Origin of the sequence: Sporocytophaga myxococcoides, from assembly GCF_000775915.1 — a bacterium.
GTDB lineage: Bacteria > Bacteroidota > Bacteroidia > Cytophagales > Cytophagaceae > Sporocytophaga > Sporocytophaga myxococcoides_A.
Window position 1 is genome coordinate 115,344 of the sequence record NZ_BBLT01000008.1, and the last position, 177,068, is coordinate 292,411.

The 177,068-nt window shown below is 35.8% G+C and carries 136 protein-coding genes and 3 tRNA genes (1 of these 139 only partly in view); 80 read left to right on the forward strand and 59 right to left on the reverse strand.

What is annotated here, in order from left to right:
- Nucleotides 1–87: the beginning of a gluconokinase gene (locus tag MYP_RS26625; RefSeq protein ID WP_231570069.1), read on the reverse strand. The gene continues 381 nt to the left of window position 1, outside the view; the window shows 87 of its 468 coding nt (coding positions 1–87); it begins with the start codon at nt 85–87; the stop codon falls past the left edge of the window.
- A gap of 170 nt (nt 88–257) precedes the next feature.
- On the opposite strand from MYP_RS26625, the gene MYP_RS17950 reads away from it, so the two are divergent.
- Nucleotides 258–536 carry a hypothetical protein gene (locus tag MYP_RS17950; RefSeq protein ID WP_081990585.1) on the forward strand — a complete coding sequence of 93 codons (279 nt, stop codon included), beginning with the start codon at nt 258–260 and terminating at the stop codon, nt 534–536.
- A gap of 41 nt (nt 537–577) precedes the next feature.
- Here MYP_RS17950 and MYP_RS17955 read toward each other — a convergent pair whose 3' ends face one another.
- From MYP_RS17955 to rffA, 4 genes are all read right to left on the reverse strand, one after another.
- Nucleotides 578–1,105: a ferritin gene (locus tag MYP_RS17955; RefSeq protein ID WP_045466497.1), complete on the reverse strand. Its 528-nt coding sequence runs from the start codon at nt 1,103–1,105 to the stop codon at nt 578–580.
- A gap of 119 nt (nt 1,106–1,224) precedes the next feature.
- On the reverse strand, nt 1,225–1,578 hold the full coding sequence (locus MYP_RS17960; protein WP_045466500.1) for a hypothetical protein: 354 nt from the start codon (nt 1,576–1,578) through the stop codon (nt 1,225–1,227).
- Nucleotides 1,579–1,758: 180 nt separating this feature from the next.
- Nucleotides 1,759–2,715 (reverse strand): OmpA family protein, encoded by a 957-nt coding sequence (locus tag MYP_RS17965; RefSeq protein WP_045466503.1) that lies wholly within the window; start codon nt 2,713–2,715, stop codon nt 1,759–1,761.
- A gap of 61 nt (nt 2,716–2,776) precedes the next feature.
- The gene (rffA, locus tag MYP_RS17970; RefSeq protein ID WP_045466506.1) at nt 2,777–3,910 is read right to left on the reverse strand and encodes a dTDP-4-amino-4,6-dideoxygalactose transaminase; all 1,134 of its coding nucleotides are present in this window, start codon (nt 3,908–3,910) and stop codon (nt 2,777–2,779) included.
- Between the two features lie 190 nt (nt 3,911–4,100).
- Here rffA and MYP_RS17975 point away from each other — a divergent pair, with 190 nt between their 5' ends.
- From MYP_RS17975 to pth, 6 genes are all read left to right on the forward strand, one after another.
- Entirely contained in the window at nt 4,101–4,970 is an 870-nt protein-coding gene (locus MYP_RS17975; RefSeq protein WP_045466509.1) for an SDR family oxidoreductase, read from the forward strand.
- A 103-nt stretch (nt 4,971–5,073) separates the two neighbouring features.
- Nucleotides 5,074–5,883, forward strand: coding sequence for a hypothetical protein (locus tag MYP_RS17980; RefSeq protein WP_045466512.1), 810 nt, complete (start codon nt 5,074–5,076; stop codon nt 5,881–5,883).
- Between the two features lie 483 nt (nt 5,884–6,366).
- Nucleotides 6,367–6,439, forward strand: a tRNA-Gln gene (locus MYP_RS17985).
- A 77-nt stretch (nt 6,440–6,516) separates the two neighbouring features.
- On the forward strand, nt 6,517–7,446 hold the full coding sequence (locus MYP_RS17990; RefSeq protein ID WP_045466515.1) for a ribose-phosphate pyrophosphokinase: 930 nt from the start codon (nt 6,517–6,519) through the stop codon (nt 7,444–7,446).
- 17 nt (nt 7,447–7,463) lie between these two features.
- Nucleotides 7,464–8,039, forward strand: coding sequence for a 50S ribosomal protein L25/general stress protein Ctc (locus MYP_RS17995; protein ID WP_045466517.1), 576 nt, complete (start codon nt 7,464–7,466; stop codon nt 8,037–8,039).
- A gap of 86 nt (nt 8,040–8,125) precedes the next feature.
- Nucleotides 8,126–8,689, forward strand: coding sequence for an aminoacyl-tRNA hydrolase (gene pth, locus MYP_RS18000; protein ID WP_045466520.1), 564 nt, complete (start codon nt 8,126–8,128; stop codon nt 8,687–8,689).
- Nucleotides 8,690–9,199: 510 nt separating this feature from the next.
- Here the strand turns inward: pth and metG are convergent.
- Nucleotides 9,200–11,254, reverse strand: coding sequence for a methionine--tRNA ligase (metG, locus tag MYP_RS18005; RefSeq protein WP_045466523.1), 2,055 nt, complete (start codon nt 11,252–11,254; stop codon nt 9,200–9,202).
- A 292-nt stretch (nt 11,255–11,546) separates the two neighbouring features.
- Between metG and typA the strand changes: the two genes are divergently transcribed.
- Genes typA through MYP_RS18020 form a run of 3 tightly spaced genes read left to right on the forward strand, consistent with a single transcriptional unit; the run spans nt 11,547 to nt 15,008 of the window.
- Complete coding sequence (typA, locus tag MYP_RS18010) at nt 11,547–13,358, forward strand: translational GTPase TypA (RefSeq protein WP_045466526.1); 1,812 nt, start codon at nt 11,547–11,549, stop codon at nt 13,356–13,358.
- A 9-nt stretch (nt 13,359–13,367) separates the two neighbouring features.
- Nucleotides 13,368–14,174, forward strand: a complete 807-nt coding sequence (locus MYP_RS18015; protein ID WP_231570070.1) for an alpha/beta hydrolase — start codon at nt 13,368–13,370, stop codon at nt 14,172–14,174.
- A 27-nt stretch (nt 14,175–14,201) separates the two neighbouring features.
- Nucleotides 14,202–15,008, forward strand: a complete 807-nt coding sequence (locus MYP_RS18020) for an SDR family oxidoreductase (protein ID WP_045466529.1) — start codon at nt 14,202–14,204, stop codon at nt 15,006–15,008.
- On the opposite strand, the gene MYP_RS18025 is transcribed toward MYP_RS18020, so the two are convergent.
- Entirely contained in the window at nt 14,972–15,733 is a 762-nt protein-coding gene (locus tag MYP_RS18025; RefSeq protein WP_156140716.1) for an SH3 domain-containing protein, read from the reverse strand. The genes MYP_RS18020 and MYP_RS18025 overlap by 37 nt on opposite strands.
- 76 nt (nt 15,734–15,809) lie before the next feature.
- Between MYP_RS18025 and MYP_RS18030 the strand changes: the two genes are divergently transcribed.
- The 4 genes from MYP_RS18030 (at nt 15,810) to MYP_RS18045 (ending at nt 17,686) form a co-directional block, all read left to right on the forward strand.
- Nucleotides 15,810–15,882, forward strand: a tRNA-Lys gene (locus MYP_RS18030).
- 93 nt (nt 15,883–15,975) lie between these two features.
- Nucleotides 15,976–16,048 (forward strand) — tRNA-Lys (locus MYP_RS18035).
- Between the two features lie 223 nt (nt 16,049–16,271).
- A complete protein-coding gene (locus MYP_RS18040) occupies nt 16,272–16,841 on the forward strand; it encodes a Crp/Fnr family transcriptional regulator (RefSeq protein ID WP_045466532.1) in 570 nt (189 codons plus the stop codon).
- 77 nt (nt 16,842–16,918) lie between these two features.
- Nucleotides 16,919–17,686, forward strand: a complete 768-nt coding sequence (locus MYP_RS18045; RefSeq protein WP_045466535.1) for an SDR family oxidoreductase — start codon at nt 16,919–16,921, stop codon at nt 17,684–17,686.
- Nucleotides 17,687–17,911: 225 nt separating this feature from the next.
- Here MYP_RS18045 and MYP_RS18050 read toward each other — a convergent pair whose 3' ends face one another.
- Complete coding sequence (locus tag MYP_RS18050; RefSeq protein ID WP_081990586.1) at nt 17,912–18,613, reverse strand: 4'-phosphopantetheinyl transferase superfamily protein; 702 nt, start codon at nt 18,611–18,613, stop codon at nt 17,912–17,914.
- A 34-nt stretch (nt 18,614–18,647) separates the two neighbouring features.
- Complete coding sequence (locus MYP_RS18055; protein ID WP_045466540.1) at nt 18,648–25,148, reverse strand: non-ribosomal peptide synthetase; 6,501 nt, start codon at nt 25,146–25,148, stop codon at nt 18,648–18,650.
- Between the two features lie 607 nt (nt 25,149–25,755).
- Here MYP_RS18055 and MYP_RS18060 point away from each other — a divergent pair.
- From MYP_RS18060 to MYP_RS18080, 5 genes are all read left to right on the forward strand, one after another.
- Entirely contained in the window at nt 25,756–26,952 is a 1,197-nt protein-coding gene (locus tag MYP_RS18060) for a glycosyltransferase (protein ID WP_045466543.1), read from the forward strand.
- Nucleotides 26,953–27,608: 656 nt separating this feature from the next.
- Complete coding sequence (locus MYP_RS18065; RefSeq protein WP_045466546.1) at nt 27,609–28,940, forward strand: FAD-dependent oxidoreductase; 1,332 nt, start codon at nt 27,609–27,611, stop codon at nt 28,938–28,940.
- An 852-nt stretch (nt 28,941–29,792) separates the two neighbouring features.
- Nucleotides 29,793–32,099, forward strand: a complete 2,307-nt coding sequence (locus MYP_RS25365) for a PAS domain-containing sensor histidine kinase (RefSeq protein ID WP_052430327.1) — start codon at nt 29,793–29,795, stop codon at nt 32,097–32,099.
- Between the two features lie 725 nt (nt 32,100–32,824).
- Nucleotides 32,825–35,134: an arylsulfatase gene (locus MYP_RS18075; protein ID WP_045466865.1), complete on the forward strand. Its 2,310-nt coding sequence runs from the start codon at nt 32,825–32,827 to the stop codon at nt 35,132–35,134.
- 98 nt (nt 35,135–35,232) lie between these two features.
- On the forward strand, nt 35,233–37,104 hold the full coding sequence (locus tag MYP_RS18080) for a sulfatase-like hydrolase/transferase (RefSeq protein ID WP_045466549.1): 1,872 nt from the start codon (nt 35,233–35,235) through the stop codon (nt 37,102–37,104).
- A gap of 134 nt (nt 37,105–37,238) precedes the next feature.
- Here MYP_RS18080 and MYP_RS18085 read toward each other — a convergent pair whose 3' ends face one another.
- Together MYP_RS18085 and MYP_RS18090 are read right to left on the reverse strand one after the other, a co-directional pair.
- A complete protein-coding gene (locus tag MYP_RS18085; protein WP_045466552.1) occupies nt 37,239–42,011 on the reverse strand; it encodes a hypothetical protein in 4,773 nt (1,590 codons plus the stop codon).
- Nucleotides 42,012–42,026: 15 nt separating this feature from the next.
- Entirely contained in the window at nt 42,027–42,653 is a 627-nt protein-coding gene (locus tag MYP_RS18090; protein ID WP_045466555.1) for a T9SS type A sorting domain-containing protein, read from the reverse strand.
- 550 nt (nt 42,654–43,203) lie between these two features.
- Between MYP_RS18090 and MYP_RS18095 the strand changes: the two genes are divergently transcribed.
- Nucleotides 43,204–43,791, forward strand: coding sequence for a Crp/Fnr family transcriptional regulator (locus MYP_RS18095; RefSeq protein ID WP_045466558.1), 588 nt, complete (start codon nt 43,204–43,206; stop codon nt 43,789–43,791).
- A gap of 13 nt (nt 43,792–43,804) precedes the next feature.
- Here MYP_RS18095 and MYP_RS18100 read toward each other — a convergent pair whose 3' ends face one another.
- Nucleotides 43,805–44,212 (reverse strand): DUF4345 domain-containing protein, encoded by a 408-nt coding sequence (locus MYP_RS18100; RefSeq protein ID WP_045466561.1) that lies wholly within the window; start codon nt 44,210–44,212, stop codon nt 43,805–43,807.
- Nucleotides 44,213–44,473: 261 nt separating this feature from the next.
- Here MYP_RS18100 and MYP_RS18105 point away from each other — a divergent pair, with 261 nt between their 5' ends.
- From MYP_RS18105 to MYP_RS18120, 4 genes are all read left to right on the forward strand, one after another.
- Entirely contained in the window at nt 44,474–45,142 is a 669-nt protein-coding gene (locus MYP_RS18105; protein WP_045466564.1) for a response regulator transcription factor, read from the forward strand.
- Entirely contained in the window at nt 45,139–45,894 is a 756-nt protein-coding gene (locus MYP_RS18110) for a DUF2490 domain-containing protein (RefSeq protein ID WP_045466567.1), read from the forward strand. Before MYP_RS18105 ends, MYP_RS18110 begins: the two co-directional genes overlap by 4 nt.
- 15 nt (nt 45,895–45,909) lie before the next feature.
- Nucleotides 45,910–46,365: a chromate resistance protein ChrB domain-containing protein gene (locus MYP_RS18115; RefSeq protein ID WP_045466570.1), complete on the forward strand. Its 456-nt coding sequence runs from the start codon at nt 45,910–45,912 to the stop codon at nt 46,363–46,365.
- A gap of 148 nt (nt 46,366–46,513) precedes the next feature.
- Nucleotides 46,514–47,680: a chromate transporter gene (locus MYP_RS18120; RefSeq protein ID WP_045466573.1), complete on the forward strand. Its 1,167-nt coding sequence runs from the start codon at nt 46,514–46,516 to the stop codon at nt 47,678–47,680.
- 116 nt (nt 47,681–47,796) lie between these two features.
- Here MYP_RS18120 and MYP_RS18125 read toward each other — a convergent pair whose 3' ends face one another.
- Entirely contained in the window at nt 47,797–50,139 is a 2,343-nt protein-coding gene (locus MYP_RS18125) for an arylsulfatase (RefSeq protein ID WP_045466866.1), read from the reverse strand.
- Between the two features lie 215 nt (nt 50,140–50,354).
- Here MYP_RS18125 and MYP_RS18130 point away from each other — a divergent pair, with 215 nt between their 5' ends.
- From MYP_RS18130 to MYP_RS18145, 4 genes are all read left to right on the forward strand, one after another.
- Nucleotides 50,355–50,657 (forward strand): DUF7793 family protein, encoded by a 303-nt coding sequence (locus MYP_RS18130; protein WP_045466576.1) that lies wholly within the window; start codon nt 50,355–50,357, stop codon nt 50,655–50,657.
- A gap of 65 nt (nt 50,658–50,722) precedes the next feature.
- Nucleotides 50,723–51,202 carry a nucleoside deaminase gene (locus MYP_RS18135; protein WP_045466579.1) on the forward strand — a complete coding sequence of 160 codons (480 nt, stop codon included), beginning with the start codon at nt 50,723–50,725 and terminating at the stop codon, nt 51,200–51,202.
- Nucleotides 51,203–51,244: 42 nt separating this feature from the next.
- Nucleotides 51,245–51,760 (forward strand): hypothetical protein, encoded by a 516-nt coding sequence (locus MYP_RS18140; RefSeq protein ID WP_052430328.1) that lies wholly within the window; start codon nt 51,245–51,247, stop codon nt 51,758–51,760.
- 145 nt (nt 51,761–51,905) lie between these two features.
- A complete protein-coding gene (locus MYP_RS18145) occupies nt 51,906–52,445 on the forward strand; it encodes a hypothetical protein (protein ID WP_156140717.1) in 540 nt (179 codons plus the stop codon).
- Here the strand turns inward: MYP_RS18145 and MYP_RS18150 are convergent.
- The gene (locus MYP_RS18150) at nt 52,442–53,410 is read right to left on the reverse strand and encodes a hypothetical protein (RefSeq protein ID WP_045466582.1); all 969 of its coding nucleotides are present in this window, start codon (nt 53,408–53,410) and stop codon (nt 52,442–52,444) included. The genes MYP_RS18145 and MYP_RS18150 overlap by 4 nt on opposite strands.
- Nucleotides 53,407–53,916 carry a heavy-metal-associated domain-containing protein gene (locus MYP_RS25370; protein WP_052430330.1) on the reverse strand — a complete coding sequence of 170 codons (510 nt, stop codon included), beginning with the start codon at nt 53,914–53,916 and terminating at the stop codon, nt 53,407–53,409. The genes MYP_RS18150 and MYP_RS25370 overlap by 4 nt, the downstream gene beginning before the upstream one ends.
- Before the next feature lie 178 nt (nt 53,917–54,094).
- Between MYP_RS25370 and MYP_RS18160 the strand changes: the two genes are divergently transcribed.
- From MYP_RS18160 to MYP_RS18170, 3 genes are all read left to right on the forward strand, one after another.
- Complete coding sequence (locus MYP_RS18160) at nt 54,095–54,661, forward strand: AraC family transcriptional regulator (protein ID WP_045466585.1); 567 nt, start codon at nt 54,095–54,097, stop codon at nt 54,659–54,661.
- A 254-nt stretch (nt 54,662–54,915) separates the two neighbouring features.
- Nucleotides 54,916–57,132, forward strand: coding sequence for a heavy metal translocating P-type ATPase (locus tag MYP_RS18165; RefSeq protein ID WP_045466588.1), 2,217 nt, complete (start codon nt 54,916–54,918; stop codon nt 57,130–57,132).
- Between the two features lie 85 nt (nt 57,133–57,217).
- On the forward strand, nt 57,218–57,424 hold the full coding sequence (locus MYP_RS18170; protein WP_045466591.1) for a heavy-metal-associated domain-containing protein: 207 nt from the start codon (nt 57,218–57,220) through the stop codon (nt 57,422–57,424).
- A 73-nt stretch (nt 57,425–57,497) separates the two neighbouring features.
- Here MYP_RS18170 and MYP_RS18175 read toward each other — a convergent pair whose 3' ends face one another.
- The 5 genes from MYP_RS18175 to MYP_RS18195 form a co-directional block, all read right to left on the reverse strand.
- A complete protein-coding gene (locus MYP_RS18175) occupies nt 57,498–58,076 on the reverse strand; it encodes a hypothetical protein (protein ID WP_045466594.1) in 579 nt (192 codons plus the stop codon).
- Between the two features lie 153 nt (nt 58,077–58,229).
- Nucleotides 58,230–58,778: a hypothetical protein gene (locus MYP_RS18180; protein ID WP_156140718.1), complete on the reverse strand. Its 549-nt coding sequence runs from the start codon at nt 58,776–58,778 to the stop codon at nt 58,230–58,232.
- A 39-nt stretch (nt 58,779–58,817) separates the two neighbouring features.
- Entirely contained in the window at nt 58,818–62,045 is a 3,228-nt protein-coding gene (locus MYP_RS18185) for a caspase family protein (protein ID WP_045466600.1), read from the reverse strand.
- A 240-nt stretch (nt 62,046–62,285) separates the two neighbouring features.
- The gene (locus MYP_RS18190; RefSeq protein ID WP_045466603.1) at nt 62,286–62,762 is read right to left on the reverse strand and encodes a DUF2062 domain-containing protein; all 477 of its coding nucleotides are present in this window, start codon (nt 62,760–62,762) and stop codon (nt 62,286–62,288) included.
- Between the two features lie 65 nt (nt 62,763–62,827).
- Nucleotides 62,828–64,558, reverse strand: a complete 1,731-nt coding sequence (locus MYP_RS18195; protein ID WP_045466605.1) for an amino acid permease — start codon at nt 64,556–64,558, stop codon at nt 62,828–62,830.
- Between the two features lie 180 nt (nt 64,559–64,738).
- Between MYP_RS18195 and MYP_RS18200 the strand changes: the two genes are divergently transcribed.
- The 3 genes from MYP_RS18200 (at nt 64,739) to MYP_RS18210 (ending at nt 68,139) form a co-directional block, all read left to right on the forward strand.
- Complete coding sequence (locus MYP_RS18200; RefSeq protein WP_156140719.1) at nt 64,739–65,683, forward strand: hypothetical protein; 945 nt, start codon at nt 64,739–64,741, stop codon at nt 65,681–65,683.
- A 60-nt stretch (nt 65,684–65,743) separates the two neighbouring features.
- Entirely contained in the window at nt 65,744–66,937 is a 1,194-nt protein-coding gene (locus tag MYP_RS18205) for a hypothetical protein (protein WP_045466612.1), read from the forward strand.
- Nucleotides 66,938–67,122: 185 nt separating this feature from the next.
- On the forward strand, nt 67,123–68,139 hold the full coding sequence (locus MYP_RS18210) for a zinc-binding dehydrogenase (protein ID WP_045466616.1): 1,017 nt from the start codon (nt 67,123–67,125) through the stop codon (nt 68,137–68,139).
- Between the two features lie 212 nt (nt 68,140–68,351).
- Here MYP_RS18210 and MYP_RS18215 read toward each other — a convergent pair whose 3' ends face one another.
- A complete protein-coding gene (locus MYP_RS18215; RefSeq protein ID WP_045466619.1) occupies nt 68,352–69,611 on the reverse strand; it encodes an anthranilate synthase component I family protein in 1,260 nt (419 codons plus the stop codon).
- A gap of 194 nt (nt 69,612–69,805) precedes the next feature.
- Here MYP_RS18215 and MYP_RS18220 point away from each other — a divergent pair, with 194 nt between their 5' ends.
- The 13 genes from MYP_RS18220 (at nt 69,806) to MYP_RS18290 (ending at nt 93,065) form a co-directional block, all read left to right on the forward strand.
- Nucleotides 69,806–72,202 (forward strand): endonuclease MutS2, encoded by a 2,397-nt coding sequence (locus MYP_RS18220; protein WP_045466622.1) that lies wholly within the window; start codon nt 69,806–69,808, stop codon nt 72,200–72,202.
- A 109-nt stretch (nt 72,203–72,311) separates the two neighbouring features.
- Nucleotides 72,312–73,523 (forward strand): patatin-like phospholipase family protein, encoded by a 1,212-nt coding sequence (locus tag MYP_RS18225; RefSeq protein WP_045466624.1) that lies wholly within the window; start codon nt 72,312–72,314, stop codon nt 73,521–73,523.
- A gap of 116 nt (nt 73,524–73,639) precedes the next feature.
- Nucleotides 73,640–74,272 (forward strand): FISUMP domain-containing protein, encoded by a 633-nt coding sequence (locus tag MYP_RS18230; RefSeq protein WP_045466627.1) that lies wholly within the window; start codon nt 73,640–73,642, stop codon nt 74,270–74,272.
- A 304-nt stretch (nt 74,273–74,576) separates the two neighbouring features.
- A complete protein-coding gene (locus tag MYP_RS18235; RefSeq protein WP_231570071.1) occupies nt 74,577–76,868 on the forward strand; it encodes a PAS domain-containing sensor histidine kinase in 2,292 nt (763 codons plus the stop codon).
- A 310-nt stretch (nt 76,869–77,178) separates the two neighbouring features.
- A complete protein-coding gene (locus MYP_RS18240; protein ID WP_045466630.1) occupies nt 77,179–79,038 on the forward strand; it encodes a fatty acyl-AMP ligase in 1,860 nt (619 codons plus the stop codon).
- A 159-nt stretch (nt 79,039–79,197) separates the two neighbouring features.
- The gene (locus MYP_RS18245; RefSeq protein ID WP_045466633.1) at nt 79,198–79,593 is read left to right on the forward strand and encodes a hypothetical protein; all 396 of its coding nucleotides are present in this window, start codon (nt 79,198–79,200) and stop codon (nt 79,591–79,593) included.
- Between the two features lie 72 nt (nt 79,594–79,665).
- Nucleotides 79,666–80,916, forward strand: a complete 1,251-nt coding sequence (locus tag MYP_RS18250) for a TolC family protein (protein WP_045466636.1) — start codon at nt 79,666–79,668, stop codon at nt 80,914–80,916.
- Between the two features lie 12 nt (nt 80,917–80,928).
- Nucleotides 80,929–81,888: an efflux RND transporter periplasmic adaptor subunit gene (locus tag MYP_RS18255; RefSeq protein WP_052430332.1), complete on the forward strand. Its 960-nt coding sequence runs from the start codon at nt 80,929–80,931 to the stop codon at nt 81,886–81,888.
- A gap of 12 nt (nt 81,889–81,900) precedes the next feature.
- Nucleotides 81,901–85,107: an efflux RND transporter permease subunit gene (locus tag MYP_RS18260; protein ID WP_045466639.1), complete on the forward strand. Its 3,207-nt coding sequence runs from the start codon at nt 81,901–81,903 to the stop codon at nt 85,105–85,107.
- A gap of 515 nt (nt 85,108–85,622) precedes the next feature.
- The gene (locus MYP_RS18265; RefSeq protein WP_045466642.1) at nt 85,623–86,603 is read left to right on the forward strand and encodes a hypothetical protein; all 981 of its coding nucleotides are present in this window, start codon (nt 85,623–85,625) and stop codon (nt 86,601–86,603) included.
- Nucleotides 86,604–86,690: 87 nt separating this feature from the next.
- A complete protein-coding gene (locus MYP_RS18270) occupies nt 86,691–87,140 on the forward strand; it encodes a PepSY-like domain-containing protein (RefSeq protein ID WP_156140720.1) in 450 nt (149 codons plus the stop codon).
- A gap of 275 nt (nt 87,141–87,415) precedes the next feature.
- Nucleotides 87,416–90,412 (forward strand): glycosyl hydrolase family 8, encoded by a 2,997-nt coding sequence (locus tag MYP_RS25375; protein WP_052430334.1) that lies wholly within the window; start codon nt 87,416–87,418, stop codon nt 90,410–90,412.
- A gap of 850 nt (nt 90,413–91,262) precedes the next feature.
- Nucleotides 91,263–93,065 carry a T9SS type A sorting domain-containing protein gene (locus MYP_RS18290; RefSeq protein WP_045466647.1) on the forward strand — a complete coding sequence of 601 codons (1,803 nt, stop codon included), beginning with the start codon at nt 91,263–91,265 and terminating at the stop codon, nt 93,063–93,065.
- 86 nt (nt 93,066–93,151) lie between these two features.
- Here MYP_RS18290 and MYP_RS18295 read toward each other — a convergent pair whose 3' ends face one another.
- From MYP_RS18295 to MYP_RS18320, 6 genes are read right to left on the reverse strand one after another with little or no spacing between them, the layout of a single operon-like run.
- Nucleotides 93,152–93,973, reverse strand: a complete 822-nt coding sequence (locus MYP_RS18295; protein WP_156140721.1) for a hypothetical protein — start codon at nt 93,971–93,973, stop codon at nt 93,152–93,154.
- A 4-nt stretch (nt 93,974–93,977) separates the two neighbouring features.
- Entirely contained in the window at nt 93,978–94,601 is a 624-nt protein-coding gene (locus tag MYP_RS18300) for an ABC transporter ATP-binding protein (protein ID WP_045466651.1), read from the reverse strand.
- 3 nt (nt 94,602–94,604) lie between these two features.
- Nucleotides 94,605–95,384, reverse strand: coding sequence for an acyl-ACP--UDP-N-acetylglucosamine O-acyltransferase (gene lpxA / locus MYP_RS18305; RefSeq protein WP_045466653.1), 780 nt, complete (start codon nt 95,382–95,384; stop codon nt 94,605–94,607).
- Nucleotides 95,381–96,787 (reverse strand): bifunctional UDP-3-O-[3-hydroxymyristoyl] N-acetylglucosamine deacetylase/3-hydroxyacyl-ACP dehydratase, encoded by a 1,407-nt coding sequence (locus tag MYP_RS18310; RefSeq protein WP_045466655.1) that lies wholly within the window; start codon nt 96,785–96,787, stop codon nt 95,381–95,383. The genes lpxA and MYP_RS18310 overlap by 4 nt, the downstream gene beginning before the upstream one ends.
- Nucleotides 96,788–96,793: 6 nt before the next feature.
- Nucleotides 96,794–97,834, reverse strand: a complete 1,041-nt coding sequence (gene lpxD, locus MYP_RS18315) for a UDP-3-O-(3-hydroxymyristoyl)glucosamine N-acyltransferase (protein ID WP_045466657.1) — start codon at nt 97,832–97,834, stop codon at nt 96,794–96,796.
- A 37-nt stretch (nt 97,835–97,871) separates the two neighbouring features.
- A complete protein-coding gene (locus MYP_RS18320; RefSeq protein ID WP_045466659.1) occupies nt 97,872–99,101 on the reverse strand; it encodes an HD domain-containing protein in 1,230 nt (409 codons plus the stop codon).
- A 70-nt stretch (nt 99,102–99,171) separates the two neighbouring features.
- Here MYP_RS18320 and MYP_RS18325 point away from each other — a divergent pair, with 70 nt between their 5' ends.
- The 3 genes from MYP_RS18325 (at nt 99,172) to MYP_RS18335 (ending at nt 102,471) form a co-directional block, all read left to right on the forward strand.
- The gene (locus MYP_RS18325) at nt 99,172–100,725 is read left to right on the forward strand and encodes a bifunctional response regulator/alkaline phosphatase family protein (RefSeq protein WP_045466662.1); all 1,554 of its coding nucleotides are present in this window, start codon (nt 99,172–99,174) and stop codon (nt 100,723–100,725) included.
- An 85-nt stretch (nt 100,726–100,810) separates the two neighbouring features.
- On the forward strand, nt 100,811–101,254 hold the full coding sequence (gene tsaE, locus MYP_RS18330) for a tRNA (adenosine(37)-N6)-threonylcarbamoyltransferase complex ATPase subunit type 1 TsaE (protein ID WP_045466664.1): 444 nt from the start codon (nt 100,811–100,813) through the stop codon (nt 101,252–101,254).
- Nucleotides 101,251–102,471, forward strand: a complete 1,221-nt coding sequence (locus MYP_RS18335; RefSeq protein ID WP_045466667.1) for an alanine dehydrogenase — start codon at nt 101,251–101,253, stop codon at nt 102,469–102,471. The genes tsaE and MYP_RS18335 overlap by 4 nt, the downstream gene beginning before the upstream one ends.
- Nucleotides 102,472–102,558: 87 nt before the next feature.
- Here MYP_RS18335 and MYP_RS18340 read toward each other — a convergent pair whose 3' ends face one another.
- The gene (locus MYP_RS18340; protein ID WP_045466669.1) at nt 102,559–103,521 is read right to left on the reverse strand and encodes an OmpA family protein; all 963 of its coding nucleotides are present in this window, start codon (nt 103,519–103,521) and stop codon (nt 102,559–102,561) included.
- 147 nt (nt 103,522–103,668) lie between these two features.
- On the reverse strand, nt 103,669–106,305 hold the full coding sequence (locus MYP_RS18345; RefSeq protein ID WP_045466671.1) for a valine--tRNA ligase: 2,637 nt from the start codon (nt 106,303–106,305) through the stop codon (nt 103,669–103,671).
- Nucleotides 106,306–106,769: 464 nt separating this feature from the next.
- On the opposite strand from MYP_RS18345, the gene MYP_RS18350 reads away from it, so the two are divergent.
- The gene (locus MYP_RS18350) at nt 106,770–107,180 is read left to right on the forward strand and encodes a response regulator (RefSeq protein WP_045466673.1); all 411 of its coding nucleotides are present in this window, start codon (nt 106,770–106,772) and stop codon (nt 107,178–107,180) included.
- Between the two features lie 10 nt (nt 107,181–107,190).
- On the opposite strand, the gene MYP_RS18355 is transcribed toward MYP_RS18350, so the two are convergent.
- Nucleotides 107,191–109,437 (reverse strand): S46 family peptidase, encoded by a 2,247-nt coding sequence (locus MYP_RS18355; RefSeq protein ID WP_045466675.1) that lies wholly within the window; start codon nt 109,435–109,437, stop codon nt 107,191–107,193.
- Between the two features lie 245 nt (nt 109,438–109,682).
- Nucleotides 109,683–111,095 carry a BamA/TamA family outer membrane protein gene (locus tag MYP_RS18360; protein WP_052430335.1) on the reverse strand — a complete coding sequence of 471 codons (1,413 nt, stop codon included), beginning with the start codon at nt 111,093–111,095 and terminating at the stop codon, nt 109,683–109,685.
- 150 nt (nt 111,096–111,245) lie between these two features.
- Here MYP_RS18360 and yidD point away from each other — a divergent pair, with 150 nt between their 5' ends.
- Entirely contained in the window at nt 111,246–111,479 is a 234-nt protein-coding gene (gene yidD / locus MYP_RS18365) for a membrane protein insertion efficiency factor YidD (protein ID WP_045466677.1), read from the forward strand.
- Here the strand turns inward: yidD and MYP_RS18370 are convergent.
- The 5 genes from MYP_RS18370 to MYP_RS18390 all read right to left on the reverse strand — a co-directional run bounded on the left by MYP_RS18370 (nt 111,476) and on the right by MYP_RS18390 (nt 117,556).
- Nucleotides 111,476–112,564: a prolipoprotein diacylglyceryl transferase gene (locus MYP_RS18370; RefSeq protein WP_045466679.1), complete on the reverse strand. Its 1,089-nt coding sequence runs from the start codon at nt 112,562–112,564 to the stop codon at nt 111,476–111,478. The genes yidD and MYP_RS18370 overlap by 4 nt on opposite strands.
- A gap of 512 nt (nt 112,565–113,076) precedes the next feature.
- Nucleotides 113,077–114,939 (reverse strand): NAD(+) synthase, encoded by a 1,863-nt coding sequence (locus MYP_RS18375; RefSeq protein ID WP_045466681.1) that lies wholly within the window; start codon nt 114,937–114,939, stop codon nt 113,077–113,079.
- Nucleotides 114,940–115,158: 219 nt separating this feature from the next.
- Nucleotides 115,159–115,902, reverse strand: a complete 744-nt coding sequence (rnc, locus tag MYP_RS18380; RefSeq protein ID WP_045466684.1) for a ribonuclease III — start codon at nt 115,900–115,902, stop codon at nt 115,159–115,161.
- A gap of 136 nt (nt 115,903–116,038) precedes the next feature.
- Nucleotides 116,039–117,286 (reverse strand): beta-ketoacyl-ACP synthase II, encoded by a 1,248-nt coding sequence (fabF, locus tag MYP_RS18385; RefSeq protein ID WP_045466687.1) that lies wholly within the window; start codon nt 117,284–117,286, stop codon nt 116,039–116,041.
- 30 nt (nt 117,287–117,316) lie between these two features.
- Nucleotides 117,317–117,556: an acyl carrier protein gene (locus tag MYP_RS18390; protein ID WP_045466690.1), complete on the reverse strand. Its 240-nt coding sequence runs from the start codon at nt 117,554–117,556 to the stop codon at nt 117,317–117,319.
- 161 nt (nt 117,557–117,717) lie between these two features.
- Between MYP_RS18390 and MYP_RS18395 the strand changes: the two genes are divergently transcribed.
- The 3 genes from MYP_RS18395 (at nt 117,718) to MYP_RS18405 (ending at nt 120,692) form a co-directional block, all read left to right on the forward strand.
- Entirely contained in the window at nt 117,718–118,149 is a 432-nt protein-coding gene (locus MYP_RS18395; RefSeq protein WP_231570072.1) for an IPExxxVDY family protein, read from the forward strand.
- Between the two features lie 2 nt (nt 118,150–118,151).
- Entirely contained in the window at nt 118,152–119,573 is a 1,422-nt protein-coding gene (gene pyk, locus MYP_RS18400) for a pyruvate kinase (RefSeq protein ID WP_045466699.1), read from the forward strand.
- A 72-nt stretch (nt 119,574–119,645) separates the two neighbouring features.
- The gene (locus tag MYP_RS18405) at nt 119,646–120,692 is read left to right on the forward strand and encodes a M42 family metallopeptidase (protein WP_045466702.1); all 1,047 of its coding nucleotides are present in this window, start codon (nt 119,646–119,648) and stop codon (nt 120,690–120,692) included.
- A gap of 122 nt (nt 120,693–120,814) precedes the next feature.
- Here MYP_RS18405 and MYP_RS18410 read toward each other — a convergent pair whose 3' ends face one another.
- The gene (locus MYP_RS18410) at nt 120,815–121,804 is read right to left on the reverse strand and encodes an MBL fold metallo-hydrolase (protein ID WP_045466704.1); all 990 of its coding nucleotides are present in this window, start codon (nt 121,802–121,804) and stop codon (nt 120,815–120,817) included.
- A gap of 78 nt (nt 121,805–121,882) precedes the next feature.
- Nucleotides 121,883–122,617 carry a DUF4136 domain-containing protein gene (locus MYP_RS18415; RefSeq protein ID WP_045466707.1) on the reverse strand — a complete coding sequence of 245 codons (735 nt, stop codon included), beginning with the start codon at nt 122,615–122,617 and terminating at the stop codon, nt 121,883–121,885.
- 151 nt (nt 122,618–122,768) lie between these two features.
- Between MYP_RS18415 and MYP_RS18420 the strand changes: the two genes are divergently transcribed.
- The gene (locus tag MYP_RS18420) at nt 122,769–123,242 is read left to right on the forward strand and encodes a hypothetical protein (protein WP_045466709.1); all 474 of its coding nucleotides are present in this window, start codon (nt 122,769–122,771) and stop codon (nt 123,240–123,242) included.
- 84 nt (nt 123,243–123,326) lie between these two features.
- Here the strand turns inward: MYP_RS18420 and MYP_RS18425 are convergent, their stop codons facing one another.
- The 7 genes from MYP_RS18425 to MYP_RS18455 form a co-directional block, all read right to left on the reverse strand.
- Nucleotides 123,327–124,739: a sialate O-acetylesterase gene (locus tag MYP_RS18425; protein WP_045466712.1), complete on the reverse strand. Its 1,413-nt coding sequence runs from the start codon at nt 124,737–124,739 to the stop codon at nt 123,327–123,329.
- A 306-nt stretch (nt 124,740–125,045) separates the two neighbouring features.
- The gene (wecB, locus tag MYP_RS18430) at nt 125,046–126,161 is read right to left on the reverse strand and encodes a non-hydrolyzing UDP-N-acetylglucosamine 2-epimerase (RefSeq protein WP_045466715.1); all 1,116 of its coding nucleotides are present in this window, start codon (nt 126,159–126,161) and stop codon (nt 125,046–125,048) included.
- A gap of 64 nt (nt 126,162–126,225) precedes the next feature.
- The gene (locus tag MYP_RS18435) at nt 126,226–126,975 is read right to left on the reverse strand and encodes a glycosyltransferase family 2 protein (RefSeq protein WP_045466718.1); all 750 of its coding nucleotides are present in this window, start codon (nt 126,973–126,975) and stop codon (nt 126,226–126,228) included.
- A gap of 94 nt (nt 126,976–127,069) precedes the next feature.
- Nucleotides 127,070–127,852: a hypothetical protein gene (locus MYP_RS18440; RefSeq protein ID WP_045466721.1), complete on the reverse strand. Its 783-nt coding sequence runs from the start codon at nt 127,850–127,852 to the stop codon at nt 127,070–127,072.
- Between the two features lie 167 nt (nt 127,853–128,019).
- Nucleotides 128,020–128,232 carry a hypothetical protein gene (locus MYP_RS18445; protein WP_156140723.1) on the reverse strand — a complete coding sequence of 71 codons (213 nt, stop codon included), beginning with the start codon at nt 128,230–128,232 and terminating at the stop codon, nt 128,020–128,022.
- 450 nt (nt 128,233–128,682) lie between these two features.
- On the reverse strand, nt 128,683–129,177 hold the full coding sequence (locus tag MYP_RS18450) for a hypothetical protein (RefSeq protein ID WP_045466724.1): 495 nt from the start codon (nt 129,175–129,177) through the stop codon (nt 128,683–128,685).
- A gap of 37 nt (nt 129,178–129,214) precedes the next feature.
- On the reverse strand, nt 129,215–130,192 hold the full coding sequence (locus MYP_RS18455) for a polyprenyl synthetase family protein (protein WP_045466727.1): 978 nt from the start codon (nt 130,190–130,192) through the stop codon (nt 129,215–129,217).
- Nucleotides 130,193–130,350: 158 nt separating this feature from the next.
- Here MYP_RS18455 and MYP_RS18460 point away from each other — a divergent pair, with 158 nt between their 5' ends.
- From MYP_RS18460 to MYP_RS18475, 4 genes are all read left to right on the forward strand, one after another.
- Nucleotides 130,351–131,070 (forward strand): alpha/beta hydrolase family protein, encoded by a 720-nt coding sequence (locus MYP_RS18460; protein WP_052430338.1) that lies wholly within the window; start codon nt 130,351–130,353, stop codon nt 131,068–131,070.
- A 219-nt stretch (nt 131,071–131,289) separates the two neighbouring features.
- The gene (locus MYP_RS18465; RefSeq protein ID WP_045466729.1) at nt 131,290–132,144 is read left to right on the forward strand and encodes a universal stress protein; all 855 of its coding nucleotides are present in this window, start codon (nt 131,290–131,292) and stop codon (nt 132,142–132,144) included.
- A gap of 4 nt (nt 132,145–132,148) precedes the next feature.
- Nucleotides 132,149–132,541, forward strand: a complete 393-nt coding sequence (locus tag MYP_RS18470; protein WP_156140724.1) for a hypothetical protein — start codon at nt 132,149–132,151, stop codon at nt 132,539–132,541.
- 80 nt (nt 132,542–132,621) lie between these two features.
- Complete coding sequence (locus MYP_RS18475) at nt 132,622–135,312, forward strand: cation-translocating P-type ATPase (RefSeq protein ID WP_052430339.1); 2,691 nt, start codon at nt 132,622–132,624, stop codon at nt 135,310–135,312.
- A 4-nt stretch (nt 135,313–135,316) separates the two neighbouring features.
- On the opposite strand, the gene MYP_RS25380 is transcribed toward MYP_RS18475, so the two are convergent.
- Nucleotides 135,317–136,744 carry a PAS domain-containing sensor histidine kinase gene (locus MYP_RS25380; RefSeq protein ID WP_156140725.1) on the reverse strand — a complete coding sequence of 476 codons (1,428 nt, stop codon included), beginning with the start codon at nt 136,742–136,744 and terminating at the stop codon, nt 135,317–135,319.
- Nucleotides 136,745–136,891: 147 nt separating this feature from the next.
- On the opposite strand from MYP_RS25380, the gene MYP_RS18485 reads away from it, so the two are divergent.
- Entirely contained in the window at nt 136,892–137,248 is a 357-nt protein-coding gene (locus tag MYP_RS18485) for a hypothetical protein (protein WP_156140726.1), read from the forward strand.
- Between the two features lie 22 nt (nt 137,249–137,270).
- Here the strand turns inward: MYP_RS18485 and MYP_RS18490 are convergent, their stop codons facing one another.
- The 7 genes from MYP_RS18490 to MYP_RS18520 form a co-directional block, all read right to left on the reverse strand.
- The gene (locus MYP_RS18490; protein ID WP_045466737.1) at nt 137,271–137,873 is read right to left on the reverse strand and encodes a thioredoxin family protein; all 603 of its coding nucleotides are present in this window, start codon (nt 137,871–137,873) and stop codon (nt 137,271–137,273) included.
- Between the two features lie 9 nt (nt 137,874–137,882).
- A complete protein-coding gene (locus tag MYP_RS18495) occupies nt 137,883–138,371 on the reverse strand; it encodes a TlpA family protein disulfide reductase (protein WP_045466739.1) in 489 nt (162 codons plus the stop codon).
- The gene (locus tag MYP_RS18500) at nt 138,368–139,600 is read right to left on the reverse strand and encodes a DEAD/DEAH box helicase (protein WP_045466742.1); all 1,233 of its coding nucleotides are present in this window, start codon (nt 139,598–139,600) and stop codon (nt 138,368–138,370) included. The genes MYP_RS18495 and MYP_RS18500 overlap by 4 nt, the downstream gene beginning before the upstream one ends.
- A gap of 54 nt (nt 139,601–139,654) precedes the next feature.
- Entirely contained in the window at nt 139,655–140,365 is a 711-nt protein-coding gene (locus tag MYP_RS18505) for an FKBP-type peptidyl-prolyl cis-trans isomerase (protein WP_081990589.1), read from the reverse strand.
- A gap of 31 nt (nt 140,366–140,396) precedes the next feature.
- The gene (gene arfB / locus MYP_RS18510) at nt 140,397–140,810 is read right to left on the reverse strand and encodes an alternative ribosome rescue aminoacyl-tRNA hydrolase ArfB (protein WP_045466744.1); all 414 of its coding nucleotides are present in this window, start codon (nt 140,808–140,810) and stop codon (nt 140,397–140,399) included.
- Nucleotides 140,811–140,817: 7 nt separating this feature from the next.
- Nucleotides 140,818–141,177 carry a DUF3127 domain-containing protein gene (locus MYP_RS18515; RefSeq protein WP_045466746.1) on the reverse strand — a complete coding sequence of 120 codons (360 nt, stop codon included), beginning with the start codon at nt 141,175–141,177 and terminating at the stop codon, nt 140,818–140,820.
- 75 nt (nt 141,178–141,252) lie between these two features.
- Nucleotides 141,253–141,633: a PRC-barrel domain-containing protein gene (locus MYP_RS18520; protein ID WP_045466748.1), complete on the reverse strand. Its 381-nt coding sequence runs from the start codon at nt 141,631–141,633 to the stop codon at nt 141,253–141,255.
- 115 nt (nt 141,634–141,748) lie between these two features.
- Here MYP_RS18520 and MYP_RS18525 point away from each other — a divergent pair, with 115 nt between their 5' ends.
- Together MYP_RS18525 and MYP_RS18530 are read left to right on the forward strand one after the other, a co-directional pair.
- Nucleotides 141,749–142,288 carry a TlpA family protein disulfide reductase gene (locus MYP_RS18525; RefSeq protein ID WP_045466750.1) on the forward strand — a complete coding sequence of 180 codons (540 nt, stop codon included), beginning with the start codon at nt 141,749–141,751 and terminating at the stop codon, nt 142,286–142,288.
- Between the two features lie 136 nt (nt 142,289–142,424).
- Nucleotides 142,425–143,087 (forward strand): NAD(P)H-binding protein, encoded by a 663-nt coding sequence (locus MYP_RS18530; protein ID WP_045466752.1) that lies wholly within the window; start codon nt 142,425–142,427, stop codon nt 143,085–143,087.
- Nucleotides 143,088–143,163: 76 nt separating this feature from the next.
- Here MYP_RS18530 and MYP_RS18535 read toward each other — a convergent pair whose 3' ends face one another.
- Nucleotides 143,164–143,727, reverse strand: a complete 564-nt coding sequence (locus MYP_RS18535) for a hypothetical protein (protein ID WP_156140727.1) — start codon at nt 143,725–143,727, stop codon at nt 143,164–143,166.
- Nucleotides 143,728–143,927: 200 nt separating this feature from the next.
- Here MYP_RS18535 and MYP_RS18540 point away from each other — a divergent pair, with 200 nt between their 5' ends.
- Genes MYP_RS18540 through MYP_RS18550 form a run of 3 tightly spaced genes read left to right on the forward strand, consistent with a single transcriptional unit; the run spans nt 143,928 to nt 146,136 of the window.
- A complete protein-coding gene (locus tag MYP_RS18540; protein WP_045466756.1) occupies nt 143,928–144,854 on the forward strand; it encodes a DnaJ C-terminal domain-containing protein in 927 nt (308 codons plus the stop codon).
- A 3-nt stretch (nt 144,855–144,857) separates the two neighbouring features.
- The gene (locus MYP_RS18545; protein WP_045466758.1) at nt 144,858–145,235 is read left to right on the forward strand and encodes a hypothetical protein; all 378 of its coding nucleotides are present in this window, start codon (nt 144,858–144,860) and stop codon (nt 145,233–145,235) included.
- 49 nt (nt 145,236–145,284) lie between these two features.
- Nucleotides 145,285–146,136, forward strand: a complete 852-nt coding sequence (locus tag MYP_RS18550) for a universal stress protein (RefSeq protein WP_197060125.1) — start codon at nt 145,285–145,287, stop codon at nt 146,134–146,136.
- A 57-nt stretch (nt 146,137–146,193) separates the two neighbouring features.
- On the opposite strand, the gene MYP_RS18555 is transcribed toward MYP_RS18550, so the two are convergent.
- Nucleotides 146,194–146,430, reverse strand: a complete 237-nt coding sequence (locus tag MYP_RS18555; RefSeq protein ID WP_045466763.1) for a hypothetical protein — start codon at nt 146,428–146,430, stop codon at nt 146,194–146,196.
- Between the two features lie 214 nt (nt 146,431–146,644).
- Here MYP_RS18555 and MYP_RS18560 point away from each other — a divergent pair, with 214 nt between their 5' ends.
- The 4 genes from MYP_RS18560 (at nt 146,645) to MYP_RS18575 (ending at nt 151,347) form a co-directional block, all read left to right on the forward strand.
- Entirely contained in the window at nt 146,645–147,553 is a 909-nt protein-coding gene (locus MYP_RS18560; RefSeq protein WP_045466766.1) for a YihY/virulence factor BrkB family protein, read from the forward strand.
- The gene (locus tag MYP_RS18565) at nt 147,546–149,210 is read left to right on the forward strand and encodes a SulP family inorganic anion transporter (protein WP_045466769.1); all 1,665 of its coding nucleotides are present in this window, start codon (nt 147,546–147,548) and stop codon (nt 149,208–149,210) included. Before MYP_RS18560 ends, MYP_RS18565 begins: the two co-directional genes overlap by 8 nt.
- The gene (locus tag MYP_RS18570; protein WP_231570073.1) at nt 149,189–150,244 is read left to right on the forward strand and encodes a formylglycine-generating enzyme family protein; all 1,056 of its coding nucleotides are present in this window, start codon (nt 149,189–149,191) and stop codon (nt 150,242–150,244) included. Before MYP_RS18565 ends, MYP_RS18570 begins: the two co-directional genes overlap by 22 nt.
- A gap of 113 nt (nt 150,245–150,357) precedes the next feature.
- Nucleotides 150,358–151,347, forward strand: coding sequence for an HAD family hydrolase (locus tag MYP_RS18575; protein ID WP_052430341.1), 990 nt, complete (start codon nt 150,358–150,360; stop codon nt 151,345–151,347).
- Between the two features lie 58 nt (nt 151,348–151,405).
- On the opposite strand, the gene MYP_RS18580 is transcribed toward MYP_RS18575, so the two are convergent.
- Together MYP_RS18580 and MYP_RS18585 are read right to left on the reverse strand one after the other, a co-directional pair.
- The gene (locus MYP_RS18580) at nt 151,406–151,819 is read right to left on the reverse strand and encodes a hypothetical protein (protein ID WP_045466772.1); all 414 of its coding nucleotides are present in this window, start codon (nt 151,817–151,819) and stop codon (nt 151,406–151,408) included.
- Between the two features lie 126 nt (nt 151,820–151,945).
- Nucleotides 151,946–154,480 carry a BamA/TamA family outer membrane protein gene (locus tag MYP_RS18585; RefSeq protein WP_052430342.1) on the reverse strand — a complete coding sequence of 845 codons (2,535 nt, stop codon included), beginning with the start codon at nt 154,478–154,480 and terminating at the stop codon, nt 151,946–151,948.
- Nucleotides 154,481–154,727: 247 nt separating this feature from the next.
- Here MYP_RS18585 and MYP_RS18590 point away from each other — a divergent pair, with 247 nt between their 5' ends.
- The 6 genes from MYP_RS18590 (at nt 154,728) to MYP_RS18615 (ending at nt 166,719) form a co-directional block, all read left to right on the forward strand.
- Nucleotides 154,728–156,548, forward strand: a complete 1,821-nt coding sequence (locus MYP_RS18590; protein WP_045466776.1) for a T9SS type A sorting domain-containing protein — start codon at nt 154,728–154,730, stop codon at nt 156,546–156,548.
- 288 nt (nt 156,549–156,836) lie between these two features.
- Nucleotides 156,837–161,270 (forward strand): T9SS C-terminal target domain-containing protein, encoded by a 4,434-nt coding sequence (locus MYP_RS18595; protein ID WP_045466779.1) that lies wholly within the window; start codon nt 156,837–156,839, stop codon nt 161,268–161,270.
- 7 nt (nt 161,271–161,277) lie between these two features.
- Complete coding sequence (locus MYP_RS18600) at nt 161,278–161,571, forward strand: hypothetical protein (protein WP_045466781.1); 294 nt, start codon at nt 161,278–161,280, stop codon at nt 161,569–161,571.
- A 3-nt stretch (nt 161,572–161,574) separates the two neighbouring features.
- Nucleotides 161,575–162,618 carry a PorP/SprF family type IX secretion system membrane protein gene (locus tag MYP_RS18605; protein WP_045466784.1) on the forward strand — a complete coding sequence of 348 codons (1,044 nt, stop codon included), beginning with the start codon at nt 161,575–161,577 and terminating at the stop codon, nt 162,616–162,618.
- Between the two features lie 455 nt (nt 162,619–163,073).
- Complete coding sequence (locus MYP_RS18610; RefSeq protein WP_081990590.1) at nt 163,074–165,413, forward strand: metallophosphoesterase; 2,340 nt, start codon at nt 163,074–163,076, stop codon at nt 165,411–165,413.
- A 226-nt stretch (nt 165,414–165,639) separates the two neighbouring features.
- The gene (locus MYP_RS18615) at nt 165,640–166,719 is read left to right on the forward strand and encodes a hypothetical protein (protein ID WP_045466787.1); all 1,080 of its coding nucleotides are present in this window, start codon (nt 165,640–165,642) and stop codon (nt 166,717–166,719) included.
- A 235-nt stretch (nt 166,720–166,954) separates the two neighbouring features.
- On the opposite strand, the gene MYP_RS18620 is transcribed toward MYP_RS18615, so the two are convergent.
- Nucleotides 166,955–167,500, reverse strand: a complete 546-nt coding sequence (locus MYP_RS18620) for a DinB family protein (protein WP_045466792.1) — start codon at nt 167,498–167,500, stop codon at nt 166,955–166,957.
- 422 nt (nt 167,501–167,922) lie between these two features.
- Between MYP_RS18620 and MYP_RS18625 the strand changes: the two genes are divergently transcribed.
- Nucleotides 167,923–170,358, forward strand: a complete 2,436-nt coding sequence (locus MYP_RS18625) for a T9SS type A sorting domain-containing protein (RefSeq protein ID WP_045466794.1) — start codon at nt 167,923–167,925, stop codon at nt 170,356–170,358.
- Between the two features lie 317 nt (nt 170,359–170,675).
- Here the strand turns inward: MYP_RS18625 and MYP_RS18630 are convergent, their stop codons facing one another.
- A complete protein-coding gene (locus MYP_RS18630; protein WP_045466797.1) occupies nt 170,676–171,311 on the reverse strand; it encodes a fibronectin type III domain-containing protein in 636 nt (211 codons plus the stop codon).
- Nucleotides 171,312–171,645: 334 nt separating this feature from the next.
- Between MYP_RS18630 and MYP_RS18635 the strand changes: the two genes are divergently transcribed.
- The 3 genes from MYP_RS18635 (at nt 171,646) to MYP_RS26805 (ending at nt 176,804) form a co-directional block, all read left to right on the forward strand.
- Complete coding sequence (locus tag MYP_RS18635) at nt 171,646–171,852, forward strand: hypothetical protein (protein ID WP_045466801.1); 207 nt, start codon at nt 171,646–171,648, stop codon at nt 171,850–171,852.
- A gap of 271 nt (nt 171,853–172,123) precedes the next feature.
- The gene (cas9, locus tag MYP_RS18640) at nt 172,124–176,485 is read left to right on the forward strand and encodes a type II CRISPR RNA-guided endonuclease Cas9 (RefSeq protein WP_045466803.1); all 4,362 of its coding nucleotides are present in this window, start codon (nt 172,124–172,126) and stop codon (nt 176,483–176,485) included.
- A 184-nt stretch (nt 176,486–176,669) separates the two neighbouring features.
- Nucleotides 176,670–176,804 carry a hypothetical protein gene (locus MYP_RS26805; RefSeq protein ID WP_262506803.1) on the forward strand — a complete coding sequence of 45 codons (135 nt, stop codon included), beginning with the start codon at nt 176,670–176,672 and terminating at the stop codon, nt 176,802–176,804.
- Nucleotides 176,805–177,068: the final 264 nt, after the last annotated feature.

Below are 177,068 nucleotides of genomic sequence, written 5' to 3' on the forward strand. Positions count from 1 at the left end.
AAAATTATCTCCATCAAAAAAAGGCAAGTTTAAATGGGATGAAAGTAACTGTCCAATCGTCGTTTTTCCGCATCCGGAAACACCCATAATTATATAAATCATTCTGAAAGTTAGTGAAAATAATAAATACCATAATAGGACTCGTGGTGGGGTAGAATATTTATTATACTCCGGTTAAGAAGGAAATGAGAATTGGTTTAAAATCTTTATTTATAATTTATTGTTGATACATAAAGCGTAACGCAGTAAATTTAAGTATGAGTAAAGAGCCCAAGAAACCGGAAAAAATATTTTATGTATGTACTGGCAGCAAATGCAAAAAAAAGGGAGGGAAGCTGATCCAGAAAAGTCTTAAAGGATTGATAAAAGAGAATAAACTGAGAAACTTAGCTGTGATAAAGACGGGGTGTACCGACAGATGTAAGTTAGGTCCAGTGGTATGTGTACAGCCTGAAAATTCCTGGCATTTTTTTATGGATGTGCAAAAGGCAGCCGGATTATTAGAGGAGATTCATGAAGAAAAAAATAAGGAGTGATTTTGCGTCACTCCTTATTTTTTTCTGATAATAATTTTTGATTATTCGTGCGTGTATTTAATATCCGGAATTTTTTTGTCAATCATATAAGTTCCAACGCCTTCCTCTCCTATAACTTCAAACAGTTCAAGGGCTCTTCTGAAAATGAACTCTTCTTCTATTTGCTCTTTAAGAAACCATTGCATAAAATGAGCAGTCGTATAATCTTTAACTTTGTAGCATAGATCAACAACTCTGTTTAATGCCTGAGTATTTGCAATTTCTTGTTCCAATCCTCCTACAAATACAGATTTTAAAGAGTCAAAATCCTGAGGGATACCAGCTACTTCAGGTGAGAAAGCTTTTCCGCCCACATCATTCACATATTTGAAGATTTTAAGCATGTGCTCTCTCTCTTCTCCCGATTGTTTGTAGAAAAATTCAGAGCTGTATAAAAAACCATGCTGATCGCACCATGAGGCCATCGCAAGATATAATGCTGAAGCTTTTGCTTCTAATTTTATTTGTTCATTGAGGATGATTTCAATTTCCTCAGTAAGTGATGTTTTTTGTCTTACTATGTCTCTCATAATCTCTTCTTTACTTTTACAGAGGGTATAATTTCAAAACAGGGCAAATAAAATATAGTTTACCCAGGTTGTCAAGGTAAATTATTCTTTCTATAAAAACAAAGATTGAGAAGAAAAAATCAAACCGCTACGCGGTAAAGTCTTTCAAAAAGTATGCTGTTCAATTCCATCATTACCTTAGCTCCGTTAAGTAAATCTTTTAATTGGATGATTTCCATGGTGTTAAGGACGAATACTCGATTGCTCCCGCATGGACAAATAATTTCAATATCAGATGAAGTATCCGGATTTGAAATCATTTTTGCAAGATCAATCTGATTGATGCGCTTACGAAGTGCAAAGAAACATGGAAATTTAAAAGCGGAAGTTTGTCCTGCAAAATCAAGGAGGAAATTCCCTTCTTTATCACATTGATAAACAGCTCCCTGATCAGTTGCAAAAATCTCTTTTAAATATGTTTGTGTTGTTTCCATTTATTTACCTTGCAAATATACTTATTTAATTAGACTTGTTCCAAATAATTAATTAGAGTTTTTCTAAATAGTTTTTTTTGAAAAAAAATGGGATAAAATAAAGTTTAGCATTTAGTCGCGATAAAATAAAAAAGGCCCCGGTGCGTCCGGAGCCTTTTATGTCTTAGGAATAAAATATAATCAGTTATTCTCCAGAATTTGGAACAATTCATCAAGTTTTGGAGATAAAATGATTTCAGTTCTCCTGTTTTTTTGCCTTGCTTCAGCAGATTTGCCTTCAGCGACCGGGGAATATTCTGACCTTCCTGAAGCTACAATTCTTCTTGGATTAATTCCTGAAGTACCCAGAATACGGGCAATTTCAGTGGCTCTTAATACGCTCAGGTCCCAATTGTCTTTCATGCCTCCGGTACCTTTAGATACTGGGACATCATCGGTATGACCTTCAACCAAAATATTTATGTCATTTTGATCCTTCAGTGCATCAGCCAATTTTTTCAAAGCTTCCACACCTTTTTTATCTACATCAGTGCTGCCGGATTTGAATAATAGCTGCTCGCTGAGTGATACATAAACTTTACCATTTTTCACATTTACAGATAAGTCACTCTCCTTAAATGATAGCAATGCTTTACTTACCTTGTTTTTCAGGTCTGTTACAGCTTTGTCTTTTTCTGCCATTACCCTTTCAAGCTCCTTTACCTTAGCTTCTCTTTCCTGAAGGTTCGCCTGAAGCTCATTTACTTTTTTCTCGGTTTCAAAAAGATCCTTTTCTCTTCTGGACAGATCCTTACTCATCCTGTCTATATCAGAAGAGCTTTGAGTCTGCAGTCTGTCATGGTTCCTTAATAGTTGTTCGTAAGTATCATTCAGATTTTTATAATTGCGTTGAGTTTTTCTTAAAACGATTCCGGTCTGAGTAGTATCATCTATAAGCCTCCTTCGTTCTTTTGAAAGACTATCAAGGTCTATTGAGTACTTTGTATTCAGGGCCTGAGCAGTTTTTAATAATTCATCACATTCCGATTTCTCGGCTTCCAGAGCAGACTTCCTTACATTTAGATCATCAAATTTCTTCTTTGTTACACATGAAAATGCTGTGCATGAAATGAGGATCCCGATAATTTGTTTTTTCATATGGTATTCTGGTGTTTTAAAAATTTTGTAAAATTTTTATCCTGGCCAAAATGCGCAGGGCTTAATGATTTATATTAAAGAAATCAAAAATCTTTGAAATTATATAATTTTGTTCATCGTCTTTCATCTCATAAAATAAAGGTAAGCGGATTAAACGGCCGCTTGTAGATTCGGTTACAGGAAGAGACCTTCCATCATGTTTATTTATATAGAATGGACTTAGATGCAGCGGCAGATAATGGAAAACAGCTTTGATCTTTTGTTGATTTAAAAAATCAAGCAAATTATTACGGTCTTTTTCATTGTTACATAAAAGGTAAAACAATTGTCCGTTCATTGTAGAGCCTTCTGATAATATAGGTAATGTAATTACTGATAACTCCTGCAGAGGTTTTAGTTTCTGAAAGTATAGATTCCAGAGAGATATCCTCTTCTTTATAACAGTGTCCATATTTTCAAGCTGGGCATAAAGAAAAGCAGCAATAATTTCAGATGGTAAATATGAAGATCCTATATCGACCCATTCATATTTGTTAATTTCTCCCCGAAATAGCTTCGCTCTGTTGGTTCCTTTTTCTCTGATAATTTCAGCGCGTTCAAAATACTGAGGATCGTTTATGATCAAAGCGCCTCCTTCTCCCGCAATAATGTTTTTTGTTTCATGAAAAGACAATGTACTAAGCTGCCCAAAAGAACCCAGGGCTTTTCCCTTGTAATAAGAGTCAATAGCCAGAGCAGCATCTTCCACAAGTGCAATGGAGTGTTTTTCTGTTATTGCTGATATTTTTTCCATATTACACGAAACGCCAGCATAGTGCACTATCACTAAAGCTTTTGTTTTTGGGGTAATCAGAGCTTCTATCTTACTTTCATCAATATTAAGAGTATCTGGTCTTATATCTGCAAATACAATTTTAGCACCTCTCAATATAAAGGCATTTGCAGTAGATACAAAAGTAAAGGAAGGCATAATCACTTCATCATCTTCTGAGATGTTAAGAAGAATGCCACACATTTCTAAAGCATCCGTACAGGAGCTTGTCAGAAGTACTTTTCCATAGCCAAACCTTTTTTCAAGTAATGACTGACAAAGTTTACTAAACTTCCCATCACCGGAAATTTTTCCACTTTCTACAGCCTGACGTATATATTCTAGTTCCTTTCCAATAATGAAAGGTTTATTATATGGAATCATTAATAACCAAGTAAAGCTAATTCAGGTATACTTCAATTAGCAGTTACAGATTTATTTCAATAAAAGCTAATAGTAGTTCGTGTCAAAATACAAAAACAAATTAGATAAGTAAAAAATCCGAAAATGTAATAACAAAATTTTATTTTTAAACTTTCATCTTAATCATTTAAAAGCTCTAAAACAATCTGATATGTATAATCAACCAATGTTAAAAGAAGGTTCACTTAAAGGTAAGGTAATTCTGGTTACCGGAGGAGGAACTGGGCTTGGGAGGTCCATGAGTAAATATTTTCTGGAATTAGGTGCTAAAGTGATAATAGCCAGCAGAAAATTGGAGGTCCTGGAAAAGACTGCTGAAGAGCTGAGAAATGAAACAGGGGGAGAGGTGCTTCCTGTTGCATGTGATATCAGAAATATTTTGGAGGTTGAGAATATGGTAGCTGTTTCAAAGGAAAAATTTGGAACCATTGATATCCTCGTAAATAATGCAGCTGGAAACTTTATCAGTCCTACAGAGAGGCTTTCAAGTAAAGCCTTTGATATAGTTGTGGATATTGTGCTTAAAGGAACTTATAATTGTACACTTACATTAGGAAAATACTGGATAAAAGAAAAGATTAAAGGAACTGTTTTAAATATAGTAACTACTTATGCCTGGACAGGCTCTGGTTATGTAGTTCCTTCTGCAATAGCAAAATCAGGGGTGCTTACATTGACAAGGTCATTGGCTGTAGAATGGGGTAAATATGGTATCCGTATGAACGCCATCGCTCCGGGACCTTTTCCAACGGAAGGCGCTTGGAGCAGGTTGTTTCCTGAAGAAGTCAGTAAAAAAATAGATATGGTAAAAAGAATTCCATTGGGAAGGACGGGAGAACACCAGGAATTGGCTAACCTTGCTGCATTTTTGGTATCTGATTTTTCATCTTTTATAAATGGGGAAGTAGTAACGATAGATGGAGGTGAATGGATTAAAGGTGCAGGAGAGTTCAGTTATCTTGATGAAATTCCAGTTGAAATGTGGGATATGATTGAAAAGAAGGTGAGGAGTAAAGGGTAATTGGTTGATATACTGATTAATATAATCCTAACAGAACTTTGAGTATTTCACTGCGTAAAAGATTCTTATTGATAAATATTAATTCACACCATTTTACAATAAGATGAAAAAAAGATTTTTTACGCCTTCTTTGATTGTGATTTTCACTGTTTTATTAATGTTCTCTTGCGGAAAAAAGGAAGATGAGGTGACAGATCAAGATGTTTCAGCTGCAGCTGATTATAGTTACTCACAAAAAGAATTTGATGATATATTCAAAATAGGACAGGACGCTTTTGAGGCAAATAGCCTCAAAACATCAAATGGGTGCCCTTCTTATTCTTTTGTCGGCAATGATTCATTAATTATTGATTTCGGCTCGGGCTGCACTTATAATAACAGAGTAAGAAGCGGAAAAATCAAAATTCATTATAGTGGAAAATACAATGAAAAAGGCTCAGTTATAAAGTTTTCTCTTGATAATTATTATGTAAACGGTAATCAAATTGAAGGAGAAAAAACTGTTACAAATATTACCGATGCACTTCCTGCCTGGTCCATAAAGGTTGTAAATGGTAAAATAACATTTGAAAATCAAAAGGTATCTCAATGGAACTCTGAAAGAGTAAGAACTTTTATTGCGGGCTCTGGTTCAACAGCAATTTTGGCGGATGATGAATATTCAGTAACCGGAACCGCCACAGGAATCAGCAGAGATGGAGAAGCTTATACCGCATTGATTACAAAGCCTTTATTGTATTATATTTCCTGTTTATTTATTGATAAAGGTTTGATCTATCCGGTTACGGGAATTGTTGACATTACTCCTGAAGGTAAATTGACAAGGACCTTTGATTTTGGCAGTAAGAACGATTGTGATAAGATTTCAAACATAACTATAGCAGGGAAAAAACAAGTTCTTTTACTTCCTTAAAAAGCGGAAACTTTAAAATTGAATGTTTAAAGCCCAGATTGGAAAAATCTGGGCTTTCATCTTTATATAATGATATAGTTGCTTCTTGACTTTTTAATAGAAGGGAAATAAAACGAGTTGTTTGTGCCCTCTTAAGAAGCGGAAAAGCATAAAGTTTAAAGTTGAAATCTCAGACCGGAAAGTTTAGGTATTCTTCTTTATACGTTTTTAATAGTTACTTTTTGACTTTCGATTTTTCACTTGCAGAATTTTTTTTTGCGCATTTTTAACCTTTGAAAAAAGATCTAATGATTTCTTCTGAAAAAAGTTTAATTTTTTTTTAGTCCGAATGAAAAAGTATTTTTCTCAATATCAGAATGTAAGGGGAGTTAAGGGGATTTTCTTCACAAAAAGTCTGAAGAAAAATGAAAAAAAGTTTTGTGAATGTTTGGGATGAATCGAAAATCTTCTACCTTTGCAGTCCCAAACATCAAATGGGGGCCTTGTCCGATGGTGTAATTGGCAACACGTCTGATTTTGGTTCAGAAGAGTCCAGGTTCGAGACCTGGTCGGACAACACCAAAAATTAAATTAATCCCGGCTTGTAAAAGACCCGGGATTAATTTTTTAAAGGAAAAAGGGAATTAATCATATATGTCTTACATAAAGCTCTTCTCCGGAACTAACTCCAAATACCTGGCAGAGAAAATCGCTAACTTTTACGGAAAGCAACTTGGCGCTGTAACTCAACAAAGATTCAGTGATGGTGAAATTTATGTTTCATTTGATGAATCTGTCAGAGGTTATGATGTTTTTCTGATTCAGTCGACATTCCCTAATGCAGATAATCTTATGGAGCTTCTGCTGATGATTGACGCGGCCAGAAGAGCTTCAGCGGCATATGTAACTGTGGTAGTTCCATACTTTGGCTATGCCCGTCAGGATAGAAAAGATAAGCCAAGGGTGCCTATTGCTGCAAAACTTGTAGCAAATCTCCTTTCAGCCGCTGGTGCTGACCGCCTTATGACCTGCGATTTGCATGCTGGTCAGATACAGGGATTCTTTGATTTTCCAGTTGATCACCTGGATGGCGCAGCGATCTTTATTCCTTATCTAAGGTCTTTAAATCTCGAGAATTTAATATTCGCTTCTCCTGATGTAGGAGGAGTGGCAAGAGCAAGAGGGTTTGCAAAAATCATGGAAGTGGATCTTGTTCTTTGTGATAAGCACAGAAAGAGAGCAAACGAAATTGCTTCTATGCAACTTATAGGTGATGTTGAAGGTGCAAATGTGGTTCTGGTGGACGATCTTGTTGATACTGGAGGTACACTTTGCAAAGCTTCGCAGATTATCATGGATAAAGGTGCAAAAAGTGTAAGAGCAATTTGTACACACGGCGTTCTTTCTGGTAAGGCGCTGGATAATATAGAAAATTCAGTGTTAACGGAGTTGGTTATTACCGATACACTTCCGCTAAAACAAGAATCACCAAAGATCAGAGTTCTGACGGTAGCAGAATTGTTTGCAAAGGCAATCAGAAAGCTTCAGGATAACGATTCTATCAGTTCGCTATTTATTATTTAATTAAATTATAAAAAACAATGAATTCATTAGAGATTATAGGGTTTAAAAGAGCAAATCTCGGTAAAAGAGAGTCTAAGCAGCTTAGACTTGATGCTAACGTACCATGCGTACTTTACGGTGGTGAAGATCAGGTTCATTTCTATGCGCCAATGTTTCTTTTCAGAGACCTTGTGTACACTCCAAATGCTTACAAAGTAGATCTTACAGTTGAAGGGAAAAAATATTCATGCATTCTTCAGGATATTCAATTCCATCCTGTTAATGATATGATCCTACACGCAGATTTTCTTCTTTTAAAAGAAGATAAAGAAGTTAAAATGGATGTTCCAGTTAGAATTACAGGTACTTCTCCAGGTGTTATCAAAGGAGGTAAACTGATTTCTAAACTTAAAAAAGTTAAAGTAAAAGCACTTCCAAAGAATCTTCCTGATTTTGTAGAAGCTGATATTTCATCTCTTGAAATCGGAAAGTCTTTAAGAATTTCTGATCTTAAGTCAGGAAACTTTACTTTCTTAAATAATAAAGCACTTCCTGTTGTTAGCGTTGAAACAACAAGAGCCCTAAGAGGAGCTGCTGAAGAAGAAAAGAAATAAGTAAGTAATTAATTTTATATTTTTAAATCCTATTTGTCTTTGGCAGATAGGATTTATGCTTTTATAGACTTTTGTAAATTTTCATTATGAAATATTTAATATTTGGTTTGGGGAATATTGGTCCTGAGTATGAGTTGACGAGGCACAACATTGGTTTTTTGGTGTTGGATCGCCTTGCCGATAAAGAAGGATTGAAGTTTCAGTCAGATCGATATGCTTTTGTTGCGGAATATAAATATAAGGGTAGGACACTTATGCTTATCAAACCTACTACCTTCATGAATTTAAGTGGTAAGGCTGTAAACTACTGGATGAAAACTCTGAACGTATTTGCAGAAAATATAATGGTTATTACTGATGATATAGCTTTGCCTTATGGCACATTGAGGATGAGAGGTAAAGGGTCTAATGGCGGACATAATGGTCTGGGGGATATTCAAAAGGTATTAGGTAGTGAAGCATATCCAAGGCTACGATTTGGAGTAGGAAGTGAGTTTTCTAAAGGACGTCAGGTTGATTATGTTTTAGGAAGGTTTACATCTAAAGAGTTTGAAGAATTGCCCATCTTTATGGATAAGGCTATTGATGGTGTTTTGGCATTTTGCACAATTGGAATTGAGAGGGCAATGAATACTGTAAATACGAAATGATTGGTCAGAGTAATCTAGAATTAACCTTGGTGATTGATTAAAAATAAATATAAAAAAAGACCCCTTTGATTTCTCGAAGGGGTCCCCAGGTAAAAAGATATTAAAAAAATATAAAAAAAATATCAAAAAGATTTGAGTTTTATATTCAGTCCCTAATTAAGACTTACGGTATATAGATACCTTTTACCTATGAAAGGTTGTAGGTAATTGAATTAATTTTTTTTATAAATATAAGTTTTGATGTAATTTGTAAAGGTTATTATGTTTATATTTTTAATTTTTAAATTATAAATTGTTCGTTTTTTTCTATTAATGGTATATTTTTATAGATTATGATATTATTTGATATGTGACTTATTGTCTTTATTTGTAAAAAAAATAATTGTAAGTTTTTGACTTTGATTAACTTGTATGTTTAAACATCTAATTAAATTGGTAATTCGCTTAAAGTTTAGGTATAAAAAAAGCCCAATTTAAATCGGGCTTTAATAATTTAAGGATAATACTTTTTTAACTCACGGTTCCGCCATTTGTAATTTTATTTACCGGACTCACAAAGGAAAGTTTCCCATCTTTATCTTCAGCCATTAAAATCATTCCTTTAGATTCAATTCCTTTTATTTCTCTCGGAGCAAGGTTTGCTAACAGACAAACCTGTTGACCGATAATTTTTTCCGGTTCATAATATTCTGCAATACCACTTACAACTGTTCTTGTATCGATACCCGTATCAAGTTTCAGTTTAAGAAGCTTTTTTGTTTTAGCTACTTTTTCTGCTTCAATAATGGTTGCAATACGAATGTCCATTTGGGTAAAGTCGTCAAACTGAACAGCAGGTTTTTCCGGTGCTACAGTTTTGCTTGCAAGCTCATTAGCTAGTTTGGTATCCTGAAGTTTTTTAATCTGAGCTTCAATGGTTTCATCTTCTATCTTATCAAATAATAAACCTCCAGCTTTAAGCTGATGGCCGCCAACCACCAAATTATCCTTTCCCGCATCTTTCCAGGATAACTTTTCTAATCCCAACATTTCAGAAAGCTTTGCTGCTGTATGCGGCATAAATGGTTCTGCAAGAATTGCAAGACTTGCAGATATCTGAAGGCTGATATTCAGTATGGTTTTCACTCTGGATGCATCTGTTTTGATCAGTTGCCACGGTTCTGTATCTGCAAGATATTTATTTCCAACCCTTGCGAGTTCCATCATAAAAGTTAAAGCTTCTCTGAATCTGTATGCTTCAATGGAACCAGCTACTTTTTCGGGAAGTTCTTTCAGCTTTTCGAGGACTTCTTTATCAATATTTTCAAGGGTACCCTGAGCAGGCACAATACCGTCATAGTTTTTGCGGGTTAGAACTACTGCACGATTTACAAAGTTTCCAAAGATGGCTACCAGCTCATTGTTATTCCGGGCCTGAAAATCTTTCCATGTAAAATCATTGTCTTTGGTTTCCGGAGCATTAGCGCAAAGGACATATCTAAGCACGTCTGCTTTACCTGGAAACTCTTGAAGATACTCATGAAGCCATACAGCCCAGTTTCTAGAAGTAGAAATTTTGTTTCCTTCGAGGTTCAGAAATTCATTCGCAGGTACATTGTCAGGAAGTATATAATCTCCGTGAGTCTTTAACATTACAGGGAAGATAACACAATGGAATACGATGTTGTCTTTTCCTATAAAATGCACAAGTTTGGTATCTTGATCCTGCCAGTAGGGAGCCCATGCTTCCGGGGTTCCCTGTTGTTGTGCCCAGTCTTTGGTTGCTGATATATAGCCGATAGGAGCATCGAACCATACATAAAGTACTTTTCCTTCTGTTCCAGGAAGAGGGACTGGTACTCCCCAGTCAAGATCTCTGGTTACAGCACGTGGCTGCAATCCCTGGTCTATCCACGATTTGCACTGTCCGTAAACATTGGCTTTCCATTCTTTATGCCCTTCCAGTATCCATTCTCTTAGCCAGTTTTCATATTTGTCAAGAGGAAGGTACCAGTGTTTGGTAGATTTTAGTACAGGTTTTTCTCCACTTAGCGTAGAGTGGGGATTAATAAGCTCGGAAGGACTTAAAGTACTGCCACAATTTTCACACTGATCTCCATAAGCCTTTTCGAATCCACATTTCGGGCATGTACCTTCAATATATCTGTCGGCCAGGAACTGAAGTGCTTTAGGATCAAAGTACTGTTCAGTTACTTTTTCTTCGAAAATCCCTTTGTTGTAAAGCGTTTTAAAAAACTCTGAAGAAGTTTCGTGGTGTACTTGAGCAGACGTTCTGGAGTAAATATTAAACGATATTCCGAAATCCTTGAAAGAATCTTTAATTATAGTGTGGTATTTATCAACTGCCTGTTGTGGTGTAATACCTTCTTTTTTAGCTCTGATGGTAATTGGAACACCATGTTCATCCGATCCGCAGACAAAGAGCACATCTTCTCCCTTGAGTCTTAGATATCTTGCGTAAATGTCTGCAGGGACATATACACCGGCAAGGTGACCGATGTGAACAGGACCGTTTGCATAAGGCAAAGCCGCAGTAATTGTATGTCTTTTGTAATTTTTACTCATAAGCTAAAAATAAGAACAAATATATTTGAGAAAACAGACCAAAGGCTGTTCGGTTTTTATAATTAAGGAGTGCAAATATAACTGGTGCAATCAGAAATTTTACTATTTCTTTTACAAGGCCAACTATTTTTAAAAAAGTAGTGTTAGGACTAAAACAATAAGAAATAGGCTTTTGAGCATAGTTTAGGGCTTTTAGGGAAGAATTATTGAGGTTCTTCGTCAGAAATTAACCTAATTACTAAGCAATTCGAAACTATTTTTTTAATTTTGCAGCTTAGTTTTCACAAAATATATGCAAAGCATCAGGAATATTGCAATTATAGCACACGTTGACCACGGTAAAACTACCCTGGTAGATAAGATCATTCACGCCTCTAAAATCTTTAGAGAAAACCAGGAGTTTAACGATCTTCTTCTGGATAACAATGATCTTGAAAGGGAAAGAGGTATTACCATTCTTGCGAAAAACGTTTCCGTAAGATATAAAGGTATCAAAATAAATATCATAGATACTCCCGGTCACGCCGACTTTGGTGGTGAGGTTGAGCGAGTTTTGAAAATGGCAGACGGTGTTATTTTGCTTGTCGATGCGTTTGAAGGGCCAATGCCTCAGACTAGATTCGTATTGGGCAAAGCGCTGAATCTTGGTTTAAAGCCAATCGTCGTTGTAAATAAAGTAGATAAGGAAAACTGTCGTCCGGATGAGGTGCATGAGTCAGTATTTGACTTAATGTTCAACCTTGGAGCTACAGAAGATCAGCTTGACTTTGTAACTATGTATGGCTCATCTAAACAAGGATGGATGGGACCTGATTTCAGAAATCCTACTGATTCGATTCTTCCTTTGATTGATGCAATTGTAGAGCACATACCGGAAGCACCACGTCCTGAAGGGATCCCTCAAATGCAGGTAACCTCTCTGGATTATTCAGCTTATCAGGGTAGAATTGCAATCGGAAGAGTGTTTAGAGGCGAACTGAAAGAAGGAGCAAATATGGCCCTAACTAAAGCTGATGGCTCTATCAAGAAAGTAAAAATAAAAGAACTTCATGTTTTTGAAGGTCTTGGTAAATTGAAAGTTGAGTCTGTATCAGCTGGGGATATTTGTGCTGTTACAGGTCTTGATGATTTTGAGATCGGTGATACCCTTACCGACGCTGAAAATCCTGAGCCACTAGAAAGAATAGCAGTAGACGAGCCTACAATGAGTATGTTGTTTACGATAAACAATAGCCCGTTCTTTGGTAAAGAAGGTAAGTTTGTAACATCCCGTCACATCAGAGACAGACTGATGAAAGAAACGGAGAAAAACCTGGCATTGAGAGTTGTTGAAACAGATTCTGAAGATAAATTCCTTGTTTTCGGAAGAGGTATCCTTCACTTGTCTGTATTGATTGAGACAATGAGAAGAGAAGGGTATGAATTACAGGTAGGTCAGCCACAGGTAATCTTCAAAGAAATAGATGGTCAGAAATGTGAACCGGTAGAAATTCTTGTTGTGGATGTTCCTGAAGCAACCTCTGGTAAAGTAATTGAATTAGTAACTCAAAGAAAAGGAGAGTTATTGATTATGGAACCCAAAGGGGATCTTCAGCATCTTGAATTTAACATTCCTTCAAGAGGTATCATTGGTCTCAGAAATAACGTGCTAACAGCAACAGCTGGTGAAGCTATTATGACGCACAGGTTTAAAGCATATGAGCCATATAAAGGACCAATCCCGGGTAGATTGAGCGGATCTTTGATCTCTATGGAAACTGGTACTACAACTGCTTATGCAATCGATAAACTTCAGGACAGAGGATTTTTCTTTGTTGATCCGGGAGAAGAGATTTACATGGGACAGGTAATAGGTGAGCATACAAGAGGTAATGACCTTACTGTAAACGTGTTGAAAGGTAAGAAATTAACAAACATGCGTGCTTCAGGTTCTGACGACAACGTTAAAATCGCTCCAAAAATAAACTTCTCATTAGAAGAATCTATGGAATATATTCAGGGAGATGAATACCTTGAAGTAACTCCGAAGAGCATCAGAATGCGTAAGATTTATCTTGATGAGAATGAAAGAAACAGAATGTCTAAAAAAGAAACTGTTGCTTAATTTCATTTAATGCAAAGAACATATGGGTATCATGAGTACGAAAAGGCACTCATGCACTACTCCAAATCAGGGAAAGGTAAGAAGGTACTTCTTACCTTTCATGGTTTTGGGCAAACTTCAAATCATTTCTATGAGCTGGAAGAAGTACTTTTAGAGGAGTATATTGTTTATAGTTTTGATTTGTTTTTTCATGGTAAAAGCTATTGGCCATATGGAGATCAACCTCTCCAGAAAGATTTCTGGAATAAATTTTTTGCCGGGTTTCTGCAAAACCAGCAAATAGAAAGATTTAGTTTACTAGGTTTTAGCATGGGAGGTAAGTTTGTACTTTCGAGCCTGGAATTTTTTTATTCAAGGATTGATAAAGTGATTCTGATAGCTCCGGATGGCATCAAAACAAGCTTCTGGTACAGCATTGCAACTTATCCCAGACTTCTGCAGGGAATATTCAAAAGAACCATTGTAAAGCCCCGAATCTATCATAATGTAGTGAATACCTTAAACAGGTTTAAGTTGCTTGATAAAAGTCTGCACCGGTTTGCTAATACCCAAATGATTACCAGAGCACAGAGAAGAAGGGTTTATTTTTCATGGATCGTATTCAGAGATCTTAAGTTCAGTACCAGGAAGATCGTAACAATCCTGAATGAAAATAAAATAGAGCTCGAACTCTTCTTAGGGACATATGATAAAATCATAAATCTTAAGAATATGAAGTATTTTCTTCGTAATCTGAATAATTATAAATTGGAAATACTTTCTGCCGGTCATTCCAATCTTATACATGCTGTTGCAAAGTATTTTAAAGGCAGGTAAATCTATCAGAGCATAAAGATTAAAGATATGAAAGATAAAGTCGTCATCATAACCGGAGGATCTTCAGGAATAGGAAAAGCCTGTGCAGAGGTGTTTGGAATCAATGGCTCAAAGGTTGTCATAACAGGGAGAAACAAGGTCAACCTTGATGAAACTGCTTTATTGCTAAGAAGCAAAGGAATTACAGTATTGGCGATACAAGCAGATTCGGCAAAGGAGGAAGATAATGAAATGCTCGTCAATGAAACACTTAAAGTCTATGGTAAGATAGATATACTTATTAACAATGCAGGTATATCCATGAGAGCATTATTTGCGGATGCAGATTTGAGTGTATTGAAAAAGGTAATGGATATCAATTTTTACGGAACTGTTTATGCAACCAAATACGCCTTGCCTGAAATTATTAAAAACAGAGGCTCTGTAGTCGGTGTTTCTTCTATTGCAGGTAGTGTAGGTCTTCCGGGCAGAACGGGCTACAGTGCGTCTAAATTTGCCATGAATGGTTTTCTGGAAGCGCTTCGTATAGAACTCCTGAATAAAAATGTTCATGTGCTTGTAGCTTGTCCAGGCTTTACGACTTCCAATATTAGAAATACTTCTTTGTCAAAAGACGGAACCATCATTGGAGAATCGTCTATGGACGAAGGAAAGATGATGAGCGCCGAAGAAGTAGCATGGAGCATTTACAAAGCAGTAGAACAGAGAAAAAGGGACCTTGTTCTTACCTCGCAAGGAAAATCAACTATCTTACTGAAAAAGTTTTTCCCAGGATTGGTTGATAAAGTTGTATTCAATCATATATCGAAAGAGAAAGATTCTCCTCTTAAATGATTTTCATCTCCTACTAAGAGGAGATGATTTTTTTTGATATAAACAAATTCACCATTCCAGCTGATTCTATACCATACGTCGTCTTCTGACCATACAATAACACGATGTCCTTTTTCTACCTCAGCCACAGGAGCAGCTCCTGCGGAAGGGCCGCTCATTAAGTAGGAGTGGTCCTTGCTTATGATTCCTTTCATAGGAACGATATCATAATTAGTAAGAATGTATGCAAAGGATAATACAAAGACGAAGAAGAGGGGACGCAAGCCGAGTTTTTTACTGTGAAACTTTTTAAAAATTAAATACAGATAGATGATTGCAGATACAATAAGAAAAAAGAATATGATGTAATAGTAATACTGATTATAAAGAGAAATAAAGTATTCCAGATCTGTAAATGTATATCCTGTAAGCTGATGTGCAGATGCCAGCTCATCCATTTTATCAAGCACTCTTTTATCAGGCTGGTACTTGTAGAGAAGGTTTAGATAATAAAGCGACATTGTATAATCTCCTTCCTGTTCCTTGATCATAGCCATTTTGAGAAGCATTCTTGGGGAAAACTTTTCAGTGGAAGAAAGTATGTTGGAATAGATATTATAAGATTGTGGATATTTTTTTTCTCTGAATAATGAATCTGCAAGCTTCAGGGAATCAGCGTAATTGGCGCAGCAAGCAAAGGGGGATAGAAAAAAAACGATAAGTGTTGTAAAGAAAATTCGCTTCATGTTTTGCAAATATAAAAAAAGCTTATACTTTTGCATCGCATTTACGGAAAACGATTTCGCAAAAGCAAAAAAATAAGAATCCGTAGCTCAGCTGGTAGAGCATTACACTTTTAATGTAGGGGTCCTGGGTTCGAATCCCAGCGGGTTCACAAAGATCCTCTGAAGACAGAGGATCTTTTTTTATCGCAATCTTTAGGGAAGCTAAAGATTTATCAAACAAGAGTAATAGTTAATTTTCATAGGAATCCGTAGCTCAGCTGGTAGAGCATTACACTTTTAATGTAGGGGTCCTGGGTTCGAATCCCAGCGGGTTCACATTCCGATTTAAAATCCTCACTTGAATTTTCAGGTGAGGATTTTTTTATTCAGCTAATTTTATAGGTTTTCTATTTTTAATGGATCAATCGGAAAACCGAGATCTGAAGACTTTGATTTTACACCTCTACACATCTATTACTAACTCTAATAATAGGTAGTACTGACCCATCTTTTTACCAAATGGTAAATCATAGCTCAAACTATTTAATAATTTTACCCTATGGAAGAGTTAATAGAATACATTTTACAGTTTGGCAACCTGAACAAGCAGCAAATAGACCTGATAAAAAGTAAAGCAACTGAAATAGAAGTTCGTAAAGACGAGTACCTTTCTGAAGCAGGAAAAATTCCAAAACAGGTAGGCTTTGTCCTTGAAGGCATTTTTCGGTTTTGCTATTACAACAACAAAGGCCAGGAAATTACGGATTATTTGATTGACGAAAATCATTTCGTTACAGACTACCAGAACTTTGAGGCAGGTATGCCTGCGTCCCAATATTTACAGGCAATTACAGACAGCAGGGTGCTTATATTCTCCAAAAAGGATTGGGACGAGCTTTTAAACACCATCATCGGCTGGGATAAGATTGTAATAAAAATAGTTCAGAAATGTCTTGTGGAAAAAATAGAAAGGAGAAGTCCCTTAGTTTCGGAGGACGCTACTACACGCTATTTATCGTTCATTCAAAAATTCCCTACTCTCGCAAATCGTGTTCCTCTCTCTTATATAGCTTCTTATTTAGGCATTACACAACAATCACTGAGTAGGATCAGGAAAAACATTCGCTAAGATTACTTTTTACCAAATGGTAAACAATTTCATTTTTAAACTGGCAACCTTTGCTATACGAATTAAAAAATAAAAAAATGAAATCAGCATTAATTACAGGAGCCAATAAAGGCATCGGATTAGAAACCGCAAAACAACTATTGCAAAAAGGATTTTACGTTTACATTGGAAGCCGTGATCAACAAAGAGGTATAGAGGCTGTCGAGAAACTAAAAGCCCAAGGATTGACAAACGTTGAAGCCATTCAGATTGATGTGACCGATGATCATTCGGTGAAAAATGCACGGACAGAAATCGGAAGGAAAGTAGATTATCTGAATGTTTTGATAAACAATGCAGGTATTAGCGGTGTGAAATTAGACGAGAACGGCAAGTATATTCCGCAAACCTGGACTGCCGCAGAAGCAAGCATTGATACATTTAAAGAAGTGTATGAAACCAATGTTTACGGTGTGGTAAGAGTTACACAAGCATTTCTGGATTTATTGAAAAATGCACCGGAACCGAGAATTGTAATGGTAAGTTCAACTGTTGGCTCATTATCTCTTCAAAGCGACCCTGCCTGGCCTGCCTATGATTTTGGAAAGTTCGCAGTTTACGGCTCTTCAAAATCAGCTTTGAATATGTTCACCGTTCATCTGGCTTATGAGCTAAGAGATACTGCATTTAAAATAAATATGGTTGACCCGGGGTATACCAAAACGGATTTTACCAACTACAATGGAGGTGAAGTTGAAGAAGCCGGAAAACGTGTGGCGAAATATGCACTGATTGATAAAGACGGACCAACCGGAAAGTTTTTCAGCGAAGAAACAAATCCTGAAACAGGAGAAATTGCCTGGTAATATTTAACAAATGAAAATTGTTATCATCGTCTTCAAGGGTTCGGTGACGATAATTAATAGATTTTAAAAGGCTGTGATAGCATTAGATATTTAAAGTTCGAAGATTGTCCTATGCTTTCACATTTCAATTTAAAATCCTCGCTTGTATCACAGGTGGGGATTTTTTAGATAAAGGAAAGTTTTTAAAGTTGTCTGAATGAAACACACACAATCCGGTTTTCTATACTAAAAAGTAATACTGTAGATGTTGATCAAATCTTTTTGCTCACTTGCAATATGTGCCATATAATCAGGCGCTAAATTAATTTCATATAAATGCCATTGTTTTTCATATAAAATTGAAATAGCATCATCCACTATTATTTCATTTAAAGGAATAGAAAGACCTCTTCCATCGGCTTTTACTGTACTTTCCTTCTTTGTCCAATAAACATAAAATGATTTTAAAGGATTGGTTGATGATAAAATTGCCTCCCATTCATTATCTGTAAATACAGGTTTAAAATCACAGATAGGTATCTCTTTTATTTTTTCGATGTCGATCCCTATGGAAAATCCTTTTGACATTGCAACTGCTGTATATTCTCCTGAATGAGATATGCTAAAGTCTATACCTGAGTCGGAAATATATGGACGGCCATATTGATTATACTTTAGCTGATTTAATATATTTTGATTGCTAAAATAGTGTTCAAAAATTTTTTTTAATAAAAGTTTTCCAAATAAACGGCCTTGAATATCAAATGGCAATTGATATTTCAATATATCTTCTCTCATTGAAGATGGAAGGTATTTTAAATAATTATTTATTTTTTTATGATCAAGTTTGTCCTCAAACTTAGTGTAGAATATTTCCATTAGTAGGGCATTAAAAAACTTTCGGATTGTAAATAATAAACAGAAAGAGAGCGGTATACAAACTTTCATTCATATACCACTCTCTTTCTTAAACTGATCTCAATTAAATTTCTTCCACATTATAATTTTCGTTTTCCAAGCACTTTTTAATCTGTGCAGCAGTAATGCCGATATATGGTTCTTTAAACAATGTATTATGATTTCCCGGAATTTTAATCAAAGTGATATTATGAGCTGAGCAGTATCTGTTCCACCCCATATAAGGATCAGACGAAGAAGATACTACCAGTTCATCTAAAGCTTTGAACAATACAATTTTCCCATTATATGGCTTGAGCTTATAATCGCTTATCATACTTCTAAATTGATTTAGAAGGAAATATTGAAGTAGTTTCTGAGATTCATTATAAATCAATTTTACTTTAGCTCTGAAGGAGTTATAAGAGAAAGCGGCCTTCCAATGAGCAAATTTGTCCGATAAATATTTTTTTGATGCTTTAGAGACCGTTGCTTCAGGAGTATATACTTCAAATAAAGATAACAGACCAATCTCATCTCCTGCGGCAGTAAGTTGCTGAGCTACTTCATACGCTATGATACCACTGGCACAAAAACCACCAATATAATAAGGACCAGTTGGCTGTATCTTTTTCATTTGTTTTATAAACATAGCGGCAACTTCTTCTGTTCGATCTATATTTAGTGGTTCAAAACCATATAAAGGTTGATCATCTCCGAGATATTTCGAAAGATTATGATAGAATAAATATCCTGGTAATAAGAATAACGGAGGTTTATGGCCTTTAGGTTGTATTGAGATGATTCCTGTTTTTTTAATTCCAGAATCTCCTTTGATGACCTTACTAAGCTCTTTAATAGTCGGAGCTTCAAATAGGATGGACAAAGGATAATTTTGTCCAAACTCTCTTTCAATTTTTGCCATTACTTTTGTAGCCAGGAGAGAATGGCCTCCTAATTCAAAGAAATTATCTGTAATACTTATAGCATCCCTTCCTAAAATCTCTTCGAAGATTGCTACAAGTTTTTCCTCTGTTGCATTAAAGGCAAACTCAAACGTTTTATTTGTTTTAATATAATTCTTAGTACTATTTGCTAATGCCTGACGATTAATTTTCCCGTTGGACGTCAATGGAAAGCTTTCCTTTTTGATCAGGTAAGCAGGTATCATAAATTCAGGAAGGGTTTTTCTTAGAAAAGTTTTTACCTCTGCTTCCGTTAAGTTTGTATTGCTTAAATAAAATCCTATGATCTTTTTATCACCATTGTCATCTTTCATTATAACAACAGAATCTTCTATCAGAGGATGGCAGGATATTGCATTTTCAATTTCTCCCAGTTCAATTCTATATCCTCTGAGTTTAATTTGATTATCCTTTCTTCCTCCAAATTCTATTGTTCCATTTTCAAGCCATCTTCCAAGGTCTCCTGTTTTATATAACCTTCCTTCATAACTAAATGGATCCGGAATAAATTTTTCTTGTGTACGTTTTTCATCGTTAATATATCCCCTTGCAACTCCTTTTCCTCCTACATAGATTTCACCTTGCACTCCAATTGGAAGAAGATTAAGTGATTTGTCCAAAATATAAACTGTAGTATTCGTGATTGGCTTACCAATAGGTATATCTTCTTCACTAATACTCTCTATTTTATGATATAGAGAAAATGTTGTATTTTCTGTAGGACCGTATCCATTGACTATTTCAAGATGAGGAATTGCTTGTTTAACTTTATTAATATGCTTCACTGATAATTTATCTCCTCCTACAAATACTGACTGAAGAGGTTTAAAAAGATCTACATCTAAATCGACTAATTGGTTAAACCAGGACACAGTAAACCACATCAATGTAATTTCATTTTCCTTTATCTTTTCTTTAAGCAATTGATGATCTAATAAATTTTCTTTTGGATATATATGTAATTCTCCACCGTTTAATAAGATTCCCCATACCTCAAATGTAGATGCATCAAATGAAAAAGCGCCTGTTTTTAGTAGCTTGGTGTTGTTTGATAGTGTAGCATAATTGGTATTTTTCACCAATCTTACAATATTCTTATGTTCTACGCCAACTCCTTTTGGGTTGCCTGTGGAGCCGGATGTATACATAACATAGGCAAGATGATTGGTAAGTATTCTACTTTCAGGATTGGTATCTTTTTCTTTACTTAATTCTTCACCAAGTTGATCCAAAGCAATCCATTGGTAAGACGATTCTGGTAGATAGTTGAGATACTTTTCTTCACTAATAATTGTTTTAACCCTGGAATCATTTAACATATAAGCAATTCTTTCTTTAGGATAGGCAGGATCTAGAGGAAGATATGCACCTCCTGTCTTTAATACCGCTATTAGCGATACTATACTCAACTCTGATTCATCCATTAGGATACCTACCAGTTCCTCTGAAGCAATTCCTTGTTTTTTAAGATAATGTGCTAAATGATTAGCACGAATATTTAAATCATTATAACTGATTTTTTTGCCATTAAAATTTAATGCAATTGCATCTGGTGTTGAAAAAACTTGCCTTTCGAATAGCTCATGCACTGAAAAATCAGGAAGATTTCTTTTGGTGTCATTCCACACTTTAGTAAGAAGTTCTTTTACTGATTGATTCAATACTTCAATTTGAGATATTTTGATTTTAGGATTTGACATTACTTGTTCTATGAGCATGTAAAATGAATTCAGCATTCTTTTTATTGTAATAGAATGGAATAGATCAGATTTATACTCTGCAGATACCAGGTAACCATCTGCCTGTTCGGAAACGGAAACTGTAAGATCGAACTTAGCATGTTTATTTTTCAATAAAATATTCTCAGCTTTAATTCCAGTCAAATGCAATGGATCTTCATGTACATTTTGAAATGCAAACATTACCTGAATTAGAGAGTTGACATCAGCTCCTGTATCTTTTCTTAATTCATTGGCAAGTATCTCATAAGGCAGATCCTGATTTTGAAATGACTCTAATATTGTTTGTCTAACTTCTTCCACTAATTCATCAAATAAAACATCATTGGAGAAATCAGTGGGTATAATTAAAGTATTGACAAAAAATCCGACTAGCTTTTTTGTATCCGCATTTGCACGATCAACAATAGGGATTGCTGTATTTATAAATTCGTTTTGACTATATTTAAATAGCAGAGTTTGGAACGCACTAAAGAAGGTCATAAAAAGAGTAACATCTTTTTCTCTACTATATTTTTGAAGTGAATTGATAAGAGTAGTAGGTATCAGAATTTCTTCATACAAAGCGTTGTCAGAGACAATATCTTTTCCATTCCGCTCATAGGGCAATTTTAATTTGGAAATTTTATCACTCAGCTTATTCTTCCAATAACCTAGAAGTTCACTAATCTTAATCTTATTAAGATACTGTTTTTGAGCCCCAACATAATTATTGTATTCTCTTGTCAGATCCTCCAGTTCTATTTCTTCGCCATTCAGGTTAGAATTATAAAGCTTATTAAGTTCTTCTAATATGATAGCAAAAGACCAGGCATCAGAAATGATATGATGGGCAGAAAGAATCAGAACGCTACTTTCTTTCCTTTTTTTGATTAGAGTTAATCGAATAGGAAGATCTTTACTTAAATCAAATGGCTTTTCAGTTTCATCCTCTACTAATTTTTCAAGAATTAATTCCTCATCGTCAGTAGTTGACCTTAAAAAATCGGATAAACAACAAACTCTGACTTTAAAGGTAGATTTAAGATTTAATTTAGCCTTAGGTTCTCCATCTATTTCGATAAAATTTTTTCTTAGGTTTAAATGCTTATCCAATAGCTGTTTTATACTTTTCTCTAATACACTTATATTCACTTTTCCCGACAGACTATAGGCCTTTACAACATTGTACGTAGCTTTATTGGGAAGGAATTTGTAGAGAAAATATAATCTTCTTTCGTTAAATGAAAGATCTAATAATGTTGGTTTTTTGAAAAACAACTGATAAAAACTACTCTCTTTATTATTAGAAGCAATCAAATCTATCTCTTTTTTACTTAATGAAGTATCCAGGGATTGAGATTTTATATTTGAAATGTCTTTTAAATCGACCGGAGTTATATTTTCTGAACTCTGTTTTTCCTCAATAAAGGGATTATTATTTTTGAGACTATTGGGTATATGAATGTTATCTTCAGTAAGTTGAATTTTAGATGCTATTAAAGACGTTAATTTTTCAATTGTAAGATTATTGAAAATGTCTTTCATAGAAAAATCAGTATTGAATTTCTTATTGATAAACATTTTCAATTGCATAGCATGGAGTGAATGTCCTCCTGCATGGAAAAAATTTTCCTGTATATTAATTTCCTTATTCAGGATCTCCTTCCAAAAATTGATAAGATCTTTCTCAACATTATTTTTGCTGACCGATAAAGAAATTTTTTGTTTAACTGGCGTTTTTTCATTGAATTTCTGAAGCAGAGCTTTTGAATCAACTTTGTTATTCTGATTAAGAGGGAATTGATCTAGGACCATTATGTCAGAAGGAACCATATAATCAGGTAAATATTTTTCAATGAAGTTTCTCATTGATTCTATTGTCACACTTTCTCCCTCTTTCGGAATTATGCAGGCAATCATGAATTTGTCTTCATCGTTCGTCCCTTTAACAATGATTTTACCTTCGATAACAGATGGATGCTTGGTTAATATTTTTTCTACTTCCTCCATTTGAATTCTGAATCCTCTAATCTTTATCTGATTATCATTTCTGCCAAGGAAATCGATATTGCCATCTGGTAACCATCGGGCAATATCTCCAGTGTTATATAATACCTCTCCATCTACAAAAGGATTTTTAATAAATCTTTGGGCAGTTAATTCGGGATTATTTAAATAACCACGTGCCACACCAATTCCTCCAATATATAAGGTCCCATAGCAATTGACAGGCATGCAATTCATATGTTTATCCAAAATATACACCTTGCAATTTGGATTGGGCTTACCAATAGGAACGCGAGAAGTAATAGGGGGAGAGTTTTTAGGTATAGTATAGGTGCAGGAAGAAACGGTAGCTTCGGTAGGTCCATATATATTTAATATAGGGACGTGTTTATTGATATTATTAATGTCTGAAAACTTTAAGGCTTCACCTCCGCAGGAAATGATGCGTAATCTGGATAAATCAGGGTTGATAGAATTAATTACTCTTAATATGCTTGGAGGAGTAGAGAAATAAGGCATATTGTATTTATTAATTAATTCAAGTGTTTTTTCTACGTCTTTTATTTCGTCTTCTGTTGGAAGTACAACTGTTCCTCCTATGGTTAATATCGGAAATAATTTGGAAACTGAAGCATCAAATGCTAAGGATGGCATCGAAGGAACAATATCGTCAGGGGTAAGCTCATATCGATCTTTTATTAACATTATGTTGTTTACAACACTATTGTGTTGAATTACTATTCCCTTAGGTGATCCTGTAGAACCAGAGGTATACATCACATATGCTGCGTTTTCTGGTTTAACGTTCGTTGATGGATTAGTTAAATAATCGCTATTAAGCCAATCATTATCATTAATAATAAGTGTTCTATCTTCTGCAAACTCTAATAAACCTTTTAAACTTGAATTGGTGATTAATAATTTTGGTTTGGCGTCGTCAACCAGTAATTGTAACCTTTTAACAGGGTAGTTGGTGTCAAGCGGAACATAGGCAGCCCCAGCTTTTAAAACTCCTAATATTACTATAACTGATTCCAGTGATAATTCAAACAATACCCCAACTAGGTCCTCTTCTTTTATTCCTCTTGCAATTAAACGCTCTACTACGCAATTTGCCCTCCTGTTCAATTCTTTATAAGTTAGTGATTGACCGTTGTAAATAACAGCTATTGAATCAGGAGTATTATCTACTTGTTTTTCTATTAGATGGTGTAAGCAAATATTTTTTGGATAATTCTTCTCAGTAGCATTCCATTCAAAAAGAATTTTATTCCTTTCACTTTCATCCAACATATTACATTCGGAGATTCTCTTTTTGGGATTTAATACCGCTTCTTGTAAAAGATTACAAAAGTGGTTATTAGTGTTTTCAGAAATGGTAATTTCCATTAAATCTAATCTTGCTTCAAGGCAACCGCTTATGACTTCTTCTGTATTAGATAAATTAATTGAAAGTGCAGGTAAAATATTCTGATTGTCTGAACTTACTATATTGAGATTGAGATTTGAAATACCTTGTTCAGATTTATCGTCAAATGAGAAATTAATAACAAATGGATAAAAATCTTTTTTATCAGCAAATGTTCCATCGGTATCTTTTTGAATTTTATCATTCAATTGTTGTATTAGTATTTCAAAAGTAGGATCTTCCGAAAGATCTATTTCTATGAATGATATTCTTTGACTAGGTTTATTTTGTTTTGAATGGTTATGGGCTACTAAGAATTTGTCCTGATCTGTATATCTTTTTGCCAAAGCAATAAAGGCACTAAGTGATAGAATAAATGAAGAAAATTTGTCTTCGTTGAGAAGAGATAGTTTTTCCTGGAGTTTATCCAAACTATTTTTTTGTAACCTTACATTTTGTCTTAATACTTTAACTTCACTTTCCATAGTGTTTTTACTAAATTTATTATCTAATTTTTTGTGCTGTAAAATGCTTGATTGTTACTAATGAAACTGCTATGGATTTTCTTTGTTATTAAAATGATACTAGTCCCGTCTTTATTGATAAGTAGAAGGTTGTTTGAATTTATTGTGCTTTTTAAAATTATTTACTTGTTTTAATGGTGTAAAATATTGTAGTACAATTTTAATTATATGCTTATGCAATCAGAGGTTCAGTAAATAATTTTGATAGGGAGGATTAGATAGAATTACTGAGTAAGGGAAAGAAATATTTTCTTCCTATGTATATAAATACAATTTTAAGTTGCATAAATGAGATTATTTGTCTATGGATTTATTTCTTGTGTGAAGATTATCCCTTGATCCATCTATATTTTTAAAGTCCCTTATCGGATTTTTATTACAGTAATTGGTATGTCTGCAGGAAGAAGGTCTACGAAATATTCTAGGGAGTTTAGAGAATTGTAATGGAGCAATAAGCTGTGTTATTAAAACTATTAATTGAACGAATAAAAATTAAAATATAAAAGCTTATAGGTATAGTCGTAACTTAAATATCATATGTCTGTTAATCCTTTTAAAATCGATAAAAATGCTAAAGGATAAAAATATAATCTGCCTTGGAAATAATATGTGGGAAAGTAATTTCACAAATACAATGGCAGAAATTATGACTGTTTTAAGTTCAGACAATAAAATTCTGCATATAGATTATGCATTTAGTTTTAAAGATTTTTTAAGGGGCCCCAAGGCTATTCCCTTTAAAAAGACATTAGGAATAGAACCAAGGTTGAGGGAAGTAACAACCAGAGTTAATTCAACTATTAATGTGTTAAGTCCTCCGCCAGTACTTCCTATCAATATTATACCTTCTCATTCACTTTTTATGAAATTATTAAGAGTAAACGCCCTCATTGTAGAGTACACAATTAGAAAAGCTATTGACCATCTCAAAATCAAAGATCCGATTGTTGTTTCAGGATTTAATCCTTATTATGGAACAATGTTAGCAGGTAGGCTGGGAGAAATATTAAATATCTATTATTGCTATGATGAAATAGCAACAGGATGGAACTCCAATCATGGGGTTTTGGTAGAAAATGATTATATAAATAAAGCTGATGTTGTAATTACCACTTCTGAGATTCTATTTCATAATAAAAGTTGTAAAACAAAAGATTGTTATTTAATTAAGAACGGGGTTGACTTCAATCGATTTTATTTGCATGCAGAAAAAGTAAGGCAGACAAAAAGGAAAGTAATAGGATATACAGGAAGTATTGATGATCGATTTGATATTGATACTATGATATATTTAATAGAAAATTTACCTGAAGTTGAATTTCTTTTTGCAGGTAGAACTCCGGATGAAAATGCATTTCGTACTTTATCCAAATTTTCAAACACAAGATGGTTAGGAGCTAAAAAACCTGAAGAAATCCCGGCAATAATTGGGGAGATAGATTTGGGAGTTGTTCCTTATTTGGTAAATGAATATACAAAAAGTGTCTACCCATTAAAGTTTAATGAATATTTGGCTGTTGGTAAACCTGTGGTTTCATCAGAATTTGCAAATCTATCGGAGTTCAAGCCTTATATTCGTTTTGCCGCTTCGAGGGAAAGTTTTCTGAATGCTGTAAAAGAAGAATTGAATAATGATAATGAAAATAAGAAAAAAGAAAGAATAAAGTTTGCATCTGGTAATTCTTGGCTGAATCGAGCAGAAGATTTTTCTTCTATCATTGAAAATGCATTAGAGAGAAAAAACATTTTAAAATCTGCGATTTGAGTTTGTGTGATTTTTTCTTTAACCAAGCTCTCTTTATTTGATTTTATTGAAGAATGTTTACTTAAAGTTATATTATGCAGAGGTATTATGAATACCTCCCTATAACTTATGATTATTTTTCGATAAAATATGGATTGAAAAATATCTCATTAATAGGATAGGAAGTAGCTTTAGAAAATTTATCTTAACGATTTAGGTAAATCTAGACAGATTCTAAGAGTTATTTTAAAAATATCTTACGTAAAGTTAAAGCAGGGATCTTTTTAGGACCTTTTCAATTTGATATATTAATAGAAGAGAGTTTTTATTATTTCGTTTTCTTTACAGGATCATATAGTCGAAAATATTTATGCAGAAAAGAATCATTTGAAGTTTCATGAATATATAAAAGGATTCATTCTGCGATCGAAGATTTTTAATCCTGCTATTTCTTTTTTATGAATTCTTATTTACTTTTTAATTTTTATTTGAGTTTCAGTATTTGATTATTTATTATTCAAAGAATAATTGCAATAAAAATTTTACATGTCTTGAATTATTTTTTACAGGTTTATTTGTAAGTTTTCCCCTTATCTTTTTGTTTTTTTTTGATTTTTTAAACAGTGTATACGAGCTTTTCTGTTAGCCTTATAGATATAAGCAAATCATTTAAGTACGTGAAAACGAATATTGATTATTTAGAAAATAAGTCTGTTGTTGTTATTGGGGCAGGCATAAGCGGTTGTACTTTGGCTTTGTATTTGGCGAAGAAAGGTTATAAGGTGCAGGTATATGAAAAAAGAATGAACCTTATAAATAACAATGAAATCAAGAAAAGGACAGTAGGGATGTCAATCAGTGAAAGAGGAATTACTACTCTTAAAGATTTGGATTTGTATGATAGCTACAAATCATTGTTGGTGCCTAAATACGGGCGTGCTGTACATTTAAGAAGCGGTCAGGTATACTCACAATTTTACGGAGCTAACAGGGAGGCTATTTATACAGTCAACAGAAAACATTTTAATTTTTATCTGATGGATGCTTGTTTGAAAACAGGCAACGTGGAGTTCTTTTATGGACATAAACTGGAAAAAATTAATGTAGATGATAAGAAGCTTACATTTATTACAAATACCAATTATAGTATAGATGACCAGGATAATAGCTGTAGCACTGAAAAAGTTGTTAAATATGAATATTTATTTGGCTGTGACGGTACTTTCTCATGTGTCAGACAACGTCTGGTGGATCAAGGTTTGGTAGATGCAACACTTACTACTCTGGACTACAGATTCAAAGAGATTTATATACCTCCTAGAAACGGCGAGTATGTATTAGATCCGAATTATGTTCATATATGGAATATAGCTGAACTTTTGTTCGTTGCACTGCCAGATGGGAAGAAGGGCTTTAATGGTACCTTGTTCTATACAGAATCTTCTGAAGTAAATAAATTAAAGGACAATGAGAAGTTGTTTGAATTTGTGCAGGAGAACTGTCAATTCCTTTCCTTTATTGATAAAGATCAGTTTATTCAGGAGTTCAACAGCAATCCAGAATCTAAGATCTCTGAGGTAAAATGCAACAATTGGAACTACCAAAATCAGATATTGCTGGTAGGAGATGCAGCCCATGCTATGCCTCCTTTTTATGCTATGGGTATGAATACCTGTATAGAGAGCGTTAGGGTTTTTGCTCATCTCATTGATGAATTTGGTGGAGATATTAGTAAAGCCATTTCTCATTTCACTGAAAGGAGAATTATCGACACTGAGGCTATGAAAGCTATGGCTAATAGAAATTATAAAAAACTTAGGAAGTGCCATAACAAAGATTTTGACGAAAAATGGAACCAGGCACATGAGGCCATGAAACAGTCGAATGGGGAATATGAGACAGAGTATTTTCAGGTAGCATTTACGAATAAACCTTTTAGCCAGATTGTTGAAAAATATGGTCAGGGAGTTGATGTTGAAGAAAATGGCTTACCACTTATTAGTCATTAAGTATTGGTTTTAAATGAAACAACTGAATATAAGAAATGAAATATTTGGTATAATAAAGTTGATGATAACTGACTGCTGATTGTTGTATAATTTGGGATTCTTTGTTAAAAACTTGGGCAGTTTACTAGTATTCCAATGAATACAATATAGTCTGAACTTAAAACTTTATTCAGCCTTTTAATTCATACTATAAGAGGTACTCTTAAAGTCCTTGCTTGAGTTTCTATGCCTTGCAAGGGCCTTTCTTATATTTTTATTTCAGTCTCTGGTAATCATTGTTTTAATGATTGCCAGAGCTTTGTGCTTTTGTACAATGTACCTTCCTGAGCCTTATTTCTCATGACTTCCTGATATAAATTCATTTTCCAATACATTTGCTTAAAGGCCTTGACTTTGTTTTTTTGTAACAATATCTTGAGCAGACATAAAGATTAGTTTATCCCAAAGTAATATTTCGTGCTTTATATGATTTCATATTTTATATCAGTACTTATTTTATTTTATTATATGGACTTAGGCTATGGTGGTATTAGGTAAATCAAAATTGAAGTTATGACAATTTCAGAAATAAATTCATCCTCTTATAATGTTACAAATCCTCACATTTGAGATCATTCTTTTATTTGATCATTTTAATCCTGACAGTCAACTTATGAGTTACATTTCCGCTGAATTGAGGAACGGAGGTGAATATTGTTAATAGTTTTTTAGATTATTTTTAGGAATAACTTTTACAAACATTTTACGTTGCGGGAGTTAATACACTATTTCTATTAAATTATTCAACTAGTGGACTGTACTTTGCTAACAATTAGATAAGTGCAAAGTTTTTTGTTTTATACCATATCGTTAATGGCCTTATTAAGTTTGCTTTTCTTGGGTATAGCTCAATTTTTCATTGGGAAACATGACACCATCTGGATCAATGTTATATTTGATGCCATTTCTTTCCTTGTTTTTTTTATTATATCTTTTGCTATAGGGTATATTGTTTGGATAAGAAAAGACTTCAGGAGTATTTGGATTGTCTTGCTTGTCTTTCTTTTTATAACAGGGATTGCTGTCAGTCATCTCATTGATATTTTCTCTATTGGGCAGCCTGTCTTTAAACTAAAATTTATAGTCCGGGTCATCACTTCAATTGCATCTTTAGGGGTCATTTATATCTTATTTCTGTTTGCACCGAGAATAATGACAATCATTGAGGGCCTTTCATATCTTAGTATAAAAGAAAATAGAGATGATTATGAGGAAGCATTGAAGAAACACATTTTTTTCATACAAAATCTAGCTATGGCAAGTCCTAATAAGTTGTATGTATATGATATAAATGAAAAAAGGAATATTTATTCAAACAAAGAATTGAATGAATCTCTTGGTTATAATTCTGACCAGCTGAAAAGTATGGGAAAATCAATTGTATCAGAGGTAATACACCCGGACGATGTTCAGATGATAGAAGATTATTTTGAGGGATTTAAAAATGCACAAGATGATGAAGTAAGGTCGATGGACTATAGAATAAGGGATGTAAATGGGGAATACAAATGGTTTTATTCAAGAGAAAAAGTTTTTAAAAGGGATAAAGATGGAAATGTAAGTCAGATTGTCGGAATGCTGGTGGACATTACAGAAAGAAAGATGGTGGAAGAAAAACTAAAGGAGAGCCAGTTGTTCAGTATGAAGGTTGCAGAAACTACTCCTGATTCTATTTTTATTGTTGAATTGGCTTCCGGAGTGGTTGTTTATATCAATCGTGAACCAGAAAAATATTTGGGAGTTACTGCTGATATGCTCACTGAATGGGGAGTTTTGCATCCAGATGAAAATTCAGCAATAAAAGCCAGATATGAAAAATATAAAAAATTAAAAGATGATGAGATCACTACGTTTGAGTTTAGTGTGAAAGACCCTTATACTGGGAAATGGAAATGGACAGCATCAAGAGAAATACCTTTTCAAAGGGATGTTGATGGTAACGTGACGCATATCCTTGCCATTTCAAGAGATATAACACAACTTAAAGATATTCAGGATGAATTAAAAGCGGCAAATCAGAATCTGGAGGAAAAAATAAGGGAACGAACAAATGAGTTAAAAAAAAGGGAAAGTCAGCTAAGACTTATAACCAATGCAATCCCTGCAATGATAGCATATATCAATAAGGATGGCATATGTCAGTTCGCCAATGAGAATTTTAAAAAGATCGGGAAAATATCTGAAGATATTGAAGGTAAATTAATTCAGGAAGGAATGGATAAAGAAACCTTTGGTAAATTTCACGGGTTGCTGAATGGATCATTAGCTGGAAGTGAAACATCTGCTGAGATTGAATTTGAGCTAAAAAGCATGTTATTTAAGACATTTAGCCTAAGCTTTATTCCTGATATATATGAGAATAAGGTAAGGGGAGTAGTAGTCATGGGTATAGATCTTACCGAAAGAATTGAAAATGAAAAAAAGCTTGAAAAGCAAAATTCTGAATTAATAAGGATTAATAATGATCTTGATAGTTTTATTTATACAGCTTCTCACGATTTGAAAGCTCCGATAATCAATATAGAAGCTTTGGTTGATATAATATTTGAATGGGATAAAGGAAGTAGATCCCAAGAACAGCAGTCTGTTATTGAGATGATAAAGACTTCCATAGAAAAGTTAAAAATAACTATAGAGGAATTAACAGAAATAAGCAGGATTCAAAGAGGTGTGAATGATGCTGCAGAAGATGTCTCATTTAAAGCTATTATTAATGATTTTAAGCAAGATTACAGTGAGCAGATTAAAAAGGATAATGTTACTTTTATTGAGGAACTTCAAATAAATTCAATTCATTTCTCCCATAAGAATTTAAGAAGTATTATATACAACCTTTTGAGCAATGCAATTAAATACAGAAGTGAACGAGATCCTGTAGTTCATGTAAAGACTGAAAGGTTGGAAGATGGAAAAATTGTACTTTCATTTAAAGATAATGGAATCGGCTTGGATGAAAGACAACAACGTAAATTATTCCAAATGTTTAAACGTTTGCATACGCATGTAGAGGGAACAGGAGTGGGGCTTTATATCGTGAAGAAAATGATTGAAAATACAGGGGGAAGTATTCAAGTGGAAAGTGAGCCGGATAAAGGTTCTACTTTCAGGGTTTTTTTCTGATTTTTAAATTATGCACATTAATTAACTTTTAAAAGCTGAGATAATCTTTTCTGGAAATGGTGTCTGATCTATTATTTATATGCTTACTTTTAATAATAACCTTTCAGACATAGTTAATATAATTTTGATTATCGGACTGATGTGATGCTTTATTGATTTTTCAGTGGTATTGTTCCAGAACCTTAGGTATGAATCCCAAAGAGTTTAGTGTTTGCCAGGGTGTAAATCGTTAATCTATTTTTTTATATCTTCCTTTTTGTTATGTTTGTTCACCACCAGGCAGTGCCACCAACAGCCTCTCAGATTTTATTAATTTAGGTTACATAGTTTTCAAATGACCATTTAAGATTACTTATCTATTCTAAAAGGATTGTTTATTATATGATAAAGCATGTAATATTCAAATTTCTTTTTATAAGAGAGTATAGAGTATTGATTGCAACTAGTAATCATATAAGAACCTAATTGCATAAAGACTCATAATATAATTTAATTTAATTAGAATCAGTTAGCCCTTTAATAAGTTGAAGGGCTTTTATAAGGAACAAATCTCTATTTAGTCAATAGGGATAGGGTAAATTAATCTGATATTTTAATCATTATGAAAAAACATGATGAGGAAGCTGCAAAATATAATATCTATCATTGATAGACATAGAATATTATATCAAGCAAAATATCAAGACTACTGCAGAACAAAAAAAATAAAACAACCAAACTATATAATGAAACCAAATAGATTTAAATTACTTGCATCAGCAGGTTTACTTGCCCTTGGTTTTTATGCCAATGCACAGCATAGTCCTACACCAATATTTCAGGGGAAAATTGGAAAAACCCTTGAGGAGACTAAGGAGTACAGGGCACAAACACTACCCAAAGCTCCCGAAGGGGCACCAAATATTATCTGGATACTGATTGATGATATCGGTTATGGTGCTTCCACTGCTTTTGGTGGCTTAATCGAAACACCTAACTTCGATCGTCTGGCCAATCAGGGATTGCGTTATACAAATTTTCATACAGCAGCATACTGCGCTCCTACAAGAGCGGCATTATTAACGGGAAGAAATACCCATTCCGTACATTTTGGTTTTTTTGCAAGCACTTCTTACGATACACCTGGCTATGATGGCTATTTACCTTTTGAAAAAGCAACTGTAGCTGAAATACTTCGTGAAAATGGATACAATACATTTGCTGTTGGTAAATACCATTTAACACATCCTTCTGATGCTACACAAGCTGGTCCGTTCAACCGCTGGCCTACAGGCAGAGGTTTCGATCACTTCTATGGTTTCCCTCCTGAAACGGGTGCCGGTGATCAGTGGCATCCGATTTTATACCGCAATACACAAAGAGAGCCTGAAGATCCTAAAAGAAGACACGTGAATGAATTATTCGCGAACGAAGCCATTAACTTTATAGCCGGACAGAAAGCTGCAGCTCCGGACAAGCCTTTCTTCCTTTACTTTGCTCCAGGAGCAGTACATGCACCCCATCAGGTTTCCAAAGAGTGGATAGATAAATATAAAGGAAAGTTTGATGCAGGATGGGACAAATACAAAGAAACTGTTTTAAAAAATCAGATAGCAAAAGGAGTTGTTCCTCCAGGGACTACATTACCTCCTGCAAATCCTGGCGTAAAACCATGGGATAAATTGTCGGATAATGAGAAAAAAGTTTATTTGCGCCATATGGAAGTATATGCTGGTTTCCTTTCACAGACAGATCATGAGATCGGTCGCATCATAGACTATGTAGAGAAATTAGGTCAGCTTGATAATACACTTATCGCTTTATTGATTGGTGACAATGGGGCAGAAGGTGGTGCAAAGGAATTCGGCAGGTTTATCACTACCGATCCTGATGATACTCGTGAGCAGCAATTGGCACAGGAAGTGAAAAATCTGGATAAATTGGGTACTGAAAGTTCTTCTGCTCTATGGCCTGACGGTTGGGCTGCTGCAACCAACACTCCGTTCCGTTTTTATAAAAGTTATGGAAACTTTGAAGGTGGGACCCATGATCCATTGATTCTCTTTTATCCGAAAAAGATTAAAGATAAAGGAGGAATCCGTCATCAATATTCTTATGTAAATGATATCCTTCCAACTACAATTGAACTTGCAGGTGTAAAAGTGCCAACTGTTATTAACGGCTATCCTCAAGAACCAATTGAAGGTACAAGTCTTGCATACACTATAGATCCTGCGAATAAAAATTTACCGGAAAGACATACAATTCAATATCAGGAAATGACAGGGTCGTATAGTCTTTATAAAGACGGATGGAAGGCTTCCTTCCCGCATGACCGTACAAAAAGAATTCCGGCATCTGAAGAGAGATGGTATCTATATAATGTACGTGAAGATTTCAATGAGCAAAACGACCTGGCAGCTAAATACCCTGAAAAGGTAAAAGAACTTGCAGAAGCATTTGAAGCAGAAGCCTGGAAGTACAATGTGTATCCGTTAAAAGATGACTGGGCTGTAAGCAACCAGACTGCTTTTGGTAATGCAAAGAAAATAGTTCTTTACAAAGATAATTTCTTATCCAGAAGTGCAACACCAAAATTCTATAACGACTCTTATTCTATAACTGTTAATGCTGAAGTTACTTCTACTACACAAGGTGTTTTGTTTTCTTTCGGAAATGTATTGTCAGGAATAAGTCTTTATGTAAAGGATAAAAAACTTGTCTTTGCATACAATGCAGATGGAAAACTGATTGAAATAAAATCTGAAAAAGAAATTCCTGTTGGAAAAGTATCATTGAAGGCAGAAGTATCCTATAGCAATAATGGCAAGAATAAAGCAGTCGCTTTATTTTTCAATGGTCAGCAGGTTGGTTCAAAAAACCTTGGAAAGATCAGTAATGCAAGCAGCGGATATGATGGACTGGAAGTAGGAAGGGATCTTGGAACATCTGTTACTCCTTCATATAAAGCTCCTTTTGAATTTAACGGAAAGTTAAATGAAGTTGTGCTTGAACTGATTGAAACTCCTAAACTGGCGGAAGAGCCTGCAAAATAAAATCATGCATTGAAATAAAAGCGTTTTGTCATGAAGCGCTTTTATTCTCCTTTGCTCATACTAAACCAACCAGTTAAGTATTCAAAATAAATTAAATAATGAAACATATAAATCAATTATCAGCTACATTATTTCTGGCAGCAACAACCATTACTTCTGCTTTTGCCCAGGAACAAAAAATAGGCGAGGGTAAAATTTCCATTTCATGGCAGGAATCGCAGCCTTCTTATAAAACCATTTATGGAGGAAAAAAAGCACCGGCAGGGGCACCTAACGTTATTTGGATTTTATTGGATGACGTAGGCTTCGGAGCAGCCAGTGTTTTTGGAGGGCTGGTGAATACTCCAAATCTGGATAGTCTTGCTAATAATGGTCTAAGATATACCAATTTTCATACTACAGGTATCTGTTCTCCGACACGTGCAGCCTTGCTTACTGGAAGGAATTCCCATTCTGCTCACATGGGCTTGTTTCCCAGTGCTTCTGTAAGGGCTGACTATCCTGGTTATGATGGCAAGATTCCTAGTGAAAAAGCTACTATTGCAGAAGTACTGAATGAGAATGGTTATGCTACATTTCAACTTGGAAAGTGGCATCTGACTCCGGATGAAGAAACAACAGATGCCGGTCCATTCACCCGCTGGCCTTCCGGCAAAGGATTCGATCATAACTTTGGTTTCCTTGGTGGAGCTACAGATCAGTATAAACCGGATCTGGTTGAAGACAATGAACACATTAAGCCTGATGGAACTCATTTGAATAAATTACTTGCTGATAAGGCAATCACTTATATCACAAGATTAAAAAGCAAAGCTCCTGATAAACCGTTTTTTATTTATCTGGCCCCCGGTGCTACTCATGCACCTCATCAGGTAGAAAAAGAATGGAGTGACAAATACAAAGGAAAGTTTGATGAAGGCTGGGATGCATATCGTGAAAAGGTATTGGCCAACCAAAAGAAAAAGGGCATAATACCTGCTAATGCGCAGCTCCCAGCACGTAACCCTCTCATTAAAGCATGGAAAGATCTTCCTGTAGAGGAACGCAAACTATTTGCCCGTTTCTTTGAGGTCTATGCTGGGTTTCTTGAATATACAGACTACGAGATCGGAAGAGTGCTAACATTTCTAAAGGAAACCGGACAGTTGGAGAATACTGCCGTATTCGTTTCTATTGGGGATAATGGAGCAAGCAAGGAAGGTACTGAATATGGGGTAACTAACAAAAGTGTTGCTTTTGGAAGAGAAAAAATGACTCGTGAAGAATACAGAAAACATATCTTGAGCGAGTATGATAAAATCGGAACAAAGGATGTTATTACTTCTGCGAATTATCCGTTAGGTTGGGCCCAGGCTACCAATACGCCATTCAAACACTGGAAGCAGGATGCTTTTTCTGAAGGAGGTACTCGCAATCCTTTAATTGTTTTCTATCCAAGAGGAATAAAGGAAAGAGGAATAAGGAATCAATATGCACACATCATAGATATATATCCAACCACAATTAAACTGATTGGACTAAACTTCCCTGAAAAAGTCAAGAACTATGTACAAGCTCCTTTGGAAGGATTTGAACTGAATTATTCTTTCTCTAACCCGAACGCTCCTTCAACTCATACTCAGCAATATTATACTATAGCAGGTTCAAGAGCTATTTATAAAGATGGCTGGAAAGCAGCAGCAGCACATCGTCCTGATTATATTGATTTTGCTTTTTTTGAAGGTGAAAGAAAAACAATTGTATCAGACCCTTCAAAGGATGTTTGGGAATTATATAATCTGAATGAAGATTTTAATGAGCGCAATAATCTTGCTGCAAAATATCCTGAGAAGCTTAATGAGTTGAAAGAACTTTACGACAATGAAGCCAGGAAATATAATGTTTATCCTCTGATTGATTGGGACTATGCAGGAAGAATAAGAATGCAGCAGAATGCAGTGGTAAATGATGCAAATATTGAAAAGAAATAGTTCTAACTAACAGGCAATAATATCAAAAGCGTTTCACTGTGATATGAAACGCTTTTGAATTTTTAGAACAATCAATTGTTTTTGATGGATTCTTAGAAATATAGATAGGAAGGAAAATTTAAGCTTTCCCCATACTACCAATGCAGCTGCTTAAGTACTTTATAAGGTGCCTTATCACCGTTGTTCGCATCCTTGTTTTTTCGTGATAAAGCATGAGTCAGGGCTTCATCATATGAATTCCCATATCCTATCGTTACGAAGACACTATAACAATCCCAACCTGTAATTTTCTTTTTATACTCAATGATTACAGCATATCTGTAATTAACATTATAATCAGCAGATGATTCTACACTGTATGTATATTTGTCACCATAATATTTCGCTCTCATCTGTGCATCCAGGCTAGCACTTGCCTGATCGTAGGAAGCCCTTGTATTTTTTCCTTCCACATACAAAATTCCATAAGCCTTATAATCCTGGAAGTAGTTGCTTCCTTCACGGCAGTCCTGCTTAGCGGGGCCAAATACTCTTCCGAACATCAGATATCGATCTCCTATTCCTGGAGTAAAGCCACCACCACCGTCACTTCCACCTCCATTATTAGGGGGCGTTGGCTCCACGGGATCTGGTGCAGGAGGAGGTATGTTATCGTATGTAAGGGTAAAGCCCATAATAACTCTTCCGTAAATTGTCTTACCGGCATTGGTAACAGCATATGCTCTGTAGTAGTATCTTGTAGACGGCTGCAATCCGCTTAATAAAGCTCCGAAGGCACCATTGCCGGAACCGCTGGTCACTTTGCTATCTGCAGTTGTTGGGTTTGGATTGGATGCATCATAACAAATCCCCCTGGAAGTGACTACTTCACTACCTTCATTTACAACCTCTCCACCTATTAATAAACTGGTAGTCGTTTTTTCAGAAGAACCTCTGGTTTCTACCACAATGGTTGCATGATCCCTTGTGATAAAGCCCAAAACTTCTCCATATATAGTTGTGCCACTACTTGTAATCGCATAGGCTCTAAAGGCATATACAGTGCTCGGAGTTAGTCCTGAAATGGTAGTGCTATATGGACCGACAGCAGTTCCCTGCGATGATTTCGAGTCAGCAGTAGTTGGGGTGGTATTGGTACTGCTCCAGCAGATTCCCTTGTCTGTTATGGTTCCTCCGCTATACAAAGCAATATGCCCATTTAAGGTAGCAGACATTCCTGATACAGAAGAACCCGCAGTCCTTACTTCTATATTTCCGGAGGTGAATGTAATTTGATTTCCATAAAAAATCTTTCCACTAGGTGCAACAATATAAGCTCTTGCATAATATACTGTATTCGGTTGCAATGGACCAAAATGTCCTTGAAAAGTAGTTGTTTCGGATGGCATCTGACTGGTTCCTAATCCTGCTGTATAAGCAAAAGGATTAGGACTGGTTCCAAATGCTACACCTTTGTCTGTTATAGTTCCTGGTCCACTGTAGGTTCCTCCTCCCATTGCCCAATTTGGCTGAATGTCGGTTACAGGAGCAGTAGTGATCGTATAGGATGGACCTACTGGTGTAGTAAAGGAAATCTGATTACCATAAACTGTAGTTCCATTACTCAGAGTAGCATAAGCTCTGGCATAATAGAGTGTGTTTTCTGTTAACCCGGTGGCTTTTAAACTAAATAAATAATCAGTTGTCCAGGTATAGGCAGTTATGACTTTATTGCTTAAAGAAGGATTCTGCATGGTTCCATAGCAGATACCTCGGGCCTGAATATTTTCCTGTCCTATGACTTTGCCACCTATTTCGGCGCTAATGTCGGTAAGATTGGAAGCCGGAAGGGTTGTTACTGAAACTGTACCTGCCTGATATGTTGTTAGGGTACGTTGATTTCCATAATAAGTACTTCCTGTGCTTAATGTAGCATATGCCCTTACATAATAGGTAGTATTCACCGTTAAGCCGGTCAATGAACTTGAAAAGGTTCCTGGTCCGGTTCCATCGGAAGTTTTTGAAGCGGAGATGGTTGGATTCTCAGCACTACTCCAACAAACTCCTCTTGCCGTAATCGTTCCGGAAGCTGGTGTAGGAATGTTCCCTCCGGAAGATGCTGTTGTTGCCTGAATATTATAAGGCAATTCAGTTGTAATGGTAGTTGCATAGTATACAGAATATTGTTCACCGTAAACAGTTGTCCCTGTGCTGCTGGTAGCATAGGCGCGATAATAATATGTAGTTCCCGGGTTAAGTCCTGTAACAATACTGCTGAAAGCACTTAGTCCAGTTCCATTGGTAGTTTTGGAATTAGCTATAGTCGGATTTTCAGCTGTATTCCAACACACCCCTTTAGCTGATATCGTTCCCGTTCCACTTACCGTTCCTCCTGAAGTACCACTGTAAGTTGGTGTTAACAGCTGAATATTAGCCATAGGAGTTGTTGTGACCTGAAAAGTAGAAGCTGCTGGAGTTGTAAAACTTACTTCATCTCCATAATGTGTCTTATTGGTATGATCAATCGCATATGCTCGTACATAATAGGTAGTGCTAGCCATAAGTCCGGTTAATGTGCTGGTGTAAGTACCTGCACCCTGACCATTGCTGTTTTTACTGTTGCTGATGGTAGGGCCTCCTGCTGTATTATAACAAATACCTCTTTCATTGACGGTCATGCCGCCCTCCAATATAACTGAGCCTCCTGACATAGCACCATTGGATGTAATACCGCTTACTATAGTGGTAGAAATCATTATAGGAGTGATTTCGGTAGTAAAAGTAACCTCATCTCCATACATTGTGCTACCGCTAGCAGTAAGCGCATAGGCTTTTGCATAATACTTTGTGCCAGGCGTTAGTCCTGTTAGTGTAATAGTGAAAGATCCTGCTCCGGTCCCTTCCACAATTTTATTACCCAGGATGGTAGGGGAAGGAGACAAGCTCCAGCAGATTCCGCGTTCAGTTACAATATCGCTAACTATTATTTTACCACCCAGTACAACAGAGATATTAGAGATAGAAGAAGGAGTTTCTGTAGTAACCGATGCTACTGGAGAAGGGAGTGTAGTAAACGAAATTTCATCGCTGTAATATGTTGAATATCCCTCTCCATAGGCATTGACGATGACATAAGCTTTCGCATAATAAGTTGTGTTAGGTTTTAAACTTGCAAGAGTGGTCTGTAAATCCCCACTACTGTTAGCTGTAATCACTTTTGAATCTCCGACAGAAGGATTAGACTCAGTGCTGTAACAGATCCCTCTTGAGCTAATGGTACCTCTGCCCGTTCCTTCAATAAGTTCAGCTTTGCTGCTTAGTACTGCTGCATTATGTTGAATAGAAGCAATCTTATTGATCTGCACATCAGCATCGATGAAGTCGTAAAAGAAGAAGTATTTGTAACCGGAGTAAACAGTAGTTCCGTTGTTAAGGGTGGCATAGGCTCTATAATAGTAAGCCCCTTCTTTAGTAAGTCCTTTAAGTGCGCTTGAAAAAGCACCACTTCCAGGTCCTTCTGTAGTTTTATTGTTGTCAGTAGTTATAATTATGGTCGGTTGATCTTCAGGTACATCATAACAAATTCCTTTGTTGGAGACCGTTCCTGATCCTTCAATAATAGAATTGGTATAGACATTACCTGCTTCCACGGTCGCCCCGTAAGCTGTTACTGTAAGAGGTTGAGAATTTATTGGAAGAGTTGTGAATGGAATTTCATTACCATATATAACAGAGCCAGTTGAGTCGATCACATAAGCACGAGCATAGTATTTGGTATTAGGATTTAAAGATTGAATAATTCCTGTCTGTGACTGCGCTCCTGCAATTGTTGGTGACGGAGAAAGACCATAACATACTCCCTTCTCAGAATAAGATCCTGTTCCATAAACAGTAATTCCTATGTCTGCACGATTGCTCTCAAGGCGGCCCAAGCCGGAAAGTACAGCTGTCAAAGGTTGAAGTGTTTTAAAGGTCCAGCCATCGCTATAGTAGGTTACTCCATCTGCTGTGGTAGCATATGACCGGTATATATAATATCCACCTGACTTTAGATTGTTAAGGTTAGTTGTAAAGGGGCCGCTTCCTGAACCATCTATGGTCTTGGTGTCTGTCAGATCCGGATCACGTTTATCAATTCTGTAATCGGAAACAGTACGATAGACAATACCTTTTGAAACAATCGGCACACTCGTTCCATTGAATGAAATGTCATTTTTCAATGTAGCTGTGGTAAAGGATGTTTCAGTTACTATATTTCCAGTAACCTTTACCCTATAAGGTGTTTTAAAAGTGAAATATCCAATAAGGGGTGGCTGAGCGTCATAATAGCTATACATGTTATCTGCAGTAATGTATCCTCTTACATAATATGTAGTATTTTCCTGAAGACCTGTAAGAGTTGCATTAAATGAACCCGTTCCGGTTCCATTGGTAGTTTTGCTGTTATTAATTGTCGGATTAGTGCTGGTACCCCAGCATACACCTCTTGCTGTAACTTTGGCATCTCCACCTAAACGCTGCACAATAGCTGCAATGTCGGCTGTACTGTGTGTGATATTTGTAGGAGCTGTCACAGTAATGGAAATTCCTGGCTGTGAACTGATCAATACAGCCTTTTCAGGAGAGTAAACCACAGGATTACAAGTCCCTTCTGTAACTTTAGCTCTGTAAAAAGTATGTTCTGTTGGCTTTACCCAATAGTTATTATAAGTAGCTCCGGGGATATCGGTCCATGTAGTTGGATTGTCACTGGAATAACCAGCCTTCTGCCAGACTACTTGCCCTCTGTAGGTATCAAGAGATAATTTTACTGAATCACCCTTGAAAATGATAGGATTCTGAGCTTTCAGGTTTCCGGCCAGGGAAAGCAGTAGCAGAGTTAATATTATTCTGACGTTATTATATGAACGTTTGTACTTCTTTATCATAAACCAGCAGGCAGATTATTCAACCATTATTTTACGAACTACCAGCAGATCATTGCTGGAAAGCTTAATCATGACCAGACCTTTAATATCTTCCGGAAGATCTATTGTTGCATCCAGCGTTCCATTAGAACTATAGAGCAGATTTTCATAAACAGAAATTCCCTGGGGATTGAATACCTCTAGTTTGAGCTCTTTTCCAGGAATAAGGTCAGATGTTATAAAAAGTCTGCTGCTTGTAGGATTAGGGTATAAGTTGATAGAAGATGCATACCCATTAAAGATTCCAACAGGAACACCATTTACTGTAACCGTTACGCTTTTAGAATTACTGCATCCCTTGCTGTCAGTTACTGTCATTGTATAAATCGTAGAGCCTATTGGGCTTGCAGCAGGATTTGCTGTATTGTCCTGGTTTAAGCCCTGTGAAGGTGACCAACTGTAAGTGTAAGGAGACGTACCTCCACTCACACTCGGCGATCCTCCAAGAACGGTCTGCTGTCCGTTGGTGATCGATTTATTTGTCCCGGCATTCAATGTAAGTACACTGGTTTTTTGAGTAACAGAAAAATTTAGTGTAGTCTGTGCCCACGTTTGAAAGGATACCAGTAGTAAAAGTAATGGTATCGTGTAGATTGGTTTCATATTTAATTGGAATTTAAATAAATACGTTTTCCATCGGATCAAAGTTTTGATGAAAAGCTGTTAAAAATATCTATTAAAAGGAAAATAAAACAGGCTGGTAATTCTCTTTTTTGATGGTATTGTATAAGGTTTTGGAACAGAGCTGTTTTTGAAATAAAAGTATTTACTATTACTCAGGATAAGATTCTTAAACTAAAATTGACTTGTATTATCAGGAAGAGGATGGGATTAAAAAACGAGTGCAAGACAGGGAGGTAATTTTGAATTTGAAAAGCTTAATTAAAAGACTTATTGAAGAATAAATATTATTACTTACAAATAACTTTTACGGTAAGCCAATTTCCAACAATGCAGCTCGTTCAGAATTTTTTTTAGCGCACAACAGATTTTGGGTCAATCTCATATAAGTAAAGAATAATTTATTGAACAAACAATCTACTTGATGAATCGGAATATGTACTGCTATTCCTGAGTATAATGTTAGATCTATTTTGGTTTTAAATTGAATAGTGTATCTTGTGTCTTAACTTTCAGGCTTATGGTCACTTCTATGAAAAAACTACTGAGGGATTTTATCACCGGGCTAAATAAATTTGAAGAAGATGAAATACAATTTATTGTAGAAAATACTGATGTCAGAGCTTTTCAAAAAGGTGAGATAATACAAAGGGAAGGAAACGTTTGTGATACTTGTTATTTTGTTTTAAAAGGTTGTATACGTCAGTATCAGCTAGCTGACGGAGAAGAAAGGACTACCGCATTTTTTATTGAGGGCGAGCCTGCCGTTCTTTATTCTAGTTATCTGGAGCAGGCTCCTTCTGCCTACTGGCTGGTTTGTACTGAAGATTGTATTTTGATTACAGGCACTCGTGAACAGGAATATGAGTTGCATAGAAAGTATCCCAAGCTGAAATATCTGGTGCATACTTTAATGACTCAGGATTATTCCAAGATTGAATATCGAATGAATTTGCTCAATCATCATAAACCTGAAGAAAGATACAGGATTCTTATGAAGATGCAACCCGAGCTTTTAAACAGGGTTCCTTTACATCAAATTGCCAGCTATATCGGTGTTACCCCGGAATCTTTCAGCAGGATCAGAAAACGTTTAATGGAAAATGATAAATCGAAATGAAGAAATTGTTTGATTAATCGCCTTGGTATTGTGGCTTTGAAAATTTAAATAATATGTATAAACTTATTAACCCGATCATAATTTCACTTACTGTCGCGATTATTAATGTGTCCGAAGGTAATCCATCTAATAGGATGCTGATTGTTCTGGATATGCCATAAGCAAAATAGAATAATGCTGCCAATAGTATAGATATATATGTCATACCGGATATAAAAGCTCCTGAGGCGATCAGTATTCCAGCAGCCATTAATGTACCACCGGGAGCTCTTACTTCACTTAAGATATTTGCCTCGTTGTCAAGGTGAATGCCTGCAGAAGCTTCAAATTCTATGGGACTTAGTAATAGAGAAGCACCGATAATTACCGCGATCATTCCTATGACAAACAAGAAAATTTTGACTGATTTTAATTTTTTCATTTTTAATATTTTAATTGTTGATAAAGCAAATGTCTATTTATGAAATATAAAAAACCTTGACTTAAGGTAAGAAAGTATATAATGTCAGAAATTTTGTAACTCAGAAAAACTTTTTTACTTAGGTGGAAAATTATCAACAGTAAGATAGTTGGTGGTATGATTCCCAAAAAAAACCTGAATTATCTTATTTTTTACTCTTAGGCCAATTCGGAAGGATTTCAATTCAGCAAATCTTCACAATCAAATTGTAAGTTTGTGTAAATGAAACTCCTTTTAGTAAACTTTTCAGATACCGATTTACCTGAACTCAAGATCAGTCATGAATTTTTGCATGATGGTGTATCATCTATTCTGCAGGCATCTGAAAAGTTTATGCTTTATGAATATGATTGTCTTGTTATAAAAATTGATAAGATCGAAGTGGAATGCTATAGCTGGTTGAGACACCTTTCTGAAAATAACAGGAATGAAGGATTAATACTATTGTCATCCAATGATGCTCTGGAAAACAAGCTTTCGGCATTTGAACTGGGGGTAGACGATTATCTGGTACTTCCAATGCACCCAGAGGAAATTATTGCTAGGATAAAATCAGTTACACGGAGAAAAAAATTCCAGAGCAACTCAAAGATTTATATTGGTAACATAGTTATTGATCTTTACGCAAGAACTGTATTTGTTTGGGATCATCCATTAAAGCTGACCAAAACAGAATATGATATTTTACTTCATCTTCATGCCAATAAACATCGGGTGGTCTCTAAAGAACTTTTAGCAGAATACCTCTGGGGAGACGATGTGGATAATCTTGAATCTTTTAACATTCTGTTTGCTCACATTAAAAACCTGAGGAAAAAGCTGGTTAATTCCAAATCAGGTGTAGAAATTAAAAATGTATATAAAGTAGGTTATCAAATTATAGAATTATGAAACAAGCGCTTTTTTCTTTTATTATCGTTTATTTGTTTTTATCCTTTGAGATGCAAGGACAAATACCTACTAAGCAGACACATGAAAGGGAGCAGTTGTGGCTTGGATATTTTAACCAAACCAGATTGTCAAACCATTGGGGATTCTGGTTAGATCTTCATTACAGACTGACAGATCATTTCGTTGAAAGGCCTTTTCAGTTATTGGTCAGACCAGCATTAACTTATTTTGTCAGTGACAATTTCAGATTAAATCTGGGTTATGCTTTTGTTGAGCATTACCCTGGAAAAGGGCTTAATACTATACGTCCGGAAAACAGGACATGGCAGCAAATATGGTGGAGGCAGAAGTATATCAGGTTTCAGACATTGCAGTGGATAAGGCTTGAAGAGAGATTTAACAGAAAGGTTGTTAATGACAAGTTGCAAAGTTCGACGACATTCAACTTCAGATTAAGATATAATTTATCATTATTTGTTCCTCTTAAGGGCAAAGATATTGTAGCTAAAACCCCATTCTTTATAATTATGGATGAGCTGTTTGTAAACTTTGGAAAAAATATAGTATACAATTATTTTGATCAGAACAGATTTTTTATTGGTTTTGGATATCAGTTTACTCCACATCTCAATGTCCATTTAGGCTATATGAATGTCTTTCAACAAGAAGCTTCAGGAAATAAATATATCTCAACGAATGCAGTGCGGCTATTTGTGTTCCATTCATTGGATTTCAGAAAGCACGATCAATAAAACCAAAGTATTATTATGAAGTGGATAACAAGAGAACGCCCCAAAATAGATAGGATTGCTTGTCCCTGGCTGATCAGCAGGTTTATTGATGATTCGCCGGAATTTATATTCGTTCCAACAAATCAGGTAATTGAAAAAGCAAGTGAACTTAATGCTATTCCCTATGATATTCCCGGAGTTGAATATACACATGAAGGAGACAAATGTACATTTGATTATTTTTTGAAGAAACATGGAATTCATGATAATGCCCTATTTAGACTCGCATTGATAGTTAGAGCCGCTGATACGGATCGCTATGATCTGGCACCCCAAGCTTCAGGACTATTTGCAATATCAGCAGGTTTATCATATAATTTTAAGAATGATTATGAAATGTTAAAGCAGGGAATGATTATTTACGATGCCTTGTATAGCTGGTGCAAACATGTAAGTGAAGAAACACACGGGTGGGAATTTAAAGGAGTTTAAAGTTGTAAGTTTTAAGTTAAAAGTTTGAAGATTGAGCATCCTGAATACTTTTGATCCTTTCAATTAGGATAAAGAATCTATTATAAATGATCAATTCTTCTATTCCTGCAAATTAAAGGTATCGTAAGGTAAAACAAAATAAATTTCTATGGAAGAAAATAAAAACATTGTCTCTTATTCCCTTAAGGATCTGGTACTGTATTTCCTTAAGCTTGGAACTATTGGATTTGGTGGTCCTGTGGCCCTTGTGGGATACATGCATCGCGATCTTGTAGACAAATATAAATGGATATCTGAAGATGATTATCGGGAAGGGATGGCTTTGTCTCAGCTTGCTCCGGGACCTTTGGCTGCACAGATGTCCATATATCTAGGATATGTTCATTATAAATTTGTAGGCGCGACTTTAGTAGGACTGGCTTTTGTATTACCTTCATTTCTGATGGTTCTTGCCCTTGGATTTGCTTATGCCGAGTTTGGTGGGTTTCCGGCGATGCAGGCAATATTCTATGGAGTAGGAGCTGCGGTAATAGGTATAATAACTTTAAGTAGTTATAAACTTACAACTAAAAGTATTGGAAGTGATAAGCTGCTCTGGGGAATATTTGTAGTTCTAGCCGTGTTTACCTTTTTACTCGAAGAAGAGAATATGTGGCTGATAATTGCATCAGGGGTTCTTGTCTGGTTTATGAAAGCACCACCGAATTTTATGATGGCTAAGAGTTTTAGAATGATTGTTCCACCGCTATTGTTAAGTCTCCCATTAGTTGATACTGATAATAACAGATTGTGGCAGATCACCCTCTTCTTTACTAAAGCGGGAGCTTTTGTTTTTGGAAGTGGTTTGGCTATTGTTCCTTTTCTATACGGAGGAACTGTTAAAGAATATCAATGGCTTACCGAACAGCAGTTTTTGGATGCAGTTGCTGTTGCCATGATTACCCCAGGGCCGGTAGTAATCACTGTTGGTTTTATCGGATATCTTGCAGCTGGTATATGGGGAGCATGCGCTGCTGCTGCCGCTACTTTCTTACCATGTTACATTTTTACTGTTCTGCCCGCACCATATTTTAAAAAGTTTGGTAAGCATCCTGCTATCAAAGCATTTGTGGATGGAGTTACTGCGGCCGCCATTGGAGCAATAGCCGGGTCTGTTATGGTAATAGGCAAGAGGACACTGGTGGATATACCAACTATACTGATCGCTTTATCTACAGGTATTGTATTGTTTAAATTTAAAAAGATTCAGGAACCAATCATTATTATTGCAATGGCAGCAGTTGGACTTTTATTAAAACTTGTATTGAATTTTTAAAATGAGTTAAATAATCACTATGTAAATGAGATAAAACAAAATACCTCTGCAATTAGCAGGAGTATTTTGTTTATCTCATTTACTTTAAGCTTTAAACTTTAAGCTTTAAACTTTTTTTATTGCCTTACCAGATATGCATGTTCCTTTCCTACAGGATCATCATTCACTTCAGAGCCTATATTGATTTTTACCCAATTTATAGTACCTGTAAAAACTCCCTGATAGGAGCCATAATCCTCTGTAACCGGAGCTCCTGAATCTTTTCCTATATCCATAAAATCATCAGCAGAGAATACAAACGGAACCGTATTTTCAATACGACCCTGAGCTATTTCATGATCGTCCGCATATAATATTCCTGTTCCTCCTTTACCTATACCACCACCATCATATTTGAATTCGAAGTGTATAAAATGTTCTCCAGTACTAAGCTGTTCTCTGCTGCCAATATAATAGTGTTGTCTGTTGAACCAGTTATAACAGAAAACAGGATATCCGTTTTTCATATAAAGAGACCAGCCTGCAAATCTTCCTCCTTGGGCTATTATAGCACCATTAGTGGTGTCATCTTTAAGTTCAACTTTAGCTGTAACTGAAAACGATTTATTTTTTATGTTAAGAACAGTATTTTCATTCAGATGACTCATTCCCGGGTATAACGTCATGGTTTTACGTCCCTGCAGAAGATCAGGTCTGCCGGCAAGGTCTGAATTGAATCGTTCAGCTTTTCGGTCATCTAATGGGAAGACTTTGTATTTGGAGGCTTCTATCAGGAATAATGCCTGAAGTTCTTTGAGTTTATCAGGATATTGAGATGCAACATTATTGGCCTGACTCCAGTCTCCCGGTGCATAAAGCTCCCAATTATCATCATTAAAATTTTTATTTGCTCCTGCAAGAACCCAAGGGATAGAATGGATAGTACAAGCAGACCAACCCTCATGGTATATACCTCTGTTGGTAAAAATTTCAAAGTACTGTGTATTGTGTCTGTCCGGAGCTTTCGGATCATCGAAGCTGTATGCAAAACTTATACCTTCTATAGGTTCCTGCTGAATTCCGTTAACAAATTGTGGGTGCGGGATTTTAACTGCTTCTAGTATTGTAGGAACAACATCGATGACATGGCACCACTGGTGACGAATTTCGTTCTTTGAAGCGATACCATTAGGCCAGTGAGTGATCATTCCGGTTCTTGTACCTCCCCAATGTGATGCAATCTGTTTCGTCCATTGATATGGAGTGTCCATTGCATGAGCCCAACCTACAGGATAATGATTATAAGCCATAGGAGTTCCTATGTCGTCTAAATGATTCAAAATATTTTCCGTAGTATCAGGAGAATTATTCAATGCCGCCATTTCGTTCACACTACCGGTAATTCCTCCTTCACCGCTTGCACCATTATCTCCGAGAATGTAAAATATAAGGGTATTGTCCAAAGCTTCGATTTCTTCCAGTGTAGATAATAATTTGCCCACTTGATGGTCAGTGTGCTCTGCAAATCCGGCATAAGCTTCCATGAGTCTTGCGGCTGTTGTTTTTTCATTTTCGTTCAGACTGTCCCATGCTGGTATTTCCTGTGATCTTTCCGATAAAACACAATCTTGGGGAACCACTCCGAGAGCCTTTTGTTTTTCCAGGGTAATCTTTCTTTGTTTATCCCATCCATGGTCGAATTTTCCTTTGTATTTTTCTATCCATTCTTTTGGTGCATGGTGGGGAGCATGTGTGGCTCCGAAAGACAGGTAGACAAAGAATGGTTTATCAGGAACCATAGTTTTCTGCTGTCTTATGTAATTAATCGCTTTATTGGTAATGTCAACACTGAAGTGATATTCAGGATCATTCGGAGCATCAATTGGGATGGTGTCTGCTATTAAGGAAGGGTTCCATTGATTGGTTTCTCCTCCTATGAATCCATAGAATTTTTCAAAACCTTCTCCTGTTGGCCAGCGGTCGAATGGTCCCGCTATACTCGTTTCCCATACTGGTGTCTGGTGCATTTTACCAAATGCAGCTGTGTTATAACCATTCATAACCAGTGTTTGTGCGATGGTAGCCATACTTTCCGGCCTCACTGTATTATAACCTGGATTTGGAGTGGCACATTCGGTTATTCCAGCCATATTTACTGAATGATGATTTCTACCTGACAGCAATGCTGCTCTGGTGGGCGAACATAAGGCTGTGGTGTGGAAGCGGTTATATTTTAAACCATTTTGGGCAAGTCTTTCTGCATTTGGCATATAACATGGTCCTCCGAAAGCGCTGCTGGCACCAAAACCCATATCATCGATCAACACGATAAGGATATTCGGGGCATCCTTAGGTGGTCTTAATTCTTCTATTGGTTCAGGTTTTGGAGCATTGCGTATATCCAAAGGAGTTACTGTTTTCGGATATATTTTTGGTATAGGAAGTTGATATCTGTTTAAGGTGGGGTTTCTTCTTTTCATAATTGGAGCCCTTATAAATTTGAATGAAAATATCAAATAGTTTGTACTCAACCAATGAAGTGAAAACATGTTGGAGGTACTTTTTAAATAGGGATAAGTCGAAGGGAAAATTATTAATCATGACATTCTTTCATAAAGATATTTTACGTTTTTTACCTTTATGATTAATAAGGGCTTATCCTTTGTATTTGAATATGATCTTATAAAATTTTGGATTGAAGACGGTATTCTATGGGCAGAATATATATAAAGAGATTATTTTAAGGACTGAGAATGCAAAAAAAAATATCAATGACAGAATCAAATTTCAGAATGGTACTGTTTATCCTGCCATATCTGATATAAGAAAAATTAAGTATATCAATAAGGAAGCTAATGAATATCTGTCAAGAGAAGGCAATACCTTGGTGCAATTTGAATCTCATGTAAACGAAATATTGGGTAATTTTTATCTGAAACTAAGTCAACCTCCATTACCGACTAAACTATTCAGAAATGCGGAAAAAGCAAAGACATGAGCTAGATCACATATGTGATCGCATTTTTAGCTTGAACATGTCTTCTTTTTGGTAGTTGAAAGGGTATGAAAAAACATGAAGAATATTTACAGGACGCAATTGATTATGCTATAGATAATGTTCGTCTGAATGATGGGAAACCTTTCGGTGCTTTGGTAGTAAAACATGGAGAAGTTATTGGTGTAGGAATGAATGATGTACTGAGTACTCATGATCCTACGGCTCATGCAGAAATACAAGCCTTAAGGAAAGCTTCTTCAAAACTAAATTCTGAATTTCTGGAAGGATGTGTCATATATGCCAGCGGACACCCTTGTCCTATGTGTCTTGCTGCAATCTATATAGCAGGAATAAGAACGGTCTACTATGGTTCTTCCCTTGAGCAATCTGCATTACATGGTTTCGGTGTCAGTTATCTTTATTCTGAAATAGGAAAATCTAATGAACAAAGACGTTATCCCTTACAGCAATTATTTCTAGCTGATGCAGAAAAGCCTTTTCTGATATGGAAAGAGGTCAGTAATCCGTCAGAATTCGAACCCTGATAAATTTTCACATGTTTATTTTTAATAGGAGAGGAGGACTTGATGATACGTATATTCAAAAGAAAGAAAAAAAGTCTAAAGGATACAGCAGTGCATTCTGTCGGAACTTTTACCGGAGACGTAGGACGGGGCTTATTTGCCGGATTGGTAGGTACTTTTGCCATGAGTCTTTCTCAGTTCATAGAAATGAAAATTACCCAAAGGGAAGGTAGTGATTCTCCATTAAAGGCAGCTGAAAAAGTCTTCGATATTCACGCAGATAATGAAGAGGCTAAAAGTAAATTGCTAAATATAATTCATTATGCTTATGGCACTTCATGGGGAGGTTTCAGAGGTATTATAGGAACTTTGGGCCTTAAAGGTATTCCGGCCAATGCTTTACATTTTTCCTCGGTTTTCGGAACGGAATTGGTAATGCTTCCTGGTTTAAAAGTAGCCCCTCCGGTGAAGGAGTGGGGAACAAAGGAGATTTCTGTTAGCGGGATACATCACATCATTTATGTACTTGTATCGGGAGTTGTATTTGATCTACTCAAATCAGATAGAAAGCCTGTCTGATGATCCTTGCGGCATACGATATCTTAGGATTAAAATAGTTTATTATGACTTTTCCTTAGAGCAGGCTGCTTTAAATGGATTTGGGAAGTCTTCGAACCCTGAAACTCTTGCTGGTGTTTTAATTTAAATGAATCTTGGAGTGAATATGGGATTATTTAATTTAAAAAAGAAAAGTGTTCGGGATAGGTTTAAAGAAAAAACCATTTATTCAATAGGAACTTTTACAGGCGATTTAGGAAGAGGGTTATTTGCAGGATTTATTGGTACTGCAGCAATGAGCTTTTCTCAGATGCTCGAAATGAAAATTACTAAAAGAAAAGGAAACGATACTCCTTTACAAGCTGTAGGAAAGGTACTGGGTATTCCGGTTTTGGATCTAATGCCAGTGATGAAGTTACTTCTCAAAGAGAAATTAGTGAATATAATTCATTATGCCTATGGGACAGCTTGGGGAGGAGTCAGAGGAGTCATTGGTGCTACCGGCTTAAAAGGACCATTGGCTGATGCCATTCATTTTTCTTCTGTATTGGGTACTGAACTTGTAATGCTTCCAAAATTACATCTTGCCCCTCCTGTGAAAAAATGGGATGCCCAATCAATCTCTGTAAGTGGAGTACATCACATTGTTTATGCGCTTGTATCAGGAGTTGTGTTTGATCTTCTCAAATCAGGAAGAAAGCGCTAGATGTTTTTCTTCTTTTTTGAGAAATAAAAATACTTTTGAATATTAAAGAAAAACAGAGGATAGAAGTGCGCGTAGGATCTTCCATAGATAGGATAGGCGCATCCAACATCTACTCTGTTGTTGGAGTTCATGATCAACTGAATGGAAGGTCTTATTTCTGAATATTTCCCATCCATTAAGCTATAGTAAGTATTTTTGTCAAAAGATTGAAGATAAGTAAAATTATAAGGAGCATCTCTTACTGTCATCTTTGCCGCTTCATAGCTTCTATTTACAAACTCAACATACAGGTTTATATTCAGATCATTGTAAGTGCTGTATTTTGAGGGGTATAAACGGTATCCAAAGGAGATATCATAATTATGGGCATCTCCGGACTGAAAAGTGATTTGTTGTTCTTTATCCTTGTACATTAATGGGTGGGCATAGGCATATGTAAAGGATATCGCAAACCTTTTATTTAACAGAGTGACGATAGCTCCCCCACCATAGCCTGTGTTGTCCCCCTTTAAAAAAGGTTCTGATTCATCATGTGCTGTAAAAGACTTGCAGGCTTGTCCGAACAACGCTACCCTTAGATGTTTTTGAAAGTCATCTATGCTAATTACTCTTTGTTTTAGATAAATGTTGATACCTTCCACTAAATAGGGATTAGGTTTATAGTTACGTTGATGATGATTGATAAAATAATTCTGAAGGTTTGCCGGAAATTTGCGCTGATGATGATTGGAGACGGCCGCAGTGACCATTAAAGTTGTTTTCCCGGTAATTCCATACATGGCCCTCACTGCTCCCCAGTTTCTTTGTCTTTGAGAGGGTATTTCTTTAAATCCTTCAAACATAAAACGCATCCCAAGCACATTTTTAGGAATGGTACTTGCTGCTTCTGCATAAGGGAAAAGCTCCTGAGAATAGCCTCTGATGAATGAAAGAACAAGGAAAAGTATAATCAGTATTTGTTTCATAGACTGATATGATAAGCTTTCTGTTTTTCACTATGGACTTTGTCATTTTCTTTAATGAAATAAGACCAACGACTGTATTCTTTTTTGCTGATCAGATTCTTATCAAGAAATCTGAAAGATCTTTCTCCTGTAAGGTTGGGTCTCTCTTCTCCCAAAATGTAAAATTTATCTCCATTGACCTGAAAGGCATTTCCTTCAATACTAATTGTATCAAAATTCAGGGAAGTTGATATTTCTCTGACAGAAAACCCTGAATCATAGATTTTTTTACTAACTTTTTTAAAGTCAGTTTTATATTTCTTGTGAAAAAATACGATGGCTTCATTAGTATTCAGATCCATTTTTACAGCCTCTACAAAATCCAATTGGAGTAGAAGCTTTTCAACGCTATTGGAGCACATGGAACAGGTGAGGCCATCAATTCCTATCTTGGCCGATTTGAATTGTGCAATAGAAGAGAAACTACAAAATATTAAAAATGTAAGTATGAGGAGTTTTGTTTTCATAAGGGAATAAAGAGGAAACGCCTAAAATTCAACTTTGTTGTAAAGCTTATTCATCAGCATTATTTGTCTGTGAATTAAGGAAAATTATTTATTTAATACATAAAACAAGGAGCTTTCTTTTAAAAGATTTGTGAAGTAATGAAGCGATCATTTATTTTGTTAAAGAATATAAAGACTTATGGAGTATCATTTATATATCAAAAATATGGTTTGTAACCGCTGTATCAAAGTGGTTAGAGAAGAGTTGGAAAAACTTTCTGTAAATGTAAAGGATATCCGTTTGGGAGAAGTGATTATTAACTCTCCCAATGAGCCCAATATGACTAAAATAAAGGAGGTATTGGAGGAAAATGGTTTTGAATTACTGGAAGACAAGAAAATTAAACTTGTTGAGAAAATTAAAACACTGCTGATTGATCAGATACATCATCATGAAGGAGAGCTGGAAGTAAACTATTCAGAGTTTCTCTCAAAGGAGATTGGCAAGGATTATCATACCTTATCTAATTTATTTTCTTCGATAGAAAATCTTACAATTGAAAAATTTATAATCCTTCAAAAGATAGAAAAGGTAAAGGAGTATTTGATTTATAATGAGTTAACTCTTAGTGAACTGGCATATAAGCTAGGATACAGCAGTGTAGCACACCTCAGCAATCAGTTTAAACAGATCACCGGTTTTTCTCCCTCAGAATTTAAAAAACTTAAAACCCATCAGCGTAAGCCTCTGGACGGAATAAGTTAAAAGTTAAAAGCCTAAAGTTTAAAAAGATAAGTACAATATTTTGCTGATAATAAGAACGTTACTTCCTCTGACCTATTTCTGATTCGAATTAATGTCATTTAAACTTTAAACTTTAGACTTTAAACTTTAGACTTTTAACTTTTTTATCTACAACTCTTTCTCATAATTCTGTAAGCCAATTCCCTCTTATTAATTGTTAATTTGCTGGGGTTAGAGGGATTGTTCTCTTCATTAATTTTAGCTGATCTATTATTATGAGTACTATAAAGAAAATTTTTCCTGTAGAGGGCCTGAGTTGTGCTTCATGCGCTGTAAGCGTGGAATCAATTTTAAAATCCATTCCGGAGGTTAAGGATGTTAACGTGAATTATGCCGGATCTACTGCTCAGGTTACTTACGAAAACTCTTATCCTGCAGTGAAGTTAAAAGAAGCTGTTCAATCCGTTGGCTATGATCTGATACTGGAAGAGGAAGAAAAAACATCTCCTGAAGCTGATCAGTCTGCTCATTTTAAAAAACTTAAAATGAACGCTTTTCTCTCCCTGGCCTTTGCCACTCCAGTAGTAGTTATTGGTATGTTTTTTCATATGGCTCCTTATGCCAATCAGATTATGCTGTTGTTGTCTGCTCCGGTTATTCTGATTTTCGGTAAACAGTTTTTTGTAAATGCTTTTCGATTGCTGAAACACGGCCAGACCAATATGGATACACTGGTCGCATTAAGCACTGGTATTGCATTTGCTTTCAGTACATTCAATACATTGTTTCCGGAAGTTCTGTTAAAACAGGGAGTTCATCCGGATGTTTATTTTGAAGCTGCTGCTGTGGTGATCGCCTTTATCTTATTAGGACGAATGCTTGAAGAGCGGGCTAAGCAGAAAACCGGAAGTGCCATCAAAAAGCTAATGGGACTGCAACCCAAAACAGTAAAGGTGATCAGAGGGGGAGCTGAAGTTGAATTAAAGATAGAGGAGGTCATGAAATGGGATGAGATTGTTATTCGTTCCGGAGAAAAAATACCCGTTGATGGATTGGTTACTTCCGGTAATTCATTTGTTGATGAAAGCACGATAACAGGTGAATCTATTCCTTCGGAAAAAATAATCGGAGCAAAGGTATATGCGGGTACTTTGAACCAGAAGGGAAGCTTTACAATGAAAGCAGAGAAAGTCGGTTCAGAAACTTTGCTTGCAGGTATTATTAAGACGGTTCAGGAAGCGCAGGGATCAAAAGCTCCTGTTCAGAAACTAGCCGATAAGGTTGCTGGCATATTCGTACCTATAGTTATAGGCATTGCTGTTCTCACTTTCATTGTATGGTTTATAGTTGGAAAAGGAGAGAATAGTTTAACCCATGCTCTACTGGCAATGATCACGGTTCTTGTAATTGCTTGTCCATGTGCTCTCGGACTTGCAACGCCTACGGCAATTATGGTTGGGATAGGTAAAGGAGCAGAAAAAGGCATTCTTATCAGAGATGCGGAAAGTCTAGAATTGGCTAAAAAAACTCAGGTTCTTGTGTTAGATAAAACAGGCACCATCACAATGGGAAAGCCTAGGGTGACAGATGTTTATTGGATGGAAAATCTTGATAATAAGCCATTACTGGAAGGTGTTCTTCTGACTGCAGAGCGTAAATCTGGCCATCCGTTGGCAGAAGCTGTAGTTCAATATTATAAAGAAAGAAATGTTAATGAAGTACCATTAGATGATTTTGAAAGTCAGACGGGAAAAGGGGTTAAGGTACAGTACAAAGGTAGTACATATTATATAGGTAGCCGCAATTTTGTTAAGAACGATATCCAGGTTGAATTATCAGCTGAAATGGATCGTATGTCGAATCAATATAGTTCGGAAGCAAAAACACTGATTTATTTAGCTCACAATAAGAATGTCCTGGCTCTTATAGCAGTTGCTGATGAAGTGAAACAAGGTTCTTACGAAGCGATACAAAAAATTAAGGATCTTGGTATTGACATATACATGCTTACCGGAGATACTGTACAGACAGCAGAAGCCATAGCAAAGAAAACCGGAATTGAAAACTATAAAGCAGAAGTAATGCCGTCTGATAAAGCTAACTTTGTAAATGAATTGAAGAAGCAAGGAAAAGTTGTAGCTATGGCCGGAGATGGGGTGAATGATGCTGAGGCTCTTGCTTTCGCTGATGTGAGTATTGCAATGGCTCAAGGGTCAGACATTGCAATGGATGTGGCAAAAATTACTCTAATGTCTTCTGATTTAAGACTGATCCCGGAAAGTTTCAAGCTAAGTAAATTTACAGTGAATACAATTCGTCAGAATCTCTTCTGGGCATTTATTTATAATCTTATCGGCATACCTCTTGCTGCCGGGGTATTGTATCCTGTTAACGGTTTTCTCCTTAGTCCTATGCTTGCCGGACTGGCAATGGCATTGAGTAGCGTATCCGTTGTTATGAACAGCCTTAGATTGAAAACGGTAAGGTTATAATAAGGTATAAATAAAATTTAAAATTATATAAGAACATAAGCGTGCGTAAGCATTAATTTTATAGAATTAAATAATAATGTAAGTCATGGAAACTCTTCAATTTAAAACTAATATCAAATGCGGAGCTTGTGTTGAGAAGGCTGGAAAAGCTTTAGACGAAGCATCTGAAATAAAAGAATGGAATGTTGATATAAACTCCAACGATAAAATTTTGACAGTTAAGGGTGATAATATTTCTCAGGAGGTAGTACAAAAAACACTGGATAAGGCTGGCTACAAAATCGTTTCTTAATAATCCTGTGATCTTCGTGTCTTCTCTTTGTAATCATTCTATTAAGGGAAGACACAGAGAATCCTGATGTCAATCAAGGAGTCCAGAATTCAACTTCATATAATTTGTTTCCTTTAAATCTGAGAATCCACTCATCTGTCCATGCTTCCCTTGGATTGATCCTTACCAATCTGAAAGTTTCCTTTCTTTCAGGATCAAAGTAATTATAAGAAACCTTGACAGAAACAGGAAATACTTTTTTAACATCTTCAAGTCTTGTGGTATGGCACAGTGTTATAGATGGGTATGTAAGCCTAAGTGATGAAGGTGCTTCGGTAAAACGGACAAGCTTCAGATTTACTTTATCTCCATTCACCAGAAAGTCTATTCCCTTATACGACCACATATAAACAGGATTCGTTAATGGAAACTTGTCAGGTCTGTATAATCCTGATGCTCCGCATATACTTGTCTTTTCGGGTGCTCCAAGGCCGGAAAGCAAAGTGAGCGTGTCTGTATAAGCAGGTATTGATCCGATTTTTAATGTATCGATATTCAAAACTTCATCCCAAAGACTGGGCTTGCAACAATCCTTTGGCGATAGATTTTCCGAAGGTCTTCCCGCAGAAAGTAAAAGATAAAGTGCTGCAATGTTTATAAATTTTTTGATCATATATCATCCCCACAGTCCCTATAAAAATAACCTGGGAAGTTGTATGAAGTTTTTGAAAGGGTGTTTTGGGTTATTTATAAGGGGATTATAGGTTTAAAGGGCCAGAATATCTTCCGGATACTTTGTGTTTTGTAATATGCACATTAGTAGTGGCTAGAAATCAGGTGAAACTTTTTCATCCCCCAGGTATTCCTTTTTTAAATAATATGAGTCAATTAATGCTAGGTAATAAGCAAGCGGATATTCTTTTTTGTACTTTGATTTTATTAATTTTCCTCTTTTGGAGTAGTTATCAGTGCAGCCATAATACAACCTTTTAGAATCTGGCAAATGCCATAATTTAATTTGACCTGATTTGTAAAATTGTCTTCCTCCTAATAGGTATCCTTTTCTAAACCAGTCTATCGATTTTATCCTTTTTTCTTTATCATAACATAAAAAAGCACCTTCGTATTTGCCATTAAGGACGCAAAACTCAAGTATTTTCTTCCCATTAAAATAATAAATACATCGACCATTTAATAAATTGTTCTTAATAGAAAATACTTTTGAAGTATCATTATTGAAATCATAAAGAACGATAGTCGTATCTCCCCAGAAGCTGCAAATATCTTTAGATGTATTGAATTCATCTTTATCTTGGCTGTAGCTGTGATTAAATATTATTAAAAGAATAAAAAGGCAAGCTATGTTTTTTTTCACTGCTGAGACCAATGGTTTTCGAATAGTTAACTTATTTTTTTACTCAATAACAATAGGAAAATCATGTCCCTTGGAAAAGGTATAAGGATATTGAGATTTTCCATGGTACTTTTTATTCATTTCCGGAATCTGATCATCAAGAAAAGACTTTAGTTCATATACCGTAACTTTTCCATCCTTTGGAGCTCCGTCAGCTTCGCCTTTCAGGGCATTAAGTAAAATGTAAGTAAACAATCCATGTCCCAGTTCACTTACTTCTATCGCTGTTTCATTGCTTCCTGCAGAAGCCAGCACATGTATTCCTGAGCTCCTTGCTAATTGAGCAATGGCTTTTTCTTCAATACCTCCTCTTGATGCAAGAAACTCTATTGATCCTCCTGAATGACAGGCATCCATAATGATGATTTGTTTAAGGGCTTTGATCTCTCTGAATTTCTGCTGTAGTTCAGAAGCTTCTATAGCTTCTTTGGCCAGCGTATTCTTTTCATACAATCGTGTACATTCAGACGGGATAAAGAAAAATTGCTCTTCTGTCATGCTGCCATGGCCTGCATAGTAAAATATGAAAACGTCATTCTTTTGAATGTTTTTGGCAAGTTCATTTAGTTTCTTCATGATGTTGGCCTTTGTGGCTTCTTCATCATACAATGAAGTAACTTCAATTTTCTTAAACATCTTCTGACTTCTTTTTCTCAGCATTTCAGTAAGGGCTTCAGCATCTTCTCTTGCAAAGGTGAGTGTCATGGATGGATTTTTATATTTATCTATTCCTATGGCTAGTATATGGCAGGTGCTGGCAAGTTCACCTGATTCGGAATGTAACTCTGAGTAAGATGCAGAAGATTCTATGCGGTCTCTGCTGAAAGCGCTCGCTTCAAAAATATTTATTCCATGAACCAGTGATACGGTTTCCTTTAATACCACATGTTCCCCTTTTTTATTAGGCAGGTTTTTAATGTTACCAAAAGATATCCTCTTGCCATTATGCAGCACTTTAATTTCATCTGTTCCTCCTCCGTTGTCAGTGACTTTAATGTATACTTCCGCTTCAGCTTTTCCCTCAGTTTTCAATGCAGTGATTTTTACTGCTGGTGGTGGAGTGTTCTTTAATAAATCATCAACACTTTTATGCATTCCGGTACCGCGATTGTTAAACAGAGAAGGCAGTAGGTCAGGCTTATGGAATTTTTCAATCAGCTGCTCCGTAGAATACAACTGTGTTCCTTTTACAAAATGAACATAATCCATCGCTCCTGAAGTACCATTGAAATACCCTTCTTTTGTCAGTACCATCCAGTCTTTGTTCCTTATATAAATATGCTCGAAAAACTCCTGACCTTTTTCAAGGTTCCAGAATTTTACAGATCCATCCAGTGATGAGCTTAGGAGCAATTTCCCATCTTTGCTAAGAGTCAGATTGCTGATCTCTGCTTTATGGCCCTCCAGTTGCTTTATGATTTTACCGTTTTGCCAGTCCCATATCCTGATTGTTCTGTCATCTCCTGCTGTAATAACCTGTGAACCATCAGGAGTGAACAAAGCTGCATGAACAGGTGTGTGAATACCGTTAAGCTTTTTCAACATCAGTCCTGTTTTGATATCCCATATTCTTGTGGTGCCGTCCCATGAACTGCTCATCATAATATTCGGATGAGTGGGATGGAAGGTAATAGAGGAGACGACATCGGTATGACCAATGAATGATTTTACTCTTGTTTTAGAATCAGGTTCGAACAGTTCAAGGGTTTTGTCAAGTCTTGCAAGCACCATATATAAGCCATCAGGTGTATAGGAAAAGGTGTATGCAGAATTGTTGTTAAGGTCAATACGATTAACAAGGTTTCCGTTTTTTGAATCAAAAACATTGATGGTGGCATCCCATCCGGTTGTAGTTATGGTCGATTCGTCAGGACTAAACTTTACATCAAATACAGGATTATTATGGCCTTTCAAATCAAATAATTTTTGTCCTTTATCCAACGACCAGATTTTTACTCCTCCTTTGGAATCTCCGGAAACAATCGTCTTACCATCTTTTGAGATATCGAGAGAGATAACAGGTTTAGCGTGATCAGAGAATTTGGTCTGTGGTATGCCTGTTGCAATATCCCAGACTTTAACTTCTTTTCCAGACTTGGTTCTTATTATCTGTTTTCCGTTAGGAAGAAGTATGACTTTATTCTTTAATCTAAGATATTTAGTTATATGAGAGTGCCAATAACTGTTAGGATCATAGCCCAGATCATTGTCATCATTTTCATTCAGCAACCCTTTAAATGTTTTAATCTTCTTGCCTGTTATTTTATTGTATTCAGTAACAACATTGTTATCATAGGCTATATAAACAGATTCATTGCCTTTGCCCAAAGCAGCTGCTGTGATATCATGATTATCCGGAGCGGAGAAAAAAGCTATTGAATCTTTTTGACCGCGATTAAAAATTAAAGTACCTTTTTCCGCAACGGAGAGAATGAACCGATCATTGTTGCTCAGATCAATACCCTTTACATCTTTCAATTCACTACCATATGTCATCAGGAGCTTGCCTGTTTTAAGATCGTATTCTTCAGTTGTACTGTTGGATGAAAGTTTAATGAGAGCATTACCATCTTTGGTGAAGACGTTATAAGTGCCGCATCCACCACACCATCCCTGCTCCGGCTTAAATGTGTGCAACAGAGACCAGTCTGAAGTTTCATAAACTTTAGTAGTACGATTGTCTTCTCCTATGGCGCAAAACTTTCCGTCTTTATTGAACTGAATATGTACTCCAAGTCCAAGGCCCTTATCCGGATTGGTTTCTATTGTTTTTACAAGATTTCCTGTCGGGAAGTCATAAACCGATACAACATCTGCATATCCGGAATTAAGCAGCAATTTCCCATCAGGAGAAAATACGGCATCAGTTAAAACCTTGTCTGAAGAAGGTGTAGAAAAAATAAATCTGCCTGTTGCTACTTCCCACACTTTTGCAGTGCCGTCTATACTGCTTGTTACAAGGTATTTACTATCGTTGCTGAAGCGGACTCTGGATATAGAATGCGTGTGTCCCACAAAGCTTCTTATTTCCCTTCCTGAATTGATGTCCCATAGTTTGGCTGTTTTATCTTTACTTCCGGTAGCAAGCAATGATCCCTCCGAATCAATATCAATACACTTAATGGAAGCAAAATGTCCTTTTTGTAACACCGTTTCGACATTGTTTTGAGCTATAAGTCCTGTTATAAAGACGGAATAGAGGAATAATGTGAGTAACAGCTTATTCATAGATCAGATGAAGCAATATTGATCTAATTTACAGGTTTTAAGCCGATTAATGCTGCTTTGTGAATAATTTAAAGAAAAATTTTATTTCTCTTAATTAAAGGTTTGAAACTGAGTTTTATTGAAACGAAAATTTCAATAACAGAAAGTTTCTTAGTCTCTCTGTGGCTCTCTGTGTTTTTTGGGTAGTCAAAATCCATTAGTACCCTGAGAACATCATTTCATCGCAGACTGATATAGTGTTTATATGATCTGTTTTTTCCCTGAAAATTTTTTGATTAAATATAAAACCGAAAAGTAAATGAGTCCTCCTGCAATAGGCGCTACAAGGCACCATGCAACCACAGCATGAAAAATGGCATTACCAAAGAAAATAAGGGATCCCCAGATGTCCTGACGAAACATTCCGGTAAACTCTTCCAATGGAATATTAAACGTTTTATCTCCGAAAAGATAAGCACCGAATTTATAAAAAGGGAGAATAGTGATAATCTGTATTGGGTAAGTAGTGTAGTTTACAAACTGAATTGCTGCCATATTTACCCTGAGTATCAATGCTGCAAGCGTACAAAGTATTGTTGTAGGACCGATTACCGGAAAAGCTCCTATGATAACTCCTAGAGCTACAGTCAATGCTATTTTTTCAGGAGTTGCCCCTTGTTTAATGAAATTGATAAAAAAGCGGACAAACTTAGTCTTACGCAGTATGGAAAGGTTCATAATTAACTAAGTCAATTCCTTTCAATTTGTTTTACCTTAATAATCAAAATATAAAATGACTTTAATTATAAGGTAATATCGGTCTGATCAGCAGCTTTTTTATTCAACTTACTCCTGTGTCTTCCATATAAGAGGTAAACGATCAATCCCAACGTTAACCATATGAGAAAGCGACTCCAGTTGGTAGCTCCTAATTCAGTCATAAGATAAAGATTGACAAGAAAACCAAGGGCAGGAATAAGGGATAGATTTTTTCTGAATGCAAAGCAGGCAGTAATAGCGAAGATTACAATAAAGATGATGATCGGGAATTCTTCTGTTATTGGATACAGGTCACCGGTCATATCCATATAAATGAATGCGTTAATTTTCGCAATCACAACAAGGAGCAATGTTATAAAAAACAAAACTGGGAGAATAATTTTTCCATTGATGTATTTTACCTTAAATGAATTTTCTGCTTTAGGAGGATTGATCATAACTCCAGCGCAAACCATTGCAAACGCAAATAAAGTACCTATGCTGCATAAATCAGTAACTTCAGTAAGGTTCATGAACATTGCCGGTAAAGCTACAACAAAGCCTGTAACGATAGTGGAGAAAGACGGTGTTTTGAATCTTGGATGGATTTTTGCGAAAACTCCAGGCAGAAGGCCGTCACGGCTCATGCTTAGCCAAATCCTCGGCTGGCCCAGCTGAAATACAAGCAGTACACTTGTCATGGCAATAACTGCGCTAAAAGCGATAATGCCCGAAAGGAAACTCAGATTATATTTTTCAAAAGCATAAGCCAATGGATCGCCCACTGCAAGCTCGCTATATGTTACCATGCCCGTAAGTACAAGCGTTACGACAACATACAATACGGTACATATCAGCAGAGACAAGAACATTGCTTTGGGTAAATCCTTTTCAGGATTTATAGCCTCTTCAGCAGTAGTGGATACAGCATCAAATCCGATATAAGCAAAAAAAACGGCTGAAACGCCTTTCATGACTCCACTGATTCCATTAGGGGCAAAAGGGCTCCAGTTTTCCGGCTGAACATAAAATGCTCCAGCAACAACAAAAAGCAATATCACCAGCAATTTTATAGCTACCAGAATATTCCCTGTGACTTTACTCTCTTTGATCCCAACATAAACAAGCATTGTAATAAAGGCAGTGATGATAAAAGCCGGAAAGTCAAATACGATATGAATCCCATTGATTGTCGGAGCGTTTTTCCAAGCATTATAACCTTCCATCAACAAAGGACTGATACTGGAACCAGTCTGTCCTTCATTTAATAATTTAATAACTTCATTATAAGCCCTGGAAGCAGTCAGGAAATCCATTGTAAGGTATTCTGGGAGGTGCCATCCGAAGCCTTTCAGCAAGGACGTAAAATAATCTGACCAGGAGATTGCTACCGCGACGTTGCCGATTGCATATTCCATTAGTAAATCCCAGCCAATGATCCATGCCAGAAGTTCTCCAAATGAAACATAAGCATAAGTATATGCACTTCCCGCAACAGGAACAGAAGATGCGAATTCTGCATAACAAAGCGCTGAAAAAAGACATGCAATAGCGGTAAAGACAAATAACAAAGACACCGCAGGGCCACCAGATGCACTGGCATTGCCAATGGTACTGAATATACCGGCTCCGACAATCGCTGCAATACCGAAAGAAGTAAGATCTCTCAGTTTTAAGGATCTGGAGAGGGTGTGGTTTTCAAGTTGTTCGATTTCTACAGTACTCCTGATAGAATCTTCAATTGTCTTTTTTCTGAAAAAATCTTTCGCTTTCAATGGAATGTACTTTCTGCCATGAAGATAGAATATTATGATTAAATGGAAAAATCGGGGATGGAAATGAATTTGCAGAATCTATCCTTAGATTTCAGGAGTACCTTAAAATATAAACGACCATAAGCATATTGTATTTTCTGATATCATATTGGGATTGTGTGGACCTTTGTTTGGGGTAATGTGTTAATAATCAGTGAGGAGTATGGTCACTTTGAAGATTGGATGTATTTAGGTAAATTTAATATGGGGATTATAATTAACCCCAAAGATAAAGCAAGGACTTTTAAAATGATCAGAGTATTTTTTCTTTTCCTTTTGTGTTCAAATGTTTACGGACAGATAGATACAAGTAAAATTAGTATAACCAATAGAACTTACTATGAATATACATTTTCAAATCAAGATGAAGATGAATATGATTATGATGATTATGGATATGATGAGGATGAATATGAAGTTGAATATGAAAATGACTCTGATAATGAATTGGAACAAGACCAAGCTAATTATGACTCGGTGTTACTTGATTTAAAAGAAATTTTTTATCCCATTGTTAAAACTCCGAATAAAACCTTAGATAAGTTCATAAATAACACTATTAAAGATCGGATCGGAATAAATGAATTTAAAGGGTCTTCTGAGAAGTTAACATTGAATTTTGAGGGCGTGGATCGGCCGTCAGAATTTTATATGACCTATGTTTTAAACTTTAAAAACTCAAGATATCTCAGTTTTACATTTTCCACTGATGAGTATTCTGGAGGGGGAAGTGGTTCTGCTCATGATCAGATAGCATTGACTTTTGATCTTGTTAAAAGCAAAACCTTGTTGTTAAAGGATATTGTTAAAGATCAATACGATACTGATGTTTACAACATTTCTATTACTCAATTAAAAAAAGCTGTACCTACTTTATTTGGAGAGTATGGGGAAATTGATAATCCTCAATTATTTCATTTTGTAAGTACACTCAATTTTCCTGTGGCAATAAAAAAGGAAGGAGTAGTTATTTATTGGAATTTAAATTGGGGGGCTCGTTCGGCTGCTGAAGAAGTTATCATTCGCTTTGATCAATATTCACATATATTTAAAAATGATTTTTTGAAAACGGTTAAGAGTAAATAAAATGGTGGTTTCTAATCTGATTTTGAAATTTTTACTGAAGTAAATAAGAATAAACTACTCATGGAATATTTTTCGACAATCGAAAAAGCGGTATATCTGATTGGAATAAAAAGAACTAAAGATGCCGTTAGTATACTAAAGGACGTAATAACAAACTATCCAGAAGCAGCACATCCTCACTCTTTGCTTTCATTATGTTATGCAGATTCCAAACAACATAAAGCGGCAATCGAAGAAGCAAAGCTTGCAATATCCATGGAGCCTGATTCTTCATTTCCGCACTATGCACTCGCATATGCCCATTTTTCCAGGGAAAAATTTTCGCAGGCTGAATATGCAATACGTCAGGCTCTGGCAATAGATCCTGATATAGACTCTTATATTCATATCCTGGCAGCTTCCCTTTTTAATCAGGGTATGTACAAGGAATGTATGAATGCCGTTCAGCACGGACTTCAGATAAATCCAAACAATAATGATCTGCTAACATTAAAGAGTCTTCTATATACCAATAAGGGTGATTTAAAAAGAGCAGATGAATTTATCAATAAAAGTCTTTATGAAGATCCTGAAAATACTATTGCTCTTGCAAGAAAAGGCTGGCTTGATCTCGATAAGGGAAGTTATAAATCTGCGCAAACAACCTTTCTGAGTGCTCTGTCAAAAGACCCAATGAACGAAGCTGCAAGAGAAGGACTGCTGGAAGTATATAAATTGAAAAGTAAGGTTTTTAATTTCTTCATCAGTAAAAGCTTCCGGACATTCTATTTTGAGTTCAGGTGGTATACCATATTTTTAATACTGATCTTTATTAAGACTCTTCCCATATGGTTCTTTTTACTGAGTGTTTATCTTCTTGCTGGGTGGTATCTTAGTGTTCTTTTTAACTATATATTGAGATTCGGAGAAAAGACAAAGTATCTGATTACGGATAGGCAAAAGAAACAATCAGATGTTTTTATCATCATCAATTTAGTGGTTGGAGTTCTGACTGTTATTGCCGGAATTAAAGAATCTCATATGTTGTGGAAAGTTGTATTTATATTACTTGCCGTATTGTTTATTGCCATTGGTACTCTTGAGATTGAAGTTAAAAAGGATAAATGGATGTCAATAGGATGGGGTGTTCTTCTGATAGGAATATTATTCTTAATGTTCTCCTATTCATTGTATATAGTAGCCATAGCCAGTGTATTTGTTATATGTACCTATGGGCTAGGATGGAGTGTGCGGTTTGTTCGGACAAGTGACTGATTTGAGTATACCTGTGGATAATATTCTGATGCCTCATAATCAATAGTATGTTTGAATCGGATTATGGATTAGTGGGATTTGTCTCGTTGCGCCTCGTCCTAATATAGGTTTACAGTTTTTGATTTGAAAAATAATTATGTTAATCCTTAAATCCATATTTATCTTTGTCTCAAATTAAGACAACAATGGACTATCAATGTTATAAAGTATTTAAACCAGGCTCTTTAAATAAATTAAAGTTCACCATCCAAAAGCTTGGAAAACCTGGAAAAGGTGAAGTAACGGTTCAAGTAAAGGCTATTGGACTTAACTATGCCGATATTTTTGCCATTATGGGATTATATAGTGCTACCCCGAAAGATCCTTTTATCCCCGGCCTGGAATATGCCGGTATTGTTGCAGAAGTAGGTGAAGGTGTTCAAGATTTCAAAGCTGGAGATAAGGTCATGGGAGTAACCCGTTTTGGAGGATACACCGAAGTTCTGAATATTGATCACAGGTATATTATAACATTGCCAGAGGGATGGTCATTTGAAGAAGGTGCAGCCTTTCCTGTTCAGGTTCTTACTGCATATTATGGTCTGGTTACATTAGGCAATTTACAACATGGACAATCCGTGTTGATACATAGCGCTGCGGGAGGTGTGGGACTATTGGCCAACAGAATAGCTAAGAAGATGGGCGCTTATACCATTGGAGTGGTTGGTAACGAATCTAAATTTGACATCTTAAAGAAAGAGGGATACGATCGTTTTTTAATCCGTTCCAATAAATTTAAAAAGGATGTCACAGAAGCATTGGCAGGAAGAGAATTAAACCTCGTGATGGAGACAACAGGGGATAAGTTCTTTCATTGGAGTTATGATTTGCTCGCTCCCATGGGCCGCGTCATATCCTATGGTTCTGCTCAATTTACTCCATCAGGACAGGCTCCATTTTATCCCCTTTTGTTGTTTAAGTACCTGTTTCGTCCCAGAGTTGATCCCTTATCTATGATAAAAGCTAATAAATCTCTGATGGCATTTAATCTTATCTGGTTGTATGAAAAGGCTGATATCATGAAAGAACTGCTCAATGATATATTTAAACTGAATTTGGAAGCTCCCATTATTGGCAGAACATATGAATTTAACAAGCTTCCTCAGGCTTTAATAGACTTCAAGGCTGGAGGGACAATCGGGAAGTTGATCGTGAAACTTTAAAGCTCCGTAGAGACGCCATGCTTGGTGTCTCCATTGTTAATAACGTTGGTCCAATCCATTTCTTGCAACATTAATTAAAAAGCAAATTTATTTTTAGCATTTTTAAAAAAGAGTTATAGCATTGAAAAAAAAGGAAAGGTTCTTACAATAGAATGTTTTGAGACGCCTGGCATGGCGTCTCATGGTACTGTAATTGCAGGTTAATTTTTTTTTTATTCAAGCACTTTCAACATCGCTCCAGCTTTCAACATACACTCTTCATATTCCTTTTCTGCGTCCGCTTCATAAGTAATCGCGCTGCCTACCTGAAAAGATATCTTCTGATTTTTTTCATCATAAAAAATACTTCTGATGATCACATTCAGGTCAAAATCTCCATCTCGAGTAAAGAATCCTGCTGCTCCGGAAAATATGCCCCTTTTGCTTTCCTCTATTTCGTCAATAAGCTCCATCGCCCTGATCTTGGGCGCACCCGTCATGCTGCCCATTGGAAAAGCATTTTTAATCGCATCCACAGCATCTGTATTTTCATACATTTCACCTGTAATGGTAGAAATCATCTGATGCACCTGTTGAAAGGTATGCACTCCGAAAATCTCTTCAGCTATGACAGTACCGGGCTTGCAGCTTCTTGAAAGATCGTTTCTGACAAGGTCTACGATCATCATGTTTTCTGCAATCTCTTTTTCACTTGTTTTTAAATCTTCAATCAGGGCAATGTCTTCCTCAAGCGTGGCGCCTCTTTTACGTGTTCCTTTAATAGGTTGTGAAATTAATTTTTTACCCTCCTTTTTCAGAAACCTCTCCGGTGATGCTGATATCAGATAAAGAGAATCAACTTTGATTAAACAGGAAAATGGCATTGGTGAAATTTCATTCAACTTAAGATAAGTCTGAACAGGAGAAATGCCTCCTTGTGCCGTAAACTCTATGCAATAATTTAATTCATAAATATCACCATCTCTTAAATGTTCTTTTATCAGATCTACTTTCTTAATATAGTTTTCTTTTGAAACAGAGGCAGCAGGTGAATTAATGATATGATGTTTGTTTGCAATTGCATCAATTTCAAAAGAATGGATTTCCTCGAAAATAGCTTCAGGATTTTCAGATTGAATAGTCACTTGATTTTCCTCAAACAACAGCAGGTGTTCTGGCTCAAAGAAACAAATAGAAGGGAATTCAATATATTCTGGATTTTTGCTCTGGAGTTTTTCAATCTCATTTTTAAGATCGTATGTGAAGAATCCGAATAACCAACCCTGATTCTTGTCTTGCCATTCCTGAAGTGAATTGAATCCGTTTTGATCCGAACTGATGACAGATTTTTCTCCAACTGCCAGCATATTAGGGAAGCCATTATAGAGATAATGGATCTGATTGTTATCCAGCCAGGCAAAGTGAGAAAATTTTTGAGCCCATAAGAGGGCTTGTTTTCTAAAATATTCTTTATTCTGAATATGAAAAATCATGCAGTTGGAAATGAGTGAATTATGTGCTATTGTATGCTTTTTCCTCAGTAAATCTAACCAAAGGAATATTCAGGCGCAAAATCAATAATTCAAATCCTCTCCCTGGTTATCATATTTCTTAAGCAAAAAGTGATAATTTTGCTGTTTAAAATGTTGTCAGGTAGACACAAAGAAAATATTAGCGTTTTTCAGCATTGAATTATCCCGATAATATAGAAACCAAATTAGGTTTTAATCAGATCAGAGAATTGTTAAAGCAGGAATGCCTTAGCACTCTTGGTCAGCATTATGTAGACAAAATCCGCTATTCAACGGATGCTTCACTTGTTTCCCGTCTGCTGAATCAGACTTGGGAATTTACAAGAATACTTACAGAGCAGGTATTGTTTCCTTCTTCTAATTACATCGATGTAACTCCTTATCTTCAGAATATAAGGATTCAAGGGGTTTTTCTGGAGCCTTCCGCATTCTTTGATATCAAACTTTCTTTAAGGACAATTATCCGTTGCCTTGAGTTTTTTGATGAGAATGAAGCTTATCCTTATCTGAAAGAGCAGGCTAAGTCAGTAAATGCAGATGAGAAGATATATAAGGCTATTGATGAAATCATTGACGATCGTGGTCAGGTGCGTGACAATGCTTCTCCTGAATTACTGGAAATCAGAAGGAGTCTTATTTCAGAACAAAGCCGTATTAGAAGAGAACTGGACAGGCTTTTAAAACTAGCGAAAAGAGAGGGATATACTGAGTCGGATGTAGAAATTACTATCCGTAATGGAAGGATGGTAATACCGGTGCAGGCAGAGCATAAAAGGCGTCTTAAAGGGTTTATTCAGGATGAATCTGCATCGGGACAAACAGTCTTCATTGAGCCTGCTGAAGTTCTGGAGGGGAATAACATCATTCGTGAACTGGAATATAAAGAAAGAAGAGAGATTATCCGGATTCTTACTGTTCTCACAGATCGTATTCGTCCTTTTGTTCCTGATCTTCAGAAAGCTTATGCATTTCTTGGTATTATAGATTTTATCAGAGCAAAAGCAAAATTTGGCATTGCAATTAATGCTCAGCTGCCTAAGATAAGCGATAAGCCTGTAATAAGGTGGAAGAGTGCAAGGCATCCTTTGTTGTTTCTTAACCTTAAAAAATCAGAAAAAAACATTGTACCTCTTGATATAGAACTTACCGAAGAAAACAGAATTCTAGTTATTTCAGGTCCGAACGCGGGAGGGAAATCTGTATGTCTGAAGTCTACAGGACTACTGCAATACATGTTTCAGTGTGGTTTGCTGGTGAGTGCAGATGAGTTTTCTGAGTTTGGGATGTTTCAGGATATCTTCCTCGATATTGGTGATGAGCAATCCATTGAAAATGATTTGAGCACCTATAGCTCTCATCTTACCAATATGAAGGCTTTCCTTAATTTTTCAGGAAAGAAATCTCTTGTGCTGATAGACGAATTCGGGACAGGTACAGAGCCTCAGTTAGGTGCAGCGATATCAGAAGCGGTACTTGAAAGACTAAATGAAAAGAAAGTATGGGGAGTTATAACTACTCACTATTCTAACCTGAAAACAATGGCAGAGAAAACTCCTGGAATTATCAATGGTGCTATGAGATTTGATCTGGATTTGCTAGAGCCTTTGTATCAGCTTGAGATAGGTCGCCCGGGGAGTTCTTTTGCATTTGAAATTGCTGCAAAGATAGGTTTGGATAAAGCGACAATAGAACGTTCCAGATCAAAGCTGGGAAGGAGTCAGGTAAACTTTGAGCGTCTTGCTAATGAGTTGCAAAAAGAAAAGGATTTGTTGATTAAGCAAAATCAGGAGGCCAGAGGGGATAAGCAGCAGCTGGACAAAACACTTGCAGAATATAGTAAGCTGAAAGAAGAGCTAGAGCAAAACAGAAGACGACTTCTTAATGAGGCCAAACAGCAAGCTAAACAGTTGGTTGCAGAGGCGAATCAAAAAATTGAAAATACGATCAGAGCCATTCGCAGCAGTGATGCCGATAAAGAAATAACCAAAACGCTGAGAAAAGAACTCGATCTGTATAAGGATATTGAGCTTCAGCCTGAGAAAGTTATAGAAAAAGATGAGCCCAAAGAGGAAACCTTGTTGCTTGAAGGTGAAATTAATGTTGGTGATTCTATAAGATTAAAGGGCACGGATACAGTTGGTGAGGTATTAGGTATATCAGGTAAAACGGCTGAGATAGTAATTGGTGATTTAAAATCAAAGGTAAAACTTGATCGTCTGGAGAAGGTGTCCAGACGAACTGTGAAAAAGCAGTTTGATGAGGTTTCCAGAAGAAGTACTGCAATGCTGATGAATGAAAAGATGATGTCATTTTCTTCTAATCTGGATCTGCGCGGTAAAAGAGGGGAGGAAGCGATAAAAGAGCTGGAAGAGTTTATGGATTCTGCGATCATGCTGGGTATTCCGGAAATAAGAATCATTCATGGCAAAGGTGACGGGATACTTAGAAACCTTGTAAGAGAGCATCTGAAAAAATATAAACAGATCAGGTCTGTTACTGATGAACATGCCGACAGAGGTGGCCCTGGAGTAAGTATTGTCGGAATGAAATAATTTGGGATGATTATTTTTTAAAAGGATTGTTGAAGAACAATCCTTTTTATTTTCTTTGTTGCCGAATTCGTCTGATTTTTTTAAAACAGATTTTATATTAATAATCACAATGGTAAAAAAAATACTATCACTTGATGGAGGAGGCTCGTGGGCTGTATTACAGGCAATGGCTTTGAGAGAAATATATAAGGATGTAAAGTCAGTCGGCACTAATTGCAGAAATATATTAAATGAATTTGACATCATAGCAGCGAATTCAGGAGGAAGTCTTGTGCTGGCAGGTATGATAGAGAAGGCCGATGAAGATATTGATGAAGTAATAAAAATGTTTCTGGATGACAAGATCAGAGATAAAATTTTTAGCAAACTTACTTTAGCAGATTTTAGCCTCGAACGTTTGACAAGAATATTTGGAGTTGGTCCTAAATACAAGGCTAGGAAGAAAATCAAAGGTCTTGAAGAGGCGCTCGTAAAATCAGGCAAAATAAGAATGCATGAACTCAGGGAAAAAATGAATTTCAAGCCTCATTTGGTATTGACCAGTTTTGACTATGATCTTCGTCGGGGAGTATTTTTTAAGACAGCACAGGATGGAAGCAAATATGAATATACACTTGCACAGGCAGTGGATGCGTCATCTAATGCTCCTGTGAATTTTTTCGACGAACCTGTAAGGTTTAATTATGATCATAATACCATGCACCAGTTCTGGGACGGGGCAGTAGCAGGAAATAACAATCCGGTTTTGATAGGTATAACAGAAGCGCTGAGATTATTTGAAAAGCTTGAAAGAACTTCAGATAATATAAAAGTGCTGAGTATAGGAACCTCCGGAATACTGTTCCCGGTAGATGGTTTTACCTGTACTTCTTCAGCTGTAAGGCCAGAGCTTGTTTTACCTTTGGGTAAATCCAACCTTAACAGAGATGCCATAAAGTTAAGTCTTTCCATCATTTCCGAACCGCCGGAAGCTGCCAATTTTATGGCGCATATGTTGTTGGGAGGCACTGAAAAAGAAAATACTCCACGTATTGTACGCATGAATCCTTTGCTGCAGCCTGTGTTGAAAGATGGCAAATGGAATTTTCCTGAAGGGATCAGACCGGATGAAGAAAAGGATTTTTTAGAATTGACGAAGTACGACATAGATGCAGTGAAAAAATCAGAGATGGAGAGAATTGTAAAATTCGGAAACTGGTGGCTGATGGATATAGTGGTAAATCAAAGCATTCGTTACGATAGCAAGACTTTTCAATCTAAAATAGGTCATAGTGTCTTTTCAGCAGCAAAGGCGGAGTGGCTTAAAGGAAATTTACAGTAATAGTAAGTTTTGTCGATGGAAGTCAGTAATTAAGGATATTGAATCCTGCCATGTTAATCCAGATTAGTTAATTGAATTCACTATCTTTAAAAGGAACTATTTTTATAATATTCAGTATGAAAGCGAAATTCGTTTTATTTAAAGTTTTAGCGATTGTATTTTTAGGTCTGTCGTTCTCCTGTAAGAAGGACGAAACAAAAGAGGTTTCACCTCAAGCTCAGTTTGTAGAAATCGACGGCGAGCAATATCCAACAGTGACTATAGGCAATCAGACATGGACAGCAACGAACTACAAAGGTCAAGGAGGCAGACCTTATGATAAATTCAATTCAAGACCGGAATATGGTAAATATTATAGTTTTGAAGAGCTCCAGAATATAGTATTACCTGTAGGCTGGAAAATTCCTACAATGGAAGATTTTATTGAGCTTGCAAAATCACAAGGTGTTGTTTTCATTGGTCAGAATGCTGTAAAGCAGGATGCCATAAAAAAACTGGTTTCGCAAACTCGCTGGTTAAATATTAATGGGAATAATGAGTCAGGATTTAATGCATATCCCGGTGGTTATGCTATAGAAGTTGATGCTTCTCCAATGGAGGGAGATATTAGCGAGTTTTGGACCAGCGATACTTTAACAGTAAGCATCCAGGAAGGAGCAGATCTGAAAAATCATAACATTAAAATATATCAATACCTGGAAAATGACCCAAGTAGATTTAATATTCGTTTTATAAAGAAAAACAAGTAATTTGAAATTAAATGAAAAAAATGTTCTGAACGGGTATTTATATTAAATTTTTTATTTGGTATTTTGTTGATTTTAAGGGTGTTCTTGAGGTTTGTTTGTTTTTTACTCTAAAATATAGCTTTATTTCCCTTGAAGTAGTTAAGTAAGAATAATAATTCGTCAATTCTATTCAGGATTTAGATGAATCTTTTTATAAAGTTTTGTGGTTCTCTATAAAAATGTTTTTTTAAGGAGAAAAATTACACTGGAAGTATTGTCTTGAAAAATGAATTATCCTAATTATTTTAAATCTTATTCAGCTTTTTTGTTAGAAAATTACATTGAAGAGTTAACTCAAAATGTAATTGTGATCACAAAAAATGGAAAATTCCCTGTTTGCAGGTTTTTAATTCAACTTCCAGAAGAGACCATCTATGAAAAAATTAGACGAGAATTTGAGGATATTTTGCAAGATATAATCCAAGGTACTCCTCATAACTCTTTAACGAAAAAAATAGATTTATGGAAAGCTGGAAAAAGCCCTATATCAAGAAAAGATTTAACCATAAGTGATATTAATTCAGTTAATCATATAATAAAGACAGTTATTCTGGATTTTTTAAAATTTTATGAGTGCTCTAAAATTGAACTTATTGCTCTGGTAAAGGAAATAACGGATTATTTTCAAACCTCAACAGAAATGGGCATTTATGCATTTGAAGAAATTCAGAATGAAGTGCAGATTGATAGGGATGAAATCATTCATGGGATTTTAACCAATGTTCCTGTTATAATTACTAGGATTAACCAAGAAGGAGAGATTACTTATTCTGCAGGTAAAGGTTTGGAATCTCTTGGTCGTAAAGAAAATGATTTAAAAAATTTTAGCATTTATCATGATTTTATTTTCCCAGAAAATATTGAAAACAGTAAGCTTGCATTAAGTGGAAAATCAGTTTCTTATATAGGACGTTCTAGGTCTTTAAGTGGGGAAATAAGGGAGTTCCAGAATTATTTTATTCCAGTTAATAATGGAATAATAGGTTTTAGTATTGATGTTACAGAAAGAATCGAGGCAGAAGAAAGGTTCCGTAGTTTTATTGATGCAGTCAAAGATTACGCAATATTTAAATTAAGTCCTGAAGGATATATTAATTCATGGAATGAGGGGGCAGAAGCTTTAAAGGGATATAAGAAAAGTGAAATAATAGGAAAACATTTTTCGATATTTTATGACAATGAACTTAAGGAAAAACATTTTCCTGAGTATGAACTAGAGCAGGCCACCCTACATGGTAGATTTGAAGCAGAAGGCTTCAGGTTAAAAAAAGATGGATCCCGTTTCTGGGCAAATGGGATTATTACAGCCCTATTCGATAAAAATAATAATCTGGTAGGGTTTACTAAAATTACCAGAAATCTTACTGAAAGAAAACTTGCAGAGGAGAGGCTAAGAAGAAGTGAAGAGCGATTTAGGTCTCTTATTGAAGGGGTTAAGGATTATGCAATATTCTTGCTTGAACCTAATGGAACCATTGCTTCATGGAATGAGGGGGCTAAGAGGATTAAAGGATATAATGAAGATGAAATAATAGGTAAACACTTTTCTGTATTTTATACAGAAGAGAAGAAAAAACAAAAGTATCCCGAATATGAACTTGTTCAGGCGGGTATACATGGTAAGTTTGAAGATGAAGGATTAAGAGTTCGTAAGGACGGTAGTACATTTTATGCAAATGTTTTAATTACGGCTTTACATGACACTTCAGGCAAATTAATCGGTTTTTCTAAAATTACCAGAGACCTTACTGAGCGTAAATTCCTTGAAGAAAGCCTCCAATCAATGAATACTGACCTTGAAAATAAAGTAAAGGAAAGGACAGATGAATTGCTGAAAACTATAAAGGAATTAAAGAGAATTAACAATGATCTGGATAATTTCATTTATACTGCCTCTCATGATTTAAAAGCACCTATATCTAATATAGAAGGTTTAATCAGTAATTTATTTGAAGAGTTGGGTGAACAATCTTTGTTAAATGTGGATCTTAGAGATATAAAGGAAATGATTGACATATCTGTGGAAAAGTTTCAGATAACAATAAAGGACCTTACTGAAATTGCCAAAATTCAGAAAGAAAGCCTTGAAACTGTAGAGCTGGTAGGTCTTTCAGAGCTTATTGATGATGTGAAGATTACCATTTCCGATCAGATTTCAAGAAATAATGCAGAGATAATTTATCATCTTGAAGATTGTAATGAAATTAAATTTGTAAGAAAAAACCTGAAAAGTATTATTTATAATCTGATAAGTAATGGCATTAAATACCGCAGTCCCGAAAGAAATCCGATTGTTAAAATTATGTGCAGTTCGGATGAATATTATAATACCATCATATGCCAGGATAATGGACTAGGTATAAAGGCAGAAAATATAGATAAGATATTTAATATGTTCAAACGATTCCATGATCATGTGGAAGGAAGTGGAGTAGGATTATACATTGTTAAAAGAATTATAGAAAATGCAGGTGGGAGAATAGATGTGGAAAGTGTAGAAGGTGAAGGGTCTATATTTAAAGTTATTCTGCCCAAAGGAGAGTTTGAATTACATTAACTAGGAAGGTTAAAAGTTGAAACTAAAAAGTTTAAAGCTGAAAGCTGAAGTTGACCTATTAAAGGTCAGGGGGGAATTTAATCCATGATCTGAAGGTCATAGCTATTGTAATCATTAGCATCGGTAAGAGCATTGTGAAATGTAATCCCATTGCCCTAGCTGTTGCTTTTTTACTTTTAACTTTCAACTTAAGACTTACAACTTTAAGCTTCCCTCCCGTAAAACGGGATATTTTTAAAATCCTTATTTTGCCGTATGGATTTTACTTTTTGTCGTCTCTACTTTTGAAAAGTCAATAAAGTGAAATGATATGGAAACGACGGCAAAAGATTATATTTTTCTCACGGATAAGCTTGATTCTCTGATTACTTCAAAACCAAATTTTATAGCATTCACATTTCTTAATGAAGTAAAGGAAGGTTCTCTTTCTCTGACCTATAAAGATTTGGGAAGAAAAGCAAAAACACTTGCATTTGTCCTAAAAGAAAGGACCGTTTCAGGAGATAAGGCTTTGCTGTTATATCCTTCAGGCCTTGATTTTATTGTCGCATTTTTTGCTTGTCTTTATGCCGATATTATACCGGTTCTGGCTTATCCCCCTGAGAGCGAAGATATAGATCGTCTCATTACAATTGCAGACGATTGTAATCCGGACCTTGTACTATGCACAAATTCCGTCCTTTCCAAATTGGATGACTTTGAGGCAAAAAACAGAATGCAAAATTCAGCTGAAATAGAAAAAAACAGAAAACTTAAAATCCTCTATGATCTCTTATGGATACCTTCAGATATAATTAAGTCTAACGGCGTTTTCAGAAAAAGAAAACAAGATTCTTATAGCAGCAATCAGGTAGCATTGATACATTATACATCAGGAACTACAGGCTTTCCTAAAAGGATAGAAGTAACACATCGAAACCTCTACCTCAATTCCTTGCAGTTTATCAATGCCTTTGATGTAAACAGTGAAACGCATGTAATAAACTGGCTTCATCCATATCACGATATGGGGGTTATAAGCGGAGTTACAGTTCCTGTATATTCAGGTATACAAACAACATTGATGGCTCCATTAACATTTATTAAAAAACCTTTTACCTGGCTGAAAGAAATAAGCAACCTCAAAGGAAAAGGTGTAGTTGTTAGCGGTGGGCCAAATTTTGCTTTTGAACTGTGTTGTCATAAAATCAAGGATGAACAACTTTCTGAGCTTGATTTAAAGCATTGGAAGGTGGCATTTAATGGAGGAGATTCTGTAATGCAGGAAACTCTGGAAAGGTTCACCAATAAATTCTCTATTTGTGGATTTTCTCCCAAAGCTTTTGTACCTGTATACGGGCTAACAGAGGCCACCTCATTGCTATCTGTTGGAAGTATGGGAAAAGGAGTAACAACACGCAGCTTCAGTAAAAGGCTTTTCAGAAACCATATTGCTGTGGAAACAAATCTTGAGAATGATAGCCTTAAACTGATCAGTTATGGTAATAGCCGGAAGCACTACCAGGTAATAATCATTGATCCCAAAAGTGCCCAAAAACTTGAAGATGGATCTGTCGGAGAAGTATTAATTGCTGATCCGGGCTTTGGTTTAAACTTTTATCACAATGTAGAATTTTCAAGAGAACATCTTTACAATGGTATCAAATTTCTAAAAACAGGGGATCTTGGGTTTATCAAAAATGGTGAATTATTCTTTACTGGAAGGTTAGATGATCTGATTGTGATAAATGATACATTTCATTATCCTCATTATATTGAACATGGTGTATATCACAGTCATCCTGCTTTAAGAAAAGGATGTTGCGCAGCTTTTACTATAACCCGGGAGAATAAAGAAGTACTGGTTATAGTTCAGGAAGTTTCCAAAGATTCAATAAATAAAATAAATGTAGAAGAGCTTTTGGGGAAAATTCGAAGTGAGGTTTTTATTATGAATGGTATAGACCCTTACATGATTTGCCTTACTATCCCTTCTTCCATTCCCAAAACATTCAATGGTAAAATACAAAGAAGTGCAACGAAGAAACTGTTTTTGCAGGATTCTTTGAAAGTAATTGCCGTGTGGCAGAATAGTCTTAAAGAACCTAAGGAGATGAATTATTCAGCCTTAAAATACTTACCAACAATATTACCAAAAGGCAGAACCAGAGGGATTATAACCATAAATTAAAACTTGAACTACATCTCATTGTTTGGGGATGCATAAAGAATAATTGAATATTATTCCAGGAGAAAAATAATTCACAATTGATTTTAACTAAGTTTTTTGAAGACTTTGTTAAAAAACGGATTTTATATTTCAGAAAATTGATAATTTTGAATAATTAAAATGAATTTTCAAATACTGAAATATCTTTTTGTAATTCTTATTCTGAATTCAAGCCTCTTGTTTCCGGAGTTTTCTTCCTTTTCGGGTGTTAAGAATCAGGAAAAAGAAGAGATTAATTCCGTTACTGAATTAATCTTTGAAGATATTTTCGGAATGCCAGATTCAAATCCGGAGGATGAGGATGATGATGAATATGATTATCAGATTTCACCGGAAGAAGAGGTAGTTTCTTTTGCAAAGATTTACTTTTTGTTACTCCCTTTTTTAGACACAGATTTTTTATTTCCAAAAGATCTAACTGATAGTAAAAGTCTTTTAGATCATTCACGAGAACTAAAATTTATTTCATACAGGAAAGGAGTGCCCCGATACATTTCCCTACTTGTACTTTCCTAATAGTCATTTTTCTGAATCTCTTTCAGAAAACAAAAATCCCTTTTATTACTTCTTTAAAATTATTCCATTAGAATGAAAAACATTTATCTGGTTTTTGTTCTATGCGTTCATTCTGTATTTGCTCAAACAAAGGTTTCATTTAAAGAGGCTTTAAGTTTATCGAGAAAAAATAACCTCTTTCTGAAAACTGTTGTTTATGATTCCTCAATAGCAAATGCAGATATTGTTTCTGCAGGACTTAGACCAAATCCCGTATTTAATAATCAGTTTCTTCAGATAGGTGCTGCAAGAAACAGTCCATTCCCGGAAAGGGGAGGCTATTTTAATGCTTCCAGCAGACAGGTATGGTATCAATTTACCAAGCAGTTTCAGACATTTCACAAAAGAAATTATAAAATAGAATATGCGGAGGTGAACTCCTTTATCACTAAAAAAAACATTCAGGAGACTGAGCGTAATCTACTATTAAACGTTTCTCTCAAATACCTCGAACTATGGCTTTATAAAAAGAATCTGGATCTGCTTGAGACGGTAAAAGCCAATATCGATACACTGGTTCATATTAATAAAGTAAGGCTGAAAAATGAAGTAATCACTCCTTCAGAACTTATAAGAACTAAAATTCTGTTCGAGCAATATTCATTGCAGGAGCGCAACACTATGAGAACCTATCTTAATGAGCTTAAGACGCTTGAGATATTTTTAGGTACCAGCGATTCTATTGAAATTGAAGCTTCTGATAGCTTATTTTCTGAAACATTCATTGAACCATTGGATACTATGCTGAAGATGGCTTTTGAGAAAAGACCTGATGTTGCTGCCTTGAATTATGAAAAGGAGCTGAGTAAAGTCAACGAAAAACTTCAGAAGGCATATGCTATGCCTAATGTAGAAGCAGGTGGTATATACAATCCTCAGAACTCAGTAGGTTATTATGGAACTTACCTCACCTTGCCTATTCCATTTTTTGACAGGAACCAAGGTGAAATTCAAAAAGCCAAAGTAATGAAGCTAAAGACTGAAACAGCTTTTGAGGCACTGATACTTCAAGTGACTGTAGAATTGAGAAATAGCTATAGTACCTATCTTCAGAAAAAGGACAATGTAATCCAGGTTCAGTTGATTCTGGATCAATCTAAGGAGGTCCTTGAAATCGTCAGGTATGCTTATCTGAAGGGCAACACCACTATCATTGATTTTCTGGAAGCGCAGAGAACTTTTTATGATGCCATGCTTATACACAATCAGGCCCAATACGATCTGAAAAGAAGTCAGATTGAATTACTGTATGTGTCGTCATTATTAGATAAATTAACAATGTAATATCATCAGTATATGTTAGATTATAAAAACTTTATTTATATAATCATAATCCTACTGTTTGTTTCTTGTAAGAAGGATGAGGAGAAAACAAGCAATAGTGATTTTCTAGATCCTGTTGTTCAGGATAACGGACAGGTCATAGTTCTGAAAAGTGAGAATGCTGTTTTTAAAACTATCGTAGCGAAGAAAAAACCTCTTAATAGTGAGTATATGGCTCCGGCTACAGTTGTTGCCAGTATTCTGAAACCTAGACTGAAAGAAGCACATACCATTATTCTGTTTGATGATGAAGAGCTCAACCGGCTTTACACAGAATATTTGCAAAGCATAGCTCATTATAAGAGAGATTCGGATTACTTGCAAAGAGTAAGGGATATGTATGATCACAAGGCAGCAACAGGCACAGAACTTAAGCAGGCAGAAACCGGTCTTACCGACGCTGCCACGGAAATGGCCGAGAAAGAAGGACAATTACGTATGCGTGGATTCGACCCTATTACAATGACTGACATTCCTCCTGGAAATATCTGGCTCATTTCCAATGTACCTGAAAGTATTATCGGAAGTCTAAAAAATGGTAAATCCTGCACTGTGCTTTTCACATCTTATCCAGGAGAGAGATTTTCTGGAAAGATTACTGCAGTAGGTGATGTACTCGATAGGCAGACCCGTACGGCAAAGGTGAGGATCACTCTTGCCAATCACAATGAAAGATTTAAACCAGGGATGTATGCTAAAGTAAAATTTCCTATCGAAGAAGAAAACTCTTTATCAGTACCTGTTTCATCTGTTATATCTGTTGAAGGAAGAAACTATGTTTTTGTTAAAAACAAAAGCATAATTAAGCGCAAGGAAGTCATTGCTGAAAATGAAATGGGAGAAGATATTATTCTGCTCGATGGAGTAGAAGAAGGCGATTCCATTGTTTATGAGGGTGCAATGTTATTGAAAGGTTTAAGTTTTGGCTTTTAATTAACTGATAGAATGATTTCAAAACTTATTGCATTTTCAATCAAAAACAGGTGGGTGCCTATTGCCGGAATTCTTGCTGTCATCATCGGTGGAATTTATGTATACACTATTCTCAGGATAGAAGCCTATCCAGATATTTCGGATACCAATGTTGTAATCATAACACAGTATCAGGGACGGGCAGCTGAGGAGGTCGAGCAGCAGGTAACTATGCCCATTGAAAGGAGTCTTAATAGTGTGCCAGGCGTAATATTCAGAAGGTCCAGAACCATCTTTGGATTGTCTGTTGTTCAGCTTACCTTTGATGACAATGTTGAAGATTTTTTTGCCAGACAATATGTTTCTGAAAAGCTTAAGAATGCTCAGCTCCCACCTGGGGTAACACCTGAGTTAGGGCCGCTATCTTCTCCAACAGGGGAAATTCTGAGATATGTGGTCCGGGGAAATGAGAATTATACCCCCATGGATCTCAAAACTCTTAATGACTGGGTAATCATTCCTAAGTTGTTACAAACAGTCGGTATCGCTGATATCAGCTCATTCGGAGGTCCTCTGAAGCAATACCAGGTTCTGACCAGTCCGGAGAGGTTAAAGAAATATAATCTTACGTTAAAAAATCTTATTTCATCCGTTGAAGATAATAACCTGAATACGGGAGGTAATATTATTGAAAGAGGGGAACAAGGCTTTGCTGTCAGAGGTATTGGTGCTGTTGCAAATGTTCGTGATCTTAAGAAAATAGTCATCTCATCCTCCGGAGGTGTTCCGATATTTCTGGAAGATGTTGCCAGTATTGAGATCGGGCCTCCTTATCCTTCGGGTATATTGGGATATTCTATTCCTGCTGAAGGGATTCGTGAAAATTCTGGTACTGAAGGCATCGTGTTATTAAAGAGGGGAGAAGATACCAAAGAAACCTTGAAAAGACTGAAGGAAAAACTCAACGAAGTAATCAGTAATGATTTGCCCGAAGGAGTTGAGATTCATGTGATATATGACAGATCTAATCTGATAGATTTTACATTGGAAACAGTATCTCATACACTGATTGAAGGTATCACAATAGTGGTAATAATACTGGTTGTATTTTTGGGAAGCTTTAGCTCTGCTTTGGTTGTAGCTGTTACTATTCCTGTAGCATTACTATTTTCATTTATTATGATGAAGATAACCGGCATTCCAGCTAACCTTCTTTCGCTTGGTGCTATAGATTTCGGAATTATAGTTGACGGTGCTTGTATTATGGTGGAACACTTGGTAAGGTCAATAAAGTCTGCTCCTGTAGGAGATAGAAAAAACGGGATTTATAATTTCACAACTCACTCTGCTCAGGAGATTGGAAAGGAGTTATTCTTTTCTGTTGCTATTATTATCATAGCATACACACCTTTGTTTGCAATGCAAAGAATAGAAGGAAAGCTTTTTTCTCCAATGGCCTTTACAATTTCTTTCGCAATTCTGGGTTCATTCATCTGTTCTATTACAGTGGTCCCGGTGTTGATCTCCTTTATTTATAAAAAGAAGTTTGAAGAAGTTGGAGATGGTTTTTATAATACCAGAAAAAATATACTCTCGCCTTTGGCTGATTTAGGTAATAAAGCAATTGCTTCATTAAAGAAAATTAATCCTTATGAATTAGTTCTGATCAGAACAATGCAAATACCAAATTTTGGTTTTTTTTTAATCTTCCTGATCATCACTGGAATTGGTTTACTTGCAGTTCGCACTGGTACTGAGTTTTTGCCTCCTCTTGATGAGGGATCGATATTTTTCAGATGTAATTTACCAAGTGGGATTTCAATACATAAAAGTGCAAAGCTTGCTCCTGAAATAAGAAAGATTATATCAAAACACAATCAAGTTAAAAGTATACTTACGCAAACCGGAAGAAACGATGAAGGTACAGATCCATTCGGTGCTAACAGGACTGAAATTCTCATCAATCTAAACCCTTATAATGAATGGGTAAATGATACTTCAAAAGCTGAACTTGTTTTAAAGCTAAAGAGCGAACTTAAAGCGGCATTTCCAGGAGCTTATTTTGCATTTGGCCAGCCGATTATAGACCAGGTGACAGAGGTAGTAAATGGCAGCGCAGCTGATCTTGCCGTGACTATAGCTGGAGAAAATCTTACAGAGATAAGAAGTGTAGGAGACAGAATAAAGGCTATTATTAAAAAAATACCCGGAGCGAGCGATGTAGGTATTGAGCAGGAAGGGCCTCAAGGGCAGATTGTTGTAAATATTAACAGAGAGAATGCTGCCAGATATGGTATAAATGTTAGTGATATTCAGCTTATGATAGAAGCCGCAATTGGAGGTAAAACAATAAGCACAGTTTATGAAGGAACCCAAAGATTCGATCTTGTTATAAGGTTCCTTCCGGAAAGCAGAAGTTCAATAGAGGACGTGAAGAAAATGTTGGTGCCTTCTATCACCGGAAGTCAGATACCAATGAGTGAACTGGCAGATATCCGTATGGTAGACGGTCAAACAAACATTTACAGGGTTGAGGGAAAAAGGATTATTACAGTTAGGGCCAATATAAGAGGAAGGGATCAAGGGGGCTTTGCCAAGGAAGTAGCCCAAAAAATAAAATCAATGAAGCTGCCCAGGAAGTTCAAAACGGCATTGGGTGGCCAATTTGAAAACCTCGACAGAGTCACTAGTCAATTGTCCTACACTATTCCATTTACCTTGTTACTGATAGGTCTGCTATTGTTTATTCTTTACAAGGATGCTGTCAGTATGCTGATTACAATTCTTAGTCTGCCAATTGGAATACTCGGTGGCCTTGCTGCTCTTTGGGTGAGAGATTATTACTTTAATGTTTCCGCTGGCGTAGGTTTTGTATCGTTATTTGGTGTAGCTATTATGGCAGGGGTATTGCTCGTCTCCTCTTACAACCGAGAGTTAAAGGATTTGTCTTTCGCATATACTGACCTGAAAGATCTTAGAATTAGGATAATATCAATTTCCCTGGTTCAGATTAAACCCATTCTGATGATGATCACGGTAGCACTCATTGGACTAGTTCCCGCAGCCACTAGTCATGGTATAGGATCAGATATTCAAAGGCCATTGGCAACTGTAATTATAGGAGGATTGTTGACTTGCCTTCTTCTAATTCCAATTGTCTTACCTAGTATTTACTTTAGCTTTTTTAAATGGAGAATAAGGAAATTGGTCAACGGAAGAAAAAATACTGAAATTGACTGATTAGATTAAGTACAGTCTCATTTATTTATGACCCATTAAAAATCCAGCATAAGGAATATTCCAATGTTGGATTTTTTTTTCTTTTTAGGTAATCTTCGCGAAAAGATATAAAAAGCCTTGCAATGGCTCTTTAATATATATTAATTTGTCTATCAATTTGGTAGAGTATTTGGATGGGCAAAATCAAACTGTCCGAAAGATCTGATTTCTTTAGATATAACCAGGAAATTTCAATTCATTACTGAATGCATTTGGTGGTTCAATCATCAGTTTGATTTGTAGATTACCGGTTTATTAAATAAAAACGACCTGTTTGTTTAATTGTCAGGAAACTGTTGTATTTGGTGGTTCTATACCTCATTTTTCGATAATTGAATAACAGGTCTGTTTTATTATTATTTTTATCCCTACTAAGTCCCATATTAAGGAAATTTCTAAATTTTTTCCAGAATTGAATTTTATTTTTAAAACATAATTACATTTTTCAATTTAATGAAAGACCGGTTTCCTTCTATATGCATTCAAAGGGAGTTAAACAAATATTTAAATATTTAGGAATTGTTATTCCTATTCTTGTTTTCGTTTCGTGCAAAAGTTCAAGAATATCTTCTATTCAAGAGCTAAGTTCCAACTGTAATCAGCAGAATCTTTATAACTACTCAGTAGAAGACTTCCCAGAGCCCTTTTATAACCTTAATTTGGATACAGCACTTTTAGGAAGGTTTTCGGAAGAAGGTTTGAAAATAGCAAATGCCATTGGAATAATAGAATTGCTTTCAGAATATGTTGATGCTGAAAAAAAATATAATTCTACCCCCAGTATTGAGAATAAAGTAAGTATACTGGATTTAGACAGAAGGCTTGCCAATGCCATTCAACGTGCTTCTCTTGAGATATCAGCAGTAGCTTCTGAAATTGATTGTGAAGAAGAAAGGGCAGATCAGATTTCTTATTATCTCAAAAAAAGAGAAGATGACAGAGAAACAAAGTTTACAGTGGCAGCTATAAGTGTTGGTGCAATTGCAACAATTACCTCAGGGATTTTATTTGCTACCAGTGATAACTCAAATATGGAACATGTAATACAAGTTGGAGGTGGTATTGCTGAAGCTGTATTGGGCTTTATGATTTTTACATCAAAACCGAAATTAGAATTCTATCACCCTAGAAATCACCTGGAGGAAATATGGAATGGAAAAGAGACTTCTTTGCTTTTTCCCGCACATGTATGGTATTATTTCAATTATTACAATCCCGATAAACCTGAAGAACCATCGCTTAGAGTTCAGATTTTAAAAGGCTGGAAGGCTATTTATGAATGGGAAAAAAAAGAAAACAAGCACAACCAAAATATGGTAGCATTATTTTTTGGTAAAGGAGGACAGTATACTTCTGAAACTCTTAAAGCCAGAGCGAGAATGCTTGATCAGCTGCAAGCAAACATTACACTAATGAAGCAAGACCTTACTAAACTTGCATCATATCTGGACAAGTAATTGATTATTAATCTTATGGTTTATGAGTAGAATAATAGAAGTTTGATTGAACGTGAATTAGGAAGAACAAACAGATATAATAAAGATATGAAATCGCAAATATTAATCACACTAAGTCTTATGTATTTTATGAGTTTATCTGCCATCGGGCAAGAGCTGTCTGAGAATGATGTACCTGTTGCAGTCAGAAATAGTTTTTATGAACTGTATCCTAACATGTTTGTCTATGAATGGGAGTTGGAAAAAAAAGAAAATGTCTATGAAGCAGAATTTATGAATAAAGGTATCGAGATGGAAGCAATATTTCGTCCCGATGGTTCCTATATAGGAACTGAAATAGATATAAAACTGGAAGATATGCCTCCTGATGTGAAAAAAGCGTTTTCTCATTCTGAATATGCCAAATGGAAGTTAGAAGACACTGAAGAATTTAAAAAAAAGGAGGGGGAAAAACTTTATATTATAGAAGTGGAAAAAAAGAAAAAGAAAGTGAAATTGTATTATTCAAAAGATGGAAAGCTAGTCAATACCAAATAAATATTCTAACGGAATATTGTTTTGGAGAAATTAACCAATATTAAAGAAATTTTTAAAATTAATTATATCTGAATTTTACTTTCGGAGAATCTTCTCTATTTGGATTGTTCCTTTTGATTACCAAATAGTCTGTGATGAAAATTAGATTAAAAAGATATAAAATTTAAACAATTTTATATCTTTTTCGTTTTGGTATTTTTCAAATAAATTTTGTGTTTTTTGTGATATAAATATATCTTAGCATTTTACTTAGCTTAAAAAAATTATAATAACCTATGAAAAAATACTACTTAGTGATTTTACTGGTTTGCACCTTGCTAAGCGCAAAGGCTCAAATTAATTCGGGTAATCCGGCAAAAAAATTCAACTCCAATTCCAGCTACCCCTATGGAATTATGCCTGACAATTTGCCAAGCGGAGGGGAATATGGTAAGTCTCAGGCTGCAGCAGATGCTTACAATGCATGGAAGTCTAACTTTGTAGAAGCATGTTCAGGTAAAGGTTACAGAGTAAAATTTGACCAAACACAGTTTACTGTATCCGAAGGTATTGCATATGGTATGCTTTTGTCAGCATATGCTGGAGATAAAGCCTTGTTTGACGGATTATGGCAATATTACAATTCATATAAGAATGGAAATGGTGTCATGAACTGGAAAATAAATGGATGTAATAATACTGATCAATACAATGGAGCAACTGATGCTGAATTAGATGCTGCTATGGCTCTGATTGTCGCTGCTGACCAATGGCCAAGCGGAAATTATAAAACGCAAGCTCAAAATTTAATAAGAATTATAAGAGAGAAAGAAATGCATCCTGATTCCAAGCAGGTACTTAATGGAGATGCGTGGGGAACCGGGAATGACTGTAGAAACCCAAGCTATATGGCTCCTGCATATTTCAGAGAGTTTGCAAAAATTGAAAGCAATCAGGCAAGTTTCTGGAACAGTGCTACTACAACTGCCAACCAGTTTTTGTTGACCAACCGTAACTCTTCTACAGGACTGGTGAGTAACTGGGCAGGAAGCAACGCTCAACCTAATGGCTGTAATGGCCCAAATGAATATGGTTTCGAATCTTGCAGAAACCCTTGGAGAATGGCCAATGACGTGCTCTGGAATGGCCCGAGTGTGGCAACCACAGGAGCAGATATTTGCGTTAAAATGACTAACTGGCTGAAAGGTCAGGAGAGTAACTTAAAAGGTCCTTTATCTACAAGTGCCTCCAGCCCGGCTAACGGTCAATATAAAAATGGTACATTTAGTACCTATGCACTGGCAGTAATGGGAACCAACGCTGCTAATCAATCTTCATTGAACGCATGTTACCACAACGTTGTTGGCTTAGGAAATAATGAAGCTTACTTCAGTGCGACATTGCGTACTGTTACTTTGTTTATGCTCACTGGTAACTGGTGGAAACCGGGTTCAAACATTGTATCTGCAGATGTAATCATTACAGCTCCTGAGAACAATAAGACTTATGATTTAGAGGAATCTATTACTTTTTCTGCAACAGCTACCATTTCTTCCGGTACTATTTCAAAAGTAGAGTTTTATGATGGAGCTACTTTATTGAATTCTGACAATTCATTTCCTTACGGCTTTACGACTTCAACATTAACTAGCGGAACTCATGTTATAACGGCTAAAGTTTATGACGCTAACAATACTGTTGTTGCTACATCTGCGCCAGTGCATGTAACTATAGTGGGAGCTTCCAATATTGCAACCACTGGTGTAGTTGATATGTTTGAAACAGCTATTGAGTATAACGAACTTACTGGAGGTAAAGATTGCTCAGCCCCAACTAAAAGCACTTCTGCTGGTATTTTCTGGTGGCAAGATGTGAACGCTAGCACTCCTTTTGTAGCTACAAAATCAAGAACCGGAGATGGAAAACTGACTTATACCCTTTCACAACCTCAGAATGGTTATGATGCAATAGGTTTCAGTTTTGGGGATTATTGCAATGGCACTAAAACGCCTTACACCCTTGATTTAAGAACTAATGCATTCTTCAAAATGAATGTAAGTGCTCCGACAACAAATACTACTAATCTGGAAATTAAATTTCAGTTAAGAGATATAAATGGAAAAATACTATCTTTTAATAAGCTTGTTGTAAATAACGGTCAAATTAGAAATGATTGGAAAACTGGAGCTTCATACAGATATGAAATTGGTTTTAACAAAAACCATATTACACAGGTAGGACAAACTCCTGCTCATACAGATGATCAGGTAGGGCCAGGTTCTTTGAGACCTGGTGATAATATAACCTTTGAGTTTGATTTCAAAAATGCAGTGACTGCAAGCGGCTCTGTAATTGATCTTGACAATTCAAAATTTGATTATTCAAAAGTAGAGTCTGTTATTATTATAGTGGTGAATTCAACAGACACAGGCGATCCTAGTTATCAGCCAAAAGCGTTTACAGATCAAAAGATCTCTTTCACTGGTATGTCTCTAGGTAATGCTGCAGCAGGATCAGATATTTGTACTCCGGTGGCACCAACAGCTACAGCAGCACCTGCTCTTTGCGAGGGTACTACAGCAGCTGCATTGAAAGCTACTGCTCTGACAGGAATGGATCTACAGTGGTATGGAACAAATCAGACAGGAGGAATAGCAAGCACCACAGCTACAGTGCCATCTACCGCTACTGCAGGGGCTACTACTTACTATGTTTCTCAAAAAGTTGGATCATGTGAGAGTTCAAGAACACCTATCGCTGTTACCGTTACCGCCAGTCCTACTTCAAGTGCTGGTCCATCTCAGACTTCTATTGTCGGACCTACTGCATCTCTTTCAGGATCAGGTTCTGCTGTTGGAACATGGAGTCTTGTTTCTCCTTCCGGAGTAAATGTATCTTTTAGTCCTTCTGCCAATTCAGCAAATGTAAATGTAAGTGGTTTAACTACTATTGGTACATATACTTTCAGATATACAGTTGCTGGAACTGCTCCATGCACTGCTGTAACTTCTGATGTTGATGTTGTAGTAGCAAGCGTTACTTCTATCAATAGTATATTAAACAGCATGGTTGAAATCTATCCAAACCCTGCAACTGACAATCTTGTTATTGATATAACTAAGGTTGATGGTAGCAAATCAGTGAAGCTTGTTGACATGCTTGGAAGAGTTGTGTTTGAAGCTGCCAATGAGAATACTTTAAATGTTGAAATGTCAAATCTGAATAAAGGTATGTATTTTGTACATATTCAGTCAGAGTCAGGAAACCTTATTAAATCTGTTGTAAAACAGTAATAAGTAAGCCTGATAAAATAAAAAAGACCTGCCGAAAGGCGGGTCTTTTTTTTATGTGCCTATTTGATATATTCACAACTGTAAATATTTAAGTTGCTATATATGACCTTCTATTGGATAAGGGTGGTTATGAAAAGTACTTGACATACTTTGAATAGATAATTACTAGTAAAGATAAAACCTGAAGTGGAATTCAGACAATTGTTTTGGTGCCAGGTTATGCAGAATGAAGTATAATTTATACTTGAGAGATGTAAATTCAAAAAAAAACCTTCTCCGTCTGAGAAGGTCAAAAAACGTTGGGGGTGTTTTTATGTTCAACCAGCTATGGTGAGTAGCAAAGTTAGATAAGTTTTTGAAACCTGCAATAAATCAAGGATATATTTTCAAAAAGTTATTTGTCTTTTAGGATTAGTGACTTAAATCCAGTTATAAAATCAATTATACATCGATTTCATATTAATCTATTTAATCTCGTTTTGTCACTTTTCTCCTAGATAAGAAAAATCTGATTTTCGTCCGTTTTTAGCTTTTGTTCGAGTTGTGCGAATGATTGATTTTTAATTATTATTAAATATAATTGAACAGCTGAACTTGAGTTTGTTTGATAAGGCATTTGAATAGCACATTCCTCATGGAGTAAATTTTTTAGATATTCATGATCTATAGTTATAGTCAAATTTTTTATAAACGTAAAGGGAATAATTGTTTATAACTCGTAATTCTCTGCTGATATTAGGTAAAAGATCGCTTTTATAATAAATTGAACCCTTGATCTTTATTATCGTAAAAAGAAGATCACTTCACTTTTTTGAAGGAAATTTTTAATTATCAAACCCCTTAATAAACTATGAGAAAACGACTACTATTATCCATTGCCAAAGTATTGTTTGGTGGTATGGTTTTAGCGCAGACTTCAGGTGCTTTTGTTACTGCTGATAATGGAAATCGAATGTCCTCCTGTGCTGACACTTTGATCACTCTTGAGGATATATATACTCAATGTGGAATAAGAGATCTTAATGATCCCAATGATGACGTAAGTATGTATAGAATCCTCCAGTTAAATGGTTCTGTTATAACTGAAACCGAAATCACAGAAGCATTCAAGTACAGCGATTACGAAACTATATATATTAATAAAAAGAATACACCTTTTAATGGTCGCAATGGTATTGCCATATTTCTCAATATTATAATACCTCCCACCAGATACTTTACAAAGGATACTTTAAAGTACATTGTTGAGAAAGGAGCTAAAGTAAATTACTTGAAGGATTTTCTTACTAATATAGAGTACTGGGGCACAGGAAAAGATACTGAAGACTTTCACGATCGATTGTTTTTATATGACGGTGTAAATCCTGAAACTGCTGTTAAGAACCTTACAGACTGGACTACCCTTGGAAAAGGGATCTATCGAATGAGATTAAGTTATGCTATTTGCTCAGCTGATGATATTCATTCTAAAGAAATGTATGTGAAGGTCGATGAAAGTCCTTGTCACAGTTTAGAACTTAGAAACATGCCATCCATTTGTCTTGATGAAGTTTTAGATATCAGACCTTATGTTTATCTGGATGGGCATGTAGCTACTGAAGAGGAGTTGGCTGATATGTCTTTTCTGGATAAGAGCGATAATGCAAAACCTAACGACATCTTGCCTGTAGATCCTGCAGCTATTGATTTATCTACAATGTGGGAAAGCAAGTCAACTAAATTTCCAAAGATAGAAATTCGCTATCAGCCTAATATAGATCTAGGGATATGTAATAAATACTTCTATAATTTCGTGCCTAAAGTGCCTACAAAATTGATGACTACGGATGTTATTATGTCTAAAGACAGCTATGGAAGTACTTTAGTATATATGATTGATGGAGATTATTACGGGTTTAATAATGTCTTTCATAAAAATGTACTGAAAGAAATTTATCTTGATTATAATACGAATCATATTGGTACAGAATTTAGCTACTTTACAGATGATAAGTATGAAAACATAGTTACGGGTAATGATCTTTCCCCGGGAGATTATTATGTTCTGGCTACCAATTCCGAGTGTAATGAGGATAGTTCTTCGTTCAAGATTCGGGTATTAAACCGTGACTTTGATATTACCTGGCAGAATGCATTCAATATGGGTAAAGGTTATTACATATTTACAGCGCCAAGTATTTATCCTGGTGCAACATATTCGTGGTTTGTCTGGGGTGGAGAGATCGTTTCTGGGATCAATACCAATCAGATAACTGTATATTACTCCGAAAAAGCTTCAAAAGGAGTTACTGTAAGCTGTACTATAACATTTCCAGCTGCGCGCAGTGCAGGAAATGCAGTATTGGCATCAGGATTGTATCTGACTTCCAATGAGGCAGGAGAAAAAGAGGAGATAAAAGCTGAAATCGTCACGGGTATCAATAATGTTGTAGAAGAATTATCATCCGTATATCCTAACCCTTCAGAGGGAAAAATTGTAATTTCAGGAAAGGGGGTATATGATCTTAAAATTTATAATGGACTAGGGCAATTGATTTACGAAAACAATGCTTATACACCTGAAACTCCTGTGGAACTTGATAATAAAGGGATGCATATGATCAGATTGATTCAGAATGGGAAAGCACAGACATTAAGAGCAATAGTAAAATAAGATAAATTGTCTAAGATGATATATTAAAGTCGGACAGCTCATGTTGTCCGACTTTTGTTTTATGCGAAACCTAAATACGTATTTAACTATTTAGCCTTTGATTTACGGTAAGATTTTTTAGTTAAAGTATCTGCCAAAACATGTCTGAAGTTTTCAACAAAGCATCTGTCTGTAATTTCTTTGTAAATATAATTTCGTTGAGAAGCTGGAAGTTTATTGTGTTCTTGGACTTCTTCGTTCGAATATCTCTCCATGATTTTAGAGCAGGTGCACTCGCAGTAATTTTTTGTTTCGGAAGGGTAATAGTTTTCCAGTCCGCTTTCTGATACACAGTTTTCAATTAACAAAGCCAAATCCTTGTCTTGTCCTTCTTTATATGCAAAAGCAATTTCCTTAAAGAAATAAGCAGAAATGGCAATGGCAATAATTTGAGATGGAATGAAAAAGGCCATTCTGCTTTCTCGAGGCTGGACTTCAGATGCAGTTATTCTGAAATCCTTAGTCATTCTCAGTACTGAAGGTTTGGCAAAGAGGTAGGAGGAAAGACCTATTCCGAAGAGGAATAAGAATGTCGGATCTTGATTTAGAATGTAGGAAAATAGACAAAGGAAATTTCCGAAAAGGATAATAAGCCATTTTCTGAAGCTTAATCTTAAAAAGGATCTTACTTTAAATCTCGTATTTTCATGAAGCAGATTTTTTACTCTGGAATAGTAATATAGTCTGGATGCAATAAGGAAACTGAACAAAAAAGAGGGACAAATCCAGGTAAGTAGTTCATTTAAATCCTCCCTGTTTAATGAAGGAAGAAATAATACAAAGAAGAAGATGGCCAATTGCAGCAATGCAATCATCCAAAAGGTTTCTTCATTTCTCTTTACAAATTTTGAGTATCTGTCTTGTTCCAAATTTTCAGGATTTATGAAAATCCTCAACCTTGATGATTTCGTGACAAAAGTCGTATTCATAAGGTTGATTTGAACAGATAATCACAATTCTATCCTTTATGTTTTGGATAATTTCAGTTTTATACCAGTTTATTCCTGCTGAATCAAGATTCACAGTAGGTTCATCCAAGAACAGAATTTCCGATTCAGTATACATTGCAAAGCCAAGCTTTACTCTTTGCCTCATCCCTGATGAAAAGTATGTCAGTTTTTTCTCGGATGATTTTTCGAGCCCCAGTATCTGAATAAAATCCTTTTGGGAAAGATTATTCTTAAATTTCTTAAATGTGAGATGAAAATTTATTATTTCACCTAAGGTTAATTCTTCTATTAAGTCCTGGTAGGGAGCTGTAAATGTGAGTTTTTGATAAAGATGCTCAGGAGAAAATTCTGTGTTATTTGAAAAATATTTTACTTTTCCTTCATTCGGGGAAGTAAGTCCGGCAAGTATTTGAATTAAAGTGGATTTTCCGGAGCCATTTCTGCCGGTAATGGCATAGGATTTATTTTGCTGAAAATTCAGGTTAAGATTTCTGAAAAGCCAATTCCGGTCAAATCTCTTGCCTAAATTTTCAGCGATAATATTCATGTTTTACTGACTGAACCCTTTCATAATACCTCTATCTGAGCTGCGAATGAAATTTACAATCTCATCTTTCTCTTTCGAAGAAGTAAAGTTCACTTCAATATGATCCAGTGCTTTTGAATTGTTATATCCTCTCAGATATACCGTTCTGTATATTTCCTGTATTTCGTTGATCTTGTCGTTACTGAAACCTCTTCTTCTAAGACCAATGGAGTTAATACCACAGTAGCTTAACGGTTCTCTGGCAGCCTTGGTGTAGGGAGGTATATCTTTTCTTACCAGCGAACCTCCTGATATCATAGCATGTGCTCCAATTCTTACAAATTGGTGAACTGCGCTGGATCCGCCAACTATAGCATAATCATCAACAGTTACATGACCTGCTAGCTGAACCGAATTGGCCAGAATACAATTATTACCTATGATACAATCATGAGCTACATGCACATATGCCATTAGAAGGCAGTTTTTACCAACTTCGGTTTTGTATTTTTCTATAGTACCTCTATTGACAGTCACACACTCTCTTATGACACAGTTGTCGCCAATGATAGCAGTTGTTTCTTCTCCTGAGAATTTAAGATCCTGAGGGGGAGCAGAGATAACAGCTCCCGGATAAATTTTAACGTTTTTTCCGATTCTGGCACCTTCCATGATGGTCACATTTGGACCAATCCAGGTTCCTTCATCTATTTCAACATTTTTATGAATTGTCGAAAATGGCTCAATAACAACATTTCTGGCAATTTTTGCCTGAGGATGTATATAAGCTAAAGGTTGATTCATAGGGATTTTCCTGTGTCTTTCCTTACAATACTAGCAGACATTACTGCTTCACAAACCAGATTATTACCAACAAATGCCTGCCCTTGCATTTTAGCAATTCCTCTTTTTATAGGAGCCAATAACTCGCACTTAAATATTATCTGATCTCCGGGTACTACAAATCTCTTGAACCTACAGCTTTCTATACTTAGGAAGTAGGTCCAATAGTTGTCAGGATCCGGTACTGTATTTAATACTAAAATTCCTCCAGTTTGAACCATTGCTTCAATTTGCATTACACCTGGCATTACAGGGTTTCCAGGGAAGTGTCCCTGAAAAAATGGCTCATTGATGGTTACGTTTTTGATACCTGCTACCGTTGTCTCGTCCAGATAAAATATTTTATCAACAAGCTTGAACGGATATCTGTGAGGTAAGGCCTTATATATTTGATTTACATCAAGTACCGGAGGCATATTCGGATCATAATGAGGAATCTGATTCTTAGATGCCTCTTTCATGATTTTCTTAATTTTTTTTGCAAATGCTACGTTAGCAGCATGCCCTGGACGGGCTGCAAGAATCTGAGCTTTTAAAGGTCTACCTACAAGAGCAAGATCTCCGATTACATCAAGCAGCTTATGTCTTGCCGGTTCATTTTTATAACGTAATTCAAGATTATTAAGAATGCCTTCTTTCTTAACCTCAACTTTTTGCTTGTTAAATAATTTTGCAAGGTGCTCCAGCTCATGATCTTGTACAACTCTGTCAACAATTACAATGGCATTGTTCAGGTCTCCACCTTTGATAAGGTTTTGCTTCTGAAGCATTTCCAGCTCATGAAGGAAACAGAAAGTTCTACAGGATGCAATTTCTTTAGAAAACTGGTTGATATTCGTAAGAGAAGCATGCTGACTTCCCAAAACCGGAGAATTATAGTCTACCATTACGGTAACTCTATAATCATCAAGTGGAAGAGCTGCAATTTCTATGTTCTTTTCATTATCTTTATAGAAGATGCTGTGCGGAACTTCAAAAAAGTTTCTTAATGCATTTTGCTCCTGAAAACCAACAGTTTCCAGTGCTTCCACAAAAGGCTGAGAGCTGCCATCCATAATCGGGGTTTCAGGACCGTCAATCTGGATGAGAACATTATCGATCTGCAATCCCATAAGTGCAGCAAGCGTATGCTCTACTGTACTTACTCTTGCTCCATTTTTTTCAATTGTGGTTCCTCTTGATAGGTCAACTACATAGTCGACGTCTGCTTCAACAATAGGTTGGTTTTCAAGATCAACCCTTTGAAAAACAATCCCGTGATTGGGGGGCGCAGGTACAAAAGTCATGTTAACTTTTACTCCTGTATGTAATCCTACTCCTGAAATAGATACGGGACTCTTGATGGTATGCTGTTTTACGTTCATTTAACCTTATAAAGTCGGCAAATTTATAATTTTTTCCTCAAGTTCCTCAATTCTTTTTTGCAAATCCGGAAGTTTTCTGAAAACACTACTTGATTTCAGAAATTTTTTATATTCAAATGCAGGGGATCCATGTATGGCTGTCCCTTCTGTTGTTACCGATTTGCCAACTCCTGATTGAGCTCCTATGCTGGTTTTATTTGCCAATGTGATATGTCCAACAATTCCTACTTGACCGGCAATGACACAATTTTCTCCTATTTTGGTAGATCCGGAAATTCCGGATTGTGCAGCTATCACTGTGTTTTTGCCAATTTCAACATTGTGAGCAATCTGAATCAGATTGTCAAGTTTTACACCATCATGTATGACTGTTGACCCCATGGTTGCACAATCAATAACAGTATTTGCTCCAATGTCTACATGATTTCCAATAATTACGTTACCTACCTGAGGTATGGTTTTGTATGTGCCATCTGGTTGTGGCGCAAATCCGAAACCATCGCTACCTATTACTGAACCGGAATGGAATGTACAATAACTTCCGATTTTTGAATCTGAATAAATTTTTACTCCGGGAAAAATAATGGTGTTATCTCCAATTGTAACATTATCTCCAATATATGCCTGAGGATAAATTTTTACATTTTTTCCGATTCGACAGTTTGTTCCAATATAGGAAAATGCGCCACGATAAATATTCTCTCCCGTAGAGGAATTTTGCCCAATGTAAGAAGGGGTTTCCACTCCAGTTTTCATAAAACTAATGAATTTGTGGTATTCTTCGAGTAATGTTGTAAAACTGGTATAGGGATCATCAACAAGAATTAAAGTGGTTTTAACCTCGCTTTTGGGAACGAATTTCTTGTCAACTATAACAGCCGAAGCTTGAGTGGTATATAAATAAGGTTCGTATTTTAAATTTGATAAAAAGGAAATACAACCTTCCTGACCTTCTTGAATTTTTGCCAGTTTGCTGATTTTCAGGCTATCACTTCCTTTGACTTCTCCCCCAATTAAATGGGCAATCTGTCCTGTTGTAAATTCCATTAAACTAATTTAAACAAATTATTAACTATGAACCATCTTACAAAGATACATTTTTAGGCCAGCATAAATAATGTTTTTTTACTATTTTACTTATAGCCTTTATGTTGGGAAGATCAGAGGCCTGGGCGACGTCCAATACTTGTCCTTTTTTTGTAAGAACATTTATTTTATTGCTTACCGGAAGGTATGCTCTGTTTCTTAGAACACCATTTACGACAAAATATTCCGAATTTTCTTCAGGCAATCCGAGATTTTTTACTACTTCTTTTCTTAGCTGATCAATCTTTTCTTCCTCAAATTGTGTCCTTGATATTTCAATTCGGAATAACTTCCTTTCTAATAGCTGGTTACATAACAACGACAATACAGGGTCTTTATGATTTTTCCATATTTTTATCGCTCCCCATAAGTCATAATCATCGAGACTGGTAAAAGCTTGAAGGTAGAGATGATTTTGAGTAAAATCATCAAGTGTTATTTTTTGCTGAAGGAAAACATTTAATGCCTCCGATGCATATAATTTTTCACCGGTCAGGGATAAATGCTGAGCTCTCCTTATAATTTGTATCAGCATTTTTTCTGCGCTCACGGTTGTTTTGTGCAAATAAACCTGCCAGTACATCAGTCTTCTGGATGATAAGAAATTTTCAATGCTGTATATTCCCTTTTCCTCTATAACTAATTCGTCGTCAATAATATCCAGCATTTTAATGATTCTGTCTGCTCCGATCGTACCTTCCATAACCCCGGTAAAAAAGCTGTCTCTCTTAAGGTAGTCCATTCTATCCATATCGAGCTGGCTGGATATAAGTTGATGGAAGAATTTCCTTTCGTATAAGTTGAGAAACATTTTTACGGTAAGATCCAATTTTCCATTAAACTCATTATTTAGCTTTTCCATAATAAGATATGAAAGCTTTTCATGGGCTATATGCGAAAGCAGGGTTTTCTCCAGGGCATGTGAGAATGGACCATGACCAATGTCGTGCAACAATATGGCAGCCAAAGCGGCTTCTTTTTCTTCTTCTGATATCTGATGTCCGCGACTTCTTAATCTGTTCAAGGCCATACCCATTAAATGCATAGCTCCTAGAGCATGATGAAACCTGGTATGAAGTGCCCCGGGATACACTAGGTCAGTAAGTCCTAATTGTTTTATTCTTCTCAGTCGCTGAAAATAGGGATGCTCTATAATATCAAAAATGAAACTTCCGGGAATTGTAATAAATCCGTAAACCGGATCGTTGAATATTTTCTTTTTATTCAAAACTTTTTAAGTTAACGAAACTTATTGATATGGATTTAATGTACTTTTAGTGTTTACGAATTTTAATTCTATGCAAAGATACAATATTTTATGGGCGGATGATGAAATAGATCTACTTAAACCCCACATAATTTTTCTTAATAATAAAGGCTATGATGTAACTCCTGTACCTAGTGGTGCAGATGCATTAGAGAAGTGTAATGAGGAGAAGTATGACATCGTATTTCTGGATGAAAATATGCCGGGTATGACCGGTTTGGAAACTCTAAGTCAGATCAAAGCCATAAAGCCAAATCTTCCGGTAATCATGATCACTAAGAGTGAAGAGGAACATATTATGGAAGAGGCTATCGGAAGCAAAATAGCTGACTACCTCATTAAACCATTAAATCCAAATCAAATATTATTGAGTATCAAAAAGATATTGGATAATAAAAGGCTTGTTACTGAGAAAACCAATATCGGTTATCAACAGGATTTCAGAAATCTTAGCATGGCTTATAACGACCGTATTGGACATGAAGAGTGGGCTGAGATATACAAGAAGTTGGTTTATTGGGAGTTAGAGATCGATAATACCGAGAACAAAAGTATGAAGGATATTATTGACATGCAGAAAAGTGAAGCCAACAAGAACTTTGCAGATTTTGTAATTGATAATTATGAATCATGGTTAAATGATGCAAACTCTTCAAAACCTGTTCTATCTCATCAGATTATGAAAAAAAAGGTATTCCCTCTATTGGAAAAAGAGCAACCTTTATTTTTTATTCTTATCGATAATCTCCGATATGATCAATGGAAGGTTCTGGAGTCAACCATTAATACTTATTTTAATGTGGATGAAGAGATTAACTATTATTCAATTCTACCAACGACAACAGCTTACGCCAGAAATGCAATTTTTTCAGGTTTACTACCTTCTGAAATAGAGAAAAAATTTCCTCAATATTGGGTTAGTGATGAAGAAGAGGAGGGAAAAAATAATTTTGAAGAAGAACTTTTAAAAGCTCAGTTAGTAAGAAACAAACTTGATATTAAAAGCTCTTACAATAAAATTATCAATATTAGTCATGGCAAATCTTTATTGGATAATATCAATAACCTAATGAACAATAAGTTGAATGTTATTGTCTACAACTTTGTCGATATGCTGTCTCATGCTCGAACAGATATGGCAATGGTTAGAGAACTTGCTCCTGACGAATCAGCCTATAGATCATTAACCAACTCCTGGTTTCAGCATTCTCCATTGCTGGAAGCTTTAAGAAGGATTGCTGAGAAAAAAGGTAGAGTGATCATTACTACTGATCATGGCACAATAAGGGTTAAAAAACCATTTAAGATAATCGGAGATAAAAGTACTAATACTAACCTGAGATATAAGCAGGGGAAAAACCTTGGCTTTGATGAAAAGGACGTTTATGTCTGCAGAAAGCCGGAGCGCATGTTTCTTCCTAAAAGAAATGTGTCTACAGCTTATGTGTTTACCATTGAAGATTATTTCTTTGCCTACCCCAATAACTATAATTATTATGTTAATTATTACAAAGATACTTTCCAGCATGGAGGGGTTTCTTTGGAAGAAATGATAATTCCTTTTATAACCTTGTCTCCAAAGTAGGGTTTAGTTGGGGAAGTAAATGAATTGTCTGGTTGATAAATTTTTGTAAATTTACCGACCAGACAATTCTTCTTTCAGACGATTCATGGGAGAAAGTACACAACCTTATAAAATATTACAGAGCAAGGATCTTTCTGAACTTAAACAGGTAGCTTCGGAAATTATTAAATTTGCCGATTTAGAAAAAATTTGGCTGTTTGAAGGAGAGATTGGAGCAGGAAAGACCACTTTAATAAAGGAAATTTGCAAAGAACTTGGGGTATCTGAAAATGTAAGTAGTCCGACATTTGCTTTGATAAATGAATATCTTGGAGCTAACAGCAATAGCATTTACCATTTTGATTTTTACAGATTAAAAAGCGAAACGGAGGCACTTGATATAGGCAGTGAAGAGTATTTTTCTTCAGGAAATATTTGTCTTATAGAGTGGCCTTCAAAAATAGAATCTCTTATACCTCCGCATCATTTAAGAATTTCTCTAAAAGTAGATAATAATCAACAAAGAATTTTTCATCTTTCTAAAACATGAAAAGCAGCTTAAAATCGGGTATTGAAGCTCTGGCAAAAGAACATGCCTTATATCCTCAAGAGGCACTATTAAAAATTCCTGAAGGTACAACCCGTCTTAATATTGGTATTCCCAAGGAGATACAGGATCTGGAAAATAGGGTGTGTCTCACTCCTGAGGCTGTAGCATTGTTGGTTAACAATGGTCACGATGTGGTGGTCGAAACAGGTGCTGGTGTATCGGCAAAATATTCTGATAAAGAATACAGTGATGCAGGAGCTAAAATAGCTTATTCATCTCAGGAAGTATTTCAGTCTAATATTGTATTAAAGATAGAACCGCCTACTATACAGGAAATCAGTATGATGAAACCTGGAAGTACATTGTTTTCTGCACTTCAGATTTCAACGCTTACCCCGGAACTTGTTCAGGCTATCAACAAACAAAAGCTGATTGCGCTTGGCTTTGAATTTATTGAAGATAAGGTAGGGGGAATGCCTGTTGTAAGAGCCATGAGTGAAATAGCAGGCAGTACTGTTATGCTTATTGCAGCTGAGTACCTCAATAGCAAAAATGGAAAAGGAGTTATATTGGGAGGAATTACAGGAGTACCACCTACAAAAGTGGTAATTCTTGGCGCCGGAACAGTTGCAGAATATGCGGTACGTGCTGCTGCAGGATTAGGATGTGAGGTGAAGATTTTTGATAATCAGGTATATAAACTCAGAAGGTTAAAACATGATTTGGGGCTTCAGATTTATACGTCTACAATAGATACTATTACATTAAGAAAAGAATTACGGGAAGCAGATGTTGTGATAGGCTCTCTTAGGTCTGATGAGGGGAGTCCATGCGTAGTTACTGAGGATATGGTAGCTGAAATGATGCCTAATTCAGTGATAATCGATGTTAGTATTGATCAGGGTGGTTGCTTTGAAACCAGTAGGGTTACCAGTCACAAAAACCCTATTTTCAGGAAGTATGATGTGATTCACTATTGCGTACCCAATATCGCATCAAGAGTCGCCAGAACTGCGACGACAGCATTAAGCAATATATTTACTCCTATTATTTTACAAATAGCTAAAAAGGGAGGGACTGAGGAATTGATTTATTCAAAAGAATGGTTTATGAAAGGAGTCTATTCCTATAAAGGTAGTCTTACTAATCCTTATATAGCTAAGAAGTTTAATATGAAGTATAAGGATATGAAATTAATTTTAGCAGCAAGATTTTAAAAAGCTTAAAGTAAAAGCTATAATAAAAAAGAAACCGGTCAAATAGACCGGTTTCTTTTTTATTATAGGATATTTTTGGGAATAATACTATTCATACATAATGTTCATCTCCACACGTCTGTTAGCCTGTCTACCGGCATCTGTATCATTAGTGTCTACAGGTTTTGTTTCTCCGAAACCTGCAGTTGTAATTCTGCTTGCATTTACACCTTTGGTTCCAAGATAACGTTTTACAGATTCTGATCTTCTCTTCGAAAGATCCATGTTGGAGTTGTCATCTCCGACGTTGTCAGTATGTCCTTCTAAATGTAGTTTTGATCTCGGGTTGTTCACCATTACAGACGCAAGTTTGTTCAGTGAATTGTAAGAAGAACTAATAATAACATCACTATTGGTTTCAAATAACAGATTTTTGAACGCTTCTTCCAATGCTTTCTTTTCTTCTGGTTTAATTTCTGGGCATCCTTTGTTAGATTTCACCCCGGGGGTTCTCATGCAAAGGTCATCATAATCTCCAACGCCGTCACCATCTGTATCTACAAAAGGAGGAGGACAACCTTTGTAGGCAATAGTACCTCTTTCTTTAGGACATTGATCCTCTTTATCCTGAATACCATCACCATCCGTATCAGGACAGCCCCTGAACTGTGCTATTCCAGGAGCATCGGGACATTCATCTTTATTATCCATAATTCCATCCTTATCTCGGTCTCCCCAAGGACATCCCTTGTTTTCTTTAGGGCCGGCTTCATTTTTACATTGGTCTTCGTAGTCATAAACTCCGTCAAAATCAACGTCGTATGGACAACCAAAAGTTGTAACGGGTTCGCCTTTAGGTGTATGAATACATTTGTCTCTTCCGTCAGGTACACCATCACCATCAGAATCTTTGTCTTTCCAGACTATTTGATAAGGTTCTTGTTTTTTATTTCGTCCCTTTTTTGCCGCTTTAGCTTTCTTTTTAGTCTGTGCGGGATTTTGCGCAAAGGCCTTTTCTCCAATAAAAGAAAGTATAAACAATATTGAACTAAAGAGTATTAATTTTTTCATCCTGTAATACTTAAAGTTGATCTAAACCTAAAAGTAGTGTACTGAAAAAATGAAAAAAAGGCTGAAATTTTTTGTCAATTTTCAGCCTTTTAAGGGAAAAAGTTTAAAAGAGAAACTTTATAAATCTAGAATCGTAAAATGCCTTTTTTAAAGATTGGCCAGACTTTTTTCCAAAGCCTGAATTTCTGCTTCGGCATCTGCTTTTTTCTTTCTTTCAAGCTCAATAACAGGAGCAGGAGCTCCTGCTACGAATTTTTCATTGCTTAGCTTTTTCTCTACGCTGGCAAGAAAACCTTTTTTATGCTCCAATTGCTTCAATAGATTTTCTTTTTCTTTTTCAACATCTATAGAGCCTTCAACCGGAATATAAAACTCAGAGCTACGAATAATGAAAGTAGAAGCACCGTCAATAGGTTGTTGTGTTGTTTCTATGCTCTCAATACAGGCAAGTTTCTTAATAATAGGACTAAATTTGCTTAACAGTTCAGCAGGTACATTTTTAACAAAGAGCTTCAACGGATCAAATTTTGCTATTTGTTTAGCATTTCTGATATTTCTTATATTAGAAACTATCTCTATAGCAAGGTCTCCATGTTCAATAGATTGTTTGTCTATGGTTTGGCTTGCTTTGGGCCATTCAGCAATTATAATGCACTCGTTCTGCGGTCTTTCCTTGATTTTATGCCAGTATTCTTCCGATATAAATGGAGTAAATGGATGAATTACTTTAAGTAGTTTTTCAAAAAGATTGATTGTCTTTGTATAAGTTTCACGATCAATAGGCTGTTTGAAGCCTGGCTTTATCATTTCAAGATAATTAGAACAGAAATCATCCCAAACCAGCTTATACACACTCATAAGGGCATCAGATAGTCTGTATTTTGTAAAGTTATCTTCCAGTTCTATAAGAGCAGTTGTAAATTTGGATTCCATCCATTCAATAGCTGCGATGTTATCCTCATTATTTCCTTCTTTTATTTCCCATCCACTAATAAGATTATAAGCATTGTGGATTTTGTTAGTGAAATTTCTTCCTTGCAGACATAGCTTTTCATCAAATAACAAGTCGTTACCTGCAGGAGAACTTAAGAGCATTCCAACCCTTACACCATCAGCGCCATATTCCTCAATCAGATCTAAAGGATCGGGTGAATTACCAAGAGATTTGGACATCTTTCTGCCTTGTTTGTCTCTAACGATACCTGTAAGGTATACCTTCTTGAAAGGTATTTCACCGCGGAACATATAACCTGCCATGATCATTCTTGCAACCCAGAAGAATAGAATTTCAGGAGCTGTTACAAGATCATTAGTAGGGTAGAAGTAGTTAATGTCTTTGTTTTGCGGATCTTTAAAGCCATCAAATACAGAAATAGGCCATAGCCATGAAGAGAACCAAGTGTCCAGTACATCTTCATCCTGTCTTATATCTGAAGCTTTTGTGCCTGAATAGTTTTTCTGAAACTGTTCTAGGGCTTCTTGTTCGGTGAAGGCTACAACAGGCTCAGCTGATGGGTTATTAATCAGATAATAAGCTGGAATTCTTTGTCCCCACCAAAGCTGTCTGGAGATACACCAGTCTTTGATGTTTTCCATCCAATGTCTGTATGTATTTTTAAACTTGGAAGGAATAAGCTGAATTTCATCATTCATCACTGAAGAAAGGGCTTCGGGCTTTTTTTCCAGAAACTTCTTCATATCTACAAACCATTGAAGAGATAATCTTGGCTCAATTACAGCATCAGTTCTTTCAGAATATCCTACACTGTTTTTTATATCTTCTGTCTTTAGTAAAAAAGTTTTTTCCTCAAGTTCTTTAGAAATGAGCTTTCTTACTTTGAATCGGTCTTCGCCTATATACAACTGAGCATTAGCGCTGAATGTACCATCGTCATTCATGATATCAATGATTTCAAGGCCATGCTTCTGGCCAAGTGCATAGTCATTAACATCATGAGCAGGGGTAACTTTCAAGCAGCCTGTTCCAAATTCCATATCAACATACTCATCCATTATCACTGGAATTTTTCTTCCGATAAGAGGAACAATAGCTTTCTTACCTTTCAGATGCTGATATCTCTGATCTTTTGGATTAACGCAAATGGCAGTATCTCCGAGAATAGTCTCTGGTCTTGTAGTTGCTACTGTAATGTATTCTTCAGAACCATCTATCTGATATTTTAGAAAATAAAGCTTTGAATTTACTTCCTTGTGAATAACTTCTTCATCAGAAAGAGCCGTTTTTCCTTGCGGATCCCAGTTAACCATTCTGTTTCCTCTATAGATAAGGCCATCTCTGTATAATTTTATAAATACTTCAATTACAGCATCAGACATCTCTGGCTCCATTGTGAACCTGGTTCTGTTCCAATCACATGAAGCACCCAGTTTTTTTAGCTGTTCAAGAATAATTCCGCCGTACTTCTCTTTCCATTCCCATGCATATTTTAAAAATTCATCTCTTGAAAGATCACTTTTCTTAATACCTTTTTCTCTTAGCATTGCAACTACCTTTGCTTCAGTAGCAATCGATGCATGGTCAGTTCCGGCTACCCAGCAGGCTTCTTTTCCTTCCATTCTTGCTTTTCTGATCAGTACATCCTGGATGGTATTGTTAAGCATATGTCCCATATGCAAAACACCTGTGACGTTTGGCGGAGGAATAACAATTGTGTATGGTTCCTTATTTGGATTAGGCTTTGCTGCGAAAAATCCGTTATCCATCCAATAGGAATACCATTTGTCTTCAACTTCTTTGGGACTGTATGTCTTTTTAATTTCCATCTTTATATTTGGTATGCTTTGCGAACCGGCAAAATTAAAAATATTTATTGCTTAATAAAATCTGCTTTTTCGGTAAAACAAAAAATAAGAGGTTTACGGCTCACAGGTTTCAATTTAAAATAAAAAAGTCTAAATTAAGCTTAACCGAAGCAGTTCTCCCTCTTCCCTATATTGCTTCAGAAATAATTTAATTTCTTCTATTGTAAATGTAAGGTCTTAATTTACAATATAGTAAATGAATTTAATCTTTATTCCCTATAGAAGCGCTGCCAAAGTTAGCCTGAAATGACAATCGCTTTTTAAAATTTTCTTTGCAAGAAAAAGATATTTAGGAAAAATAAATCGTTGTTAGTGGAGAAAGATGGAGGGAGATGGTGAATAGAGGAATTCAGGCACAATTTGTGTAAAGATTTTTTCGGTACTTTTTATTTAGTTATTAAAAGGGAAATATAGAAAGGTGTCTTATGCCAGAGAAAAAGTTTAATAAAGTTCTCCTTGTTGATGATGATAAAATCAATAATTACATAAATCTCAGATTAATAAGGAGAATAGGTTTGTCGGAAGAAATTATTGTGACAAACAATGGTCAGGAAGCAATTACTTATCTTAAGAAATGTGATAAGAACGAGCTGCCTACTCTTATTCTGCTGGATATAAATATGCCAGTAATGGATGGATTTGAGTTTTTGGAAGAATATGAAAAATTAAAGGTTAATACTGTTGAAAGGCCTATGATTGTGGTTTTAACAACGAGTACCAATACAAATGATATTAAAAAGGTGGAAAGTTCTCCAATTGCTGCGGGATATATAAATAAACCCCTAACAGAAGAGAATCTGCTGGGGTTTATCAGAAGAAATGCTTCGGTGGTTTAAATATTAACTATTAGTTTACCTTTTCCAATTTTTTATTGCCTGTCTTAATTATTTCGACAGGTTTATTTTTGTCTATTGATTCTTCCTGACTTGCTGAGGGAGACTTAAAGTTTTGCACAATTGTCATCTCTTTGATGAGGTTTTCCGCACCTGCATATTTATCAATGATGAATAAAATATATCTCACATCTACTGAAATTGTTCTTTGTAATTTTGGCTCATAGATAATATCTCCGCTCATTGCTTCCCAGTTGCCATCAAATGCACATCCAATTAAATGCCCATAAGCATTCATAACAGGGCTTCCTGAATTTCCTCCGGTAATATCATTGGTGGAAATAAAGTTTACAGGAAGGGTCCCTTTATATCCGTATCTGCCATAATCTTTTTGATTGTACAGGTCTATTAATTTTTTAGGAACTATGAATTCTTCGTTTTGGGGATCTTCTTTTTCCATGATACCTTCAATGGTAGTATAGTAGGAAAAGTGTGCTGCATCTTTCGGATAATAATCTTCAACTGAACCATAGGTTAGTCTCATGGAAAAGTTAGCATCAGGATATAGTTTAGCCTCTTTATTCATTTCCCTGATTCCTTTAAGATATAAGTTATTAGCGGCATCCAGTTTTGCGAAAATCATACCCAGGAAAGGTCCGGCAAGTGTTCTGAAATCACTTATGATTTCTTGACTTGTTTTGAAGGCAGGATCTTTTTCCAGTACCTTTGCTGAAGGCTTTTTAAGAAAATTATCCATTTTTTCCTTTGAAGCAAGGATTGAATTTGAAAATACGTATGCAGCAAATTTATTGAAGTCGCCTTTGTATTTCTTATTTACTTCTTTAAGGACTGAAGGCACTAGTTTGGGATTTACATCATCATGATACATTTTTAACAGTGCGGCAAAAATCTTTTGGTCCGTTGGTGGATTATAATTTTTAAAGAATTCATCAGCCAGTTCTTTAGCGGCTTTGGTTGCAGCCTCCGTTTCCTGTGGTGTTTTAGCCTTTTGCAGTGCCTGGTAGAATCCATTCAGCTTATATGCAAAAAGCAGGATTTCTGTGCCAAAGGCAGCTTCTTCGAGGTAAGTATAGGCGGGAGCAACAATTTTATATTCCTCATAAGTTTGCTCAAATTGAGGAAGCAAATCACCATAGGTCTTTTTTCTCTCAGGGTCAGAATCGGCCCATTCCTGAAATTTCTTTTCCCTGGCTTTCTTTTGATCTGCAACATCCAGTCTTCTTAATCCTTGATTCTGACCTATAAAATATTTGTAATAATTAATTACCTGAGCATAATTTGCTGCATATTTGATTCTTACCTCCGGATCGGCATCCATATCTTCTTTCATAAGAGCCAATCTTTTTTCCCTGATTTTGATTTTATCAGGATTGGTGATTTCATATGCAAGTTTAACTCCTTCGGATGTTAGATATCTTTCTGTACTTCCCGGATATCCCATTATCATTGTAAAAGAACCTTTTTCGTATCCGTCGAGTGAGATAGTTAGATGAAATTTGGGTTTTAAAGGAATATTGTTTGCTGAATATTCCGCAGGCTTGCCATCCGGTCCAGTATAGACTCTGAACAAGGAAAAGTCTCCTGTATGCCTTGGCCACATCCAGTTATCGGTATCACCTCCGAATTTTCCGATACTGGATGGTGGTGCTCCTACTAGTCTGATATCTTTAAATACTTCATAAACAAACAGGTAAAATTCATTCCCTTCGAAAAAGCTTTTGATTTCGGAAGTATAATGCGTTCCTGCTATTGCTGATTTTTCAAGTTCAGTAGAAATCTGTTCGATTTTAGCTTCTTTTTCATCAGGGTTTAGCCCTGCACATTCTCTCAGAATTCTATCCGTTACATCTTCCATTCTTACCAGAAAAGTTACTGTAAGGCCAGGTGTAGGGAGTTCCTCAGACGTTTTTTTTGCCCAGAAACCGTCAGAAAGATAGTCGTGCTCAACCGTACTATGCGATTGTACAGATTCATAACCGCAGTGGTGGTTAGTAAGAACTAGTCCTTTATCAGATATGATTTCTCCTGTGCAATACCCTCCGAAATTTACAACAGCATCTTTTAGGCTTGAATGATTTGCACTATAGATCTCATCTGCTGTCAGCTTGAGACCTTTCTTTTGCATATCTTCATAGTTAAGCCTCTTGATGAGTAAAGGAAGCCACATTCCTTCGTCGGCACGACAGAAAGGATTTAAAGAAAGCAAACAGACAGTAAATACGATAAGTTTTTTCAACATGATATTCTCAATAGATTTTTTGGTAAAAAATATAAAAGCTTAAAATGCTTTAGGGATTAAATTGTTTAACAAAAGGAATAAATACCATATTTTATGGTCAATTCAGAGCAATATATTAAAAAAGTAGTAAGTTATAAGTAGTAAGTAATAAGTTTTGGAAAGTTGACCTAAACCGAAAGTTTAATCGTCCTTGAGGAACTGTGTACTCAGTCCTGACTTAAAACTTACTACTTATAACTTACTACTCAAATAGCTGCTTTCAAACTGAAAAACAAGCCAGTCTGGAGTTGTTTATTAATAGAATATTCAAATCTGAAGACTAGGTCATAATAAGTGACTAAATCGAATCCTGCACCACCGCCCCAGAGCCATTGATTTGCTAATATAGCATTACCAGGAATATTAGTATGGTCTACTACATAACCAGTATCAAAATAAGTTTTCAAATAGAGAGTTAGGGGAATACTTCTGATTTTTTCTGTTGGGAGGAAGCCCAGTTTCTTTTCTGTTTTAAAAAGCCTGTATTTGATGTTGCTTTTTAAAAGGCTATAGGAGGAGCCGTCTATTACAAAAAGCTCATATCCGCTGATATAATCTTTCATATAGCCCAATCCACGAATGTTATAATAGGGTTGTTTAGATGGAGTCGAATATTTTAGGGCGCTTCCGGCAGCAACAAAAAATCCTTTACCGAGCGGTTTGTAAACAGAGCCTTCTGTTTTTACTGAAAATATATTTACATCATCTGCGTCTAAAAGTCCCTGTTTATCTACTTCAGCTTTTATATAAAAGCCATTTAAAGGGTAATAAGTGATATCTCGCCTGTCATAGGTAAAAGTGTATTTTAGATCTAAATAATTTTGGCGAACCCTTTGATTTAGAAAATAGTCAGGATTTAGTTCTGCAATCGAATCTGATATTCTGTTGGCAAAAAATCCAAGGCTCAGGCTGTGAAATTCGTAAAACTTCCTTCTGTAAGAAAGTGTGAGGCTGCCAGTAATTCTGCGTCTGACAAAATTCTTTCCTTCGAAAAATGCCAATTCATTTTCTAGTGTTTGATATGGAATTTTTTTGTTTTGGATGATTCCGGCAAAAAGGACTAAACCAATCCTTTGTTTGAGATCAAGATAGGGAAATGTATAGGTAAGTTCTGCTTTAGTAGAAAAACCGGCATTCACTTTTAATCTTAAAGTTTCATTCATCCCCCTTACATTTTTCTTAATAAAGTTTATCCCATAATCAATTCTGGAAAGGTCATGATTTCTGGTGTGCCACCATTCATTGAAATTTCGGTCGGCAAGACTTAATATCGGAAGAGGATAAGTGAAAAGCCTTTCTTTTACAACGATTTCTAATTCACGTACAGTTGAATCTCCAATTAAGATGATGTCCGCTTTCAGAAATAAACCTGTATTAAAAATCCTGTTTCTGGTTTTTATAAGCAGTGGTTCAAGATCTTTTTTGAGAATCGTATCCCCTGGATCAATGCTTAATTCTCTTAGGATAATTCTGTCCTTAGTTCGCTTATTTCCCTCAAGTTTTATGTTGTTAATAACAATAAAGGAAGTATCACAGGCTTCAGATGGAGAATGAATCTGTGCCGAAATGAAGGTTGGAACCAGGAGGGAAATAAATAAAATGAAAAACTTAAAAGACATTTAAACTGATTCCGGCGAAATATTGAGGTTGTTTTATTATTAAAAATGCAAATATTTGCTCATTATTAATAATATCCTTGTGGTTTTATATTTCCTTTTACGAAGGAAACAGGAACTGTTATATGGGATCAGGAGGTTGAAATGAAAATTATGTTAAAAATATTATTAACTCCATTAAAATGGCTGATATTGTTGCTGGTAAAAATATATCAGCTGGCCATAAGCCCTTATTTACCGGCAGCCTGCAGGTATCACCCGACTTGTTCTGCTTATTTTATTGAAGCTGTAAAAAAACATGGTCCTATCAAAGGAAGCTGGTTGGGAATAAAACGAATAGGGCGTTGCCACCCTTGGGGTGGGCACGGGTATGACCCCGTGCCTTAGCTTAATTCATTCTTTTTGCGGTAGCTGTTTATAAGAACAAACAGACCAGCAATAATTAACGGAATACTTAAAAGTTGCCCCATGTTGTAGCTCATATTTTGCTCAAAATCTACCTGTGGTTCTTTAAAGTATTCGTATATAAATCTTAGGCTGAATAATATCACTACAAAAAAACCAAATATTCTTCCTTCGGGTGTTTTCTCTCTCTTTCTATAGTAAACCCCAAAAAACAAAAATAAAAAGAGTAGAAAGGAAGAAATAGCCTCATATAGTTGTGAAGGATGTCTTGGAACACCCCATATTCCCACTGTTACTTTCTGAGCTTTTTCTCCTTCAAGCTTTTCTATTTTAATAGGTGGATTTTCAGCATACACAATATGTTCGTTATATTCTTTTTCAATAGTCTTTTTTAATCCACCTTCTACTAAAGCTTTGATTTGGTCAATGTTTCCGTCTTCAGGCACTACAAAACTGAGATCTACACCTGCAATTGTTCTTCCTGCCTCATCAAGACTATCTTTCCCATTAAGGCTCATTTCAATATCATAAAGATAGTTTTGGTAAGTTCTGTCAAGGAGGTCTTCCATACTCCTTGCAAAGATAAATCCTCCTCTGAAGCTTGTAGGTTTTCCGATAATTTCAGAATTCATAAGGTTTCCCAAGCGGATTAGGCATCCTGCAAGGGCTATGGTAATCACCATACGATCTAGTACATACAGGTAACTTTGGTCGGTTTGCTTTTTAGAATAGAGGTAAATGGCTATTAAAATTCCTGCTGCAGCGCCATGGCTCGCAAGGCCTCCTTCCCAAATTTTCAGAATGTCAAGAGGGTGGGTCAAATAATATTCTGGTTCGTAAAAAAGACAATGCCCAAGTCTTGCTCCCAGAATTGTAGCCACTACCATATAGACAGTCAGAGTTTCTACATACTTTTCTGATTTTCCTTCTGTCTTATAAATCCAGATTAAAATTTGCTGGCCAATTAGAAATCCGAGTGCGAAAAGTAGTCCATACCACCTTACTGTTAAGCTTCCTATTGAAAATAACTCGGGAGAAGCTTCCCAGAGAACAAAGTTAAAAGTCATGCTATATAATTTTTGGCCTGCAATAAAATCAAATCAGAATTAAAAAGAAAGAAAAGATTTATAAATGGAAATAATTGCATTATTTTAATTTTACTCCCAAAGGTTTTATAATAGGATGTTAAAGTTATCCACAAAATTCGGCTTTATAAGCCTTATTAACATTATGTATTTCGATCAACGTAGATTTTGAATAGATTGAATTTGGTTTTTAAATAAAATAAATAGCCTATTGTAATATTTTTATTTTATTGAATTAACTCTGGTAAAACATTATCGTATAAATACATTATGTGATCAAATTTTCTTTTATGAAAACACCGCGATCTTTTATGCCCAAGGGAAAACCATGTATAAGGATTCCATTATTGAATATATGCCTCTTATTTGTATTTTATTTTTTGTTTTTAAAATTTTTTACTGACGAATCCTTTTTTAAAATGCTGTCTTCAAGTTTGGATTCATATCATTTACCTGAGTTTAACTGGAAATATTACAGATAATTAACATTCTATTTAATTCTCAAGTTTTTTTAACTCATTTTTAAATCCACTGTTTAAAATCGGAAACCTACACCATGTTTTCGGGTCAACATTAAACTCATCGAGGTGGAAACCAGGCGCTAATCTTTCTCTCTTCCATTGATTTCTTGACCACATCCTGAAAAATTTGTCCACATATGCTTTAAGTAATGTTGCCTCTGTTTTATTTTTTTTTGCCAAAATATTAAAAACTTCCAAAGGGGATTTTTTGTCTTTGATAGCAAGTTTTTCAATTACCGCCAATAACCAGTAAGGCATAAGGTCTTTCTCGTCGGTCTGAGTTTTTTCCACTGGTCTTAATTCAGCGGTAGGTATCAGTGAATTTACAAAACGTAAGCCCGGTTGGTCCAGATTTTTTTCAGCCCAGATCAACCATTGTTGGATGAAATGTTTGTCAACACCAGCTATTGGAGCAATACTACCCGAAGTATCTCCATCCATAGTTGCATATCCGACATCTCCTTCACTACGATTGGATGTAGTGATTAACAAAGCATTATTAATGTTAGCGAGCATCCATATTATCGGTGAGCGGCTTCTCGCCTGAATGTTCTGTAAGGTGATGTCATGCTTTTCCCAGGTAAGAGGATGATCCAGCACTTGTTCGATTGTTTTGATGTATCCTGAAACCTGATCCTGTACATCCCAATGATAGAATCTCGCCCCAATGGATTCTGCCAGTTTTTCAGCAGATTCAAATGTTTCTTTCCCGGAGTTCTTGGTAGACTGGTAGGCACAGGTAAGCACTTTTTCTGTAACTATTCTGAATTGTTTTTCATATGGTTCAGACTCAATTCCGGGAATAGGAGAGAGGCCACCTTTATCTAAGAATTCTTTTACCCCAAGTTCTTTTATTCCTTTTTTGATCATTTCAGAGACCATTACTGCGCAGGCAGAGCTATCAGCGCCTCCACTGAGCGATAACACAAAACCTTTGCTATGGCTTTTTCGCATATAATCAAAAAGTCCGAGTGTAACAGCTTCCCAAAATTCGAAGTTTTTTTCTCTGTCATCCGGATGCAGCTGGGCTTCAGAAACTTTTCCTGTGGAAAAATCGATATCCGCATGGACCAGGTTGAAGTTTTTAAAGGAAAGCCTATCATTGCGTTGTATGAGGTTACCATTTTTGGCAATCAGGACTTCTCCATCAAAAATCATTCTGCCGGCTTCATTGCCCAATAGGTTTGCATATAGATAAGTACAGTTGAATCTTTCTGAACTTCCAATAATCAGATTATATCTGAAATCTGATTTGGCAAAAGCAAAGTGACTTGCACTAGGATTCAGTATAAGGTCCACATTCATTCTGCAAAGTCTGGAAGCAGGTCTTACATTGTCTGGTCTCCAGGCATCTTCGCAAATTTCAAAACCTATTTTTATACCATCAACTTCATATAAAATGTCTCCGAAAGGATAGGCTTTTCCTTGTATACTAAAGTTTTCAATCTGAGAATGTATCCAAGGAGTAAACCACCTTGGTTCATAATGCACCCCATCGTTTGCTAAGAACTGTTTAGCTGAAATACCAAGAATTTTTTTGTTTTTAACAAGGCATGCACAATTATAAACAAGGTTGTTGAATCTTATAGGAAGCCCAAAACTTACTGTTATGTTCGAAGTATGAGGTATAAGATCAATCAAGTGTTGAAGAGCTGTTTCTGGTACCCATTCGCTTAAGAACCAATCTTCACAGCCATAACCAGTAAGGCAAAGCTCCGGCAGACAAAGGATGTCCACCTGATTATCTCTAGCTTCATTAATTGCAGCTATAATATTAGATATATTATTATCCCAATCCAGAGGAGTTTGGTTAAGTGCAGCACCGGCAATTCTCATATACTGATAGTTTTATACATTTAATCAAACCAGAAAAGATTCGATAAGGTCAAATGTAAAGTTTTATGATTTAATAAATTTAAGAAAATGTGACTTTTCAAATAAAAATGGAAACAGAGCCTTGGCTTTTAAAAGACTGAAAACTTCGATAATCTTATTTTTAAAAGTAAAAAAGATTATGGTTCTAAAGTAGGAGGTGAAGTTGAATATAGGGGAGAACTATTTTATTTCTCTGATCTGACAAGCTTTCTCAGCTGCGGCCTGTTCAGCTTTTTTCTTACTAAATCCTGTTCCTGTACTTACAGGTTCATCTTCAATAAGGACCTGGGCAGTAAATTCCTTATGATGAATACTTCCGACTTCTTTGATAATTACAAACTTAATGTCTTTAGATTCCTTTTGTGCCCATTCAATTAAGACACTTTTGAAATTAAGGTTGTTTTCTATTATTTCATTCAGGTCGAAATGTGGCTGTAAAAGTCTGGTGAGAATAAATTTTCTACAGGATTTAAAGCCTTTGTCAAGATATACTGCTCCTACCAATGCTTCCAGGGCATCGCCATATAGCGACTTATGAGTGTTTCCACCTCTTCCCGGATTAAATTCTACAATTTTATTGAGTCCAATTTTTTTTCCAAGTTTATTCAGTGATTCACGATTTACGATTCTTGATCTGATTTCAGTCAGGAATCCCTCATCTTTATAAGGGAACTTTTTAAATAGAAATTCTGCTATTACTGCGCCAAGAATCGCATCGCCAAGGTATTCAAGTCTTTCATTTGAGCTACGGACACCAAGCTTGTCCTCTTTTGCAGCAGAGGTATGACATACAGCAAGTTTATAAAGGTTAAGATTGATGGGCGTTTGTCCTGTTATATTTGCTATTGATTTAGCAAATGTCTTTTCCTTTGCCAGCTGTTTGTTAAACAGATGCGAAATTCTCCTTAAGTAGGAAATCAAAATTTAATAAGTTTTAATATAATAATTAAAAGAATCTGAATCGAATAAATTAAGTTCAGCTTTGAAAGCTAAAAATAAAAAAAAGGTGTTAAATCTTCCAAAGAGTTAACACCTTATAATGTTTAAAGTTATTAATTTTTTAAATTTTACGCAGAATAATAGAGCAGTTATGCCCACCAAATCCGAAAGTATTGCTCAATGCTACATTTATGGTTTTAGCCTGTGCTTTGTTGAATGTCAGATTTAGTCTGGAATCAACCCTTTCATCATCAGTAAAATGGTTGATAGTAGGAGGAACTGTCTGGTGTTTGATAGCAAGAATACAAGCAATAGCCTCGATAGCTCCGGCAGCACCAAGTAAGTGGCCAGTCATGGATTTGGTAGAACTGATGCTAAGCTTATATGCATGTTCACCAAATACTTTTTGTATCGCCGTAAGTTCGCTGATGTCACCAAGTGGAGTTGAAGTACCATGAACATTGATATAATCAACATCCTCAGGTTTCAGGTTTGCATCTGCAAGTGCATTATTCATAACGCTTATTTGTCCTAATCCTTCCGGATGTGGAGCAGTTAAGTGGTATGCATCAGCAGACATACCGCCACCGATTATTTCAGCATAGATTTTAGCGCCTCTTGCTTTTGCATGTTCGTATTCCTCTATTATAAGAGCTCCTGCGCCTTCACCCAGAACAAATCCATCTCTGTCTTTGTCGAAAGGCCTTGAAGCAGTAGAGGGATCATCATTTCTTTCAGAAAGCGCTTTCATGGCATTGAAACCACCGATTCCGGCTTCTGTAACAGCTGCTTCTGACCCTCCGGTTACCATTATGTCAGCCATTCCTAATCTTATATAGTTAAAGGCATCAACAATAGCATTGGTAGAAGAAGCGCAGGCAGAGACTGTAACGAAATTGGGACCTCTGAAGCCAAACTTCATGGAAATATGACCGGCACTAATATCGGCGATCATTTTAGGAATAAAGAAAGGGTTGAATCTTGGAGTTCCATCTCCAAGTGCAAATCCGGAAACTTCATCCTGGAAAGTGCGGAGACCGCCTATTCCTGAACCCCAGATAACTCCAGCTCTATCTTTGTTTATATTATTAAGATCAAGATTTGAATCTTTGATAGCTTCATCAGATGCCACTATAGCATATTGAGTAAAAGGGTCCATTCTTTTGACCTCTTTTTTATCAATAAAATTTTCTACATTGAAGTTTTTAACTTCGCAGGCGAATCTGGTTTTTGATTTTTCAGCGTTGTAGCGGGTGATAGGAGCAGCACCACTTACTCCAGTGGACAATGATTTCCAGTAATCTTCAACATTGTTTCCTATTGGGGTAAGTGCGCCTAATCCTGTTACAACAACTCTTTTTAAATTCATAAAAGAATTTTGAGAGGGAATCTAAAGAAATTATTGTTTAACGTTTTGCTCCAAATAAGCAACAGCTTGACCAACAGTTGAAATGTTTTCAGCTTGCTCATCAGGAATTGATATGTTAAATTCTTTTTCGAATTCCATGATTAATTCTACTGTATCTAAGGAGTCAGCTCCTAAGTCGTTTGTGAAGCTAGCTTCAGGAGTAACCTCAGATTCTTCCACTCCTAGTTTGTCAATAATGATACTCTTAACTTTTTGTGCTATTTCTGACATTGTTTTAAATGAGTTTAGTAAAACACGGTGCAAAGAAATACATTAAAAACTATATTGTCAAACAAAATTTTTTATTCTTCATCAAAAACATAATAAATTTTCCACATGCAACTTTTTAATTATATATTTACGTCCCTTAAAATAGGCCTATAGGGCAAATAATGATGAAAACTACAAAGCTAGTAGTCGATTATGAGTATGATTTTGAGTTTTTTGCTATAATTTCTTCAGTAAAAGCTCATAAGTTAGCATGGTCTATAAATAAGGTATTAAGTATCAATCTTTGTAAACAGGAAGATATAAAACTTGACTTTATTAAAGATTGGAAACTGGTAATCACTAATTATATTTACGAGAAAGAATACAGTGTTTTCAGATTATTGAAAAATAGATCCTGCGAATCGGAGAATCTTCCCAAGCCCTTCCTGGTCCCCGAGCTTAAAGAATATGACTATTTTATTCACATGTCCGGAGAAGTTATGCTGTTCGAAACAGCCGAACTGTTTGAGAAACTTAAAGAATTGCAAATAGTACAATACGTAAAAAAAATTGAAGTAAATAAATTAAAGTCTAAAGAAAACTTAATTTTTTGAAAATGGAGCAGATTAACAAAAAGACAAAAATTATTGCAACAGTCGGACCAGCTTGTAACACGAAAGAGAAATTATGGGAGCTGGTGAAGGCCGGTGCAAATATTTTCAGATTAAACTTTTCACACGGAAGCCATGAGGCACACCTCCAGGTGATCCAATACATCAGAGAATTAAATAAAGAGCACAATGCTAATATTGCAATTCTTCAAGACTTACAAGGACCAAAAATCAGAACCAACGAAGTTGAAAATAATGGTGTTGAATTAAGAGAAGGGGCACAAATAATAATAACTAAAGAGTATTGCATGGGTACAAAAGAGAAGATAAGTACCTCTTATCAGTCTCTTACTTCTGACGTGAAGCCAGGTGATGCTATTCTTATTGATGATGGTAAAATCGAATTAAAAGTACTTTCTGCTAAAAACGGAGAAGTTACTGCTGAAATCATTTACGGCGGGATATTGAAATCTAAAAAAGGTATCAACCTTCCAAATACAAATGTGTCCGAGCCTTCTTTAACTGAAAAAGACAGAAAAGATCTTATATTCGGAATAGAGCAAGGTCTTGACTGGATCGCTTTGTCCTTCGTAAGAAGGGCTGAGGATATGAAGGAACTTAAAGAAATCATCAAAAAATCAGGTAAGGATATTAAGGTTGTTGCAAAGATCGAGAAGCCTGAGGCAATTGCAAATATTGATGAAATTATCGCTGAGACTGACGCTATTATGGTTGCCAGAGGTGACCTGGGAGTTGAGGTGTTGATGGAAGATGTTCCGATGATGCAGAAAATGATCGTGAAAAAATGTGGCATCGCCGGAAAACCGGTTATTATCGCTACTCAAATGATGGAAAGCATGATCACGAATCCTCGTCCTACCAGAGCTGAGACTAATGACGTTGCTAATGCGATCATTGATGGTGCTGATACAGTGATGTTGAGTGCTGAAACTGCAAGCGGAGAGTATCCAGTACTTACTGTTCAGAGCATGGCAAGAATATGCGCTTCTGTAGAAAGACAAGCTGAATCTATATACAATAAGCACACAAATAAAGAAGATTCTTCTTTCAGCGACAGTGTTATTGCGACTGCCTGTACACTTGCTGATCATGTAAATGCAAAAGCCATCATTGGTTTATCTCAGTCTGGTTATTCCGCATTCAGAATCGCGAGCCACAGACCAAAAGCAGATATCATTATCGTAACTTCTGACAAAGCAATGCTTAATAAACTGAGCCTTGTTTGGGGGGTAAAAGCTGTTTATTATGATAAGTTCACTACTACTGATGAAACAATTCAGGGTGTCAGAGATCTTCTAGTAAGAGAAGGTCTTTTGAAAAAAGGTGATACTTATGTAACTACGGCAAGCATGCCTTTCACTTATACGCAAAGAGCAAATACTCTAAAATTAGGTGTAGTTGAATAACATTTATCTATAAATATTTATTATAAAGGGACTGTTTTTATTTTTACAGTCCCTTTTTATTTTTAAGCATATATGGAATTAAACATAGACTTATTAACTAAAATCTGCGAGCTCCCAGGGGCTCCGGGCTACGAGCAAAAGATTCGGGCCTTTGTTATCGAACAGATAAAACCTCTTGTTGATGAATTCAGAATAGATAACCTGGGGAATGTTATTGCTTTGAAGAAAGGATTGACCGGAGCTAAAAAAGTGATGGCTGCTGCTCATATGGATGAAATTGGCTTCATTGTTACCTATATCAATGAGCAGGGGTTTATATTTTTTCACCCTCTAGGAGGGTTTGACCCCAAGACACTCACCGCTCAAAGGGTGATTGTTCACGGTATTAAAGATATTATCGGTGTAATGGGAAGTAAACCCGTACATGTGATGTCTGCTGAAGAAAAAGTAAAACCTGCAAAAATCGAAGATTTTTTCATTGATACAGGCATGACTAAAGAGGAGGTAGAAAAATATGTATCCATTGGAAATCCGATTACAAGAGAAAGAAATCTTATCGAAATGGGGAATAACATCAACTGTAAATCTTTAGATAACAGAATCAGTGTATTTATTCTTATTGAAGCATTGAAGCAAATTCAAAATCTTCCGTATGATTTTTATGCAGTATTTACAGTTCAGGAAGAAGTTGGTTTAAGGGGAGCAACCACTGCTGCTCATCAGATAAATCCTGATTTTGGAATTGCCATTGATACTACTATTGCTTATGATGTCCCGGGAGCAAGACCTCAGGAAAAAATTACGGAACTAGGGAAAGGAACTGCAATAAAAATTATGGATTCTTCTGCCATTGCTGATTACAGAATGGTGAACTATTTAAAGCAGACAGCTTCAAGTCATTCAATACAATGGCAGCCGGAAATTCTTACTGCTGGTGGTACTGATACTGCTCCACTTCAAAAGGGCGGGAAAATGGGAGCCATAGCCGGGGCTATTTCAATTCCAACAAGACATATACATCAGGTGATTGAAATGGTCAATAAAGACGATGTGAAGCATTCAATTAACTTATTATCAAGAGCCGTAGAAGGCCTTGATAAATTTGATTGGAATTTTTAAGAGCAGAAAGCGAAAAGCTTAAAGCAGAAAGCGAAAAGCTTAAAGTATAAAGTAAAAAGTTGAAATACAACTATAACTTATCATCTTTAAACTTTAAGCTTTGTGCTTTAAGCTTTACGCTTTTATATCAGTATCTCTTTACCTATTGGCTCTATCAATAAATGCTCTGGACTTCCCTGTTTCTGGAAAAACTTTCTAATTTCTCTTTCAGGCTCACCCATTGGTTCATCAGATAAATCAAAAGTTCCATAATGCATGGGTATAAAATATTTTGCGTGAAGCTCCTGATAAGCTTTATAGGCTTCTTCAGGGTTTACATGGAAGAGATTCATAAGAAATGAGGGTTTGTAGGCTCCTATAGGCATGAGGCAATAATCTATATGAGGTACGGTTTTCTGAATTTCTTTAAAATGTTTTCCATAGGCCGTATCTCCTGCAAAATATATTGATTTGTTTTTCCCTTTTATATAAAAGCTTCCCCATAAAACTTTATTGAAATCATTAAGCCCTCTACGATGCCAGTGTTTGGCAGGAAGGAAGATAAAATCTACACGATCGGATTTGAATTGCTGGTACCATCCGGCTTCTTGTATCTCTCCTTTATAATTAATTTCATTAAAAAGTGTCGAAATATTTAATGGGCCTAAGATTTTTACAGAAGGATTATTGGCCAGTACAACTTTAAGTGACGGTACATCAAAATGATCCCTATGTCCATGTGAAAGTAATAAATATTCAATATTGATTAAATTTTCAGATGCCAGAGGGAGTTCGGTTTTCCTTTTGATGAAAGGCAGATCAAAAAATACAGGATCGGTAAGAATCTTTACATTGTCAATCTGAATATAAAAAGTGGAGTGTCCCAACCAGACAATCATATTCTGATCACTATTTATAAAGTTATAATTCGGGATAGTCGCAACTTTATAATTTTCTTTTTTCTTTTCGGCTCTTTGAGGGTTTTTGCTAAACTTCCACTTTAGTACTTTTAAAAATGAATTTTCTTCCTTGGTATTGGAATTTGTGAATTCCCCATCAATTAAAAGATTGCCTGGGTAACCAACTTTGAGAGTATGCAAAGAAGGATTATTAACATATATTGTTTCGCTCACCACGTTGTTAGTAAAAATTTTAAACCTGATATTTAAAAGAAGTAAATACCAGGTTTATAGTTTATCTAAATTGTTTAATTAATAAAAAGCATTGGGTGAAAAGGGAGATGGAAATTGTTCCATAATACCATTTATCTGACCCGGTAATAGATTTTCAAACATTACAGGATTATTTAAAGATTCACTGCTGTAACCTCTCCAAATTAATTGGTTTGTTTTACGGTCTATTACATCAATAACAAGGGTACCTTCTTTATATTGAATTTTTTCACTAATGTTTCCCAATACCTGAGGCCTGTATATTCCTGCTCCATAGTAAATACCATCTGGAGTGGTATTGTAAATGTTCACTCCTCCAAAATAAGTTGTGTATGGGTATATATTGTAATCATTCGTTAGATAATTATACATGGTATAAGGTTGTTCGAAATAATTGTAAAACCTAGGAACTGCAAGGTTTGGCTGATTTATAACCAATGGCGTATTGGTATATCTCTCTCTGTTTTCCATTACTATAGAATATGTAAATAGCAGGTCCGGATTCAGAGAATCAAGATGTAAACCTTTATCAAACAAATCACTGCTTACCATCCTTTTTATTTTCAATTCAATTAATTCATTATTATATAAGTTCATTACATCATTCAACTGATCCCCTTGCTGTTCAGGAAGTTGTTTAGGCAACCATGCAAATGTCCTGAACTTGGTAAAATCTATGTCAGGATTATAACTTGTATGTGCATTACTTCCTGGCTGACATCCATAAAGCAGAGTAAGTACCACACCGATAACTAACCACACTAATCTTTTCATCACTACTTTCCTCCTTATTTAAATAATTTCCCGTCATAAAAATTGTTTGACATACAGAGTTGCGACATTATTAAAGTACAAACAGGTGAGGGATCTTAGGGAAATTTAGCACTCTGTCGGGGCCTGAATTGTTTTGATAAAAAAAAGGAATATGAAAATAGCGCTAATTATAATGTTTGCAATAGGATCCTGTATCAGTTCCTTTGCACAAATTGATACGAATACAACAATTATAAGGAGAAATACGGATCTCTATGGGAACCCGGGAGTGAATACTTCTCCTGATAAATCTTATTACTCTATCAACCCGACAGTTCCAGGCTCAACGGATGGAACTAAATTAAGGAATGAAACAAGTATTTATAATAATAACCCTGCTACAAATCCTAATATTAATCCCAATACTCAGGTAAATCCTGGTATAGAATACAATGGGGGACTTCCGGATAATGGCCAGTTGCCTGGAGGTGGTATGTTGCCGAACAACGGTGGTTTGCCCAATAACGGAGGACTTCCCAATAATGGTATGTTGCCTAGTACAACAACTCCACAACCATCTTCCAGTGCGCCTGGAGCAAGCCCTGGGTCTATGGGCCCTGGAACAAATATTGGTGCAGGATATTAGTGATTATTCAATAAAATGGCTGCAGTTAAATCAGCAGCCATTTTATTGAAAGTCATTTGAGGGTGAGAAAATTAAACCAATTATTTATTGATCTTTTTCAATTTCCCATTCATCGGTTCTGAACGAAGAAACAGGTAAACCTTCTTTATTGAAAAGATTGGGGAGGGCATCATTGGCCCACTCAAAGCGCACTGCTACTGGTTTTCTTACTTTGGGAGAAAAGATTGTTACCGTATTATTTTCAATTACTGCTTTAGCAGGATAAAATTGTTTGTCACTACCTGCAATGATAAAACCTTTGAGTTCCTTGCCTTGTTTGGAAATAAGGCCATTAGAAGCATTGATAAATGTGATTTTAACTTTCCCATTTTCTATTTTCATGCTCTTGAAAGAAGGGCTTTTGGCTGATATAGTTTTGAAATGATATGTTTCTTCAAGTGCTAAACGGGCTAATCTTTCACCAACAGGTCTTTGATATCGGGGGTGAACATCTTTAATATTTTCAACAACGTCAGAAATTATAACCATACCTGTTTTGGGAAATTCCAAAAGTTTTGACTGTTGCTCCCGAAGCAGTACACCATTCATATTAGTTCCATATCCGCTGTAAGGAGCTATTTGTACATAGTAAAACGGTAGTTCTGATTGAAAGTCTTTTCTCCAGTTTAATACTAGTTTTTCAATCAGGAGTTTGTAAGAGTAAGGGTACTCTACATTTGATTCCCCTTGGTACCAAATAATACCTGCCAGCTTAAATGGAATTAATGGCGCAATCATTGAATTATAAGCCATACCCGGTGCAGAAGGGCACCATGGCCTGTCGATACCACATTGTTTGTCTGCGGCCCCTTTAAGAAGTGAATCTGAATCGATGATATCTTTGGGAACCCATACTTCAGCTGGAGTTCCTCCCCAACTTGAATGAATAAGTCCTATTGGTACTTTTAGCTCAGTATTAAGAGTTTTGCCAAAATAGTAGGCTACTGCACTAAACCATCTTAGAGGTTCGCCATTACAGGGTTTCCAGTTGCCTTCCCCTTTCAACTGAGGAGTGGATGCTGCCGACCTTGGTACCTGGAATAATCTTATCAGGGGATCATTGATCTGTTCTAAGTATGGTCCTCCATCAGCAGAAGAATTCATATTCCATTCCATATTAGATTGACCGGAGCATAACCATACCTCTCCAGAAAGTATATTTTCAAGCAACTTTTGCTCAGCCCCAGCTGTAATGGTTATTGTATGTGGTCCACCGGCAGAAGGTGTTTTTATTGATGCTTTCCACAACGATGTATTGCTGACTTTAGTTTGAATTATCGTTGTATCCCAGCTAACCTGAATTTGGATATCCTGTGTTGGGCCCGCCCATCCCCATATAGGAATCTCAGTGTTTTGCTGAATAACCATGCTTGATGAGAATAAAGATGGTAACCGCAATTGAGCATGGGTATGGGACAAATTAACTATGATTAATATCAATGTAAGAAAGGTTTTCATACATGAATTGATTTTTATCCCAAAAGTGTAAATTAAAAGAAAATGTTTTAGGTTTGTTTATAACAAGTTTTTATATGAAAAAGCCCTTGCAAAGTTGTTCCTTTCGCAAATACTTTAGGACAAGCCGGGGTATAACCTGCCAATTCAATTTATGTTGGAGAATTGAGTTAAGGACTCAAAAAAATCTTGAGCAACAGATGGACTTAAATTTAAAATAATAAAGAATCAAATTTTTAAGTCACTTATTTTACAAGGTATTTCTCATGATAAAATATTAGAATTACCCAATGTCATTATAATCTCTGTTTAAGGAATATTCCTCATAAAGGAAACAATTCTTTCTGACGCTTTACCGTCTCCATAAGGATTATCAAGTTTGCTCATAGATTCATATCTTTCTTTATTATTCCATAAATCTAAAGCTTCTTTGACTATTTTATCCTTGTCTGTTCCAACTAGAATAACTGTACCAGCGTCAACTGCTTCCGGTCTTTCAGTTGTGTCTCGCATTACTAAAACTGGTTTTCCAAGACTTGGAGCTTCTTCCTGTATACCACCGCTATCTGTTATTATTAATTTTGATTTTTCCATCAGCCAAATAAATGCTTCATATGCCTGTGGATCGATTAAATAAATGTTAGGGTTATCTTTCAGATATTTATAGACTGGCTTTTGAACATTGGGGTTTAAATGAACCGGATAAACTATTTTTATGCCATGGGAGGCAATTTGATCAAGTGCAGCACAAATGTTTTCAAACCCTTCACCATGATTTTCTCTTCTGTGGCCAGTTACCAATATGAAATCATTTTCGAAGGTTAACCAGCATTTAAGTTTTTCTATGGATTCAAATCTTTTATTCTTAATAAGTTTAACGCTTTCGTTCAAGGCATCTATTACAGTATTGCCAGTAACAAGGATAGAAGCCTCATTTATATTTTCACGCAGAAGATTGATCTTAGATGAGTTTGTTGGAGCAAAATTATAATCAGAAATTCTGCCTGTAACGGATCTGTTAATTTCTTCGGGGAATGGAGAATATTTATTGTTTGTTCTTAATCCTGCTTCAATATGGCAGACTTTTGCTCCTGAATAAAAAGAGGAAATACTACTTGCAAGTGTTGTTGTTGTATCTCCGTGGACGAATACATAGTCAGGCTGAAACTCATCCAACACAGGTTTAAGATTAACAATTATTTTAGCGGTAAGACTATGTAAAGTTTGATTTGGTTCCATTATGTCCAGATCATAATCTGGTTTCAATTGGAAGAAATCCAAGACCTGATCAAGCATTTGCCTGTGTTGAGCTGTAACACAAATCTTGGTATTAAAAAAATCAGTATGTTTAAGAAATTCTCTAACTAATGGAGCCATTTTTATGGCTTCCGGACGAGTCCCAAAAATTATTAAAACCTTTTTCAATAGAAGTAGAATAAAATTATAAAATGATTAATCTAGTTGGAAATAATCATTATTTTAAAAATGATTATTTAAATCTTTTGCTGAATCTGTATGCCCAAAGAAGACCAAGTGTAAGATTAATAGTTTTCGCTACTTTCATTTTACTGTCGCTTAATTTAAAATCGTAGCGAAGTATCATTGGTACTTCATGAATAATAGGATTGAAGCGATTACTTTTTAATAGAATTTCTGCCATACAGCTAAATCCTTTTTCTTCTACCAGTCTTTCTTTATAATAATTTTGTAGTTTCCTTAAAAAATCTGCATCATAAGCTCTGAAACCACAGGTATAATCTTTCACTCCTTTCATGCCCACTACTGTTTTAAAAAGTAAACTTGCAACTTCGCTATATATTTCTCTAATTTTTGTTAGTCCCATGATCCGGGCTCCATTCTGATATCTAGAAGCTATTACAATTTCACTTCCTTCTTTTATCATGCCTGCCATTCTCTTTATTAAATGAGGATTGTGGCTATCATCAGCATCAAGAGTGACTACAATATCACCTTTTTGTGTAAATTTCAGTACTTCCTCAATACCTGTCCTGATTGCATTTGCAAGTCCTTGATTTGGGTAAACATCAACATAGTGCAAGTTCATTTTGGTAGAGTAATCTTTCAGAATTTGTGGAGTTTGATCTTTGCTACCATCATTGATAACGATTACTTTAGGATCTTTTGAGAATTCACCATTAAGCTCTTGAATTCTGTTTAATAAACTCGGTAAAGACTTCTCTTCATTATAAGCGGGAAGTACTATATATATTTGGCTCATTGATACTTAGCTTTTAAATAATTAATGGTGTTTTTGAAGCCTTAGAAACTGTGCAAATTAACGTTTTAATATAATAAATCATAATTTAATATATTTATATTTGTGTTTTTTTTATATTCCAAGCGAAGTATGATATTATATATATGGAGATATAAACAGGAATAAAAAACAAGTAAGGATAAGGAACCTGCACAAATGCATAAAAGAAAATTAAATTAAATTTAAGTGCTAAAACTGAAAAAAACTGAACATTTATATGACTTCTGTTCTTGATAAACAAATAACCAGCTAAGGCGAGGGAAGAGATGCAAAATATTAGCTGAGCATATTGGAGCTTACTTATTTTTTGTGAAAGATCCCCACCAACAAAATCATAAAAAAAGCTGGCGAAGCCTAACCCTTGAAAAATGGAAAAAGGTTTTTCACCAGGTTGTTGCCAACCTTGTCCTTTCCATTCTCCTAAAATTCCTATTTTGTAGTATTCAAAACTGTTAGTTAAAATAGTCGGGTCTTTAGCCAAAAAAGGAAGAATATAAAATATCATTCCCATACTGGCCATTACACCTACAATCTTAAATACATTCTTTTTATCTTCTGTTAAAAATATAATCCACAAATATAAAGGAGTCCAAAAAATCAAAGAGAATCTTGATAGTAGACATATGCTTAATGCGACTCCTCTAAAAATATTTGACTTAGAGAAAATTGCAAATACAAGCAGTAAATAAAAAGACGCATCCATTAATTCAATAGACTCGCCAATAGCAATAGGATGATAAATGGCATATAAATATAGTATACCAAATGGTATGGCTAGCTTGATATAATGCTCAATCTGGGGCAAGTTTTGACCGGAAAGAAAATTGTTATATAACAATATACTTATTAAAAAAATGAAATATATTACCCATCGATAATCCAGGTTTACAAATTCAGCAAAAACAAATGGTAACCATCTAAATGTAAAATAATTGGGAAGAATTGTCCAGCCAAAATCACTTATTGGAGTATATGGAAATTCTCCTTTTAAAAATCTTTTGACAACTACTCTGTAACTGCTGGTATGATATCTGAAATTGCAGGATTCATAGGGTAATCCTGAAATATTTTAAATAGGACTAATCCCATAAATCCGCTCAAAATGAAAAATACTTTTGAGCCATAGTTGCTTTGGGTATTTTTGGGGGGAGTTAAAGTGTGGGTTTCCTTATCAAGCTCAAATGCTATTTTGCAGAATAAAATACCTGCGATAGTCATTACAAGAGGATTTAGGTAGAATCCTAAAAATTTTGGTTTGAAAAGGGTAAATAGCTCTATACAAAATAAAACAAATAAATAAATAATGTTTAAGGAATAACGGGACTTTATCATTAGACTTTGTAAATAACAAAAAAACAGTATCAATAAAATTTACGCAATATAATTATAAATTAGGATTAAATTTATTCTTTGAATTTTATAAAGCATGAATTACTAATTGAATCTTAATTGGTGACTTATTAATATAATATATATGCTAGGAATCCTAATTCTCAGTGGTGAATTATGGTTGGTAGATTATTTGTTAGGGACTGTTTAAAAAGTAAATTCTTCAAAAAATATATACTTTTCTTATAACACTGGTTTATTGTTTATTTATTGTAATAAAATAGAAGAGACTGCCCTTTGGAGACAGTCTCTTTTTAATATTGTCTTATTTACTTAAATTTATCTCACTTTCTCCAGGGCTAGTCCTGTATACCTTGGAATTTGAGTTCCAAAGAAAAACTTTGTGATTGCCAAAGTGTCATCAGCAAAGTTTCTTAAAGCAGGATAATCCGGATTTAACATACGATTCACTCTTCTGGCTTTTTTGCTTACCATAAGTTGAATGTATTTTGCGTTTAAAATAGCCCAACTTCTTATGATTCTGGCCCTTTTAGGAAAGAATGTTCCCTTCTTTAATTCCCGGTACCACGCTTTTTTTCTTAGTTTTTTGGCGGATAATCTCGCTGATTTTTTAGCCTGATGAACTAATCTTTGGCCTCTTTTAGAAAGGATATTAAATTGCTTTTTGGCATCCTTTCCCATTCCTTCCCAATCAATTTTGGAGAAAGATTTTTTCACTGATTTAGCTAGTTTTGTAGCTGAATCTCCTATGCTTTCTGTATACCTGTAAGCATTCTTTCTGACAGATTTTAAAGTTAACGCACGACTTCTCATGATTTCTTCCCAATTAGTTTAAATTCAATAAGAGAAATTATTTGTCTCTCTCTATTGTATATTTAACCAACTGTTGAAGGGATTGTTTGTAAGGAGAGGAAGGAAACGTTTCAAGGATGGAGTTTGCCTCATTCATGTAATTATTCATGATTTCCGTAGCGTATGCAATACCTCCGGAGTTTTTCACAAATTGAATTACTTCAGCGACTTTCTTTGGATTATCGTTTTGATTTTTAACGATGTTTATGATTTTTCTTTTTTCCCACCAGCTGGCTTTGCTAAGCGCAAAGATCAGGGGAAGTGTCATTTTTCTTTCTTTTATATCAATACCTATTGGTTTACCTATAACGGCTTGGGTATTATAGTCAAAGAGATCGTCTTTTATCTGAAATGCCATTCCAACCTTTTCTCCAAAAAGTCTGGCATTTTCAATCGAGGCTGCATCGACACCGGAAGAGGCAGCGCCAACAGCACAACATGAAGCTATGAGAGAGGCGGTTTTCTGGCGGATAATTTCAAAGTATACTTCTTCCGTAATGTCAAGGTTGCGTGCTTTTTCTATCTGAAGCAACTCACCTTCACTCATTTCTTTTACTGCATTGGAAACTATTTTAAGTATGCTGAAATCATCATTCTGAAGGGAGAGGAGTAATCCTTTGGAAAGTAAGTAGTCTCCGACAAGTACTGCTATTTTATTCTTCCATAGGGCATTAATGGAAAAGAATCCGCGTCTGTAGTTAGCATCATCCACCACATCATCATGAACGAGCGTGGCTGTATGAAGCAATTCAATAAGTGCGGCTCCTCTGTAGGTAGATTCACTTATACCTCCGCATGTTTTGGCCATAAGAAATACAAACATAGGCCTTAGTTGTTTGCCCTTTCGTTTAACGATATAGGTCATGATTCTGTCAAGCAACACTACGTTGCTTTTCATAGAATCCCTGAATTTTTTTTCAAAATCCCTTATTTCGTCTTCAATCGGAGCTTGTATTTCTTTAATACTGACAGCCATGGTACAATATTACAATCTATTTATACTGTTTCCAAAGGGCTGACCTTATAAAAATCATATTTTATTAATTTAAAATTATGATTATCATTCAGGATTCTTTATCAGTTTAATCTGTATTGGTTTTCAGTAGTTTATCATGTAGCACTTACCTGACGTTTATGGCAAAACTTATTTTACTTAAAAACAGAGAATTGACTTTGGTTAATCGTTCAAGAAAGCTATTGTATGATCTTTCTTATATTTCAGATGGAAAGGAAAAACCTCTGATTATTTTTCTGCATGGATTTAAAGGATTTAAGGACTGGGGTAATTTTGATCTGATGATGAATTATTTTACTCAAAAGAATTATGCTTTTATTAAAATGAATTTTTCCCATAATGGGACAACCCTTGATAGCCCTTTGGAATTTAATGACCTGAGTGGTTTCGGAAGGAATAATTTTATCATTGAACTTGAAGATATTCAGGCTATGATTGATCATGTATTTAAAGGTGAAATTATTTCAGAAAATGAGTGGGATCAACGAAAACTGATACTGATCGGGCATAGCAGAGGAGGGGCAATTGCTATTATTAAAGGAGCTGAAGACGTGAGAGTAAGAGCAGTAGTATCGCTGGCTGGAGTTGCTGATCTGAAGAAATTTCTGAATGACAGGGACATTGATTTATGGAAAAAAGGAGAAACAGTGTTTATAGATAATTCAAGAACTGGGCAAAAAATGCCTCTTTACCCTCAATTTCTGGAATCTTATTTTGAAAATAAATCAAGACTAGATGTTATCTCGGCTGCATCAAAATTAAAGCATCTTTTAATTATCCACGGTTCAGAAGATTCGACAGTGCCCATCGATCATGCTTTTAAATTAAAAAAACAGTAATCCAACCTCAGAATTAAAAATTGTTCAAAATGCGGATCATACTTTTGGGGGCAGGCATCCTTATACAGATAAAGATCTGCCTTTAAATTTTAAAATCGTTTGCGATGCGATTATAGATTATTTTCAGAATACAGAATTTAAAAACTGAGATCATTTTTCAATTAATTTTATCCGAATTAATCTCCTCTCTTTTAATGTTATCAAATAAAGGTAGGTGATATGGAAAAGTTACTACTAGCTTCGGACTTTTCAGACAGTTCTAATAATGCATTAGATTTTGCAAAAGGTATAGCTGCGAAAGCAGTATCAGAGGTACTTATATTCAATTCAGCGCCTCTTCCTGTTCTAGAGCCTACTATTCCAACTTTCATGATGGAGGAAATACTGGAAGATCAGGAGTATTCAGCAAAGGAAAAATTACGTGAGTCATGTGATCTTGTGAGTTCAGAGAGGTATTTTGATGGAAGCCGGGTAAGTTGTGGGTATAAGTTTTCTTCAGGAGTAGCTGTAAATGAAATAGCAGAAGTTGCCCAGAAAGAAAATGTTGAATTGGTTGTAATGGGAGCTTATGATAATTCTATTACTTCCAAATGGATTGGAAGTACTACAATTTCAACTCTTGATCATGTGGCATGTCCTGTTCTTGCTGTACCCACGGATGCTATCTTTCAGGGATTCCAGCATATTGTATATGCTTGCGGGCTTCGCGATTACGATCACTTAGCAATTGATGAGGTAGTTAATTTTGCAAAGATCTTTAATGCCAAAGTAACAGTTCTTCATGTTGCAGATCCTATTAGTCTGCGTCTTGATATCGTGCTATTTGACAGATTGAGAAAAAAAGTAAAAGCAACTGATGAATTTGGAAAGGTTAAATTTGAAATGCTTGTTTCGGAGCAGCGGTATGATGCTATTGAGAGTTTTCTTTCTGAGGAGGATGTAGATATGATTGCATTAATGAAGCACAGCAGCTCATTCTTTAAAAGGCTTTTTTATAAAAGTATGATTGATAAAAGCTTATATAGAGTAGAGCTTCCTATGTTCTTATTGAATGAAAAAAATTATAAAAGTTAATTATATGATAGCAGATGAAAAAAGAAGATTGATCTCCTGGCTTCATTTTGACGAAAGGTTATGGTTAAATAAGCTGGAGTTTTGTAACGATGAACTGAAAATTTTTCAGGAGCGTCTTGAAGAGATTGCATCAGATTATACTGATATGAATGTTAAAATTCAGATAGAACAGTTTCAAAACAAGTTCTTTATTCAACATGATGAAATTATAAAATTAAAACATGATATCAATCGCATGGGAAGAGTCCTGGCTGAATTTGAAAAGGATTTCAGTAATGCAGTTGATGAACGGACAGCTGATGAACATTATAATCTTGAAGAGAGAATGGATAGCTTTAATGAGATATTTGATGATCTAAAGGCTGATTTCCGGGCTTTCCTTGAAAAGTATATGTAAAAACATATTGAGACTTGTTAAGGTTTAATTAACTTAGGTTTTTGATTTTAACTTTAACTTAGGCCTCTGTATATACTCTTGTGCTTGACAAAACAGGATTTTCATTCGAACTTTTATTCCATACCTTTTCAGAAGAAAAGGTTATGGATTTTTTATTATCTGATTCTAAGAAAGGAATAACCGCTGATGAGGCAAATAGCAGAATTGCTCAATATGGTCCGAACAAGTTAGCTGCTGTAAAAGAAAAGTCTACTGTCAGGATTTTACTTGAGCAGTTTCAGAATGCAATTACTTATTTACTGGCCGGAGCTGCTTTCATATCCCTTTTTTTTCATGATGCCACTAATTCAATTGCCATTGGAGGTGTCATTCTGATTAATGCTCTTATTGGTTTTTTTATTGAATTGCAGGCAAGGAAATCAATGGAAGGTTTGAGAAGCCTTGAAATTTCTCTTGCCAAGGTTATCAGAGGTTCTGAATTATCCGAAATCAATTCTGACTTACTTGCAATCGGCGATCTTGTTTATATTAAAGCAGGGGATATGATTCCTGCTGATGGAAGGCTTGTAACTCTTAATAATCTGGAGATAAATGAATCGCCACTTACCGGTGAATCGCTTCCAGTAGAAAAGTTATGTGACCCTCTTCCTGAATTAACTCCTTTGGCTGACAGAACTAACATGGTCTATAAAGGAACTTCTGTTATAAAAGGAAATGGATATTTTTTAGTAACTGCTACTGGCTTGCATACCGAGCTTGGGAAAATTTCAACAATGACCCAGAGTGCAGAAAATACGTCAACTCCTTTGGATGCCAAACTTGAAAAGCTAACCAAAACTCTTATCTGGATTACAGCAGCTATGGCTTGTATCTTTATCATAGCAGGTCTTTTGAGAAAGCAGGAACTTTATATTATAGTGGAGACAGCCATTGCTCTTGCAGTTGCCGCAATTCCAGAAGGGCTTCCAATTGTTTCTACTATAGCCCTAGCCTACGGTATGCTGAGACTGGCAAAAAGAAATGCTATAATCAAAAAGCTTTATTCTGTTGAAACCCTGGGGGGAACGAATATTATCTTTACTGACAAGACAGGGACTCTTACTGAAAATGTAATGGAGGTAAACTTGATCGCTTTTCCTCACAAGACGTTTGAGTTGAAAAGCAATTTTGATAACCGTAAAAATACTTTTCTCAATGATGAAATAACCGATTTTGAAAGCGCACTGAATGAGTTGTATCTAACCGCTTCTCTGTGCAACAATGCTAACCTTGGTATAACTTCTGGAAAAGCCATCGGAGACCCGATAGAAATAGCATTGCTGAGACTCGCACATTCCGGTGGAATTGATACAAATATTCTGAAGGATGAATATGTAAGAGTTAATGAGAAACCTTTTAGCTCAGATACTAAGATGATGGCTGTATTGGTCAGATCGGGTGATGAGTTTATAGTAGCAGCAAAAGGTTCTGTTGAAGCAATCCTTTCTAAATGTAGCAGATATTTTAAAGAGTCAGAAGTGTTGCCTGTTGATGCTTCTTTTATTGAGCTTTTGCATAAAGAGGCTGAGAGGATTTCATCGATGGGGTTGAGGGTACTTGCTTTTGCAATAAAACATCAGGCACAGGAGGAACAAGAGTATCTTAAAGACCTTACATTTATCGGCCTCGTAGGTTTTCTTGATCCTCCCAGGCATGATATAGGTTTTGCAATGGAAAGTTGTAAGACAGCAGGAGTAAAAGTAATTATGGTCACCGGAGATCATCCTAAAACAGGTTTTACCATTGCCAGGAAGGTAGGTATTGTAGAAGATGAGGAAGAAGAAAGCGCACTGATGACAGGCTCTCAACTTCAGGCGCTTGATATACATGGGCAGGATAAGGAGCGAGTAATGAATACACGCGTTTTCGCCAGAGTCACACCTGCACAGAAGTTAGATCTTGTTGGCCTTTATCAGGATGAGGGGAATATTGTAGCTATGACAGGTGATGGTATTAATGACACACCTGCACTGAAAAAAGCGGATATCGGAATAGCCATGGGAACTAGAGGAACACAGGTAGCTAAAGAAACGGCTGATGTTGTTTTAAAAGATGACTCATTTGTCTCTATCGTAGAAGCTATCTTTCAGGGAAGGGTTATCTTTCAAAATATAAGGGAGTTTATAATCTTTCTTTTATCCTGTAACCTGAGTGAAGTTTTCTTAGTAGTTGCTTCAGGATTTATAGACCCAAGAATTGTTTTGCTACCGATTCAGATTTTATTCCTTAACCTCATTACCGATGTTTTTCCTGCACTGGCATTGGGGCTGGGTAAGGGAGAAAGAAATATAATGAAACTTCCTCCTAGAAATCCGGAATCTTCGATTCTTGATGGAAATGACTGGAAATCACTTGTCGTTTATTGCCTATGCATTTCAGGTTCTATCATTGGCGGAGTATTGATTTTTGAAGAACATTTTGCTGATGAACCTGCAATAATTCAGGATATGATATTTTATTCCCTGGCTCTTGCTCAGCTCTGGCATGTTTTTAATTTATCTTCAGCGAAGAGTTCGTTTTTTGTGAACGAGATTACAAGAAATAAATTTGTCTGGCTGGCTCTTGCATTTTGTATAGCCCTCCTGGCTATTACCGGAATATTTCCAGTTGCTCAGAAAATTTTACAGGTAAAACCGCTTACGATTGAGATATGGGGAGGGATATTTATTATAAGCCTGATGCCTGTGGTTTTAACTCAGCTTTTAAAAAGGGCTTTTAAAATAATAGATTAAATTATTAATCCTGGTTTGGTAAGGTAATGCTGAAAATAGTTCCGCGGTTTACTTCAGATTTTAATGATATACTGCCATTGAGCCGGTCTATCACTTGTTTCACGATGTATAATCCAAGACCACTGCCAAAGGATTTCTCTGAAGCTCTAAAAAACATTTCAAAAATTTTCTGATGATAGGAGATCTCTATTCCTGATCCGTTATCTTCAATTTCAATTTTTGCACCTGTTTCAGAAGTAAAGATCCTGATTCTAAGAAAGGGATAAGGTTGTTCAAGCGAATGGTATTTGATAGCATTGGATATCAGGTTCATGAAAATGATTTTCAACCTATTTTCATCATTATAGAATTCGTAGTGTTCTTCAGTACTCAATTCTATTTTAATCTGATCTGCATTATCCATAAATTTCAGACTTTCCAGGCATTCGTTAACAATATCTGTAAAGTTGATTTTAGATGAAATAATTCTGAGACGGTTGTTTCTTGAAAAATTGGTCAGATCCGCAATGAAGGAATCGAGTCTTTTGACGCTACTTTTAGCTTGCTCAATACATTCATTGATAATCATAGGATCTTTTTCTTTTTTGATCAGATTAAGTAATCCTGTGATACTGCAGAGTGGAGCTCTCAAGTCATGTGATGCTCTGTAAACGAAACTGTCGAGTTCAAAATTGATCTTTCTAAGTTCCTGTTCTGCATTTTTGACCTCTGTTAAATCAATGGAGACACCAAGGATGTTAACTTCTTTATCAAAATTACTGATAAAGGGAACTTTTGTTGTATGAAGTATTCTGTTCGTGCCATCCAGGTGGGTTATGTTTTGTTCCGGGAGTGTAACTATTTCTTTAAGGAGGGTTACTTTAATATCACTTTCCTGAATACCTCTCAATTCGTTATCATCCTTAATGAAGTAACTGTCATCTTTCCCAAGTAAATTGTGGATGGTGGTGCAGAAGAGCTCAGCCTGCGCCTTGTTTACCAGGATATACCGGCCTTGGCTGTCTTTAAGAAAAATAGGATGGGGGACTAACTCAATGATCTCATAAAGTTTGTTCCTGTTGTCTTCAATTTCAGATTCAAATCTTTTGGTTTCGGTAATATCCCTGCCTATACCATAAACTGTGTTGTCATTAACCTTTAGTACTTTATTCCACTTTATCCATTTGACATTTCCGTTTTTAGCAAGATATCTGACTTCAAGCGGGTCTTGATGGAATGTTTCCTGACCAAAGCTTTTATAAATTTTAGAAGTAATTTTTAAATCATCAGGGTATATAAAGCAGGAAAAATGCATCGTACAAATTTCTTCTTCACTATAACCCAGCATTTTTGCAAAAGCGGGATTTACTTTTTTAAAGTATCCATCTCCACTTGTGATGCACATACATTCTTCCGCAAGGTAAAAGAAGTCATCCAGTAAGTAATCTGCCACAATATATTTAGTATAGGTTAATATAGTATATCGCTAATATAAGAAAGGATACTATGATTAATTGAATAAAAACTATGACAAAAAACATTTTATTGAAAAGTTTCATTGAAACCGATCTAAAACTATCTATGTTCTTTTTATAAAGAGATGATGATGAAAGGGTGGAAGCAAACAATGCATGATTTGTCTGTAAAACTATATGAGTTTTTTAAATCCGATTTTCGTAAAAAGAGGAATGGATATACCGGGAAGACCACTGAACCTGAAGAGCAACCCGAAAAGAGGCTTGAAAAAATTAGGGCTGAAGAAATAAAGGATGATTTTTTGATTACTCCTCCCAATAAGTATGCAGTTACTGAAACCGGTCAGATAATCAGATTACCGGAAAGAAACAAAAAAAGATATAGGCCTACATATAATAATAATAATAATAATAATAATAATAATAATAATAATAATAATAATAATAATAATAATAATAATAATAAAGAACCCTTGATGTAATAGGGTTCTTTTTTATTAAAAATTATTTTTTCCATTTAATGCTACATCCTATAGCCTTTGTTTCAGGTTCTTTAACTGTTTTATCCTGAAGTAATTCATTAAGGGCATTCTCAGCATATTTCTTCTTCACATCTTTCGCACTTTCCGAATTGTCATCAATAGCACCTACATATTTTACAATGAGTTCATTGTTAATTTTTTTCAGGATATAAACATGAGGAGTTTTAAGGGCCCCATATGCTTTTGCTATATTCTGTGTTTCATCCAGAAGATAAGGAAATGTAAAATGTTTTTCTGCAGCATTCTTCTGCATGTTTTCATAGGAGTCTTCGGGATATGCAATAGGGTCATTTGGATTAATAGCTATTACAGGATATCCTTTTGATGCATATTTCTTATTGAGCTCTTCTATTCTGCTTTCATATGCTTTTGCATAAGGGCAATGGTTACATGTAAAAACCACGATATAGCCTTTGGCATCAGTATAATTTTTTAATGATACATTCTTGCCATCAATATTTTTTAATGAGAAATCAATTGCCTTATCACCTGGTTTGTATCCTGTAGTCTGAGCTATAGAGATGGAAACTGAGAACAAAAACAAGATCGCTATGATGTGTTTCATAAAATAAATTTATTGTTTGATTAATTCTTTTTTGATCAAATTAATAAGTTCTTCAGAAGTTGCAAAGGTTTTTGGGTAATGGGTACGATTTCCTTTTTTATCCTGCAGAAAGGTATAAGGAATATCGCCTCCCCATTGTGGATTAAGTTTATTGATCCAGATATTCGGATCTTCATTTAGCAGCACAACTTTTCCGGGCAGTTTGCTTCTTGAAAATACATCCTCCGCTTTATCTTTTTTTGAGGTAAAATCCATTGATACAAAGAGGAACTTGACAGGCTTATTTTTACTTGACATTCCTGCTTCTGCAAAATATGGGAGTTCCTCAATGCATGGTTTGCACCAGGTAGCCCAGAAATTAACAACTACAACAGAATCCTTAGTATCATTTATGATTTTATCTAATTGCTCATAGTTTACAACCTGAATCTGCTGACTGTAACTTCTAAATATAATTGCTAAGAGGATTGTGAAAGTAAATACGATGACCCGTCTCATGATTTGTTGTTAGTATTGTTTTTTTTCTTTTTAAAGAATTTTTTCTTTTTTCCTTGTGAAGGTTTGGGCTTGGATTTAATCTCATATGCCGGACCTTCACCCAAAAATTCAGGAAGAGGAAGTTTGGGTATTTCTTTCTCTATTAGTTGTTCTATCCTGTTAAATTTTCGGATCTCTTTCTCATTGATAAAAGTGATGGCAATACCAGTACTTGATGCTCTTGCTGTTCTGCCTATACGGTGCACATAGTCTTCTGCATCATGAGGCACGTCGTAGTTCACGACCAGGTTAATATTTTCTATATCAATACCTCTTGAAAGAATGTCCGTTGCTACCAGAATCTGCACCTCTCTGTTTCTGAAAAGGTTCATGATCTGCTCCCGTTCAGATTGCTCAAGGTCTGAGTGAAATCCTTTTACAGAGAAGTTCAGTCTCTTTAGCTCTTTCTCAAGTATTTTTACATTTTGTTTAGTAGAGCAGAAAATGACTATAGATGGAAGCTCATCTTCCTTTCCTTGTAACAGTTCTTTGATCAAAGGAAGCTTTTGAGCATCGTAAGTCATATATGCTCTTTGATCAATTCCTTCTGCTGGTTTTGATATAGCTATATTGATCTGCAAAGGTCTGAATAATATTTTATCTGCCAGCTGCCTGATTTTAGAAGGCATGGTTGCTGAAAAAAGTATGTTCTGTCTTTGTCTTGGAAGGTAATTGATGATCTTAACAATATCATCATAGAACCCCATTTCCAGCATACGGTCTGCTTCATCCAAAATCAGATGTTTCAGATCTGCAAAGGAGATTTGTGCAGATGTAAGGTGGGCAATCAGTCTTCCTGGTGTCGCAATTACAATAGGGGAACCTTGCTTCAGTGCATTTTTCTGCTGTTCCCAAACGCTTCCGTCATTACCTCCATACACAGCAATGCTACTTACCGATGTGTAAAAGCTGAATCCGTCTACCTGTTGATCAATCTGAACAGCAAGTTCTCTTGTCGGCGCCAGGATCAGGGTGTCTATACCAGGATGTGGATTAAGGTGGTTTCTATGGATAATAGGTAAAAGGTAAGCTGCTGTTTTCCCGGTACCTGTCTGGGCGCAGGCTATAACATCTTTATTGTCGAGGATGGCGGGGATGGCGAGTTCCTGAACAGGAGAGGGCGTTTTAAATCCAATGTCTTTCAGAGCCTGTTGAACTGCATCATCTAGGTTAAGTTCTTCAAATGTCAAGATAATTGATGGGTTAAGTTTAAATAAAAATCCCTGCACGCAGGGATTTAATTTTTATTGGCTTATAGAAAGTAATTCTACTTCGAAAATGAGAGTGGTGTTTGGTCCGATAGATTCTCCGGCACCTCTTTCTCCGTAAGCTAAATTAGAAGGTACAAACAGTCTCCATTTTGAACCTACTTTCATAAGTTGAAGTGCTTCTACCCAACCTTGAATTACACCGTTTACAGGAAAAGTTGCTGGTTGACCTCTTTCTACAGAGCTGTCGAAAACAGTTCCATTTATTAAAGTACCATGATAGTGAGTAGTCACCTTATCAGTTGCTTTAGGAGTAGGGCCATCACCTTCTTTGATTACCTGATATTGTAAGCCGCTTGGCAATGTTACAACACCTGGCTTCTTTTTATTTTCTTCAAGGAATTTTTGTCCTTCAGCCAGGTTTTTATTTGCTTTTTCCTGTTGAAGTTGAGCAAAATACTCGTTCAGAATATTTCTTGCTTGCTCTGAAGAAACCAGTAATTGTTTTTTGTCAGCTACATCTTTAAAAGCCTGAGCAAATGCATCCAAGCTTAAGTTTTCAAAACCTTGTTGTTTTAGGTTTTCTGCAATATTGGCACCGAGCGCATAGCTAACAGTGTCGATTTTGGTTTTTAATGTAAAAGTTTGTTGTTCCATTCCTTTTTTAGATTTTTTCTGCGCCAAAGAGGGAGTAGACAAGGCTAAAATTCCCAATCCTGCCGCAGCAAATACATTGACTAGTTTCATTTTTAATGGTTTAAAAAGTTAATATTTAAGCTCAATCAAAGAATTTTGTTCTCCGGAGAGATTTCTTTTCGGAAAGTTTTTTCTTCAGATTTTTTCGGTCAGCGACGGAGGAAAGTGTAGGCTTTGTATTTATTCGCTTCTTGGGCTTTTTTAAAGCATTTTCAATGATTTGAATAAATTTGGTTTCAGCCAGTCTCTTATTTCCAGTCTGAGTTCTTTCTGTTTGCGCAACCACCCTTAGCTCTCCTTCAGAATTAATTTTGTGGCCAAGCTTTTTAAAAAGTAGGTGTTTTTCTTCCTCTGTAAAATGTGATGAATGAGCTACGGAAAAAATCAATTCAATTTTGGAATTGACTTTATTTACATTCTGTCCTCCTGGCCCGCTGCTCCTGCTAGCCTGAAAGGTTACTTCACGAAGCAGCTGACTGATTTTTTCCGTAATCATTTTATTTTTAGAAAGGAAGATCGTCTGTAGATTCTCCTGAATCAGCACCGAAAGCATAACCTCCTGATGGTTCATCTGAAGATTGACCACCTCCTATTGTATCTATTTTCCAGGCTCTTACATCGGTATACCAACGTTCATTGTATTCCCTTGATTCAATGTTGATACCTACTTTCACTTCATCACCTGATTTAAGGTTTTTAACAATTCCAGCTTTGTCGCCCCAAGCGGAACAGCAAACCTTTTTTGGGTATTGCTCATTGGTGGTTTCAATTACAAACTCTTGTTTTACCCAATTTCCATTTTTTCCGGAGCCGGTTTGTTCCGGAAGGATTTTAACAACTTTTCCTGTTAATTCTAACGCCATAATTAAAATTTTGCCAAAGATACATTAATAATGGAAAAAACCGGAAAACTTGGTTCTCCGGTTATTCACAAATTTTTATTTTTCTCTGGGTTCCAGCCAGTAAAGTTCGTAACCGAAATAGTTGTAGACATCAGTAAGATATTCATAGCTAGGTGTTTCAGGCCAGTTTTCTGCAACGAATCCGGGAGCTTCATGCAGTCTTTCCATTGATACATCAAGTGTTAAAGAATCTCTTTCTGGGGTCAATTCAAGTGCTCCGAACGGTACTGCATATAATTTTTCACCCATTCCGAGAAAACCTCCATGTGTTAGAATCGCATATGAGGCCGCTCCATATTCCATGTCAATAATTATATCTTTAATACGGCCCAACTCTTCATTTTCAAAGTTTTTTACTTTGGTTCCTATCAAATCCCCGGCAGGAATTAATCTCGGACCTTCTCCTCCTCGAATCATAATCTTAAAACTTTTAATAAATAACACCTTTTAAATTCAACATCTTAGAACATATGATCGTTCTTTTGTTATTCTTTTCCAAAAAATTCTAAATTTGATACAAAAAAGTAAAAATATGAATAGGTCTTTGTTGACATTATTAGCGATATGTTTCGCTGTTTGTTCTTTCGCACAAAAAAACAAAGCATTTCCAGAACTATCTGGTGTAACAGTAGATGGACAAACTGTGACCTTACCTGCGAGCACCAAAGGTAAGTATACATTGGTGGGTATTGCTTTTTCAAAAAAGGCAGAAGAGGATCTTACAAGCTGGATGAATCCTATGTTGAATACATTTCGTCCCGGAAATAAAAAGGCGAATGTTCTTATTCCTGAGTATGACGTGAATATGTATTTTGTTCCGATGTTCACAGGATTGAACAAAGCTGCTGCTGCCACAGCCATGAAAAAGACAAAAGAATCATTGGATAAAAGACTTCATCAGCATGTGGTTTTTTATAAAGGAGATATGGATAATTATAAAGATCCTCTGCAATTGAAGGATAAAGAGATTCCGTATTTTTTTGTTCTGGATCCGGATGGTAATATTGTACTCACATTGAAGGGTAAATATACTGACGAGAAGATGGAGTCTATTGAGGAAATTCTTGAATAATAAAGTATATAGCTTAATTGAAAAATAAAGGGTGTTAAACAAGGACTAAGTCTGTTTAACACCTTTTATTTTTTTATTTTTATACAAATTGTTATCTGCAAAGTTAAAGTGGGATATTTGAAAAAGATTTAAAGATATGCAAAAAGGTAAAACAGCATTGATATTTGGAGCAACAGGATTAGTAGGGAAGGAGCTCACAGGCATTTTAATAAATGATGAAAGATATGATTCGATAAAAATTTTCGGAAGACACTCATCTGGCTTTGCTGGTGAAAAAGTTAAGGAGATTATCACAGAATTAAACAACAAATCTTTGCTTGAAGCAGAAATGACAGGCGATCATGTTTTTTGTTGTCTCGGTACCACTATTAAAAAGGCGAAAACAAAAGAAGCTTTCAGAAAAGTTGATCTTGGATTTCCAAAGCTTATAGCCGAGGTTGCATCTGCTACAGATATTTCGAAGATGATCGTTATTTCCTCTATAGGAGCGAGCACACATACCTCCAATTTCTACCTGAAGACTAAAGGGGAAATGGAAGAAACACTTACCGGAATTTTAAAGAACAGAGTTTATTTTTTACGTCCCTCTTTCCTCCTTGGAAATAGAAGCGAGTCTCGCCCCGGAGAGCAAGCCGGGAAGTTTTTAATGAAATTGGTAGGGCCTTTATTCCGGGGTAAAATGAAAAAATACAGGGCTATAGAGGCCCATACAGTAGCTGAAGCTATGGTTCATATTGCCAATGAAGTTGGGGATAAGCATGTTTTTGAGTCAGACGAGATTATAGATGTTTTAAGCTGAAAGCAGAAAGTCCAAAGTTAAAAGTCGAAAGCTTAAAGCAAAAAGTGTGAAGATGAGAGTTGTTGAATAATTACTTTTAGTTTCTTTCGAAGGAAATAAAATCAATATAGAAATAATCGTTTAACGTTGGGTCGACTGCAAAAAGTTCACCTGTCTTTTGATTCTCAATGATGACGATGTCATGATCTTTTAAAAATAAGGTATCAAAAAATTGGTGAACATTTGTTTTAAATAGGTAAAGCTGGGCTATTTGTGGTTTGGCTTTCCAATTTTTATCCAGATTATACTTTTTAAAAAGATAGTTACAGGTTGTAGAAAAGCAGGCTGAATATCCAACACAATGCGCTGTTTGGGTATATATTAGCTTATTGGGATCATTCGTATTTGGAGCAACTGAATAATTTAAAAGTTTTGCTGTAGTGGAAAGGCCTATTTTTATTATATCCTTAACGTCAGTTGTGGGATTACTTTTTACATTAATTTCAATATAAGAGATAAGTTTTTTATCCTTTGGTAAATAATTTTGTCTTTGTCCTATTGATTTATATGTAACAATAGATCTATATAACCATCCTCGCAGAAAGAATGAGATGGTCAATAATAATAGTATTGAAAGAAGTAGTCGTTTGTTAAATTTCATTTTTAAAAAAATGTAGAATAGAAGACCTGATCGGTTCCTTTCTTTTAGATACGAATTTTAGTTCCCTTGGTAACAACTACTTTTCAACATATTTATTTTAAAAATAATCCTGAATTCTCTTTTTACTTTTTACTTTCGACTTTCAGCTCTAAAAGAACAAGCTTAATTCGACACTTGTTTATGAGTTAGGATTGTATCGTATGGAGTATAAAGATTATTATAAAATACTTGGTGTCTCCAAAACTGCTTCGCAGAATGAGATTAAGAAAGCATTTAAAAAGCTTGCTGTGAAATATCACCCTGATAAAAATCCGGGAGATAAGGAAGCTGAAACTAGGTTTAAGGAAGCAAATGAAGCTAACAGTGTTCTTAGTGACCCTGAAAAAAGGAAGCAATACGATGAGATGGGAGATAATTGGAAGTATTATGAGCAAATGAAAAACCAAGGTGGAGGGGGGACTTATAATCCTTTTGGTGGAGGTGGCACTTATGAATATAGCAGTTCCGGAGGCTTTGATGCAGAAAGTTTTGCTGATTTTTTTGAAAACATATTCAGCCGATCAGGAAAAAGTAAAGGAGGATTCTCTACCGGGGGCCGAGCTTACAAAGGGAACGATTTTCAGGCAGAACTGGAAATAACTCTGGAAGAAGCCTATAGAGGAACAGAAAAAATTGTAAATGTTAACGGTCAGCCTTTAAGGATAAAACTAAAACCAGGAATTGCTGATGAACAAATTATAAAGCTCAAAGAAAAAGGAGGCCAGGGAGCGGGTGGAGGAAAACCTGGAGACCTATATATTACTATACGGGTCGTAAAGCATTATAAATATGAACGCATAGGAGATAATTTGTACGTTGATGTTCCTGTAGATTTGTATACTTTGATACTGGGTGGTAAAACAGAAGTAAATACTTTAAAGGGAATGATTAAACTGGATATTCCTAAGGGAACAGAAAGTGGTAAAGTATTAAGATTAAGAAATCTGGGAATGCCTGTATATAATGAAACCGGAAAGTTTGGTGATCTATATGCAAAGGTACTTGTTCAGTTACCTAAAAATTTATCAGAAAAGGAGGAGGCTTTATTCAAGCAGCTGGCCTCTTTAAGAGAATATGCTAAAGTTTAATTTATGGCATTTGAAATTCAATTATATAATTATATTCCCTTTACAGAGGAAGATAATTTAGACAGAATAATAGCTTCTTTGCCTGAACCCTCAGAATACTTAAGTCATCTGTGGAGAACTATAGGCCACGAGGAGGATGATTTTGAAGAGGCAGTATGTAGGGCAAAAATGATTCTTCAGGCTCTTCATATTCCCGAGGAACTTAACTTTAAAAAAATATTCAGAAGTTACGATGGCCATACTATACTGGCGGATTATAAAATTTCAGAGCTTGGAAGTTTTTTGATTATTATGAATGGAAATCCATTGCACGAGACTACAGCAGGATTTCAGTTAAACCTGATACAAAGTCTTTTCAATGTTGAAAAAAACTATATTTAAGTGTTTGTTTGTTGTGAATACAAAAAGGGAATTAAAAAGTTGTCTGGTTATGAAAAAGATTCTTTGTCCGGTAGATTTCTCTGATGTTTCATACAGAGGAGTAAATTTTGCCAATGAAATAGTTAAAATTACTGGAGGATCACTAATCTTAATAAATCTGTATCACATAACTCCGATAGAACCGGGTACTGCAAGTTATTTGTCCAGTGATATTGTGACGGAAGCGGAAGAGGAAGCGAGGCGTGGATTACAGGATATCATCAATGGTTTGCCCAAAGGAGATAATGTAATTTACGATTATGTTGTAAAATATGGAATTCCGGAAGATGAAATACCACATTTTGCAAGAAAGGAAAATGTTGACATGATTGTTATGGGAACGGAAGGGGCAGAAGGCTTGAAGAAAATTTTTATGGGCTCCGTCACAGCTACAGTAGCAGAAGAATCTGGCTGTCCGGTTTTGGTTGTGCCATCTAATGTGGAATATCATCCGATCAAACAAATAGTTTATGCTACTGATCTTAATGGAAATGAAACAGAAGGAATTTCTTTTGTAATTGAACTAGCTCAGTTGTTCGATGCACATATATCTTTTTTCAGTATCCAGAAAAAGCATAATTATAAAGAGGAAGAAGAATTTATAAAATATGCTCTAGAAAAGTTACTCCTCAATCAATCGTATAAGAAAATGAGTTTTGATCTGAATGAAGGGGATGATATTGAAGCTGGTATTAATGCTTATGCTAAAAGTAAGAATGCTGATATTCTGGTATTGGCAACACATGAAAGAAGTTTTCTGAAAAAAATATTTTCTCGCAGTCAGACAAAAGAAATCCTATATAATCCTGAACTACCTATTCTGGCTGTACATAAAGTGGAAGAGCATGTATCAGCCAAATAGTGAATGGAATAATTAATAATCATTTTATATTTTAAAACATGCAGGGAAAAGAATGGCTTAAATATTCCCTTTAGTGCCAAAGTTGAATCCGATACTTGATTTATTGGCGTTTTTCTTCGATGCTTTAAAAGTGACATATAAGTAATTTTCCTGGAATGTAACAGAAGGAAAATTGTCTACAATATTGAATTCCTTTGAAAGTTCATCAATTATGGATTCTACATCTGTTATTGCAACTCCGTTTTTGTCAAATTTTAATTCAATTCTTTTGGTAACTATCTGTAAATTTTTCATAAATAATATCCTGGGTTAAAATAGTACTTCCCTCGAAATCCAGCATCTGAAGTAATGGTATAATTTAATATAATACTTATAATATTCAAATTGTTTTCCCTTATCAGAAGAAATTGCTCCTTTCACTACTCTAAAGAAAGCCTTCTATATTAGAAACAAAAAGAAGAAAAAGTATTTATGATGGAAGCATTTTGTCTGAAAACGGAGGGTATCAATGTTCCGGGTAATTTTGTTTACAATAGTAAGGAAATTTTCCATTCTGGGGAAATTGATTTTTGAAGCTTACAAGGAGTGGGTTAAGGATAAAGGTACAAATCTTGCTACTGGTCTGGCATTTTACCAGACTTTATCAATTGCTCCATTGGTGGCATTTATATACATAATTTCTTTAAAGACATTCGGTTTTCAAAAAACTAAAGAAGTAATTCTCCCTTTAATAGCTGATTTTTTTCCTCCCAATTTTGTAGATGTAATAAAGTTTTTATTGACAAGAGAGAAAGGTTTTCCTCCTTCCAATGAATCGACTTTTGCTGGTGTTACTATTGTGACATTTATATTGGGAACAGTTAACTATTTTGCACAGCTGAAAGATTCCATAGAACTTATATGGGGAGATATCCGTGATCGTTTTGGAGTTATTGAAGCAATCAAAAGAAATTATGATGATGTTAAAACTACAGTATCTTCTTTGTTTGTGATCGCCATTTTTATAATGATTAACGGAATATTACCTCATCCTTATCTGAACAATTCATCAGTATTTTCCTTTGTTAATGATTTTGGAATTGAATTATTTAAAGTTTTAATACAAGTTTTTTTTATATCTGTTCTTTATACATTTTTTTTCAAATCCATGCCACCTTATTCTGTGAGTATTTGGGAAGCCCTTCCTGCAGGAATTCTGGGAGGTGTATTGCAAGCGATAGGAAGGGAAATCATGATAGTAATTGTAGGTAGTGAAACTGATACCAGTGTGACAGCTTCGTTGTTATCCTTTCAGCTTTGGTTCTTTTATAGCAATATAGTGCTTATGTACACGGCTGAGTTTTCCAAGGTATATGTTTTTTATAAAAGGAATACCACACTTAAAAATATAAAATCTTTTTATCCTAAAAATGAATGAAAAGAAGAATCATGGTGGCAAAAGGCTGAAGTTTCCTCAGGATATAATTGCGGCTGCTACAGGAAGTATTGCTGCTTTACCTGAAGGTATGGCTCTCGGTGCTATGGCTGGTATGAATCCTATTCATGGTTTGTATGCTTCTATCATTGGTCCTCTTATTGGATCATGGACTACTAGCTCTGTATATATGGTTGTGTCAACTACGGGGGCTTTGGCTTTAGCTACAAGGGGAGCATTGCATGGTATCAGCCAGGATGAAAAGATTTCCGTTCTTGTGTTGATTACCATTCTTGCCGGTATTATTCAGATTCTGATGGGTATTTTTAGACTTGGCTATCTTATAAGGTTTGTTTCAAACTCAGTGATGCGAGGATTTTTGAGTGCAGTAGCACTAACAATTGTTCTTAGTCAGTTTGCAGATATTTCAGGTTATTATGGAAGTAAGCATAGTAATAAAGTACTGAAGGCTTTGGATGTTATTTTACACTATAAAGAAATTAATTTTTATGCCTTGGGAATTGCAATGTTGACAATTATTATGACTCTTTATCTTGCAACAACCAAACTTAAAAATTTTTCAATGTTTTTTTCTTTAACGGCAGCTTCACTGATAACTTTTTTTGTGAAAAATTCACCTATCAGGCTTGTTGGGAATGAAAATAAAATTCCTAATGAATTGCCTTCATTAATGTTACCTCAATATGAAAATATTCCGGATGTTTTTATTTCATCATTAGCCATTGCTCTTATAGGTTTCATACAAGGAGCAGGCGTTGGTCATATGAGACCAAATCCCGACGGAAAATATCCGGACTCCAGCAAGGACTTGAGGGGAGAGGGGCTTGCTAATATAGCTTCCGGATTTTTTACTGGAATACCTGTAGGAGGTTCTGTTAGTCATACCTCTGTATTGACATCAGCTGGAGCCTATTCCAGGTGGGCTACCTTTATTTCAGCTATTATGATTGGATTGCTTGTATACACTATGAGCGGATTTATTGAACACTTGCCAATGGCGGCATTAGGCGGCATTTTAATTATTTCAGGTTTTTGGTCTATTAATAGGGAAGGGATTTTAACAATATGGGAAACAAGTATTCAGGCCAGGTGTATTATGAGCTTTACTTTTATAGCCACACTTGCTGTTCCTATTCAATATGCTGTACTCGGTTCTGTGGTGCTTACATTTCTCTTGCATATTGTAGAGGCTTCTAATAGAGTGAAGTTAAAAGCACTTATAGTAGCAGATGATGGTTTTTTGAAGGAGATACAGCCACCCTCTCAAATTTCAAGTAAGGAGGTGGTAATGCTCCATCCCTCAGGTAGTCTTTTTTTTGCTGGAGCATATGTATTGAAAGACCTTTTGCCAAAAGCAGATAAAGCAGAACATTCTGTTGTAATTATTGGGCTAAGAGGAAGAAAAGAAATAGGAAGTACTTTTGTTACTGTTATTAAAGAATACCATGAACACCTCAAAAGACATCATTGTATATTGAAATTGGTTGGAGTGGGGCAGGTTGTCTATCATCAACTGGATAGAACAGATTTATTGGAGGAGATTGGAAAAGAAAATGTATATCGTTTTGATACTGAATTGGGAAGACCTATGATGCGTGCACGCAAAGATGGATATCAATGGATCAGAGAGCAACACTAGCTTTTAAACATATATTTTTAACAGATGTTTGTAAGATTGATTTACAATTGTGCATGTCTATGAAAGATATTACTATTCGCCCTGATAAATCTAATTTGGTTAATAATGAACCACATCCTTGCATGGTATGGGTGCCTGGTGGGAAGTTTAAAATGGGCTCGGATAAACACTATCCTGAGGAAAGTCCTGCCCATGAAGTGCAGGTAGAAGGTTTCTGGATGGATAAGTTCAACGTTACCAATCAGGAATTTGAAAGATTTGTTCAGGAGACTTCTTACGTTACAATTGCAGAGAGACCTCTGAGTGGAGAAGACTATCCCGGAGCTGATCCTGCCATGCTTTATCCTGGTTCTCTTGTTTTTCAGAAGCCGGAAAAAAGAGTTGATCTCAATAATTACATGAACTGGTGGGCTTTTATCCATGGGGCAAGCTGGAGACATCCTGAAGGCCCAAAAAGTGATTTGGAAGGGAGATGGGAACATCCTGTCACACATGTGGCCTGGGAAGATGTGGAAGCTTATGCTAAATGGATTGGTAAAGAACTTCCCACAGAAGCAGAATGGGAGTTTGCCGCGAGAGGTGGATTGGAAGGTAAAGTCTTTGAGTGGGGGGATGAGATGACTCCTAATAAAAAGATGATGGCCAATTTCTGGCAAGGCGAATTCCCCTGGCAGAACTTTAATCTTGACGGTTATGAAGGAACATCTCCTGTTGGGATTTACCCTGCAAATGGATATGGTTTGCATGATATGTGCGGTAATGTATGGGAATGGACACAGGACTGGTTCATCTCAAGGCATAAGGTAGATAAGGCAAAGACTTGTTGTATCCCATCCAATCCCAGAGGAGGAGAAAAAGATGCAAGTTTAGACCCTCACCAGCCAGATATAAAAATTCCCAGAAAGGTCCTTAAAGGAGGAAGTCATCTTTGTGCTCCAAATTATTGTTTTCGTTTCAGGCCTGCAGCCCGCTCTCCTCAAATGATTGATTCAGGAGCATGTCATATAGGGTTTAGGTGCATTGTTAGAGTTTAAAGCTAAATGCTTAAAGCTTAAAGCAAAAAGTATATCTGTGTTTCATTAGGTGAATTGTTTTGGGAAAAAGCAGGAATGAAATAAATAATAAAGGTTACCAGAAATAATTACAAATGAATTTAGTGTTAAAAAGGGCTTTGCCATTGCTTCTTTCATTAATCATTGCAATTTTATTTTCTTCTGTAAATTATCTGAAAAATGTTGATCCACTGCCTTCATGGAAAGAGGGAATGAATAAAAAGGCTATCCTTTTGTTTGTGGAAAAGGTGACCAGAGAAGGGAGCAATGATTACGTTGAACCTGAAGATCGCATAGCTGTATTTGACAATGATGGAACATTGTGGCCGGAGCAGCCACTGGTTGAGGGGATATTCTTACTAAAGACTGTAAAAGCAATGGTTGCCAAAGATCCATCTTTGAAAAACAAAGAACCCTTTAAAGCAGTGATGGAAAAAGATACTGGTTTCTTTGAAAAGAATAACCACAAAGGAATCTTGCAATTGGCAGTAGCGGCATATGGCAATAAAACGGAGGGCACGTTTGAAAAAGATATTACAACCTTTCTAAAGTCGGAGAAGCATCCAAAGTTCAATGTACCTTATACTGAATTAGGTTATCAACCCATGCTGGAGCTTATGGCATTTCTTAAAGGTAAAGGTTTTGAAACCTGGATCTGCTCAGGAGGTAATGTAGAATTTATCAGGGCTTTTTCAGATGATATGTATGGAATCCCTGTTCAGCAGGTCATAGGTAGTACACTCAAAATGGATTTTAAGAAAGTGGATGGGAAGCATACTTTATGGAGAGATACGGTAATACAGAGCTTTAATGATAAGGAAGAAAAGCCTGTCAATATCTGCTATCATATAGGGAAAGTCCCTGTGTTTATCGCTGGAAACGAAAGATCAGGAGGAGATATTGCGATGCTTACATATTCAGATGAAAGAAAAGGACCATCTTTTCAGCTCCTGATAAATCACAATGATGCTGCAAGAGAATTCAGCTATCAGGAAAAGGATAATGCTTCTCTACAGGCTGCTGCCGCTAATGGATGGAATGTTATAAGTATTAAAGATGACTGGAAAATTGTTTTTAAAAAATAAGCTATTAGGGTGTCGTCTCTTTACTTTATTGTATTATTACTATCAGTGAATTGTTTTTTTAATATACCCACTCTTTTTGATGAAATGAATTCAGTTTTATTGAGGCTTCTTTGAAAGTATATTTTTTTGTATATATAAGTTCTCCATGTCTGTCAAACCTGAAATGCTCACTTTCACTTACGGAAAGGTCTAAAAAAATAGAGGAACTACTGCTTACGATGGTCCATATTTTGCCAAAAGTAAATTCATCAAAATAGAGATAAACTTTTGCTTCTGTCTCTGCATGATTATCATTTTTAATAAATTCTCCTTTTATAACAGGATTTTTAACCGACCTGATCTGAATATAGTAAGGCTTTGTTAAATCATTATGATTTCCATAGAATTCCAAAATTCCGAGGTCTGAAGCATCATTATTTATTGTCAGGTAATTTTCTTTGTGACTTTTGAGCTCCATTAACATTTTAGCCATAATTGAAAAATTTAGAAGGTTAATTGCCTCTTTTACTTGATTTTATCTTATAACGTTGCAATATTCTAATTTATTATAGTATTTTTCAATCCCGTAAATAGGTATTTTTGTAAATAATGCAACTTTTTAAAATAAAAATCCTAATTGAAGGTTAAAATAGCTTTTGTCTGCACCTAAACCATAAGTTCCAGTAACTGCTAATCTGTTATGTATCTGAAGGAAAAGTCCAGGTCCATATCCATAATGAAGTTCACGGGACTTTTCATTATCAGCCCATACACGGCCATAATCGAAAAATACAATCAGCCCAACTTTACCTGGAAAAAGGTAAAAATTAACATCAGCTAATTTTATTCTGGCTTCAATATTTTGATAGAAACTTGATCGTCCGTAAAAACGGGTTCTTCTATACCCTCTCAGATTTGTAGTTCCTCCCAGGGTATTGGACTGGAAAAATTTAAATGATCCAATATTAGTGCCTCCACCGATTCTTGTGGCGAAAGTGGTAAACCTCATAAATTTTGGGGTATAGAAAAATGAAATGTCCGGAGCTATGTTTACAAATTGCTGAGTCCTGCTTATCTCTTTATAATAGGTAATTTGAGTATTGAACCTTATTCCTTTTTTTGGAAAGATATTATTATCAAGGGTATTATATTGATAGAATAATTTTACCCCCAGATAATTGTTATTATCAAAATCACTAGGTGTTGTTTCTGCTTCCGGTGTTGATATGAAGCGATCTGGGGTGTCCTCAATTTTCACATATTGAAATTGTGGGCCTATTCCAAATATCATTCTGGTATTTAAATTTTTATAAAACAGCGGTGAAAACCTGAAGTTATGGGCTCTTACCCTGAAGTAATCTATAGAGGTGTCTGCCGGAATCTCTGTTTCATTACCCATTCCGAAGTAGTTAAGAGCATACTTAGGGCCGAAGATCAGTGCATCCAACATGAGATTCCACTTTCCTGCTACTTTCTTGAAATCACCGAAATAGTTGATCGAAAAAGCCTGTGTTCGGGTTGAATAGTTGATGGTTCCTGATTGATATGAGGCATAAGGATATTTTCGGAATCCAAATGATTTCCTCAAGACACCAATCCCCAGAAAAATTCCATCATCTACGTTGTATTGAAATGAGGGTCTGATGGTGGTTAAATTGTAGTGATAATCTGATCGGTCGTATGAAGTTGAATCCGAGTTGCGTGCATCCGATCTCATAAAAATGATCTTAGTATTATTCATTAACTGATTTCCCAGGTTTCCGGAGACATATGCATATTGATTGAAGAAACTTGCATTATTGGTGGTGTCATTAAGTTCTTTTGCTTGTTCGTCTTTAATAACCCTCACTTGAGAATGTCCTCTACGCTTTCCTGTGATGTTAAATATATCATCTCCTCCTAGTCCATATAGCCTGATTTCTCTTGTTTCCTTTCCGAATACAAGCCTGTGAAATATAGTGTCTGAATCGCTGTTCAATACAGTAACTTCTGTATTATGGTCTTCCAGTCTGTTGACAATAAAGGTCTCTTTTTTTGATGAGCCTGTTACATCAATATCTTTTGAGAGTAATTTGTAATATTTTGAAGCAGCCTTTCCAAGTTTATCTCTACGTGATTTTAACTTTGAGATAATCTCACTTCCATGGAGAGGATAAATATTTTCAGGCATATGTTTAACTGCATCTTCTATTACCTGGTCTGTTAATTCTGCTTTAAGGCTGTCTGCTATATCAAGCCAGTCTTGTTTGGTTAAAGGCGCAAGCAATGGCCTGTCCAATGATTTTGCACTCATGTTAAGACCTACAATGTCTTTGTATTTATAAGAGAAATTTTCATTATTACGTATTGCCCATTTCCGGCTGCCTATATAGGGAATAATTCCGTCTGCTTTATAAAATACGTGGTCCCTGTCTCTTGGTATAGGTTTGAATAATGTTCCTTTGCCATAGTCATATGTTGCCCATCTCCACTGGTCATCGTGTCTCCCCCAGTCGCCGATAAGCATATCAAATAGTCTGGTTCTGGCAAATAATCTGTAGTCAACAATATTGTCATTGTCTTTAAATTTTTTTTCAAACATTTTTCTGGTGCTCACCACGTTCTTTGAATTTCCTGAACTGGCAAGGTGAGACATGTCTTCATCAGGACGCTCTTCTATAAATGCAAGCATATTTGCAAACGTAGGTGCATATATGCCTAGAGAAGAATCATAAGGGATATAGATGAGCTTAGGATTTGTATAAAAGACCTTTGCAGCCCTTGCAAGGGGAGGAATTACGAGTTGTCCGTAAGGGTTTTCTGATGAGGCCTGATCTTGCAGAATTTTTGCAATGACTGTTTTTTGCAACTCATCTTCAAGAACACGCGTCGGGGTTTTGTTAATTGACCTTATTACATATTGTCGTCCAATTGAATCCTTGAGGTGGAGATTGGTTGTCTGTCTGCTGCCGCCTTGTTTGATTGGCGTAAGGCCACCATAAGCAGTATCGGCTTTGAATACTTTTACCTGAATAGGTGTAGTCCATTCTTTTCTGTAATGAGTTCCGAGAAGTATTCTTTTCGCAAATCCTGCTTTATAATTCTTGTTAGGAATAGTTGTAATAAGGATTCCTTTGGGAGGTTGTTGCTTTTGTGCAATGCTTTGATGTATCACAAAAAGCCAAAGTAGTATAGATATATAATAAAAATATTTATATGTTAAATTCACGTCGTCTAAGGGAAGATTATTATGTTTAAACAAGGGGTTAGGAGAAATGTTAAGAAAAAATAAGCTGAAAGGGGAAGAGATCTCGTTTTTAATGGTGAAAAAAATAATATTGAATGATCATTTTCTGAGTCATAAGTAATTCCAATAATCTACTATCTTTATTGAAATTTTAATTTTTGTCAATTTATTTTCTATGAAAAAACTTTTATCTAAACAATTAGCATCCTTAATCCTTGTCGGTTCCATTTTTTTTAATCCTGATGTGGCCGCTCAAACATTTAAATTTCCGACTTCCGGGAGTACTACTATTACCACATGTTCTGGTCATTTATATGACGATGGTGGGAGTGATGGAAATTATACTCCCGACTCTGAAGGTATAGTGACCATACTTCCTGAAAATGGTAAGTTTGTCAAACTTACGCTAAATGATTACACAGCTTATTTTTCTGAGCTTGAAATATATTTCGGCGATAATACCAGTGCAAAGTCTATGACTTTTGAAAGTTTTCTGGTATCAAACTCCGGTCTTAACGATGTGTTCTACGGTTCACCTGTAAATGGGGCCATTACTTTAAGATTTAAAACTGGATATGAAGCATCTGGCCTGGATTTCACTATTGAGTGTTTAGATGAATATCCTTCATATGATTTTTATCTTAGCGAGGGGTCCGGAATTCCCTTGGATACTGTGTCGAAGGGAGTAAATCTTGGAACGGAATCATCTCCTCAAAATGCTTCAGAAACTCCTACCGGTCCTTATACGATGAGCTATTTTATTTCCAAGGATAAAATCCTTGATGCAAATGACCTGAAGGTTTATGAAGATGTTTATACTTCTATCTACAAAGGAACATTTACATACATCAATGAAGGGGTATTGCAGATTCCATTGGACGTTCCTGTTGGGAAATATTATTTTTTCACAGTAATGGATTATGATAATCTATTCCCTGAGTCAGATGAAACGAATAATTTTTCGATAGATAGTATTTACGTTGTAGAACCTACTGTTTCTGCATCCATAGAAGACTGGGAGCTGACTCCGGAAGCTAATAATGCAGATAATAAGTTTAGTTTTGAATTTAAAGCTGAATCTGATGGAGAATTAAGAACTATTCCAAACCTTGATTGGATTGTAAAAGCAGGTACTACGAAAGATATTAAAAATGCCTCTGTACAACTAGCTGCAGGTACATTCACTGATGTAGCTAGCTATATGTTTGACCCATATGCAGGTTCATTTATTCCTTCTGAACATGGTTTTGCTCAAAACGGAACCTATTATATATTTCTTCAATTAGATCCGGAAGGGAAGTTATCTCTGAAAGGAGAAAGTATTTTGGTAGATTCTTTTAAAGTCGATAATAGTATAGCAAAAGCTTTATTACTACCGGTAACTGGTAATAAAGTTGTTCATACATGCAAAGGACTGGTTTATGATAATGGGGGACCTGGTGATAGTTATGAAGTTCCTACAGATGGAAGTATAACTATTTATCCTGAAAGTCCTGATAAGCTTGTTGTGGTTATTTTAAACAATGTAAGCCTTGGGATCTTTGATGATTTAAAGATTTACGATGGTGATGGAGGTTCATCTTCAAAACTTCTGGAAGAGATAACGGATGATTTTTCTGAAGACAATAAAAAAACGTTTACAGCTTCAGGGCCAGGTAAGCCTTTGACTATACAGTTAAATTCTTCTAACTCATTTGCGTTTATGAATAACGGTTTTGAAGCTGAAATTTCTTGTCCTGCTGTAGCAGCAACAAGAAATAGACATACAGAGGAGCTTTCAGTAGGTCCTAATCCAGCAAGTTCATTCATTCAGATAAATATGCCAAAAGGAGTAACGCAGTTTGTGGGAAAGGTTTATTCTAATGATGGAAAATTAATGAAGTCATTTTTTAATGAATCAATTTTAGATCTGGCTGATTTAGGAGCTGGAAATTATTTATTATTGTTGACATTGCCTGATGGCTCTGTTGAGACAAGAAAATTTATAAAAAGATAAGATCTGAGATTGATATTAAATTATTTCTATAATTCAATTTTACAGCGAGCTGCTATGCAAATAGCAGCTTTTTTTATGAGTAAAATTCAAATTTTTAATATGATTACTTTCGAGAAGTTCAACTTGGAAAAGTTATCCACACCGTTGAAATTATCATCTTAGAAAGCTTCATTTTTTAACTTTTTTAAGTCTCTGGGTAAACAGAAATCTTACTTTAAAGTAGTAATGGTATTTATATTGGAAAAAATATAATTTTGTAAAGTGAGGTAAAGTTGTAAATTTGTTATTATGAAATTGATTACAATTACACTCAGAACAATAAAAGCTTCAGCAGGTGGTTTGTTTTTCATTTCGATTTTCTCAATTCTATCTTTAAATCCTGCTTTCAGCCAACATCACATTGAAGCTAATAACGAGCTAAAGTTAGAAGCCGAGAGGTTATGGTCTTCTATAAATATAGGGCAGTTAAAGGATGAGATAGCTGCGGAGGCTAAGATCAGCAAGTCAGATGTTAATCTTTTCTTTCGATATCTCGAGCCTCAGTGGGGTAAAGATAAAGTTGTATTTTTTAGAAAAGCACTTACAGGTGAAATCAACAGTTCTAATTTTAATCATTATCTCTCAGATTTAAAATCCCGATATGTTTCTTTGTATGCTTCGTTTGCTTTAGTTAAAGCTGAATTTGCAAAAGAAGTCGCCGCTATTGAAAATCATGTTATGGACGCTTCAGGTAAGTGTGTTAATATGGATTTTGAAGATGGAAATTTTAATGGCTGGCAAGGTCAGGTGCAGAGCAGAGGTGGACTAGGCGGAAACGGACAAATCGTGACTCGTCCTGGTTTTGGTCAGCATTGTATTATGACTAAGACTCAAAGAGACCCTTATATACCTAACCTATCTGTAGTAGCACCTGGAGGAAACTATTCGGTGAGATTAGGTAATACAGAAGCAGGCGGTCATATGGCTAAAATGACTCAGTCCTTTGTCGTTGATTCCAGTAATAGCATTCTTACTTACCGATATGCTGTGGTCCTCGAATCTCCGGATAATGATCCGAACCATCAAGGGATGAAAAGTCCACATTTTCTTTCCAGACTATATGATAAGGATGGAAATGAGATTACTTGTGGAGAATATACCGTTTCAGTATTAGGTTCAAACCTTTCTTCATACACTCATATTTGTGTGAATGAGAATTCTGAACAAGTACAGATTGGTACAAACTCCGGGTGCGGAAATACCAATACACTTCCTGCAAACTCAGTTACAAATCCTAATGCAAATAATCAATGTCCTAACAACAGGATGGATTTGTACTATCGGAACTGGACTACTGTTGCTATTGCTTTAAAAGATTATATCGGACAAACGGTCACTGTTGAATTTTTAGCTTCAGACTGCGAGCCGGGAGGTCATTTGGGGTATGCCTACATAGATACCGAATGTAATTCTTTGACTACTCCTAATAGTACAACCATCTGTTCTTTTAAAGAGACAAAAGTACTAACTGGTCCTTCCGGTTTTAAATCATATGAATGGGGACCAGCAGGAAGTTTTCCGGGATCAGGGACAAATCAGTCTGTTACCATTGACAAGGCAGGAGTTTATACTTTACAACTAACTACTGTATCTGATAATCCTTGTATCGTTAATTTAACTTATACAGTAACGGATAATTGTGTTCCCAGGGAATATACTACTGAACTTTGTGAGACTGTGAAAGGCTCTGGTAAGGCGGATGGAGTGGATCTTGGTTTTTATAATAACCTTGTTACTGAGAATGGAGACTGGGGAACAGTCCAGTCATGGCATTCGCTAAAACCAACACCTGCCGATAGTTATTTAATGTCTGCCGTAGGAAATCTTACTGTTTCTGATGGATCTGTTTATTATGCCATCACTGCTTTGCCAACCAGAAAAGATACTGTTTCTCTCAAATTTACTATTAACGGACTTCCTGATATTACATTCCCAGATATAGACTCTATTTGTGTGGGAAGTCCGGCTTTTAAAATTCCGGGTGTGCTGCCTGCTGGTGGTGTATTTTCAGGAACTGGTATAAGTGCTAATGGTACATTTACACCTAATACAGTTGGAAGTTTTAATTTGAAATATGAATTTACTGACTCTAAAACCTGTAAATTTTCAGAAACTAAACCTATTGTAGTAGTGCCTAAGCCTGCAGCTGTAGCTGGACCTCCGCAAGTATTGTGCGAAAATGCCTCGACCATTCATTTAGCCGGATCTGTTACCAATGCCAAAGGTGGATCTTGGAAAGGTGGGTCTGGTGGAGTCTTTAGCCCTGTTGGGCTGACATCTTCATATATTATAACCAATGCGGACAGGAACGCAGGCTCTGTTTTGTTTACCTTATCAAGCTTTGCAGGTATTTGTCCTCCCGCTAATGATCAGGTTCTTGTTACTTTTGAAAAATTACCTATCGCTGATGCCGGAAGCTCTCAAAGTCTTTGTGAAAATACTCCTTCTGTAACTCTAAATGGAAAAGTTACCAATGTTCTTTCCGGAATATGGGAAGGTGGCGTCGGTACTTTTCAGCCGAACAGAAACACTCTGAATGCTACTTATATTCCTCACACATCTGAAGTAACTGCGGGTACTGTAACACTTACACTTAAATCTGTTGGGCAGGATAAGTGCCCATTAAACCAGTCAAATGTCACATTTACATATGAAAAGCTCCCTACAGTAAATGCAGGAACAGGAAGTCTGTTATGTGAAAATGCTATAGATATAAAATTAAGCGGAACCTTTACTAATGCATCGGGAATTATTTGGTCCGGAGGGAGCCAATCTTTTGATGATCGCACAAAAACAGATGCAGTTTATAAGATATCTTCCAAAGATAAAACCTTTGACAGCCTTTCTATTTATATAACCACAACAGGAAATACATTATGTCCTCCTGCAATTGATACGGTGGTTTATCCATTTGAAAGATTGCCGGAAGTAAATGCAGGTACAGGAAGTACATTATGTGAAAGTAATCCTCTAATCAAACTTTCCGGGACATCTTCAAATAGTCCTGGCGTTATCTGGGAAGGGGGAACGGCAAGTGGATTTGTTTCGCCATTAAGTCTCAGCACTGATTATGCGCCCACAGCAGCAGAAATAAGTAATGGTGCAATCGCTTTTATACTGAGCAGCACAGGGACTAAAGTCTGCCCTCAGGCACAAAGTATTGTGGCTTTTAATTTTGAGAGAATGCCGGAAATAGATGCCGGACCGGATATAAGTGTATGCGCTAATAATATAAATATTCCTCTTAAAGCAAGCATAAAAAATGCAACCGGAGGAGTCTGGAAAATAGGGAAAGGCACTTATGACCCTTCTGTAGAAAATCTTGAGATAAATTATCATCCTGCAAAAGAAGAAATTGAAGCCGGAAAAATTGCTCTTGCGGTTTCGTCAGAAGGTTCTATGGTTTGTCCACTTGTGACAGATACCGTTCAGATTACAATCACTCCTGCACCTGTTGTGAATGCTGGTCCTGATGATACCGTATGTATAGGTTTGCCTCAGGTTCCGTTAAGTGGTGTTTCTTCTACCGGTAGTGCTATATGGACCGGTGAAGGTTCATTTGGTGCTGGCACTTCTTCGCTTGTCTATACCCCTTCAGATAATGAATTAACATCTGGAAAAGCTTTGATAGTGTTAACCTCAGATCAAAATGGTAATTGCCTACCGGTTTCGGATACAGTGGAGATTAAGATTGAACCTCTACCTACTGTAGACCTTGGAGAGGATTTGGTTGGCTGTGATGGTGGTGTTTTAACTATCACTGCTGTAAATGCCACGAAGCTTAAATATGCCTGGGAAGTGTCTGGTGTCGGGCTTCTCTCGGATACATCAGAATCCATTTCTATTACGGTTAAAGAAGGTAAAGCAACTTATGTGGTCAAAGGGAAAGACAGACTAGGATGTGATGCAAAAGATAGCATTGATGTTATTGGTATCCCTGAACCTTCAGTAAGTCTTTCTGATACTGCAGTGTGCCTGGGTAATGTAGTAATGCTGGATTCAAAACCTTTGAATATCGCTAATAATGTTTCTCTTAATCCTTTATTTACCTGGTCTAAAGACGGTATTATTCTAAATGGTAATAATAGTCCTCTTTTATCCGTATCAGAGCCTGGTTTATATTCCGTAACTGCAAGTTTAGGTAGTTGTTCCGGCACTGCTAAGGCAAGAGTTAATATGCACGCTTTGCCTGGAGGTGCTTTGAATAAAATCAAACATTGTTTTGAAACAGGAAAAGAGCTGGAGCTGAATGCTGGTGCAGGAAAATCTTATTTCTGGAATCCTTCCGGGGATACCACCCAGAAAATTTTAGTTACAATGCCCGGTACTTATAGCGTAGAAATTACCAATGAATTCAATTGCTCTGGAACCAATAAAGTTGAAGTTGATGCAGTTTGTCCTCCCAGGCTTTTCATATCAAATTCTTTCAGCCCCAATGATGATTCTGTCAATGATTTATACGATGTTTTCGGTGCGCATATAGGAAAGTTCCGGATGCTGATATTCAACAGATGGGGTGAGGTTATATTTGAAAGCAATGACAGATATGTATTCTGGGATGGAATATATAAAGGAGAGCCAATGGTAGAGGGGGTATATCCATGGACAATCATTTATGAAGGAGATTCAGAAGAGTATAAAGGCCCTTATACAATGACTGGTAGCGTTACAGTTGTCAGGTAAATAGTTTATGAGTAAATTTATTTTAATATTATTTGCAGGAATGCTGATGCTTTCGTGTGCTCCGGAAAGGTACAGAAAGGATAAGGCCAATCGCTTGTCTGACAAAGCAGATCTGGCAAGTGATTTTCATGCCAAGCAAGCTGTAAATTTTACTCAGAGAAATATTGACCGTAAGGATAAAACCGAGAGAAAAACAAATAAGAGAAAGGAAAAGATTCAGGACCAGCTTAATGAACTGAATGCTCCCAAGAAGGTTGTAAAAGCAACCAGAAAACATACAGGTAGATTTAATCTGTATTAAAATATGAAGTACAGAAGGCGTTTTAATAAGGTATTATGGATGATTATACTGTCTTTGGGTATAGGTTTTTCTTATGCTCAGGACATTCAGTTTTCTCAGTTTTATGCAAACGTCTTATATCTTAACCCTGCATTTGCCGGAAGTGCTCACAGTGCAAGAGCTATAGCACATCAAAGATTACAGTGGCCGGGTCTGGAAGCCAGGTATACTACATCTTGTGTTTCTATAGATAACTTTTTTAACAAAACCGGAGGAGGTGTTGGTCTTATGTTTTTGAAAGACTGGCAGGGAACGAAACGAATAAGCTCTACAGAGATCCGCATGCAGTATGCTCAGGAGATCAATCTTTCACCAAAGCTTTCTGCCAGAGCAGGTGCAGAAATAAACTATATCAACAGGTACCTTAATTATTCCTATCTCACATTTCCTGATCAGTTCAATGATGATGGGTTTACCAATACTCAAACGAAAGAACCGTTTGGGGCCACTCAAAAAGGATTTTTTGATATTGGAGTCGGGGGGATGCTGTATTCTGAATATTTTTGGGTGGGTTTTGCTGCCCATCATGTGAATACTCCGGATCAGTCTTTTTATGGAAGCGGCTCTGATCTGCCTGCTAAGTTTTCTTTGATCGGTGGATATAAGTTTATGCTAGAGAAAGGAAAAACCAAGGGAGATATACCTTCTGATGAAGATGTTTATATTACTCCTACTTTACATTACAAGTCTCAGGGAAAGTCTGATCAGCTTGATCTTGGTGTTTATGGATTATATCATAGACTACTTCTGGGAGGGTGGTACAGAGGAATTCCTTTATTAAAAAATTACCGGGCCGGGATACAGAATAATGAATCTGTTATACTTATGGTAGGTTACAAAGTATATCCCCTAAGTATTTCTTACAGCTTTGACTGTACGGTTTCGGAACTCACCAGAGCAGGAACAAGAGGTGCTCATGAGCTTAATATTACCTACGTTTACCATTGGCCTCCTAAAAAAAGAAAGCCTTACAGAAAGCTTCCTTGCCCTACCTTTAAAGGGTCGTAAAAAAACATTGAAGTGTTTTTCGAATTAATTAGATAGGTTTTTCCTTTCAGGGATAGAATACACTTTTTTATAGATTTATAAGTAGTTTTATTCTCTATCTGTTCCTTGTTATTTGCTTTTAAATCTTTTTAATGTTGTTCAATCAATCCTGATTTGTAGGATAAAAATGTAACGTTAACAGGAAGAGAAAATGAATTAGAGTTGTCGGAGTTGAATAGTGAAGTTTATTATCTTAATATCAAATAACAGAGTATATATGGTATTTAAGATTAAATAATAAGATACTTTTGTTCAAAGTAAAAAGGCCGGCTAAATATAGCAGGCGTTTTTATTTATGATGGTTCTCTATGTATGTAACATTCCCTTAACAGTAATTTTACTGAATTATAATAATCGTAATGAATGGTGTTTAGTTATATGAGCTACTTTTGACGCTCAATCAAATTAAAAACCAGATGAAAAGATTAGTTACAACATTTTGCTTATTGTTAAGCACATTCACTTGGTTGTCTGCCCAGACAACTCTTATCTCATTGGGCTCCTCCTGGAAGTACATGGATAACGGGTCCAATCAGGGGACTACCTGGAAAGACGCAGGATTTAGCGATGCTTCATGGGCATCAGGAAATGCTCAGCTAGGTTATGGTGATGGAGATGAAACCACTGTTGTAAGTTATGGCTCCAATTCAATTTCTAAGTACATCACAACTTACTTCAGAAAGTCTATTACAGTGGCAGATGCTTCTATTTTTACAGGATATACCATTAACGTAAGAAGAGATGATGGGATAGTTGTTTATATCAATGGAACGGAACGCTATAGAAATAATATGCCAACAGGTACTATTGCATATAACACATTGGCAGCGACCACCTGCTCTGATGATGGGGGAACAATTCAAACTGGGTCAATACCTTCAGGGGCTTTGGTTACAGGAACGAATGTAATTGCTGTGGAAGTACATCAGTCTGACATTACCAGTTCTGATATCAGCTTTGATCTCGAGCTTAAAGGGAATACTTCTTCAGCTACTGCTGTGATTCAAAGAGGACCTTACCTTCAGTTAGGCACATCATCAAGCGTTATTATTAAGTGGAGAACTGATATTGCGACAAATAGTAAAGTATCATATGGTACAACAGCAGGCAGTTTAACTTCTTCAGCAAATGATGCTGCTTCAGTGAAAGATCATGAAGTGAAATTGGCAGGATTGTCTGCCAATACTAAATATTATTATTCAATAGGTTCTTCTACACAGACATTGCAAGGTGATGCAAATAATTATTTTATTACCGCTCCTATAGTGGGTACAGAAAAGAAAACTCGTGTATGGGTTACTGGAGACTGTGGTAACAACTCAACCAATCAGAGGAACTCACGTGATAAATACATCTCTTATCTTGGATCTAACTATACTGATGTTTGGCTGCTTGCAGGGGATAATGCTTATAATAGCGGACTTGATACCGAATATCAGACGAACTTTTTTGATATCTATAAAGATAAAATGTTAAAGCAGACTGTTTTATGGCCAGCGCCTGGAAACCATGATTATGCAAACAATGCAACAAGACAAAATGATCATAATGTTCCTTATTACAGCAATTTTACATTACCTAAAAATGCAGAAGCAGGTGGAGTAGCCTCCAATACTGAAGCTTTTTATTCCTTTAATTATGCCAATATTCATTTTGTCTCTCTTGACTCTTATGGCAAAGAATCTAATAGCTATAGAATGTATGATACTTTAGGTCCTCAGGCTACATGGCTTAAACAAGACTTGGCAGCAAATACACAAAAGTGGACAATTGTATACTGGCATCATCCTCCCTATACAATGGGATCTCACAATTCTGACACAGAAACTGAGCTAATTAACGTCAGACAGAATTTTATCAGAATACTTGAGAGATATAAAGTTGATATGGTTATCTGTGGACATAGTCATTGTTATGAGAGAACAAAACTTATTAAAGGTCACTATGGAAATGAATCTACATTTAATGCAGGTTCGCATAATCTAAGCAGCAGCAGTGGAAAGTATGACGGCTCTGCATCTTCATGTCCATATGAGAAAAACGTTTCCTCCTCTTATAATGGTACTATATATGTAGTCTCAGGTTCTTCAGGGCAACTTGGAGGTACACAGTCTTCATTTCCGCATTCAGCAATGCATTATTCAGATGCTACCAATGGCGGATCGCTTGTTATCGAGATCGATCAGAATAGATTGGATGCAAAATGGGTTTGTGCGGATGCTGTAGTAAGAGATCAGTTTACAGTTTTTAAAGATGTGAGAAAGACAACCAATATAACTATCCAATCCGGACAAAATACCACGTTGAATGCTTCCTGGGTAGGAAATTACAACTGGACGACAGGAGCTACTTCACGAGCAATTACAGTAAGTCCTACAACCAATACATCTTATTCTGTAATAGATAATTTTAGTTGTGTGACGGATGTATTCAATGTAACAGTAATTCCAGCAAGAATAGCTGATCTGAATTTTGGAACGGATACAGTTTTAACTCCTGCTTTGGAAGTTTTTCCTAATCCTTTTGAAGATAAAACAACTATAAATTATTCAATACCTTTTGCTGGACAAGTTACCCTATCACTTCAGGGGCTTAATGGAGAATTAAATAAGGTTGTTGTTAAAGAATTTAAAGAAGCAGGATATTATTCCTTTACTTTACGTGCATCCGAATTAGATATTTCAGCAGGTATTTATTTGCTGAAGCTTGTCTGTGGAGATAAAGAAATCCAGAAGAAAGTCAGTGTTGTAAAATAAAAAGAGTTTCCCCCTCTGTGTTTCTCTGTGTCTCCTCTGTGTTTCTCTGTGTAATATAATTTTTTCATAGAGCAGCACAAAGGAGTCCCAGGGTAATCAGAGAAAATAAGTGAGTTTCAGGTTTTTGTAAATCAGGTACTGTTACTTGTGTTTGACCTTAAATTGTTTTAATGAAAATTTAATAGAAAATATAGTATATTAGTAGGCTTCGACAGCTTAATATTCAATGTTTTCTAAAGCTCATTATCCTGATATTTTAATGCCGGAAGATCTGGATCTGTACCTGGCTGATGGTTGGTTTCGCTGGGGGCAATCCATATTTACCACAAGTTTTCTGAGTTTTAACAGTCAGTTTTACAGGGCTATATGGCTTAGAGTTGTTCTTTCGGATTTTAATGATGATAAGACTTATAAAAAGCTTTCCAGGTTAAATAATTCTTTTAGGGTGGAGGTACAGAAAGCATCAATCACACCTGAAAAAGAAGAACTTTTTCAATTATATAAAAAAGGAATTACGTTTAAGGTCTCAGAGTCCCTTGAAGCTCTTCTTTTCGGAACTGATCAAAAAAGAATCTACGATACTCATGAAGTATGTATATATGATAATGAAAAACTCATAGCCTGCGGTTTTTTTGATATGGGAAAAGATAGCGCTGCAGGTATCAACAGTTTTTATAATCATGAATACAAGAAGTATAGTCCGGGAAAATATATTATTTACAGTAAAATGATGTATTGTAAGAATTTAGGATTGCAATACTTTTATCCTGGATATTTTGCACCGGGATATTCGGCATTTAACTACAAACTGGATATCGGAAGAACTGCATTGGAATATCTTGATACTGCCAGTGAACAATGGCTTCATATCAATACTTTTGATTCTGTTACAGGATCTGTAAGTGAGATGAGAGAAAAACTATCCAATCTGGCAGAACATCTTAATGCTGCGGATATAGATGCAAGACTACTCACATACAGATATTTTGATGCAAACCTTGTGGCAGACTTTAACGGATACAATTTGTTTGATTATCCTATGTTCATTTATTGTCTTGAGTTTGTTCCTGAAATAATCAATCCTGTTATTGTTTATGATTTCCGGGATCAGCATTATCATTTGATCCGAAATATGAGTGTGGGAATGGCTGATAAAATAGAAGATCATTCTACAGAATATTCAGCTCATTTGATGAAACCAAGGCAAGTAATTTTCTCTTCCGATAATCCTGAGATGATGGCCAACATGATTGCATCAGCATTCAGAAGAGATGTTAAAGCTGAAAGCACAAAGCTTAAAGCTTAAAGTCTAAAGCTGAAAGCACAAAGCTTAAAGTGAACTGCAATTTCAATCATCAACTAACCTTATACTCGACTTCACCCTAAATCTCTCCTGAAGAGAGAAATTTTGGATGAGGTCGAGTAGTATATCCTTTTTAATTCAGGTATTTTTATCGTCGACGGTTCCCTTCTCCTTTAGGAGAATGGTTAGGGATGAGGTTCATCGGATTTGATACGGGTGTTAAATATCTAAACATATTTTATTCTTCCAGCCCTGTAGCGATCAGAAGATGGGCATAGTGATGTTTTACATGCCACGCAGCCATTGCAATGGCTTGTTTCTGGTTTAGTGTGATCTTGCGGAAAGGATGATAATAGGATAACTCAAGTTGCTCAGGAGTTAAGGATCTTATTAAAAAAGCAAAGCGTTTAGCTATGCCTTCAAACATCAACAGGGAATCGTCAATAGGTGAGTTCATGTTATCTCGGGTGTGAGCCCATGCATCTATATTGATCAATGTGATTTCCTTATAGTCATTTTCAGTAATTGCTTTCTTCATTCTGAAATAATGCACTAATTGAATATCAGCCACGTGATTATATAATTGATGAACATTCCAGGAGCCTTCACGATACGTTTTGGCCAGGTCTGAAGGTGAAAGGCGTTTAGCCAGTTCACGATACTTAGAAGGCGCTTCTTCAATTGTTTTTACTAATGCATCCAGCTCTGCAGTACTCAGGTCTGAAGGTGAAACAAATGGACCTATTGGAAATTTAAGTTTGGATAGTTCGGTTTCGGGTATCATGATGATTTATTGTATTAGTATTAATTGTCAATTTTAAGTCTTTTTGGGATTCTTCCAAATTTCCTTTGTGAAAAATTGAAGGAGATCAAGCTGATAATGGTTTTTCCACCTGGCTGTATTTACTTTTCTATTGATGTCCGGTTTATCCTTACTGAAGTCAATTTGAAGTAAAATAAAATGCCAATTGGATTGCATAAGGAAAAATTTTTTTCAAAAAACTAAACAATTTTTATTCTGATTGGTTATGCTTCCCGGTCAGAACAATTAGTGGTTTTGATAAACGTTTTCAATCGTCGGAGAAATAAAAGTTTTTTAAGTATTTAATCGATTTTCTACTCAAGATTAAATTTCAGGCAGTATGTATTTTTTCTAAATAAGGACTAATTAATCAATATATTTCTAAATTTTTAACCTCAAACACTATGAAAAAAAGAAGATGGTGGTGTCAATTGTTATTGACAGGTCTTATTTCTTTTGGCTCTGTTTCAGTTAAAGCAGATTCAAACGTACCATGTGGCAGTGGAACTTCTCAGACAATAGTTCTCGGAACAAATTGCCAGAATTGTTCGGTATTACAACCCTCACTTGCGGTGGATGATGATACCAATTCATTCTCGACCATAAAGCTGGCGCCGGATATCCATTATGGGTATGTTGCTCAAAGAATCAAGTTCTCGTCGGCAGGCAGTAAGAAGGATCAGATAAAAATCAAATTGTCATTTTCTGATCCGGTTTACGATCGTAATTTAATTTCAAATATTTTTATCTCAACAGTGGTGGGCAACAACATCAATACAGAGAGGGTAAATTTCAATGACAATGATGTGAAACTGTTCTGGTCTTCTCTCCAGGATGTCATAGTTATTTTTAATCCTGATGAAAACTTTCAAGGTGTTGAAGTTTACCTTAAAGCAGAAAATAACAATAAGGTCAGAACAGTTCACCTGCATTATGCTACAGTACTGCTTGCTGCACCTGTAGTTCAAAAAGAACAAGTGACAACCTGCCAGGGCCAACCTGCAGTATTACATGCTACAAAACCTGTGGGAGCAACTTTTAAGTGGTATAGTCAGAAGAGCGGAGGCCTGCCGGTCTATACAGGAGCTGACTTTACAACTCCTGCTATCACTTCTGAAACCACTTACTATGTTGAAGCAGTATACAATGGTTGTTCAACATCCAAAAGAACTCCTGTTATTATTAAAACAACTCCTTTACCTGAAAAGCCGACGGTAAGTAATAGTATGATCTGTAGTGGACAATCTGCAACGCTTGTTGCTTCTGTTTATCAGCCTTCTATTCTTAACTGGTATGATCAGGCTTCAGGTGGAAATGTAATTGCAAGCGGCACATCATTTTCGACTCCTCCTCTTTATACTTCTACAATCTATTATGTAGAAGCTTCCAAAAGCGGATGTGTTTCAGGCAGGGTTCCGGCACAAGTGAACATTCAAAAGAAAATATCTAAAGTTTGGGACAACACAGTTTCAAATACCATCAATAATATTACACGTTCCAATGACAGTGCATATATCCTTGCAGGATATATCTATGCTTCAGGAAATACTTATTTTAGGAAAACAAAAACAGACCTTGCGGGAAACGTCATATCTACCGAACAAACCTTCCTTCGTAATGGACCTATTACGAACTTCATAACACAGAATCTTTCGGATAAAGGTTACATCTTTGCCGGCACCCAAAATATTCCATATAATTTACTTGTATATAAAATAGATCAATCAGGAAATATTTCCTGGTCTCTGGATATACCGGCCAATGGCCATCAAAATGGTATTTCCTCTGTCATAGAAAACAATGATGGTACATTACTGCTGGCTGGATATACATCCAATACTAATGGAAAACAGTTTGATTTCTGGATTCTGAAAGTAGACTACAACGGAAATATTCTTTGGACCAAAACCTATGGTGGACCAAAAGAAGAGATATTAATATCTGCAATTGCTGTTCCGGATGGTGGTTATGCATTAGGTGGGTATGCTATTGGTGACACTTCTCAGCGTGCATGGTTGGTAAGAATAAATGATTCCGGGGATATACTTTGGGATAAAATATATAGTAAATCATATATGGATCAGATCCAAAGCCTCATCTTAACACCGGAAGAAGGTTTTCTTCTTTATGCGATGGATTATGAGCACACAGACCATTGGATTATCAAAACAGATTCTTTGGGCAATGTAATATGGAATAAAATCTATGGCGGGAGTAATTTTGACTATCCTGTTACTGTCATACCAGCTTATGGTGGAGGTTATATAGCCGGAGGATATACAAGATCATCGAATGGAGACATCTCAGATGGTAATAATGGAGATGATGACCTATGGATATACAAGATTGACGATGCTGGTAATAAAATATGGGATATCACTCTTGGTGGAAGCAGCTCTGATCGTCTGAGTTCATTATTTAACAATAATGATGGAAGTTATCTTCTGGGGGCATATTCTTTTTCTGGTCCTAACGATGGAGATGTAACACATGGTCCAGGGGACTGGCTTGTAAAAATAGTAGAGTCCAATGGCAATTGTGCAGCAAGAGAAGCAAAGGAAAACGTAGCAGAAGTAAATACAGTTTCCTATAAAACTACTGCATATCCAAATCCATTTAACTCTAATATAAATCTTGATATTACTGCTAATGAAGCTGGAAATTTACACTTGCAACTCTTTTCTATTGAAGGTATACTGCTAAAGGATATTCAACAATATGTTGGTTCAGGACAAGGAACAGTTTCTTTAAAAACTGACGAAATGCCAGCTGGAACCTATATTGTAAAGATGATGCTGAATAACCAGGTTGTTACTGAAAAACTAATCAAAAATAATTAACCAGATCATTACTCCCAGTCTATGTATGTCAGATTGGGAGTTCTTTTTATTCAATCCAAACTTTGTCATATTGAGCATGCGAAATATCTGAGCTTTCCCAAAGGAAGAAGTTTTTCTATCTGACAGATCCTTGATTGAAATTGCAAATTTATTTTATGATTATCAGATCCCTTCGCGGGCTCAGGATAAACAAAGGAAAATTATACACTCATTCCAGCCACTCAGGTTCTTCTAACTTAAAATACTCAGGAAATTTTGTGCCGGATTAAGCAACTTTCTATAAAATAGATTATGAGCAGAGATCCGGCACATACTGATTAAATGACATATTTAGTTGCCGGATCACTCCAGGCACTTTGACCTGCTGATGCCACTGCAGCCACTTTAAACCAATATTTTTTCCCGCTTTCCAGATTCTTTATAGTAGCCTTTGACTTGGTAGAGATAGTAGCAACACTCCAGCTATCATCTTTGCTCAGGTCTGTTGTAAGCTGTACAACATAACTCTTCGCACCTTTTACAGATTCCCAGGAGAGTTCTATTTCCTTTTCATTGGCCGCTACAGCCTGTAATTTTTCCGGTGCTGAAGGAATTCCTGTAGGAGTTTTGGGGGCATGTACTCTCATTCCCGCTTGCTTAATTGTTATTTCATCTCCCTTTGCAGTGCTTTCTACATAAGCTGCCAATTGATTCAGAACAGCATCAAGCTCTGAAGATTTATCATCTAAAATACTGAGCTTAGTTGAAACAGTTTGTCGCGCTAGCTTTACATCTGTATGTGCTTTTTCCAGTTCGCCAATAGCAGTACTCACTGAGTTCAGCGATGGAATGGGGGAAGGGAAAAGTTCATTTTCTGTAAGTGCTTGTACAATCTGTCTTGAGAGAATAAGTTTTTCTTCTACCGAAGAACCTCTAAGGTTAAGCTTAACCTTGGCTTTTTTGGTTGTGGACATAGCTGATATGTTTTAGTTGTTAAAAAAATGATGGGACAAAAGTTTATATATCGCTAAACAAATGCAAGAATTTTCTTAAAAATATTTTTTTGGCATGTGTTTATCTATCAGGTTATTTTATGATTTTTTATAGATAAAAACAGTCTCTACTCTTATATAATAAAAAATAGAAATTAAGTAAGAATTAAAAATGTCTGTGTCCAATCCAATTTCATTATAATTATCTCAATCATCTGTCCGGAATTTTAAAAAAGGTTTACAAATATTCCTTAGGACAAATCATCATATTCAAATTCATTAACAGAAAAAAGAAATTACAAGCTTGCCAAATGAAATGACAGGTTTGCAAATTGAAATTACAAGCTTTCAAAATGGAATTACAAGTCTGCAAAACGAAAATACAAGTCTGAAAAATGGAATTACAAATCTGCAAACTGAAATTACAAGCTTGCAGAATAAATTTACAAGACAGGAAAATAAAATTCCCAATCAGGAAATTGATATCTCTTCATTGAAATTATTTTATTCTCTAGTGAGGTGATATGTGTATATGTGGTAGTACTGGTAATCCTGTGTGGAATTTGTTTTGATCGCAGTAACTTTAAATCTTTTAAGAGGCGGGAGTAAAATGGATGGCCATATGTGAATGGGGAATAAAAAAAGCCCCGTATTGTAAGACGAGGCGGCTTATATGTTTTCACAACGGAATAATCCTTATTGTGATTTGCTTTCACTAGCAAATATATATAAATTTAATTTTATTCAAACAATTTTCGCTGGTTAGATAGGACATTTTTAAAAACTTAATTATAATGAAAACAGTTCTTGGTCTTGATTTAGGTACAAACTCTATTGGTTGGGCATTGATTCAACATGATTTTGATAGTAAAAAAGGTGAAATACTTGGAATGGGTAGCCGGATAATTCCAATGAGTCAGGATATTTTAGGTGAATTTGGAAAGGGAAATTCTGTTTCTCAAACAGCTGACAGGACTAAATTCAGGAGTGCAAGAAGGCTCCGGGAACGTCATCTTTTAAGACGAGAGCGTTTACATCGCGTTTTAAATATCCTTGGTTTTCTTCCTCGTCATTATGCCGCTGATATTGATTTTGAAAAACGATTAGGGCAATTTTTTGAAGGAAAAGAACCTAAACTAGCTTATGACAACAATCAGTTCATTTTTACAAAATCCTTTGGAAAAATGCTGGCTGATTTTCGTCAGCATCAGCCTGATTTTTTAAAGGATGAAAAAAGTAATGATTTATTAATACCTTATGATTGGTCTATTTATTATTTGCGTAAAGAAGCTTTAACAAAAAAAATAGAGAAGGAAGAGCTTGCATGGATAATTCTCAATTTTAATCAGAAGCGTGGATACTACCAATTACGGGGAGAGGAGGAAGAGGAGAATTTAAACAAGTTGGTAGAGTTTCATTCTTTAAAGATTATAGATGTAGTTGCGGATGAAAAACTTAATAATAAAGGTGAGACATGGTATTCGCTTCTTCTTGAAAATGGATGGACATACAGACGTTCAAGTAAGGTTCCATTATTTGATTGGAAAGAGAAAGTCAGAGATTTTATTGTTACTACTGATATAAATGATGACGGGTCTGTAAAAACAGATAAAGAGGGAAATGAAAAAAGAAGCTTCAGAGCGCCCAGTGATGATGATTGGACTTTACTGAAAAAGAAAACGGAACAGGATATCGACAAGTCAAGGAAACCAATTGGGGCTTATATTTATGATGCAATACTTAAAAACCCCAAGCAAAAAATAAATGGTAAGCTTGTACGTACAGTTGAACGTAAATTCTATAAGGAAGAGCTTAAACTGATTCTACAGAAGCAAAAGGAATTTCATCCTGAATTGCAGAGTACAGATTTGTATAATGAATGTATTCGGGAGTTGTATAAAAATAATGATGCACATCAATTACAGTTAAATAAAAAAGATTTTGTTCATCTATTTTTGGAAGATATTATTTTTTATCAGCGTCCGCTTCGAAGTCAGAAATCTTCTGTTGGTAATTGTCCTTTAGAATTCAGAAAATTTAAAGATAGTGAGGGGATTGAGAAGGTAGAATATTTGAAGACAATTCCTAAGTCCAATCCATATTTTCAGGAGTTCCGCATTTGGCAGTGGATGTATAATCTTTCAATATACAAGAAGGATGATGATGAAAATGTTACCCGTGATTTTCTGAAAACTATAGAAGATTGGGAGGATCTATTCGAATTTCTTAATCATCGAAAAGATATTGAGCAAGAGACATTGTTGAAGTTTTTGTTAGGAAAGAATGGGGTAAAAGGAAAGGCTCTTAAAGTAGAAGCAGGGAAATTTCGTTGGAATTATGTATCAGATAAGATTTATCCATGTAATGAGACCAAAGCTCTTATTATTTCTAAGCTTGAAAAAGTAAAAGGTGTAGAGGAGAAATTTTTGACAGAAGAGATAGAGTATAAGCTTTGGCATCTTATTTATTCTGTAACAGATAAAGTTGAGTATGAAAAGGCTCTAAAGGCTTTTGCTGGTAAACAAAAGTTGGATTTGGTTTCCTTTGTAGATTCATTTAAAAGGTTTCCACCATTTAAAAATGAGTATGGTGCTTATTCTGAGAAAGCAATTAAAAAGATTCTGCCCTTATTACGGACGGGAAAATCTTGGAATTGGATGGCTATTGATAGCAAAGTAAGGGATAGAATCAATAAAATAATTACTGGAGAATTTGATGAAGAAATAAAGAATAAAGTTCGTGAGAAGGCGGAAAAGCATAGTTTAAAGAAGGAAAACGATTTTCAAGGCTTACCATTATGGTTGGCGCAATATGTAGTATATGGAAGACATTCAGAAGCAAGTTTTTCAGGTAAATGGAACTCCGTTGATGATTTAAAAAAGTATCTCGAAGAATTTAAGCAACATTCATTGAGAAACCCGATAGTAGAACAAGTATTGACGGAGACTTTACGGGTTGTTGCTGATATTTGGCAATTTTATGGAAAGGGAGAAAAAGATTTCTTTAGTGAGATTCATATTGAACTCGGAAGAGAAATGAAAAATACAGCTGAAGACCGTAAAGAAATGAGTGCCATAATACAGGCGAACGAAACAACTAACCTTAGAATAAAAGCTCTATTAAATGAACTGTTGCAAGACAAGAAGGTGGAAAATGTAAGACCTTATTCTCCTTCTCAACAGGAAATTTTAAAGATATATGAAGATGGCGTTTTAAGTTCTGATATTGAAATTCCAGATGATATTCAGAAAATCAGTAAAGCAGCCCAACCAACGAAATCAGAACTTCAGAGATATAAGTTATGGCTTGAGCAAAAATATCGATCTCCATACACTGGAGCAATGATTCCATTGGGCAAGTTGTTTACATCTGAATATGAAATTGAACATATCATTCCTCAGAGTCTTTATTTTGACGATAGTTTTAGTAATAAAGTAATTTGTGAGTCGGCCGTCAATAAACTTAAAGATAGTAGGTTGGGAATGGAATTTATAAAAGAATGCCATGGGATGGTTGTGGAAACAGGCTTTGGTAAGTCGGTTACTGTTTTTGAGGAAGAAACTTATAGAGATTTTGTGGTTCAAAATTATAGTAAGAATCATTCCAAAAAAAGTAAGCTTCTTTTGGAAGAAATTCCTGAGAAGATGATCGAAAGGCAGATGAATGACACTCGTTATATAAGTAAGTTTATATCATCTGTATTATCTAATATAGTGCGTGAGGAGGTCAATGATGATGGAGTTAACTCAAAAAATATTGTTCCGGGTAATGGTAAAATTACAACACAGTTAAAACAGGACTGGGGTTTAAATGATATTTGGAATGAATTGATTTTACCACGCTTTGAACGTTTGAATGTTTTGACTGATTCAAAACATTTTACAGCTTGGAGTGAAAATCATCAGAGGCTATTGCCAACTGTACCGATAGGGCTTTCTAAAGGATTTTCCAAGAAAAGAATTGATCATAGACATCATGCTTTGGATGCCTTGGTTATAGCCTGTGCCTCCAGAAATCATATCAATTTTTTGAACAATGCACATGCAATAGATAAAAAGAAAAATTCGGAGGAAAAACAAAAATTTAGACATGATTTAAAAGCGATTCTTTGTGATAAAAAGTATAGTGATAAATCCGAAAAGAATTACAGGTGGATATTCAAGAAACCTTGGGATAATTTTACTATTGATTCAAAAAACGCTTTGGATAAAATTATTGTAAGCTTTAAACAAAATCTTCGAATTATCAATAAGGCAACAAACCGTTATGAAAAATGGGTAGATAGAGATGGGATAAAAGTAAAAGAATGGCATAAGCAAGAAGGAATAAACTGGGCTACTAGAAAGCCTTTGCATAAGGATACAGTTTCAGGTAAAGTTGATTTAAAAAGGGTAACAGTTCCAGAAGGAAAGATATTGACCGCTACCAGGAAAAGCTTAGATACATCGTTTGACTTGAAGGTCATTGAATCTATTACAGATACCGGTATTCAAAAAATTCTAAAAAATTATCTTACTAGTAAATCAAATAATCCGGAGCTCGCATTTTCTTCGGAGGGTGTTGAGGATATGAATAAGAATATCAGAAAATATAATGATGGAAAATTGCATCAACCTATATATAAAGTTAGAATATTTGAGTTGGGGAGTAAATTTCCATTGGGACAATTTGGTAATAAAAAGTTTAAGTATGTAGAAACAGCAAAAGGGACTAATCTTTTCTTTGCTGTATATGAAGATGAAAATAAAAATAGGAATTATGAAACGATTCCTTTAAATGTAGTTATTGAAAGGCAAAAACAAGGACTCTCTTCTGTGCCAATAAAAAGTGAAAAAGGGCATAAATTGTTATTCTATTTGTCCCCAAATGATATAGTCTATGTTCCTGGTAGTAATGAAGAATTCAGTATAGATAGGCTTTATAGATTTACAGATTCCAGCGATAAGACTGCTAATTTTATACCACTTAGTGTTTCAAGTTTAATTTTTAGCTCAAATAAAAATGAGCAAAAAAAAATAGGGATTAGCTATCCAATTCAAGATGAGTTTGGTCTAGGAAGTCCACAGTCAAAAAATCAAAAGTCGATCGACGGAATAATGATTAAAGAGAAATGTGTAAAAGTGAATATAGACAGGCTTGGTAGGGTGTCATTTTGATATGATATTGTAAGTAATTCGGGGAAGAACTATTATTATTTGGAATAATCCACTATGCTAATCCATTTACTGATTTTTTAGAAGTCTTAAAGTCTTTTCTAATATTAGGAAGAGGCTCAATGTTGATTTATAGTCTTTTATATCTATATACAATATGGATGCTAATTGTATATATCATCTTAAAATGAAAGAAATTGATGAATTAGATTTTATTGAAAATAATGAAGAGCTAAGAGTTATTCCTAATTATCCAGGTTATATCACAAGACAAAGAAAGAAGAACACCTGTTGTGATTTGCTTTCAAACAACGATCTTTGAATTATCGGAAACAACTCATCTAAAGATGTAATCAACCGCTCTACTGTTGTGATTTGCTTTCAAACAACGATCTTTGAATTATCGGAAACAACCCACAAAAAATTAAATTGAAATAGAGATCGTTGTGATTTGCTTTCAAACAACGATCTTTGAATTATCGGAAACAACTACGGAAAGTACACAGATGGTCAGGAAGTGTTGTGATTTGCTTTCAAACAACGATCTTTGAATTATCGGAAACAACAGTTCGTTCTCTTGCAATAT

What these genes read in the sequence shown, in the direction of transcription:
- MYP_RS18080 (WP_045466549.1), top strand. Translation starts at nt 35,233, where the DNA reads ATGAAACATATAAATCAATTATCAGCTACATTATTTCTGGCAGCAACA.
- MYP_RS18075 (WP_045466865.1), top strand. Translation starts at nt 32,825, where the DNA reads ATGAAACCAAATAGATTTAAATTACTTGCATCAGCAGGTTTACTTGCC.
- MYP_RS18140 (WP_052430328.1), top strand. Translation starts at nt 51,245, where the DNA reads ATGATACGTATATTCAAAAGAAAGAAAAAAAGTCTAAAGGATACAGCA.
- MYP_RS26805 (WP_262506803.1), top strand. Translation starts at nt 176,670, where the DNA reads ATGAAAGAAATTGATGAATTAGATTTTATTGAAAATAATGAAGAGCTA.
- MYP_RS18020 (WP_045466529.1), top strand. Translation starts at nt 14,202, where the DNA reads ATGAAAGATAAAGTCGTCATCATAACCGGAGGATCTTCAGGAATAGGA.
- lpxA (WP_045466653.1), bottom strand. Translation starts at nt 95,384, where the DNA reads ATGAATCAACCTTTAGCTTATATACATCCTCAGGCAAAAATTGCCAGA.
- MYP_RS17990 (WP_045466515.1), top strand. Translation starts at nt 6,517, where the DNA reads ATGTCTTACATAAAGCTCTTCTCCGGAACTAACTCCAAATACCTGGCA.
- MYP_RS18245 (WP_045466633.1), top strand. Translation starts at nt 79,198, where the DNA reads ATGAATTTTCAAATACTGAAATATCTTTTTGTAATTCTTATTCTGAAT.
- MYP_RS18055 (WP_045466540.1), bottom strand. Translation starts at nt 25,148, where the DNA reads ATGGAAAGTGAAGTTAAAGTATTAAGACAAAATGTAAGGTTACAAAAA.
- MYP_RS18250 (WP_045466636.1), top strand. Translation starts at nt 79,666, where the DNA reads ATGAAAAACATTTATCTGGTTTTTGTTCTATGCGTTCATTCTGTATTT.
- MYP_RS18615 (WP_045466787.1), top strand. Translation starts at nt 165,640, where the DNA reads ATGTTTTCTAAAGCTCATTATCCTGATATTTTAATGCCGGAAGATCTG.
- rffA (WP_045466506.1), bottom strand. Translation starts at nt 3,910, where the DNA reads ATGATTCCATATAATAAACCTTTCATTATTGGAAAGGAACTAGAATAT.
- MYP_RS18635 (WP_045466801.1), top strand. Translation starts at nt 171,646, where the DNA reads ATGACAGGTTTGCAAATTGAAATTACAAGCTTTCAAAATGGAATTACA.
- MYP_RS18370 (WP_045466679.1), bottom strand. Translation starts at nt 112,564, where the DNA reads ATGACTTTTAACTTTGTTCTCTGGGAAGCTTCTCCCGAGTTATTTTCA.
- MYP_RS18625 (WP_045466794.1), top strand. Translation starts at nt 167,923, where the DNA reads ATGAAAAAAAGAAGATGGTGGTGTCAATTGTTATTGACAGGTCTTATT.
- MYP_RS18565 (WP_045466769.1), top strand. Translation starts at nt 147,546, where the DNA reads ATGAATGAAAAGAAGAATCATGGTGGCAAAAGGCTGAAGTTTCCTCAG.
- MYP_RS18170 (WP_045466591.1), top strand. Translation starts at nt 57,218, where the DNA reads ATGGAAACTCTTCAATTTAAAACTAATATCAAATGCGGAGCTTGTGTT.
- MYP_RS18325 (WP_045466662.1), top strand. Translation starts at nt 99,172, where the DNA reads ATGCAAAGATACAATATTTTATGGGCGGATGATGAAATAGATCTACTT.
- MYP_RS18540 (WP_045466756.1), top strand. Translation starts at nt 143,928, where the DNA reads ATGGAGTATAAAGATTATTATAAAATACTTGGTGTCTCCAAAACTGCT.
- MYP_RS18495 (WP_045466739.1), bottom strand. Translation starts at nt 138,371, where the DNA reads ATGAGACGGGTCATCGTATTTACTTTCACAATCCTCTTAGCAATTATA.
- MYP_RS18205 (WP_045466612.1), top strand. Translation starts at nt 65,744, where the DNA reads ATGGAATATTTTTCGACAATCGAAAAAGCGGTATATCTGATTGGAATA.
- arfB (WP_045466744.1), bottom strand. Translation starts at nt 140,810, where the DNA reads ATGATTACGGAAAAAATCAGTCAGCTGCTTCGTGAAGTAACCTTTCAG.
- MYP_RS18550 (WP_197060125.1), top strand. Translation starts at nt 145,285, where the DNA reads ATGAAAAAGATTCTTTGTCCGGTAGATTTCTCTGATGTTTCATACAGA.
- MYP_RS18530 (WP_045466752.1), top strand. Translation starts at nt 142,425, where the DNA reads ATGCAAAAAGGTAAAACAGCATTGATATTTGGAGCAACAGGATTAGTA.
- MYP_RS18605 (WP_045466784.1), top strand. Translation starts at nt 161,575, where the DNA reads ATGAAGTACAGAAGGCGTTTTAATAAGGTATTATGGATGATTATACTG.
- MYP_RS17965 (WP_045466503.1), bottom strand. Translation starts at nt 2,715, where the DNA reads ATGAAAAAACAAATTATCGGGATCCTCATTTCATGCACAGCATTTTCA.
- MYP_RS18425 (WP_045466712.1), bottom strand. Translation starts at nt 124,739, where the DNA reads ATGAAAACCTTTCTTACATTGATATTAATCATAGTTAATTTGTCCCAT.
- MYP_RS18630 (WP_045466797.1), bottom strand. Translation starts at nt 171,311, where the DNA reads ATGTCCACAACCAAAAAAGCCAAGGTTAAGCTTAACCTTAGAGGTTCT.
- MYP_RS18545 (WP_045466758.1), top strand. Translation starts at nt 144,858, where the DNA reads ATGGCATTTGAAATTCAATTATATAATTATATTCCCTTTACAGAGGAA.
- MYP_RS18150 (WP_045466582.1), bottom strand. Translation starts at nt 53,410, where the DNA reads ATGAAACAAATACTGATTATACTTTTCCTTGTTCTTTCATTCATCAGA.
- MYP_RS17995 (WP_045466517.1), top strand. Translation starts at nt 7,464, where the DNA reads ATGAATTCATTAGAGATTATAGGGTTTAAAAGAGCAAATCTCGGTAAA.
- MYP_RS18135 (WP_045466579.1), top strand. Translation starts at nt 50,723, where the DNA reads ATGAAAAAACATGAAGAATATTTACAGGACGCAATTGATTATGCTATA.
- MYP_RS18535 (WP_156140727.1), bottom strand. Translation starts at nt 143,727, where the DNA reads ATGAAATTTAACAAACGACTACTTCTTTCAATACTATTATTATTGACC.
- MYP_RS17980 (WP_045466512.1), top strand. Translation starts at nt 5,074, where the DNA reads ATGAAAAAAAGATTTTTTACGCCTTCTTTGATTGTGATTTTCACTGTT.
- MYP_RS18395 (WP_231570072.1), top strand. Translation starts at nt 117,718, where the DNA reads ATGATGAAAACTACAAAGCTAGTAGTCGATTATGAGTATGATTTTGAG.
- MYP_RS18340 (WP_045466669.1), bottom strand. Translation starts at nt 103,521, where the DNA reads ATGAAAAAATTAATACTCTTTAGTTCAATATTGTTTATACTTTCTTTT.
- metG (WP_045466523.1), bottom strand. Translation starts at nt 11,254, where the DNA reads ATGAGTAAAAATTACAAAAGACATACAATTACTGCGGCTTTGCCTTAT.
- yidD (WP_045466677.1), top strand. Translation starts at nt 111,246, where the DNA reads ATGTTAAAAATATTATTAACTCCATTAAAATGGCTGATATTGTTGCTG.
- MYP_RS18165 (WP_045466588.1), top strand. Translation starts at nt 54,916, where the DNA reads ATGAGTACTATAAAGAAAATTTTTCCTGTAGAGGGCCTGAGTTGTGCT.
- MYP_RS18610 (WP_081990590.1), top strand. Translation starts at nt 163,074, where the DNA reads ATGAAAAGATTAGTTACAACATTTTGCTTATTGTTAAGCACATTCACT.
- MYP_RS18085 (WP_045466552.1), bottom strand. Translation starts at nt 42,011, where the DNA reads ATGATAAAGAAGTACAAACGTTCATATAATAACGTCAGAATAATATTA.
- MYP_RS18270 (WP_156140720.1), top strand. Translation starts at nt 86,691, where the DNA reads ATGAAATCGCAAATATTAATCACACTAAGTCTTATGTATTTTATGAGT.
- MYP_RS18265 (WP_045466642.1), top strand. Translation starts at nt 85,623, where the DNA reads ATGCATTCAAAGGGAGTTAAACAAATATTTAAATATTTAGGAATTGTT.
- MYP_RS18450 (WP_045466724.1), bottom strand. Translation starts at nt 129,177, where the DNA reads ATGAGAAGTCGTGCGTTAACTTTAAAATCTGTCAGAAAGAATGCTTAC.
- MYP_RS18290 (WP_045466647.1), top strand. Translation starts at nt 91,263, where the DNA reads ATGAGAAAACGACTACTATTATCCATTGCCAAAGTATTGTTTGGTGGT.
- MYP_RS17950 (WP_081990585.1), top strand. Translation starts at nt 258, where the DNA reads ATGAGTAAAGAGCCCAAGAAACCGGAAAAAATATTTTATGTATGTACT.
- MYP_RS18555 (WP_045466763.1), bottom strand. Translation starts at nt 146,430, where the DNA reads ATGAAAAATTTACAGATAGTTACCAAAAGAATTGAATTAAAATTTGAC.
- MYP_RS18575 (WP_052430341.1), top strand. Translation starts at nt 150,358, where the DNA reads ATGAATTTAGTGTTAAAAAGGGCTTTGCCATTGCTTCTTTCATTAATC.
- MYP_RS18105 (WP_045466564.1), top strand. Translation starts at nt 44,474, where the DNA reads ATGAAACTCCTTTTAGTAAACTTTTCAGATACCGATTTACCTGAACTC.
- MYP_RS18470 (WP_156140724.1), top strand. Translation starts at nt 132,149, where the DNA reads ATGATAGCAGATGAAAAAAGAAGATTGATCTCCTGGCTTCATTTTGAC.
- MYP_RS18560 (WP_045466766.1), top strand. Translation starts at nt 146,645, where the DNA reads ATGTTCCGGGTAATTTTGTTTACAATAGTAAGGAAATTTTCCATTCTG.
- MYP_RS18050 (WP_081990586.1), bottom strand. Translation starts at nt 18,613, where the DNA reads ATGAAAGTTTGTATACCGCTCTCTTTCTGTTTATTATTTACAATCCGA.
- MYP_RS18375 (WP_045466681.1), bottom strand. Translation starts at nt 114,939, where the DNA reads ATGAGAATTGCCGGTGCTGCACTTAACCAAACTCCTCTGGATTGGGAT.
- MYP_RS18125 (WP_045466866.1), bottom strand. Translation starts at nt 50,139, where the DNA reads ATGAAAAGAAGAAACCCCACCTTAAACAGATATCAACTTCCTATACCA.
- MYP_RS18015 (WP_231570070.1), top strand. Translation starts at nt 13,368, where the DNA reads ATGCAAAGAACATATGGGTATCATGAGTACGAAAAGGCACTCATGCAC.
- MYP_RS18120 (WP_045466573.1), top strand. Translation starts at nt 46,514, where the DNA reads ATGGAAGAAAATAAAAACATTGTCTCTTATTCCCTTAAGGATCTGGTA.
- MYP_RS17975 (WP_045466509.1), top strand. Translation starts at nt 4,101, where the DNA reads ATGTATAATCAACCAATGTTAAAAGAAGGTTCACTTAAAGGTAAGGTA.
- MYP_RS18445 (WP_156140723.1), bottom strand. Translation starts at nt 128,232, where the DNA reads ATGACTATCGCAGGTATTTTATTCTGCAAAATAGCATTTGAGCTTGAT.
- MYP_RS18095 (WP_045466558.1), top strand. Translation starts at nt 43,204, where the DNA reads ATGAAAAAACTACTGAGGGATTTTATCACCGGGCTAAATAAATTTGAA.
- MYP_RS18485 (WP_156140726.1), top strand. Translation starts at nt 136,892, where the DNA reads ATGATGATGAAAGGGTGGAAGCAAACAATGCATGATTTGTCTGTAAAA.
- pth (WP_045466520.1), top strand. Translation starts at nt 8,126, where the DNA reads ATGAAATATTTAATATTTGGTTTGGGGAATATTGGTCCTGAGTATGAG.
- MYP_RS18420 (WP_045466709.1), top strand. Translation starts at nt 122,769, where the DNA reads ATGAAAATAGCGCTAATTATAATGTTTGCAATAGGATCCTGTATCAGT.
- MYP_RS18435 (WP_045466718.1), bottom strand. Translation starts at nt 126,975, where the DNA reads ATGAGCCAAATATATATAGTACTTCCCGCTTATAATGAAGAGAAGTCT.
- MYP_RS18100 (WP_045466561.1), bottom strand. Translation starts at nt 44,212, where the DNA reads ATGAAAAAATTAAAATCAGTCAAAATTTTCTTGTTTGTCATAGGAATG.
- MYP_RS18060 (WP_045466543.1), top strand. Translation starts at nt 25,756, where the DNA reads ATGCTAAAGGATAAAAATATAATCTGCCTTGGAAATAATATGTGGGAA.
- MYP_RS18460 (WP_052430338.1), top strand. Translation starts at nt 130,351, where the DNA reads ATGGCAAAACTTATTTTACTTAAAAACAGAGAATTGACTTTGGTTAAT.
- MYP_RS18505 (WP_081990589.1), bottom strand. Translation starts at nt 140,365, where the DNA reads ATGAAACTAGTCAATGTATTTGCTGCGGCAGGATTGGGAATTTTAGCC.
- MYP_RS18115 (WP_045466570.1), top strand. Translation starts at nt 45,910, where the DNA reads ATGAAGTGGATAACAAGAGAACGCCCCAAAATAGATAGGATTGCTTGT.
- MYP_RS18145 (WP_156140717.1), top strand. Translation starts at nt 51,906, where the DNA reads ATGGGATTATTTAATTTAAAAAAGAAAAGTGTTCGGGATAGGTTTAAA.
- fabF (WP_045466687.1), bottom strand. Translation starts at nt 117,286, where the DNA reads ATGAATTTAAAAAGAGTTGTTGTAACAGGATTAGGCGCACTTACCCCA.
- MYP_RS17960 (WP_045466500.1), bottom strand. Translation starts at nt 1,578, where the DNA reads ATGGAAACAACACAAACATATTTAAAAGAGATTTTTGCAACTGATCAG.
- MYP_RS18090 (WP_045466555.1), bottom strand. Translation starts at nt 42,653, where the DNA reads ATGAAACCAATCTACACGATACCATTACTTTTACTACTGGTATCCTTT.
- MYP_RS18515 (WP_045466746.1), bottom strand. Translation starts at nt 141,177, where the DNA reads ATGGCGTTAGAATTAACAGGAAAAGTTGTTAAAATCCTTCCGGAACAA.
- MYP_RS18355 (WP_045466675.1), bottom strand. Translation starts at nt 109,437, where the DNA reads ATGTTGAAAAAACTTATCGTATTTACTGTCTGTTTGCTTTCTTTAAAT.
- MYP_RS18190 (WP_045466603.1), bottom strand. Translation starts at nt 62,762, where the DNA reads ATGAACCTTTCCATACTGCGTAAGACTAAGTTTGTCCGCTTTTTTATC.
- MYP_RS18345 (WP_045466671.1), bottom strand. Translation starts at nt 106,305, where the DNA reads ATGGAAATTAAAAAGACATACAGTCCCAAAGAAGTTGAAGACAAATGG.
- MYP_RS18210 (WP_045466616.1), top strand. Translation starts at nt 67,123, where the DNA reads ATGGACTATCAATGTTATAAAGTATTTAAACCAGGCTCTTTAAATAAA.
- MYP_RS18230 (WP_045466627.1), top strand. Translation starts at nt 73,640, where the DNA reads ATGAAAGCGAAATTCGTTTTATTTAAAGTTTTAGCGATTGTATTTTTA.
- MYP_RS18490 (WP_045466737.1), bottom strand. Translation starts at nt 137,873, where the DNA reads ATGAAACACATCATAGCGATCTTGTTTTTGTTCTCAGTTTCCATCTCT.
- typA (WP_045466526.1), top strand. Translation starts at nt 11,547, where the DNA reads ATGCAAAGCATCAGGAATATTGCAATTATAGCACACGTTGACCACGGT.
- MYP_RS18110 (WP_045466567.1), top strand. Translation starts at nt 45,139, where the DNA reads ATGAAACAAGCGCTTTTTTCTTTTATTATCGTTTATTTGTTTTTATCC.
- MYP_RS18240 (WP_045466630.1), top strand. Translation starts at nt 77,179, where the DNA reads ATGGAAACGACGGCAAAAGATTATATTTTTCTCACGGATAAGCTTGAT.
- pyk (WP_045466699.1), top strand. Translation starts at nt 118,152, where the DNA reads ATGGAGCAGATTAACAAAAAGACAAAAATTATTGCAACAGTCGGACCA.
- MYP_RS18040 (WP_045466532.1), top strand. Translation starts at nt 16,272, where the DNA reads ATGGAAGAGTTAATAGAATACATTTTACAGTTTGGCAACCTGAACAAG.
- MYP_RS18045 (WP_045466535.1), top strand. Translation starts at nt 16,919, where the DNA reads ATGAAATCAGCATTAATTACAGGAGCCAATAAAGGCATCGGATTAGAA.
- MYP_RS18390 (WP_045466690.1), bottom strand. Translation starts at nt 117,556, where the DNA reads ATGTCAGAAATAGCACAAAAAGTTAAGAGTATCATTATTGACAAACTA.
- MYP_RS18255 (WP_052430332.1), top strand. Translation starts at nt 80,929, where the DNA reads ATGTTAGATTATAAAAACTTTATTTATATAATCATAATCCTACTGTTT.
- MYP_RS18465 (WP_045466729.1), top strand. Translation starts at nt 131,290, where the DNA reads ATGGAAAAGTTACTACTAGCTTCGGACTTTTCAGACAGTTCTAATAAT.
- MYP_RS18310 (WP_045466655.1), bottom strand. Translation starts at nt 96,787, where the DNA reads ATGAACGTAAAACAGCATACCATCAAGAGTCCCGTATCTATTTCAGGA.
- MYP_RS18405 (WP_045466702.1), top strand. Translation starts at nt 119,646, where the DNA reads ATGGAATTAAACATAGACTTATTAACTAAAATCTGCGAGCTCCCAGGG.
- MYP_RS18620 (WP_045466792.1), bottom strand. Translation starts at nt 167,500, where the DNA reads ATGATACCCGAAACCGAACTATCCAAACTTAAATTTCCAATAGGTCCA.
- lpxD (WP_045466657.1), bottom strand. Translation starts at nt 97,834, where the DNA reads ATGGAATTTACAACAGGACAGATTGCCCATTTAATTGGGGGAGAAGTC.
- MYP_RS18455 (WP_045466727.1), bottom strand. Translation starts at nt 130,192, where the DNA reads ATGGCTGTCAGTATTAAAGAAATACAAGCTCCGATTGAAGACGAAATA.
- MYP_RS18595 (WP_045466779.1), top strand. Translation starts at nt 156,837, where the DNA reads ATGAAATTGATTACAATTACACTCAGAACAATAAAAGCTTCAGCAGGT.
- MYP_RS18160 (WP_045466585.1), top strand. Translation starts at nt 54,095, where the DNA reads ATGGAGTATCATTTATATATCAAAAATATGGTTTGTAACCGCTGTATC.
- MYP_RS18415 (WP_045466707.1), bottom strand. Translation starts at nt 122,617, where the DNA reads ATGAAAAGATTAGTGTGGTTAGTTATCGGTGTGGTACTTACTCTGCTT.
- MYP_RS18600 (WP_045466781.1), top strand. Translation starts at nt 161,278, where the DNA reads ATGAGTAAATTTATTTTAATATTATTTGCAGGAATGCTGATGCTTTCG.
- tsaE (WP_045466664.1), top strand. Translation starts at nt 100,811, where the DNA reads ATGGGAGAAAGTACACAACCTTATAAAATATTACAGAGCAAGGATCTT.
- MYP_RS18335 (WP_045466667.1), top strand. Translation starts at nt 101,251, where the DNA reads ATGAAAAGCAGCTTAAAATCGGGTATTGAAGCTCTGGCAAAAGAACAT.
- MYP_RS18215 (WP_045466619.1), bottom strand. Translation starts at nt 69,611, where the DNA reads ATGATTTTTCATATTCAGAATAAAGAATATTTTAGAAAACAAGCCCTC.
- MYP_RS18025 (WP_156140716.1), bottom strand. Translation starts at nt 15,733, where the DNA reads ATGAAGCGAATTTTCTTTACAACACTTATCGTTTTTTTTCTATCCCCC.
- MYP_RS25375 (WP_052430334.1), top strand. Translation starts at nt 87,416, where the DNA reads ATGAAAAAATACTACTTAGTGATTTTACTGGTTTGCACCTTGCTAAGC.
- MYP_RS18300 (WP_045466651.1), bottom strand. Translation starts at nt 94,601, where the DNA reads ATGAATATTATCGCTGAAAATTTAGGCAAGAGATTTGACCGGAATTGG.
- cas9 (WP_045466803.1), top strand. Translation starts at nt 172,124, where the DNA reads ATGAAAACAGTTCTTGGTCTTGATTTAGGTACAAACTCTATTGGTTGG.
- MYP_RS18175 (WP_045466594.1), bottom strand. Translation starts at nt 58,076, where the DNA reads ATGATCAAAAAATTTATAAACATTGCAGCACTTTATCTTTTACTTTCT.
- MYP_RS17955 (WP_045466497.1), bottom strand. Translation starts at nt 1,105, where the DNA reads ATGAGAGACATAGTAAGACAAAAAACATCACTTACTGAGGAAATTGAA.
- MYP_RS18580 (WP_045466772.1), bottom strand. Translation starts at nt 151,819, where the DNA reads ATGGCTAAAATGTTAATGGAGCTCAAAAGTCACAAAGAAAATTACCTG.
- MYP_RS18590 (WP_045466776.1), top strand. Translation starts at nt 154,728, where the DNA reads ATGAAAAAACTTTTATCTAAACAATTAGCATCCTTAATCCTTGTCGGT.
- MYP_RS18525 (WP_045466750.1), top strand. Translation starts at nt 141,749, where the DNA reads ATGAATAGGTCTTTGTTGACATTATTAGCGATATGTTTCGCTGTTTGT.
- MYP_RS18350 (WP_045466673.1), top strand. Translation starts at nt 106,770, where the DNA reads ATGCCAGAGAAAAAGTTTAATAAAGTTCTCCTTGTTGATGATGATAAA.
- MYP_RS18260 (WP_045466639.1), top strand. Translation starts at nt 81,901, where the DNA reads ATGATTTCAAAACTTATTGCATTTTCAATCAAAAACAGGTGGGTGCCT.
- MYP_RS18520 (WP_045466748.1), bottom strand. Translation starts at nt 141,633, where the DNA reads ATGATTCGAGGAGGAGAAGGTCCGAGATTAATTCCTGCCGGGGATTTG.
- MYP_RS25365 (WP_052430327.1), top strand. Translation starts at nt 29,793, where the DNA reads ATGGCCTTATTAAGTTTGCTTTTCTTGGGTATAGCTCAATTTTTCATT.
- MYP_RS18360 (WP_052430335.1), bottom strand. Translation starts at nt 111,095, where the DNA reads ATGTCTTTTAAGTTTTTCATTTTATTTATTTCCCTCCTGGTTCCAACC.
- MYP_RS18185 (WP_045466600.1), bottom strand. Translation starts at nt 62,045, where the DNA reads ATGAATAAGCTGTTACTCACATTATTCCTCTATTCCGTCTTTATAACA.
- MYP_RS18570 (WP_231570073.1), top strand. Translation starts at nt 149,189, where the DNA reads ATGGATCAGAGAGCAACACTAGCTTTTAAACATATATTTTTAACAGAT.
- MYP_RS25370 (WP_052430330.1), bottom strand. Translation starts at nt 53,916, where the DNA reads ATGAAAACAAAACTCCTCATACTTACATTTTTAATATTTTGTAGTTTC.
- MYP_RS18225 (WP_045466624.1), top strand. Translation starts at nt 72,312, where the DNA reads ATGGTAAAAAAAATACTATCACTTGATGGAGGAGGCTCGTGGGCTGTA.